Origin of the sequence: Salirhabdus euzebyi, assembly GCF_014207435.1 — a bacterium.
Classification (GTDB): domain Bacteria; phylum Bacillota; class Bacilli; order Bacillales; family Alkalibacillaceae; genus Salirhabdus; species Salirhabdus euzebyi.
Genome location: NZ_JACHGH010000007.1, coordinates 1 through 184,495, shown reverse-complemented (window position 1 = coordinate 184,495; position 184,495 = coordinate 1). Strand labels below are relative to the sequence as shown.

Here is a 184,495-nt window from a genome sequence, read left to right as displayed (position 1 = left end):
CCGGTTTCCCGGAGTTATCCCAGTCTTACAGGCAGGTTACCCACGTGTTACTCACCCGTCCGCCGCTCGTTCCACAAGTTTCACCCCGAAGGGATTCACTTGCTTCCCGCGCTCGACTTGCATGTATTAGGCACGCCGCCAGCGTTCGTCCTGAGCCAGGATCAAACTCTCCAATAAATATTGGATGCTGACATCCTTGTAACTCGTTTTGTTGCTTTGCTATTTAAAAAATAGCGAATTGACGTACTGGTTATTTTGTTCAGTTTTCAAAGTTCAAAAGAGTTCTTCCACATTACAATAGTTTGTAATGGTGGGCCTGAGTGGACTCGAACCACCGACCTCACGCTTATCAGGCGTGCGCTCTAACCAGCTGAGCTACAGGCCCCAAATATAATGGAGCGGGTGATGGGAATCGAACCCACGACATCAGCTTGGAAGGCTGAGGTTATACCATTTAACTACACCCGCATTATGAAGTTGATAAAAGATGGTCGGGAAGACAGGATTTGAACCTGCGACCCCTTGGTCCCAAACCAAGTGCTCTACCAAGCTGAGCTACTTCCCGAGCTAATGGCGCGCCCGAGAGGAGTCGAACCCCTAACCTTTTGATCCGTAGTCAAACGCTCTATCCAATTGAGCTACGGGCGCATTTTTTTAGCGACAAAATATATTGTAACATACCATAAATTATTTTGCAATAGTTTTTTAAAACTTCTTTTCAGAAGCTTTAATGCGGTCGAGAGGATTTGAACCTCCACGGGGTTAACCCCCACTAGGCCCTCAACCTAGCGCGTCTGCCGTTCCGCCACGACCGCATAACAAAACGAAAAAAATAAAATTGCTATGAAACACAGCAATTAAATGGTGCGGGTGGAGGGACTTGAACCCCCACGTCATAAGACACTAGATCCTAAGTCTAGCGCGTCTGCCAATTCCGCCACACCCGCTAAGTGTGGTGAGCCATGGAGGATTCGAACCTCCGACCCTCTGATTAAAAGTCAGATGCTCTACCGACTGAGCTAATGGCTCAAGATGATTTAAATATATTACTAATATGTTTCCATTCTATTAATGAAGATACTAATAATAGTTTTGGATTGAAAAAAAGGCATAAAAAATGGCTGGGCCACCAGGGTTCGAACCTGGGAATGACGGAATCAAAATCCGTTGCCTTACCGCTTGGCTATGGCCCAATGCTTAATGGCGGTCCGGACGGGACTCGAACCCGCGACCTCCTGCGTGACAGGCAGGCATTCTAACCAACTGAACTACCGGACCTACTATTTAGTTTGACGCACATAGAAAATGTGGATGACCCGTACGGGATTCGAACCCGTGTTACCGCCGTGAAAGGGCGGTGTCTTAACCACTTGACCAACGGGCCATTAATGGCGGAGAAGGAGGGATTTGAACCCTCGCGCCGCTTACACGACCTACACCCTTAGCAGGGGCGCCTCTTCAGCCACTTGAGTACTTCTCCATTTGGCTCCACCGGTAGGACTCGAACCTACGACCAATCGGTTAACAGCCGATTGCTCTACCACTGAGCTACGGTGGAATATTCATAAATGATTTGTCTGCGTTTGTTTATTAAAAACGCGACGATTGATATCGTACTATACATTTCGTTAGATGTCAATGCTTATTGGAAAGTTTTTTGAAATTACTTGTTTGTTTTGGCCCTTAACTTGGGGCTTATTTAATTTAACACGGTCAGGATTATTCGTCAATGGTTTTTTTAATCCTTTTTTAATCTCCCTTTACATTTCCCACAGCGGTATTTTGTTACATTTACTTTCCGCACTCTTCTATAGGTATAACCACATTGCACACATCTATATACATGATTTACTTCCCTTTTTTGCGAAGGAAGAAAGCTACAATGTCTCGGTGAGTTTGTTTGCACCAGTAGTTGTTTGAAATCTTGATCCATATGGCGATATCCTTTTCCCTCGATGTGCAAATGATAATGGCAGAGTTCATGCTTAATAATACCAATTAACTCCTCCATCCCTAATTCCTCAAGATACTTAGGATTAATTTCGATTACTCTCTTCGCTAACATGTACCTTCCACCAGTTGTTTGTAAACGGGAATTAAAAATAGCTTTATCCGCAAACTTCTTATGGAAGTACTTTATAGAAATCTCATTCACTAAGTCTGTTAGTTCTTTATTGTTCATCCCATTTGCTCCATCTAAGAAAGTCCTACTTATAATTGTACAAACTTTTCTTTCGATGAACAAGACTTGATTTTTTCACCCTGTTACATTAAACCCCTAAAATAACAATCAACTATTAGGATGTTTCATTTAACCAAAGTTTATCCTCAAAACGTTCTGTTTTTATTAGGGAAGGTTTTACTTTACTTCTATATAATACATACGAACCTAAACGGCAAATCTGCATAAGATAAAGATAACAATTCGATTTGGAGGGGGTTATATGCCTAACTGGTTGTTAAATCAAATGGAAAGCGCATTTCGTTCAAAGGATAAATATCAAATCAAACTCCTTAACCAGTGTTGGTTTTTTTATCGAAAACGATTCACTGCTGATAAATATACTTAAAAAGTGATTTATTCATTTTGGTGATAAACATAAAAACCTAAAAACCACAGGCAAAAATGTGCCTGTGGTTTTTCTACTATGAATGAGGATTTAACATTGTAAGAGCAATTCTTTCTCGTTGGACATTCACATCATCGACCCACACCGTAACAATATCACCTACGGCCACCACATTAAGTGGATGCTTAACATATTGATTCGACAATTTAGAAATGTGCACAAGACCGTCTTGTTTTACACCAATATCAACAAATGCTCCAAAATCAACAACGTTCCGCACGGTACCTTGTAATTCCATACCTTTTTTAAGATCATCCATTGAGAGTACATCTGTTTTTAAGATTGGTTGTGCGACCTCATCCCTAGGATCTCTATTTGGCCTTTCGAGTGAATCCACTATATCCTGTAATGTCGGTTTCCCTACACTTAATTTTTCAGCCATTTCATTTACGTCAATTTGCTTTAATGCTTCTATTAACTGTTTTTCCCCTAGTTGTTCAGTTGATTGGTTTAATAACGCTAATAGTTGTTTTGTTTGTTCGTAACTTTCCGGGTGTATTGGAGTTTGATCAAGCGGCTCCTTACCTTCAACTATCCGCAAAAAGCCTATTGCCTGCTCATATGTTTTGGCACCTAAACGAGGAACACCCTTTAGCTGCGCTCTACTCTCAATTTTCCCATTTTCATCACGGTATTTCACTATATTGTTTGCCACTGTTTTATTCAAGCCTGACACGTACTGTAAAAGTGAAGATGATGCTGTATTAACATTAACACCCACTTGGTTTACAACCGTTTCTACTACGAAAGTTAAAGACTCACTTAGCCTTTTTTGACTAACATCGTGCTGATATTGACCAACTCCAATGGATTTCGGATCAATTTTCACCAGTTCACTAAGTGGATCTTGTAGGCGTCTCGCGATGGAAATTGCACTTCTTTCTTCAACCTGCAAATCCGGAAACTCTTCCCGCGCTAATTTTGACGCAGAATAAACACTAGCGCCTGCCTCATTTACTATTACATAACCAATATTTAATTGGTGTTTCTTTATCATATCTGCAACAAATTGCTCTGTTTCCCGAGATGCCGTACCATTACCGATAGCAATAAGATTAACAGGGTAGTTATTAATCATATGCATAAATATTTTCTCCGCCCCAACCTTATCATTCTTTGGAGCAGTTGGGTACATGACGTTAATCTCATGTTTTTTACCTGTTTCATCTACAACTGCAAGCTTACAGCCTGTCCGAAAAGCAGGGTCAACCCCTAAAACGGTTTTCCCTCTAAGAGGTGGTTGCAGCAAAAGATTTCTTAAATTTTTTGAAAATACATTGATTGCGTTTTCTTCCGCTTCTTCTGTTAAGGAACTTCTTAATTCTCTTTCAATGGAAGGTTCAATCAAACGTTTATATCCATCTAAAGTTGCTTCCTCAAGTATTATTCGACATTCTTCGTTGGGCTTTTGTATGACCATCTTATTTAAATAAGAAGTAATCGTATCTTCAGGTGCTTGAATTTTTACTTTTAAGATATCTTCTTTCTCCCCACGGTTCATAGCCAACACTCGATGGGAGGCTATCTTTCGAACAGGTTCTTGAAAGTCATAATACATATGATAAATACCTTTTTCATCTTTTTCTTCATCTTTAACAGAAGTCAATAATAAGCCGTGATCGAATGTTTCTTTTCTTATTTTTTCCCTATATTTTGGTTCATCTGAAATCCATTCAGCTATAATATCCTTTACCCCTGCCAAAACATCCTCAACATTTTGGAGTTCATGCTCTTCTGATAAATACTGCACAGCTTCTTCTGAAAAAGAAACATTTTGCTGTTCCCAAACTATCTTAGCAAGTGGCTCTAAACCTTTTTCTTTGGCAATCGTCGCTCTTGTTCTTCGTTTTTGCTTATAGGGACGATATAAATCTTCTACTTTTTGTAATTGTTCAGCAGCTAGGATTTCTGTATGTAGCTCTTCTGTCAGTTTTCCTTGTTCATCAATTAGTCTTATTACTTCTTCTTTTCGTTTACTTAGTTGAACCCCATATTCATAATGATCTTGAATATCTTTAATTTGGACTTCATCCAAACCACCAGTCTGTTCTTTTCGATAACGAGCAATAAAAGGAACGGTATTACCCTCTTTAAGTAAGTAAATAACTTTTTGAATTGTATTTATATGTATACCCATTTTCTTGCTCACTGTTTTTATAATAAGTTGCTCCTGATTTTTTTCTTCCACATTAAATGCCTCCTCACAAGACGGTCTATCTATAATTTGCCATACTATAACATTTTACCAAAAAAGAAATAATACATAAAACGGTCATCAAAATTAAGCAATAAAAAACCCACCTTATGGCGGGTTTTTCCAAATAAATACGGAGCAAACAACTTTTTTAATGTACGTATTTCATAGCGATTAATGTTGTGTCATCATTTTTACCTTCTACATTTATTTCGCTATAATGCTTGGTCACTTCTTCACATTGACTTAATTGAATACAATTTTTTAATAAGAACTTCTCTTCCACACCATCCGAATACATAAAAAAGGTTTGACCTGGTTCAAGCCTTCCTTCAAAGACTTTATACCGTGCAGGAGTACCGCACAAATATCCTGCAGTTGGTATATACCTTTTTTTCTCTCCATTTTGATGAAGCATGATAATGCCTATGTTTCCAATTGATGTTATTTTATAGGTGCCATTAAGCAAGTCCATTTTTAATATACCTAGTACTGCACCACGTTTATTATATAAATTGTCATTGCAATTTTTAATGATAGAATCAATTGTTTTATTAAAATGCTTTTCCAAAGTAGTTACGACTGCTTGTGATGATTCTTTTGCCGGTTGCCCACTACCTAATCCATCAGCTATCACACATATAAATTCATCTTCTGTTTCTTTATAAAAAAAACTATCTCCAGAACAATCATTTCCTGTTTTAGCCTTTTGATAAACGGATATTTGGATTTTATTTTTAGCTTCTTTCAAAATAAAACCTCCGGGCTATCAGACTGGAGAGCCTCCCTTAATTTTCTTAAGGCTCTTCTTTGAATACGGGAGACATGCATTTGAGAAATACCTAAGTGGTCACCAGTATCCTTTTGACTCATATTTTGAAAGTATGTGCATTTTAATATTTCTTGCTCTCTTTCTGACAGTATTGGCATAAGCTTTTCCAATAATATTTTGTAGTCAACTTGATTGTAACCAGCCTCATTTGCACCAACTATATCAAGTATGGAAACTTTTCCACCCTCAGAATCAGCTTCAATTTTTCGGTCTACAGATAGAGCTCGGTAACTTTGCCCCATTTCCATAGCTTCTAATATTTCCTCTTCGGAAACACCTAAGTAATCAGATATTTCTCGGATAGAAGGGGAATGTTGAAGGGTTGTTGTGAGTTGTTCAACAGCCTTTTTAATTTTTGGACCTAATTCTTTTATACGCCTAGGTACATGAACACTCCAGGTCTTATCACGAATGTACCTTTTAATTTCTCCAATTATTGTTGGGATAGCGAAGGACTCGAAGGATTTACCAAATGAGGGATCATAACGTCTAATAGCAGCCATAAGACCTAACATACCCACTTGAACTAGGTCTTCGTGTATGGAACTGTTTTTTGAATATTTTTTCGCAATGGAATGAACAAGGTCTTTATATTCGAGTACAATATTTTCTTGTGTTTTTTCGTCAGCTGGATTGGTTTGAATATCTTTAATCCACTGGTATATTTCACCTTCACGATCACTGTGTGGTTGAGATTTGGTCGTCATTACGGCCCACCTCATTTTTTTGAAGATATTTTGTCATAATAACAATAACACCATATTCATTGTTTATTTCAACTCGATCCATTAGTGCGTCAATAAGAAAGAGACCAAAACCTCCTTCTCTTAACCCTTCTACAGATTCTGTTGATTTATATGGACCAATTTTTTTCTTAATTTCTTTTAAATTAAAACTACCGCCATGATCTGCAACCATAACTTCTAAACGGTCAGCATATATCCCGAACCCAATCGTTACTTCTCCACCATCTAGTTCATGATACGCGTGCTGCACTGTATTTGTAATTGCTTCTGAAATAGCTACCTTTAAGTCCTCAATCTCTTCAAAAGAAAAGCCTACCCTATTAGCAATACCAGAAATCGTAAGGCGGACAACCCCTACATACTCAGGTTTAGCCGGTATCTTTACTTCTATAAAGTCAAATGGCTCCTGCATTATAATCCACCTCTAATACTGCTTTCTATTTGAAAAACTTCTTTCAGGCCGGTTATATCAAACAATCTAAATACTCTCTCTTGAAGATTAATGAGAAGTATTTTTGAATCATACTCTTTCGTCGATTTAAGCGCGCTAATGAATACGCCTAAGCCCGTACTATCCATGTAATGGATTTTATCCAAGTAAACATGAACAGTAGAACCTCTCTCTTGGGTCAATGGAAGTAATGTATCTTTTAGCTTTGGTGCTGTGTAAACGTCGATTTCTCCAGAGAGTTTTACTTCATGAACATCTTCGTTTTTTGAAACATCAATCGTTAAGTTCATGTCTGAACCCCCAAATCTTTTTGTGTTAACGTTTAGTTTATACCCGGTTTAAAAATGGGTTAAACATCAAAATACAAAATTCTATCTTTCTCGTCTTAGAATAATTAACGTAAAATCATCTCTTAAGTCAAAGTCTTGAAGACGTTCAAAATAACGGTAAACATTTTCAACAATATGTTGAGCTGGTAAGTGAATATATTTCTGTACAACATCCACCACTTCTTGTCGCTCAATAAATCTGTCACCTTGTCTACATTCTGTTACACCGTCTGTAAGCAATAGCACCGTATCACCTACTTCAAGACTCTTTGAATAATTGATGTAAGAAACGTTATTTTGTACTCCTAATACTATACCTCTTGCATCTATTTCTTCAAACTGCTTACTTTTCGCCTTATAAAAGAATCCAGGCTCGTGACCAGCAGAAGAGTAGGTAAACTCATGCGAGTGAATATCATAAACCCCATAGAACATTGTAATAAACATGCCCGCTTCTACATTACGCTCAACTACTCTATTTAATAACTCCAAAATAGAATTAGGAGAAAAACGTTCATCAGAAAAGCTATCTAGCGCATATTTAATCATGGACATACAAAGGGCAGCTGGAATGCCTTTTCCTATAACATCAGCAATCCCTACACCAACATTACCACTTGAATCCTTAATGAAGTGATGATAATCTCCATTCATCTGTTTTGCCGCAACAGATAAAACCCCAATATCTAATACCTCAACATCTGGTATAACGGTATTTAGCAAGGTGTCTTGCATATTGGCAGCAACTTCAATTTCGGATTTTAGTTCCAGTTGTTTCTCCCTTAAATCCCTTGCTTCTTGGTGTACTATACCATATGCTATCATCGTTTCTAACAAAAAGTCTAGGGATCGTTTCATTTCCTTAGGTAATTCAGGGTACAAACTTTTTAACGATTCAATATGTATTTGCACAATTTCATCAGGAGATACGTCCTTTTGAAGTAACTGCTTACTGAATTGTTCTGCTTTATACAATGCTTCTTCATTTTCGGTTAACATGTATTGTTTCATTAACTCTTTATACTTTTCCAACTCTCACTCAAAACCTCCTCTAACGGAGCCACTTTACTACCGTTATTTCCGTCCCTTTGCCTACTTCTGATATTATATCAAAATCATCCATCAAACGTTTAATCCCCGGTAAACCTGCCCCTAAGCCTCCTGAAGTTGTATAGCCATCCTCCATTACCTTACTAATCTCTTCTATACCTGGTCCTTCGTCAATAGCAACAATTTTTATGCCTTTTTTATTTACCCCTTCAACAATATCAAAACAAATTTTACCTTTTTGGGCATATAGGTAAATGTTCCTTGCCAGCTCTGAAATAGCAGTAGCAATCCTAGCCTGATCAACAGAGCCAAAACCTAAGTTTTTAGCAATGTCTCTTCCATATTGACGAGCACCAACAATGTCCCATTCTTTCTTTATTGGTATACAGGATTGGTTGTTCATGTTTATTCCTCCAATTCCTGTCTGAGTTTGATCAAGCCTTTTTCTAGATCAAGTGAAGTCGGGACATCTTTTAAATGGATACCTAAATCAATTAAAGTAATCGCAACAGCTGGTTGTATACCTGTTAATACAACCTTTGCTCCCATAAGATCAGACATAGAAACAACATCGCCCAATACTTTAGCAATATAGGAATCAACTATATCTACAGAGGTTAAGTCAATGACAACTCCTGTCGCACCTGTTTCATGAATTTTCTTCAGAAGATCTTCTTGGAATTGGATAGCTGTCTGATCATCCAAATCTATTTGTATGGAAATCAATAAATAATTATGTAATTTTAAAATTGGAATTCTCATCATTTCAACCCTTATTGAGTGAATCAATCATATTTTCCATTTCATTTCCTTTGTCCTTTAGATTCACTACTGCTCTATCCGTAATTTCTAGTGCTGATTGAAAACCTTTACGTAATGAACTTTTTGTCGGAAATTTGCTTAAATCAATACCTAAATTTACAATCGTTTGAGCAATTTCAGGTCTGATTCCAACTAAAATACATGTGGAACCAACTAAACGTACAGCTTCTGCAGCTTGAATAATATGGTGAGCAACCATCGTATCCACAACCGGAACACCCGTAATATCAATAAGTACTACTTCTGCATTATGCTTTATTGCTCCCTCTAACAAGTTTTCCATAATAAGCTTTGCTCTTTCGGTGTCAATTGTACCTATTAGAGGCATAACAGTGATACCGTCCATAACAGGAATTAATGGTGCAGATAGCTCTTGAAGAGCAACCTTTTGTAAGGATACCGTACTTTCCCAACTACCTGAGTATTCACTTACTAAAAAATTCACAATCGGGTCTACCCATTCATCTACACTTTCCAACACTTGTTTAAAACGTTCTGCATCAAGTGTTTCACTTCTTTCAATAATAAAGTTTGTCGTCACTCGACGAAAAGCTTGCATCCCCTCAGTTAAGTAGTTTAACGGCCAACCAAAATTAATAATTCGTTCTGCAAAATCTTTTAAATCATCTTTTGAACCTTGATTTTGAACAGAAACGAATATAACATTAACAAACTCTCTATTCGTACTATCAAAAAGCTCTTCTGATATTGTTAACGAATATTTATGTACGGAGTTTTTCTCCACTTCATTAATCCACTTTTTAACTATTTCGTCACTATTCCCCAATACTATATCTTGTAGAACCGTATCCATTTTGAACCCTCCCATTTTTGAACGTAATCTTGATCTATTATTACAGTCCGTACCCTATAACATTTCTATCATACAGAAAATATATATCCAGTAGTAATTGAACAAACTATTCTTACTATAATGTACCATTCAAATCCAAATTAAGCCAACTACTATAATGTGCGAAATTTCTATATTTTAGACAATAGTGTTAAACCATTCTACCCAGACTCCTATTTCCGTACAAAAATAAAAAGCTACTCAATTTTCGAGTAGCTTAAAAGTCTATAAGTCCGAGACTAATTTGTAAAGCTTCATCAACCCGCTTCATTAATGTCTCATCCAATTGTGTTATATTGTCTGTTAATCTCTGTTTATCTATCGTACGTATTTGTTCTAGCAATATGACCGAGTCACGTTCAAATCCATACTTACTAGCATCTATTTCGACATGCGTCGGTAGCTTAGCTTTCTGTATTTGCGCGGTAATAGCAGCAACAATACAAGTAGGGCTAAAACGATTACCTATATCATTTTGAATGACTAATACAGGGCGAACGCCACCTTGCTCAGAACCAACTACTGGTGATAAATCCGCGAAAAAGACGTCGCCTCTTTTAACCATCAATACAGTTACACCCCACTCACTAAGCGCTCCAGGGTGTTTTCTGCCTCCTCTTCAGCTTGAAAGGCCTCCGATGCAATATTTAGATTAATATTAGCCATTTCCACATAACCACGGCGCATAGATTCTCGGATATCACGTTTTTTCTTTTCACGCAAATACATTTTTGTAGCTTGGCAAATCAAGTCGTTTCGGTCGCAATCCTCGTTCTTCCCCAAATTGTCTAGCTCCCTTACCATTTTCTTTGGCATTTTAATTACAATTTCTTGTGAGCTCTCGGACACACCCATACACCTCCACATTGCTTAACCTGACAAATGTATAAATCCACTATAATCATACCATGCAAATAATTGCTTTGCAAAGCCTTCTGGGCATTTTCATAGCCACTATTTTTGTTACATTCTATATTACTAAGAAATACTCTGAATGAGTCTTCTTTATCTTTATTCCAATTTTACACATTTATGCTTTATTTTAAACAAATTTGTTTAACATAATAAATAATTGTGACGGGAAACAACCTGATCGTTCTCTTTATAAACTCGGGGTACTCGATAGCTAATTTGACATGGAATTTCATAATTAATTGTTTCTAAACGATCGGCAACCTCATCCACTGAAATTTCTTCCTCTTCCTGGCGACCAATTAATGTAACCTTCGTACCGATGTCATAAGCATTATCCAATTTTACCATAAACTGATCCATACAAATGCGGCCAATTATAGCCATTCTTTTTCCGTGAATTAACACGGTTGAACCTTGGAACTTTCTTACCCAACCATCTGCATATCCTAGTGGTACTGTTCCAACCCACTCATCCTCACTAGCTGTATACGTACATCCATAGCTAACACTTTCTCCCTTACTTAACTTTTTTACATGAATTAATTTGCTGTGAAGGGAAAATGCTGGCGATAAAGGGATTGGCTTTTCCTCTTTTACATAAGGAGATGGATATAACCCATACATACTAATCCCAAATCTGACGGCATCCTGCATCTGATTGGGAAAGCGTATGCTAGCAGCACTATTACTTGAATGGACAATGAGCGGATGTGCAACATATTGCTCCAGTACATTCAAAAACTCGTTAAATTTCTCCTTTTGCTTATCATAATAAGTCATGTTATCTTCATCTGCTGTAGCAAAATGAGTGAAGATACCATCTATATGAAATTTTTTATCATTAAGCTCCATTAGCAACTCTTCTAATTCGTTTTTAGAACGCACTCCAAGTCTACCCATACCAGTATCTACTTTCACATGTAAAGAAAGGGTACCATTAACATACTGTTTGGCAGTCTTCACCCACTCTTTTTGGAAAGTAGTAAGAATAATATTTTTTTCAATAGCTACTGATACGTCCTCTGGTCTGACCCATCCCATCACAAGAATAGGAGCCTTTATTCCCGCATCCCTTAATTTAATTGCTTCATCTAATATAGCTACGGCTAAACCATAAACACCTGATGATAATGCGGCTTCAGCTACTTGTATATCCCCATGTCCATAAGCATTTGCTTTTACAACAGCAAATATCTTTTTTCCATTAGGTAAAATCCGCTTCAGCTGTTCAATATTCCTTTTGATCGACTGTAAGTCAACCTCTACCCAAGAATCTCTATAGAAATATGGCGATGACAAGTGTGGAACTCCTCTCAACACATAACATTATTTTCTTCTATTATTCCTATAGTGGTTTGAAGTGTCAAATGCATTATTTCATCATCCTTCCAAGAGAGCGAATAAAAACTTTTTGCGAAGAGCAATAATGTCCGGAAAGATGCAATTCTTTCAAATAACCTATAACAAAAATTGTTATTTTTTCGCCGTTTGCTTAAACTACGAAGTAACTATAGGTTTGCATTTTGATGAGTGCTATACGACCGCTTCGGCAGAATACTTCGCTTTCCGCGGGCACGGCCTCAGCCTCCTCGCAGAAAATCGCTGCTGCGGGGTCTTCAGACACGTGCGGTCCCGCAGGAGTCTACGTATTCTGCCTACGCTAGTAGTAATTTTCTGATTCAAGAATAGTGATAATCATAAAGTCAAGACATTTTATGAGAATCCCCATACCTATCACTTTGGCTATATTTCAACTTTCTTCCAAACATCAGTACTTTGAATTATAACAAGTTACAAAGCACATGATCAGCGAGGGAAATACACGTAGACTCCTACGGGACAGCGAAGACGTTGAGACCCCACAGCGAGCGTTCTGTGCGAGTGAGGAGGCTCAGCGCGAGCCCGTGGAAAGCGTAGTGTATTTCCGTAGCGGTAGGATTTGCACATATCAAGTTGCGTCGCATTTTCCATCTATTGCGTAAAACAACAATCTATTAGAACCTGGCTTAAAATAAAGAATAAAAAGCAGACTCTATACTAGCATGAGCCTGCTTTTTAAAAATAATCCTTTATTTCATTTCTTTTCCCTCTACAGATGACGCAACTTGAATCATTTCTTCTCTAGTTAAGTCTTCACTAGCCAAGTAAAATCTTGTGTTGTTGTGACTCCATTCAAGTGTTTTTTCTGTCATTGCACCAATCGTAAATCCTAGATCAACTGGCTCACCTTTGACCGAAACCGGTTGAGATAGACTTGTAGGGTAAGTCGTATACTTTTCCTCAATTAAAGTGAAGTTTTTCTCGCCCTCAAAAGTAAGAATAACTCTTTGACCATTTTCGAATTCTACTTCTTTTTTCGCAGCGAGTGAAGTTCCTTCCGGTTGGTATAACGGATAAAGAACCGTCAAGGATTGATCTTCGGCTGAAGCCATAGCAGGCACTTCTGCTATACTGCTCGTTAAGTTTTTCTTTGTGTCAAAGTCATCCTCTGCAAATTCAGGATCGAATTCAAAGGCCGAGAATTGGATTTCTACTAAAGCTGTAAAATCCTTATCAAACACTTTTACCATAACCGGCTTGAATGTTTTCTTGTCGAAATAAATTTCTTGGGTTGGTAAGTTTTTATTGCTTTGATAGTTTGTTTTTGTTGTGAAAACGTAATGATTATCTGTTTTCTTAAATTCCGCTTCCTTATCCTTCAAAATGTCGTTTACTAATGAAGTATATAAATAAGGTTGGCTAGTGTTATCAGGCCATTCGCTTTGGAATTTAAAACTCTTATTTAATGCTGGTGTTAAAACGAATACACCCTCATTATTACGGAGAATGATTTGATTCCCCTTCTCACTGTTTGGGTTATTTAGTTGTACGCGATAAAAATCTTTTTTCTTGTGCCAAACATCAATTTCGTAGCTCTGTACTTCTTCACCAGTTTTTAAATTCATCTTTGCCTGAGCTTTGTAGCCATCCATTTCTTCTACTTTCTGTTCAAGGGAATCTACTACATCTTGTTTAGATTTTTCACCACAAGCAGACAATAGAAGAATTAGTATTAGTGCAGTCAAGCTCCAGAGCAAATGTTTTTTCTTCATATTCACAACTCCTTTGCCTCATTTCAAAGGACAAAGGGAACAATATGCACCTGAAAAGTTAAGAAAATGTATGGAAAACACTACCGATTCCTTCCATTAAATCAGTTGCTAATAAGTCATATTTAGAATATCGACCATTTTCTATTAAATGATCAGCAGAAGCTCCATGTATCCAACACCCATTGCATAAAGACGTTATTAAGCAGGCTCCTTGCATCATAAAACTTAACAATATTCCTGCTAGCACATCCCCACTCCCCCCTTTTGCTAGTCCAACATTACCATTGGTAATAACGAACTGCTCTCCCTGAGGATTCGTGATAATAGTGAATGGCCCCTTTAAAACAAGATGGACATTATATTCTTTTGCAAAGGCTTTTGAGTAAGTAAATGGTTTTAATAACAACCTTTCAGTAGTTATCCCTAAAAGCCTGGCCATTTCACCTGCATGCGGTGTCAACACAGTTGGATATTCTCTTTCCTTAAGTAAGGAAAGGTTCTGTTTCAAATAATAAAGGGCATCTGCATCAAGAAGTAAGAGACTTTTTACTTGTCGAATTACTTGTTCTATCAAAGAAAAGGCTTTTTCAGTACGACCTAACCCCATCCCCACAGCAACCGAAGTATATTGATCACTTAAGAAGTCCATTTCATCTACCGTTTTATAAGTTGCTTCCGGAACATAGGAAGCTATAGCTGGAATATTCTGTCTGGTAGTCCCTATTGTAATAAGTCCTGCTCCCGAACGAAGCGCAGCCCGCGCAGTCATCATTACAGATCCTGGCATTTCATCCGATCCACCGATTACTAATCCTTTCCCAAATGTACCTTTATGGGCAAATCTCTTCCTTTTTGGTAATGTAGCTTGCACATTATTTCTTCCCCAGGTTTGTACAAAACTTGGTTTTATTGGGGGAATTAACCCTATATCTAGTGGCACCCATTCCCCATAATAGGAAGCATACCTTTCCAAAAAAGCTGTAATCTTAGGATATTGGATAGAAAAAGTTACATTGGCATATAAACCATCTTTAACTTCAACGCCTTCATCTGCAGGAATACCTGTAGGAATATCAACCGCTACCTTATAAATGGATAGCTTGTTAAGCTGTCCAACGACCTCTTTGTATGGTGATTTCAAGTGTCCTTTCACACCTATACCGAGCATACAGTCAACAATAGCTTCTGTATGAACTAATATTCCTCGTAGCTGGTTTTCACTTTTGTAAAAATGAAATGGCACGGATAACTTTTTCAAAATGTCGTAATGGAATTTGGCATCACCATTTATTTTCTCTTCATCCACAAGACTAACTACCTCCACATGGTATCCTCGTAAATGAAGTGTTCTTGCGATTACAAATCCATCTCCGCCATTATTACCAGAACCAGTAAAGATAAGAATACGACAAGTATTAGCTACTCGTTTCTCAATATTTGTTGCAACTGCCCTCCCTGCATTTTCCATCAAAATCTTTCCATCAATACCAGCAGATTGAACCGTATGGCTATCTACTTCATACATTTCCTTTGCGGTGACTATGTGCACATCGTTCCCTCCTACCCGCACTAAAATAATATGAGACAAACCATCCGAATATGCAGACTAGCCTTCTTGAATAATAACTTCTGCTATAACAAACTCTGTTCCATGGGAGATAGAGACGAGAATATTCTTTCTTTTTTCTCCGTTTATATAGATTTCGGGTTTGCCCTTATCATCGGAAATCACTTCTATATCTAAAAAAGAAACTTCACTACCTATCCCTGTTCCATAGGCTTTTGCATAGGCTTCCTTGGCAGCAAAACGACCTGCTGTATATTCTATTTTCCTTTTCCAAGAGGAAATATTATTCAAGAATTCCCTTTCCTGCTTCGTTAAAATTTTCTCGTAAAATCGCTCATTATTTTTTATTATTTTTTCTATTCTTTTTAACTCGACTAAATCGATTCCTAAACCTTTGATCATCTTTTCACCTTCCACACCTATGTATTTAAGAACAACGTTCAAGCATTTCTCCATATAAACATGTATAATAATGTAATAAAACTCCAATTAAATAGGTGATATTATGTTTCTTCGTACAGAAAGTTTTAAAGAATTTATCCGTTTCTATCCAATTGTCAGTATTATTATAGGCATAAACCTAGGCTTGTGGTTATTAACTGAGTTTTTACCTATTCCCATTTTTCAGGTTTTGAGAGATTTAGGCCTTGGCCACAACGGTCTTATTTCATACAATCAAGAATACTGGAGATTATTTACGGCGATTTTTTTCCACTTTGGGTTAATGCACACCATTTTTAATTCTTTCTCTCTCGTACTTTTCGGACCTGCTTTAGAACGATTATTAGGGAAAGCAAAGTTCTTCGTTGTTTATGTCATTGCTGGCCTTGTTGGTAACATAGCCACACTTTGGCTAGGCTCACCCTATGTTATACATGCTGGTGCTTCCGGAGCTGTTTTCGGGCTGTTTGGCGTCTATGTATTCATCGTTGTATTCCGAAAGCATATTTTAGATTATCAAAGCACTCAAATCATTGTTGTCATTACCATTATTGCCCTTATTATGACATTTTTACGTCCGAACATAAATGAGTACGCCCACATTTTCGGATTTATAGGTGGTTTTGCATTAGCACCTGCTCTTCTAAACAAATACCGCTCCAAGTCAAATTGGATATGAAAAATGGTCTGGAATTTAGCAGGAAATCTGCTAAGTCCAGACTTTTTTGTTTACTCCTCAATCTTGTAAAATAGTATTAGTTATATTCTCTTCTTTTACAGTTCAAACTACTGATTATGTACCTACACCAAATATACCAAACTATCACCTCTTATTAGCAATATATTCTTTGTATCCTTTACTTATTAGATATTTAGAGGTTAACAAAAATAGCAGCACGGAGGGAATTACCTCGTGCTGCTATTTATTATGTTTTTTTATACTCCGGTTTATTTGATAGTAGTGCTAAGATTCCAGCTACTAACGGAAAGATAATAATAAGTATAAGGATTTCATTATAGCCATGAAACCAATCAAAAAATAACCCAAAAGGAAGTGGTCCTAAGGCTGAACCGACAACCATAACGGATTGAGCTAGCCCTTTAATACTTCCTAAATGTTCCCTACCAAAGTAGTTGGGCCATACAATACTTAACACAATTCGCTCTAAACCATTAACAATACCCCATACCGCACCGTAGACAACAGCACCTATAAAGGATGAAAGCTGCAATAAAAATAAGATTGAAATAATATGTCCTAAAAAGGTCAAAGCCAACACATACTTCACATGAAAGCGATCAACTAAATAACCAGATACAAAAGAAAGCGGAAAACCTACTATTGCCATTAATGCTAGAATCATGGACGCTTCGCCAACGCCAAGTCCCTTAAGTTGAATGATGGAAACAATATGAAAAGTAATCCCAGTGTTGACCAATGCGGGGACTCCCACACAAAATAAAATAAACCAAAATGCTTTTGTTTTCATTGCTTCTTTAAGTGTCCAACTTATTTCATTCACTTCAATATGTAAGGATGATGATACATTATTCGTGCTATGTTTCCCATCAATTTGGAGACCAATATCTTCTGGTTTATTTCGTACAAACAAGAATGCAATTGGAACAAAGATAACTAGTAATAACACGCCCCAAATTAGCCAAGTCGTACGCCACCCCAATGTACTATTAAGATATGTGTTTAGTGGTGGAAATAAAGCCGAGCTTACAAACCCACCAATAGCCATAATACTTAATGCTTTTCCTCTTTTACCGAAAAACCATTGTGGTACGAGAGTATTTGGCAGTAGAGTAAGTGAACCTTGTCCGAATAAACGTAACATAAAAAATCCTAAAAACATCATCACAGGTCCAATAATAAAGCTATTCCAAAAACACGTTATCGCAAGCATCAGACCTATTACGGTCATCATTATGCGCTGCCCAAATTTGTCGGTTAATTTCCCAATCAAAAAAAGAAGTAATCCTGCTAATAATGTGGCAACAGAATAAAGTCCTGAAACAAACGAGTTGGAATATTGAAATTCCTCAATATAGTAATCCTTGAATATTGAAATCGAATAGGTTTGACCTGGTCCTGAGAAAAAAACACTCAAAGCAGCGACAGCCACAACTATCCATCCGTAATAAAATTTCGTGTGAATCGGTGCTTTCGTTTGATCTAACGACGACAAGATTTCCACCCTTTCCATAAGCCAATGCTATCTATTTTAACATAGCTTAGGGAATTTGTTATCCGAAAACACTTTGATTCGATGGACAAAGTAAAGCACGGCTATCGTAAGGAACGATAGCCGCACTCTTTATGCCTTAAAACCTTTCATAAAAGTACCGAGTTGTTTAACAATAGGTGAAACTTGGTGAAAAGTATTTGCCATTTGGCCAACAGTCGAAAACATCTTATCAAAGTCCATTTGGCCATTTTGATCTTGAAAATACTTCATAAAACCATTCATATTTTTTGGTCCAAATGAATTGGCACCATAATTGTTACCTTGTTGCATCGGAAAGTACCCCATAGGCATAGGTGGTTTTTGAAATTGCTCATAAGGAGTGCTAGATCCAACAGCGTTATTATTAGGTTGTTGCATATTCATTTGTGGAAATGATTGTTGTGGATAGTTATATTGCTGAGAACCCATTGGTTGAAAGTAATTCATGTTCGGATTTTGCCTACCCATTTTATACATAAAAACACCCCCTGTTCATTCCCTTTTTCATACATTTTATGATGGGACAAACGGTGGGTGTGCTAATTAGTATTGCTATTCATCATGATTATTATGAACTCCTAATTTATGAGCTAGATTTTGCTTTTGAAAGCCTAATATATAATCTTCCCCTACAAATACTGTAGGTGTTCCAAAAATCCCTTTTCTCTGTAAGTGTTCTAAATGTTCATGATTGCTAGAAACGTTTTTTTCTTTATATTCTATATCCCATTTTTCCAATTGCTCTATTACTTTTTCGCTTTGAACACAATCATAGCTAGTATATACAACAATTTCTCGTTGACCCAAAATATCACCTCTTAGCAACCAATGATGTTATTAATCATGCTTCCTTTTTATCTTTACCCAGCACCTTTTACAATTAAACATTGTTATCGTTATTTCCAGATGAAAAGAACAATATATGATTTCGTTCTCTTAACCAAAGCTTATATAGGATATGTTATGATGAAAAATATTGTAATCGTCTTAATAACTATACAAAGGTGGTGAGCGACATGTTAAAGGATACAGGAGAAAGAGTGATACCGGAATTGATGGATCCGATGAATAAGCTTTTATTAGAGCATATTGCTCGTTATCAATTTGTACTACCATACGTAAAAGGAAGAGTTCTAGACCTTTCCTGTGGAGCTGGTTATGGAACACATCTTATAGCTAAAGAGGCCAAAGATGATATTGATGAAATAGTCGGGATTGACATTGATAAAGACATTATTACGTATGCACAAGGAAAGTACTATCATCCAAAATCAAGTTTCATGATTCAAGATGCTACTGACAAAAGCCTTCCAAGTAAATTAGGGTTATTTCATACAATTGTTAGTTTCGAAACAATAGAGCACATAGAAGAAGAAGAGGTACTTTTAAACAATTACTATCATTTATTAGAGCCTGGTGGAACACTTATTGTTTCCACTCCGTTCGGTGAAGGGAGAAATATTCCATGCGGTTCCCCATTTCATGTTCACCAATTGACTCCGGAAGAGTTTAGAGCATTATTTACTGCATACACAGAGGTTTCGTTCTTTTATCAAAAAGGCGTATTAATTGAACCACATCCAGCTAGAAAAGATGTCCATTATCCATTAGGAATAGCTGTATGTAAAAAATAACAACGAAGTGCCTAGCATCCTCAAATGCTAGGCACTATTTACGTCTTTGATTTCCAAATTATTTATTAGCACAAATGCGACGAGTAGAATGGTACTTATCATGCTAATCCAAATACTAATTAAGCTGAAAAATATTGCTACCATCATAGATAACCGCAACAGATATAGACTCCTATATGATCTATAAAATCCTATCATGTTATTCGATCTGACTAAAATAGAAATAAAAAGGTCTATATACATCCACAGGATATAAAAAAGAAGATGAAAACCTATCGCCCAAACACTTATATGATGGAATAACAGCATCCCTGCTATTGCCAATGAAACGAAAAACACCAAGACAACATACCATTTTTTAAAAGATTGGAACCATGGTCGGAACCTCCATGGTAAAGCATGTAAGATGGGCTGTTGAAACTGATAAGCAAATAAACTCGCAACCATTTGATTCATAATAAAAATGGCAAGCGGGATAGATACACTAAGTAACCATTTCCCTTGTAATCCTAGCCCAATGATAAGGAGAAATATCGTACTAATTAGCTTTAATAATAAATCCCCATGCTCTTTTAAAAAAACTCTCCATAGCCTTATAGATATAACGGATAAATCATAAGGTAGTGGTTTCTTGGCTTTTTTTCCATGAAACAATTTGTTAAACAGTTGGTACTTTTTCGGCGGTTTTATCGGTACTTTCGTCAAACTCTCTACTAGGTACATACTCCACACTTTTATATCACTATAACTAACAACTTTAACCCAATCTACATGACGAAGAGGTTTATAAAAGAGTAATATAATGGCACCAACAGTAACGATAGAGATAAACAACCACAAAAGTATTGCACTCGGAATAAACTTACTCAAAAAAATATATCTTATACATGCAAAAAGGAGTACAACTAGGAAAATTTTAGCTATTTTTTTAAAACCTGAATCTTGAAAGAGCCTCCATTGAATGGCAATACCAGCCATATGGGCAATCCAAATAATAAAAATTATTTTACTTATGAATAGATAGGACAATGGTGTAAGCAAAAAGATGACAACATGCAACACAAAAAAGATGAAAGTTAACTTTAAAACCCTTTCTTTTAAGCAATAAAGCCAAATCCGTTCCTTTATATAGGGCATCAAGCTTAGTTGATATTCCGTACTCGTCACATATACTCCAGGGTTTCTATAGGAAAAAATAAATGCCCGTATAATAAGTGCACCAAACAATAAAAAAAGAACGTCATTAGATACATTTTCAAACATGCTGAAAATAGGTTCAAACTCTCTTAACCAATTCTGTAGTGCGATTAGACTTATGATAAGGAAGAAAAATAAATATATACTAATGGTTATGTCAAGTACTGTGGCCAAAGCCTGCCTGTATATTTGCAACTTCTTTTGAAAACGATTTTTTCTAATCCATCTGTATGTATGGAATAAGGAAGGATAGTCATTCATCTATCTTTCTCCTTTTTAACCCATTAAAACCTGTTATTTGACCCGATTCTGCTATTTGTCCATTTGATAACAAAACAAACTCATCACACAAGTCAGTAACCTTCTCCAACTGGTGGGTTGTAATTAAAATAGAAGTACCGTTTTCTTTTTTCTTTGCTAGTTCTTCCATTAAAAACTGTGCAGCATAAATATCTAGTCCCATAAAAGGTTCATCAATTAAAAGTAGAGGTACATCTGGAATTAGTGCACATATTGTCTGGACCTTTTGTCTCATCCCTTTTGATAATAACTCAGGAAACTCGTTTCTCTTATCACGAATGTCAAAAGCTTCTGTGTAATAAGTTATTTTCTCCTTCAATTCTTGTTCACTAACAAGATAGCTTGAACCGTATAGTTGAAAATGCTGTTCGACCGTTAATTCTGACATTAAAAGTGGTTCTTCTGGAATGTAAGAGAAAAGGGTTTTAAATTGTAAAAAGTCATCATCCTGACTGATACCTTTAATTTTGATTTCACCCTCACTTTTTTCTTGCCACCCCATTATTGCTTTCATCGTAGTAGACTTACCAGCACCATTATGACCAACTAGTGCGGTGATTTTCCCAGAAGGAACTTGAAATGAAATGTTGTTCAAAATAACCTCATTTCGTATAGATAGCCCCAAATTATTTACTTCTAGACAATTTGTCATCTTCTATTACTTCCTTTTCACATATTTAACCTTATTGATTAGTACGAAATAAACAATAATTTGTTTCAATTAACCCTAAAAAACTGCCCTCATTGACAGGGCAGTTTCCGTTTATTCGTTCTTCTCTTTTAGTATCTTTTCAAGTGAATCCTGAAATGGTCTTCCTTCATCAACTGATAGGTACACTTTATTTACAATTTTTTGTAATCCAAAAGCTCTATATGAAACAACAGGTTCTGTCAAATAAACAACAAATTGAGGTAATTGCTTCTCAAACCCATTTAATGTAAGGTTTAACGCGCCTTTATCTTTATCTATCTCCTTGATAGGTCTATCATTCAAAGAGAACGCACCAATTTTTTCATAAGGTATAGCCACATGGAATCGTAAGCCTTTTTGGAGATGAATACCTTTTGAATCCAACACTACTGGCGACAATGTAATGGCACGATAATCGGCAATTAAATAACATAAGGCAAAAAGGTCAAATAAAGTGATAACCCAAGCTAACAAGTGACTAATTTGCATCAATAATAAGTGAACGGCAATTATTTCAATCGCTAACGCATGTGCTAGCATAATAAAGACTCCGAGGTATTCCCCATTTTTATGATAAGAAAAATGCAGGGTATTATTTGAAGTGCTTTTCCCTTTTTTTCTCCAACTAAAAAACACATAATAAATTACCGCAAGATCAGTAGACAGCATTTGTAGTACTTTCTGGTATTGGTTAAGTTTCTTTATTCGAAATGAAAATGTTTGTTTTACTGCCTCCATAAAGGATCTGAGAAAATGGTGATATTCTTCTCTCTGTACCCTAATATTTTCTTTCAGTAATGGTAGACGCTTGAAAAGATATAGAATGAAGAGTAACTCTAATAAAATAATAGAGACTTCTGCCAAAATTACCGCTTTATTAATGTGATTTAAATATTGATCGGCATAATCCGGGATAAACCAGTTTGCTAGAAAAAGCCCGGCAAATGAAACGGGGACAAAAATAATGAAGGAAGGTTTTCGTTTTAATATAAAGAAGTAAACAATTAGAGGAAGAATGATCGTCAAATCAATTACCGTTCCAACTGCCATTAATGGTGTAACAAACCCTAAAATCTCTAACTTCATGAGCAAAAAATTGGGAACCAAAATGATGAATATGACTACGAGCATCCATTTACTAGAAATAGTATGTATAAAATTTTGATTAACCATAGACTGAACCTCCTTACGCATATTTTACCAAATAAATACAAATAAAGATTAGTATTTTTTGTGACATTTTCTTATACTTTAACCCTTCTTCAAAGTTAAAGTTAAACTTAAAATATAAAAAAAACTACCTCCATAGAGGTAGTTAGGCAAACGTATTAGAATACTGCTGTACCAAAGACTTTTTATCAATTTTTCCAACGTGTGTTTTCGGCAACTCATCAATAACAAAAAACTTTTTCGGAATTTTGTAGCTAGAAAGCTTTCGTGAACAATATTCTTGTAACTCCTGTTCATTAAATTGTTTCCCTTTATTGAAAGAGACAAAAGCTGCTACGGCTTCTCCCCATTTATCGTGTGGAATTCCAACTACCGCTACTTCATTAATACCTTCTAGCGATGATAACCAATGTTCAATTTCAAGTGGATAAATATTCTCACCGCCAGATATAATCATTTCTTTTTTTCTACCGACAATATACACAAATCCATCTTTATCCTTGCGAGCAAGATCACCTGTATGAAGCCAGCCATCTATTTTTGTTTTTTTGGTTTCCTCTTCCTTATTCCAATAGAATTCAAATGAATGATTCCCTCTTAAACATAGTTCTCCAACTTCATTTATATCCACTTCTTGGCCATTATCATTAATTATTTTAATGTCATTAAAAACCATCGGCTTCCCTACAGAACCTCTTTTATGTTTAGCTTCCTCAGGATCAATATAAAAGTTATTAGGACCTGCTTCCGTCAGTCCATAGCCTTCTTTAAACAGAAGTCCTTTTTGTTCAAAAGCATCATAAATGTTTAGTGGGCAAGGAGCACCACCAGATAAGAAAACCTTCATATGAGGAAAGTTTGAAGTACGAAAAGCGTCCGTCTTAATAATCATGTGATACATTGTCGGAACAAATAAGACAATTGTACACTTGTGCTTTATTAGATCCTCTACAGCTTTTTTTGGTTCAAAATCATCCGTAACAATTACCTTACCACCCGCAAGTAAAACCGGAACGATTAAAGCATTTAAGCCACCTGTATGGAACATTGGTAGCGTAGTAATGGTAGCTTCCTCATCAGTCAAATTCCAACTAACAATTGTATTAAGAGCATTCCAAAGAATCGAACGATGAGATAAAACAGCTCCTTTAGGTTTTCCTGTTGTACCGCCCGTATAAATCATTGCTAAAGGATCTGATTCATTTAGTGATTCTTCTGGTATAAATGCTTGAGAAATATTTATTAAATCATTCACATAATGATTATCCTCTATATTAAGGACGTAGTAATCTTCCTCTATCCAGGAGAATTTTTTGTTAAAATACTGGTGAATTCCAATAATCTTAGGATTAGCGTCACTTAGAACATAATCCATTTCATCTTTGGATAATCTCCAATTTAACGGTACAAAAATTGCCCCTATTTTTATACAAGCAAACAAAAAGTCAAAATAACTTATATGGTTAGGGGATAGCAAAGCTACCCGATCACCCTTCTTCACACCTTTTTCCCTAAAAAATGTTGCTATCAAAATTGCACGTTCGTTTAATTGTTGGAAAGACCAGCTATCGTTTAATTCAGCATCTACAATTGCTTCATCATGAGGAAATAATCTTGCTCGACTATTAATCCAATCCAATTCACGCATCACACCATCTCACCTCTTACAACGGTTTTATTATGTAAAGAAGACAAGCTCAGCTTATCGTTTATAAAAAGCTATAAGCATCCGTATTCTTATCAAACCAAACTTTCCTAAAGTATAAAAAACAAGAGTTACACAATAGTTACAGGCTAGAAAAGCGTAATCGACTGTTTAACGACGTATGGACTGGAGGAATTAAAAAGAGAAGTCCCTAACGATTTTTTATACCAGGGACTTCTTCTTGGATTGGTTTTTCTAAAATCAGGTTACATCATTATTCCGCCATCAACATGTAGAACATGACCATTTACATAATCAGATTCGTCAGAAGCTAGAAACAAATAGGCATTTGCTATATCGGAAGGTTTGCCCAATCTTGCCATAGGAATTTGTTTTTTCAGGCCATCAATTACTTTTTCCGGAACACTTTCCACCATAGAAGTTTCGGTAAAACCTGGTGCTACAGCATTCACATTTATTGCTTTTCTTCCAAGTTCCTTTGCCCACGTTTTTGTCATCCCAATTATTCCAGCTTTGGCTGCAGCATAATTCGTTTGACCAACATTACCATATGCACCGGATACAGAGGAAGTATTAATAACCTTTCCTTTTCCTTGGTCAACAAGATATGGTAAAACAGCTTGCGTACAGTGAAATACACCAGTAAGATTCACATCCAAAACTTGTTGAAACATTGCTGGGTCTAGCTTAGATAACATAGCATCTCTGGTAATACCAGCGTTGTTTACTAGAATATTAACTTTACCGTATTTATCTACTACCTTTTGTACCATTGAATCCACACTGCTTCTGTCAGCCACATTCACTTGAACAAAAAGACAATCAAAACCATCGGCTATTAGTTCTTGTTCACGTTTTTTCCCTGTTTCTTCATCAAAGTCTGCAAGTACCACCTTCGCTCCTTCTCTTAGAAAAGTTTTTGCTGCTTCTAATCCAATCCCATTCGCAGCACCTGTAATGATGGCTACTTTATCTTGTAATCTAGTCAAGTAAATTACTCCTTCCTATCTAAAAAACTTTCCATTGTGTTTAATAACATATCCAAATCATCAATTAAAGGAGAATGGCCGCAACCGGTTAGTTTCTTATACTCAGCATTTGGACCAATGTCCTCTAAAATTTCATTTGTCATCTTTTCATTTACGATTATGTCCTCGTTACCATGCATAACAAGTACGGGTATATTAATGTTTTTTGCTTGGTTTGTACCTTCTACTAACCCATTATGAGCAGAACCAATATTAAAAATATTTTGCATGTGATAAGTTTCGGCCAAGTTTCTTTGCGTTAACATATCCTCTAAATATTCATCATACTTTTCTGCGTCAGGTTTCCTTTTACGGTATATCGTTAAATCCCAAATTGCTTTTAAGAGGTCTTTATTTTTTGCATCATATGCACCTTGAACGATCTGTGTTTTTGTTTTATCAGCTCTAATTTCTTCATATGTTTCGAGTCTTTGTGTAACAACTGGTAGCCCATCTTTTCCTAAAGGATAAACCGGATACCCTCTTGTTGAGCCAGAATTAATTAAAAGAAGTTTTTCACATGCATCTACATGGTCAGCACAATATTGTAAGGAGACTTCTCCCCCCATTGACCAACCAACAATTGCATAAGGTTGAATATTTAATTGGTCAACAAAAAGCCTTACATCCTCCGACAAATCACGCACTTCTTTAATAATATTTTTATATGTCGAAACACCAAATCCTCTTAAATCAACCGCATATAATTTATATTTTGGATCCATATTTTCTAACACTACGTCCCAATGTTTAGAGGAGGTCATATTACCGTGAATGAGGAGAATTATCTTTTCTCCACCTTCTCGCTCTCGATATCCAAGTGTTTCTCCATTAGGTAAGTCTACTTTTTTTAATAGAATTTTAGACAAGTCTATCATCCTTTCGGAGTATTTCCCCACTCGACAACTGTTGCTCCCCATGCATATCCAATTCCTGCACTTACTAGGACAACAACAGAACCATTCTTAAGTTTCCCCTCTTGTTCTGCCAATTCAAGAGAGATAATTTGATCCATCTGACCAATATGACCATACTCCTGTAAGTAGATGGAGTGGTTATTCGTTAAACCTAACTCATTTAACACATAATCATGAGCAGACTTTTTCATATGAAGCATCGCAACATAATCAATATCGCTTTCTTGATAGCCACTACGGCTGACAGCATCCCTTATTACTTTTAAGAAGTTTTGCATCGATTTCTGTTCTAACCTTTCCTTCATCCCAACTGGATCTAGTACATCAAGTTGGTAAAGGCCGGCATCAAGGGCTTCTTTTGATATCGGGTTCTTTGTTCCGCCTGTTGTTACGACAACATCTTCTGAAAAGGATCCATCGGTAATGAGTGTGCTTTCTAGCACTCTATTATTTTCATGGCCCTTCTTAAGAATGAAGGCTCCTCCACCCGCTCCTAAGTTATACATAAACCTTGTACGGGGATTGTTATAGTCAATAAAATCAACATTTCGATAACCACCCGCTAAAAGAACAGTGTTAATTCTATCATCTGCATTCATCATATCTTTGGCAACTTTGATAGCCATAATGGTAGTTCCACAACGAAGTGCTACATCATAGGCCCAAGCATTTACTGCACCTACTTCATGTTGCAATTTAATCCCAGCAGTCCAAAGCGGATATTCCTTATGCTCTTCACCAATATAAATGACTAAATCAATATCTTTCGGATCTATATTTCCCTTCGCTATTGCTTTCTTCGCTGCTATAATTCCCATTTCACATGTATGATCATCAGGTCCCGGTATCGGTTTTTGCTTAATTCCAAGTTTGTTCTCCACTACTTCCAAAGGGATTCCCGTCTTATCTGCTAACTCACTTGATGTCATCTTCGTGTCTGGAACATATATACCTGAACTTACTATTCCAACTGACATAATTAACCCTCCCCTCTAGTTGCTTTCTACTTCTTGATCAACTGATTCCTTCATGTAATGAAAAGCATCCTCTAAATTTTCAAAAGTCATTTCCTGCTCATTTTGAACATGTGTCACCTTTATACGATAATGAGGCTGCTTACTGTCTTTACCATTGTTGCTCTGAAAACGTACAACGAAGGAGGTAATGGCTTGTTGGTTCATACTCATCCCCCTTAACTCGCGATTTGATTATCTTTTTGTTGCACCTTAGCCTCTTTTTTATGTTTTCGTTTCATGTACATGTTTTTAATGGAGCCGGCGATTCCCATTGGGAAGAAAATAACAACAAGTATATAAACGATCCCAAACAAGATGATCCAACGTTCAAAAATCCAGTGGACATCCGATAACTCTGATAAGAAATGATGGGCATATTCGATTAATCCTGCTCCAATAATTGGACCAATAAGCGTACCTACTCCACCTATAATCGTCATTAGGAGAGCATCAAGCGTTACATCAACAGCAAAAACAGTTGTATCTATAAAACGAATGGAAAGGGCATATAACACACCTCCGAATGCTGCAACAACTCCTGAAATTACACTAATAATTACTTTGTAAGGGAATATTTTATAGCCTAATGACATAGTTCGTTGTTCATTTTCACGAATAGCAACTAGTACTCGTCCTAGAGGTGAATTCGTTAGCCTTCGAAGACTAAAGAAGATAACAACGAGCGAAATTAAGGCTAACAAATACATATTGGTACGATCTTTAAAAAAGTCTGGAATAGTAAAAATAAGGCCGTCACTACCTCCAGTTAAACTTCGCATTTTTTCTGCTGCTACTAAAAATAATCCTGCCAACGCCAACGTTAACATGGCATAAAAATGGCTTTTAAGTCTAAGTGTTAGTACACCTGCAATAAAACTAATAATTGCTGCTGCTCCTAAAGCTACTAAAATACCAAGAATTAAAAAGAATAAAGTAGGTTCATTACGTTCTAAAACAATAGAAACACCATAAGCTCCAACCCCGAAAAACATGGCGTGACCGAATGAAACAATTCCTGTGTACCCTAGTAATAAATCATAGCTCATTGCAAAGATTCCAAATATAAAAATCTGAATGATAAGAAATAACATACTTAAGTTATCATATACAAATGGGACAACTGCTAATAGACAGCCAAAAAGCAAATATACCCAAGTTGAAATTTGAACTTTACCTAATTGTCTCATTTTGTACTCACTCCCTTAACACTGAATAAGCCCTGTGGACGGAACAGTAATACTGCTGCCATTAAAAGCATATTAACTGCAAGTGCTAAAGAAGGGACATAATATTGCATGTAAGCTTGCGCTAAACCTACTAATAATGCTGCCATAAGGGATCCTGATAAACTTCCCATACCTCCTATAACAACAACGATAAAGGCAAAAATCCCATAATCCAGACCAATTTCTGCATAAATGACCCCTGAATAAGGAGCAAACAAAAATCCGCCTAGTGCTGCCATTGCAGATCCAACCATGAAAACTGCTAAAAATATTAATCTAATATTTATGCCAAGTGCTTGAACCATTTCCTTATTCATTACGCCTGCTCGTACAATTAAGCCTATTTTTGTTTTCTTTAAGACATAGGAAGTAAGGGCAAATATAATAATTCCCATTAAAATAATGAATAACCTATATTTAATAATCGTCACGTCACCGATCGTAAAACTTCCATCTAAATATTCAGGTGGTTGTGCCGCTCTTTGATTCGGTCCATATACTACCTTCAGCATTTCCGTTAATACAAGCATAAATCCTAACGTAATCAAGATTTGTTGTATATGATTGCCATAAACAGGTTTGATAATGAGGTACTCTGTAATTGCACCTAACACTAAGCCCGCTACTATGGCTCCGAGAATACCGACGAAAAAGTTTCCGCTTAATCCATATATCCAAACCCCTGTAAAAGCACCCCATGCAAATAGTCCACCATGAGCAAAATTTAATACATCCATTAATCCAAAAATGAGGGTTAAACCAGCTGCTAAGAGAAAGAATAACATTCCCGTCGCAAGACCATTGAGGGTAAGACTGAAAATTAAATCCATCGTTGAATGCCTCCTTTCTTATGCAATACCAAGGTATTTTTTCTTTAATACTTCATCATCTTTGAGTTCATTCATTTTTCCAGAGTGAACCGTCATACCGTCATCCAGAATGTAAAAACTATCTCCAATACTACTTGCCATATAAAAATTTTGCTCTACTAAAACAATCGTTGTTTTTTCTTTCATTTCCTGAATAGATTCCATTACTTTCTCCACAATGATTGGGGCTAACCCTTTACTCGGTTCATCAATAAGCAATAAATCATTTTCGTTTATATATGCTCTTGCAATCGAAAGCATTTGCTTTTGTCCACCACTAAGCTGTCCACCCGCTTTATTCCAGAATTTTTTTAAATCTGGAAACATGTTTAAAACCCAATCCATCCGTTCTTTTGTTGCATCGTCTTCTTTTTGCATAGCTACCCGCATGTTTTCACCAACTGTTAAGTCAGCAAAGATGCCTTGATCTTCCGGAACATAACCAATACCTTTTCTTGCAATATGATGCGTATTTTGTTTCGTAATGTCTTCATCTTTATAAACTACTGATCCACTACTTGCAGAATTCAAGCCCATAATTGTTCGAAGTGTTGTCGTCTTACCTGCACCATTACGACCTAACAAAACAGTAACTTCCCCTGTTTTTACCTCAAAGGATACATTCTGCAATATATGAAACTGATCAATATAAGTATTTATTTCATCAACTTTAAGCAGAGTTTTCATCATGCAGTCCTCCTAGATATGCAGACTGAACTGTCTTGTTTTCCATAATTTCACTCGGTGAGTCTTGAGCTAGTAGCTGCCCATTGAATAGAACCATCACTTGATCGGATAAATCTAAAATCATATCCATCTTGTGTTCGATTAAAACAATTGTTCGATCGCCTTTTTCCTTTATTTTTTTAATAACCTCTAAAATAGCCGGTACTTCTTCTAATGACATTCCAGCTGTTGGCTCGTCTAGAAGCAAAAGGTCTGTTTCTAGCGCTAACAACATGGCAATTTCTAATTTTCTTTTCTCTCCATGTGCTAAATTAATAGCTACAGAATCAGCCTTTGTTTCCAACAATACGAGTTCAAGCAACTCCATCGCTTTTTCTTCAAATTTCTTATATTTTTTAAAGTGAAACATCATTTGATAACGGATTTTCTCATTCGACTGAACAGCAAGACGAACATTTTCTAAAACTGTTAAATTCGGAAATACGTTGGTAATTTGAAAAGAACGTCCTATGCCCATTCTCGTTCTTTCTGTAGAGGACTTTTTTGTGATATTTTCACCTTTATAAAAAATCTCTCCATTTGTTGGACGCAACTGGCCACTCAACAAATTAAAAAACGTTGTTTTTCCCGCACCATTTGGTCCGATTACAGAAGTGAATTTATTTTTAGGGATTTTAACGGAGAGGGAATCTACTGCAACATGCCCTCCGAAAGCAATAGATAAATTATTCGTTTCGATAATATGTTCCAATTATGCACACCACCTTGTTTAGAAAAGTTAGTACTTAAGCAGCACTAAAGTAGATAGGATTTGATGAAAGATGAATGAACTCCGACTATTTGGCCGAAGTTCATTCTATAAAACTTAACTTAATTTCTAATTGGAGGAGCTGTCTCCTCAGGAGAAAGCACTCGGTTTAATACAGGTACAGGATAGTCGAATCCTTCTTTTTCTTCTAATGTAATAGAGTATAGAGACTGTAATGCTTGATGATCTTCAGGTCTAAATGTCATTGTTCCTTTAGGTGTTTCAAAGCTCATACCTTCCATAATATCGATAAGCTTACTTCCAGTCGCATCACCCTCAGATTGTTTAAGCGCTTCCACAATGGAAATTGCTGCACTCATTCCACCTGGAGTAAATAGATCAGGAACTGTACCATGTTTTTCTTCCATTTTTTGAACTAACCAATCATTTACTTCATTATCTGGAAGATCATGATAGTATACCGTGAAGCCTTCCATTCCAACTAGTGGCTGCATAGTAGATAATGCTGCTATATCAGGGGCACCAGTTGAAATTTTAATTCCTTTACCTTGTAGATCCATATCCGCAATTTGGTTCCAAGGAGTATTTGCTCCTGCCCATACTACGAATAAGTAATCTGGTTCAGCTTGAATGATTTTTTGAATATTAGCCGTAAAGTCTGTTGCGTCAGCAGGAGGATATTCTTCTAATACTATTTCTGCACCTAAGCCTTCAGCCGCTTCTTTAAATGCGGATATTCCATCACGTCCAAATGCGGAATCTGGAGCTAGAGTTGCAATTTTCACACCTTCGTCAGCAATCGCAGCTGCACCAGCTACTGCATCTTGTGAAGAGTTACGCGCAGTACGGAAAATGTATTCGTTAAAGTTTTCACCTGTAATACTATCTGCCACAGCAGGCTCAACAATCATGATTTTTTCATATTCTTGAGCTAAATCGACAACCGCAAGTGTGTCTCCTGAGCTAGAAGATCCAACTAGGAAATCAACTTTATCTTCTTCTAATAGTTTCAAAGCTTTTTGTCTCGCAACTTGTGGTGTTGTTTCTGTATCCTCATAAATGATTTCAATAGGACGTCCTGCTACTTCCATCGTTCCATCTGTTGCGTATTCAATACCTAAGTCAAAGCCTTGTTGTGTTTGTTTACCATACACTTCAAGAGCACCAGATAGTGAAGCTAACACACCAATCTTAATTGGTTCTTTAGAAGCAGAATCATCTGACCCTTCACTTCCATCATCACCTTGTTCGCTATCACTTCCTTGTTCTTGGTCGTTCCCATTATCTCCGCCACTAGTATCTTCTGAGTTACAAGCAGCTGCAAACACTAACAACAATAGAAGCATCATAAAACTTATTAATTTTTTAAACGACATGATACTCATTTCCCCCTTATCATTAAATGAAATAAAAGCAAGCTCAATAGCTTTGGAAACATCATAAGAAAAAAGAGTTACAGAATAGTTACAAACATGAAAAGAGGCAATATAATATAGCTTCTCAACCGTACCTTGGTACGTGAGGTGTCGACCTAAATAAAAAAGGTCAAGAATCTTCAAGGACTCCTGACCTTTTTAACTGATCATTCCAGATGCTTCTTTAATCATCTCGAACATTTCTCTAGTTGGTTTCATTGGTTCAACGCCCAATTCTTCTATTAACGTGTTGTAGCATTTTTGATACCATTTTATAGCCTGAGGTCTGTTATTTTTCTGATAATAACTATACATGATTAAACGATAAGCTTCTTCCCAAGTAATATCCACATTTAGAATCTTTTCACACCAATAAATACATGTGTCATAATCCTCTAATCGGACAGATACTTGTGCCATTTTTTCTGCACCACGGAGAAAAAGTACTTGTAATCTTTCCCTCTCCATTAAACACCAATCGGTCGTTCGACGATCTGGGAGGAAATCCCCTTCATACAAATCTAAGCCTTTTTTAAGTATTTCCCTCGTTCTGCCCGGATCTGTCTTTTCTAGACCTTCTGTTATCCACTTTTCAAATTCAGTTATATCTAACTCATATCCAGAACTTGGATTAAGTCCGTAGGCTGTAGCAGATCGTTTAATAAAGAACGAATCAGCTCTTGCCTCCCGATTTGGTTCTAATGTTTTAAGTAATGCATTAAGAGCTACTTTAAAGCTTTTATTAGCACTTTCTTCATCTAGGTCTGGCCAAAGTTGTTGAAAAATTTCCTCTTTCGGAAGTAGTTTGTTTTGTTTAGCCACAAATAGTTCCAATAATTCTCTTGCCTTACCCCGCTGCCAATCCTGTTCATATATACGTTTATTTCCTAACCAAACATGAAAGCAACCTAACGTTTGAATACGCAAAGTATATCCAGGGTGATGTGATAATTCACCATAACCAAGCTCATACATTAATTTAGTGACATAATTACTATGAATCTCTTGTTTTTGCGCCTTAAACAGCAATGGGATAATACTTTGTAAATCCATTGGTCCAAATGTCGTTCTGGACTTAATGAAAAATTCATAGGACCCAACTTGCATTCTACGGAGAAAAATATTTATTTCTTCTGAAAAAGTTTCCTCATCTTTTTTCTTGGAGGCTAAATATGCCTTCCAAAAAGAAGTTAACATTAAACCATATTCATCATCACAATGGTGAAAGTTTTGTTCTGTTTCTTTTAGTAGCTCCGCTGCATAATCATATCTTTCACAATAGATTGCCGAGATGGACATGCACAGCTGGATTAAGGAAGATAGCCATAAGTCTTTTACCTTTTCCGTTTCATATAATCCTTTTTGACCTGTCTCCAAAGCTTTCTCATATTCCTGCTGCATGCCATATAAAATACAAAGACCCATATAGGGCTCTGCTTTTCCCCTTGAAACGTTTAATTTCTCCATTAATTCCAGCGCGGTGTTATAACATTGGATAGCTAAATTCGGTTTATATCGATTAAGTAATTGTACTGCGTGACCCATTCTTATCCAGCCACATGCCTCCACAAAGGGGGATTCGGTACTCATACCATATTCTATCCCTTTCTGAGCATGCATTTTACTTTCTAGCGCATTCCCCATAAAGGATTCTATAATAGAGAGTAAAATGTCTGTTTCTCGATGGGATTGTGGTAAAGATTTATCTTCTGGGAGAGAGAATTTTTCCTTTCTCTCCTGTAACACTTGTCTCGCCTTTAATAAGCGACCTGTTCGCAAGTAGAGTCTAGCTTCTAAGTTACTATCATCTAAAGGTAAATTTAAATCCTTCGCCTTCTCAAACCACGCCTCTGCTTTTTTTGCTTGCCCAGAGTTTAGGAGATTTTCACCAAGCATATGATAAAGTCGAGCCTTTTCTTCATTTTTCACATCTAACTTTTCTCTAATTTCAATAGCGCTTTGTAAAATTCTTTCAGCCTGATCAGGTTGAATGGTATCTAAATAGATTCTAGCTTTTCCTTCAAATGCTAAACTCTTTGTATATAGATTTTGTCTTCTTTCTCCTTCTTCAATAGCTCGGTCATAGCAGCTTTCCGCTTCCTTATATTTCGAACGATACCGTAAAACCTCGCCCTCGAAATACCAAAGTATTGGAAAATAATCTTTTTCACGATCTGGAATATGTAACAACCTATCATATAGAGCCTGAAGCTTTCCGCTAGCAAGCATCGTTCTACCATAGTCAGAAAGCAAATAAGCAGCACGGTCATCTGCCTTTATTTGTTCATAATGAAAAATGGCATTTTCTACATCTCCATTTTGTTCAAAAAAACGGGCAGCACGTTGGTTTAAGCGAAAATATTCTTCCGGCTGTTGCTTTTTCATTCTACTTTCCAAAAATGCCTTAAATAACGCATGATAACGATAATGTTCATCATCAATAGACTGAATGAAAAGATTTTGAGAGGATAAATCTTCTAATAGACTAATAGAACCAGTCATACCGAGAACAGCATCACAAGAATCTGCTGATAACACTTCCAACACACTCGTTTGTTCCAAAAACTTTTGGACAATTGGAGACTGTTTGGACAGTACTTCCATAACCAAATAATCGAACAAATCTTGTAAAGACCGTTTTTGTTTTTGTAAGATTGTATTTGCATTAACTCCCGTTCGCAACTGTTGGACAAACATGCCACAAGCAATAGCCCATCCTTCTGTTGTCTGATGAATCCCTTTGACCTCATCTTCATTTACTGATAATTCATATATATCGATTAATAGATGCTCCATTTCTTCATAACTCAACAATAAATCATCTTGGTCTACTTCCAATAGATTCCCCTTAACCTTTAGCTGTGTTAAAATACTCCACTTTGGTCTTCTTCGACTTGAAATAACTAAATGTAACTGGTCAGGAAAATGTTCAACAAAATGTTGCATCCACGATTCAATAGCGGAAGAAGAACTTAAATGATGGAAATCATCCAAAACTAAAATCACTTCTTTATTAAGCTTTGAAATTTCGTTTACCATCATCGTCATAATGGACCATACCTCTTGGTCATGTACATAATGGTCTATCGTATGTAACTCGTTTAGAATTCTTTCCCCAAACGACGGCTGTGCCTTACGCATAGAATGAATGATTTTTGTAATAAACGGAACAAAATCATCATCATATTGAGAAATGGAATACCAACAAGCATCAATATCCGTATCTTGTAAAAATAATGATAAAGCAGTGCTTTTTCCGTAACCGGCACCAGAGTGAATTAAGGTAAGTGGGTACTTTTGAATGAGACGAAGCTTTTGATTTAATTTCGCTCTGCGTACAAAACGTTCCTTCACTGCAGGTGGTGACAATTGTGTAGCTAAAATCGGTATTTTGCTCATTCTCAACCCTCCTTATCTAAACAACTCCAGCATTTACTTCTATTATATCAGAATAATCAGTTTTGGTATCGCTTTCATATAGTTCTAAGATGGCCGCATGTCCCAAGGTTCTAGCTGCCCTACAACTGTTTGTTTCCTTTTGTGATGGATGGAATCCTTAACACCTTCTGAAATTTCCTGATGAGTAAGCCATCTAGTATGATCGCCTACTACTTTAAAGCCTAAATAGACTTCGTGATAGTTACAGTTTTCTGGTATTTGGAATTCATTATCTTCCTCAAAATAATCCGAACTACCTTTCACATGGAAAAAGTCGTAGTTTTTGCTATGTTGAACATTCATTATAGTAGGAATTGCATCAGGTGCTGATGAATGAACCCAGGTAACAACTACATCAAATTCTCCATTTTTTTCTACAGCCATGGACAGTTTTTCAGAAAGTTGTTCTGTTTGATGGTAATCTACAAATATACTAGATAAAAATTTTGGCTTATCAATCCTTTTTAGTAGCTGATGATATTTTTCCTTGCGCCTTCCAACTACTGTTACAACGTATCCTTTTTTCACTAACCATAACGACACATCGGCTAGCATTCCAGTTCCTCCAACGACTAAAGCATGTTGTCTGTTCATTTCAAACTCCTCTTTTCTATACTTCCAAATAACGTTCAAACCGTTTCCATATATACAAACGCAATGCAGGGAATACTAAACATAAAATGCTAATTATCCATCCATTGTCAAAAAATAAGGCTACTATAGCAGCAATACAAAAAAGAAAAGATATAAATGTTGCAAACGGTCCATTTAGCGGCTCATTACTTAGAAGAATCGTTTTTTTTGTAGTTAAAGCTTTTCCATAGCAGGAGGCATGATAGGGAATAATCTCGAATAGAATACGAGAAACTACTAGATCTCCCCTAAACTCAATTTCTTTTAGACAATCATCACAGTAGATTTTACGTTCTTTTTTCATTACCTTTTACCTCCATAAAAAAGCATTCTCACTTAATATTATTATGGAAAAACAATTAAAAATCCTGCATTTTCATTGATCATACTTAATCAGGAATTTTGCATTTTGGCTTTTTTTGCGAAAAAATAGAAAGTACTTTTACTATAATGCTGTTCTTTAAAAGATGTTGTTTTAGGACCAAAATAAATAGCCGTGAAAAACATTCGTTAGATTTTCTTATGGAAACAGTTGCTAAACTATCGTTTCGGGAGAATACTTTGCTATACGCGGGCATTGCCTCGCCTCCCCAGAAGTAGAAAATAATTAATTTGTAAGTTAAAGGATGTATAACATGAATATCAAATTAAGTGTGTTAGATCAATCCCCTATTTTGCGTGGATATACAGCTAGGGAAGCACTACAACAAACAACAACATTGGCAAAGTGGACAGATCAATTAGGTTATCATCGATTTTGGGTATCAGAACATCACAGCACGAAAAGTTTAGCCGGTTCAGCACCTGAAATATTGGTTACGCATTTAGCAGCAAACACTCAGCATATTAGAATAGGCACTGGTGGTGTTCTTTTGCCTCACTATAGCGCATTTAAAATTGCGGAAGTTTTTCAAGTGCTGGAAGCTTTGTATCCAAATAGAATAGATTTAGGCATCGGTCGAGCACCCGGGGGAATGCCCGGAGTAAATTATGCTTTAAATGATGGAAAGTACCGTAATGTTAGGGAATATCCTACCCAAGTCAAAGAGTTAATGAGCTACCTTCAAGGAATAGAACATCCTCATTACAAAATTCAAGCAACTCCATTAGGAAAAACGAAGCCGCCTATATGGATGCTCGGATCCAGTGGGACAAGTGCAGCATTAGCAGCACAACTAGGTACCTCTTATACCTTTGCTCAGTTCATTAATGGGGAAGGTGGTATCGCTTCCATGCAAACATATTTCAACCAATTTCAGCCCTCTATGTATCAACAAAAGCCTGATGCAAATGTTGCTATCTTTATTATTTGTGCGGAGACTCAGGAAGAAGCTGAATTTATTGCTGGTAGTATGGATTTGGCATTACTACGTATTGAAAATGGTGATATTCGTGATCATTTCCCTACTCCTGAAGAAGCACAAGAACAAAGCTATACAGTTTTCGAAAAAGAACGGATTGAGTATAACCGGAATCGAATGATTGTTGGGGATCCGAAACAAGTTAAGGATGGAATTCTAAAGCTTGCGGAAATGTATCAAGTAGATGAAGTTATTATGAATACGTTTGCTCCATCTTTTGAGGAGCGGTTAAAGTCTTATCAATTAATTATGAATCAATTCGGGAATATTCCTAAAGGAGGTTAACAAATGATAGCGTTCGACCACCTCGTGATTTTTTCACATTCTATAGAGGAAGCACAATCAAAATTTGCCGATAACCATACCATTAACATCGTAAAAGGTGGACACCATGAGCTTTGGGGCACTTACAATTACTTGGCCTACATGCGAAATAATAGCTACATCGAATGGTTAGGGATTGAAAATGAAGAGATAGCCGTCCAATCTGATAATCCTTTAATTAAACATACTGCATTTGCCCATTCCAAAAATATGGGTGGACCTATACAGTTTGCTTTGCGAACAAGTGAGATGGACACCATTATACAAGGACTTGATGAGAGAAACATTCCATACACCGGACCATTTCCTGGCAGTAGAAGAAGACCTGATGGTTCGGTTTTAAAATGGCGCATGCTATTCCCAGCTTATAAAATAGAGACGGAGTTACTCCCTTTCCTTATTGAGTGGGAAGGAGAAGGAAATATTCCAAGCCAAAATTTCCTTAATGATATCCCGTTTACCTCTATTTCTTTAGGGGTTACTCAATTAGAAAAGGAAGTAAAAAGAATGCAAGAAATTTACCAATTAGAGGCGCCGACTGTTTTTAAAGAAAACAATTATCACATTGCTGAATGGGAATTAGAAAATGGAAAAATGAAGGTTGTACAAGGCTTAAACAAAAAAATCGAGGCAACGTTTGATCAACTTCACTTCTAGATTGCTTGATCCTAACATGGAAGCAGCAAACATGCAAAAAGGATCCTTGATACTTATAAGTGGTTCACCTTCGATCGAGAAAAACTGGATAAACAAATTAAACAGCATACCCAATAGCGTTGGGTATGCTATTTTTCGATGATATATCAATGTTTAGTTATAAATCATTATTTTATAAGAGCAACGAAACTTTCCCGCAATTTAGACCGTATGGTTATTAAAGGGATTGGGGGTGTTACAATTGAATTTTCCATCTAAGAAAGACATTTGGTTTTTCTTAATTTTTTGGGGTATTATACTTTCTATTATTCTCATTTACATTTTTAATTCAGACCCTGTTGGGATGCAACTAATAACCTATAACAGTGTTTTAGGATATATCATAGCAGCATTGATAATAGGTTTACTATTGTGGATATGGTTCGGAACGGGTTATATGGTTGAAGAAGGATTTATAAAAGTTCAATTTGGTCCATTTAGAAGTGCAGTAAGGATTGAAGAAATCAAAAAAATAAGTAAAATAAAAAGCCCATTTACAGCACCTGCCTTATCTGTTGATAGGTTAGAAATCCTTTATGGCAAATATAAAGTAATGAATATATCTCCTAAAAATGTAAATGAATTTATTCGATTGTTAGTAACTGAAAATCCCCATATTCAAATAGACAAAAATCTTTCCAATTACAACAATAATTAAAAGCAAAGCTTTTTCAATTATAGAAGTTGAAATAAGCATATTGGTTAGCTAGCATTTTTGCGTGTTAAATCAATTGTAAAATGGTTGTAAAAATACCGCTAAACAATATGCTATTTGTTTTGTGATTTGATGTTTTCTCCACGGTAAGTAAACTACTTATGATACTCATGGACGCCTTTTTATACTTTCATTCATTCTAAATACTCTTTCTCTTTATTTGCATCTAAATATCTTGCCATAGCTGTTTTATGTTTCCTCAAGCCCAGTTTATTATAGAAACCTTCCTTGCCATGAGTAGCTGTTAGATGAATAAACGGAATATCACTCATTTTATGTAAAATATTATCCATCACTTTTTTCCCTATCTTATTTCCTTGGTACAGGGGATGGACGATTACGTCATAGATACTCCCATAGAATTGTCCGTCAGAAATAACTCTTCCACAACCAATTAACTTTCCATCTAAATAAGCTAAAGAAACCAAATAACTGCTAGTAAATGCAATTTTTAGCTTTTCTGCAGAAGGTCTGTCCCATCCTACAGCATGAAAAAGGGACTGTAGCTCTTCCCAATCGACATCTGTTAAATCATTAACTATTCTTACTTCTTCCATGAATTATCACCTCATAAATACTTTATACGTAAATAGCAAAAGAGAAAAGTCTCCGCATCAATGGCTATGTTAACTTTATGGCATTTAAAAATACTGTTGCTTTTTTTGCTTAAACTACGAAGTAACTATAGGTTTGCATTTTGATGAGTGCTATACGACCGCTTCGGCAGAATACTTCGCTTTCCACGGGCACGGCCTCAGCCTCCTCGCAGAAAATCGCTGCTGCGGGGTCTTCAGACACGTGCGGTCCCGCAGGAGTCTACGTATTCTGCCTACGCTAGTAGTAATTTTCTGATTCAAGAATAGTGATAATCATAAAGTCAAGACATTTTATGAGAATACCCATACCTATCACTTTGGCTATATTTCAACTTTGTTCCAAACATCAGTACTTTGAATTATAACAAGTTACAAAGCACATGATCAGCGAAGGAAATACACGTAGACTCCTACGGGACAGCGAAGACGTTGAGACCCCACAGCGAGCGTTCTGTGCGAGTGAGGAGGCTCAGCGCGAGCCCGTGGAAAGCGTAGTGTATTTCCGTAGCGGCTGTGATTCATACATATTAAGTTACGTCGCATTTTCCATCAAATATGATACAAAATCTAAAAGTGCTTTTAATTGCAAACAGGCGAATAGGATGTCCCAACTAGGAAAATTTAATGGTAATGTGTTACTTTCCAACCAAATAAGAGGAAGGGAAGTTTAATGTGAGTGATTATATAAACGTAGGATTCAATATAGAAACATTTATCCACGTCTCGATTATAATAACAGGATTAATTGGTCTCCTATTCTTCTTAAAATTGGATTGGAAAAGGTATGGCCTTTTATTTCTGCTTGCTACTTTTGTTGGTAACCTTCTTTGTTATATATTTGTTAAACTCGACTTTTATTTTTTTCCTTACATACTTTTTCCCAAGATTTCGATTATGCCTTTTACTTCGGTTACCTTGTCTATCCCATTACTTGTCTTATTAGGTGTTCGGTATAGCCCTGAAAAATGGGCTTGGAAAATTCCTTTTTATTGGACAATCATTCACATCGGTATGTTTGCGGAAGTCTATGCTTTAGAAGGTACTCGGATTATTGAATACAACTACGAATGGGATGTATGGGATTCTTATACTTGGTGGTGGATTTATTTACTCGTGTTCGAATGGATTGGTGGACTCATTGTTCCCAATGAATTAAGAAAGCCTCTCAATATCCGAACTCTCCAATATGGCCGTTTCGGGTGGGCGATCATACATTTTGTTCTCATATCAACCATTTTTTTAGCTGGTTACTATTTAGGTTGGCTTCAAGCACAGTAGTAACTTGAAGCCTCTAGGCTAAGCGATAAAGTTTCTGTTTTAGAAAAGGTTTGGTATAATACCGCTATATTTTCTTTTTTCAGAATATTATCATACATGGAGGTATTATACGTGGCACATACATATGCAGATGTTTGGGATTTAGACGTTATTTTTCCTGGTGGTAGCGAATCTTCAGAATTTCGAAACCATCTAGACGAATTAAAAAAAATGAATGTAACTTTTTCCGCTAAAATTAAAAAATTTGAGACACCTAAAAAGATAGAGGATGCAAATGTCGTAGCAGATCTTATTGAAGATGCAAAAAATGTAATGATGAACCTCAGACAAGCTGGTGCGTTTGTAAGCTGTCTAGAAGCCCAAAACATGAAGGATCGTAAAGCAAATGTTCTTCGAAGCGAAATAACAACTGTTAGTGCTAGCTTTACAACTGCTTTTAATGCTTTTCAACAAAAGCTAGCAGCTTCAGCTGAAGATGTTTGGAATGCGCTTTTGGAACATAATGTGCTTTCAGAACTTCATTTTGTTCTTCAAGAGTGGAGAAAGAAGGCAAAAAGTAGACTTTCTGAACAAGAGGAAGCACTAATTGAATCCTTATCAATCGATGGATACCATGGTTGGGGACAAATGTATGATACAATTGTCGGCTCCATGAACATTCCATTTGAGCTTGAAGGAGAAAAGAAAAATTTATCGGTTGGGCAAGCGAATAATCTTTCCTCCCATTCAAATCCGGAAGTCCGTAAAGGTATTTTCAAAACTCTCGAGGGGGCCTGGGAAGAAAAAGAAGAATTATTTGCAAAAACGTTAAATCACTTAGGTGGATTCCGATTAAATGTTTATGAAAAACGTGGTTGGGATCATGTTTTAAAGGAGCCCCTTGAATATAATCGCATGCAACAAGAAACACTTGATGCAATGTGGAATGCTATCACCAAACACAAACAAACATTTGTGAAATATTTAGACCGAAAAGCAAAGCTATTAGGGAAAGAGAAATTAGATTGGTATGATTTAGACGCGCCGTTGACTAGCTCAAGTACCACAATGTCTTTTAACGACGGAGCACAATTTATTTTAAAGCACTTTGCTAAATTCGGACCAAAGATGGCAAGCTTCTCTAAGAAAGCCTTTGAAAATGCTTGGATTGAAGCAGAAGATAGACCAGGGAAAAGGCCGGGTGGATTTTGCACTACTTTCCCACTTAGTGAACAGTCTAGAATTTTCATGACATATAGTGGATCCATGTCTAATGTAGCTACATTAGCTCACGAATTAGGGCACGCTTTCCACTCATACACATTAAGACCAATGCACCCATTGAACAGAAACTATGCAATGAACGTGGCGGAAACAGCGTCAACCTTTGCTGAAATGGTTGTAGCAGATGCAGCAGTTAAAGAGGCTACAACTGAACAAGAAAAGCTGTCATTATTAGAGGAAAAATTGCAACGAAGTGTTGCTTTATTTATGAATATCCATTCACGCTTTTTGTTTGAAACAAGATTTTATGAAGAGCGTAAAAACGGTATTGTACCTGCAAGTCGCCTGAACGAAATCATGAGTGATGCACAAAGGGAAGCTTATGCTGGAGCATTAAATGAGGTGCACCCAAGATTTTGGGCATCCAAACTTCATTTTTATATTACAGGTGTACCTTTTTACAATTTCCCATATACATTCGGGTACCTATTCTCCATGAGTATTTATGCAAAAGCATTAGAAGAAGGGACTGGATACGAGGAAAAGTACATGGCACTTTTACGAGATACTGCCATTATGCCAGTTGAAGAATTAGCTATGAAACACTTAGGAGAAGACATCACGAAAGAAGTATTTTGGGAAAAGGGTATAAAACTAAGCATGGAAGATGTAGAGGAGTTTTTACAATTAACTAACTAAAGGGGAATATAGATGTTTATTTTTCCAGTCAATCAGGAAATTAGTCTGAAATTACTCGAAAAAAGGGATGCCACCAAAATGATTCAAGCCATTAATGATTCAAGAAATTATTTAAGGGAGTGGCTCCCTTGGGTAGACAATATGAAAGTAGAAGAAGATTATTATCCTGTTATCGAAATGTGGATAATGCAGCTTGCTAGAAATGATGGATTTCAAGCTGGCATCATATATCAAAATGAGCTTGTCGGAATGGCAGGCTACCACAGTATTGATTGGAAAAACAAACAGACCTCTATTGGCTACTGGCTCGCACACGGATACCAAGGAAAAGGAATTATGACAAAGGTTACAGAAAAATTAGTCAGTCATGCATTTACGGAATACAACCTTAATCGGGTAGAAATACGCTGTGGTGTAGAAAATAGAAAAAGCCGTGCAATTCCTGAACGTCTAGGCTTTCATCAGGAAGGGATTATTCGCGATGGGGAATATTTATATGACCATTACCATGATGTTGCTATCTATTCTAAACTAGCAGCTGAGTGGACAAGGAAATAGCATGTGTTAACGCTTAGGAAATAAATCCTAAGCGTTTTTTTTATTATTATTTTTACGTTGTTATTTTCTTTGTAACCAAGTTATGACTAAAACGACTAAATAAATGAAAAACGAAAAAACAAGAAAAAGGTGATTAGATGAAAAAATTGATATTATTTTTATTGCTAGGTATTTTCTTAGTTGGATGCGGTACTTCTAATGCGGAATCAAATGATGGGGACGACACGAGTGGAAGCGGAAATGAAAAGGGAATTGTTTCAGGGGAAGTAGTTCCAACTTTAACAGAAATTGATAATATGAACTATCGTTATCAAATCTTTAACCAAACAGAAAAAGAATTAACACTTGAATTTACTAGTGGGCAACGTTTTGATTATGCAGTTGATACAAAAGATGGAGAGCGAGTTTACCTCTTCTCAAGTTTAGCCTCCTTTATACAAGAAGTAGGAGAAGAAAAAGTGAAACCAGGCGAAAAGCTATCCTATGAAATTAATTTAGAAGAAGCAGGATTAGAACCGGGAGAATATGTGTTAACAGTTTGGATGACACCTAAAGACGGGGAAAAATATGAGACTTCCGTAGACGTAACAATCGAATAATAGTAAGGAAAGCTGTCGATTACTACGACAGCTTTTTTCATTGCTTAGGAAATTATAAAATTTCGGACTTGTGGATAAGTTAGTTGCACTGGGAAGCCACGTCTAGCTCCAGCACCTACCCCCTCGGGACATAAGTCAATCCCTTCTGTGGCAAAAACGCCACGGCAGGTCTTGTCTTATGCCTGCCTTAGGCTGAGCAAGGCGCTTGCGCTTTTGTTCTTAGAATTTTTTCTCAAAGTAATAAAAAGGTGCTGCTTTGCTGCCATTAAACCCTTCTTGTACTAATCGATAATTAGCCTTCTCAAACAATCTTAATGCTGCCTTATTTTTGGAATATGTATCCGTACGAATATAGTGAACACCATTTTGTAGTGCGATATCTTCTGCTTTTTGATAAAATGCTAATCCAATTCCTTTTTTTCTCACTTGTGGATCCACTGCTAAGCGTTTTATAGAATAAGAAGGCTCCTGATAACTCCAGTTTATTGTTTCATATTCCCCGTGTCCTTTACTACTAATGCAGGCTACACCCAGGACCAAACCATTATCCTCGTAAACATATAAACTTCCCTCATTTATATCTCCTTCATAATGATGGGCTAAGGGGTATTCTTCTCCCCATTGGTCATTCCCTTGTTCTGACATTACTTTGACGGAATCCTTTACTATTTCCATAATTCGATTAATATCTTCTACTTTTGCTTTTCGAATCATTCTCTTGCCCCCCAAATTTAACTGTAGGAAACATTATAAAGGAAATAATTGAACTTGTCCTAAAAGAGCATTTTTATGATTTAGGCCTTCCAGGTGGATAATAGTATGGTGGTACTTTAATCCAACCTCGTTTTCTTGTTAAATTTTTTAATGACATTCCAAAAGTAAGCAATTCCGAGTAAAAATGCAACCACAAAGTCGTAACATCTTGACGAACAGCATCTATTTGTCCCTTGGAACATAATTGCATTGCTGTTACTAATTTAAAGGTAATACCGTTTGCTAATTCATCATCCGTTAATTTAACACCAAGTGGTACATCATCCGAATTAGATTTGGGTTTTGCTGAAGTCACATCTGGAAGGGAAACTCCTTCATTTCTCATAAATTTACTAATTTTTGTTGTTTGTGATTCACACATCTTGATTGCGTCTTGTAGCATCTCTTTTAATTCATCATCTTTTGTTGTGTTTAAACCTATTTCTTCATAACGAATAAATTCCTCTAGCATAGTAAGGTACTTCCAAAGATCCCCAACTTCAATAACATGTAATGGTGATTTCTCCTCATTATCAACCATTAATTTAATTTGATTCCATACACCCTCAAATGGATTAGCCATCTTATCTCACCTCCTAACTGTTAATTTCTTCATAAAAAATTTTTCTATGTAAAAAAGTCATTTTTCATCATAATTATTTGACATTCAAATGAACATTTGAATATAATACATTCAAACGACCATTTGAATGAAAGTTGGGATACGATGGTAAAAGATCTGTGTGATGTTACCTGTATTAATGAGGAAATAGTAGAAAAGATAAAGCCTCAAGTACAGAAACAACCTGTTGCGTCTATAGCACAAGTATTCAAGGCATTAGCCGATGAAACAAGACTCAAAATAGCTTATTCCTTAACGTTATCTGATGAACTTTGTGTTTGTGACGTAGCAAATATTGTGGGTGCTTCAAATGCGACAACTTCGCATCACCTTCGTCAGTTAAGAAAAAATGGTTTAGCAAAATATCGAAAGCAAGGTAAGCTCGCCTATTACTCTTTAGATGATGCTCATGTAAAAGAGATGGTTACTTTAGCCTTTATCCATTATAAGGAGGTGACTTTACGTGACGGAATCCAATCATAAACAAACTTATCGGGTTCAAGGATTCACCTGAGTAAACTGCGCCGGAAAGTTCGAGCAGAACGTAAAGCACCTGGATGGTGTGACGGATGCAAAAGTAAATTTTGGTGCCTCCAAAATAACAGTTTATGGTGAGGCAACTATTAAAGAATTGGAAAAAGCAGGAGCTTTTGAAAATTTAACAATAAAGCCAGATAGCAGTAGAAATAACTTACAAGAGCCGAAAAAACCTTTCCTATTACGCTATGCTCCAGTTATATTCTCTATATTCCTAATTGTATGTGGCTACATTTCTCACTTTCAGTTAGGAGAAGAACACTTACTAACTATCCTGTTCTTTGCAATAGCGATCGTTATAAGTGGCTATCCTCTGTTTAAAACCGGATTACGAAATCTTCTAACACTTGATTTTGATATGAGGACATTAATGACGATTGCAGTCATTGGAGCAGCTCTTATCGGTGAATGGGGAGAAGGAGCAGTAGTAGTTATTTTATTTGCAATAAGTGAAGCACTGGAAGCCTTCTCTATGGATAAAGCTAGGAACTCTATACGCTCCTTAATGGATTTAGCGCCGCAAAAAGCAATAGTCCGTAGAGATGGTGTTGATATTGAACTTGATGTTCAAGATGTTCAAATTGGTGATTTATTAATCGTAAAACCAGGTCAAAAAATAGCAATGGACGGTATTGTTCAAAATGGGCATTCAGCCGTTAATCAAGCTGCAATTACCGGAGAGTCTGTTCCTGTTTTAAAAGAAAAGAATGATGACGTTTTTGCGGGTACGTTAAATGAAGAAGGTTATTTAGAAGTTGAAGTCACCAAATCGGTTGAAGACACTACTTTAGCTAAAATCATACACTTAGTCGAAGAAGCACAAGGGGAAAGAGCACCGTCTCAAGCTTTCGTCGATCGGTTTGCGAAATATTACACACCGATTATTATTGGGATCGCCTTTCTTGTTGCCGTACTCCCACCTTTGTTATTAAATGGTGACTGGAATACGTGGGTTTATCAAGGATTAGCTGTTCTAGTCGTTGGCTGTCCATGTGCATTAGTTATTTCTACTCCAGTTGCAGTTGTCACAGCAATTGGAACAGCTGCACGTCAAGGGGTACTCATTAAAGGTGGAATTTATTTAGAAGAACTCGCAGATATTAACACCATCTTTTTTGACAAAACTGGAACATTAACGAAAGGCACACCAGTTGTTACTAACGTAAAATGGTTAACAGACAATGAAATAAATACCCATTTAGCAAGAATGAGAACGTTAGAAACGTTTTCTCAACATCCCTTAGCAAAAGCTATCATAACCTATGCCGAACAAAAAGGCGCTACAACTACTATAAAAGCTGTCGATCAATTTACTTCTATTACTGGAAAAGGGATTCAGGCAAACTTTGAAGGAGTATATTATTGGATTGGTAACGTAAAGCTTGCAGAGGAATTATTAAATACGTCACTATTTAACGAAATAAAAAAAATAGTTGATGATTGGCAATCTCAAGGTAATACTGTCATGTTATATGGTAATGAAGAGCAAATACTAGCAATTGTATCTGTTCGAGATGAGCCTAGAGCGGAAAGTAAGTCAACGGTAAACCAATTATCTCAGCTTGGTTTAAGAGAAACAATCATGCTAACAGGGGATAATGAAAAAACAGCACAAGCTATCAGTAAGGAAATAGGTATCCAAACAACAAAAGCAAATCTTCTTCCTGAAGATAAGCTAACTTATATAAAAGAATACAAAAGTAAATATGGAAAAGTGGCCATGGTAGGAGACGGAATTAATGATGCACCTGCACTTGCCGCATCTAATATCGGCATTGCTATGGGAGGGGCTGGTACTGATACAGCCTTAGAAACAGCAGACATTGCCCTAATGGGGGATGATCTACAAAAACTGCCTTTCGCTATTAAACTAAGTAAAAAAGCATTACGAATAATTAAGCAAAATATCACATTTTCTATTGTGGTGAAGGTCATTGCCCTTCTTTTAGTTGTACCAAATTGGCTAACGTTATGGATTGCTATTTTTGCCGATATGGGTGCTACTTTACTTGTTACTCTAAATGGATTAAGGCTATTAAAAAAGGAGTAACCTTCTGATGTAAAAAAAGAAAGCAGGTTCAAAAGTTTTTGAACCTGCTTTCTTTTATACTATTTCTTTAAGCACATCAAAAAATTCCTGCATATCTGCACGATTACCGACCGTAATTCGTACATATTGATCAATTTTAGGCTTTTTAAAAAAACGTATGAAAATATTTCGTTCTTTTAGTTGTTCATATAAAAATTCAGCATCCACTTTTGGGTGTGAAGCGAATAAAAAGTTAGCTTGAGACTGTAACACATGAAATCCAAGAGCTCGTAATGTAGATGCTGCCTTTTCTCTTTCTTGGATAATGGTTTCGCACACTTCCTTAAAATAGACTTCATCTTCAAAAGAAGCTTTTGCAGCAACTAAGGCTAGTCTATCTAGTGTATATGAATTCACCGAATTTTTAATATGGTTTAGCCCGGTAATGAGGTTTTCATTTCCTACGGCTAACCCTACTCTCATCCCTGCAAGAGACCTTGATTTAGACAACGTTTGAATAACGAGTAAATTGTCATATTGGTCCACTAACTGAACGGCAGATTCCCCACCGAAATCAATATAGGCTTCATCAATGATGACTACCTTCTCTTTATTGTTTTGCAAAATAAGCTCCACATCATTCAAGGACAAAAGCACACCAGTTGGTGCATTAGGATTAGGGAAAATCACTCCACCTTTTGCATTAAAAAATTGTTCAACTGGAATGGTAAAATCGCCAGTTAACTCCACTAATTCATAATCAATTTGAAAGAGCTTTGCGTACACTGGATAAAAACTATAGGAAATGTCAGGGAATAAAATCTTTTCACCTGGATTAAAAAACGCCATAAAAGAAAAGGCCAACACCTCATCTGATCCATTACCAATAAATATTTGATTGTCCTTTAAACCATAGTAACTGGCAACTGTCTCCCTCAAATCGTCTGCTGTTGGAGAAGGATATAATCGGAGCGATTCATCGGTTGCTTGTTTTATTGCGTCCAATACTTTAGGAGATGGAGGATAGGGATTTTCATTTGTATTCAATTTAATAACTTTTGTCGTCTTTGGTTGTTCACCTGGAATATATGGGTCTGTTTGTTTTAACAACTTACTCCAAAATTTACTCAAAAAAATCACTCTCTCATTCTTGATTCTCACTTTTTTGTATGTGGCGTTTTGTTAAAACTTCCTTAATATCATCTATGTTTATTCCTTGTTCCACCATTAAAACGAGTGAATGATAAACAAGGTCAGAAAATTCATTTACCAGTTCGTCTTTATCCCGGTTTTTAGCACCAATGATAACTTCACTAGATTCTTCGCCAATCTTCTTTAAAATTTTGTCTAACCCTTCACTAAATAAGTAGTTCGTATAAGAGCCTTCTACTGGATTTTCTCTACGCTTCTGAATGTAATCAAATACATAGTGGATAATATCTCGTTGTTTACCTTCATTCTCATTTACTACATCATTATAAAAGCAGCTTTCTGCCCCTGTATGACAAGCGTTTCCTTTTGGAACAACTTCTACTAAAAGCGTATCTCCGTCACAGTCGTAACTAAGTTTTTTAACCACTTGAAAATTACCAGACGTTTCTCCCTTATTCCAGAGCTGTGCTCTACTACGACTGTAAAACCAAGTTGTTTTTGTTTCGAGTGTTTTTTCTAGAGATTCCTTATTCATATAAGCAAGCATTAAAACTTTTCCGGTCTCTATGTTTTGTACGATTGCTGGTACGAGCCCTATTTCATCAAACTTAATATTCTCTACATCAAAAGTCATGCTATACCCGCCTCACTTCTACACCTTTATCATAAAGGTACTCTTTTAAATCCTTTATTTGGATCTCCCCATAATGAAACACAGAAGCTGCCAATGCTGCATCTGCACTACCTTCCACTAATACTTCGCGAAAATGCTCCTCAGTCCCTGCTCCACCAGATGCAACGACAGGGATCTTCACACTCTCTGCTATCTTTTTCGTAATGTCGATACTAAATCCTGTTTTAATGCCGTCTGAATCCATCGCGTTTACAACGATTTCACCAGCACCTAATTTTTCTCCTTCAATTGCCCATTCCAGAGCGTCCATACCAGTATCTATCCGTCCTCCGTTTACAAAGACGTTCCAGTTATTATGTTCATTTCTTTTTGCATCAATAGAAAGCACAACACACTGGCTACCGAACTTCTCAGCAGCTTCTGTTATAATGGTTGGATTTTTTACCGCAGCACTATTTACAGATACTTTATCAGCACCAGCATTTAAAACTTTGCGGAAATCCTCAACAGTACGTATTCCCCCACCAACGGTAAACGGAATATGCACTTGTTCAGCAGTTCTTTCCACTACATCTATGAAAATATTTCGCTCCTCATTTGATGCTGTTATATCATAAAAAACTAGTTCATCAGCACCTAAGTCACTATATACCTTTGCTAGTTTTACTGGGTCATCAACATCCACGATGTTTTGAAACTTTTGGCCCTTCACGACTCGGCCATTTCGAACATCTAAACAAGGAATAATTCTTTTAGCTAACATGCCTTACACATCCTTCAAAAGCGCTTCTAAATCTATATTACCTGTATAAAGTGCCTTTCCAATAATTGTCCCATAAACATCAAGTTCAGCAAGTTTTTTTACATCACTAGCGTTAGAAACACCACCGGAAGCAATTACATTTATACCTACATGTTTATTTACTGTGTAAATTTCATCAAAATTAGGTCCAGCCAACATTCCATCCTTTGCAATGTCCGTATAAATAATCGTACGTACACCTAAATCTTCTAGTTCTTTCGCAAAATCTATTGCCTTTTTTTCACTAGTCTTCGTCCAACCATCCGTTGCGACGTAGCCATTTTTTGCATCAATCGAAACAGCAATAGCAGCTCCAAACTTATCTATAGCTTCTTTTAAAAACTGTTTATCTTGTAAAGCAGCTGTTCCTAAAATGGTACGGCTAACACCGATTTCCAATAAAAGCTCTATTTTTTCGATTGTGCGGATACCCCCACCAACTTGGATTGGGACATTGGTTGATTTTGCTATCGCTTGAATAGCGTCAAGATTTTTAGACGAACCCTCTAATGCACCATCCAAATCTACTAAATGCAAAGCACGAGCTCCTTGACTTATCCACTTTTCAGCCATTTCAACTGGATCACCATAAACAGACTCTTTATCATAGTCCCCCTGGATGAGCCTTACACATTTTCCATCTCTAATATCAATTGCTGGATACAAGATCATTTAATCAGCTCCCCAAAGTTTTTCAGTAGCTTCATGCCTGTTTCGCTACTTTTTTCCGGATGAAATTGCATACCATATATATTGTCTTTCTGCACGACAGCAGGAAATTCTAGTCCGTAATCAGAGTAAAAAACTACCTCTTCCTTATTTTCAGGGTCCACGTAGTAAGAATGAACAAAATAAGAATACTCGCCTTTTGTTACCTCTTTTCCGATACCATTATCCGCTTCATACTGAGGGCCAGGAATTAAGTTGTTCCATCCCATATGGGGGACTTTTAGCTCATGGTCAAAACGAACAACTTTCCCTTCTAAAAGACCTAATCCTTCCCACTCTCCATTTTCAAAACTTGTTTCGTAAAATAATTGCATGCCAAGGCAAATCCCTAAAATAGGCTTTCCTGCTTGTACATTCTCTTTTATACAATTAATCAAACTCACCTGTTTTAAATTGTCCATCGCATCTTTGAAAGCCCCAACTCCAGGTAATATGAGTGCTTTGCTCTCGTTAATTCTTTCTTCTGTCGAAACTATTTCCGAAGCAAAACCTAGTTTTGTTAGAGCATGATGAACACTTTTTAAGTTCCCTGCACCATAATCTATAATTCCAATCACTAGTTGAACCCCCTAATTAAAGCATTCCTTTTGTTGAACGTACTCCTTTTATTCTTTCTTGCATTTGGACAGCTTGATCTAATGCTCTTCCAAATCCTTTAAAAATAGATTCAATAATGTGGTGGCCATTTTTTCCGTACAATAGATTAATATGCAGCGTCACTTCTGCCTGGTTTACAAACGCACGGAAAAACTCCTCTACAAGCTCCGTATCAAACTGTCCGACCTTTTCAACCGGATAAGAAACATTGAATTGTAAATATGAACGACCACTTATATCTAACGAGACCATAGATAGTGATTCATCCATCGGCGAATGCTCTGTTGCGTACCGTGTAATCCCTTGTTTGTCCCCTAAAGCTTCTTTAAACACTTTCCCAAGTACAATTCCGACATCTTCCACTGTATGATGAAGGTCTACGTCCAAATCACCTTTACACTCTACTTCTAAATCCATAAAACCATGGCTAGCCATTAACGTTAGCATGTGGTTAAAAAAACCAATACCAGTATCAATCTTACTCGTTCCTGTTCCATCAATATTCAACGTTAAATTGATATCTGTTTCTGTCGTTTTACGCTCCATTTTTCCTTGTCTCATCTTTATCACTCCTCATTAGCACGATTAATTTTGGATCGAGTGCTTTTTTAATAAGTCATCTAACTGGTTAATGAACGAATGAATCCGTTCTGTTTTCGTTTTGAAGCTTGCTTTATTCACTATGAGCCTCGCACTTATTTCAGATATATCCTCTAGTACAACAAGTCCATTTTCTTTTAACGTTCTTCCTGTCTCCACGATGTCCACGATAACATCAGATAATCCTATTAATGGTGCTAATTCCACAGAGCCATTTAGATAAATTGTCTCTACAGACACCCCTTTATTATTGTAAAAATTCTTAGCAACCTTTGGATACTTAGTTGCTACTGTCAGTTTTTGATTTGGCTTGGTTGCTTGGTCTGGTAAACCTGCAACAGCAAACTTACATTTACCAAAACCTAAATCTAACACTTCAAAAACATCTGCTCCTTGTTCTAATAAAGTATCTTTACCGACAAAGCCAATATCAGCCGCTCCATTTTCGACATATGTAGGGACATCACTAGCTTTTACAAGAACGATTCGTATTTTATCTTCTGTATCATTAAATATTAATTTACGACTCCCTTTTTTCAATTCAGGGAATTCAATACCCATTTCTTGTAAGGCCTGTAATGTGAATTTTTCTAGTCTTCCTTTTCCAAGAGCAATTTTAATCTCATCCACTATTTAACCCCCCCTTACGTTAAAATTTCAGATTTTAATTCCTCTATATCTTTATAAGCTTTCCTTGTTTCTTTCCCTCTTATCGAAACAATTGCATCTTCCTTCACCTGAAGAATACACGCAATATTTCTTCTTTGTACCTTTTTCACACAGTTTTCTAACTTATCCTCTACGATGTCCGATTCTACAATAAATCCATATTCCCTTAGTAAATCAGCAGTAGCTAACCCCTTTTTGCGATTTTTTTCATCATAAACAACGAAAAAGTCAGAGGACATTTCTACTTGTTCATCCATATAAGAAGATTTTATTACTTCCATTAAGTCATCCAAATAAAAACCGAAACCAGTTGCAGGTAAGTCGGATCCAAACTGCTTAGTTAACTGATCATATCTTCCACCTACCACAACTGGTTTCCCATAGCCTTTTACATAGCCTTGAAAAATAATGCCCGTATAGTAGTTAAGATCGTTAATTAAGCCTAAATCTATAGATAGATAGTCTTCATAACCAGCATCAGCAAGCCTCTCATAAACTTGGCGTAAATGGTTTAATTCCCGTTTCATTTCTTCATTCAATGCTATGTTTTCAGCCTTTTCCATAACATTCTCTGGTTTCCCATATAACATTGGCATTGCTAATACTACTTTTTTATAGTTTTCATTCAAATCCGTTGCATCTAGAATCTGCCTTAATTCAGATACATTTTTTTGTTCAATTCGCTTCCGAATTTCTCTTAACTGTTCATTAGATACAGTTGATATATTCATTAATTCTTTGAAATAGTTAGCTTGCCCAAGATCAATCTTAAAGTCTTCTAAACCAAGCTTTTGAATAGACTTAATGGCAAGAGTGATCACTTCTACATCCGCTTCAATATCTTGCTTGCCAAAAAACTCTACGCCAGCTTGAGTTAATTCTCTACTCGTTAAGCTTTGTTGTCCGTCATTTGAACGAAAGACATTCGTAAAATAAGAGAACTTTAAATAAGTATCATCATTTTTATAATTAGTCGCAACCATTCTAGCAATTGGAATAGTGGCATCTGGCCTTAACACGAGTATTTTTCCATCTCGGTCAATTAGCTTTACCATTTTTTCTTTATCAATTGTCCCTTTTATTTCTAGGAATAAATCATAATATTCAAATGTAGGGGTTTGAACTTGACGATATCCGTAACTTTTATAAAGTTTTTTTAAACTAGCAGTTACCTTTTCCTTAATTTCTAAATCAAAAGAATGAACATCGGCAACTCCTTCTGGTACTCTTTTACTTTCATTTAACAAAAGAATCAACACCCTTTATCACATTATCGATTTACCACTTTATTTTATTAAAGTTATAGTGTATTTTAATAATAATACGTATATAAGTCAACCAATTCAGCAAAAACACATGAATTTCGGGACAAAAAATGCTATTTCCCTGCTATAATAAATCGTAACAGGAAGGATGAATGTTATGTACGATTACCATATGCACAGTAATTTCTCAGCTGACTGTAAGGTTTCTATGGAAGAAATGGTGAAAGCGGCTATTACAAAGGGACTAAAAGAAATTTGTTTTACAGAGCATATTGATTATGATTATCCTGATCAATCTATCACTTTTGATTTAGATACAGAAGCTTATACGAAAAAAGTTGAAGCAATGCGCCAAAAGTATGGAACCTCTATTTCTATTAAAAAAGGTGTGGAATTAGGCGTACAGCCACATGTAATTCAACATTACGAGAAGTTACTAGAAAAAGAACATTTCGACTTTATTATATGTTCGATGCACGCTACTTCTAGGTTGGATTTACATTCTGGAACATTTTTTGAAAACAAAACTTTACATATGGCTTATGAAGAATATTACACAGAATTACTCGCATGCATTAAATCGTTCAACATGTATAATATTCTAGGTCATCTTGATTTAGTTAAAAGATATAAATATGAAAATGGCGTTCATCATTTTCTAGATGTCATAGAGGAAATTTTTAAGGTCATTATCCCAGAAGGAAAAGGAATTGAAATAAATACTTCTGGCTATAAGTATGGGATGAATCGCGCTTTACCAAGTAAAGATATTTTACAATTATATAAAGACATGAATGGCGAAATAATTACATTAGGTTCTGACTCCCATTCGCCTGTTACATTAGGTGCTTATTTTGATGAATCTATTGCACTTTTAAAAGAACTTGGATTTTCTTACATTGCAACATTCGATAATCACAAACCAGTTTTTCATAAAATCTAAGGAGAAAAATGATGGAGATTACTTTACACAAATTAACTAAAGCGTGGTTTGATCCCTTATATGAGTTTGAACACATAAACCGAGCATATTTTGAAACAATGGTTCCTGCAAGAGCTGATACCTATTATCATAGGGATTTTTTCGAGAAAGTAATGGATGATTTACTTATAGAACAAGATGCCAAACAATCTTATTTTTTCCTTATTGTTGCTGACGATGTGGTTATCGGAAGGATTAACTTAACGGATATCGATTTCCTCAATAAAAGAGCTGAAGTCGGCTATCGAATAGGGGAAAAATATGCTGGTAAAGGTTTAGCATCTAAATCGGTTCAACTATTACAGGAAAAATTAAAAGATCAATTAGAAATCCGTACTCTTTATGCAAAGACGTTGAATACGCATCTTGCTTCTCAAAAAATATTGACCTCTAATGGCTTTCAGCTAGTAGATACAGATTCTAGTACTTTTGAATGGAAAGGTTCATCTGTACATTTTCTCCATTTTGAATGGAATGCTTAATGGAAAAGGCAGAAATTAGAAGCTCTAGCTTTTAATTTCTGCCTTTGTTCTATACTAGGCGCTTCCCCTTGAGAAGTACACTCTATCTATAATTTTCTTATTTATACTCTACCTTACCTAAGCCAACAGCTGTCACTAACCCTATCGCAAATGCAACAATGCATAAAACAGAACGTAGTACATCTGTTTCAAAGCCAGGGAAGACTACAACTGTAGACCCAACAACAAGCCCAATAATGACAGCAAACGTACGTGCATGATGATGGGCTAAAAAGTAACGAATTATTTTACTGCATAGCACAATCCCCATGATTACTCCAACACCAACAATTAAAATTACTATTATTTCTCTATCCTTTAATGCAGTAATTACTGTTTCATAGCTACCAATTAATAACAGGATAAAGGATCCACTAATACCTGGTAGGAGCATTGCCATACTTGCAATAAAGCCTGAAAAAAACAAAAAGGCTAAAACAGTTGGATCAGAAGTATCCATTAAAGGAGCTACACCCTCATCCTTAAAAAATACCATAGATGCTACTAGTATAGCGGCAATGACTAATAAAACGTAATGGTTTCCTTTAAATGTATCCTTAAAATCTGCTTGGTTAAATAAATAGGGAAGAATACCAATAATTAATCCCAAGAAAAAGAAATTCGTTTGAATTGGATAATCTGCAAGTAACCAATGGATAAGGTTACTAAGTAATAAGATAGCACCAATTACTCCCAATCCAAGCGGAATTAAAAAGCCTAAATGTTTTTTCCATTCCTTTGTAAAGAAGCCATTAATCGCTTCAATGAGACGGTCGTATATACCTAAAATAACTGCTATAGTACCGCCACTAACACCGGGAACTAAATCGCTTGTCCCCATTAACATTCCGCGAAAAATATTTTTCCACTCGAACATACCCAATCTCCTTTTGTCATCCCAAAGTTCATTCTTCCTTATTTTATCAAAAGATTATCATTATAAAAGTAAAAGTTTTGGTTGCTTTCGAGGAGGATGACTAGTTGCCTAGAAGTGCAAAGTGCAATTCAACCTGCAGGTTACTACTAAAAAAGGACCTATTTTTTAAATTCAATAGCTTGCTCAAATTGATTCTTTGTTAAATTCATTTCTAAACGCTTATTCTCGACGTTCTTGGCGTAGCTCGTAATGATTCCCCATGAAAGCAAAAGAAAAAACAAATAAATCGTTAAGGTGAACAAAAAACCTACTACAATAGACATTTCTGAATCTTCAACGGTTAGTAAAAATATTGGTAAAATTAATAGGCTAGCTAATAGGATTAAACTATATTTAAAAAACCAGTTAAATCCCTTGTCATAAACAATTTTTGCAACGTACTGTCTTCTTAATTTTCCCTTTTCATTTGCTGTTAACATTGTTAGGGTAATCCTCCATTTTCAATAAAATGCTCGGTACTTTTTTACTATTTTAACTATACCAAAAACAGCACAAATTCCAAATGAAATGACAATTGCTTCTGCCACCCATACGTTTGAAATTGTTCCTACTTGATACAATGCTGGTGCGACGTTAAATACCGCATGAATAAATACAGCGTACCACACATAAAGAAAATCACCCTTATTAATCCCTAACAAAACGACAAGGGATAAAAACAAATGCATCGCCATAGCAGCCATTCTTTCAAAGCCTGATAAAACATATAAAAATGCAGGTGAATCAACAAGTTGTTGTTTTATGGCATCTATTTCTGCTACAGACAATTCATTACTTAATGTCTGATGTGCTTCACCATTATTTATTAAACCAATCATTAAGAACGTACTAACAGATCCGAGCACTCCTATAGATAGCGTTTCAAAACTCCCATGTCCAATTCCATAAGATAAACCATCCCCTATTGATCTTTTCTTTTTCAACAAAAGTTTAAAGGATAGGAAACGGCCAAATTCTTCGAAAATTCCAGCTGCCAGTATCCCATAAAGAACATAGTAAAATGGGTTTTCTGACCATTTAAGCTGGTTCGGGCTTTGTGGATCTATCATTACAGTATGTAATCCCCGTTCTAATATTTGAACAAAAATAAAGAATGTTAAGAAACCGATTCCTATGGCACGCCAGGATAAAGTGTACTTCTTTTTTATATAAATTATTAATACTATAGGCAATAAAAACGAAATACCAAACTGAAACAATACTCCATTTAATACTGATTGACTAACCATTATTCCCCTCCTGTCTATACCTCTCTTTGTAGGACAACCTTTACTATATATGTATTCTTTTTGATCGCAACAATACCTTTTGATTTTAAAATAGCTCTTTTCATAAAGATTGTTTTAATTTTATATCGCAGTTGATGGAAACTGCGACGGAACTTTGGTTAAATTTACTCTTTGCAGCTGCAGGGTGTTATCAGACCGCTCCGGCAGAATACTTCGCTTTCCGCGGGCACGGCCTCAGCCTCCTCGCGGAATACCGCCGCTGCGGGGTCTTCAGACACGTGCTGTCCCGCAGGAGTCTGCGTATTCTGCCTACGCTGATAGTGGTTTTTGATTCAAGAATAGTCATTGCCCATAAAGACCATACATGAGAATTAATTTACTCCTCGGTGCAGAAATCTTTTAACTAGTTCTTGAATTGAAATAAGAAAAAGAGAACATCTTTAGCGAAGGAAATACACGTAGACTCCTGCGGGACAGCGAAGACGTTGAGACCCCACAGCGAGCGATCTTTGCGAGTGAGGAGGCTCAACGCGAGCCCGCGGAAAGCGAAGTGTATTTCCGTAGCGGTAGGATAAAAGCACATTTCGTTACTTCGTAGTTTAAGGAAATAAAGCTAAAATATTTTAGTAAACCGTTTAAAAATAAAACACTGCCCATTACGGACAGTGTTTAAACGAAAGTATGATACTGCGTAGTTATCTACTAATTTCTCGATTTAGTTCGTATACGACTTTTTTTCCGTTAATCATAACTTCTGCGACAGTAAGGGTCAGTTCCAGAGCTTCTCTCATTTCCATCACTCCCCTACAAAAATAAGTATTGAAATTTCTATTCTTTACTTACCACCATACTATGTAGGGACTACCTTCTTTGCATCGGCAAAAATGGAGAAAGTTATTATTTTTTTATTGGGACTAGATTTACAGATAGTCTTACCATGTCCATACAGCGAATTCCATTCTCATATATTGCTTCGTCATAATGTTGAAGGAAATAATTTTGTTCTATACTTGTCATACGAAAACCACATTTTTGGTACAAAGCTAGTTGGTTGATACTAGAGTTCCCAGTACCAACTTCCATTTTTTTGAATCCTAAAGCTTTACCTCTTTCTATCGCAGCTTGTACAAGCAGTTTTCCATAGCCTTTTCCTTGTTCCGTCTCTACTATGGCAATATTCATTAACTCGATGGTGTGTTCATGTTGAGAAAGAAGAACAAAAACCCCAATTATCTGTCCACCTTTTTCTGCAACATAACAATGTCCTCGTCTTATATAACTAGACACTTTTTCTTTAGAGGGATCTGCTAGTAATAGTAATGGTAATGGTGGTTTTTCATTATCTTTTAACCTTCTAATCATGCACAAAAGTTTTCCCTCCTCCATTAAGCGGCATTTCCATTTCCAAAAACTCAAATTCACTTCCGTTTGTATTTTGCATAAACGTTTTTGTCGGATTGAAACCCACCTTCTGATAAACGTTTATCGCTCGTTTGTTAAAAGTGGCAACAAATAAGGTAAATTTAGAACAAACAAAGTGTGTTTTGGCATACTGTAAGCCTGCTTTCACAAAGTCTTTGCCATAGCCTTTTCCTGTTATTTCTGGTGCTAACCCTAATCCAATTTCCATTACTTTTCCCTTGCAAATAAAAGTGTAAAATCCTATTAATTTTCTATCCTTATTAAAAACAGAATAGTAGATATTTTTTCTAGCATTTGAATTTAATAAAAGTTTCAAGTCTTCCTCATCACTTTTCGGATTATAGAACGAGTAGGGTTCATCATATTCCCATTCCGCAATTTCTTCGGCATCAGATTGATTCATTGGTTTAAATAAAAATTCCACAGAAAACCTCCTATTTTTATCTAAAAATCCCTACTCAATAAGAAATTTTTGATATGATTGGATAATAATAGAATATAACATTTTGAAAGGAAGAGAAATATGTCTGAACTTTTTAACGTAAGAGACCACTTGTTAGATGAACTTTATGTGGCAGTAAGAACATCCAAAAAATTAATTATAAAAATAGAGCAAAAAGATTGGAATTACCGACCAAAAGAAAATATGCGTTCCTTAATAGAAGTAACACATCACTTGGTATCCATTCCTTTAGCAGACCTTAAATGCCTTCTACAAGAAAAGAGTGAAGATGAATACAAATTAATAGAACAACAAGTAGCTCCCATCAGGGAAACAGAACAACTTGCTCAAGTATTCGAACATAATTACCAAACGCTAAAGGACTATTTTCACTCTATGAACGAAGATGACCTGATGAACAAAGTGACAAAACCTTTCTATTATCAGGAAGGTGGATATGTACAAATAAAATGGTTAATGGAAATTTTAACACATACTTTCCATCATCGTGCACAACTATTTAATTACTTAAAAGAGCTTGAATACGATGTAAACATGTTTGATTTATATTAAGGGTTAACAAAAAAATGACTGGGCCAAAAATATTGGCTCAGTCATTTTTCGTTAATTACTCGTTTTCGGTGGAGTTTCACTTAGCGTAATGTCTTCATTTTGATTTTTAAAGTAATCTAGGTTAAAGTCATTTTTAAATAGGATAACTGGTCTATCTAAATAATCGTTAACGACCATACTAGTACTGGTTCGCATCGCCTTTTCTGGGACTTTCCCCTCTTTCACCCAACGAGCTAATTGATAGCTTAAGTGTTCCATAACAAGATCGACACCGTATTCTGCCTGCATCCGATAAATAAATACATCAAATTGGAGTTGACCTACCGCGCCTAAAATAGTTTCCTCATATCGAGGAGTACGGTAAACCTGAATAGCTCCTTCTTGAGCCAATTGCTTTATCCCTTTTAAATACTGTTTATGCTTTAAGGCATTTTTCGGACGTACTTTCGCAAAGTGTTCGGGAGCAAATTGAGGCAAGTCACCAAAACTAAAAACATCCTTAGTACCACAAACGGTATCGCCTATTTGGTACACTCCAGGATCATATAGTCCCACAATATCACCTGCAAATGCTGCATCGACCCCTTCACGACTATCCGCGAAAAATTGCTGTGGCTGAGCCAGCTTCATTGGCTTACCAGTTCGTTCAAGCCACGTTGACATGCCTTTCTCATACTTTCCTGAGCATATACGTAAAAAGGCAATTCGGTCCCTATGTGATGGGTCCATGTTTGCTTGTATTTTAAATACAAAGCCTGAAAAGAACTCATCAGTGGGCTCAACCTTACCAGCAGTTGATTCTCGACTAGATGGAGAAGGTGACATTTCTAAAAAATGCTCCAAAAAGGTTGGAACCCCAAAGCTTGAAACGGCACTTCCGAAAAATACCGGTGTTTGTTTTCCATTTTTCACAGATTCTATATCAAAGTCGTTCCCAGCTTCATCTAATAGCATTAAATCTTCTAGTAACTGATCAATTGTTGCTTGATCTGCCGTTTTCTCTAAATATTTTTGTAAATCTTCATAGTCCTCGATAGATTGACTACCGGCTTTTTCTCCGTCTTCATAATATTCGATTCGCTTATTAAAACGGTCGTATACACCTCTAAAAGTCGGACCCATTCCTATTGGATAGTTTACTGGACTAGACTCAATCCCTAGCACTTCCTCGATTTCTTCAAATAACTCGAGTGGCTCTTTCCCAAATCGGTCCATTTTATTAATAAATGTAAAGATTGGAATTCCCCTATCTCTACACACTTTAAATAGTTTCTTTGTTTGTGCCTCTACACCTTTTGCAACATCGAGTATCATAACTACACTATCAACAGCCATTAGTGTCCGATACGTATCTTCACTAAAATCTTCATGCCCTGGGGTATCAAGAATATTAATTTTATAGCCTTGATACTCAAATTGCATGACACTTGAAGTGACAGAAATACCTCTTTGTTTTTCTAACTCCATCCAGTCCGAAGTGGCAAATTTTGCTGACTTCTTTCCTTTTACTGAACCTGCAGTACGAATCGCACCACCCAACAGGAGCATTTTCTCTGTTAATGTGGTTTTCCCGGCATCTGGGTGTGAAATAATAGCGAATGTCTTACGTCTATTTACTTCTTTTTGTAATCCTGACATAGATCTAAATCCTTCCTTTTGTTGTAAAGTAGTTCCCTATATAATTTCAACATGTTAAAGAAATTCTTTATCACATCGCTATTAATCCTCATTTCGTTTGAATTAAATAAAAATCACTTTCCCTATCATACCATAACGGACAGTAGTGATTAAACTGATCGTTTATTTAGTTTATTTTCACTTTCATCCCATTGTTACTTACATAACTAGCTTTTTCATTTTTCAAACGAACAAATGAAGATAATTTAGAGCTATATTGTAAACCCTTCTCCGTTAAAACATATGGATCAATGATTCGTGGTTTCGTTTTTAGATGGATGTCATATTCGCTTTGATCTTCCACTACTCGTACATGTTGATTTAGTTTCGATAAAAGAGATGTAATGGTGTCATCTTTCACTTCTTTTAATATAGATAAAACTTCCTCGTCCTGTTTCTGTAAATCTTTTAGGCACATGTATTTGTTTTCAAAAGCATATTTTAATATTTTCGTTAGTTGATCATAAGCATAAACATTGTAAGGATTCAGAAAAAAATCAATTACTTCTTTATAATAGGCATCAACAAACCATTCAGCTGTCTTGATGTTTTTCACAGCTATTCGGTTATCGACAACAATTAGTTCGCTTAAAAAAATTTGGACCTCACTTCTTGTAATATATCCATATGTGTACAAGTCTCGTAACGTATAGTCAACTCGATCAGCACATAAAACAGGTAAGGGTTGTTCTAATAATGGCCAATTAGACTCATCTGTGAACATTTCTATATTGGTAAACTCGTAATCACGTAATATGGCAGGAATTTCAGATTCGTAAAATATTTCTTGAAAGATTTCTTCATGGTAGTTTTCTTCCACATTATCTAGAGCAAAATCAACAACATGTGAAAACGCTGTATGGGAAATATCATGCAGTAAACCTGCAATTTGTTCTTCTATACTCCCCCCTAAGCTTCTAATTAGTAACATGACGCCAACTGAATGCTCATACCTTGTTACATTCCAATTAGGGTTTACTAGATAGCTTGCGCCCCCTTGGTGAATGCCTTTTAAACGTTGCATTGGTTTTGATTGAATTAAATCTATTAATACCGATTCTAATTCAAAACTTCCATATATCCTGTCTTTAATAATCATTGTATTTAACTCCTTATATGACATAGAATAACTCGTTATTTTTTATAGAATAGCATATTATTCTTACAATAAATTTCTTTGAATTAAAAAAAGTGTTCGAAAAGTAAAGTAACTTCTCGAACACTTTTTCCTATGCTAAACATGATATCTTTGTTTGATTTGCAAGCATTTGGATTTGCTGCATTTTGGATAAATCCATATTTCCACCACTAACGATTACCCCGCAATGAGAGGAACGAATGAGGTGCCCATGCACGAGTAATGCTGCAAAAGCAGCTGCACCCGCTCCTTCCATCAACGTCTTGTTTCGTTCTAACATATAAATAATCGCTGAAGCTATGTCGACATCTGATACTGTTACAATGTCATCAACATAAGCCTGAATGATTGGGAAGGTATGAATTCCTGGTTTTTTCACGGCTATGCCGTCTGCAATAGTGGAAACCTGCTGTAAAGAAGATGGCCCACACTTGTGATAACGATTGTAGGTTGGACTCGCTCCTTGTGCTTGAACCCCGATAATACGTATTTTAGGGTTAATTTGCTTAGCTGCTATTGCAACTCCACTAATTAAGCCACCTCCACCTATGGGTACAATCAATGTATCTATAAATGATTGTTGTTGGATCATTTCAACAGCAACGGTTCCTTGGCCTGCGATGACATCATAGTCATCAAACGGATGAACAAATGTACTATTCGTCTGACTCTGTTCCTCCATCGCTGCCTCATAAGCCTCTTGGAATGATTCACCTGTTAAAACAATTTTTGCCCCATAACTTTTAGTAGCGGCAACTTTTGCTTCGGGGGTTTTAGCTGGCATATATATTTTTGCCTGAATTCCCCGAGTAGAAGCAGCTAACGCAACACCTTGAGCATGGTTTCCTGCAGAAGCGGCAATAACCCCCTTATTAGCTTCTCTTTCCGTTAATTGTGAGATTTTATAACTTGCACCTCTAATTTTAAAGGCACCTGTTTTTTGCTGATTTTCCATTTTGAAATAGACCTTTTTTCCCGTCATTTCATTAATGGTAGTTGATGTCATTAAGGGGGTGCGATGAACGACGTTTATAAGCTGTTCCATCGCATCCGTGATTTTATTTCCTGTTAACCAATTCCCAATGTCTTCACACTCCTCTATTATAAGTTTTGTTCAAATTGTTCAATTTTTGCTTCATGGGTAAGCGTTACAGCTATTTCATCCCATCCATTTAAGAGCATTTCCCTTTGATAACTAGAAATAGAGAAACCTTCTTCATATCCAAAGGAATCTTTTACAACTTGATTTTCTAAATCGACCACAAGCTGATAGTTCTCATCTTCCGCACGTTGAATTAGACTTTCCACATTATTTCCACTCAATGTGATAGGAAGAATTCCATTTTTAAAACAGTTACTATAAAAAATATCCGCAAAACTAGGAGCTATAATTACTTTAAATCCATAATCCTGTAAAGCCCATGGAGCATGTTCTCTAGAAGATCCACATCCGAAGTTATCTCCTGCAACTAGGATAGATGCTCCCTCGTATTTATCTTCATTTAAATTAAAGCTCACTCTTTTATTCCCTTGGTCATCAAAACGCCAATTATAGAATAGAAATTGCCCAAAACCTTGACGTTCTATACGTTTTAAAAATTGTTTTGGTATGATTTGATCCGTATCCACATTTGCCCTGTTCAAAGGGTAAACCAACCCTTCATGTACTTTAATTGGCTCCAAAAAAATCCCCCCTTTATAGGCTGTTCTCTAAATAATTTTTTACTTTTTTTATTTACACTGCGAAGTAACTATAGGTTTTCATTTTGATGAGTATTATACGACCGCTTCGGCAGAATACTTCGCTTTCCACGGGCACGGCCTCAGCCTCCTCGTGGAATACCATCGCTGCGGGGTCTTCAGACACGTGCTATCCCGTAGGAGTCTGCGTATTCTGCCTACGCTAAGATTGATTATCTGAATCAAGAATAGTGGTAAACCATGTAGGATGTTAGATAATTCTTCCTACTAAGCCTATATTTTTGAATTTCTTTTGCCCAATTCATTAGTACATTAAAGATAAGCACATGCTTAGCGAAGGAAATACACGTAGACTCCTACGGGACAGCGAAGACGTTGAGACCCCACAGCGAGCGTTCTGTGCGAGTGAGGAGGCTCAGCGCGAGCCCGTGGAAAGCGTAGTGTATTTCCGTAGCGGCCGTGATTCATACATATTAAGTTACTTCGCATTTTCTATCAAATCTGATACGAAATATTAACATCTCTAAGAAAAGAGCCTTTTTTCCTAAACGTATCAATTAAAAGCTGGTGTCTTATATTTTCTAACATCAACAAAGTGACCCTCAATTGCGGCGGCGGCTGCCATTTCTGGACTAACGAGGTGTGTTCGGGCTCCGTTCCCTTGGCGTCCTTCAAAGTTTCGGTTAGAAGTAGACGCACACCTTTCACCAGGTGGGACGACATCATCATTCATTGCTAGACACATACTACAACCAGCATCTCGCCAATCAAAACCAGCCTGTTTAAAGATAACATCTAAACCTTCTGCTTCTGCAGCTGCCTTTACACTATGAGAACCTGGTACAACGATAGCTTGAACGGCATGATTTACTTTCTTACCCCTTACTATTTCAGCAGCTTTTCGTAAATCACTTAATCTAGAATTTGTACAGGAGCCTATAAAAACATGATCAATTTTAACAGAAGAAATGGGCTGGTCAGCCTGCAAACCCATATATTCTAATGCACGTTCTGTTTCTTCTTTTGCACTAGCAGAAGTCACATCAGCTGGGTTTGGCACACATGCACTTACCGGAATACACATACCTGGATTTGTACCCCATGTCACTTGTGGTTCGATTTCTTCTGCATCAATTTCTACTGTCGCATCATACGAGGCACCCTCATCTGTTGCTAAGCTCCTCCACTCTTCTACTGCCTGTTCATACGCTTCTTCTTTTGGTGCATACCGCTTCCCACGCAAATATTCAAAAGTAGTTTCATCCGGACTAATCAGCCCTGCTCTTGCTCCTGCTTCTATTGACATATTACAAACCGTCATTCGTTCTTCCATAGATAAGGAGCGTACAGCATCTCCCGTATACTCAATTACAAATCCAGTACCGAAACGCACACCGTTTTTTGCAATAATAGCGAGTATTAAGTCTTTAGCTGTTACTCCTTTTCCTAATCGACCATTTACTTTCACGTTTAAAGTTTTCGGACGGACTTGCCATAATGTCTGTGTGGCCAAAACATGCTCGACTTCACTCGTTCCTATCCCGAACGCTAACGCCCCAAAGGCACCATGCGTAGACGTATGACTATCTCCACAAACAATTGTTTTCCCCGGCTGGGTCAGGCCTAGTTCTGGACCAATAACGTGAACAATCCCTTGGTCGGGGTGATTGATATCCGCTAACCTAATACCGAACTCCTCACAATTTTGCTTAAGTTTTTCCATTTGGGCCTTTGATATTTGATCCTTAATAATATGTCTTTCCCGAGTCGGCACATTATGGTCCATGGTCGCAAAGGTTCGATCTGGCCGACGAACTTTCCGATTATGAATACGTAATCCCTCGAAAGCTTGTGGGGATGTAACTTCATGAACTAAATGCAAATCAATATATAGCAAATCAGGTTTATCTTTTTCCTGATGAACTACATGCTTTTCCCAGATTTTTTCGACTATCGTTTTAGGCGCCATTTTACTCAACTCCTTTATCCCATTAACTTAAGTGTGGACGGACTTGAACTGTACCCCACATTCGTTAATGTTTTTAACCGTTTTATTTTAAGCGTAGCAACTTAGAATGCTTTCCGTAGCACTCTGAGAGGAAATAGCTTCTGCTACAAGACGAGTCATCTCCTTCGTACCAACTCTTTGACCATCTACAATGTGTAGGTCTGCTGTGTGATAACCGTATTTAAGTGTCTCCTCTACGGCCTCTTCTATTGCACAAGCTTCCTCTTCTAATCCAAAAGAATAACGTAGCATTAGTGCTGCAGATAATATCATGGCTAACGGATTGGCAACCGCTTTTCCAGCTATATCTGGAGCAGAACCATGAACTGGTTCATACAAACCGACTCCATCTTCCCTTAAACTAGCTGATGGTAGCATCCCTAATGAACCTGTTAATACAGAAGCTTCATCACTTAAAATATCTCCAAACATATTCTCGGTTACGATGACATCAAACTGACTTGGGTTTGTGACAAGCTTCATTGCAGCTGCATCTACTAAAAGATGCTGAACAATTACATCTGGATAATCCTTCTTCTTTTCTTCTACGACTTCCCGCCATAGTTTACTTGATTCAAGGACATTCGCTTTATCGACAGAAGTTAAATGTTTCCGACGTAGTCTAGCACTTTGGAATGCCTTCTCTACAATCCTCTCAATCTCTTTTCTCTCATAACTAAGCGTATCAACTACTGACTGCCCATCTTCGCTTCTTTCACTCGGTGTTCCGAAGTAAAGGCCACCTGTTAATTCTCGAACAATTAGTAGGTCACTTCCTTTTACAACCTCTTCTTTTAAAGGGCTGGCATGTAAAAGCTGGGAAAATCCTTTAATTGGTCTTAAGTTAGCAAAGAGTCCCAACTCTTTTCGTATTCCTAACAACCCTTTTTCTGGTCGAAGGTGTGAAGGGAGTTGATCCCATTTTGGACCACCAACGGCTCCTAACAAAATCGCATCAGCTTTCTTACAAGCTCTTACTGTATCTTCCGGTAGAGGTGTTCCATGCAGGTCTACAGCTACACCTCCAATATCAGCTGTTTGATACGTAAACGAATGGCCAAACTGATCTGACACAGCCTCTAAAATAGCTCGAGCTGCATCCATCACTTCTTGACCAATTCCGTCCCCGGGAAGTAAAACAATATGCTTTTTCATAACTGATCCCCCTTTTCATTTGTGACACCAAACTTCTCGAACTAAGTTAGATTAAATATGCGCCGTTTCCCTTTTTACCCGACTTTCTTGAATTAACATTCGATTAACTGCGTTCAAAAAAGCATTAGCAGACGCCTCCAAAACATCCTGAGCAGCACCACGCCCACTCACTGGATTGCCATTAACATTTAATTTCACATGGGCTTCTGCTAGTGCATCTCGCCCACCGCCAATAGAACTTATATGATAGTCTGTTAAGTGGATTTCTTCTTGGATAAGCGCCTCTAGTGTGTTGTAAATGGCCTCCACACTTCCCTGCCCTGTTCCGGCCGTCTCCACCCGAATTCCTTCTGGTGTGGTGAGTGCGACTGTTGCTGTCGGTATATTCGAAGAGCCATATTGAACTTGAAATGCCTTTAATGCATATTTTGGAACATCAACGGAATCCGTTTGTAAGTCAATTAGTATGGTAAATAAGTCATCATCTGTGACTTCTTTTTTCCTATCAGTCAGTAGTTTAAAGGCTTCAAAAGCCTCTTTTAACTTCATTTCTGATAGATCATAACCAAGCTGCTGTACTTTATCTTTGAAGGCGTGTCGGCCAGAGTGTTTCCCTAGAACTAGATTGTTAGACTTAATTCCTACCATTTCAGGTGTAATAATTTCATACGTGGATGCTTCCTTTAGTACACCGTCCTGATGGATACCAGACTCATGTGCAAAGGCATTCCGTCCAACAACTGCCTTATTAGGCGGAACCATCATTCCCGTGAATTTGCTTACTAAGTCACTAGTACGTTTAATTTCCTTTAAAACGAGGTTTGTTTGGTAATCATATTTGTCATTGCGTATTTTCAGTGCTACTGCAACTTCTTCTATAGCTGCGTTTCCCGCTCGTTCACCAATTCCATTAATCGTTCCCTCGATTTGGGTCGCCCCATTCTCAATAGCTGCAATAGTATTAGATACAGCCATTCCAAGATCATCGTGGCAATGAGCAGACAAGGAAACTCGATCAATATTCGGAACATTTTTTCTTACATAACGGAACATCTGTCCATAATCATCAGGAGTCGTATAACCTACCGTATCCGGCAAATTAATAACTGTAGCTCCTGCATCAATTACTTTTTCAATAATCGTACAAAGAAAGTCCAAATCTGATCTACTTGCATCCTCTGCAGACCATTCCACATGAGTAAATTTTTGTTTTGCATAAGAAACCATGGAAACAGCTGTCTGGATTACTTCTTCCGGTGTTTTTTTAAGTTTATAAGTCATGTGGATTGGAGAAGTGGCTAAAAAGATGTGTAGCCTTGGTTCGGCCGCATCCTTTAACGCCTCCCATGCGATATCGATATCGGACTTCGTAGCTCTAGCTAAACCTGTAACGGAAGTGTTTTTAATTGTTCTAGCAATTGTCCGAACTGCTTCAAAGTCTCCCTTTGATGAGGCTGGAAATCCAGCCTCCATAATATCTACACCAAATCGTTCTAACTGTTTAGCAATTTCTAATTTTTCTAATTGATTCAAATTTACACCCGGAGATTGTTCACCATCGCGAAGTGTTGTATCAAAAACTTTAATTTGAACCATGTGTCACCACTTCCTTTTTCGATTTAGTAGTAGACCGTTTAACAAATGGCATTAACTCTCGTAACTCACGGCCTACCTGCTCGATTGGATGGTTTTTCTCCTTTTCATTAATGGCATTAAACTGTGGTCGATTCACTTGATTTTCTAAAATCCAACCTTTCGCAAATGCTCCTGATTGTACTTCAGTTAAAATTTCTTTCATTCGTGCTTTCGTATCTTCATTCACTACTCTAGGTCCAGATACAAAATCACCCCACTGTGCTGTATCGGAAATGGAGTAACGCATATATTCCAAGCCACCTTCATACATAAGGTCAACAATAAGTTTTAACTCATGCATACATTCAAAATAGGCAACTTCTGGTTGGTAACCCGCTTCTGTTAATGTTTCAAACCCAGCCTTCACAAGACTCGTGAGTCCTCCACAAAGTACTGCCTGTTCTCCAAATAGATCTGTTTCTGTTTCCTCTTGGAAAGTTGTTTGTAACACACCAGCTCTCCCAGATCCAATTCCTTTTGCATATGCTAAAGCGAGCGCCTGTGCATTTCCCGTTACATCTTGATAAACACCATATAAGGATGGAACACCAGCACCTTCTTCAAAAGTTCTCCTTACTAAATGTCCCGGTCCTTTTGGTGCGACCAAAAAGACATCTACATTAGGTGGTGGGACAATCTGATTGAAGTGAACATTAAACCCATGCGCAAAAACTAGCGCATCACCTGTTTGCAGATTCGGTTTAATATGCTCTTCGTATACTTTAGGCTGATGTTCATCTGGTAAAAGCACCATCACAACTTGGGATTGGGAAACTGCCTCTGCCACCGTAAATACAGCTAATCCATCTTCCACAGCCTTATCCCATGATTTACCTGGCCTTAAACCAACAACAACATCATAACCACTTTCCTTTAAATTCTGTGCATGCGCGTGACCCTGTGACCCATAACCAACAACAGCAATTCTTTTACTTTTTAACACCTCATCTTGAATATCATTGTGATAAACAACCTTTGCCATTTTTCATCATCCTTCCCCTTATTTTAATAACGAATATGGTGCCAACTCTGTCACCTGCGGCTGATGACCTCTTAAGAAAGCTGTCAGCCCTGTTCTTGCTAATTCTTTAATCCCATATGGGCGTAATAATTCAATCAGTGCCTCGACTTTGTCTGTCTTCCCTGTTACTTGAACAGTCAGACTATCTTTACTAACATCTATAATGGAAGCCCGAAACGGTTCAATCATGCCTTGAATTTCATTTCGTATTTGGCCATTACTGACTACTTTTATTAATGCTAATTCCCTTGCAACAATTGCTTTATCTGTAATGTCTGACACCTTTAAAACGTCTATTTGTTTATTTAACTGTTTCATTAACTGTTCAAGTTTCTGACTATCTGCCACCTCTACTACAAATGTCATTCTTGAAATACTATCCGTTTCTGTCCTTCCGACTGATATACTTTCAATGTTAAATTGTCTTTTTTGCAAAAGACCTGTAATACGATTTAACACACCACTGCGGTTTTGAACAGTAGCTGTAATTATTCGCTTCATGGCTTCACCCCTATCATTTCGTGAAGACCTTTGCCCGGAGCAATCATTGGATACACATTCTCTTCTCGCAAAACCCGACAATCCATTAGTACTGGCCCATCGTATTCAAACACTTCAGGTAAAACACGAATGAGGTCTTCTTGATTATCAATTTTCATTCCGCGAATTTGATAGCTTTCAGCAAGCTTAACGAAATCTGGTTGTACGTGTAAGAGGGACTCAGAATATCTCTTTTCGTAAAAAGTTTCCTGCCACTGCCTTACCATTCCTAAGGATTCATTGTTGACAATAATGACCTTTACAGGGAGTCTTTTTTCTTGTAGGATTGATAATTCTTGTAGAGTCATTTGAAAGCCACCGTCTCCGACTAATGCAACTACTGTTTTTTCGGGTTCAGCTAACTGTGCCCCAATTGCTGCCGGGAAGCCAAATCCCATTGTGCCAAGCCCTCCTGAAGTAACCCATTGGTTAGGCTTCGAAAAGGTGTAGTATTGAGCAGCCCACATTTGATGTTGCCCTACATCAGTAGTTACAATTGCATCTCCATCTGTCACTTTATGAATTGCTTCAATAAGCCATTGTGGCGATAAATCCTTCTCTGAATTGGTATACCAAAGTGGATACTCCGCCTTATTGCTTTTCAGTTTTTCCATCCAAGCACCATGTGTTGGCGAGGTAGACATCTGTGATTTCAGTTCGAGTAGAGCTTCTCTTGAATCTGCCACTATTGGTATGTGTGTAACAATGTTTTTACCAATTTCAGCAGGGTCAATGTCGATATGTGCAACAGTAGCTTTTGGTGCAAAATGCTTTAAGTTACCAGTTAACCGATCATCAAATCGGGAACCAATATTAATGAGTAAATCACATTCATATAAAGCCATATTAGCTGCGTAGGTTCCGTGCATACCTGCCATACCTAGTGATAAATCATGATTACCAGGAAAAGAACCTAATCCCAATAATGTCGTCGTAACAGGTAGCTGATGCAGTTCAGCAAATTCTTTTAACTGATCGGAAGCAGAACCGTGTAAAATACCAGCACCAGCAAGAATAATTGGCTTTTTCGCCCTAGCTATTGCATCCGCTAGCTTCCTAATTTGCAGTGGATTTGGCTTGGTAGTAGGTTGGTAGCCAGGGAGGTGATAGTGAGTGTTATAAGGTCCCTCTGATATACTTGCTGAGATATCTTTAGGGATATCAACAACTACCGGCCCCTTTCTTCCTGTAGAAGCAATATGAAAAGCCTCCTTCATGATCCTTGGTAAGTCTTCTAAAGACTGAACCTGGTAATTATGCTTCGTAATAGGTGTTGTAATCCCCATTACGTCCGCTTCTTGAAAAGCATCTGTTCCAATAACTGTTCTGGCAACCTGACCTGTAAAAACTACTAACGGTAAGGAATCCATCATGGCATCAGCAATTCCTGTAACTAGGTTGGTTGCACCTGGACCAGAAGTAGCGATAACTACACCAGGTTTTCCGGATACACGAGCATAGCCTTCTGCCGCGTGTATTGCTCCTTGTTCATGTCTAGCTAAAATATGGTGGAAAGATTTCCTCGCTTTATAAAGAGCATCATAAATAGGTAACACTGCTCCACCCGGATATCCGAATAATGTGTCAACCTCCTCTTTGATTAAACATTCCACGAAAAGATCGGCACCTGTTTTAGGCTCTGAGCCGGTATAAACCTCCGACTTTGCTTCTACCTTCACTTTTATCCCTCCTAATCCCAATTTCATTTTGAAGACAGAAATTTTTCCCATCTTGTCAAAAACTAAAAATAAAAAGACCTCTTCTCCCTAAACTGCACATGTGCAGAATATAAGGGGAGAAAAGATCTTTACTTTTCACGGTACCACCCTAGTTCACAGTCCTCTTTCGAATACTGCCTCACGAGGCTAATTAAATGTCTTTGCCTCTTTGGTAACAGGTGCTCTGGTGAACACCTGGCTAAGCCTAATGAGTTAACTGTTCAGCTTAGCACTCAGGGACGATGTCGGAATAAGCTGTATTTCCGGGCTTCCAGCAACCCCGGATCTCTGTGAATACAGGCCCTTATTCCTTTATTCCCGTCATCGTTTTTATGCCATATCATATTTTTGCATTTAGCTAGTTTTGCTTCTTTATCCATAGCAATCACTTGCTGTGTTTTTAACCCTCCTTAAATTACTTCTGCATTACTTTTCGTTACGGGGTAGCACTGAACACCGTCTGTTTTAACGATATTTCGAAATGCTGATAATAAGTGCTTGGTAACTTTTCCTGGTGTACCATCTTGAATTTTTCGACCATCTACTTCTACAACCGCAATTACTTCTGCAGCTGTACCGGTTAAAAAGACTTCATCCGCTACGTAGACATCATGCCTTGTAAATGGCTCTTGCCTCATGTCGTAACCATACTCTTTTGCTAAATCGATAATTGCATTTCGGGTAATACCTTCTAGAGCACCTAAGTAAACAGGTGGTGTATAGATGGTTTCATTTTTTACGATAAAAATATTATCCGCTGAACCTTCCGTAACATAACCTTGATCATTCAACATAAGTGCTTCATCTGCATTTGCCTGATTTGCTTCCAGCTTTACTAGAATATTATTTAAATAGTTAAGTGACTTAATTTGCGGACTTAGAACATCTGGACGATTACGACGACTTGATACCGATGCTAATCTTAAGCCACGTTCATATAATTCTTTCGGGAATAGAGCGAGTGCTTCTGCAATGATAATTACTCTTGGATTGTTACAGTGAGTTGGATCTAAACCAAGGTTTCCAACTCCTCTTGAAACCACTACTCTTATATAGGCATTATCGAGTTGATTTTTACGAACAGTATTTACAATTGCTTCTTCCATATCCTCCTTTGAATATGGGATTTCAAGCTTTATTGATCTTGCTGATTCATACAGTCGTTTTAAGTGTGCATCGAGTTTAAAAACGTTCCCGCTATAAACACGAATACCTTCGAAGACCCCATCTCCGTACAAAAATCCATGATCGTAAACTGAAACGACAGCATCTTCTTTTCGAACAAATTCGCCACTTAAAAAGATCCACTGACTGCCCATACAAACACTCCTCTCTATTTGAAATATAAAATCACTTCTGTAGGTGTACCAAAAATTCGTTATTTAGTTAAAGGATTAATGCGTTTATTTACTAAAATATATTGGTAAAGAAAAACCTTATGCTACATCTTCCAATTTGAAGTTGTCACACAAGGATGAATAAGCGTAATAACTAAAGAATTCAAGGGAAAATCTTTGGCTTATTTTTCCTAACAAATTTAATGTTGTCGATAATAATAACTCCATTTTTAAGCAAGGTCAACAGTTAAAATGAAAAAATTCTGATTATTTTAATAAATCAGAAAAATGGAAAACGCTTACATAGTTGTGGCACAAGAAAAAGCAGCTATAGATAGGCTGGAGCATATTTTTTTGTAACCTGTACAGACTGATGAGTCGCTCATCTAAATGGTAAGGAATAATATGTAAAATACTCATTTTTTCATCTTGAAACAGCAGATTTATTTCTTTTTAGTAAAGCTGTTTTCCATTAGACTTTTGTTTTTCACAACAGATGGAAAATAGTTACTTTGAAAGCAGCTGGGTGCTATCCAGCCGCTCCGGCAGAATACTTCGCCTTCCTCGGCCACGGCCTCAGCCTCCTCACGGAAAAACACCGTTGAGGGGTCTTCAGACACGTGCTGGCCCGCAGGATCTACGTATTCTACCTACGCTCACTAGTAATTTTCTGATTAAAGATTAATGATAATCATAAATCCATCTTCTGAGAGTTCCATACTTATCACTTTGTCTATATATTGACTATGTACAAACCAACCATTAGTACTTTCAATTAAAACAAGTCACAAAGCACATGCTCAGCGCGAGCCAGCGGAAAGCGAAGTGTATTTCCGTAGCGGTCAGATAAAAGCAAATTAAGTTACTTCGCTGTTTAAGTAAACAGGGAAAACAACGACAATTTTTACGACTTAAATAATGTACAGCATTTCTGACTGGTTCCACAAAAAAACTCCCAAAGATAAGATCTTTAGGAGTTAAAAAGTGTTAATATCGAATAGATTGCCAATACAAAGCCACAAAAATTTCCCTTACATTTTTATTACTTAGATGCTACGTATTTTTTAGGAAGTGCAGGCATTAACAGGAATAATAGAACGATACAGATTCCAGTTGAAATGGACATATAGCCACCATTATATCCGAGTGAGTATAAGACAACTGGTGTACCTTCTGGAGCATATTCAGCAAAAAATACTATCCCAGCAACAAAATGACAAATAAATCTTAACAAACCACCAATTAGTGTACCTAGAATAATGTAGGACACCCATTTTTTTGCATTTCCGTTTAACAGTCCTTGTTGTATTTGTTTTGCAAATACCCCAGCCAGACCAACTACAGTAAAGGCAACAAAATACTCCAGAAACGCCTGAACCGGAGTCGCAATCCATGGTTGACCTAAAATTAGCTGAAGACCACCAAATAGAAATCCTGTTAGTAAACCGCCCTTAATCCCCCAGCGGTAAGCCATAATAAATATAGGCAGCATACCAATTGAAACGGATCCACCTTGCGGCCAGAATCTACCTGTCAAAAACCCTGATAATTCATCAAGAAGATAAGCAAGTGCTGAAAAAATTGCAATTTCTACTAAAAATAAAACTTTAGAATTATTCCTCATATTAAATTCCTCCTCATATTCTAGTACATTAGAAGAACTTGGCTTGTCGCCAAGTCCTTATGGCGAAAGCCTTAGTTTTTCTTATACTTTGATCCTTTAAGAAAGTTAAACTTTCTAAAGTAAAACAAAAAAGCAAAGCATGGCGCAAGGACGCGCAATGCTTTGCTTTATACACAAATGTCCTTAACACCACAATCCCTACGCAAGTACTAACTTACAGGTTCAAAGGGTCAAGAACTCCATTGTTCAATCTCAGCCAATTGGCTCCCCTTTGTGGCAATTATCTATTCACTTTTACATTCAATATACTACGTTACTATTATTCTTACAACCAATTTCCACGTTTTATGCAAACAAAATCGTAGAATTACTTACCCTATACTTTCTTTATATTTAGTGACGTCCACTCCCGAATGGATTAATTTCTCTTCACCATCTTTTTCAATTTCCTTTTTAAGGTCGTCTAAAAAGGAATCAAATTCTGTATGTTGACCTAGCAAAAAGGTCATGCCTTTTTCCACTTCAAGCCATGTGGAAATGTCCGCTTCATTATGCTGAATTTGAGCTTCCAGCTTATCCAAAGCATTGGCTACTTTTGCTTCGTTTGATTCTTTTCGTTCAAACTCCATCCATAAATCAAACAGTTCCTGGCCTATATCCTCTGGAAGCATTTCTTTTATTTCTTCCATTGCTTTTATTTCATTTTCTAGCTTTTCCAGTTTGTTCGCTTGGTTATTTATTGTGTCAAACGCAGGAATGTCCCCAGCCTTCACTTCTACTAAATCATGAATAACAATCATTTTTAATAGCTTTTCTATATCAATCTTCTGTTTCAGTTTTTTCTCTACTAAAATAGCCATAAGGGAGACTCTCCATGTATGCTCTGCCACACTTTCTTTTCTACCATCTGATAGCCAACTATGCCTAATTTCTTTTTTTAAACCTTCTCCTAATTTGATTACTTGTAAAATTTTTTCAACATCATTCATTAGATTGCCCCCTATATTGTTTTCCAGAAATGCACTTGATTTTCTTCTACATGGGAAAAAATATAACCATGGCTTTTGTACAGTTTTATTGGGTTTTGCCATTCTTTATTTGTTTCCAACACAATTTTTCGATAACCAAAATTCTTCGCATACTTTTCAAGTTCTTTTAGCATTATCGTCCCATAACCTTTTTTTCGATGCTTATTGGAAACGGACATTCTAACAATTCTACTCGTTTCAACATTCTCCTTTTTTAATGCTCCTGTCACAACGACTTCACCATTGATTGTCCCAACCAAAAATATATTTCCATCTGGTTTATACGTTTCTAAAATAGTATATAAATCTGGGTTAAACTCTGATTTAACAACTCCAAAATACTCAAGAAAACCCGCATTAATTACATCAATAGCAGCATCTACCGTTTCTTCTGTGATGACTTTAATGGATAATTGATTCATCATTCCCACTCTTTCTAATGAGTTACTCTTTTAATTGCTCTATTCGTAATTTTGTTTCCTTAATTTCATCCCAGTAAGTAGAATGCTCGAGGATAGACGACTCATCCATCGTCATCAACTCTACTAAACGGAACTCAAGTTTTTCTCTCTCGTTTTTCATCCACTGTTTTTTCCCACTATCGACCTTGTTTTTGAGATGATCCACAAAATCCGGATAACTCCCACGATAATCAACAATTTGTTTTCCATCTATAAAAAGAATGCGGTTTGCCACTTTTTTTATAAAATAACGATCGTGAGATACACAAATTATAGCACCAGGATATGATTGAAGTACGTCTTCTACTGTCTCTCTCGTATCTATATCTAAGTAGTTAGTAGGCTCATCAAGCACTAAAAGATTTGCTTCACTAAAGTATAGCTTCAAAAAAGCAGCACGGCATTTTTCACCCATACTTAAATCTGCTATTTTTTTGAATACTGCATCCCGCTTAAACATAAACGACCCTAGAATAGTCCGTGCCTCTGTTTGGGTCATTTCCGGTAGAGAAAGCAGACTTTCCAATAAGGTTTCTTCTTTATTCAGAACAGCTAGCTCTTGATCAAAATAACCTATTCTAGTTTGAGGATTCCTTTTAATCACCCCTTCTTTTGGGTCCATCCTATTTATCAATAGCTTTAATAAAGTTGATTTCCCAACACCATTAGGACCAATAACCGCAATTCTATCTTCTCGATTGATGGAAAAACTAACATCACCAAATAATTCCTTCTCCTTATAGGAGAAAGAGAGGTCTTGAATTTGCAGTAACGTTCTTGCGGAAAAGCCACTACTATTTAGAGTCATATTTAACCCTTTATCCTGTTTTGGCTTCTTAGCTCCCTCTTTTTCCAACCGATCAAGCTCTGATTCTTTCGCTTTGAATCTTGATACATTTTTATTGGCTTTTGCTCTAAGGAAATCATCTGTACCAGCTGCTGTATGTGCTTTTTGGAACCACTGCTGGTATCTTCTGATAGTGGCCTCTAGTTCTTGCTTTTTCTTTTTATATTTTTGATAATTTTTTTCCTGCGTTTTATACTCTATTTCCTTTTGTTCTTTGAAGGAAGTATAACCACCCGGATAAAGCTTACAGCCTTGTGTCGTAAGTTCATAAATGGAATGGGCTGTTTTATCTAGAAAATAGCGATCATGCGATACAAATAAAACCGCTCCATCATAATTATTTAACCATCCTTCAAGCCATTCCATTGTCTCCTTATCTAAATGGTTTGTTGGTTCATCCATTAAAATAAACTTCGGTTCCTTTATTAAAAGTTTTGCCATTTGTACTTTCGTTTTTTGACCACCACTTAACTGATGAAAAGGTACATCCCAAACTGTTGAATCTATACCCGTCTGTAACAAAGCTCTTTCTCCGACGAGTTCGATATCATATCCCCCGAGTTCTAAAAATTTCTCAAAGTTTTTTTCATATAATTTCCACACTTCTTCACGATTTGAATCGTTTTCATGTAGCTTGTTCTGGTAGTACTCCACCTTCTCCTTTAATTCAAACCAACTAGGGAAAACGTTTAATATAAATTCCTTAGTCGTCATTCTTTTAGAAACGTCTGGTGATTGTTCGAGTAAACCCCATTCCTCTTTAGGAACCTCCACATGAATATCACCATGTTCAAAAGAGAGTCGCCCCAACAATCCTTTGATTAAGGTTGTTTTTCCTACGCCGTTTCTACCATAAAGTGCTACGTGCTCTCCTTTTTTTATTTCTATACTTACATTTTCAAATAGCGTTTCTCCATTTACCTCTTTGCGCAAATTTTTCGTTTTCAATATATACATATAATTAAACACCTCCAGAACAAAATGTGCTCACAAAAAAATCACAGACGTCTGCCTGCGATTCCATACGAGCGGTTACAATTTTTACCAACTAGAGGTGTTATGCAGTATATGACATAAACACGTATAGATATAGAACTATTGGTTTCAAAAGGCGTAATGAATTTTTAGACACACGTATCCCGCAAACATCTACCGAGGCAGACGTCACTTTTCCATATTTATTTCATGGATGAGAACGTGTTATGCTTCATTGTCCTAATGGAAACCTCCTTTTAGCCTATTATCATAATTATTAAAACACAAATTGGTTTATTTTTCAATATTTTCCTAACCAAGCGGTGTCAGTTTTGACAACATAACCTTTAACCCTTTTGTCCTTAAACTGTAAATGATACTTATCCCTAAAAGTACAGCACAACTGAAGAGCGCAACTTGAACATGTAAAAACTCAGCAACAGTTCCTGCAAAGAAAGCACCTAATAAGGTTACACTTCCACTAATCATTAACCCACCACTACTTACTCTTGCTAAGTAATTGTCAGGTGTAACTGCTTGACGTGCGGAACCATTCACAACAAATGCCATGGAGAGTGCACCATCAAAAAGGAACATCCCTATTGCAGATAAAACAAACCCATCTGCCATAACGAGTAATAATATCCCTGTTCCGGAAAACGCAGCTAAGCCAATATTAATTGTTCGCCAAGTAAAACGGCTAACGACTGGCATTAAAAAGACACCTATTATATTGCCTAGACCAGCTGCCGAGAAAAGCAAACCTGTTTCCGTTACGGATAAGCCTAACTCCTCTTTCGCATTAATAATAACTAATAAAGTAACCGCGTTAGTTAAAAAGTTCAAGATTGCGTGTTGAACGGTGACGTACCGCTGAATATGGTGCTGAAACAAAATGCTAATCCCTGCTTTAATTTCTTTCCACTGCTTATTCAAATGAACTTTTCTCTTCTTTTCTTTTCTTCTTTCCGTATATGTTAGAGCTATGAAACAAAGTGTTAAAGCAGAAAGTAAATAGGTAAATGCATCAATAGAAATAGTCCAGGCAGCTCCAAATAAAGTAAAAATTAGCCCGGCTAAAGCTGGCCCTAATAAAGTTCCTACTGCATCGGCACCTTCCATATAATTATGAGCAGAAAGAAGTTTCTCTCTCCCTACTATTGAAGGAAGCATACTTTGAAAAGATATTCTAAAAAACAATCCCGCAGCACCAAACACAAAGAATATAAGGAGGACAATCCAAAGTTGAAAATAATCAAACATGATGATGAAAACTAGTGCAATAAGTGATAGAAAACGAATAAACTCTGCTGTAATAGCCACATGTTTCTTTGATCTATTTTCTATCCAAATTCCTGCAAACAATGAAAGGAATAAAGGTGCAATTTGCATACTTATGGCTACTAAGGCGGTTTTAAATGGGGAGTCTGTTAGCTGCAAAACTACCCAAGGAACTGCTATATCACTAAATCTAGTTCCAAAAATTGAAATAGCTTGTCCAATCCATAATAATAAAAAGTTTTTTTGTTTTAATAACAACTTTTTCACCTCATCTGTGTGTACAGGAAAGAGGAATCATTATTTTAAACTAGTAACTTCATTACTGTTTTAACATAACTCGCATTCCAAAAAATGCTCCCCACACTTCATTATCCGTAAAATAAAAAGGAATGGAACGACTACTATTCTTTAAAACTAATGTTTTCTTATCTGCAGCATAAGCCTCTAGTTTCTCTTGATCTATCAAAATTAAAGGTTTACCATCCTCTATGATCACTTCAAATTGATAGCCCTCTTTACTAGCGTATGCTCCAACGAACTTCATAAGTTCCTTTTTTGACAAATCAGTTGGAGGAAGGACCTGCTCTTTCGTATCAATAGGTAAACGAAGTAGTGTATTTACTACTTTCAACCAAATGTCTCTAACAGCAATATTTGAAACGTTTGTTAACACGACAATTACTATATTCTTCTCTGGTATAAATCCGAAGTTAGAAGAGACCCCAGGTTGCCCTCCTCCATGTTCCACTAATGTTACACCATGATAATTTGGCGTTACTTTCAATCCGTATCCATAAAAACTATTTTCCGTTAGGTTTATATGTGGCTGCCACATTTTTTGAACAGAAGTTTCCGAAATGGATTTACTTAAAAGATTAGGAGTATTGACATAAAAGGATCCGTACTTAAGCAAATCAGAAATACAGGAACGAATCCCCCCACCAACCTCATAAACACCAAGAGTTGGCCACATTTGTTCAATATGTTTTTTTTGTTGTTTGTCATATATGTAAGGCGTGGAAACATTATTTAATTTAGTAACTTCCTCTATACTCATCGTTGTCCGGTTCATTTTTAAAGGCGCTAGAATTTCTTCCGTTATATATCGGCGATACAACTTTCCAGTTACTTTTTCTATAATTGCGCCTAATAATAAAAACATGTCATTAGAATAACTAAAATACTCATTCGGCTTTCCTAAGATAGAGTGTTTGTTATTTGTTAAAAATTCCACTTCGTCTGAAAAAAACAATCGACTTTCATCACGATTAACTGGTGCTAAACCAGTAGAATGGGTCAATAAATGATGAATCTTTATTTTATCCATTGCGTAAACACCTTTGATTTCCAAATTAGGTATATACTTTATGACAGAATCATTTATTGATAGAAGCCCTTGCTCCATTAACTTCATTACAGCCAATGCAGTGAAAGACTTTGTAACAGAAGCAGTGCCAAATATAGTCTCTTCTGTCACCGGCTTATTTGTTGCCTTATTTTGCACGCCAAAACCTTTTTGATAGATAATTTCACCATCACGAAAAGCGCCTACTGCTGCCCCTACTATGTGCTCCCTATCCATTTGTTCCTTGAGTTTTTTCTCGAAATCTCCCCACATATTCATCCCACCCCAAGTTGATTGTCTACTAATAAATATTATGGATAAAGAAAAGGGACAAATCAACCAATCATCTGAACTTTCAACTAATTTAAAATACTCTTATTCAAAGCGAATTCCCACAAAATTGGTCGATAAATGAAAATATTTGGTAAATAATATGCTATAATAATAAAAAATTTCTCTTTAGGAATGATCCTATGTATCCAGGAAAACTAATTAAATATCATCGAAATAAAAAACAAATTACGCAAAAAGAGCTCGCACAAGGAATATGTTCAGTCTCATATTTAAGCAAAATTGAGAACGAAAGTATTGAGCCTAGTGAAGACGTACTCAAACTATTAAGTGAGCGATTAGGGTTAGATTTTAATGTGCGTGTAGGTACAGAGAAAAGGGAAGAATTAAGGGGAAAAATACTTGATTGGTATGAACTCATTAAAAATAGAGAGGCAGAAGAAGCAAAAATATTAATGGATAAATTAGAGAAAGCCATTTATCGCATTAATAGTACGGAAACTAAAAATCTATTTTTAATAATTAGACTTTGTTATTTTATTACTTTTGGTCCTAAACATAACTGGAAAAATGATTATGTAGAGTTAAGAAATATGAAAGATCTTTTTAATACCGAAGCTCTATATTATTTTTATAAGTTCGAATCATTATACTACTATTATGAAAATAATCTAGATGCAGCGTTAGAATCATTAAAGGAAGCAGAAAAAGTTTATCCTAAAATAGACTTAATCGACTTAGATCTTTACTATAACCTATCTATTTTTTATAAGAGAACTTATCAAGTCTACAAATCTACAATCTATGCCTATAAGGCACTAAATGCTGCACAAGCTGTTCTTGATTATAGCTTGGTAACAGAATGCTATATGGTCATAGCAGCTAATAATATTCGCATTGGGGAATATGAAACAGCAGAAAAAGATTTACTAAAACTTCAGAAGCACGAAGCTACCCATATTCCAGCCATCAACTCGCTTATCCATCATAATTTAGGTTATATTTACTATCAATGGAAAGAGTATAAACGTGCTTTAAAGCACTTATATCAGTCAATAGATTATGCATCATCAAAAAGGGAAAGAATTGGTACCTTTTATATTATTTGCTTAGTTTATTACACTATATCCGATTATAGTAAATTAAAAGAAGCATTAAAGACTGGTAAAATAATCGCGCATCAATATAATATAAAAAGCTTTATATATAAATTTTATATATTAGAAAATAAAATGAAAAATAACACATTAAGCCAAGAGTTTCTAGACGAAATGGAAAACAAAATTATACCTTACTTTAAAAGTACAGGAGAACGGAATGATCTCATTCGCTTTTTAAAACTAGTTGGTGATATTTATTACGAAAAAAGACTATATAAAAAATCAGCTGAGTATTATCAAAAAACCCATTCCTTTTACACCAATGCTTTCCGAAATGAAGATAACGTTTAAACACCATGTAATTTTGAGCCCAAAACGGCTCTTTTTTTATATTAAATTCTAATAGGAATATCTGTTGTTTTACTAGAATAAGTTTAATACTAGATTGTAAGCGTTTTAATTATTATTTAAGGAGGAGATATCATGTACGCTACAACTGGTAAATTATTTGAGCTTACTGTTCAAAGCTATGCAAAGAAAGAAGCAATCGTTGATGTGACAAAGGGGATTCGTTGGACTTATGAGGAATGGGACAAGGAAGTAAATAAACTTGCCAATGCTCTAAGAGCTTCTGGAGTGGATAAAGGAGATGTCGTATCAACTTATTTATTTAACACGATTGAGTTGGCCAATGTCTTTTTTGCTTGTGGAAAAATAGGTGCCATTCTAAATCCGATTAATTTCAGGTTAAAATCCCAAGATATTGAATATATTTTCAAAGATTCCGCCCCAAAAGTTGTACTTTTCGAAAAAGCTCTTGAACCTCATGTGAATGCTATCCATAAAAACTTCGGACATATTTCCTTCTGGTATGTAGATAATGATACACCTAGCTATGCAGTAAACTATTATGAACGTGTTAAGAATGCCTCTATAGAAAGACCTTTCGTTGATATTTCTGAAAATGACACATACGCCATTATGTATACAAGCGGGACTACCGGTAGACCAAAGGGTGTTATGCACAGACACAGGGATATGGTGGAGCAAAGTTTAACGTGTGTAGCAGTCTTCGTTTAACGGATCAGGATCGCGGCTTAGCGTCAGCTCCCATGTTCCATTGCGCCGAGTTACATTGCTGTTTTCTTCCAAGAGTTCAGGCTGGTGCTACTACTGTTATAACGCATCATTTTGAACCAAAAGAAGTTCTCCAAATAATTCAGGATGAAAAAATATCCGTTATGTTCGGGGCTCCGACAATGTGGAATATGATGCTTCAAGAAAATCTCAGTGCTTATAATCTTTCTTCCTTACGTTCCGGCCTTTATGGAGCTGCGCCTATGCCACCTGTTCTAGTAAAAGCTTGTAAAGAACACCTTGGCATTGATCTCATTCAAGCATACGGAATGACAGAAATGGGGCCTGCGATTACCTTTTTAAGTGAACATGATCAGCTAACCAAATCGGGTTCAGCCGGACGGCCTTGCTTCAATCATGAAATAAGAATCGTAAAGCCTAACGAAGAAGGTCCATCTGAACCAGATGAGATTCTTTCAGCTGGACAAATTGGAGAAATTATTGTAAAAGGTCCTTCTATGATGAGTGGTTATTTTAATAGACCAGAAGCTACAGATGAAGCACTCTACAAGGGATGGTATCATTCCGGTGATTTAGGATATTTGGATGAGGATGGTTACTTATACGTTTGTGATCGTGTTGATGACATGATTATAAGTGGCGGAGAAAACGTATACCCAAGAGAAGTAGAAGATCTATTACACGAGCATGATGGAGTTTTTGATGTGGCTGTATTAGGAGAGCCAGACGAAAAATGGGGAGAAAAAGTAACAGCCTATGTCGTTAAAAAGGATAATCAACTTGATGAAGAACAACTAGAAGTGTTTTGTAAAAACAGTAATAAACTAGCTGATTATAAAAGACCAAGACGCTATATATTCGTTGAAGAACTTCCTCGTAATGCAAGTGGGAAAATTCAAAAATTCTTATTAAGAGAGCAACGCCAACAAGTAAAAAAAGCAGAAGCATAAAGGAGGCATTTTATATGGCAGCCCCATATTTAACAGAGGAGCATCACATTTTCCGTGATGCTTTTCGCAAGTTTTTAAAAAAGGAAGCTTATCCCCACTTTGAACAATGGGAAAAGGATAAATTAATTCCCCGGTCATTTTGGCTTAGAATGGGGGAAAACGGCTTTCTTTGTCCGTGGATTTCCGAAAAGTATGGTGGACTAGAAGCTGATTTTGGCTACTCAGTCATTATAGGAGAAGAATTAGAACGTTTAGGGTCAGGAACCGTTGGTATTGGTCTACATAATGATATTGTAGTTCCCTATATTGAAAAGCTTGGGACGGAAGCTCAAAAACAAAAATGGTTACCCTCATGTATTTCGGGTAAGACAATTAGTGCTATTGCCATGACTGAACCTGGTGCTGGTTCAGATTTATCTGGAATAAAAACGACTGCGATAAAAAAAGGTGACCACTATATTGTTAATGGCGAAAAAACATTCATCACCAACGGAATGCAAGCTGATTTGATAGTAGTCGCAGTTAAAACTGACCCCAAAGCAAATCCTCCATATAGGGGAATTAGTCTTCTTCTAATTGAAAGGAATACGGAAGGATTTTCCCGAGGTAACAAGCTAGAGAAAATTGGTATGCATAGTCAAGATACTGCTGAACTAATATTTGAGGATGCTATAGTCCCAACAGAAAATCTATTAGGGATTGAGGGGAAAGGGTTCTATTATTTAATGGAAAATCTACAACAAGAACGATTAATGGTAGCAATATCTGCTCAAACAGCTGCTGAAGTTATGTTTGATTTAACAAAAGAATATGTAAAAGGAAGAAAGGCCTTTGGTCAATCTATTAGCGATTTTCAGACTGTTCAATTTAGATTAGCCGAATTAGCGACAGAAATAGAAATCGGTAGAACCTTTTTAGATAAGTTAATTGTAGATCATATGAATCAAGAAAATATTGTCACGCAAGTATCGATGGCAAAATGGTGGATAACGGAAATGGCAAAAAGAACAGCTGCTGAAGCAATCCAACTTCATGGTGGGTACGGTTATATGGAGGAATATGAAATTGCTAGGAGATATCGTGATATACCTGTTACATCCATTTATGCAGGGTCAAATGAAATTATGAAACAAATAATTGCCAAAAACCTCAACATATAAAGGAGGATAGAAAGTGGAAATAAATCAAATCACAGTTTTGGGAGCAGGAACAATGGGTCACGGTATAGCCCAGAACTTTGCAATGATAAACAAGAAAGTTACTTTATATGACATACATGAGCAAGCAATAGAACGAGCAATCCAATCTATTAAACAGAATTTAGAGAGCTCCGTTAAAATTGGAAAATTAGAGACTGAGCAGGCTGCATTCGCTCTTCGGAACATATCTACTTCACTAGAGTTAAAGACGGCAGTGAAAGATAGTAATTTAGTAATAGAGGCTGTTCCGGAAAATATGGAGCTCAAAAAGGATATTTTTAGACAACTGGATTTTTTAACTGCACCGCATACACTCCTGGCTACAAACACATCAGAGTTGAGTGTCACGGCTATTGCATCTGCTACCAACAGACCCGATAAGGTTATTGGAATGCACTGGTTCAATCCAGCGCCTATTATGAAATTGATTGAAATCGTAAAAGGGGTAAATACATCAGAGGAAACCATTAAGGCTATAGAGAAGTTATCTAAAGAGCTTGGAAAAATAACCATAGCCGTAAAAGACTCGCAAGGTTTTGTAACTACAAGAGCGCTCGCAGCCCATATGCTAGAATGCATGAGAATGCTAGAGGAAGGGGTAGCAAGTGCTCAGGATATCGATACAGGAGTTAAATATGGTTTAAATTATCCAATGGGTCCCCTAGAATTAGCAGACCTAGTTGGTTTGGATACGATGCTTTTTGCAAGCGAAGGATTAGCACAAGCATATGGTGATCGTTTCCGAGCACCTCAAATCTTACATAAACTTGTTGAAGCTGGGCATTTAGGGCGAAAAGCAGGAAAAGGATTTTATCACTATAAGGGGGAATGAAGATGGAACGGGAAGTTGTCATCGTAGAAGCTGTTCGAACACCAGTTGGTAAAAAGGGCGGGTTTTTTCGCGAAAAACATCCAGTACATTTTGCTGCCGAGAACCTCAGTGAAGTAGTAAGACGGGCTGGAATAGATAGGGCTTTAGTAGAAGACATTATCATGGGTTGTGCAACGCCAATTGCAAAACAAGGTTATAACATTGGCAGACTAGCACTTTTAGAAGCTGGATTTCCAGTTGAAGTTCCTTCTGTTCAAATAAACAGAATGTGTGGATCTGGTCAACAAGCTATCCACTTTGCTTCACAAGCTATATTAGCTGGTGATATGGACATTGTCATTGCTGGTGGAGTGGAGTCAATGAGTCATGTTCCCATTTTAAGTGATGGAAGTGACGAGGAAACAATACCCGCATCCTTAAAAGAAAAATATGAATTTATTCATCAAGGCGTTTCGGCTGAACGTATTGCAGAAAAATATCATTTAACTAGGGATGACGTAGATCAATACGCTTTAGAAAGCCATAGAAGAGCTATTCATGCTACGAAAACCGGTAAATTTAGAAAAGAAATAATGGATATAGAAGGGCTTGATAAGGAAGGGAACACCATTACGGTTTCTATTGATGAAGGTCCAAGAGAAACAACTTCTATTGAAGCCTTATCCTCTTTAAAAACCGTTTTTAAGAGCGACGGGATAATAACAGCTGGCAATGCTAGTCAGATGAGTGACGGGGCTGCTGCAATACTACTTATGGAAGCTACCAAGGCAGCAGAATTAGGGTTAAAACCAAAAGCACGAATTATTGGCAGAGTAGCTGTAGGATCTGATCCAACTTTCATGCTAGACGGAGTAATTCCTGCTACAAAAAAAGTGCTAGCAAGAACAGGATTAACAATAGAGGATATTGATGTTTTCGAAATTAATGAAGCTTTTGCACCAGTTGTTCTCGCTTGGCACAAGGAACTTAAAGTAGATTTGTCGAAAGTAAACATAAATGGTGGTGCAATTGCACTCGGCCATCCACTTGGTGCTACAGGAACAAAGCTCATGACTACATTAGTCCATGAGTTAGAAAGACAGGATGGAAAATATGGTTTGTTAACAATATGTATCGGCCATGGTCAAGCTACAGCAGCAGTTATTGAAAGAATATACTAATTCCATATGAGGTGAAAAAATGTCAAATACCGTTTTACTATCTATAGAGGAAAATATTGCAACCCTTACTTTAAATAGACCTAGTAGCATGAATGCAATGGACATCGAATTATTAAACACCTTACTCACTAAATTGAAAGAAGTAAAAGAAAGTGATGCCAAACTTCTAGTTATTACAGGGGAAGGAAAAGCTTTTTCTGCAGGCGGAGATATAAAGACTATGCTACAGCAAGCAGATGAATCAGGATTTCACTCTGTCATGAATACAATAAAGGAAATTATTATTACCCTATACACAATGCCTTTAGTAACGGTTAGTGCAGTAAATGGTGCTGCTGCAGGATTAGGACTGAGTTTTGCCCTAGCATCAGATTATGTCCTTGCAGACGAAAATGCAAAATTGGCAATGAATTTTATTGGAATTGGACTTATTCCTGATGGAGGAGGCCATTTCTTTATGAAAAATCGACTAGGTGTTGAAAAAGCTAAAAAATTAATTTGGCAAGGACAAAAACTAACTGCCACAGAAGCTTACAAACTTGGTTTAATTGATGATGTTTTATCAGGTAACTTCCAAGATGAACTAAAGGAAAAGATAAATCTGTTAAGTAAACATCCATTAAAAGCAATGGTTGAAACAAAACTTATTTACACAGAGCTCCATAGACCTGAGCTTGAAAAAGTATTGGAAATGGAAACTAACGGGCAACAAAAAATGCGGAAAACAAAAGATCACCAGGAAGGTATGAAAGCCTTTATGGAAAAAAGAACACCGAATTTTATTGGTGAATAAAACAAAAAAGCCTTGTCTACAGAGATTCCCTCTATAGGCAAGGCTTTTGCTTTATTTCTTTTTAGCAGCTTTTTCTCTCTCGCTCTTGTTCAATAACTTCTTACGTAAACGAATAGATTCAGGCGTTACTTCACAATATTCGTCGTCATCCAAATATTCAATCGCTTCTTCTAAAGACATTTTTCTAACACTTTTAATTGTAGAAGTTTGGTCTTTATTCGCTGAACGTACGTTTGTTAAATGCTTTTCTCTTGTAATGTTAACCGTTAAATCATTTTCACGATTATGTTCCCCTACGATCATACCAGCGTAAACCTCAGTACCAGGCTCTACAAAAATAACCCCTCTGTCCTCTAAAGACATGATGCTATAGGTTGTAGCTTTACCATTTTCTAAGGAAACAAGCACACCTTGGCGACGGCCTCCAACATTACCTGCTGTTACTGGCTCATATGCATCAAAACTATGGTTCAAAATTCCGAAACCTCTCGTTTGCGTCATGAATTCAGTCGTATACCCAATCAAGCCTCTTGAAGGTATTTTGAACTCTAGACGAACTTGACCATTTCCTTGATTCACCATGTCTAGCATTTCGCCTTTTCTTGTACCCATTGATTCAATTACAGCTCCCGTATACTCTTCAGGAACATCGGCTTGAACTCGCTCGTAAGGTTCACACTTGACACCATCTATTTCCTTTATAATAACTTGTGGCTTAGATAACTGAAGCTCATAGCCTTCACGACGCATGTTTTCAACTAATATCGATAAGTGTAATTCTCCACGTCCTGAAACAGTCCATGCGTCAGGTGATGCTGTAGGGTCAACCCTTAAACTTACATCTGTTTCGAGTTGAGTTAATAAACGCTCTTCAATTTTTCTTGAAGTAACGAATTTACCCTCTTTACCAGCAAACGGACTATTATTAACTAAAAATGTCATTTGAAGAGTAGGCTCATCAATTCGTAACATAGGCAAAGCTTCAACATTATCTGTTGGACATACAGTTTCCCCTACGTTAATATCCTCTAAACCAGCTACAGCAACAATATCTCCTGCTTTTGCTTCTTCAATTTCGATTCTTTTTAAACCAATAAAACCAAACAACTTAGAAATTCTAAATGTCTTCGTCTTGCCATCTTTCTTTACAATGGCAACTTGCTGTCCTGCTCTAATTTTCCCTCTAAATACTCGTCCAACTCCAATTCTTCCTACATACTCATTGTAGTCAAGCAACGTTACTTGGAATTGTAATGGTTCTTCTGAATTATCTACAGGAGCTGGGACATGCTCAAGGATCGTTGTAAAAATCGGATCCATAGACTCTTGCTGTTCATCCGCTTCATAACCAGAAGTGCCTTGTAGGGCTGAAGCAAATACAACTGGGAATTCAAGCTGTTCATCATCTGCTCCAAGCTCTATAAATAGATCTAATACTTCGTCTATAACATAAGCCGGTCTCGCACTAGGGCGGTCAATTTTATTCAGAACAACTACTGGGTTTAGTTTTTGTTCCAACGCTTTTTTAAGTACAAATCGTGTTTGTGGCATAACCCCTTCATAAGCATCCACAACTAGTAAAACACCATCAACCATCTTCATGATACGTTCTACTTCTCCACCAAAGTCTGCGTGGCCTGGTGTATCCAAAATATTTATGCGTGTATCTTTATAGTTAATCGCTGTATTTTTAGCTAAGATTGTAATACCGCGTTCTTTCTCTAAATCATTCGAATCCATTGCACGCTCATCTACTTGCTCGTTTTCACGGAAAGTACCTGAATATTTTAACAGTTGGTCAACTAATGTAGTTTTTCCATGGTCAACGTGGGCGATAATAGCAATGTTTCGCAAATCTTGTCTCTGTTGCATGACAACTCTCCTCTAAATATAAGTTCGCGTTCAATATGAACCTGATAATTATAACATAAAATGACAGAAAGGAATCTTTTTCTCCGCATTCCTTAAATATATACTTCTTTATACCATTTTTTATACTTTTCCCAATTATGTTCAAAATAAAACGAGTACCTTTATAAAGGTACTCGTTTTATTACTATCTTCTTAAATTTTGGCTCAAATGTAAATACTCATTAAATACTTTGGAGAGCTCATTTAACCTGCCCTTAACATCTTCATCAATTAATTCATTCTGGGTAGAAAAGTGACTAGAGTGTGTATAAACAAAATTTGGCGTAACTAAACAACGGAAGTAATCTAATATAGGCTTTAGCTGATTTTCAACCACTAAGTGATGCTGAAAAGTTCCACCATTAGCTACAATAGATACGGGTTTATACCTCATAGCTGCTGGAGATATAAGGTCAAACATGTTTTTTAAAGTTCCTGGAATTGACCCTTGAAAAACAGGTGTTGCGATTACATATCCATCTGCCTCTGTCAGTTCCTTAATTATCTTTTGTGTATCTATATTGTACTCTTCTACAGGACGACCATCACAAAACTGTAAATCATAATCCTCTAAAAACACTTGTTGTGTGTTTAAATTGTCATTATAGTTTCGTAAAAATTGTTCTGTTTCTTTTAAAAGGGTTTTTGTTTTATCGCCGATAATTGTACCATTTATAAAAAGAACTTTCATATGCAGGCCCCTTTCTGTCTATAGTTCTTTATTATTAGCTTACTTTTTAATTAATTTTTTGTTCATTCAGTAAGATATGGAAATCGCTAAACATAATATAAATTTTAAAAATAAACTGACATCATTTATTTTAGGACTAAAATAGGTAATAACGTCAAATAAAAAGTTTTATTTACAGAAAAATTATTGCTACTTAATGCTTTTTAAAAGAGGGACAACAGATAAAAGTTTATCTGCTGCCCCTCTTTTTATAATTCAGGTATTGCTTTGTTATGTATTTCATCAATTCTGGTTAATGCAAGATTATAAAGTTTTTCTTCTCGATTTAAATCAAAACAGTAAGATGCTTTCTTAAAGAATTCTAACGCATTTATATTATCCTCTAAATAACTATAACAACGTCCTATCTGAAAATATATTTCACCTTGTAAGTATATTAGGTCATTTTTTTGTGCAATATATATTCCTTGTTCTCCATTTTCAATTGCTTCTTTATACTGTCCTATTTTAATCAGTAGCCTAACATAATTATAATAACTTCTAACATTAATTTTCACATCAGAAATATGTACATTTTTTGTTAAGGCATATAGTAACTCTTCAAAGATAGTTTTACTTTCATAATAACGCTCTGTTTCGAGTAAAATAATTGCCTTACTTAATAAAATCTCAATTTCTCTCTCCGAGTAGTTTTTTGTCGTCGTTATACTACAGGCCAATGCTTCATTTATATATTCTAATGCTTTATCTCTACCTTTTCCCAAATGATATGAGCAAATCCCTTTATTCCATAATAAAAATTGCTTTCCTTCTAAATTATTAGTAAATAAAGCATTTTTCATTTCAAGAGATACGATTTGTTCTACATGGTTGTAATCTCTTTTTTTAATGGCATCCCTGATAGAGTTAATAGTCAATGTAATATATTCGGATCGGGGTGAATTATAATTTTCAAAAAAGAAATTAATATCTATTCCAAACCTTCTAGATAGTAAAAATAATATATCAGCAGAAACGTTTATTTCTCCTTTCTCCAATCTACTAATGTAGGCTTGAGAGCATATACCATCACATAAGGATTTCTGAGAAATACCATAGTATTCTCTTAAGTCTTTTATTTTTTCCCCTATATTGCCACTTATGAGCATAGTAATCATCCTTTTTAATAAAATGTAAAAATTTGTAATAAAATATTACTATCTTCATATTGAATGACGTTTGAGCTACATATTTGAACATAATACACTATTTTCTGCCCTAAATTGCCTAAAATGACAAAATCTTATGTTTTTAAAATCTGTTATAACTATAATAGATAAACTTATAGAAAGGATGATAAAAATGAAGCGTCTATTATTTATGTTTCTTTTAGCTATAACTGTAGTTGTTTCTCTTTCCGATGTAGTTGTTAATGAAGATGAATCTGCAGTAGCAGAAATAGTATTATTTGGCGAAGAAGACGAGCCAGGTCCACGTCACTAATATAATCAGGTAGCTTTAATGAATTAATGTATTTCCCTTCCAAATTAACTTTTTTATTTTTTGTATGTTTCGGTTTTTGTGTTATCAATAGTTAGTGGAGATTTACCAAAATGAAGTTTGAAAGGGGTATTAGTCCATGGGAACGCCTGAACGAGATGTTATCACTCTAGGATTTATTATTATCACTGCAGTAATTATTATAACACGCCTTACATCTCAGTACTTAAAGCACAAGCATGGATAAGTAGTTTCCTTTCAACATTTTTTCCATTCCAATTTAATAAGATGACGTTTGCCTGGTTTTATATAACCAGGCTTTTTTTTATACTTTAAGAAAGTTTAATTTGTTAAAGGATTAAAGTATAAGAAAAATTAAGGCTTTCGCCATAAGGACTTGGCGACAAGCCAAGTTTTTCTAATGTAATGGTTAGGTTTCGCCAAACTTTTAAAATATCCTTTAAATAGTTCTCATCTAATAGAAAAAGGACTCTACAGTTTCAGAGTCCTTTTACACTTTTATTCAATTGACGTAAATTTCAAACCATTATCTATTATTTCTGCAGTATAAATCCAATCATATTCTAGCGTTTCATTAGAACCATCTGCGTAAAATATTTTTATTTTCTCATATGTCTCTATTTTAATGACATTTCCATCGTGCGTAATATTGTTTACTTTGTACTCAATCACTTCTTCGGTAATTCCTTTATCATTTAAATTTTCTACTAAGTCGCGTTGTGATAGGTATAGTCCGCTTCCGTCCTTTAAAGTATCTTCCACAATACTGAAGTTATTTTGATTAATAGCATCAACTAAACTGTACAGATAGTTACTATAATCTCTTTCAACCAACTGTGATAATTCATCGTTGCTAAGCTTTTCATAATTTGCATTTTCATACGTTTTAGCTGAAGAAAAATCATACTTTTCTGGTGAATCAAAAATAAAACTATTGCTTAAATCCATATATTCTAGTTTCCATTCTTGTTCACTTTCATTGAAAAGAAAGTACATATTATACAATGTATCCACTTCTTCAACATAGTCGCTATACTGAACTTCTTCCGTTAATCTTACTAAACTATACAGATTCCATTGTCCGTTTTGTAAGCTTATATTGTAGGATGCAGGAAAAATTTCAAATCCAATCGGCTTTGACTGAACCCATGAGGTATTATTGTTATCTGCTTGAATGATATCTAATATGCTTTCTTCTCCGTCTTTAGTTACCTGGTTTAATCCATTTACGGAATGATTTGCTTTTACTTCCAAGTACCTCGTTAATCCCATTTCTGAGAGTTCTACTACATCTTCTTTTAGTTGTGACTGTTCCAATATATTAAAATGAATACGATTGTTATCCAATACCAATTCTTCTGTGGTAACTTCTCCCCAAGGGAACATAACCTTTATAGACATATGCATAGAGCCATCTGTTAGAACTGGGCCAAAAGCATTATTTCCACTATTTAAATTCCACTTTACTGGTTGATTATTAACCAACAGCTCTGCCTCAACATCTAGAGCCCCTAAATCAGTCGTCACATAAACTTCCTCTGCATCTAGTGAAAAAGAAAAGTAATTATCTTGTGTTCCTGTGACTTCTAGCGTTTCCTCTTTTTCTAATTCTACAAAGTCAGATGTTAATTTCGCTATAAATGTATAGTACCCTGGTAATAATGGCCCACTTCTTACAGTATCACCATCAGATTGAAGTGTGCCAAGCTCTTGGTCCCCTAAGAAAAAGGTTGTACCACCATAACTTGAACTAAGATCCATGTATACAGGATTCACTTCTAATTGATATTGATCAAATAAACCTAAAAACTTGCCATCTTTTTTTAAAGCAATGACGTTATTCTGAATTAATTCTTGCACTTCACCAATAGCTGTCACTTCACCCTTTTGATCAAGGGCTGTTGCTTGAGTTTGTAGACTTGACACTATATCCACTGCATTATCCGGATTTTCAGATAACCAGTCCAAAAATGGTTGAACCGTCTCCTCTTTTATAACGAACTTCTCATCGGATGAATTTAAGATAGAAACCATTTCTCCTAAATTTTTATTACGAACCGCCTCTTCAAATGCATCTATTGTTCTATCTTTATCTGTAAAATAGTCTATTAAAAAATAAGCAGCTATTATAAATACAAGAGCCCCCAATAAACTAGTAATCCCTATTTTTTGCTTCTTCGTCCATTTTCTTTTTTGATTCTTACTAGAACGGTTTTCTTTATGAATAACCATTTCTTGTTTCTTTATTATATTGCTACCACAAACGGTACAAAACTTTGCATCTTTCTTTACTTCCTGACCACAAGATGTACAGAACAAACTGAACGCCTCCCCCAACTCATTAAACTATCACTATTTTCATATAGTATACATTAGACTTATATAATATCACTTAATTGTGGGATTATTGACATCTTTAACAAAAAAATTGTCGCTTAGATTATTCGGGCCTAAGCGACTACAAAGTAACTAGTTAATTGTGTTTCTTTGAGCTATCTCTACCTTCAATCAATTCATTAAGCTTTAACATTTCGGGATCTTTTTTCACCATAGCATCTTCGGGGTTTTGATTTGTTTGTTTTTTTGGATCCCCATCCATTGATACACCCATTTGTTTACCCATGTTGTCTGCATATATGCCTTCACGCTCCCCATCAAAATGAGGATCAGGATTATTTGCGTCAGTTCGTCTTCTATCCATTTTATACACCTCCTTATCACATAGAATTGGTGAAGAATGGATAAAGTATGTATAGGTTTGTATAGGAGGTATAAACGATGGGTGCGATTGAACAAGGTGGATATCGATTTGAGGTTGAGTATAGTGTATCCCTTCAAAAAGGAGCACTTCATGTTTATCAAGAAGGAGAATTTAAAGAAGAGCTGACTTTTGAATTCCAAGGAGAACAACCTGACGGACAACTTATTGAGAAAATGATTAATGAATATATCGAAAACAGTTAATTGTGATAAGAAAAAAGCAGGAACTAACTTCCTGCTTTTTCCATCATTACTTTTTTCATATGTACCTGTTCAAGTTTGGTCTCGAATCCATGTGATAATAAGTATTCCAAAACCATTTTATTTTTATGAGGAAAATTAATTGCCAGACGATTACTGTTTAACGACTTAGGTCCAAATATATTATGTAATGTAAACGAGATAATATCGTTCACCTCTGCATGATTATGATCAATCCCCATTTGGTACAAAACAGTGGCCACTAACTCTCCCTTTCCGTTAACTGCTGTTTTCTTTAGAAAATAACTTACGGGCTTTCCATCTTTAAACACAACACAAGACATGGCACCCTCCACATTTTCGAATCTACATTGCCAAGGAACCTCTCCATCATAGAAAGGTAATTTTTCCATATTACTACTATGATATTCCTTTATTTCGTATTCATTTGTGTACGAAAAATCTTCAGTAAGTTCATTGGCCTCTAAAAAACTCAGGCGATCAATAACGTCATAGCCCATTTTTTCATATAACTTGATTGCTTTGTCATTATTACTTATTGCTTCTAAATAAGCCGTATTTACTCCCTTTTCCTCATACAACTTCAAAGCTGTTTCTACTAACAGTTGCCCTATACCATGGCCTCTTGCATTTTTGGCAATACCAGTTCCACCATTCCAAGCAATGGTTTGCCCATTAATTGGTTTAATAGCATTTAACAGAATTCCAATAGGTTCGCCAGCCTGAAATGCCACATATGACGTATTAGGGTATTTCCCCTCCCTTACCATATTCGTTAATAATTTCTCTTCTGTTAAGGTCACGTCTACGTGATAACCTTCAAAACCCTTATTCCATGCAACTAAAACTTCCTCAAACGTACAGTTAGACATCTTTTTAATATCAATAGATTCCATGAGCAACCTCCAAACTATTTTTTTATTTGATTCGATATAAAACTATTTATTCCTCTATTAATTTTGGTGGATAATGGCAAATAACGACAACTATCTTTCAATAATCTAAGATGTCTTGTATAATTAAACAACACGTAATTATGGGAGGATAACACATGAAAAAACTACTACTACTCGCTCTAATACTTTTATTAACGGCATGCTCATCGGAATCAGAAGAACCTGCTAAAGATGATCAAAATAGTGAAGATAAAATTGTAGTTGAATTAAAAACGAAAGAAGAACAGGAGGAAGCTTTAGGAGCTTTGTCCAAAAGTGATTATGAATCAAAATTTAAAGCTGGCTGGGAACAAGCAAAAGAGTGGGGAATTGAAGACGACCGTCTTCTTCACGAAATAGCGTTAGTATTAATTGCAGAAGAAACAATGTATAATACAGATTTATCTAAGGAAGAAGTTATTGCTATTGCAGAAGATAATATTTCCCTTATTGATTCGGTAAAGACATATGCGCTACTTCAATATAAAATATCAATAACAGAAGAAAAAATAAATGATTATATGAAAGAAGTACACAATAGTATGGATACAAATTCACCTCAATTACAAGGTTATGCAGCTGCATTAAATCTAGACCCAGTTGAATATATAGACAAATACTATACTATTCAATATGAAAATCAGCTACTTACAGGAGCACTAATAGACAGACTAGTTGCTGGTGGAATTAGTCAAGAAGAGGCAATGCTTCAATTAAAGGATAGCCTAGCGAATTTCCGCTTAGAAAACAGCAGTGGTCCCGAAATTGAAATGGTTTTACCACAATAAATTTTTTCCAATAAAGTCAGCAACCTGTTTCTCGTTGCTGGCTTTTTAACTTTTCACTTGTTCACACTACAAAAATATAATAGTATTTGTTATGTTGTTAATAATGGGGGAGGGTTTAAACATGGAGCGCTTAGCTAAAGAAGCATTGGCAGAGGAACTTGAATATCTATCTGGTTGGAGCATTGAAGATGAACGTTGGTTAGTAAAAAGATATAGGTTTACAGAGTTTCCAACGGGTATCCAATTTGTAAATCAAATTGCTGAACTTGCAGAAGAAGTAGATCATCACCCTTTTATCAACATTGAATATAAAGTTGTTACAATAAAACTTACATCCTGGCGCGCAAAGGGACTAACAGACCTAGATATGAAATTAGCACAAAATTACGATTCTATTTTCCTACAAGTGACCGAATAAAGAGAATAATGGCTGACTCTGTTTTGAGTCAGCCTAAATAATCCTGAGACGATATCATGTCAACATGAGGAATTCCATCATCCATATATTCATCAGATTTAACTTCAAACCCAAATTGTGCATAAAAGTTACTTAAATGAGCTTGTGCTTGGAGCTTGATCGTTTTTTCATTCCATTCCTTCATCATGATGTTAACGGCCCGTTCCATTAATTGTATCGCATAACCTTTCCCACGATACTTTTCCTTCACTAACACTCTCCCAATAGATGCCTCTTCATATTTGCTTCCACTTGGGAGAAGTCGACAGTATGCCTTTATTTCCCCTTCATCAATTAAAAACATATGTGTAGCTACTTGATCATAATTGTCTATTTCCGGATACGCACAATTCTGTTCTACCACAAAAACATCTACACGTTCTTTTAAGATCGCATAAAGCTCATGTACGGTTAATTGTTCAAATTCTTTTTCAATCCATTTCATCGTCTACATCCTTTTTTCGTTTAAAATTGAATGTTTATTATTATAGTTTATTCCGTTAAAAAGTTAAATTAGAAAAACTCGGCTTAACTCTAGGACTTTGTTCAATAATCTTCGTATTACTCACACTTTTACACTTTATCAAGCGTTAAACTTTTTTAAATACAAAAAAAGAGCATGATTCTATTCATGCCCTTTCTTAACATGTTATATTTTTAACCGAAGAAAAAGTCAAATACGTTACTCGCTTTCGAACTGTCTTGATTATAGAACTCGGAGTAACCACAATTTTTACAGAAAACTACCGTGAACTTATTGTTCTGAATATCAAACATTTTAGAAAGCCCCGAACCTGTCATAGCAACCTCTTTTTTACCTGCATCTGAACTACCACACTTAATACAACCTCTACCTTCTGCCATACTGATTCCTCCTTTAAAGTGTATAGCTAACATACGATTGGGTAACTGCTATTGTTTCAAAAAATAGGGGTTTAGAAGTTTTTTTTCATTGCATAAACCCACATAAAAGACAATGCCTGTTTTAGCTCTTCAGGATAGGATGCAATGGTATTTTCTTTCACTTCTCGTTTATAAACACCGTGCCCATCCAGTAGTTCAAAGCCCATTTCCTCTACTAGCTTCTTAAACTCCCAAGGCATCATTGTATTACAAATTGCATTTTCACCGTACAGTCTAGGAAAGCTATTTATTCTTGGATGGGCTGTAGGGCCCAATATCCCCACACACAAAACCCCATGTTTACGCAATACTCTAGATAATTCTCGTAAGGCGTGAAGAGGGTCTTCTACCCACTCCAAGGAATTTATAGCCATTATTGCATCAAAGGATTCTGATTGAAAAGGTAATTCAGCCAGATCACCTTGCTCAAACATTAATTGTTCAGGGACCGTTCTTGCTTTTGCCTTCTCGATCATTTGTTTTGATATATCAACACCAATTACCTTATAGCCTTCCCGATGCAATTTCCAAGAACCATATCCATCCCCACACCCAATATCCCCAACTTGACTCCCCTTAGGAACAAACCGAGCAAGGAAAGGAATGATTGTTTTTCTACTGCCTTTATCCCACATATTGTCACTATTCTCATTCCAATAGGATGCACGCTGATCCCATTGCTTTTCCGTTTCCTTATGCCAGTCGAATTTATTTCCCATACTTTTTGTCCTCCAAATGAACGGTAATGTATTATTTACCTATTCTTCATGCTAACTGTCTTATCCTTTTACTTTTATATGTACTTAAAAAGCGTATCCCTCAACGGGATACGCTTCAATTAGTTTGAATTATAATTTTACAACGTTAGCAGCTTGTGGGCCACGGTCGCCTTCAACGATTTCAAACTCAACGTCTTGACCTTCTTCAAGAGTTTTGAAACCTTCAGATTGGATAGCAGAGAAATGAACGAATACGTCGTCTCCACCTTCACGCTCGATAAATCCAAAACCTTTTTCTGCATTAAACCATTTTACTTTTCCAGTCATGTTAAAATGACCTCCTTATAAAAAAATGTCTTACAAAAGAATTGAAACGAATAATACTTTACCTACTTTCATAAAGAGGTCATCAAGCTATTATCGGTACTTCAAATTCATTTTGCAATTTTACTTTACTCTTTTTGTTAACAAAAATCAAGTAATACACACACTTTGGGAGCTAATTTTTTGATTATTTGGTCATAAAAAAATCACATTTCGTACAATAATACCTTCCATATTTAGTAATAGAAAACAAAATGTAAAAATTAATATGCTATACCATTAATATCTAGTATCTTAGTAATATATGGTTTTACATGGAGGAATATAGATGAAAGAAAAAGCAATATTAAGCTCCTACTTTTTGGCTGAGTTTGGAAGAACGATGTATTTTGTTGTCATTACTTGGGTATTGTTTGACATAACACAAGACCCTTTCTATACAGGATTACTAGTTAGTATTGGATTTGTCCCAGGATTACTGTTGAATCTCCTGTTTGGGGTAGTTGTAGACCGTTTTAATCGTAAAACCTTAGCTATTATTGCTAATTTGGCATCATCAATTGCCTTAATCTATTTAGTATCCATTCAACTGTTTCATTTTTTGAATGTCATACAGATATTTCTAGTACATATGGTTTTACAAGTAACAGGATCGTTATTACGCCCTTCTGTCCAAGCATTAGTTGCTGAAATTTTCCCAAGAAAACAATTACCTAAAATATATTCCCAAGCAGGAGCAAGTGGGATTGTGGGGGGATTAGCTGGAGCTTTAGTAGGGGGATTACTAATTGCTACAACTTCTGAACTTATTGCATTTTTGGTCCCTCTGACAGCTTTTCTTTTCGCAACATTAACGATAAGTTTAATTGCATATACTCAACAAGAAAAGAAAGAAATAAAAACATCCCTACTTGAAGATCTAAAGGGTGGATTTACATACCTTCATGGAAATCAATTATTAATATTGTTATTCGTCATGATGTTTATAGGACAGCTAGTTTTTCATACAAGTGTTGGTTTTTTATCTGCGTATACAAGAGAATTTTTACAACAAACTGCCACCATCTATGGTTTCTTGGATGCAACCATTTCGACTGGTGGAGCAGTAGCCGGCATATTGGGGAGCTGGTGGTGGGTTAAAAACAAATTTAAATTACATCTTAGAGCTTTTTTTATAGTAGGTGCAGGCCTTCTATTCTGTAGTTTAACTACAAATATCCTGATAGCCTTTATAGGGTTCTTTCTAATAGGGTTAGGTACCACTTGGATAAGAATTTTATTACAATCTGTTCAACAAATGGCTACCGATTCAAACTACCATGGGAGAATGGCAAGTTTTCGCATGCTCTGTAACCAGGGTTCAGTCGTCATTAGTGGTCCCATACTAGGATGGGTCGCTTCTACATGGGGTTCACAATTTGTATATTTGTCCCTTGTCATACCTGTTGGCTTAGGGATATTATGTTCATTGCCCTTAATGAAAAACGCCAAATTTTTAGAAATAACGATACATAATAGTTAGTTAGAAAAAAATCTGGACAAATCTAAACAGTTTATTCAAGCACAGAAAAACAAAGCATAGGAATTACTCAATACCTTATGCTTTGTTTTATTATTATTTATTAAAACCTTTTCTTGGTATTTCTTCTTCGTCACCATTCTCTCTTTCAATTTTACCATCAATTGTACCTTCTACTAACGTATCACTGGATTGTTCATGTGTAAGAGCAATTCCTGAAGACAACTGATCTTTTCTTTTATAATCCGCTGGTTCATATACCTTGTCCGATAATGATTGATTATCTCTTTCCTTCGACATAAGGCACCTCCAAAAATATAATCATTGTTAGCATTTGAAGTAATTGAAGAAAATATGCTTTACACTCCTTACATTTTAAAAAAGCTTTACTAAGACAAACAGTAACAAGAATATATTATAAAGATAAAGCGCAAGTATCCGGAAGCTTACATATAGCTAAGGGAACTATGTGTCTAAAAACGAAAGGGGGAGTCCATTGAAAACATTTGAGGAAAGTGCTGTATTTGAACACACTTTTTGGTTACAGGTTTTGGGGGATCATGCACGATTTATTAGAGATTCTTTATATCCACAAGAATCAAAAGAAATTGAGCAAGCTAAATCTTTTCGAACACTATTTGATGACTTCTTACATTGGGCACACCATATTGGTGAAAACGATTTGATTTCCTTTACAAATGATATTGTTGAAGCAGCAAATAAATTTCGGGATTTTAAGCTTTCCCTATTGGAAAATAGCTTAAAAGGTAAAGTGAAAATCCATCTTTCTCCAACGTTTATAAACCATATGGTTAATGAATTAGACGAATATATCACTGTTTTACAATATTTAAAAAAAGGAAAACCTGTACCTATATTTCATGAATTACATCACCATTTAATTTGGCTACAAGATGCATATGGTCATTCCGGTGCTATTAACGATGAATTGGACGGCGTAGAAAAAAGGCTTAAAGAAAAAAGCAAAACGTTCACGAAACATTTTGAAGGGTTTTATTTAAAGGCTGTCGAGTTAACTGGTTACTTACGCACGAATTTAAAATCTTTTCCAGCACTTGATCGCTTTAATAAAGATGTGGAAATAGAAATGGCTTTATTCCGAACTTTTTTACAAGAGGTAGAAGAATTGGAACTGAGCGAAAAAGTATTAAGTACTTTTTCAGCGTTAATGGCTGATCATATGGCAAGAGAAGAATGTTATTATTTGATCAAGCTAGCTGAATCTTCAAATACAGCCTACCCAAACTGTGACCCTGCCAAACCAAGAACAAAGAAAGCCTAAAGTACTATTCATTTTAAAAAGAGTACTTCCTATGAGGGAGTACTCTTTTAGCGTTTTACATAGAGAGAGCTTGGTTCGCTAACTTCATGTCATTTTCAAATAGCTTCGTCAAGTTGTAGGAAGGATAGTGGCCCTTCTTGTACATGTAACGGTAAACCGTGTCATGTAAGATTATCCCTTTGTTAAGTTGTTTTATTAATACTTCTTTAAGTTGAGGTGTTGCTGTTTCGGTAACAGCAATAGCATAATTCCGAACTCCGGCCTTCGTAAAGGCAAGTAAATCCCCCTCAAAAAAGGTCGCATCGTTGCGAAGGTCGTCTTCTCTTTTTTCCATTGGGGTAGGGACATTTTCATAAAAACCCATTAATTCTTTCAGATCCTCTGAACATTCTCTAATCCCACGTTCATATAATCCTTTTAATGTTTGATCTGTAATCATAGGTAGCGCTTTTTTCATTTTCATTAATCCAATAGACTTAAATGCAACTAGTTCATGAAGCTCTAAAGATTCGTGCCATGCTAGTGTTTGACGATTCTCCATATTCCCAAATCCTTTCTTTAATCAAATCACTAACACTCTATGCAAGACATATAACTAGAGGCACCTCACCAGTTAAAAATGGGCTATGCATTAAAGAAAAATAACCATTAAATCCTCATCAAAATATTTACCATTAAACTTCAACGCGCTTTTTTCTACCCCATATACCTCAAATCCAATTGATTTGTATAAATGAACAGCTGAAACGTTAGAGGATACGACGGTCAAATTTATTTGTTCTATAGAGCCTTTTCTTCTAGCTGTTTGAATAGCTTTTAAAATTAATTGCTTTCCAATTCCTTGATGTCGATACTCTTTTTCCACATACATACCAACTAATTCTGCCTTGTGCTTCATTTTATCTGCTGTTGTAAATAAAATGGTTATTATGCCAATTAGTTTTTCATTAACAAAGGCACCAAACGTTATGCTATGGTCACTAGTTAGTCGGTCTTCCGACTGTTTAATTGGATTTTCTGTTTGAATGGCTTGCTCATAGCTCGTTCCAAAAGCTTCAGGGTGTAACTGTAAAGCTTGTAGTCTTAACTCCCAATATGCTGATGCATCTTGCTTCCCTAATATTGTTATTATCATATATTCACCTATTCTTTTTAGTATGCTTTCCCCCAATAAACAAGGTGTTTTGCTTGTTCATTACAGCTAACACAGTTATCAGCAAGCTTATCTTCTTCAAAAGGAATACAGCGAGAAGTAGCGCCCGTTTCTTCTTTAATTTTTTCTTCACACTCTAATTTGCCACACCACATCGCCTTAACAAATCCACCACCATCTCTTGTTAAAGCATCCTCGAACTCGCCCATATTTATTGCTACAGATGTTTTCGTTTCTCTATTGTTCAAGGCTTTTTGAAACAGCTCTTGTTGAATGTCTTCTAATGTACTTGTGATTTCACTTTCGAGATCATTTAAATCTACAAACACCTTTTCTCCTGTATCTCTTCTCACCAACACAGCTTGGTTCTTTTCTATATCCTTAGGTCCAATTTCTATTCGTAAAGGGATACCCTTCATCTCATATTCATTAAATTTCCAACCAGGCATTTTATCACTTGCATCAATTCCAACACGGAATTGATTACTTAATTGCTCTTTTAATTCATATGCCTTATCTAAAACTCCCTCTTTATGTTGAGCAATTGGTACAATCATTACTTGTGTTGGAGCAACTTTAGGAGGTACTACTAAACCTCTATCATCTCCGTGAACCATAATTATTGCTCCTATAAGGCGTGTAGTGAACCCCCAAGATGTTTGATGTACATGTTTCAATTCACCATCTTGGTCAGTATATTGGATACCAAATGCCTCGGCAAAACCTGTTCCTAAATAATGTGAAGTACCCGATTGAAGCGCTTTTCCATCATGCATCATACTTTCAATAGTTAGAGTGAAGTCGGCACCAGCAAACTTTTCTTTTTCTGTTTTCTTACCCTTAAGTACAGGTATGGCTAAATAATCTTCACAAACGGATGCATACACTTCTAGCATTTTATACGTTTCTTCTTCCGCTTCTGTTTTTGTAGCGTGACAGGTATGACCTTCTTGCCATAAAAATTCTAAAGATCGGAGGAAAGGCCTTGTTGTTTTTTCCCAACGGACAACGTTGCTCCACTGATTATATAACTTTGGTAAGTCTCGATAAGAATGAATAATATCTTTATAATGCTCACAAAAAAGCACCTCAGAGGTTGGACGTACACAAAGTCTTTCCGCCAATTCTTCTGATCCACCATGTGTTACCCAAGCAACCTCTGGAGCAAAACCCTCAATATGATCTTTTTCCTTTTGTAATAGGCTTTCTGGTATGAATAGTGGCATATACACATTTTCATGCCCTGTATCCTTTATTTTCTTGTCTAGCACATCTCTAATGTTTTCCCATATTGCATATCCATATGGACGAATAATCATAGATCCACGAACTGGACCATAATCAACCAAATCTGCTTTTTTTACTACGTCTGTGTACCATTTTGCGAAATCCTGATCCATTGAAGTAATTTCTTCAACGAACTGTTTTTTCTTTGACATGTTTATCCCTCGCTTTAGTTGTTAATGAATATTTTTCCCTAAATATTTGAAATGGAGAAAATAAAAAAACCTCGAGTCCCTTCCTACACAAAGGGACCGAGGTTTGGCGTTACCACCCTAATTCACAGCAAAATTGCACTGTACACTTCCTTACGATAACGGATATATCTCCGCAAGTATGTTTCCATACTGAACTCAAAGGTAGGTTCAATGACTATTCTATAGAAATCTTTCAGCAAATTGATTTCCTCTCTGTCAAAAAATAGGGCCATTTACTAATCCTTCTCATCGTTTCCAATTATTTGAATTAAATAAACTATACAAATTCTCTTTCAAAAAGTCAATTTTACTATATGATTTTAGCACCTAAAGTGTTAGCAAAATGACCAAGTGCCCATTCATGTCCTTGTTGATTGAAGCTGGCTACTGCATTCTTATAGACAACAATATCAAAACCTTTATTATAAGCATCTACAGCAGTATGCAGAACACAAATATCCGTACAAACCCCAACTAGATGAATTTCTTTTATATTTCGTTCTCTTAATTTCATTTCCAAATCAGTTCCAGCAAATGCACTATAGCGTGTTTTATCCATATAATAAATGTTCTCTTGATGATTGTATTCTGTAAATAGATCATTTAATTTTCCATAAAGTTCTCGGCCAGCAGTACCAATTATATTGTGTGGTGGAAATAGTTTTGTTTCAGGATGATAGACATCTTTTTCATCATGTCCATCTATCGCAAAAACAGTATAATCGCCGGCCTTTATAAATTGCTCTGTTAATTCTACAATTTTTTTTTCAATCTTTTGTCCCGGTTCACCACACGTTAGTTGCCCATCAGAAGCTACAAAGTCATATGTATAGTCAATATTGATAAGTGCTTTTTTTGACATTTCCCTCTCACTCCTTTTTCCTCATAGTATACTCTGTCTTAACAAATCACAATATTTTCTACTGTATAAAATATTGTGATTTGCCAAGTCATACCGCATTTTTTACTTTAAACCTTTATAGGAGTTTCTTCGAGTATTAAAAAAACTAGGATTTTTACAATCCTAGTTTTTACTGTTTATTATCCTAAAGTTTTTACTAATTGAGCCATTTCTATAGCCGCAACAGCAGATTCACTACCTTTGTTACCTGCTTTTGTGCCAGCACGCTCAATAGCTTGTTCAATAGATTCTGTTGTAAGAACGCCAAAAATAACTGGTTTACCAGTTTTTAGAGAAGCTTGTGATACCCCTTTTGCCGCTTCATTACAAACGTAGTCAAAATGAGGAGTTGAACCACGAATGACTGTTCCTAGTGTAATAACTGCATCATACTTTTCTAAGCTAGCCATTTTTTGCGCAACTAATGGGATTTCAAAGGCACCCGGTACCCATGCAATATCTATGTTATTTTCATCTACTCCATGTCTTTTTAAAGTGTCGACTGCTCCACCTAGTAGCTTGCTTGTAATAAATTCATTAAAACGCCCTACTACGATACCTACTGTTAAATCTGTGCCTACTAAACTTCCTTCAAATACTTTACCCATTTCTATTCCTCCTGCTTTAATTGTTATTGTGGAATTGAAGCATATGCCCCAATTTTTCATGTTTTGTTTTAATATAGTTTTCATTCTCTGCCCTATGTGGTAACTGAATAGGTACTCTTTCTGTAACCTCTAGATTATAACCTTTTAATCCTTTTATTTTTCTTGGATTATTTGTTAATAGTCGCATTTTTTGCACACCTAAATCACGTAATATTTGAGCGCCTATTCCATAGTCTCTTAAATCTGGTGCAAATCCAAGTTTTTCATTTGCTTCTACCGTGTCATAGCCTTGCTCTTGAAGTTTATAGGCACGTAGTTTATTTATCAATCCAATGCCTCTTCCTTCTTGACGCATATATAGAAGAATACCATTACCTTCTTCTTCTATTTGAGCTAACGCAGCATGAAGCTGTGGGCCACAGTCACACCGATAGGAGCCAAATATATCACCAGTTAAACACTCTGAGTGAACACGGACAAGTGTTGGATGCTCAGGATCAATATCCCCCTTAATAAGAGCGATATGTTCTTTGTTGTCTACTGCATTTGTGTAAGCAACGGCCTTGAAATCACCAAATTCTGTAGGTAATTTCACCTCTACTTCTCGATTAACTAGTTTTTCCTTTTGGTTGCGGTATTCAATTAAATCTTTAATCGTAATAAGTTTTAGATCGAATTGTTTTGCGATTTCTTTTAAATCAGGAACACGAGCCATTGTCCCGTCGTCTTTAATGATTTCACAAATAACACCGGACGGGAAAGCTCCACTTAATTTTGCTAGGTCTACGGAAGCTTCTGTGTGACCTGCACGTCTTAACACTCCACCACTTTTTGCTACAATAGGAAAAACGTGTCCTGGCCTTTTAAAATCAGTAGGTTTAGAGTCTGGATTTAATAATTCCGTAATCGTAGTAGAACGTTCTAGTGCACTAATTCCTGTTGTCGTACTTTTATGATCAATACTTACAGTAAACGCTGTCCCATAAGGATCTGTATTTTGGCGAGCCATCGGATGTAATTCAAGCTTTATTGCAAGCTCTTCCGTAATGGTTGTGCAGACTAACCCTTTACCGTGTTTAATCATAAAATTAATCACTTCTGGAGTTGCTTTTTCTGATAGTGCTACAAAATCCCCTTCATTTTCACGATCTTCATCATCTACTACAATAACTACTTTCCCAGCTTTTAAATCATTTATAGCCTCTTCAATCGTGTTAAACATATCATCACTTCCTTTTATGTTAATGCCAAGCAGGTATTCTTCTGAAAATTAACTGTTAATAAACCCGTTGTCCTTTAAGAAATCTTCGCTTATGTTCGATCTATCTTTTTTAAACTGACTTACATTATTCGAAAGCATATTTACAACATATTTCGCTAACATATCACACTCTATGTTCACGATATCCCCTTCTTTTTTGTCTCCAATAACGGTGTTTGTTAGTGTATGAGGAATAAGTGAAATGGTAATAACATTTTGTTCTACACCGAAAACCGTTAAGCTCGTTCCATCTATCGCAACAGACCCTTTTAACATAAATAAATGGGAAAGAGTAGGCGGAACCTCTATTTTATAGTAAACGGCATTCGCTACTCGATTCTTTTCCACTATTTTCCCAATACCGTCCACATGTCCAGAAACAAAATGGCCACCGAACCTCCCATTAGCATGCATGGATCTTTCTAGATTAACTTTCGAACCAACATTCAACATTTTTAAAGAGGTTGCTTTAACCGTCTCAGGCATAATGTCAACTGTGAAATACTCATTTGTAAAATCTGTAACCGTAAGACATACACCATTAACGGCAATGCTGTCTCCCATTTTCACATCACGAAGAATTTCATTAGCACTTACAGTCATTTCAATTGCCTGCTCTTCTTTCTTGATGTTTTTAATAACTCCAAGTTCCTCAATAATTCCTGTAAACATGTTTATCATCCTTACCAATTATTTAAGTGTCATCTTCTACCCTTGAAATGATTTTTATGTCTGGTCCAATTTTCTCTATTGATATTATTTGTAATGGTAACGCTACCTCTAAAGAATCAATACCTGCACCACCTATGGCTGTAGGGGCATTTTTTCCTCCTATTAGCTTAGGTGCCATGTATGTGATTACTTGATTTACCGCTCCAACTTTTAAAAAGCTGCCATTCACTTCAGCTCCACCTTCCACAAAAACAGACATAATACTTTTTTCTGCTAAAACATGAAGCAGTTCGCTTATATTAATTGTCTCATTAGTGAGCTGAATTATTTCAACATGATTATAGTTTAGATAGGCTTCTTTTTCCTCTCGCCTAACAGATTTACCAACTACAATCCAAGTATTTGCATCATTTTGCGTCATAACTTTTGCATGTAACGGAGTTCGTAAGTTCGTATCCAAAATTATCCGAATTGGATTTTTCCCCTCAACAGGTAATCTAGTAGTTAAACTAGGATCATCCTTTAGTACTGTGTTGACTCCAACGAGTATAGCGTCATGACTATGGCGATACTTGTGAGCATCTAATCTTGCCTCTTCACTTGTGATCCATTTACTTTCTCCACTTGCTGTAGCAATTTTTCCATCAAGACTTGTTGCTGATTTCAGTGTAACGTACGGTTTTTTTGTTTTTATGTAGTGAAAAAACTGCTCGTTCACTTCATCTGCCTTTTCTTTTAGAACACCAACTTCAACTTCTAATCCCGCCTCCTGAAGTCGCTTAATTCCATTTCCAGCAACCTTTTCAAATGGATCAGTTGTTGCTATTACAACACGGCTTACCTCCTTGTTAATTAACAAGTCCGCACAAGGAGGAGTTCTACCATGATGACTACAAGGTTCTAATGTTACATATACGGTAGAACCTTTCGCCTTTTCTCCCGCCATATTTAATGCATGCACTTCTGCGTGTGGTCCGCCAGCCTTTAAGTGTGCTCCGAAGCCTACAATCTGACCGTTATTCACAACAACTGCACCGACTGGTGGGTTAGGACTAGTTTGTCCTACTATTTTTTTTCCGAGAGATAAGGCAAATTCCATGTAATACTCGTCATTCATGATTGTAACCCCCAAAATAAGAAATCCCCCCTAGATAAAATCTAGGAGGGAGAGAATTTACATGTATGAAGTAATGGTATGAAAACAATAACAACACGAAATAAACGTTTGTTATTGGATTTAACAGACGCACTACTCTAACAAGAAATACAAAATCCTTCTCCCATCCAGACTATACTGTCGGTCCTGGAGTTACACCAGGTCCACCGATCGATAATACATTACCGAGCGGGTCACGGACTGAGGAACAATCGTGTTCCATCACCGCCGGTTGGGATTTTCACCCGACCCCGAAGGAAATTATTTAATTTCCGTAATTATATCACTCTCACAAAAGAATGTACAAAACATTGCACTTGTTAAACCCAAGAATGGACCTAGTCAGGTTTTCTTTATTAGCTGTTATATGGTAAAATTCCTTCTAATTTACATAACAGTTGCATTCGGGGAGGTAAACAAATGAAATATGACACGATTATTGTTGGGGCTGGGTCAATGGGAATGGCCTCAGGTTATTATTTAGCAAGGCAAGGAAAATCTGTTCTCTTAGTAGATTCTTTTGATCCGCCACATTCAAATGGATCTCATCACGGGGAAACAAGGATCATTCGTCATGCATACGGAGAAGGTGCTACCTATGTACCTTTGGCCTTACGTGCACAGAAACTATGGTTAGAGTTACAAAAGGAAACAAGAAAGAAAATATTCGAACAAACAGGGGTAATAAATATAGGCGAAGAAAATTCACCTTTTGTAAAAGAGGTGCAAGCTAGTGCAAATAAACACAACTTGCCAATAGAAGTGTTAACAGGGAGTGAAATTAACCGTAGGTGGCCTGGTTTTGCTCTACCAGCCCACTATGTAGGGTGTCTTGAGAAGACATCTGGTGTACTGTTTAGTGAAGCGTGTATTTCTAGTTATAAAGAATTAGCGAAATCACACGGGGCAACTTTAAAAATGAATAGTACTGTATCCAATATACAATTGGAAAACAATGGTGTTGCTGTTCAAATGAAGGGCGAAACATATCGATCACACTCCCTAATTGTCACAGCAGGTGCATGGGCATCAAAATTGTTAAAGACACTAAACCTTTCCCTACCATTACAAACAGTGAGAAAGACATTTTCCTGGTTTGATGATAATGGGGAAACTTATCACCCTTCTAAATTTCCTGCTTTTACGATGGATGTAAAGGAGGGCATGTATTATGGGTTTCCCAACATTGATCAAGCAGGTGTGAAGATAGGAAGACATGATGGCGGAATCCCCATCAGTATAGAGGAACCAATAGAAGAGTTCGGAAAGTATGAAGAAGATAAAGCAGATGTTTCTAACGTTTTACGCCAGTACTTTCCGAAGGCAGGAAATTTCAAACAAGGAAAAACGTGTATTTACACCAATACACCTGATGGGGATTTTATTATAGATCAGCTTCCGAATCATCCACATGTAGCCATTGCTTGTGGATTTTCCGGACACGGATTTAAGTTTGGTAGTGTCGTGGGTGAAATATTAAGCCAACTTATCGAAAATAAAACTATGCCATATGATTTAGAACCCTTCTCGATAAAAAGGTTCTCGTAAATGGCTATTTATACAAGATTCTTTTCACCTAGATTGATGTTATAGATAGAAACGGTGTAGTAAATTATGCATGACTAAATCCAAACAGGTGAAAAGGTTTTACATTTAGCCTTTTTCACCTGTTTTATTTTCTTCTTCTGTATTATCTTCATCACCTGGCAGGGGATCAATTTTATGCTGATAGGAGTAACCTTTCGAAATCGCCATTAGTGATAGACCTAATACTGCTAGTACAATTGCTATACAAACTAGTAACCAAAACATTTTATTCCCCCACTATCTAGTGAATTTGCTATTTAACTAGAGGATAACGATTCTTCCGAAGATTATCAAGCTTAATCACGTTGCAACTTTCTGACTAGGCGCAGGGATATAGCGTGATCAGCTTTCTCACTTTCATAGGTTCTTTGTTCGGAATGATATTGAAACCCACGTGCTTTATAAAAAGGAATACCCTTCTCATTATTCATTTGTACGGAAACCCATTGTTCCGTTGCCCCTTTTGCTAATTGTTCATCCGAAATGGCTTTTAGTAAGAGGCTTCCGATTCCTTCTCCTCTTCTTGTCGGATCTAGATATAAAACAAAAACCTCCCCCGTGTTTTCACTAGTCATTCCACCACCACCAGCTCCAACTACTTCTCCGTTTTCAAGGGCAACAAACCAGCCGTCCCACCCTTCAGGATTCGTAACCTCATTTGCTAAACGGTCTAGATTATAAAATTTATCTATCGTACGTTCAATATAATCATTTGATAATAGGTTTTTATAGGTAGCTCTATACCCCTCTACACAAACCCTTCTAATTCCATATATATCATTAAATAATGCCTTTCTTACCAATACCATCTTTTCTTCTCTCCTTTTTAGTCTCATTTACCAAAATTGCGAACTGCAGGTACTAAATAGGTCGCAATTGCACCGGACATTTGTAAGATCCCTGCTCCAACAAACATTATTTCTGGTTTAAGTGACTCCATTAACCAACCAGATAAAGCTTGAGAAATGGGTGTGGAGCTACCCATAATTAAAATCATAATACCTATTACTCTTCCAAACATTTTATTTGGGATGATTGTTTGATTTACACTAGGTGCTAAAACATTAATTGCAGACTCTTGTACACCTATAAAGAGAAACATTATAGCAAGGAAAATTAGTTGATGACTAAACCCAATTAACATAATAAGTGCACCTTGAATAAAAACCGTAATTAGAACCATATAAGGCTTTGGCCTTTTTATCGTAAAAACGATAAAAAGAAGGGCACCAATAGCACTTCCAATACCTAAAAAGGTATGGATTAAACCATAGCTTTCAACACCTAATTCATATTTCTTTATTAAAAATGGTATAGAAATCATAGCAGCTCCAACGGAAGCATTTGTAATAAAGGCTTGTGTTGACATCGCTACTATTACTGGGGTTTTCACAAAATACTTAAATCCTTCCAAGAGGCTTTTGATAAAAGACTTGCTTACTATTTCTTCTTCATCTGTTACACGAAATGAAATAAACATAAATAGTATAACGACAAGCACAAAGGATAAGCCATTAACTAAAATCGCTAGCCACATACCTCCAAAGGCTATAAGTGTTGCTCCAATCATAGGCCCAATAATATATGAAGAATTACTCGCCACCATAAGTAAGCTCATAGATTGTGTATAGTGCTCCTCCTTTACTATTCTTTTTCTGCAAGAGATACCTGCAGGTTCAGCTATCGAATCGACTGCTCCAAAGAGAACACCAACCACATAAAACAACCACAATGGTGGCAAACCAAACATGATAAACATAAGGAAAATAAACATCATTAATGCTCGTATTATATTTGAAAGAACTAATAGCTTTCTTGCATCAACCCGATCAACAATGACGCCACCGAATAAAACAAATATCATTTTTGTGATTCCAACTGCAAACAAGTAGGAACCTACAATTAAAGGTGAACCTGTCATTTCTACTAATAACCAAGTTAAAGCAATAATAAAGATAGAATCCCCTAAGGAAGATACCCACACTATAATGAAATATAGCAAAAAATTTTTATTCCTAAATATATGTAAACTCAATTCCATAATCTTCTCCTCCAACCTTATGAAAAACTTGAATAGTGCAACGACTTTGAACGAAGCGCGAAAGCATAGTTGTACTTAAACTATAGACTTAAAACTTTTATCTACGTCGAGACATCTTCATTGCTAAAATTTATATTTTCCTATAGCACAAAAGACACTTCCCCACAGGAAAGTGCCTTTAAATAAAAAGAACTATTCTATAAAAGTCACCCAGTGAAATGAATTAAAAAAATATAAAATTACTAAAAAAGGGCAGACTTGTCCCTTTAGAAGAAAAATTATCATTTTTTAATTCCAAATTATGCCCTAAGGCTCTATTAAAGTTCACTGGGTAACCTCCTCTCTTATCCTATTTTTTATTATATACCTTATCTTGGAATAATGGTAAAAAGAAAAATTTATCGTTTGTAAACCGCTAGAGAGACTGAATAACTAGTATCTGTTTCATACGATGAATAAATCACTAAGACGACTTAAGTCCATTAAAAAAGATGCCCTAATGGACATCTCTTCTTTTTATCGTTATTCTGCTTTTAAAGCTTCTGTTTCAATGGTGAATTTAACATCTTCTCCGACTAATACTCCACCAGTTTCTAACGCAACGTTCCAAACTAATCCGTAGTCTTTACGATTAACTTTACCTTCTACACTAAAGGCAACTACTTCATTTCCGTAAGGATCTACTCCTTTACCCTCATACGTTGTTTTGAATGTTTCTTCTCTAGTAGTTCCGCGAATAGTTAAATCGCCTACCACGTCATATTCGCCTTCACCTTTATTAACGACCTTTTTCGATTTAAAAGTCATTTTAGGGTGGTTTTCTACATCAAAGAAATCCCCGCTACGAAGGTGGTTATCACGGTCATTATTCCCGGTGTCAATGCTATTCAAATCAATAACAAACTCAATGTCAGCAGTTGTTAAATCTTCCGGATCCGCATCAATAGTTGCTTGAAATTCTTTAAAAGTACCTTTTACCTTTGAAATCATCATATGCTTTACTACGAATTCTACACTTTTATGGTTATCGTCAAGTTTCCATTTTGATTTTGCCATTTTTAAATCTCTCCCTCAAGGTTATTTTATATAACTTTAATTACTAATTATATGGTACTTACAAATAGTAAGTTTGTCAATTGATTTGCTACTAGAAATAATAAATATAAATTGAGGTCCTAGGAAATATTTATTATTTGTCGAATTAATTTTAATGAAACCAATACCATTTAAAACCGTATAAACTATTACGAAATGTGAGAAAAGAGGGATTAATATGATTATTTCAACCGGGGAGCATGTACCAGGATATGAAATCAAGGAAGTGAAAGGTCCTGCAGTTGGATTGACTGTAAGAGCTAGGGGTTTAGGAAAAGATATTACCGCTTCTATTAAAGGCTTAATGGGGGGAGAAATTAAACAGTATGCGGAAATGCTGGAAGAAGCAAGAAAAGAAGCAATGGATCGTATGACTGCTAACGCCCAACAAATGGGAGCAGATGCCATTATCGCTTTTCGTTTTGACTCTGGAAACATTAGCAGTAACATGAGTGAAATAGTAGCCTACGGGACTGCTGTTACGTTGGAGAAAAAGCAATAAGATGTGGAAGTTCATTGTAGCTTATTTTATTTTTCAACTTGTCTTATTTATTGTTATTTTGTTACTCACAAACCGAACGGATAAAAAAAGTGCAACAACAAAATATATTCCAGTAGCTGATGTTCCAGAAGGGTTTCAAAAAACATCTGAATCTTTCCTGGATAATAAAACAAACCAGCCAGTTTTTATCTACTACAACCCAACAACTGGGAAAAGAATTTATGTCCAAGAATGAATAGATAGGTAACAGCACATCGTTTAAGTGTTGTTACCTATCTATTTTTAGCTGTTGGGTTTTTTTCAAATATATTTTTTCAAATGGCACATCATAAGAGTATATCCATTATTTTAATGGGGGGTTCTTATGAATATCAGATTAAAGCACATTATTATTTTTCAAGCGTTATTCCTTATTATCGGTTTGGTCGGATGTAATCAGGATCTAACTGTTGAGGAGATCATAGAAAATGCCACTGCAGCACAAAAAGATATACGTTCATACCACGCAACAATAACGAATACCATTCATTATGATGATCAAGACGAAACATATCGTTATGAAGAGTGGGTGGAAAGTCCAAATCGATATAGAGTTGATTTTGAAAACGGAATGACGATTGTAAGTAATGGAGAAACTTCTTGGATATATGATGAGGCAACCAATGAAGTCATGATTGAAGAGTCTGGAGAAGCTGTTGATTATATTGAAGAAGCCCAAATCATGAATGAGTTATTATCTTACTTAATAGAAAACAATTCGGTATCGCTTGTTGGAGAAGAAGAACTTCCTCCGTTTGATGCATATCATTTAACCATGACACCCAAACAAGAAAATACAGATGTATTGGGTAACGGTACTGTAGACTTTTGGTTGGACAAAGAAACGTGGTTACCTGTTAAAATTGCAACGACAGACGGGGATTTCAGTTCCGTAATCCTTTATGAAGATGTTGAGTACAACATAGATATAGATGATGCCACTTTTAATTTTGAAGCTCCAGAAGACGCTGAAATAATAACAATGGATGATGAAATATATGAAGATATATCTCCAGAGGAAATAAAGGAACAAGCTGATTTTTATATTCCGGAAATTACAAACTTACCACCAGGCTATGAATTAACCGAAAGTTTTTATGATGAAGATATAGGATTTGCTGTTTTCAGTTTCACGAATAACAATAATCTTATTGATTTCACTGTAATGGCTGAAGACCAGTTTGGGTTAGAAGATGTACCAGAAGAAGAAATAAGAGAAATAACTATTAATGATGGACCAGGGACTATCATTGAAATGGAAGGAATGTATTTTATAAATTGGCAAGTTGATGATGTTTTTGTAGAACTCTCTATCATGGCTGATGATCTGACAGAAGAGGACGCAATCGGAATTGCTGAAAGCGTGCAATAAAGAGCTACCAAATAAAAAGACAGCAAAAACACACGGAGTGTTTTGCTGTCTTTTCATAACCCTACATAACGAAAAATACATAAATGAGAGCCGCTAAGACGATACGGTAAATAGCAAATGGGATTAATTTTATTTTATTAATAAGCTTGAGGAAAAATTTAATGGATAGAAGCGCGAATATGAATGCGCTGATAAAACCAGCAATAAAGAACGGTAAAGCATCAATTGTGAAGTATTGCCAGTTCTTTAGTAAAGATAAGGTGCTTGCTCCTAACATAATTGGCACTGCCATAATAAAGGTAAAATCTGCTGCAGTTCGGTGATTTAAACCTAACAAAACAGCTCCTGAAATTGTGGACCCTGAACGAGAAAAACCCGGCCATAAGGCTAAGCATTGAAACAGCCCAATCCAGAAAGCTTGACGGTAAGAAATTTGGTCTACTGTTTGAATGATATTCGTTTTTGGACGGAGTAAATCTGCAGCAATCATTAAGAATGCCCCTACTACTAAACCAACTAAAACGGTGTTAATGGAAAACAAATATTCATCAATATAATCTTCAAATAAAAAGCCCAATATACCAGCCGGTAATAAGCCTACTAAGATGATTTTAAGATTCAATTGGTTTTCCTGCGTTCCTTTTTTCCCAACAAACTGTTTCAACGATAATAGTTGAATAAATCTTTCTCTAAATAAAATGACAACAGCCATAATAGAACCAAGTTGTATAACAACCTTAAATGTATTAGCTACCTCTTTAGAAAATAGTTCTTTTGATTGTAAAAGCATATCATCGACTATAATCATATGTCCCGTAGATGAGACAGGGGCAAATTCAGTTAATCCTTCTACTAATCCTAGAATTACTGCTACAAAAAACTCCCACAAATTCAACACTTTCATCCTCTCGGAATTTCTTTTTGATGTTATAAAAAGACTATAAACTTTTTTATATACTTAGGAAAGATTTATTTTCACTATACATCTAGTTTTACTGTTTCCATCATAAAAGCGAGATTATGAAAAATAATAAAGGTATGCTCACACAACAAGGAGGATTATTTTGCTTTCTATTCATATATGGGACTACATTTTCCCAATCGTTGTAATCTTACTTGCTTATTTTTTATATTTTACTTCCCGCTATTCAGATAAAGCAAAACAATTGTTATATGGATTAGTGTTAATCATAACTTTCATTTATTTAATTTGGAGAACTTTTTTTACTATCCCAACTACAAGTGGCTTTGGATTTTCTTTCGGATTATTACTTTTAATTACAGAGTGGATAGGTTATTTTCAAATGTTTGTTTTTTATTTACTCGTCTGGAAACCATTTAAGCGAAGGCACATTCCAATGAAAGAACACGAAAAATTACCAACTGTCGATGTTTTCATTGCGACTTATAATGAACCAGCAAAGATTTTGAAAAAGACGGTTGCAGCGTGTTCTTACTTAAAATATCCCAAAGACCTCCTTCATGTTTATATATGCGATGATGGTAATAGAGAAGAAATCAAAAAGTTGGCTGAAGAATTCGCCATTGGTTATATTGCTCGAGCTGATAATAGTCATGCAAAAGCTGGGAATTTAAACTACGCACTTCGTTGTACAAAAGGGGAAATTATTGTAACACTCGATGCTGATATGATTCCTAAATCCATTTTTTTAGAACGAACTATCGGACAATTCGTCAATCCAAAGGTTTCATTTGTCCAAGCACCTCAAGTGTTTTATAATCCGGATCCGTTTCAATATAATTTGTTTTCAGAAACAAATATACCGAATGAACAAGATTTTTTCATGCGTCATTTAGAACAAGGAAAAGATAGATACGATGCTGTTATGTATGTCGGGAGTAATGCTTTATTTCGAAGAGAGTCTTTAAAAACTATTGGTGGATTCGCTACAGGTGTTATTACGGAAGATATGGCAACAGGTATGCTCCTACAATCAAAAAATTATCAGTCCGTTTTTGTTAATGAGGCATTGGCTGTCGGTTTATCAACAGAAAGCTGGTCAGATTTACTTAAACAAAGAGACCGTTGGTGCAGAGGAAATATTCAGTGTGCCCGAAAATGGAATCCGCTTACTTATCATGGCCTTTCTTTCATGCAAAAAATATTATATTTTGACGGCATTGTTTATTGGTTTTTCGGTGTGTATAAAATGATTTATATCTTGGCTCCGATTCTTTTCCTTGTATTTGGTGTTTATGTACTAGAAGCAACCCTTACCTCGATTCTCATTTTTTGGCTACCGTCCTATGTAACCAGTGTGCTCGCTTTTAGTATTGCCTCTCGAAAGCAACGAAACTTTATGTGGAGCCATGTTTACGAAACAGCTATGGCACCTTATATGGCTTTTTCAGCATTATCAGAGCTATTTCTAAAAAAGAAATTTAACTTTCATGTAACAAGAAAAGGGGTTTTAGAAGGTAGTCGGATTTTCAGATGGCAATTAGCTCTTCCGCATTTTTTATTAATGATTTTAACGATAGTTGGCATCATTAAATTTGGATTTGCTTTTTATTCAAACAATGATATTCTATTGAGCTTATATGTCATAAATCTTTTTTGGGCATTTTATAATTTAATTGCTATTGTGGCCTCTATTCTCATTGCATTTGACCGACCTAGATACCGAGAAAGTGAAAGAAGCAATATTCATGATCAATGTTTTTGCACAATTAATGACGTACCAAATATACCTTGTACAATAATGGATATTAGCGAAACGGGTGCACGTATAGAACTGAGAAATTTTAATGGTTCTATTGAGCTTGGTAGTTCTTTAGATCTTTGTGTAAAAGAAATTCAAGACTTAAAAGCTAAGATTGTATGGCTGAATAAAAATAATCAGCTAAAACTAGGAGTAAGGTTCACTGATCTTACAACAACACAATATACACAATTAGTAAAAATTATTTATGATAAACTAGAAGCTCCTTATAATGAAGAAAAAACAATAAGGTCGTTGATTACTTATAGCATGTTTAATTTTTTTAGACACACTAAAAAAACACCTAAACGATACAAGTAACTTGTCATGTTAATGGGAGTGAGGATATGAAAAAGGACATCGATGAATATTTACAGGAAGGAATGTACGGAGCAAGGGAAACAAAACCTGATGAACGAAGGCGGTTTTTAGGGTCATTAAGAGAGCGGACTGTTCTCGCTTTGAAAAAAAGACAAGTGCTAAAAAAGGCTGGAATGGCAGAAGTTGAAAACGCGATGAAAAAACATCCTTCTGTTCATCTTTTATTAAATGGGAATATGCGTTTGGCTTATTTTAAAGAATATAAAAAACTTGCTCAAAAACATAAAATCAATTATACAACCGTTACAAATAAGGATGCTAAGACTGACTTAGGATTAATTCTCATCATGGATGAGGCTGTAGATAAGGAAAATATTTTTCTTAAAGAAACAGACAAAACAGAAAAAGATAGACATGAAAAGACTCTGGGTAATTATTTAAAGTCCTTATTTAAAATTCAATAAAAATAAGCAATCCTTCTTTAAACAGATGGATTGCTTATTTTTATATGGCTATCTTTCAAACAGTTTTAATAGTTAAACTAATTCATTTTTAAATGCATATATAACTGCCTGTGTACGATCCTGCACTTGTAATTTCCCTAAAATATTACTTACATGAACCTTCACTGTCTTTAAAGCAATAAAGAGTTGATCGGCTATTTCTTGATTTGTCTTCCCTTCTGCAATAAGAAATAATATTTCCTTTTCTCTTTCTGTTAATTGTTCATGAAGAGCCTCTACAGGCTTTTGACGCATTTTGGACATGATTTTACCTGTCACTTCTGGCTCTAAAATTGATTGTCCTTGATAGGTTGCACGTATTGCATCTGCTATTTCATTCGCTTTAGAAGTTTTCAGCATGTAGCTAGTAGCTCCTGCCTCTAAGGCTGGATAAACCTTTTCATCATCAAGAAAACTAGTCACGATAATTATTTTTGCTTCGGGCCATGATTGTAATATTTGCTTTGTAGCCTCTATTCCATCCATTTCTTTCATCACTAAGTCCATTAAAATAATGTCTGGTTTTAGCTCTAGGGCTAGCTTAACTGCTTGACCACCATCGTCAGCTTCAGCAACAACGTCAATATCATGTTGGGAAGATAAATAGGCTGATACACCTATACGTACCATTTCATGATCATCAGCAAATAATACTTTAATCATCATTTCCTAGCTCCTTTTTTACTAGTGGAACCTTCACTTCTAATCGGGTTCCTTGATTTTTTAAACTAACAACTTTTAAAGAGCCACCTACTTCTTCGGCACGTTCATTCATGTTTTGTAATCCATAAGAGCTCGTTTTTGCTTCTTCTACATTAAAACCAATTCCATCATCAACAATACGTAAAATAATCATTTCATCTCGAACAATTAACATTACATGTAAAGAGTTAGCTTTTGCATGCCTTAACGTATTAGATACGGATTCCTGTAAAATGCGGAACAACTGGTCCTCTATCCCTTTATCAACGTTGAATTGTTCGATTTTAGATTCAATTTCCATCGGAACCTTTTGGGTCAACTCTGATAGAAGCTCTTTGATACCTTCTTGAAGTGACTTACCTTTTAACGCTACTGGTCTTAAGTGTAGTAATAATGCCCGCATTTCAAGTTGGGATTGATGAATCATTTTTTCAACCATTTGTAGTTGTTTATTAATAGTAGGATCCTTAGGGCGTTCTCCCTCATTTATTGCTGACATCATCATAGATGCTGCAAAAAGCTGTTGGCTAACAGAATCATGTAATTCTCTTGCTAGGCGATTCCTTTCCTGGATCACTACTTCTTGTAAGCTTTTCTCCCTTTCAGTGGCCCTGTCTGTCGCCAACCGTTGGAAAAGCTGTGCCTGATGCTTAAATTTTTCATCTAATTGCTGTACTTGTTTTTGGATGGGAATTAAATCCTTATAAGTTTCTATTTCTCCTTGAAGGGTAAGTTTCTGTCCTTTAATTAGCGCATCTAGTCCATGCCAAATCAAACGTTGTCTCTTTTTTATGCTGACTCCATACACAACTCCACCTACTAATCCAATAACTCCTATCATCATCAATACAACAACCAAGTAGGGAATATCAAGCAATTCCTTTTCCAAAAGAAGTGACCAATTATCTAGAGGAAAAACAATAAAAGTTACAATAGAGAGTATAATGCCTAACACAAACGCCAAAAGTAATCCAACAAAAATATGTTTGATCATATGCGTCTCACCTCAATATCTCCAGATAATATGGAGGTGACCATCTTCACTCTAGGATAATTTGTTTCATAGCCTTCTGTTCGGTAGGCGATAGACTGATTAAAAAGTTTTAGATCCTGTTCACCTAAGATGTATGCTCTACCAAAAATAGAGCTATGATGGACACTTACCTCTACTTCATAGGGAACATAAATAATAATATTGCCAATGAAATGTCGAATGGATACAACGGATTGATCTGGAAGTACAGTGTTTCCTAAATCAAGAATACGATCACCAAAACCCCCATGGATATTGATGTCTCTCCATTCATAGGCAGTATTAGGAGTTGTTTGATCACCGAACATACGCTGATCAAACAAAGGTTTTATTTGAATTAACGGTTCTTGCTCGTCATCAGAATCAGGTTTTACGAAATGAGGGGAATAAGTATCCGGGTGATTTTTCATCCGTTGATAGTGTCTAAAAAATAGAAAAATGAGGACGACTAACAAAAAGCGGACTGCCATCATATTTAAAATGGTGAAAAATAAAACAATAGCCCCTATTAAAAATAGAATTTTCCCCCAACTATCGCTAAAATTTTTCCACCCGATATACATAATTAATGAAGTAAATAGGAATGAAAAAATAAGCCATCCATTAAAGAAGATTACTTCGATAGCAAAGAGCGCAAATGCTATTAATATAATGAGATTAAATGTGTCTGTTGATAACCGCTGAAACATATTAGCCGCCATCCTTCTTATTAGTCAAACTGTGTTTGTCTGTTACGTGAAAGAAAACATAGGCTTACCATTTTTCGACAGTAAGCCTTATTTTTTCTAGCATATCATATTTCAATTAATTCGCTGTAGCTTTTTCTTCTTCTTTCATTTTTCTTTCTAATTCGGCCATTTTGCTATCAAATGTATTACGATAATAAGCACTGTTTACTTTGTGCTCTAAGTTTTTAATATATTGGTCGATTTCATTAAAACGTGAATATGGCTTGTCCACTGAGTTTTCAATTACTTTATTCATTTGATGCTGAGCACGTACCACGTTTTCACGGCCCATTAATTCCATTCTTTTTAAATTCATATCCTTTAAACGATGCTTCATTTCCTCGTATTTATGCTCTAGGTTTTCTAATTGTTTTGTTACTTCATTTCGCAAATCCTTCATACGGTCTGCGCGCCCCTGATACTCTGCATATTCATTGTTTGCAAATTGGAACATTGTTTCTTCTCCTACTTTTTCCGCAATTTCCATTTGATGTTTACGCTTGTCCGCCATTTCTTGTGCTTGATAGTGTTCTCTAGTGAATTCCTCTTTCAAGCGATATTGACGCTCAATTAACACTCGCACCTTTTCTGTTTCCTTTTCACTCTCACGAATGTATTGGTTTAACTTCGCAACTGGGTTTTTCTCTTCCTTCTCGTCAATTAATTGGTGCAGATCTGCAGAAATAGTTTCCTTAATTCTTTTAAATAAGTTTGTCATTATAAATCTCTCCTTTTTTATTTGTGTAATTCTGCCCATTGTTTTTCAAAGTTTATAAAGGGATCTTTTTCAGAGGGCTTGTCCGTCCGACTCCATTTTTCCTTTTTATATTCCTTGAGGATTAAGTACAGTCCGTAAGCAGCAAACAATCCAATTACTGCAAAAACATTAGAAAGCGTTATGGCTAGTACGATTAAACCTAAAATTACCCACCCTATCTTTTTAGTACTTGAATCTGCTTTGACAAATTGTTTAAAAATTACATAAAGTAACCAAATGCTAACGCCAAGCAAAATCATTGGTCCAATACTACCAATAAGCACGAACAAAGCAATTAAACCAAGAACAAATAAAATAAACTGTTTCATCACTTATTAACTCCTTTCTTTAACTTGTCTCTATCTTATCTAGAAAGAAGGCTTTGTATAATGAGCTATAGATATATTTTCAAGTAAGACTTAAGGTCTAGATGGCCCTTTACTTTTTGACACAAAAAAAGATGGACTCCGCAAAGATTTACTTGCGCGAGATCCATCTTCCTATTCGAAAGACTAATATAACAATAGCAACCAAAAGAAGAATATGTATAAGCTTTCCGATAATATCTAGAATGAGCCCTACAAACCAAAACAACAAAATTAATCCAATTATTGTCCAAAACATTACATCAATCCTTTCTATATAGCCTTTTGCTTCCATTCCACATCCTCTAAGTTTGTTTTTCGTTTCTTGTTCATCACTGTTGTAAAATATACACCAACAATAACCATACACATTCCGATTATTTGCTGCCATGTTATAGAAGAATCATAAAAAACGAGAGCAATCCATGTAGCATTAATAGGCACTAAATTCATGTAAATTCCAGCCTTGCTTGCGCCAATTTGATGTATGCCTGTGTTCCAAAGTAAGAAGGCAATAACTGTTGAGAAGATAACCATAAACGTCATTTCTCCCCAGGACTGCATGGACATGTTCACTACTTCACTCCAACCACCCTCAAAAATGGACCAGATGAAAAGAAAAAAAGTACCTGTAAGTGTTGTAATCGTTGTCGTAAAAAGAGGCGATACACCTTTCATAACCACTTTCCCCAATAGACCGTGAGCGACCCAACATAATAATCCACCAAGAAACATCAAGTCACCAATATTGAAGGATAATGTGACCAACGTATGAAAAGAGCCTTTTAAAATAACAACTAAAACACCCACGAATGATAATACTAGGCCTATTCCAACCCTTCTATTCCAATCCTCTTGAAAAAGAAGCACAGCACCAATCGTAATAAAAACTGGTGAAGTTGCCATAATTAAGGAACCATTAATAGCCGAGGTATAGTTTAATGCTGTAAAAAATAAAGCGTTATAACCAAATATCCCTGTAATAGACATGAGAAGTAACCCTAACCAGCGCCTTCTCAAAACATTAAATTTCCACTGTTTCCTCACTAACACAATAACTAATAGAATGAATCCTGCTAAACCAAAGCGTATAGTAGCTGCTAAAATAGGAGGAATTTCTGTTAAAACATGTTTGGCTGCCCCAAAAGCTGCACCCCAAAACATAGGAACTAATAGCATTAATAAGTATAGTTTTATGTGTTGTTTCGGATTATCCATCCTTCATATCCTCCAAATAGTTCACGTCCATATTTCGGTCTAGTATATAATAGTAGAGCTAATTAACAAAACAAAAACACCTCTAACGAATCCAAAGCATGTTAGAGGTGTTTATAAAATAAATCTTATTCAAATGCAGCTGTTAAGACCGGAACGATTTGTTTCTTACGCGAAACAACACCTTTTAATGTTGCTTTATTGTTAGAAAGTGTTACATCAAAGGCTTTTTCCACTGCTGCTGTTTCGTTACCGACTGCTAGAGCAATCGAATCATTTGTTAAGATATTTGTCACAACAAACAAGAATAAACCGAGATCTTTTTCATTTACAACACCATTGATCGCTTCTTCTAATTCAGCTTGACGAGCAAATAATTCATCAGCATCTACTACGTTTACTTGAGCAACTTCTACCTTATGAGCTCCCATAGTAAACTCTTTAGCGTCAAGAGAAATTAGCTGTGCTACTGTCTTATCACTAACATCAGCTCCAGCTTTCAACATTTCAAGGCCATATTTTTCTGGATCAACTCCAGCAATTTCAGCCAGTTCACGAGCTGCATTTACATCTTCTTCGGTACAAGTTGGTGATTTAAATAACAGGGAGTCAGAAATAATAGCGGAAAGCATTAGTCCTGCTATTTCCTTTTTAATTGTTACGTTATTTTCTTTGTAAAGTTTATTAAGTATTGTAGCTGTACAACCTACTGGCTCTGCACGATAGTATAAAGGATCACTTGTTTCAAAATTAGCTATTCGGTGGTGGTCAATAACCTCTAATACACGAACGGAGTCTATATCGCTAACACTTTGTTGTCGTTCATTATGGTCAACCAAAATAACGTTTTCTACTTCATTTGAAACTGTCTCCACTAAACGTGGTTGCTCTACATTGAAATGGTTTAATGCATATTGTGTTTCACCATTTACTTCACCTAATCGAACAGGTTCTACTTCCATTCCTAGTTTAGATTTTAATTCTGCATATGCAATTGCTGAACAAATCGTATCCGTATCTGGATTCTTATGTCCGAAAACAAGAACTTTTCCCATCATAAAACTCCTTTACTATATATCTTTATTTCTATCCATACTTACAATAAAATAAAGTGATGGAAGAATCAATGTTTTGAAGACCAAAGGGGAAAATTTCAATGAAAAAAAGAAAAAAACGAGGACTGTTACTGGTAGTCATAATCATTTGTATTGGATTACTTCTTTATATAAAACATGTACAAGAATTAAAAAACACGCCACTGCCGACCTCACTTCACCCTATCGTAGAGGAAAAAACAGACAAGCTAGTTGAACAAGCAAAAAATATTGGGATAAACATTTTAATTACTCATGATTTTCGAACAGTAGAAGAACAAGATAAATTATATGATAGAGGAAGAACCGCAGAAGGGAATATTGTGACGTATGCAAAAGGTGGCACTTCCTACCATAACTATGGCCTCGCCATAGACTTTGCCATCAAATTAGAAGATGGAAGTGTTATTTGGGATATGGAATATGACGGAAATCAAAATGGACAATCAGATTGGTTGGAAGTCGTAGCTATAGCGAAGGAGTTAGGTTTTGAATGGGGAGGAGATTGGAAAAATTTTAAAGACTATCCCCACCTGCAAATGGATTTTGGTCTTAGTATAAGAGAATTACAAATGGGAAAACGGCCTGATGGTTGGAAGTGATTTTTTTGAGAAGCTAGAAATAGAGGGCTAGGAAGGCCCAGTTGCTTTTACTAAAGGGCCCTCCTATTTATATACACCAAGCTTTACTATTTCTAAATAGTCTTCTAATTCTGTAATGATAGGCTCTAAATCCTTCACATGAAATTCAATTTTCTCTTGTTTGGTCAACGTTAATATAAATTTGTTGGTAAGCTGTTCTACAATGAACATTGTCATCCGTAATACACGGTTTGGTGTAATTCCTTCTCGTAATCTTTCCTCATTAATTAATTCTTTTTTGAATACCTTCTGCAATGCATCAATACTTTTATACGTTTTTAAATGTTCTGTATATAATTTGTTAATTTCTTCCTTTAGTGCTACCGGGGGATGAAAGAACGTATTGAGTATGAATTGATTTTCATAAAAATATTGGGAAGAAAGCTTAGATTTTATAATAAATAAATCTTTAACCCTTTCAAAAAATTCTGTAGAACTACTTCCCTCAAGAAATTCTTTTTCATTTGCGTCTGCTAGAAGTTCATATACGTACTTTACAATATACAAAAATAAATTCTTCTTGCTTCCAAAATAATGAAAAATAAGCCCTTTTGATATCCCAGCGCGCTTCGTAATCATTTCAGTAGTTGTTTTTTCATAACCATTTTTTGCAAACTCTTCTATGCAAACTTTTAGAATAACCTGTTGTTTTTCTTCTGCTAGTTTTTCAAAAGCTCTGCTCAAACTTCCTCACCTCTATACGATTAAACCGCCATATCTTTTTTATGATAAATGAAATAGGCTAAGGATATGGACACTACCATTATTAACCCCATTAACAATAAATAGAGCGGATCTAATTGATTCGTTGTTGCTATTTCTGTAGCTTTTACATATTCAAAAGGAGTAAAAAACTTTAGCGCCTCTAAACTATCGGATAATCCGACTGCAATACTTAAAAAGTACGATAAAATAACAATGGCTAATGATACGGAAAGGATTTTTCTGCTCTTTCTAATAAAGCTTGATAAGAAAAATGATATAGCCGCAAAAGTCAGATGAAGAAGTAGCGCACCTACTACGAAAATCCAAAACGTATCCATTGGCATTTTACTACTTGCAAACTGAAAACCAATTAAACTTGAAACAGTAGCTACTATATTGAGTATAACGACATTGCATAAAACAGCTAAAAGCTTTTCTGTAACGATTTGTCTTCTTGTTACAGGTTTAGCTAGTAAAAACTCTGCCGTATGATCATTTTCTTCCTTTGATAAGATGTTAGAAGCAAAAATAGATGCGTAAATACTACCTAATAACGTAAGCATCATAAAAACTTCAATTCCATAAAAGCCAAGTAATGTTGACATATCTAACTGATCCATACCAAATACTTGCTGTAACCCTTCCGGATAAGCTTTTAATAACTCTGAAATGTCCTGCTGTTGCTCAGCCATTTGCGGATAGATTAACAATAACAAAAGAATGACTGCAGTAACAGATGCACTCCAAATGAGTAAAGATTTTAGATTAGTTTTCCATTCTCTTTTAAAAATAATCATGACTCTAGGCCTCCATCTTTTTCATAATAATGTAGAAATACGTCCTCTAATGAAGGTTCTTCAATTAAAATATCATCAAAATCAACTCTATTAAGTTCATTTAATAAATGCTTCATATTCCCTTGATAGAGAACGCTCAGCCTTTGGCCGTGGACCTCTTCTTTTAAAACACCTTCTATTTCCAAGGAAATATTTTCAGGTTCTTTTAATGTAAGCGTAACTGTTTTAACACTATTTTTAATGAGGTTTTCAATTGTCTCTACCGCTACAATTTCTCCATCTTTAATAATAGCCACTCGATCACAAGTTTGCTGTACTTCCGAGAGAATGTGGGAGGAGAAGAAAATCGTTGTACCCTTTGCCTTTTCCTCTGCCAGTATTTCATAAAATTCATTTTGCATAAGTGGATCTAATCCACCTGTTGGTTCATCCATAATTAACAGTTTTGGTTCATGGATAAGAGCTTGCACAATACCCACTTTTTTTCTATTCCCAAAAGACAAATCTTCTATTTTTCTTTTTAAATCTAAATCTAATCTTTCGGCTAACTCTATCATGCGTTTTGTATTGTTTACTTTATAAAACTTCATTGAATACGACAGTAATTCTTCTACTTTCATATTTTCATAATAATGAACTTCTGAAGGTAAATAACCAATATGCTTTCGTATTTCTTTAGATTCTGTCACTATATCTTTGCCAAATATTTTAGCACTTCCACTTGTCGGGTAAATGAAATTGAAGAGTGTTCTTATTGTTGTACTTTTTCCAGCACCATTTGGCCCTATGAAACCAAATGTCTCCCCTTCATTCACATCAAACGAAACATTTTTAATCCCTACATTTCCCTTATATAACTTTGTTAACTTATTTACCTCTACAATAGCCATTCCTTTCACCCCTCTTATCGAGTAAAAACATCATTGACCAGTTAGTCAATTTCATTTTACCCCTACATTGACCAGTTAGTCAATATAATATAGGAAATTTTGGTATTATTTAAGGCCCACTCCGTAAAAATGGTAAATATTTGTGCAGAGTCGATGGAAAATGCGACCCAACTTAATGTGTGTGAATGCCAGCCGCTACGGAAATACACTACGCTAAAAATATGCTCTTTTTACTTATTTCAATTCAAGTACTAGTTAGTTGGTGGTGTGGAATTTTGTACAAAAATCGATATGCCATAATACCAATGATTTTTGCACCTAGGAGTTTACAAATTCTCGTGTATTGTCTTTATTGGTAATAACTATTCTTTAATCAGAAAATCACCATCAGCGTAGGCAGAATACGAAGACTCCTGCGGGACAGCACGTGTCTGAAGACCCCGCAGCGGCGGTATTCTGCGAGGAGGCTGAGGCCGTGACCGCGGAAAGCGAAGTATTCTGCCGAAGCGGCCGTATAGCACTCACCAACATTCAAAACTATAGTTATGTCGTAGTTTAAGGAAAAAGTAACAATCTTGTAAAAAGTTAATTACAGAATTAGCTTCCCAAAATTTGTTTTTCATTTACAATATACGTACAAAAGAAAGTATTAAAAACTACTATGTTCTGTACGCTATGAGGAGGAATTACCTTGTTTCATGATATGGAAATAGATAAATTAGTTTCTATAATAAATGGGAGCAATTTTAGTGTTATCGATGTAAGATCTCCATCTGAGTACAGTGATTTTCATTTTCCTAATAGTATAAACATCCCCGTATTTAATGATAAAGAACGGGCGGAAGTAGGCACTTTATATAAAAAGAAAAGTCCTCAAGCTGCAAAAGAAAGAGGATTAGAAATTTTCTCCGCTAAACTTCCTAGTTTTATGAAAAGTGTAGCTAGTTTACCAGGAGAAAAGGTACTATACTGTTGGCGGGGTGGAATGAGAAGTAAAACCGCTGCAACGATGGTTGATTTAATGGGATTACCTGTTTATCGACTTGAAGGAGGAATTAGATCCTATAGGGACTGGGTTGTTCGGACATTAAATAAATTGGAAGTCAGACCGATTACTATTGTTTTAAATGGATACTCTGGAACTGGCAAAACGTCTATACTAAGGAGCCTAAAAAAGGAAGGTTATCCAGTTATTGATTTAGAAAATATAGCAAACCATAGAGGATCTATTTTTGGACAAATTGGATTGAAACCAAATAATCAAAAAACCTTTGACTCCCTTTTATTAGATCAACTACTCCAATATAAAGACTCTCCTTATCTATTAATTGAGGGGGAGAGCAAACGTATAGGAAAAGTTACCCTACCAAACTTTTTAAGTAAGAAAAAAGAGAACGGAATCCATGTTTTTCTTCATCTACCATTGGAAGAACGCATACGAAATGTTATAGAAGAGTATGAGCCTTGGAATCATAAAAAAGAATGTATAGAAGCTTTTCAGCATATTAAAAGACGTATTCATACACCAGTTGCTTTTGAAATTGAGGAAAACCTTTTAGCGGAAAATTATCGTGATGCTATTCGATTACTACTTGAATATTACTACGATCCTAGGTATTCACATTCCGTAAGTCTTTATGAACATCCAGAAAATATCTTTTTCAAATCAAGAACAATAGAGGATGCAAAAGAACAAATTAAACAGTTTTTAACTAATTATCATGTTAATCAATAAATATCACTTTAACTTTATGACATTTTTGTGAATGCCATACCATATCACGAAAAAGAGTAAACCCATTAATATTAAAGGGTTCACTCTTTTTTTATGCCCTTTTTTCGGCAAGCGCTTTCAGTTATTTATACCGGAATTTCTGGAACATGTGATTTAGTTCACTCCGTAAAAAATCCTTCCCTTTTATCATGAAGGAGAACAAACGAAATGGAGGAGGGGTGGGCATGCAAACTAATAAAAATGAAAAAATCAAACATGAAAACGAGGATACCATGAAAGGAACCATGTTTTCAGTTGGAATGGTTGCAGCAGTCATTGTCGTGATGTGGGTGGCAGTTTTTTGGATTTTTATGGTGAGAGTATAAGGAGGCGAATATCATGCATCGATTAGAAGAAATTTGGTTAACCGTGAGTTGCGGAATTTTAATTATTTTCATGTTTATCGTTGGATATCAAGCATTTGCATTAGAAATGGGACCTCCAAGTCATATGGAAACAATCGATCCTCAAAAGGTAGATCAAACAGAACCATTTGATAATCCGGGAGTATTCGAGATTGGTGAAAACGAATATGAAGTGGTAATGACAATGCAAACATTTGGTTTCACCCCAAATAAAATAGAGATACCAGTTGGGGCAGAAGTGCATTTCACCTTAACTTCCAAGGATGTAACACACGGGTTTCAGGTTGCAGGAACAAATATAAACGCTATGGTCATGCCAGGTCATATTCAAAAAATTTCGCATACATTTGATGAGCCTGGTGAGTATTTAGTTCTATGTAATGAATATTGCGGAATCGGGCACCAAGTGATGGCTACAACAATTACGGTGAAGTAAGGAGGGGAAATGATGGAACATGCAAAAAAGTTAAACATTAAAGAAACATCAAAAAAATTGTTAGGTGTAAATCCTGCCGATGCTAAATTGTCATTATCTTATTTTACAGTAGCTTTCGTTTCTTTACTTATTGGTGGGGTTTTAGGATTACTTCAAGGTTTAGAGCGGTCAGGAATTATATCTTTACCTTCTTGGTTAACGTACTACCAAGTATTAACTGCACACGGGTTGTTATTACTCGTTGTTTTCTCGGCTACATTTACGATTGGTTATCAATACGCAAACCTTTCTCACTCGTTCGGAGGGCTTCTACCTAAAGTTCGTAAATTAGCGTGGATTGGTTTCGTATTAATGGTCATTGGCACAGCAATGGCTGCTACGATGATTATATTAAATGAAGCATCTGTACTGTACACATTTTACCCACCGCTTGCAGCACATCCACTATTTTATATTGGCTTAGTGTTAGTCGTTGTCGGTATTTGGTTTTGTTGTTTCGGTGTTTTTATTAACTATCGTCACTGGAGAAAAAATCATCCAGGTCAAACAACTCCAATTCTAGCATTCTTCGCAATGGGTGTATTCGTTCTTTGGTTCTTTGCAAGTATTGGTGTGGCAACAGAAGTATTAACTCTCATACCTTGGGCTATGGGATTAGTAGAAACAACGAATGTCATGGTCGCTAGAACCTTATTCTGGTGGTTTGGACACACATTAGTTAACATTTGGTACTTAGTTGCGGTTTCAGCATGGTATGTGATTGTACCAAAAATTATCGGTGGTCGTCACTTTAACGAAAAACTAATCAGACTTGTTGTTATCTTACTTGTTATCTTGAACATTCCAGGTGGGTTCCACCATCAAATTATTGATCCAGCCATTTCCGTTCCAATTAAATTCTTACACGTATTCATGAGTTTATCTATTGCAGTACCTTCTCTTATGACAGCTTTCGCAATGTTCGCTGTATTTGAGAAAACTGGTAGAAAACTTGGTGGTAAAGGTTTACTAGGATGGGTGAAAAAACTACCTTGGGGAGATGTACGCTTTTTAGCCCCAATGATTGCGATGCTCGCATTTATCCCTGGTGGAGCAGGCGGTATCGTTAACACAAGTAACCAATTAAACCAAGTAGTTCATAACACAATGTGGGTAGTAGGACACTTCCACGTAACAGTCGGCATGTCTGTTGTTATGACATTCTTCGGTATTTGTTACTGGTTAATTCCACATTTAGCTAAACGACAGCTAACACCTAAAATGAACAAAATTGGTGTTATTCAAACCCTTATATGGACATTAGGTATGATTATAATGGCAGGTTCAATGCATATAGCCGGCTTACTTGGGGACCCAAGAAGAACTTCTTACACAACGTATAGCGATCATCCAACAGCTTTAAGCTGGATACCTTATGAGTACATGTTTGCTATCGGAGCAACACTTTTATTAATCGGTGTTATTATTCAAGTTTACGCAGTATTTAATATGATGTTCTTTGCACCAAAAGGACACACAGAATATCCTGTTGCCGAGCCTGAAGATGGAGCACCAGCTGCACCACTTTGGACAGAGCGCTGGGGGCTTTGGAGTGTCATGTTGTTATTAGTAGTAGCAATGGCTTACGTAATTCCTATCGTTGATATGATAATGCATGCACCTCCTGGATCACCACCAATTCGTACTTGGTAACCTTCTAAATTAGTGCCTGTCACTTGTCGAAAAATCGACAGGTGGCAGGCATTCAAATGAAAAGGAAGTGATCGATTTGAGTGGAAAAACACGAAACAGACTTTCTGTATTAATTGTTTTCATCTTTGGTTTCTTTCTATTCTATATCGGTACAGATGGCTTTAAAGCTTACACTGCAGAAAGTGCAAGAACATATGAACTAATGAAAAGTAAACCTGACTTTCCATCCGTAACACTCGAGGATAGTAAAAAGAGAACATATACGTTACAAGAATTTGCAGAGGGCAAATACGTTTTTATAACATTCATGTATACAAACTGTGGTACAGTATGTCCTCAATTAGAAATGAATATGGCAAAAGTTTATGACAAAATCCCTAGTCCGCATATTGGTAAAGACATACTCTTTTTAAGTATTAGTTTTGATCCTACTAATGATGGGCCGGAAACGTTAGAAAAATATCGTTCCTACTTTGGTAGTGACGGAGAAACATGGAGAATGGCAAGAGTTGAAAACGAACTAGAGTTACAACAACTATTAGATAGATTCGGAGTAGTCGTTATACCTGATGGATACGGAAACTTCCAGCATAACTCTGCCTTTTATTTAGTTGATCGAAACGGAAAGCTCGTTGAAGTAATGGACTATACACAGATTAATGAAGCGACTGATACGGTTATGACCTATGTAAACTATGAGAAGGAGGGGTAGTCTATGAAACAAGCAAAATATGGACTAATCTTGTATTTATTCATGATACTCCCTCCCGTCTCGTCGCTTTTAGAATCCATCATGATCGTACACATGCATATGCAGATGCCATTATTGATCATTTCAGGTTTTTTAATGGCGCCATACTTTCTACAAAAGTGTCCGAAGTTTTTTGAAAAATGGAACCAAAACGGAATACCGGGAATTCTTCTATTTATCATCATCGTTAGCTATTGGATGCTACCTAGAGCAATGGATGAGGCTTTAACTATTCCCTTTGTAGAAGCTTTTAAATTTTTTAGTCTTCCATTTTTAGCAGGTATTCCACTAAGAGATAGTTGGAAGAAGCTACATTCAATTGGTAAAGATATTACTTTTGTATATTTTATATTAACCTTTGTCATCCTTGGTTGGATTTACGTCGCTGTTGATGAGCAAATCTGTAATAACTATTTAATGATTGAACAAAAAACACTTGGCTGGGGATCGTTAGCAACAGCTGCTATTTTAATTATTTATTTGCTCCAATTAATCTTTTTTGATCACTCAGAGTTTGAATAAGAATATTTGTGAACTTTTTATGACAGAGCAAAATGTGTGACTTAAATCATACTGCACAAATAGTAAACCTACTATGATTAAGTTGTAAGGAAAATCAAACTTTCAATAAGAAAGAGGAGGATTTACTCATGAAAAAATTAATGTTAACTTCTTTATTTACCCTTTTGCTTTTAGCCTTAGCAGCATGTGGTGGTGACGATAACGCTACTAGCGGAAGTGATGATGCAAGTGGTGGTGAAGGAACTTCTTCAACTGTAGAACTTGTAGCAACAAACTGGGACTTTGCAGAAGACACATACACTGTGCCTGCAGGGGAAGTTACGTTTGAACTTATAAACGAAGAAGGATTCCACGGCATTACAATTAATGGCACTGATGTGAAGATAGATGGTGAAGGAACGGCAACAGCAACACTAGAAGCTGGAGAATATACAATCATCTGTAACGTACCTTGTGGTGAAGGCCACGCAGAAATGACTGCACAATTAGTTGTTCAATAACTAGCAATAAAAACCTTGAGGTAAGAAACACATTACCTCAAGGTTTTTCCTTTATTACTTCACAGGAATCAAAATTTCAAACTCGGGCTCCTCTGTATAAGGATCTTGCTTCATTGGATATTTTTCAAAATGTGTTAAATGGTCAACATTATTTTCCTTATAACCTTGGCTAGCAATCCACGCATAAATATTATTATAAGATTGACTGATGTCCTGACCTTTTTTATGCCCACATTTGGCATAGCTAAGTGTCGGTACAGAAAGGCTTACCATATTTGTGGGAACTTCCTCTATTTTCTCTACTTCCACTACAGCGTAATGCGTAAAACCTTTTCCATCTGGTCTTGCATGATAGGATAATCCTAATAAGGTTTCTGGATTAACGACATGCTGAATCTCGTTAAGTCTTTCTTGCATTTGAGCATGAACCTTTCGAATTTCACCTGCTCCGGCTTCCTCGAAAGTCCCTTCCCATTTTAAACCCACAGCTTTAAAAGCTTCCTTGTTCACTACAACTGCTTCATTTTTTTGTTCGACTGACATACTTTTTAACTCCTTTCCAATATCATACATTTATTCTATTATAAAACTATGACAATAACTGTCAGGTTTTAAATTAAAGGGAGTAAAAAATATGACTAAATCTCAGCGCCTAATAGAACTAATGGTAAGGGTTTATGAAAAACAAAACTTTACAGTCGAAGAACTTGCTTTAGAATTTGATGTATCCTATCGAACCATGCTTAGATATTTACACGAATTGAGTGGATATGGTGTCCCTTTATATTCAAATATGGGCAAAAACGGCGGTTATAGCCTCCTTCAAACAAAAACAAAACAGCCTTTTTTAGGCAAAAAGGCTGTTTCGGTAAATAAGGTAATAAAACCTACAACACATGTGATAGGTCTAGAATTTAAGGCTCCTTTTACAGCATTCTATATGTCGAAATCCTTTAAACCATTTTTATGGAAGGAACTCCATAAAAGAAAAACAGAAATTAAAAACCTGTTACATAAAGAATCTTATATAGGTGTTTCTCTTAGCCGAAGTCACATTTATCATTATATTGCAGGAGTAGAAGTAACAAAACCTTTTCCTGTTCCTGAAAATATGGTCACTATCTCATTACCTACCCGTGAATATGTTGTGTACAATCATTTTGGTAGTGAAGAAAGAGAAGACACAGATCAAACATATTTTCACATGATGGAAAAGCTGAAGAAACAAGGAATAAAGCTTAATCCGAAAAATTACAGCTTAGAACTATTTGATGCAAAGAATCCAAACCTGTTAACTATTCACCTACCATTAGAATCATGAATCAAAATTTTTACCATAAAAAATTTCATCCATTTCTGTTTGTACTTTTTCGGTAATTTCTTTTTGTTCTTCTGTTGAAAGTTTGGCCTTTGTATAGCCAAAAAGATAATTGTTTAAATCAAAGTTTCTTAGCTTACATTTTGTGTGGAATATATGCTCTTGAAATACATTTACATCTATCATTTGATATTGATTTCGAACATCATCGGTAATGTAGTTTTGAATAGAGTTAATGTCATGATCGATAAAAAGTTTTTTGCCATTTTTATCCCGTGTAAATCCTCTTACCCGATAATCCATTGTCATAATATCTGTATCAAAAGAGTGAATTAAATAATTTAACGCTTTTAACGGCGATATTTCCCCACAAGTAGATACATCTATATCCGCTCTAAAGGTACTTATACCTTCATAAGGATGATACTCTGGGTAGGTATGAACAGTGATATGGCTTTTATCTAATTGGGTAACAACATTGTCAGGCAATGGACCCGGTGTTTCCTCCATCGAATCTGTAGGAACTTCTACAACAGGACCTTCTGATACTAAAATTGTTACACTAGCTCCTTGGGGAACATAATCTTGCTTGGCTATATTTAAAACGTGTGCACCTATGATTTCGGCTACGTTATTTAATATTTCTGTTAGTCTGTCTGCATTATATTGTTCATCGATGTACTCTATGTATGCTTCCCGTTCTTCTTTCGTTTTCGTGAAGCATATATCGTACATATTAAAGCTTAATGTTTTCGTAAGGTTATTAAATTCATGTAGTTCAATCCGTTCCTGGTGTGTTTTACTCATAGCGCATGTATCCCCCTCACATAATAATTCTTAGTTTAGGTATACCCCAAAACATTAGAATTAATCATGGCGATCCAAACCTTCCACATAAGAAAATACTTCATACAAATGAAAAATCCACTTTAAAAAGTGGATTTTTCATTTGCGATTATTATAATTGATTTTCTACTATTGTTGCCAACCTTGACCGTTTGCACCCGGGAATTGCCCACCGAAATTTTGTTGGTACTGTGGATACCCTTGAACATTTGGTCCAGGAAGGGGACCTTCAAAGTTTGGTGGCAATTGACCTTGCCAATTTCCTCCGTTTGGCCCCGGTAATGGACCTTCGAAATTTGGCGGGTATTGTGGCCATCCTTGACCATTTGGTCCTGGGAGTGGGCCTTCAAAATTTGGTGGCAATTGACCTTGCCAGCTTCCACCGTTTGGTCCTGGCAATGGACCTTCAAAGTTTGGTGGGTATTGCGGCCATCCTTGACCATTTGGTCCTGGGAGTGGGCCTTCAAAATTTGGTGGCAACTGACCTTGCCAGTTTCCTCCGTTTGCTCCTGGGAATTGGCCCTCAAAATTTTGTGGGTAAGCAGGGTTTTGCGTGTTCCAATATGGATTGTTTCCATAAAATCCATTATTATAATGTGGCATTATGCTTATACCTCCTTAGGGAATCTACACCATTACCATATGTTTGGCCTTTTATATTCGCAACAACTTCTTTTAATTTAGGCTAATATCCAAAAGTAATAGATCTAATCCTTTCATAAAAAAAGAATGAAAATAAAAAGACATCGATTCTATAAGAAATCAATGTCTTTTTAAACGAATAGTTATTTAATCATCAAGTGAATCGAAAGAAATAACTAATATTTCACCAGTGTAAGCATCTATATCTAACTCTATTTCACCTTGCCCATTAACCATTTCCACCTCATATAACAAATTGCCGTCATCTTCGTCTAATTCGATTTCTTCGATGGCACCATTTACTTCTTTTAATGCAATAGCTTTCGCTTGTTCTAGTGAAATAACCGTCTTGGTATGGACTTGCTCTTTCTGGCTATTATCATCTTGATCATCACTATTATTATTGTTATTGTCTTTTGAATCATCATGACTATTGTTATCGTCTTTTGAATCATCATTATTATTATCATCATCTTTTATTTGATTTTGATCATCGTTTTTCGGTTTATCTGTTGTTATTTCTGTCGTTGTTTTTTCATTATTTTTAGATTCTTTTTCTTCTAAGTGCAAAATGTCCCCTGTATCACCATCGAGCAATAGCTCATAACTACCATCATCGCCATCAATTTCTATTTCATAAACGTATCCATTGTTGCTTTTTTCTAGCTCCAATTTCATAACCTCACCAAGAAATTGGTTTTTCACTAAATTTTCAGCTTCTTCTGCAGATAATTTAGCCGAATTCGGAGCGTCATTCAGTAGGAATATACCAAATCCAATCCCCAATACCAAAACCATTCCCAAACCAACAGTTACTATTTTTTTCTTCACTATTTTCCCTCCAATCTTTGTTACTAACAATATATACAAAGATAATGAAAAGACACTGAGTGTTAGATTAGAATTTGATGAGAATACACGAAGAGGAACTAATAAGGTAAATAAATGGAAAAAGTCGAACCATGCCCTTCTTCACTATTAACCAAAATTTTTCCACCATGAGCATCTACAATATGCTGGGCAATCGTTAAACCTAATCCTGTACCACCTGTTTCCCTACTTCTCGCTTTATCCACTCGGTAAAAGCGATCAAAGATTCGACTTCTTTCAGTATCTGTTAGCCCCTCCCCAAAATCTTGAATAGATATTTCTATTTCATGTTGGGACTTATTCAGGTAAATATGTACCTCATCGTGACTGTATTTACAAGCATTATCAAGTAAAATGTATAGTACTTGGTTTATTTTCTCACGATCACAACTTAGCTGTAGATGATGGAAGTCTGTAAAAAGGATTATCTTCCTGTTATAGGTGACAGTAAATAAACGTATAACCTCTTGAACCAAGGAAACAACATCTATTGAGGCAAACTGTAAATTTTCCTTTTGCTGATTTTTTGCTAAAGCTAACAGTTGTCCTACTAAATGCTCCATTTTTTCTGTTTCGGAACGTATGGCGTGGATGGACTCCTCATAAACTTCTTCCTTTTCCTTACCCCATCTATCTAACAAATGCGAATAACTCTTTATAATAGAAATAGGTGTTTTCAATTCATGAGATGCGTCAGAAACAAACTCCTCTTGCTTTTCAAAATTTTCCCTTAAACGATCAATCATATGGTTATATACTGTACCCATCTGTGATAATTCATCTTTGGAATTGCTCGGTAGATCAATCTTCTTCCAGCTTCTCTGTTTATAGTTTTCCGTCATTGTGTTTGTTAAAGCTTGAATTGGTTTTATTAATAATCTACTTATTATGCCTCCACCAATTACTATTGGGATTACCATAATCAAGGAGGAGAACAACAATACATAAATCAAGGTGTTCATTGTTTCATGAATCCCTACTAATTTCTCTGTTACTTGTAGGGTCACCACCTCTCCATTTTCCCAAATGAGCGGAATTGAAATTATAGCATAACGAATACCATCATTACCCACTATTACTTCGTTTGTTTCGCGGTTAACATAAACTATTGGTAAAGAATAAAACTCTATTTCCTTTGTTACTACCTGTAGCGTTTCCCGATGTGCATTTATAACCCGGGCCATACCGTTCGAAGGGATGTATGCTTTTAATAGTTCACTTGGGTTTACTTCTGTGTTTGCTGACAATGCTTCCATCATCACTCTCGTTTCAGCTTTAATACGATCAATTTCTGCATCAATCGAAATTCGATAAAACAAAAAGAAAATGGCAGTATTAACTAGTAGCAAAACTACCAATATCACGGACGTCAAAAGCAACTGAATCTTGGTTTTTAGTTTCATAATTCATTTTCCCTTATTGAATATCCAATCCCACGTATGGTCTGTACATAAGAATTGTCAAAAGGCTTATCGAGCTTTTGTCTTAAATATCGAATATAAACATCTACTACATTTGTTTCGCCTATATAATCATATCCCCATACTTGATTCATAATCTGTTCTCTTGTTAATACTTGATTTTGGTTTCTTACTAAATAAACAAGTAAATCAAATTCTCTAGGTGTAAGCTCAATAGTCGTATCTTTTCGTTTCACCTGTCGAGTTTGGAGGTTAACAGATAGCTCTCCAAAACTAATCACATCTAAGTGAACAGGATTCTGTCTTAAATGGGCTCTTATTCTAGCTAATAGTTCTTCAATTTGAAACGGCTTCGTTATGTAATCATTTGCCCCTAAATCTAATCCACTTACCTTATCATGTACCTCATCTCTGGCAGTTAATAGGATAATTGGAATAGCTACACCATCTTTTCGTACACGTCTTAATACTTCTAAACCGCTAAGCTTGGGAAGTAATATGTCTAACAGTACTAGATCCCATGATTGCTCTGAAATTAGTTCTGTTGCTAATTTTCCATCATGGGCTATCCCTGTTTTATATCCTTCATACTCTAATTCTAATTGAATGACTCGTGCAAGCTTCTGTTCATCTTCAACTATTAGAATCTTAGCCATACTCTCACTCCGACCATTATTATTTAATACCTATCATAACGCAGAGCGAGATTTATTTTTATAATAATTAGATATTTTAATGGAAATTTAATAAATGTGCTTTAATGGAAATATCCGTTAAAAGTTAATCCCAAATAACTATAGGAGTTTTAAAGCTTTTCTTGCGTTTGAGGCTCTCCAAGTGAAGTATGGAGTAAGAGGAAAAGATTATTATTGCTCCCCGAATCGAGGTGAATTATTTTAGGTCTTCCACCTTATTAATATTTTGGAAAGGTTCCCAGTCTTGAAAAACTATATATTCTACCTTTATTTTTTCCAAAAGGTTATGCAAAGAACGTTTTTCATTTTCCAATTGTTTCTCTATTTTCCCCTTTATCGAATAGTTGTAGATTGCAATTAATGGTTGTGCCTTACCATTAACTAAGGGTACAATTGCCTCCTTGTTTTGCGTAATAGATTTTTTTAACTCTTCAAAGACCCAACTCTTCACAAATGGCACATCAATTGGTAATACGATGTACCATTCCCCATTCGTCTTTCCCATAGCAGCATGAATACCTGCAAGGGGGCCTTGTCCAATGTATTGCTCTGTATCATGAATGATGTGAACAAACTGCTTATCTACATGGAAACGATTTTCTAATTCTGGACGTGTTACGATTATGATTTTATCGCAAAAAGGAGCTAAAGCTTGGATTGAATACTGATAAAACGGTATCCCGTTATGCATAGCAAATGCCTTTGGTGAACCAAATCGTTTAGATAGTCCACCAGCTAGTATAATACCCGTCATCTTTTTTGACACTAAATTCCCTCCTTGCAATAGGAAAACAAATGATTAAAACAACTATGAAACAATGACATTTTCCAACAGCCATCCTATTAGTTGCTTTGTTTCATGTCGTCTGAAAATAGGATAATGATATCTTTCGTAGTTTAGTGCTAAATCGGTTACCACTACTTTAATATTTTTAAGTTCCTCAAGGAGGGGCAAGTCTTCTTCCTGACGAATTAAAACAATCTTTTGTAAAGGTTCCTTTTTAAATCCTTCTATTAAGAGCAAGTCAATAGGCATTAATCGGTAGAAGGACATTAGTTGATCTAAATCCCATGCTGATTGTTTCATAGTAAGTTGGAAGGTTCCCGCCCCCTCAACACCTGTCATAGTAGCTCCAGCCTTCTCATGTATCGTACTATCTGTATTTTCAGGCGGTAATGGGGATCCTCCATGACCATGGTGTTTTAAACTACCAACCTTTAAACCTTTTTCCGAAAATGCTTTTATCAGCTCGCTTACTAATGTTGTTTTCCCACTATTTTTGTACCCAACTACTTGGATAGTTATCATTTAGACAACACCTCTTTGTCCAAATATTTTTTTCTATGATACGATAGAACTAACAAAACTTTATGTAAAGGTATGATAATACAATGAAAGAATTTACCCATTTTAATGAACACGGCAGAGCAAAAATGGTGGATATTAGTAATAAACAAGATAGTGCAAGGAAGGCAATAGCTCGTTCAAGCGTTCAGGTGAGTATGGATATATATGAAAACATTGTTTATCAAAAAAATAAAAAAGGAGACGTTTTAGCCGTTGCACAAGTTGCAGGCATTATGGCAGCGAAGCAAACGTCTTCCATTATACCAATGTGTCATCCTATACAGATTAGTGGTGTAGACCTTTTTTTTGAATGGGTAAAACAAGCAAATAACCAGTATGAGTTAGTCATTGAAGCAGTAGTGAAAACTGTAGGTAGTACAGGCGTGGAAATGGAAGCTTTAACAGCTGCTTCTGCTACTGCATTAACGATATATGATATGTGTAAAGCTGTAGATAAAGGGATGGTTATTGGTCCGACTTATTTACTTGAAAAAAGCGGTGGTAAAACAGGTGATTATAAAAGAAATTAGGAGGAGGCCAGTATTGGTTTCCTCTTAGTTTTCTTTCATACGGTTAATCGAAAATAAAAGGATAAAAGAAAATAAAATACTAATGATGACATAATACCAAGCTATTTTCGTATTACCCGTTTCCATAGCTAAGTATATAGCTGTCGGAATAGTTTGGGTCTTCTCTGGAATATTTCCTGCAACCATAAGTGTCGCACCAAATTCACCAAATGCTCTCGTAAAGCTTAATATAACCCCCGTTATAATAGCCCTATAGGATAATGGAAGTGTAATAAGCAAAAGCATTTTCCAATTGGTTGCTCCATCAACCTTAGCTGCCCCAATGATGTTTTGATCTACAGATAAAAACCCTGTTTTAACAGATTGATACATAAGAGGAAAGGCAACTACTGCTGCTGCCAAAATTGCTGCAGTGGCTGTAAATAAAACACTTCTTCCTGTAAACCATTCTACTGCTTCTCCTACAGGACTATTTTTACCAAAAATGATAATTAGTAAAAACCCTATTACTGTTGGTGGCAATACAAGTGGAAGAAAAAATATAGTCTCTAGTACAGCTCTACCTTTCACTTTCCTAGTGACCATTATATGCGCTGTTAACGTTCCAATTAAAAGTGCAAGGATTGTTGCAATAAACGCAACAAAAAAGGATAGTTGAACCGGGAACCATGACCATTCCATTATTCATCCACCATCTTTTCCAGTTCATTATTCATTTGAAATTGATAGCTTTCAAACAACTTAAGGTGTTGTAAAACATATTGATAAAAAATATCAGCTGCGTGTTTTGTAGCTTTATTAGTAGACGTAATAGCTAAAAAATAATCAATAGAGCCATATAATCCTTCATCTAACTTTTCTACTAGCTTAATGTTATGAGCTTTTTGGATATCCGTATAGTAGACAATTCCAGCGGGAATAGCGCCTTCTTCAACTAAGGTTAATACGTGCTGAACATCTTTCGCATACATAAGTCGACCACGTTTTTGAAGTTCATCCCAAGAACCTAACTGTTGCAAAGCCTTCATGGAGTAAGTTCCTGCAGGTACTGCTTCCGGTGTGCCAATCGCCAATTTTTCATTCGTATTTAAAAATTGCTCGAAGGAATTCCATTCTTTGTCTTCATCTTGGATAAAAACTAACCTATTAGACAGGATTGCTTGCCCTTTTTCGATAAACCCTTTTTCTTTTAGCGTATAATAGTCTGTCTCCGAGGCCATAAAAAACAAATCAACTGGGGCTCCTTGTTCCACCTGTTTACGTAAGGTACCAGTTCCGCCAAAATTGTAGGTTATTTTTATAGATGGATGTTCCGCTTCAAATTGCTTTTTTAATTCCTGTAAACTTTCTGCCATACTAGAAGCTGCTGAAACGGTTAGATTAGTAGTTTCTGATTCAGATTTACAGCCAGAAAGAAAAATTATAGTAATGAGCAGCCAAGCACTTACATATTTGTTCACTTATGTTCATCCTCTATCTTTGCCAAATCCTTTTTTAATTCCATGACCATATGTCCAAGCTCAGGTAAAATTAATTTTTCCATTGCTAATTTAACTGCACCTGTCGATCCGGGTATCGAAAATATAGCCGTTTGATTTGCTACACCTGCAATCGATCTAGACAGCATACTAGCAGAACCAATATCCAACTTATAGCTTAAATAACGAAAAAGTTCACCAAAACCTGGTAGCTCTTTATCCAACATTGGTTGAACAGATTCTATCGTTACATCTCGCATAGCAATACCCGTCCCACCATTTATTATAATGGCTTCGATGCTTTCATCAGCAATCTGTTTTTCCACTACACCCTGAATTACTGATTGTTCGTCAGGGACAATTTTATAAAAATTAACTTGATGGTTTTCTTGGTACAGTAGTTCATGTAAAAGCTTTCCGCTTTTATCGGTTTCTTTGTTTCTACTATCACTCACTGTTATAACCGCACAATTCACTTGTTTAGGAGAGCTTTTTCGATGTTGTTCTAGCACCTTTTACATCCCCCTTATTTTTTTACCCGCCACTTACTGGCGGAATAAGCGCAACAACGTCACCTGATTTTATCACATCTTCATTAATGGCATACTCTTCATTAATAGCAACCATTACTTGGTCTAGTTGGGTTAAGCTGTACGTATCCTTTAATTTTGTTTTTAACTCCCCAACGGATATTGAATCAAGTTCTACTTCGAGTTTGTCTTTGCCTAACTCTTCCTGTAAATGTGCAAATAGTAATATTTTAATCATGTTCATTCATCCCTTTTACATTAGGTTTTCCAGATGGATAGGCAACCTTTTCAAGTTGATCTCCAATCCACATATCCCCGTCTTCCCAATGTTCTTTTTTCCAAATAGGTACAATTTCTTTTATCCGCTCTATTGCATATTCATTTGCCTCGTATGCGGCTTTACGATGTGGGGAAGATACAGCGATAAAAACAGCAACATCCGAAATATCCAAGCGACCAACTCTATGTGTAATGGCAACTTGTGTGTTAGGCCATTTAGATTGAATTTCTTCACCTATTTTAGCAAGCATTTTTTCTGCCATCGGTTTGTATGCCTGGTATTCTAGATAAACGGTTTTCTTTCCTTTCGTCCATTCCCTTACCGTACCAATAAAGGTTGTGATGGCCCCCGCTTCTCTTCTTTGTACTTTCTCAACTAATTTGTGAAGTTGAATAGGTTCTTCTATAATTTCATAAAGCTTGTCTTCCAAAGAAAAGCTCCTTTCCTTTACTGTTACTTAAAATTAGTAGTTCCTTCTTGATCCTCTAGCAGAACAACATCTACTTCCATTCCCTTTTCATATCCTCTCGTTCCTCCAGGTAAATACAAGAGAATGTTAGACAATGCTAAAGACGAAACAGCACTAGATTTATCTAAACCAGTAGGGGTAGCTACTAACCTACCCCCCTCATAGCCTAAGTGAGCTCGAACAAAACGATCAAACGGATTTGGTTTCGGAAAATTAGCTCCTAGTATTGCTTTTTCAAATTTTAAATATGGGTTAGAACAATGTAGGAAGGTTCGGATTACCGGTCTAGTAAATAATTCAAATCCAACATAACATGCGGAAGGATTCCCTGATAAGCCAAATAATAATTTCCCATCCAATTCTGCTATCGTTGTTACACTCCCAGGGCGCATACCAATCTTGTTAAATAAAACGTTTGCTCCTAATTTTTTATAAATATCAGGTAGATAGTCATAGTCTCCAACGGAAACTCCACCAGTCGTAATTAAAAAGTCAACTTTCTCTAATGCATCATGTACTTGTTGATAACATGTGGAAAAATCATCACTAAATTGCCCTAAATAAATTGGTGTTGCCCCTGCTCTTTTAATTTGCGCGTGAATCATGTAAGCATTACTATTTCGAATTTTCCCAGGTTGTAGGGGCTCATCAATTTTTAAAAGCTCACTGCCTGTTGCGATAATCCCGACTGTTGGTTTTTGACTAACAGGAACATGTTTATAACCGAAAGTGGCTAGCAAGGCAACAACACCTGGATTAATAAACGTACCTTTTACAGCTAAGACGTCTAGCTTTTTTACATCTTCACCCTTGTAGGAAATATTATCACCTGATTGAAAGGATCTTTTGATTCGAACATGGGTTTCCCCATCTATTTGTACTTCTTTCGTGAGCTCCAACATGACAACTGCATCGCAGCCATCCGGTATTTGAGCACCTGTCATAATACGAACAGCCTGGTTCTCTCTAACCGTTTCCGAAAATACACTCCCCGCTCCTATTTCCCCTACTACTTTTAGTGGTAAAGGATTCTCTCTCGATGCTGCTTTGGTATCTTCGGAACGAATAGCAAAACCGTCATATGGTGAGCGGTTGAAAAGAGGAACATCGTGGTCTGCCACTAAATCTTCTCCTAAAAAGTGTCCGTAAGCTTCTTCTATGGATATCGAACGAACGTCCCCGCTTATGGCGTATTGCATCGTACGTTCTACTGCTTCCCCTACTTTTATCGGTTTTCTTCTTTCCACCATTTCTGTTCCTCCTTACCCAACTAGCTGATAATACACACTTTTTGCTTGTTCAATAGAGCTTGTACCATGAATTAATGTTCTTCCATCACGAAAGAACACTAATCGAAAGGATTTATATTCAATAGAAAGTAAAAAAGGATTTCTTTTTATATCCCCAACATGTTGAAGCCGCGCTGCTAAATCATCTAGGCTGAACTCTCTATCTGCCCTGATTTGAACGGTATCTCTTCCGCAAAGAACAGCCACTTTTGTTTGGGATTCATAGCTTAAGTTCGGATAGGTTGGATTTTCCCCGCAAGTAGGGCAGTCTGCTCTTTTTGCCCGCTTCACATTAATCGTTTGATAATGATTGTGCCAAAGATCAAAGGTAACTAATTGAGAGCGCAATGCCTTTTGATCTTCTACTAGTAACTTTAATGCCTCTGTCGTTTGATGAGCTGCTACCATTTGGACAGCAGGAGAGATAATACCAACCGAGTCACACGTTGCCCCTGACATTGGGGCTGCTTGTAACAGACAACTTAAACAAGGTGACTCACCGGGTAAAATCGTATAGCTCATACCTACACTCCCAACACAGGAACCAAATATCCATGGAATATCATATTTTTGATATAAATCATTCATAATAAAACGAATAGTAAAGTTATCTGTAGCATCCAAAGCTACATCCACATCACGAAGAAGTGGAACAAGGTTTGTTGGATCTACATCCATTACTAGTGCTTCAATCTCTACTTCTGAATTGATCTTATTCAATCGCTTCTTTGCAGCTACTGCTTTCGGCAATTGATCGATGGCATCTTGTTCCGCATATAACTGTTGTCTCTGTAAATTACTTACTTCCACATAATCACGGTCAATAATTGTTAGTTTACCGATTCCAGCTCGAACAAGACCTTCTGCGTTTGCCGTACCGAGGGCTCCAGCACCTATGACAAGGACATGTTTATTGCCTATATGGTTTTGTCCCTCTTCTCCAATAGAACGAAATAATATTTGTCGGGAATAACGATCCTTCACTGTTTGTCTTCCTTTCTACAAGTAGGGATGACTTTTATCCCCCAATATAAGACATTTCTATTTTCGGCTTATTCTTTGCTGTTTCTTCTGTACGTTCATCTGAATATCTATCTCGTCTATTTTTCCATGTTGGTGAAAAAGCTTCCATAATATCTTCATCTGTAGCTTCTGAACGAACTAATTGTTTTAAATCATAACCATTTGCTGCGAATAAACAAGTATAAAACTTGCCATCTGCAGAAATTCTCCCTCTCGTGCAAGTGGAACAAAATGACTCGGAAACGGATGTAATAAATCCAACTTCCGTATCGGTCCCTGCATAGCGATACCTTTTCGCCACTTCTCCTAAATATGCCGGGTCAACAGGTTCAAGGTCAAAATGCTTAGATAGTTGATCGAAAATTTCTTTTTTCGTAATAACATGCTTGTAATCCCATCCATTGGAAGTCCCGACATCCATAAACTCAATGTATCGTAAAGTAATACCACGTTCTTTAAAAAAAGTTGCCATTGGAATAATTTCCTGTTCATTCATCCCTTTTTTTACGACCATGTTTACTTTCACTTCTATACCAACTTCTTGTGCTTTTGCAATACCCTTTAAAATACGGTTCGAACTAGCTCCAACATCATTAATCGACTTAAAAACATCATCATTTATCGCATCTAGGCTCACATTTATTCTTTTTAATCCTGCATCCTTCAATGCTTGGGCATGTTTTTCTAATAAAAATCCATTGGTCGTTAGCCCAATATCATCTAGGCCATCAATTGCTACTAATTTTTCGATTAAGACAGCTATATCTTTCCTTAACAACGGTTCTCCACCGGTAAGCCGAAGTTTTTTTACACCAAGTTGAACGAATATTTTTGTTAGTCTTTCTATTTCTTCAAAGCTTAAAAGATGCTCCTTAGGCATAAAGGCGAAATCTTTCCCAAATATTTCTTTCGGCATACAATACGTGCATCGAAAATTACAACGGTCCGTGACAGATATTCGCAAATCCTCAAGTGGTCTACCAAACTTATCTTGTAATGGTGATCTTGTCATAAATACTCACCTAACTTTCTATTTCAATCATTTTACTATTTCGCAATTTCAAATATGACAGTCGTACCGATACTAGGCTTTGATTTGACAGATAATTCTCCATCAACCGATCGAGCTCTTTCTTCCATACTAGTTAATCCGACCCCAGTTGATAGGTTAACTAATTCAAACCCTTTCCCTTTGTCCTCTATCAATACTCGAATACTATCCTCTGTTTCTCTAATCGTTACAGAAGCTTGATCAATTTCAGCGTACTTTCGAACATTCGTTAGCGCTTCTTGTATAATTCGGTATATGGTAATTTCTTTATTGCTATCTAGTCTTTGCTTTAAAGAGGAATCAAAATACACATCGATACCATAACTTTCTGAAAAACGATTGAGGAAAGAACGAATGGCAGGAATTAAACCTAAATCGTCAAGGACAGACGGTCGTAGTTCCCAAGAAAAATCCCTCACTTCTTGAATCAATTCCGTTGCCTCCTCAAGCATCTGCTCCACTAATGGATGGTCTTCTATTTCTGTACTTAATCGGTTGATAGTAATCAAATGGCTATATAGATTTTGACCAATTCCATCATGTAACTCTCTTGAAAGTCTTTTTCTTTCTTCTTCTTGTACATGAATAATACGTGTCATCGTATGCTGTAATTCCTCTTCTACTCTTTTTCGTTTTGTTATCTCAAAACGAATCGCTAAATATTGATAAGGTTTCCCATCATCATTTAAAAACGGAACAATCGTTGTATCTACCCAATAATAGGTTCCATCTTTTGCTTTATTTTTAATTTCACCCTTCCACACTTTTCCATTACCAATTGTTTTCCATAGTTCTTTAAAAAAAGCTTTTGGATGATAACCAGAATTAATAAGAGCGTGAGTGTTTCCAATTAACTCATCCCTCGAGTACTTGGATATTTGAACAAACTGGTCATTCACATATGTGATTCTTCCTCTTACATCCGTAATGGCTACAATGGAGGATTCATCTAGTGCGAATTTTAAATCAACTAATTCTTCCAGCGATTTTTTTAGTTCGTCTACTACTCGTTTATGTTCTGTTATTTCTTTTCGAATAGCTAAATACTGATATGGTTTCCCTTGTTCATTTAAAAACGGCACAATGGTTGTGTCGACCCAATAGTACGTTCCATCCTTGGCTTGATTTTTAATTTCTCCATGCCATACTTTTCCGTTTGCAATGGTTCTCCAAAGATCACGCATGAATTCTTTCGAGTGATAACCAGAATTAATAATACGATGATCTTTACCTATTAACTCTTCCTCGCTATATTTCGAAATCTCACAAAATTTATCATTTACATACTTAATTTTCCCCGTTTGATCTGTAACGGCAACAATCGTTGATTCATCTAGTGCATATTTCATATCTAAGAGTTCATTGACTATTTTTCTCGGTTCCATTCCAGCCATAGAGTGATTATTGCTTTTGTGGATAATAAGAAGTGTGTAATCTACCCCATGAAGATGAAAGTTATTTTTACGAAGATATAACGGTATACGTTTACCGTCTTGATTTTGTGCGAAGTGCTGGACGATGGTACCCTGTTCTAACTCAGTAATGTTTAAGTCTGGAATAATAGTATCAAGCATTTGACCGTTATAATTTTCTTTTTGAATAAGAAGTAAATGGGCTGCCTTCTCATTAATAGATTGAATAACCCCTAACTGATCTACAATTATCGTTGCATCCCCAGGAGACCCGCTGATTCCATTGGTGTTTTCTATTTCAGAATTCATCACTATCTGCTTCCCTCCTAGTTACTACAAAAATATGAAGGCAGTAATGCTTCTACCTTTTTCGCCCCATCTCTTACTGTATTAATTTCTTCGGTTGTAAAATTGTGTTTACTACGATAACCAATTAATAGTGCACCTTTTGGCTTACCTTCCCAAAATAACGGAACAGCATATGCTGAAATAAGCTTCTCAGCTATCATAATGGGATAGTCTGTTGTTTTTCCAAGGATGTTTTCAGGAAAGGAGTTTATTGTCATCGGACTACCACTAGCAATTACCTTACCAGCAATCCCTTTTCCGTATCGTACAAGAAGATGCTTATATTTTTCATTCCTATTTCCACATACAAATGGCCAATTTACATCTATTCCTATTTGTTGCTGCAGGGCAACACCGGTGAAGTCGCAGGAGAGATTTTCTCTCAACTCGCTACAATCTAATAGAAATAACTCATTTAACTCCATTTTTTCCTGTTCGTAACGATTACATTCCATAACCTAGCAATCCCTTTTTTAAGGCATACTCAACAAGCTCAGGCCTTGTTTTCATTTGTAACTTTTCCATTACATTACTTTTATGGGTTTCTACTGTTTTTACACTAATAACCAATTTCTCGCCTATTTCCTTATTGGAGTAGCCTTTTGCAATTAGTGTTAACACTTCCTTTTCTCGGTCTGATAATAACTGAAAAAGATCTGTTCCGGACTGCTTGAGGTTCCCTAAGTATTCGTCCATTAGCCTTTTCGTCGCCGCTGGATGCAGGTAAGCATTTCCACTACAAACAGATTTAATTGCATCTACTAGCTCCTTATGTGGAGCACTTTTTAGTACACACCCCGATGCTCCAGCTTGAATAGCACGGAATAAATATTCCTCGTCATCATGCATCGTTAAAATTAAAATTGCTATATCTGGTAGTTGTTTTTTTAATTCTGAGGTTGCAGATAAACCGTCTTTTCCGTGAGGCATACTTAAATCCATTAAAACGACATCTGGTTTTAATTGTAAGGCCTTTTCTATCGCCTCATTGCCTTCAGAAGCTTCACCAATTACTTCCATATCAGGTACAGCATTCAGCAGTACATGTAATCCTGACCGAACGACTGCATGATCATCACATAGCAAGATTTTTATCACATTAATCCCCCTTAGTCCTGAACTGGTAACTGTAACGTGACCTTTGTTCCTCTACCAATTTCAGAATGAAGCATACATTCCCCACCAACATTAGTCATCCTTTGTTTCATTGCTGCAATCCCTTTGAATGAGTTTCTACTATTTTCTTCTTCTAGCTCAAATCCTTTTCCTTCATCTTCAATATGAATCGTTAATGTATTTAATCCCCATAAAATTGTCAGCTTTGCATCAGAAGTATCCGCATATTTTGCAATATTTATTAACGCTTCTTGACAAGACCTAAATATAGCTAAGCTTTTCCCTTCAGATATCTCCATTTCCCTACCAGTAGTTTGAAGATCTACTACAATACCAAAAGAGGAAGTAAAAAGCTTTATATAACTTTTTATGGCGGAAATTAGTCCTAACGTATCTATTGTTGTTGGATATAGTTCTACAGACAAAAGCCTAACTTCTTGTATCGTTCTTTTCATTAGCTCTGTCATTTCATTCGCATATTGTTTTAGTGCTGGATCTTCCATTGCAGATTGCAAAAACTCCATTCCAGTAGACAGACTGTATAAATTCTGGCTGATGCCCTCATGGAGCTCAAGTGCAATGCGTTTTATTTCCTCTTCTTGTGATTGAATAATATAGTTACTTGCATATTTAAATGCCTTAAGCTCCATGATAGACCCTCCTTATTTTATGTTCTTACTGATTAGTTATTTGTTTGTTACGTCACTAAATACACCAGCATACTGAATGACTTCATTTGAATCATCTTTTATCGCATTAATCGTTAACCATTCTAAATAATGATTACCATCTTTTCTTTTGTTCCAAATTTCTCCTTGCCAAAATCCATTTTCGTTTAAACTCTCCCACATTTTTTCATAAAAATCTTTCGTATGCTTTCCAGAGCTTAAAATTTTTGGGCTTTGACCAACTACTTCCTCCGCTTTATAACCTGTTACCTCTGTAAAGGCAGGATTTACTGTGATAATTTTAGCATTTTTATCCGTCACTAGCATTCCTAGTGGAGTCGTCTTAAGAACTTGATCGGATAATGCTAGTTTATCATGGTAATACATCCAAATTACAATAATTAAACTAGCTAAAGCAATTTGAGATAACGCCATAAACCCAATTGCATAGTGACCAGTTAAGTTATAAAGAATTGTCAAAATAAGTGGTGGGAAAAATCCTCCTAAACCACCCATCGCTGCTACAATACCATTTGCAATACCAGCTTGTTTTTGGAAATACATTGGCACTAATTTGAAAATGACACCATTACCGATACCTGCACAGATTGCAATGGTTAAGCAACCTGTTGCATACAGATTAATAGATGGTGCAAAGGACAATAGTAGGGCAGAAACCGTAAACCCTCCGAATACAAACATTAAAAGAATGAGAGAATGGAAGCGATCTGCTAACCAACCACCTATAGGACGTAAAAATGTTGCTGTTGCAATGAATCCAGCAGTACGTAAGCCTGCATCTACTTTGTCTAAACCAAAATTACTTACTAGAAAATTTGGTAAATAGACAGTAAAGGCTACAAACGAACCGAAAGTAATAAAGTAAAATAAACAGAAGATCCATAGCTTTTCATTTTTATACACACCTTTTATTTGGTGAATAAGAGGTGTTTTTACTTTCACTTCCTTTTTATCACCGAAAAAGAAGTTTGCTAAAATGAAGATTCCTAAAAGAACCATATAAAGTTGAATGGTAAAGGACCATCCAAACTTACCTGCTATTACCGGAGCCGCAAATGCTGTAATGGCCGTACCGATATTTCCCGCTCCATAAATTCCGTTAACGAAACCATGCCTTTCCTTCGGGTAGTACTTTGGTAAAGATGTTACCCCTACAGAGAAAATAGCACCACCGATACCAATAAATAATCCACCTATTAATAAGTCTATAAACGAATTCGCAATACTAACGTAATAGACAGGAGGTAAGAGGAGAATAAAACTTACCATAAAGATCATTCTCGCACCTAGTAAATTCGTTAAGTAACCCATTGGAATTCGAAGTAGTGAGCCTAAAATAACAGGTACAGCTGTAACCCAAGCAGCTTGCTGAGGCGTGATATTAATATCCTCAATAATAAAAGATAATAGAGAAGATAAAATTACCCAAACCATAAAGCCAACAATAAGGTTGGCAGTCTGTAACGGAAGTTGTACTTTTTTCATCCTAATTCCCCTCGCTTCTGATTGCATAATAAAGTTCTGTCTCTTTATCATAAGCAACCCATTCGTTCTCCTTTTTCCAAACCGTACTCGTTAAAGGAACGGCAAAAAAGAAATGCTTGTCAAAATAAATTCTGACATGTGTCTTATCTGGACAGAGGGTAACATCCTTAATATTTCTTTTTACCCATGGAGCCATGTCCTCTCCTTCTTTCCCGTGTATGCAAATTTGAACAGAAGAAGAAATAAATTGTTTCAAATCCTCTTTATTAACTGTTTCCACTTTTGCAACACCCTTTCATTACTGGCAATACTTGAAATTGGTAGCCTTGCAGGGCATGCCAAAATGTTTCACCTGCTTTGTCTTCCAAATAATCAATGACATCATCCTCAGATTTCCATTTACTCATTCCCTTTACCTCTGCAACAACAATTTCCACACCTTGTTCTTCTTTTTCATCTAGATACCAATGAAGACGGCGATGGTTCTCAAAAAGCTCCTCAAACATAACGTTTACATCTTTTGCGAGTGTTCCCGATGCTTCTCGAACAAAACAAAAGTCTAAATATGCTTCACTTGCCATTTTTCCCAGCGCCTCCTTTGTTTTTTTCTTTTTTGTATATGAATATTGCTACAGGAAACAACAAAATATTAATTCCCATATATAACAAAACCGCTTCGTAGTTTTCATAGAAGAATTGGTGCACCAATAATTGGGTAAACACTATATTTAACCCCAAAATAATTAACAGTCCAATAACCCCAACATAACTACGCTTCATAACGTTTCACCCTCACTGCATAAACGGCATGATCATGTACCTCTATGATAATTTCAGGAAGTGGGCGTCTTGGTGGACCAGCTGTTGGTGCTCCTGTATTAACGTCAAACTTTCCGTGGTGGCATGGACAAATCATTGTTTCCTCTTCTTTTACCCAATAGACCGGACAACGCAGATGTGTACATGCATTTTGATAAGCAACAAATTTATTGTCTGTTAAACGCACGAGAACAGCACTATCGTGATCACTAGGAAAATGAAATCCTATTGAATCTCCCACCGCTATATCCTTGAGATCTACTATTTTTTGATGTGGATACTCTTTATCCGCTAATCCCATTAATTCTTTTGCTGCAATTGCTCCCCACGGGAGTGAAGCAACTGCAAACACGCCAGCCGCTCCAGCCAATGTTTTCATAAATCCACGTCTATCCAATTGTCGTTCGTTATTTTTCGTTATATTGTGCGTGTAATTATCTTCATCAAATGGTATTTTATTATTTCGATCCGTCATGGTTTATCCTCCTTTAAAACAATTTCGTCGTTCCTTGCAATATTCCGGGAAGATTAACTTTTACATTTGTTTCGCCTTCTAAGTAAGGCATGCTTGTAACCCATTTATCATTGCCAAGGTCAAATTGTTTTTGCTTCTGATCAATTTCTTCCTCTGTTAACCACTGTAAGGTATTAGAAGGACATACACTCGCACACATTGGTGGAATACCATCTTTTGTTCGATCTATACAGAGATCACACTTATACATAAGGTTTTCTTCCTCATCAAACTTTGGAATCCCATACGGACAAGCAATGGTACAGTTTTGACAGCCGATACACTTTTCAACAAGCGCAGATAGAACCGCCCCCGTTTCATGAATTTGGATAGCTTGTGCCGGACAACTTCTTGCACAAGCTGGGTTCACACAGTGCAAACACATAAGCGGCATCGTTTGTCTGTTTACGAGTGGATTCACATCATAAACATAGTTTCTATTTCGCTCTTCATGACCACCACATTGTGTACATGCTGCTAGACAAGATCGACATCCAATACAGTTTTCTAGTTCAATATAAAGTCTTCTTTTTTCCATTTAGTGCACCTTCCCCGCTTCAAGTTTCTCTATTTGAGCAGCACATGCCTTAAATTCTGGCATTCTTGACATCGGGTCTAATGCTGCAATCGTTAATAGGTTAATAGACTGTTCATGACCAAAGTGATATGGAACGAAAACTGTATCTTCTCGAATAGCTTCCGTAATTTTTACCTTATAGTCACTTTTTCCTCTTCGCGTAAATAATCGAACGACTTCCTCATGTTTAATGTTGTACTTTTCTGCCGTAACTGGATGCACCTCTACGTAAGGGTCTGGACACATATCTTTTAAAAATTGAATTCTCCTCGTTTGGTTACCAGATAAATAGTGGTACACGACACGACCAGTTGTTAGGCGTAATGGATATTCTTCGCACGGTTCTTCTGCCGGTGGACGGTAAGGTAGAGCGCAAATTTTCGCCTTTCCATCTGGATGATAGAATTTTTTATCCAAGAACATATGTGGTGTTCCTTTATCCTCTTCATCCTTACATGGCCAAAATACACCGTCCTGCTTGTCAATCTTATCCCATGTAGCTCCGTAGTAATCGGCATTACCGCCTTTTGTTGCTAAACGGAATTCTTCTGCTACATCTTTTGCCGTTTTTAAGTGAGAGAAGTATTTTCCTCTGCCAAGACGTTCCGCTAGCTCTACTTGCATTAACCAGTCTGGCTTCGATTCACCAATTGGCTCCTGCGCTTTGTTTATTTTAATGATTCTTCCTTCTAGATTTGTTACGGTACCTTCATCTTCAGACCATGTAACAGATGGTAAAATTACATCTGCAAATTCGGCTGACTCAGATAAATAGAAGTCGGCACAAACCATGAAATCCAAGTTTTTCATCGCATTTCTGACAAAGTTTAAGTTTGGTGCAGAAACAGCTGGGTTAGAGCACAATAGATAAAGTCCACGTATTGTTTTTTCTTCCATTAGCTCAAACATTTCATAAGCTGATACTCCAGGTTGCGGCATTTCTTCTGGATTAATTCCCCAAACCTTACTTACTGCTTTAACATGTTCAGGGTTTGTAATTTTACGATATCCTGGTAGAAGGTCTGATTTTTGTCCGTGTTCTCGGCCACCTTGACCATTCCCTTGACCAGTAAACGTTGCAACTCCAGCTTTTGGACGACCAATTTTACCTGTTACAAGTGCCATATTTGTATAAGCTGATACGTTATCTACCCCTTTATGCTGTTGCTCAATTCCTCTTGCAAACATCACAATTGCATTTGGAGCTTTTCCGTAGATTTCAGCAGCTTTAATAATTTTTTCTTCTGCGACACCCGTTAAGAAGCTCGTGTGCTCCGGAGTAAAATCTTTAACTAGTTCTTTTGTTTCTTCAAATCCGTTTGTATGTTTGTTAACGAATTCTTTATCTGCATACCCATTTTCAATTAAAAGGTGTAAAATGCCGTTTGCTAGCGCTAAGTCTGTTCCTGGACGTAAATCCAAGTGAACATCAGCCCTTCTTGCAACTGGTGTTTCTCTTGGATCGGCTACAATTAAGTAACCTCCGCGCTCTTGTACTGCCCACACGCGGAACATGGAAGTTGGATGACACTCAGCCGTGTTACTACCTGCAATAAACAGACAATCTGTTTCATGAACGTCGGTCCACGGTAGAGTAGAACCACGATCAACTCCGAATGAGCGTAAAAACCCACCCGCTGCACTGGACATGCAGAATCGACCATTATAATCAATGTATCTAGTTCCAAGTCCTACCCTTGCAAATTTTCCTGTTAAATAGCACTTTTCATTTGTCATTGAAACACCACTGAAAACAGATAGACTATCTTTCCCGTAATTTTTTTGTAGTTCAGTGAATTTTTTCACGATAAGATCATAAGCCTCTTCCCAGCTCGCCTCGCGGAATCCTTCTTTTGTTCCTTTTAAAGAAGCGTCATCACGGATTAAAGGCTTTAGGATTCGATCCTTATGGTTAGTTTGTTGATAAGCCGTAACACCCTTTGGACACATTTTCCCAACTGTTACTGGCCAGTCATACCTTGGCTCTACACCGATAATTTTGTTCGTTGCTGTATTGACGCGTAAATTCATTCCACACTGCATCCCACAGTAACTACAGTGGGTTTTAATTAACTTTTCATTTGGATGTTGGACATTTTCTATTTCTCGAAAAAATTTATCCCTTTGCATTTTGGTTAGCCTCCTTGACTGGCACTTGATGTGTTGCAACTCCTGAGAATCTAGCAATACGATACTTTCTTCGGCAAGGAAGACATAGTTCAGCTAGATTGAATCCATCTGTCATGTTAAATTCAATTTCGTTTACTCCTAAAACATCGATAACATCATTTGACTGCTCTGTTGAAACAAATCCAGTTCCACAAACCTTACATTCTTTCATTGATTTTTCTGCGTAATGTTCACGGTAGTTTCTAGCAAAAACACTTAACGGACGAAAAGGAATATGAGCAAGCTTTCCAAACGGTAAATAGATTAATGTAACAATTACTGAATATTGATGAATTAATGACATAACATAGTGTCCTGCTCCGTGTAGGAATACGTTAATAAACGTAAGCGCAAGACCCGTAATGCTAACAAATAGTAATAAATAAAGTGGCATAAAATCATAGATGAATGTTTGATCTGCTCTAGCTTGCATGTTTTTAATACGACGGTAAAGGGCCATACAAACACCCGTGATAACCATAATTGCACTGAAGTTTAAAGCGTTGTAGGAAAAGAAAGCAATGATACCATCTGCTGGAACAGTCATAATGTTCATTCCCATAGCAACAATCGTGTAATAGCCACTTTCTCCCATCGTGAAGTACATCCAACCAAAAACTAGTGGAAAAGTTACCATAATGGCAATTAAGCAACCCCAGCCAATTAATAAATGTTGGGTCCATCGGTAAATTCCCCTATTCCAAATGAATTTGTACGTTGCTAAATGTTCAACAGACGTCTGTGGAGTAGACTTTCGAAATAGCAGTTTTATTCCTTTTTTAATGATGATCTTTGTTGGTGGTCTTTCTCCCCAAGCAATAAATCGATAGAAAAATCCTCCTAGGAAGACGATCGTTCCCACCATGTATCCGTATAGATTAAGATCAACGTGGGTAAACATTCTCGTTCCTAAAAAAGAGAGAAGGATTAAACCACATATTGCTAAAAACATTGATTTTGCAAAATGTGAAGCAAATGCATTGTTTATAGAATTCTTTTTTTCTTCTGATTTATTAACCGTTTTGTTTAAGGTTGTATGTTCCATATAAACGCTCCCTCGTTTGGCATTTTTGCCATACTAATCTTGTTATATTAAGTATAGAAGGATTAGCAATTTTATATAATTGGGGAACCTCCCTATTTCGTGGGGGGAATTCCCCTATTTTGACTTTTGTTTCGCAACCACAAGGCTATTGATGAAAAATGGGATACCTTAGACTTCATAACGTAGGTGCTAACATCGCTCTGGCAGAATACTTAGCGCACCTAATGGCACGGCCTGGTGCGCGTAGTGTATTTCCGTAGCAGTCGAAATCACACACATGTTTGTTTCTTGCATTTTCTATCTACTGTAAAGCAACCAAAAAAAGCCTTCTCCATTAGGAGAAGACCTACTTTTGTTCCTATCAAATTGTTAAAGAAGAATATGAACAACAATACTAAAAAACAAGACAAAACCTAATCGTAAGTGTACTCTTCTTCTTTTTCCCGTAGCTCTGCGTCGGCGCATCCAACCGCTAATAACTTGAGCAAACAAGGCTAATAATGCTAGAAGGCCACTCACCATTTTAGTGTGCTGCCAGTTAAAAGCATATTCCGTAAATATAAGGCTGACATGAATGGTGATGAGTAAAAGGGCCATGAGTCCTATCGTCATATGATAAGGCATGATTTTTCTAGCTATTTTAGCAATTTTAATTTTTCGTTCCCGCTTCTTTTCCCTTCTAATTTCAGAAAATAGGCTATGCATATTCCAATTAAGGAGGATTGCTAACAGTCCAACAATCCCGAATATAATAGGAAGGCTTAGGAAAGTGGGGGAATCCTTTATGCCCTGCCATATAGCCAGAATTAAAACGAGGATATTTAAATAGAACCATTTATTCACCGGAGTCCCCCCTTTTGTAATCTAAGTACATACTATCGATTTTGATTGAAAGATACAATTAAGGTGAAAAAATGTTTTACCAAGACGTTAGTACTATACCATTCTGATTTAACCACTGAACATGTATAATAGGAAATGAAGATAAAATTTGATTGAAAAGAAATGAGTGTACGCATGAGTGTATTAAAGGCTGAAAACTTAAAAAAGACATATGGCGAGAAAGTACTTTTTGATGACCTTTCTTTTACAGTAGAAGAAAAGGATCGAGTAGGATTAATAGGGGTTAACGGAACAGGTAAATCCACTTTATTAAAAGTTATCGCTGGGATGGACTCGGCAGAAGAGGGACAACTCATTCACGCAAAACTATTTCGTATAGAATACTTAGCACAAAATCCAGCTTTTGATGAAAATATAACCGTTCTCGATTATATATACTACGGGGACTCCCCTATCATGAAAACGATACGTCAATATGAGCAGGCTTTAACGGACTTAAATGAAGACCCAACTAATGAAAAACAACAGCAACAGCTGTTTAAGTGGCAACAAAAAATGGACGAGCATGAGGCATGGGATGCGAATGCATTAGCTAAAACGGTTTTGACCCGCTTAGGTATTACAGCATATTCCACAAATTTAATGAATCTGTCAGGGGGACAAAAAAAGCGAGTCGCAATCGCTAAAGCGTTAATCCAACCAGCTGACCTTCTTATTTTAGATGAGCCAACAAACCACTTAGATAATCAGACAGTAGAATGGCTCGAAGGATTTTTAGCACAGTACCCCGGCGCTTTAATGTTAGTAACCCACGACCGCTATTTCCTAAATCGAGTTACAAATAAAATTTTTGAATTAGATCAAGGTAACCTTTATACGTATGAAGGTAATTATGAGATTTATTTAGAAAAGAAGGCAGAACGAGAAGAAATAGCCAATAAAGATGAACAGAAACGTCAAAATACGTTACGAAGAGAACTAGCTTGGTTGCGCCGTGGAGCAAAGGCTCGGACTACGAAACAAAAAGCAAGGATTCAACGAGTGGAAGAGCTACGAGACAGAAAAGTTGCTTCTAGCAATGGGGCCGTCGATATAGCCATTGGATCTCAACGGCTAGGAAAAAAAGTGATTGAGTTGAAGGATGTTTCTAAGAGATTTGAAGACAATACCCTAATTGAGGATTTTAATTATTTGATTACACCGAATGACAGACTTGGGATTATTGGACCTAATGGCAGTGGGAAAACCACACTATTAAACATGATTGCGGAAAGGATTTCTCCTAGTAACGGAACAATTGAAATCGGTCCGACAGTAAAGATTGGTTATTACACCCAAGAAAATGTGGAAATGGATGAAAGCCTTCGGGTTATTGAATACATTAAGGAGGGAGCAGAAGTAATCAAAACTGCTGATGGGGATTTTATCACAGCAGAGCAGATGCTAGAACGATTCCTTTTTTCAAGAAATCATCAATGGACGTATATTCACCGACTTTCTGGAGGAGAAAGAAGACGTCTTTATTTGCTAAGCGTTCTAATGGGGGAACCAAATGTTCTTTTTCTAGACGAGCCTACAAATGATTTAGACATTCAAACATTATCTATTTTAGAAGACTATCTAGATTTGTTTCCTGGTGTCGTTATAACCGTTTCCCACGATCGCTACTTCCTAGATAGAGTTGTGGATAGGTTATTTGCTTTTGAAGGTAGTCCACATATCCGCATATTCGATGGGAACTATTCAGATTATATGGAAGTCAGAAAAAAGGAAGTAGAGCACGAACAAGCCACTCAAAGAGCGTTGACTAAAGAATTAGCAGATCAACAGGCTAAACCGAGAAATAAACCGCGGAAACTTTCTTACAAAGAACAGCAAGAATGGGAAACAATTGAGGAGAAAATTGCTAACCTAGAAGAACGGTTAGAAGAAATACAACAGGAAATTTTAAAAGCTGGAAGCGATGCAGAAAAGGCGGAAAAGCTTTTTACTGAACAACAAACGGTTGAAACAGAATTAGAACAAGCAATGGAAAGATGGGAAGAATTATCTTTACTTGTTGAGGAAATAGAACAGGCCAAAAAAGGCTAAACCACTATGGTTTAGCCTTTTAACTATGATTTTGATTTTTCTTTCTCTCTTTTAATTTGCTTACTTCTTAACTGACCACAAGCAGCATCGATATCTGTTCCATGTTCAACTCGGACACCACATTGAATGTTGTTTTTCATTAGTGTGTCATAAAAAGTTAAAATAGCTTCCTTCACGCTTCGTTCATATTGGTTATGTTCATCAACCGGATTATAAGGAATTAAGTTTACATAGCATAATTTTCGTTTATCCCCGATTAACTTAACCAATTCCAGTGCTTCTTCTTTATGATCATTCACGTCTCTTAATAAAATATATTCAAACGTAATTCTACGGTTTGTCTTCTCTAAATAATAATCAATAGCAGGCATCAGTTTTTCTAATGGAAATGCCTTATTGATTTTCATAATCCGTGTTCGTAGTTCATTATTTGGTGCGTGTAACGATACTGCCAAGTTAACCTGGATATCTTCATCCGCAAACTGACGAATTTTGTTTGGAAGGCCACTTGTAGAGACAGTAATATGTCTTGCCCCAATCCCTAATCCCGGTTGGGCATTAATGACATGTAAGAAATCCATTAAATTATCGTAGTTATCAAACGGTTCTCCTATACCCATAACAACAACGTGGCTAACTCGCTCTTCTTTCCCTCTTGCATCTAAGTGGTGCTGCACATTCATAATTTGCTCTACTATTTCACCACTAGAAAGGTCTCGATTTTTCGTTAATAAACCACTAGCGCAGAATGAGCATCCAATATTACAGCCTACTTGTGTCGTAACACAAACAGACATTCCATATTTTTGTTTCATTAATACGGTTTCAATCAAGTTTCCATCACGTAATTTAAATAAAAACTTAATTGTCCCATCTGATGATTCTTGTTTAATTTCTTCTTGTAATGTATGGATAGCAAAATGCTGTTCTAAAAGCTCTAAACAATCTTTATTTACATTTTTCATGTCCGTGAATGCAGATACGCGCTTATTATAAAGCCAATCCCAAACTTGTGTAGCACGGAACTTTTTTTGACCATGTTCTACAAGCCAATTGGTTAATTTTTCAAATGTTAATCCATAAATGGACTCTTTATGCATCGTTATACCCTCATTTCAAACGTTACAAAATTCTTTCTATTACTAAAAGTATGCCATAATACAATCAATTTATAATGATAAAGGGAAAATTGTAAGAAGTAAAGCGTAAAGAAAAACCCGCCATATGGCGAGCACCTTCTCAACTATTATCTTAGTGTCTTCTACTTAACCAGAGAACTCCCGTTTTAGCAAGTCGCGGAATAAGACCAGTAAATGGTTGACTGAACATATTTCCAAATCCATCTGTCTTACCCAAAGAGCCGAGAGCACCTTTTAATTTCACTTCTTTCGGAAGCTGGGGCTCCTTATCATGTAATACTGCTGAAAGTACGTCTGCTATTTTTTCTCCTTGCTGTCCTGCTAATTGGGCACTTGGAGAATAAACGGAAGAAGCACAATCACCGACTACATAAACGTTTTGTTGTGTTGGTACTTGATAATATTCATTTAAGACTACTTTTCCGTGAGGGTCTTTCTCGAATGGCAAATCTGCTACTAGATGATTTGGCTTTACACCCGCCGTCCAAATCGTTACATCATTTAAAAAGCAAATACCATTATTACATACCGCATCTTTTTCAACATATTCTACGTTGGCATGGTGAATGACTTCTACGTCATTTTTTTCAAACCAGCTCTCCACATACTCTTGAATTTTTGGATCAAAAGCACTTAAGACAGAAGCCCCTCGATCTAACAAGCGAACGTTAAGATCAGGTCTACTTTCCCTTATTTCAGAAGCAACCTCTATCCCACTCAATCCAGCACCGACAATAGCTACTTTTCCGTATGCATCCAAATTTCCTACAGCAATTCCTGTACGTCTTGCTTTCGCAATCGTTTGTACACTGTGAGTAAATTCTCGTGCACCATCAATGCCATGATAATTATCTTCACAGCCTAACCCAATAACTAAATAGTCGTAAGGAATGGGTTCTTCGATTTCACGTATTTCAATATTTTGTTCATCCGTATTAATTTTCTCTATTTCACCAAACACAGCATCTAATTGCTCATGCTCTGGAAAACCAATTCGTACTTCCTTATCAGATGAAGTGCCAGCCGCAATGGCATAGAACTCTGTCTTTAATGAGTGATATGGATTTCGATCCACTAATGTTATTTGTACATCTTTTGGCAAACCACTGTTTAGCAGTTTATTTACTATTTTGATTCCACCGTAACCCCCACCTAGAATGACTAATCTTTTCATAAATAAACCCCTTATCTTTATACCAGATTGAAAATATATATTATAGTAAAAAATTATCAATAAAAGCGTTTTCTCACATCTTATAGACTAACAAAGTTTTAACATAAAGACTAGCGTAAAATGGGAAATAGGAAGGATTTATGTTTGTACTTTTTTTACATAAAAAAATATATAGGTATTTTCTTTGTGATTTAGTACTATTTAAATAGTTCTATACAACGTATGGTGAAGGAGCTGATTGTGTGATTAGCCTAGATAAAAAACAAGTGGTTGAAAAATGGTTTAAGGATTATTTTACAAAAGGGAACCTAGAAGTTGTTTATGAGTTAACTACTTCTGACTTTGTTTACCATTCACGAAACGGTGAGAATAACCGAGAGAAAATGATTGATTTTATGAAATGGTATCGTTCTGTATTTCATGATGATGAGTGGGTTATTGATGATTTAATTGAGCAAAACGATAAAATAGTTGTACGCTACACGGGATGGATGACTTATAAAGGTGGATGGTTCAACATTCCCTCAGAAAATCAACGTGTGAAAGAAACCGGTATACTCATTTGTGAATTTGAAGACGGAAAAGTGAAAGAAATGTGGTGCGAAAATAGTGATGCTGCCATTCTTTATGAACTAGGAGCACTGGAGCATAATACCCACAAGGTTTTTTAAAGAAAAATTCGAATAGGAGTCTCTATCATGAACACTGTAATGAAAGATACGGAGTACTTTACTTTATATCAGTTAGCTGATGGTGTTTTTGCGGCTATTGCTAAACCAGGTACAGGTGCATGGAGCAATGCTGGTTTTGTTGATTTAGGGGATGGATTGTTAGTTTTTGATGCGTTTTCTACCCCATCTGCTGCTCAAGAATTAAGAAAAGTTGCAGAAGAAATTAGTGGTAAAAAAGTGGTCTATTTAATCAATAGTCACTATCATGGTGATCATGTCTTTGGTAATCAAGTATTTTCCGATTGTACGATTATTTCCACTTCCGTTACACACCAGTTACATAAAGAAAGAAATGTGATGAAGGATTTACGTACCGAACAAAAGGAAATGGAAGTTTATTTAAACGGTTTAAATCAACAAGCCGAAGCGACAACCGATGGTACTTTGAAGGAAGGTTTACGAAACCAATATGAAGAAATGTCTAAAGTATTGGATGATTTACCTCAGCTTCAAATGGTTTACCCAAATCTGATTTTTGAAGATAAACTTGTTTTACATGGAGCTAACCGCAGGGTGGAGTTGTACTGCTATGGAGGTGGACATACCCCTAGTGATACCTTGCTCTATTTACCAGAGGATAAGATAGCTTTTATGGGGGACATCGTTACGGAAGCTTTGCATTTACCTATTCATGATCCTGAGGAATTTCTACTTATCTTAAACAAAGTAGAAAAAATGGAGATCAATCAACTTGTACCTGGGCACGGAAATGTTAGTACTTTTGCATCGCTGCATGAGTTAAAAGACTATTTAACGTTTTTAATCGATCATGCAAAGCAAGCACATGAACAACAACATTCTTTAGAACATTTTATTTCCCATATTGTCACACCCCCTAAATTCCAAAAATGGCGAGGCGTTAATGGGATTGTTCCAAACCTAAAATCCGTCTATCAATACTTCGATAAAAAATGTAAGAACGAACCATATTAACATGGTTCGTTCTTATTAAAATTGGTTCATAGACCATTTTCCTATATCTACAAACCCTAATCTTTTATAAATTTTCCCTGCAGCAGGGTTGTCATAAAATAGGCAAAGACTTTTACCTTCTGAAAGTAAATCCTTACATAATCTTGTCATACAAGCACTGGCATATCCTTTTTTCATATAGTCTTTATGTGTTGCAACCCCAATAACCATAGCTGACATACTATTTTCTGCTGTTGTCATAGCAGTGGAAACAATTGTTTCCCCATCTTCTACAAAGTAAGTTCGCGATATTCCCGCTTCCATATTTCTAGTCATACTTTCCTCACGACCATCTCTTGCATCGAATTCAGGCGTCTGGTCATGCAATGCAATAATACGTGGTATGTCTTTAATGTCAGCTAATTTTATATCTACGTTAGCTACTTCTAATTCCGTCAATGATTCACATTTGGCATAATAAAATTCTCTTGTTTTACTCGGTTGTTTCGTTAAATACTTTTGAACTTCATGAACAATTTCCGAAATACCTGAAATCATTTTTGTTTTTTGATCACTTTTTTCAATAATATCCGCAAAGGCTGCCGCGTCAAAGTCATTAGGGGCATAAACAATAAAATTTTCACGATAGCGAAGTAAAACTGCCTTTAAATTTCCTAGGCCATCAAAATCTCCCCATACATCTTGGAAGTCTTCATCAAACCCAAAGGCCTCAATATCACCAATCATAAATAAGTTTTCTGCAGGTTTTTCCTTTATAAAATCCATCGTTTGGTTTCGATCACTTTCTAAAAGCTCTCTAATCATTTTCTTTCCCCCCTAATTAAGTAAATTGTATTTATATTACCAGACTCATTTTAAAAGACAATAGACAGATTAAAATTTTAAATTTTCAAACAACAATAAAAACTCTAGCAGATTCTTAAGCTAGAGTTTTTCCTTTTGCTTAACACCCTTCTTCTTTAACACCCATGCTGCTTGTATGTACCTTGCTACACTATCCTCTGTGTGTAAACCTATCGTTTTGTCTGCTATATCTTTGCATTCATCACAAGCATTCTCTACTGCTACAGCATAGTCGGCCGACTTAAACATTTTTATATCGTTTACTTGATCACCAAAAACAGTTACTTTTGCAGTCGGTAAATTGATGTACTCTTTTAAAGTTTGAATTGCTTGATCTTTTGTTGCTCTTTTATCATGTATGGTTAACCAATACCATCCGGGATTATATATTTCCTCAAACAAGTGAACTTCCACTCGTGAGCCCAATTGGTCTACCAATTCGTCTTTCAACCCTATTAACATTTCAAGGCGATTAATAAATGTGAAACAAACAACTTTATCTTGAAAGCTACTAGGTAATTTCTCACCCTTGATAAGTCTGTCATCTTTCATTCTAACTCGCTCTTGAAAATAAAAATCCTGACCAGCATTATCAATTTCAGGCACATATAAACAGTCTTTTTTACCGTTATAAGTAGAAATAAAAGGCTTAGTTTTATGCCTTAGTCCAATAGAATAAATGGAATCTAACAAGCTCGTTTCGATATTATGTACAAATAAATGCTCTCCAGTATGTAGGTCAGATAAATAAGCCCCGTTAAACTCAATAATAGGAATCGATATTGGAATACCCTGTAATATAGGCTGAATAGTTTTCACGCTTCTTGCGCTTGCAACAGTAAAAAGGAGACCTTCGTTTAAAAGATTGATAAGTATGTCCTTGGTTGTTGTTGATAAAGTTGCATCCTTTTGTAGTAATGTACCATCTAGATCTGAAATAAATATATCCAATAGTCTGCCTCCAATATATGCTTAACTAATTTTTTACTAGTTTCTTATTCCATCTAACATCTTAAAATCCCTTCTTCCCCACCCCAAACAACATTTCAAATTATATAGACTTTTTTGATTTAATATGGTGTATTTAATATATGAAATATTCTGAAAAAGGAGGCTTTCAGATGTACAAAATGTATTGTCGTTTTTACCAAAAAACGTTTCGCATGACTTCTTTTTTATTTCCTTGGCGCAAACCTGAACTAATCCAAGGAGAAAATAGTTTACGTAAGCTTTCTAAAGTAGTTAAAGATCAAAATATTGAAAGCGTTTTAGTTGTAACGGATAAAGGACTAATATCCCTAGGAATAATAGATCGATTGTTGGTTGACTTAAAAGAAGAGGGTATAAAGGTTTCAGTCTATGATAAAACCATTCCAAACCCAACAATCCACAATATTGAAGAGGCTTTACACATGTATAAAGAAAATAACTGTCAAGGTATTATTGCATTTGGTGGGGGCTCACCCATAGATTGTGCAAAAGGTGTTGGAGCAAGGCTTGCTAGGCCAAATAAATCAATCGAAAAAATGAAAGGAATTCTGAAAGTAAGAAAGCAGATTCCTCCATTATTTGCTGTTCCAACGACTGCTGGTACGGGGAGTGAAGCAACTGTTGCAGCCGTCATTTCGAATAGTGAAACACATGAAAAATACCCGGTAAACGATATGTCACTCATTCCCCATTATGCTGTGCTTGACCCGTTATTAACAGTAAAGCTTCCACCACACATCACTTCATCAACTGGAATGGATGCACTAACACACGCTATTGAAGCATACATTGGTAAGAGTAATACAAAGGAAACAACTCAATATAGCATGGAGGCAGTCAAATTAATTTTTGATAACCTTTATGAAGCTTATACAAATGGTTCCAATATAACTGCTAGAACGAATATGCAAAAAGCAGCATATCTAGCAGGTGTTGCATTCACTCGGGCTTACGTAGGTAATGTCCATGCCATTGCACATACTCTTGGAGGTTTTTATTCTTTCCCGCACGGATTAGCTAATGCCATTATTTTACCTCATGTCCTTGAGTACTATGGAACGACCGTACATAAACCTTTAGCTGAACTAGCTGATTTAGTCGGGATAGGTAGTGAGGGTGATACAATCGAGCAGAAGGCAAACCAATTTATTGAGGAAATTAAACGTTTAAACAGGAAGATGGATATTCCGAATACTGTGGAAGGGATTGTTGAAAAGGATATCCCCTTAATGGTGGAACGCGCTTTAAAAGAGGCTAATCCTCTCTATCCCGTACCTAAGATATTTTCAAAAGCGGATATGTTACATCTGTATAATGTAATTAAAGCTTAACAATAGGAAGAACCGAGATATGTATCTCGGTTCTTTATTTAGGTAATACCATTCGGATAACATTGGATGATGGGTCTTTTGCTACATAAAAATCACTTTCTTGTGTCACTGTAACACCTGATTGTACTAGTCGGTTCACCGCTTCACTTCTTGTCTCTTCATTAGGATAAACAAGTGTAAACCAGTTCAGCCCAACACTGTTCTCCGCTGGAGGATTTGCACCAACTCCATTCCAAACGTTTAGGCCAATGTGGTGGTGATATCCACCAGTTGAAGCAAAAAGCGCACCAGGATATCTTGTAACAATATCAAAAGCCAATCCATCTACATAAAATCTCTCTGTACTATCTAAATCCGAAACATGTAAATGAATATGACCCATTACAGTACGAGAAGGAAGTCCGCTCCACGGCTCGTTACTTTCTGCTAATAATCCTTCTGCATCTAATTGAACCGTAGCCATCTCCACTTTATCCCCATCCCAGTTCCACTCAGAAGAAAGACGATCACGATATACCTCAATACCATTACCATCCGGGTCCGAAAGATAAAGTGCTTCACTAACATAGTGGTCAGATGCCCCTAAACCGTATCGATGTTCTGTCTCTAAGATATGTTTTAAAAATGCTGAAAGATCCGCTCTTGTAGGTAAAAGAATAGCAAAGTGGAATAAGCCTGTGGTTCTTTCTTCTTTAGGTTTTACATTTTCCGGTTGTTCCAATGTCAATAATGGCGTTTTACCATTTGCTGTTAACCTGACTTTTCCATCGGCTCTATCAAGAATAGCAAATCCCATAATATTTTGATAAAAATCCAATGAATTTTCCAAATTCACTACATTTATACTTACCTCGCCTACATAAACGGTTGGTCTCTCAAAGAATTTGTTTTCCACTATTTGTAACCCCCTTTTCTTCATATATCTCAAATTCATATATTTGTAATTAGGAACAAATTGTAAATATATTATAACAATATGTCAATTAGTTTGTTTTAAAAAAAGCTTAATGTTTCCTTAAGTAAATCCAATGAAATAACAAATTGTTTAATTAGAACAAATAGGCATTTGAATGAATAGACTAGAGTACAAATACGTCAGAAAGGGGTTAACATATTGAATCCTACAGATTTTTTTAACAAAAAAAATGGTTTTCCTTTTAATGCAATACCTGAAACACAGTTTAATCCAGAACATATACATGACTTGAAACAAATGATTAAGCAATACCATTCCGTTTTAAACGATGATTTTTGGGGAGACATTCACGGTTTACGAACAAGCAAGAGGAAGGGAATTGAAATAATACCGATTGAAATTTGGGAAGATGAAGAAAACCTTTACTTAATAATTGTTGCTCCAGGATTACAAAATAAAAGTCACGCAAAAATTTACTTCCATAATGATCAAGCATTGACATTAAAAATTAAAACACATTCATTAAAACCTGTTCAATCTACTCAGCTAATCACTAGTGACTTGCCTCAAAATTATTATGAAAGAGAAATATTTTTAAAAAAATCAGTCCTCACATCAAGTTATTCTTCAAGTTATGAAAAGGGAGTACTTACTTATACATTTAATAAAGTAAATGATGAATTAGAAATTCCGTTTGACTTTTAAAAGAAGGAGGATAAGATTATTCCAAAAATAGAGATTAATATAGGTAACTTTAAAGTATTTCAACTCTCAGGAACTTCTTCTTTAGTAGTAGGAACAGGTAATTTTAAAGATCTTTTAAGCGAAGCCCAGACAACAAATGGTGTTGGCAGTGCATACGGTGATGGCTCCTATATTAACATGAGTCCTTACCAATCTCCCGTAAATGATCCCAGACTAATAAAAAGAAATGAACAACTGTATACACCATATAACCAACTCTACAACTCTAATTATCAGCCCAATGCCTATCCTATTTATTACACTTATCCCTATTTATATAATCAAATGTATCCTTAATTCACCTGTAATATTTTAAATATGCAGGTGAATTGCCCGTTGAAAGCAAAATATTCTGCTTGAAGCAGTCGTATAGACTCAGCAGCTTCAAAGGGCAAATCCAGTTATAGTTACCTCTAGTTTCCATTTTATATGTAAGAAACAACAATCTATTATAAAACAGGCTTTAAAAAAGTACACCCCCAATTATTTGAAGTGTACTTTCATTTACTTATTAGTCCTCCAAACCTAAAGAAGATTGTGCAATAGGCATGAATGAATCAAAGCCATCAGGGTCATATAATGGCGAAGCTACTGGCTGAAGATTGTTAAAATCAAAATCCCCAAATGTTTGCCCTGCAATTAAATTATTTTTAACCTGGCTCTCTAATGACTGAAAAAGTGATTCTCCTATTGCAAAATTAGCGGTCGTTTCCATTTGATTAATTTTTACTCCACCAAAAAACACGATACCAATCGGTTCATTATCAGCAAAAGCCATTTTTCTCACAACCTTATCATTTACTTATATAAATTTCTAAAATACCGTTCTCGTAACTAAAATTTACGTCATTCTTTTTTACTGTATTCGGCAATTGTATTTTCCGATGAAAAGGACCCTGATAAATCTCTTGAGAAATAATTTTTTTGAAATTTTCAGGAATAATTGTAACAACTTTTCCTTTTATTTCAAGATATCCTTCCTGACCAAAATAAACTTCTAAATTATCCTTTTTTACTCCAGGGAGACTAATGCGTAGAAAATAATGATCATCCATTTCAAATGAATCTAACCTTGGAGTCCGAACCTTTTTTTGATTGTCAATGTGTAGATTATCTTGTGAGGCTCGTTCCAATCCTTTTATTTGACCATTCTTTCCATGATACATAATGATACCTCCAATGGAATAAGTATTTTATAGTATATTCAAATCGTAAAAAAGAGTGAAAGAAGTTTTTTCTACGAGGTGTTCCAATGCATTACAAGCAAACAAACGAAGAAATTATTAAAAACCTCCAACAACAAGTTAATTATTTAAATCAACAAATTCATTATTTAAATGATTATGCGAATTACTTAAACGTTTATGAGTACCATATACAGGCAGTAAATATTGCAGAAGTAAGAGGGACACTCCAATTAGGTCACTTAATCGAAAAAGAACTATATGATAGTGATGGAATTCATCGTTTTTTTATAGGAGAAATAAAAATTAGAGAAATTAGCGAATCAGGAACGGTTGGATTAGGGGTTTCAGAAAAAGGGAATAAAAAAGAGCTTCCAAAAGAAAACCGTGACAAAGTAGAAAAAATATATCAAGATGTAAACTTACTTTTACAAGTAGATGAGGTCCCTTCCTTTTTTTCGAAACTAAGTACTCAACACGAAGTATTGAAAAGCGTTTGGTATTCAATTAATACAAATTGGGAGCCAAGTTCTAATACCTTTACTGTTTTTTATGAAGATGTCTTAAGACTTTTACATGATACCGTTAATATCGAAAAAAACGGCTCCAAGCCTATTTTAGAGGCTGACACATATGTTGAAATAGCCACTAACATAGAAAAACAAGCTAAAACGTTACTAATCATTACCTATCTACTTGAAAGTTATTTACCAGGATACATGGATCAATATCACCAAAGCATTATTAAAATAAGTCCTGGAAAACTGTCGTTTCCACACCATCATGCAAGGAAGGATGCTAGTATTCAACAATTAGAAAATGCAATAAAAGACACTTTTCATTTAGAGCAGCTGCCCTCAACATTTGATGAACTAATAGAACATCCTAATGAGTTTCGCTTCTTTTTTGATTACATGTTAAAAACATTAGTTGATAATGGCACTACTACAAAGTACTTTTTTTCTATGCAACACTTATATATAGATCGTACAAAAGATATTTTGGTCGACAATATGGAAATTCAAATGAGTGCAACTGATCAAGCATTTCTCTTCTCAACACTAATTAAGCATTTTGATTACTATCAAAAAAATATTTTGCTGGAATACATGTTGCTACATATTTAATTTGAGAAAGGAAAAATAAATAACCTACTAGAGAAAAATCCCCAGTAGGTTATAGCTAGTTATAAATAATTATTCTACCGTTACACTTTTTGCCAAGTTACGTGGCTTATCAACGTCACAATCACGATGAAGTGCAGCGTAATAAGCAATTAATTGTAGTGGTACTACTGAAACAAGTGGTGTTAGTAATTCATGGACTGCAGGTACGACAAATGCGTCGTTTTCTTCGTTCAGTCCTTCCATGCTAATAATGCATGCATTTGCACCACGTGCTACAACCTCTTGTACGTTTGCACGAATGGAATAATTAACATTTTTTTGTGTTGCTAGTGCAATTACTGGTGTACCTTCTTCAATAAGAGCAATCGTACCGTGTTTTAATTCACCACCAGCAAAGCCTTCTGCTTGAATATATGATATTTCTTTTAACTTCAATGCGCCTTCCTGACCAACAAAGTAATCAATTCCGCGACCGATGAAGAAGCAGTTACGAGTTGTTTCTAAATATTTGGAAACCACTGCCTCAATTTCATCTTTTTGATCGCAAAGTGCTTCTATAGCAGAAGAAACAATTGCGAGTTCTTGAAGTGGATCAAAATCCAAATCAATTCCTTTTGCCTTCGCTGTATCTACAGCAAGAATAGCAAGTACGGCAATTTGTGCTGTATATGCTTTTGTAGATGCAACAGCAATTTCAGGACCTGCATGAAGATGCAGTGTATAGTCCGCTTCACGAGAAAGGGTAGAGCCTGGTACGTTTGTAATCGTTAGAGCTGGATAACCCATTTCTTTTATTTGTACAAGTACAGAACGACTATCAGCCGTTTCTCCACTTTGGGATATAAAGATAAATAACGGTTTTTCAGATAAAAGTGGCATATTATAAGAAAATTCACTAGCTACATGTACTTCAACAGGTACTTTTGCTAAGTTTTCTATTAGTTGTTTACCAACTAAGCCTGCATGATAACTAGTGCCTGCCGCAATAATATAAACACGATCTGTATCTAGCATAGCTTGACGAATATCCTTATCAAGCTTAATACCTTCCTTTTCATGTCTATATTCTTGAACAATTTTACGGATGACAGCTGGTTGTTCATCAATTTCCTTCAGCATAAAGTGTGGATAAGTTCCTTTTTCAATGTCACTCGCATCTAATTCTGCAACGAAATGTTCACGTTCTACACGAGTACCATCAAGCTTTTGAATTTCAACACCTTCACGCTTTACGATTACAACCTCTTTATCCATAAGTTCAACAAAACGATCCGTTACTTGTAGCATAGCCATAGAGTCACTAGAAACTACATTAAACCCATTGTCTCCTAAACCTACTAGTAATGGGCTTTTGTTCTTTGCTACGTATATAGTATCTGGATCTTCGTTATCAATGACAGCAACTGCATAGGAACCATGTAACAGACTGATGGTTTTACGGAAAGCTTCTGAAACATTGCCTTTTTGATCGTAAAGTTTTTCCAGTAACTGTACGATTACCTCTGTGTCTGTTTCACTCTTCAGTTGAACTCCTTGTAAATACTCATTACGTAAATCAACATAGTTTTCGATTACTCCGTTATGCACAATCGTAAAACGACCAGACGTACTTTGGTGTGGATGAGCATTTTCTTTACTTGGCGCACCGTGCGTTGCCCAACGTGTATGACCGATTCCCATTGTTGCATGAACATCTTCATCTACTGCATCACGTAATGTTGCAATTCTTCCTTTTACCTTGAAAACATGAACTCCGTTATCATTTAAGACAGAAATACCAGCCGAATCATAACCGCGATATTCTAGTTTTTCTAATCCTTTTAATAAAACTTCTTTCGTATCTTGATGTCCTATATATCCTACAATTCCACACATATTCGTGTTTCCTCCCTTAGTAAAGGGGCAAACAGACCTTGCTATTTAATAGGGGCTTTTTGTTTGCCCCTTTCTCGTGTTTTAAGTGTTTCATCTTGTCTTGAATATTTGTGCAAAGAGTCACCTCTTTGTTTTCCATTCAAAACGTGCGGTTGAGATGTAACAACCGGGAGGCATCCGCCGAACAATCTCGATGAACCTCCACCTCGTCAACTAAATCTATAGCGACCTGAGTTTAGTTTTACTCATTAGTTCGCTCTGTACGATCTAGTCCTGGCGCTTTATATTTTTAACATACGACCCTCCTGTCTATGTTCGAATCAAGGCCTTGATTCCAATTAATGATATTCTTTGTTGAAGTTTGCGTTTTTATCACAAGGCGCAATTACAATTTTATCCGACAATAGTAAGACGCGTCAATGCCATTTTTTGTTACAATTTCATTTCATATCTTACATAATACAATATGCGCAGGTCACTTCTTTGTGATACCTGCGCATATCTTTGTTATTCTTTCATACCTAATTGTTGTTGGATAACTGTTGCCACTTGATCTACATACTTTTCGCAATCCTCTTTGGTCGGGGCTTCAACCATTACTCGGACAAGTGGTTCAGTACCTGACGGTCGGACAAGTACTCTTCCATTACTTCCTAAACTTTCTTCCACTTTGTTTATTTCTTCTTGTATAAGAGAATTTGTATGGATTTGATTTTTATCAATAACTTTTATATTTTTTAATACTTGCGGGAAAATTTCCATTTCCTCTGCCAATTCAGATAATTTCTTCCCAGTATCTTTTAAAATATTTACTAATTGTAGAGCAGAAAGCATGCCATCTCCAGTAGTAATGTAATCGAGGAAGATGATATGACCCGATTGCTCTCCACCTAAGTTGTAGCCACTTTTACGCATTTCTTCCATGACATATCGATCACCAACAGCTGTTTTCACACTGTACATATCATTTGCTTCAATGGCTTTATAAAAGCCTATATTACTCATTATTGTGGAAACAACTGTATCTTGCTTTAGTCTACCTTTTGATTTTAAATACTTCGCGCAAATATACATGATTTGGTCACCATCAACGATATTTCCTTTTTCATCAATGGCTATTAAACGATCACCATCACCATCAAAAGCAAGACCTATATCTGCACCCTTTTCCATTACTACCTCGCGCAAGGTTTCAGGATGCGTTGAGCCAACACCATCATTAATATTTAGTCCATCCGGGGATGTTCCTATCGTCGATATTTCTGCCTCTAAGTCAGCAAATAAATGCGGTGCAAGTGATGAAGTAGAACCATTCGCGCAGTCTAAAGCGATGTGCAAACCATCAAAATCATAGTCAATTGTTTGCTTTAAGTACTGCATATATTTTTGGCCGCCCTCGAAGTAGTCATTTACCTGCCCTACTCCTGCTCCCGTTGGACGTGGAAGTAAATCTTCTTCTTGATCAATTAGCTTTTCGATTTCCGCTTCTTGAGCATCTGTTAATTTAAATCCATCTGGACTAAAAAATTTAATCCCGTTGTCTTCTACTGGATTATGAGATGCTGAAATCATTACCCCAGCTTCTGCTCCTAACGCTTTTGTTAAAAAGGCAACACCCGGTGTAGAAATAACACCCAAACGCATAACCTCTGCACCAACAGAAAGAAGTCCAGCAACTAATGCTCCCTCAAGCATATGCCCTGAAATACGGGTGTCGCGACCAATTAATACTTTTGGACGTTTTTCACTATCCTTCGTTAGTACATATCCGCCATAACGGCCTAATTTAAAAGCTAACTCAGGTGTCAAGTCCTTGTTCGCAACGCCTCTTACACCGTCAGTACCAAAATATTTACCCATATTAAGATCGCTCCTTCACTCTGTTCCCTAACATTCTATTTACTCAATTCGCACACGTGCATTATTGTAATTTGGTTTCATCATAATACCATCTGGACCTTTAAGGTCGATTACTGTTTCAAATTCACCATTAAAGAAACCTTCTACATTTATACTTGCCGAAAATTGTTCTTCAGATATATCTTTTAGTTGTTGAGCTGTTCCAAATACAGTTATCGCAACAGTTTCTTCTTCTGGCTCTATAAATGAAACCGTTTTTCCATCCTCCAAGTTCGTTACTTGGATAGGTATATTTTCGATGGTTACCGTTTCTGTTGGTTCTACGTTAATAGTTGCATTGACAGTTATCGGTTCTACTCTAGTCACTCCTGGTGGAATAGGAACAACTAGTTCTATTGTTTTATCTTCTGTTATATTAGTTAAATCAATAATGAGATTATCTATGCTCTCAATACCATTTAACACTTCAGCTTGTCCGAATACCATCACCGTATCTTGTTCTAGAGAAATAGACTCTAGGCTTATTCCTTCACCTAATTCACCCGTAGTTGTATAGGTTAAAGGTACTTCTTTTCTGCCAACCTCTAGTGGTATTTGCACATGAACGGTAGATGGGTTTACATACACATTAAGCTCATTTCCTTGTTGGTCATACACCTTAACGGGTGCATTTCTTATATCTATTTCATCTGTTACCCCGGTCAAATCAACAATTGCTTTAACCATTGCAACTTTGTCGACTTCTGACTTAGAGCCAGTGACACTAACTGTTTCAGGTGAAATGATTGGTTCTCCTAAAATAAACCCATCATCCATATCTTCATAATTCAACATTTCTACTTCAGCTTTAAACTCACTCGTAGCCCTTTCCTCAATCGTAACTTCTAATGTCTCTGGTTCCATTTGAACAGATAGTTGATTCGATATACCTTGATGCTGTACCTTCACTTCATGAGTGCCCTCTTCTAAACCTTCTAAGTCAACGAATATATCAAAGTTTCTCTGTCTGGCCGTAGCCTCTACTACACTTGTAGAACCTTGAATCGAAACACTTACATACTGTGGAACACCTTGTACAACATATTTTTCTTCATCTAAATGAACCTGTAATGGAACATTATTTATAGTGGCTACTTCGTTTGAAGTTTTCGGGAAAATAGTTCCGTCAGGGCGAGTTGCATTTTGTTCATTTAAGCTTACCGTTACATATAAACCAATAGCGAGTAGTAAAGAAATTACTCTTATAAACCAAGGGGTCTTTAACCACTTATCCATTTTTCTTCCCCCTCCAGTTCCAACTTTTTGTCGCTGGAGCAAAAATCGACTTTAACTCACTAGATAGAATTTCTCTTAGTGCGTCATCTTCTAAACTTCGGTGTAGTTCCCCGTTCTTTGTACAGGATACCGATCCTGTTTCCTCGGACACAACGATTGTAAGGGCATCGGTTACCTCGCTAATACCTAATGCTGCACGGTGCCGAGTTCCTAGTTCTTTTGAAATAAAAGGACTTTCAGACAACGGAAGATAACATGCTGCTGCTTCAATGACGTCTCTTTTAATAATAACAGCACCATCATGTAATGGTGTGTTAGGAATGAATATATTGGTCAAAAGCTCGCTCGTTAATTTACCATTAATAGCGATACCTGTTTCCACATAGTCACTCATACCTGTTTCTCTTTCAATGGAAATTAATGCACCGATTCTTCGTTTTGCCATGTACTGACATGATTTAACGATAGCCTCTATCGAATGATTAATTTCCTGTTCTTCAGAATAGCTCCGGGAAAAGAACTTTCCTCTACCTAATTGTTCCAGAGCCCGCCTTATTTCAGGTTGGAAAAGGATTATGACAGCTAATGGTCCCCACATAATGGTTTGCCACATTAGCCATCGAACAGTCTGCAACCCAAAGATGGAGCTCAAGAAAAAGATAGCTAACACAACAAATATACCTTTTAAAAGCTGAACAGCTTTTGTACCCCTGATTAGCATGAATAATTTATATAAAACAAACCATACAAGGGCGACATCTATAATTATTCGCAATAATTCTACGAAATCAAATCCCCCATCAAGCATGTGCACACTTCCTTCTACCGTTGTATTGATAAAATAAATTTACATTTTTTCACACTAATTTTATTATAGCATACATAAAGATTTGAACGCGAGGATACCTGACTAGAGGCAAAGTGAAGGGCATGAGTCCAATCAAATTGTGAACTCATGCCCAACAAGATGTACCTAATCAACCGTAAGGAGATACTTCGCTTACATGTGTATTCACCTAAGTTGAAAAATTAGTTTTATAATAAAACAATAAACGATTAAAAAACGGAGCCACTAAAAGAAACAACTTTACCTACTGTCTTTTTCACATGATACCAAGCCCACTCAAATACTTGGTTTACGACTTCAATCTCACCAGTAACTTCGCCAGCAGATGCTTTAAGCTTATCCCCATCTTCAAAGGAATCATTCAATAATTTTCCATTAATTAAAATTACATCACCTTCTACTTTTCCTTCAATTCTCAAGTCGCCATTTTTCACTACTAAGTCGCCTGATATGACTTTACCTTCAGGAACAATCACGACATTATCTTCAAAAACAATGTGCTCCTGGTTGGAAACAACTAGCTGATCACCTTGATTCCATAAGGAAACTATGCTTGATAGCATAAGCACAAAGAAAATGGCTGCTGCAGTAAAAACCGGATGAGCTTTAAACCATCTTTTATAGCTAATTGTTTTTTTCTCTTTCGGCAAACTGTTCATTACTTTAGAGGCAAAGTTCGTTGGTGCTTGCACGTTGCTTATACTTTGAACTAATGTAGTGGTACGCTTTAATTCATGAAAATGATGTTGACACCCTTCACATTTTACAAGGTGGTCCCTTAATTTTTTTTCTTCGTCTCGAGTAATTTCATGATCCAAATATTTATGCATATACTCTACTATTTCTCTTGGACAATTCATCCTTATACACTCCCTTACAAATCCTGAAGCTTTTTCCGTAAAGCTTCCCTACCACGGTGGATACGGGTTTTTACAGTACCCATAGGCATATCCAAAATTTCACTTATCTCTAAAAGGGATAAATCGTCTATGTACCTTAATGTAATGACTGAGCGATATTTTTCGGGTAAAGTCATCACTTGCTTTTGGATATACGATTGGAGCTCCAGACTTTCAACCTCATCTTCAGGTAATGGTTCATCGGTTGAAAGTTGGGAATACATTGTTAATCCTTCAGTACCCGGAACCTCTGCATCTAAAAAGTAGTCTGGCTTCTTTTTTCTTATACGATCAATAGAAAGATTTGTAGCTATTCGGTATAACCAAGTAGAAAACTTTCTCGTCTCATCAAAGGAGTGAATATTTGTATAAGCTCTTATAAATGCTTCTTGTGCTATATCTTCTGCTTCGTGAATGTTACCCAACATTCGATAACATATTTGAAAAACCTTGTTTTGATAAAAGTTTACCACTTCTTCAAAAGCAGATTGATCACCTTTTTTTACTTGTTTAATTTTTTGTTTGATGATGGTTTCCATCTTTAAGTACCTCCGCTTGATTTGCGGGTTCTATACATGTACGAACACCAAACAAATCTGGTTTCAAAAATTTCAACTTTTTTTGCTTTTCGAAGAAGTGAAGTGTTCTTATTAAACATAAATAAAACCTGGCTTAATGCCAAGCCTCTTAGCACGGGCAATAACTAAATTCCCTTTATCATCATTATGTACCGCAATTAATACTTACCAGTACGTGAGTACTCAGGTAAAGTCAAAAAAATTCCGCTTAAAGATTTGATTGGATCTCTTAAATAAAAAAGGAAGCAACTTATGATGACATAAGTTGCTGATTATCGTTGTCTTATCCTAATTATAACAATTTCTCGCCAAATAGAGAACCCATTAATCCAACAGCTACTGATGCTGTTTTATTCTTTTCATCTAAAATTGGATTTACTTCTACAAACTCTGCTGATGTAATAATTTTTGCTTCTGCTAGCATCTCCATAGCCAGATGACTTTCTCTATAGCTTAATCCACCAATTACTGGTGTCCCAACCCCCGGGGCATCCATTGGGTCTAATCCATCTAAATCTAGGCTTAAATGAACACTGTCAGTACGTTCCTTTAAATAATTTATCGTTTCACCCATTACTTTAGACATACCTAGACGATCAACTTCATGCATTGTAAATACTTTAATACCTTTTTCTTTTATCAGTTTACGTTCACCTTCGTCAATCGATCTTGCACCTATTATCACTATATTTTCTGGCTTAATTTTTGGCCCATAGCCACCTAGTTTAACTAAACGCTCATGCCCAATTCCTATACTAACCCCTAACGGCATTCCATGAATATTACCTGATGGTGATGTTTCACCCGAATTCAAATCAGCATGAGCATCGTACCAAATTACTCCTAGGTTTTCATAGTGCTTAGATATTCCAGCTAGGCTACCTATTGAAATGCTATGGTCTCCGCCTAATACTAATGGAAAATTGCCTTTTTTTATAACCTCATCTACAGCTAATGCTAAATTTTCATTCCCGGTTGCAACTTCCTCTAAATTACGCAAATTGCCCTCATTATTTAATTTGCGACGATCTGGACGCTTAATTTCAATATCCCCCAAATCCTCTATGTTAAGCTTTAGTGCTTCTAGTCGTTCAATCACACCAGCATAACGGATGGCACTAGGACCCATATCAACCCCTCGTCGATTTTGGCCTAAGTCCATTGGAACTCCTATTACAGATATATCTTTATTTAACATGGCTCTTCCTCCTTTTTCTCTACTCTTATTTTAGATAGAGATGTAGCAATGATTCAACTGGACAAAATAATGTATATATATACGTATCTTTTCTTATTAAAAAAAGTTTATAACGTAAAGTTTCTTGGCTTTTAATTAGCATCTATTAATTTTCTGATTTAAGAAGATAAAATGAACACAAAAAAACTGTTCTCTTATAAGAGAACAGTTTGTTTAAAATATGTATTGGTGGAGCCTAGCGGGATCGAACCGCTGACCTCCTGCGTGCAAGGCAGGCGCTCTCCCAGCTGAGCTAAGGCCCCTTAAATTACCTCTGGAGCGGAAGACGGGATTCGAACCCGCGACCCCCACCTTGGCAAGGTGGTGTTCTACCACTGAACTACTTCCGCAAACGATGAGCCATGGAGGATTCGAACCTCCGACCCTCTGATTAAAAGTCAGATGCTCTACCGACTGAGCTAATGGCTCGTTCTGTTGTTAAATAATAAAAAAATGGCTGGGCCACCAGGATTCGAACCTGGGCATGGCGGAATCAAAATCCGGTGCCTTACCGCTTGGCTATGGCCCAACAATGGTGGAGGGGGACGGATTCGAACCGCCGAACCCTGAGGGAGCGGATTTACAGTCCGCCGCGTTTAGCCACTTCGCTACCCCTCCATATATAATTACTTAATGGTGCCGGCCAGAGGACTTGAACCCCCAACCTACTGATTACAAGTCAGTTGCTCTACCAATTGAGCTAGACCGGCTAAGTTGTGTACCCAAAGGGCATGACTTTGTTTGCAGCCTAGAACCGACATTTATTATAAATGTAGTATGGTGGAGGATGACGGGATCGAACCGCCGACCCCCTGCTTGTAAGGCAGGTGCTCTCCCAGCTGAGCTAATCCTCCAATGTGATGACCCGTACGGGATTCGAACCCGTGTTACCGCCGTGAAAGGGCGGTGTCTTAACCGCTTGACCAACGGGCCACTCTATATAAAAGCAACGTCTCTAATAATCTTTGAAATTAATTCGGTAGAGTTCGGACCAAAGCTTCCAGCCGGGCTTGAACCGGCGACCTCTTCCTTACCATGGAAGTGCTCTACCTGCTGAGCTATGGAAGCATATGGCTCCACCGGTAGGATTCGAACCTACGACCAATCGGTTAACAGCCGATTGCTCTACCTCTGAGCTACGGTGGAATAACTATATACGCCCAGCAGCGTCCTACTCTCGCAGGGGAAGAACCCCAACTACCATCGGCGCTGGAGAGCTTAACTTCTGTGTTCGGAATGGGTACAGGTGTGAC

At 36.3% G+C, this 184,495-nt stretch carries 194 protein-coding genes, 22 tRNA genes, 2 rRNA genes, 1 pseudogene, 2 riboswitches and 1 other annotated feature; of the genes and pseudogenes, 49 read left to right on the top strand and 170 right to left on the bottom strand.

All coding sequences use genetic code 11. The features are described 5' to 3' along the window. The 14 genes from HNQ94_RS13145 to HNQ94_RS13080 form a co-directional block, all read right to left on the bottom strand. Positions 1 to 177 (bottom strand): 16S ribosomal RNA (locus HNQ94_RS13145); the annotation flags it as partial. A gap of 131 nt (positions 178 to 308) precedes the next feature. Continuing rightward, a tRNA-Ile gene (locus tag HNQ94_RS13140) sits at positions 309 to 385 on the bottom strand. Between the two features lie 9 nt (positions 386 to 394). After that, positions 395 to 468, bottom strand: a tRNA-Gly gene (locus HNQ94_RS13135). Between the two features lie 20 nt (positions 469 to 488). After that, positions 489 to 565: transfer RNA gene (locus tag HNQ94_RS13130), tRNA-Pro, on the bottom strand. 6 nt (positions 566 to 571) lie between these two features. Beyond that, positions 572 to 648, bottom strand: a tRNA-Arg gene (locus HNQ94_RS13125). A gap of 83 nt (positions 649 to 731) precedes the next feature. Next, positions 732 to 815 (bottom strand) — tRNA-Leu (locus HNQ94_RS13120). Between the two features lie 47 nt (positions 816 to 862). Beyond that, positions 863 to 947: transfer RNA gene (locus HNQ94_RS13115), tRNA-Leu, on the bottom strand. A 6-nt stretch (positions 948 to 953) separates the two neighbouring features. Continuing rightward, positions 954 to 1,029, bottom strand: a tRNA-Lys gene (locus HNQ94_RS13110). Between the two features lie 89 nt (positions 1,030 to 1,118). After that, positions 1,119 to 1,193: transfer RNA gene (locus tag HNQ94_RS13105), tRNA-Gln, on the bottom strand. Positions 1,194 to 1,201: 8 nt separating this feature from the next. After that, a tRNA-Asp gene (locus HNQ94_RS13100) sits at positions 1,202 to 1,278 on the bottom strand. 34 nt (positions 1,279 to 1,312) lie between these two features. After that, positions 1,313 to 1,384 (bottom strand) — tRNA-Glu (locus HNQ94_RS13095). A 5-nt stretch (positions 1,385 to 1,389) separates the two neighbouring features. Next, a tRNA-Ser gene (locus HNQ94_RS13090) sits at positions 1,390 to 1,480 on the bottom strand. Positions 1,481 to 1,483: 3 nt separating this feature from the next. Further along, positions 1,484 to 1,558: transfer RNA gene (locus HNQ94_RS13085), tRNA-Asn, on the bottom strand. Positions 1,559 to 1,738: 180 nt separating this feature from the next. Continuing rightward, positions 1,739 to 2,182 carry a SprT family protein gene (locus HNQ94_RS13080; protein ID WP_174496712.1) on the bottom strand — a complete coding sequence of 148 codons (444 nt, stop codon included), beginning with the start codon at positions 2,180 to 2,182 and terminating at the stop codon, positions 1,739 to 1,741. 262 nt (positions 2,183 to 2,444) lie between these two features. Here HNQ94_RS13080 and cmpA point away from each other — a divergent pair, with 262 nt between their 5' ends. Further along, complete coding sequence (cmpA, locus tag HNQ94_RS13075) at positions 2,445 to 2,570, top strand: cortex morphogenetic protein CmpA (protein WP_174496713.1); 126 nt, start codon at positions 2,445 to 2,447, stop codon at positions 2,568 to 2,570. Positions 2,571 to 2,646: 76 nt separating this feature from the next. Here the strand turns inward: cmpA and HNQ94_RS13070 are convergent, their stop codons facing one another. The 15 genes from HNQ94_RS13070 to acpS all read right to left on the bottom strand — a co-directional run bounded on the left by HNQ94_RS13070 (position 2,647) and on the right by acpS (position 15,883). Then, positions 2,647 to 4,818: a Tex family protein gene (locus HNQ94_RS13070; RefSeq protein WP_376697749.1), complete on the bottom strand. Its 2,172-nt coding sequence runs from the start codon at positions 4,816 to 4,818 to the stop codon at positions 2,647 to 2,649. A 157-nt stretch (positions 4,819 to 4,975) separates the two neighbouring features. Then, positions 4,976 to 5,575, bottom strand: a complete 600-nt coding sequence (locus HNQ94_RS13065) for a PP2C family serine/threonine-protein phosphatase (RefSeq protein WP_174496714.1) — start codon at positions 5,573 to 5,575, stop codon at positions 4,976 to 4,978. Further along, on the bottom strand, positions 5,572 to 6,363 hold the full coding sequence (gene sigB / locus HNQ94_RS13060) for an RNA polymerase sigma factor SigB (RefSeq protein ID WP_174496715.1): 792 nt from the start codon (positions 6,361 to 6,363) through the stop codon (positions 5,572 to 5,574). The genes HNQ94_RS13065 and sigB overlap by 4 nt, the downstream gene beginning before the upstream one ends. Further along, positions 6,335 to 6,814: an anti-sigma B factor RsbW gene (rsbW, locus tag HNQ94_RS13055; RefSeq protein WP_174496716.1), complete on the bottom strand. Its 480-nt coding sequence runs from the start codon at positions 6,812 to 6,814 to the stop codon at positions 6,335 to 6,337. The genes sigB and rsbW overlap by 29 nt, the downstream gene beginning before the upstream one ends. Then, complete coding sequence (locus HNQ94_RS13050; RefSeq protein WP_174496717.1) at positions 6,814 to 7,143, bottom strand: anti-sigma factor antagonist; 330 nt, start codon at positions 7,141 to 7,143, stop codon at positions 6,814 to 6,816. Before HNQ94_RS13050 ends, rsbW begins: the two co-directional genes overlap by 1 nt. Positions 7,144 to 7,224: 81 nt before the next feature. Next, positions 7,225 to 8,214, bottom strand: a complete 990-nt coding sequence (locus HNQ94_RS13045; protein WP_260400936.1) for a PP2C family protein-serine/threonine phosphatase — start codon at positions 8,212 to 8,214, stop codon at positions 7,225 to 7,227. Positions 8,215 to 8,233: 19 nt separating this feature from the next. Next, the gene (locus HNQ94_RS13040; RefSeq protein ID WP_174496718.1) at positions 8,234 to 8,635 is read right to left on the bottom strand and encodes an anti-sigma regulatory factor; all 402 of its coding nucleotides are present in this window, start codon (positions 8,633 to 8,635) and stop codon (positions 8,234 to 8,236) included. 2 nt (positions 8,636 to 8,637) lie between these two features. Next, complete coding sequence (rsbS, locus tag HNQ94_RS13035; protein ID WP_174496719.1) at positions 8,638 to 8,994, bottom strand: STAS domain-containing protein; 357 nt, start codon at positions 8,992 to 8,994, stop codon at positions 8,638 to 8,640. Between the two features lie 4 nt (positions 8,995 to 8,998). Next, the gene (gene rsbRA, locus HNQ94_RS13030) at positions 8,999 to 9,868 is read right to left on the bottom strand and encodes an RsbT co-antagonist protein RsbRA (protein WP_174496720.1); all 870 of its coding nucleotides are present in this window, start codon (positions 9,866 to 9,868) and stop codon (positions 8,999 to 9,001) included. Positions 9,869 to 10,124: 256 nt separating this feature from the next. Continuing rightward, the gene (locus tag HNQ94_RS13025) at positions 10,125 to 10,475 is read right to left on the bottom strand and encodes a type II toxin-antitoxin system PemK/MazF family toxin (RefSeq protein ID WP_174496721.1); all 351 of its coding nucleotides are present in this window, start codon (positions 10,473 to 10,475) and stop codon (positions 10,125 to 10,127) included. 5 nt (positions 10,476 to 10,480) lie between these two features. After that, a complete protein-coding gene (locus HNQ94_RS13020) occupies positions 10,481 to 10,762 on the bottom strand; it encodes an antitoxin (RefSeq protein ID WP_174496722.1) in 282 nt (93 codons plus the stop codon). A 201-nt stretch (positions 10,763 to 10,963) separates the two neighbouring features. Then, positions 10,964 to 12,121 carry an alanine racemase gene (alr, locus tag HNQ94_RS13015; RefSeq protein WP_174496723.1) on the bottom strand — a complete coding sequence of 386 codons (1,158 nt, stop codon included), beginning with the start codon at positions 12,119 to 12,121 and terminating at the stop codon, positions 10,964 to 10,966. A gap of 770 nt (positions 12,122 to 12,891) precedes the next feature. After that, the gene (locus HNQ94_RS13010; RefSeq protein WP_174496724.1) at positions 12,892 to 13,914 is read right to left on the bottom strand and encodes a LolA family protein; all 1,023 of its coding nucleotides are present in this window, start codon (positions 13,912 to 13,914) and stop codon (positions 12,892 to 12,894) included. A 58-nt stretch (positions 13,915 to 13,972) separates the two neighbouring features. Further along, positions 13,973 to 15,463 carry an NAD(P)H-hydrate dehydratase gene (locus HNQ94_RS13005; protein WP_174496725.1) on the bottom strand — a complete coding sequence of 497 codons (1,491 nt, stop codon included), beginning with the start codon at positions 15,461 to 15,463 and terminating at the stop codon, positions 13,973 to 13,975. Positions 15,464 to 15,520: 57 nt separating this feature from the next. Further along, a complete protein-coding gene (gene acpS / locus HNQ94_RS13000) occupies positions 15,521 to 15,883 on the bottom strand; it encodes a holo-ACP synthase (RefSeq protein ID WP_174496726.1) in 363 nt (120 codons plus the stop codon). A gap of 103 nt (positions 15,884 to 15,986) precedes the next feature. Here acpS and HNQ94_RS12995 point away from each other — a divergent pair, with 103 nt between their 5' ends. Then, the gene (locus tag HNQ94_RS12995) at positions 15,987 to 16,601 is read left to right on the top strand and encodes a rhomboid family intramembrane serine protease (protein ID WP_174496727.1); all 615 of its coding nucleotides are present in this window, start codon (positions 15,987 to 15,989) and stop codon (positions 16,599 to 16,601) included. 247 nt (positions 16,602 to 16,848) lie between these two features. On the opposite strand, the gene HNQ94_RS12990 is transcribed toward HNQ94_RS12995, so the two are convergent. The 3 genes from HNQ94_RS12990 to HNQ94_RS12980 all read right to left on the bottom strand — a co-directional run bounded on the left by HNQ94_RS12990 (position 16,849) and on the right by HNQ94_RS12980 (position 18,963). Beyond that, positions 16,849 to 18,126, bottom strand: coding sequence for an MFS transporter (locus HNQ94_RS12990; protein WP_311771630.1), 1,278 nt, complete (start codon positions 18,124 to 18,126; stop codon positions 16,849 to 16,851). 120 nt (positions 18,127 to 18,246) lie between these two features. After that, positions 18,247 to 18,633 carry a YppG family protein gene (locus HNQ94_RS12985; protein ID WP_174496729.1) on the bottom strand — a complete coding sequence of 129 codons (387 nt, stop codon included), beginning with the start codon at positions 18,631 to 18,633 and terminating at the stop codon, positions 18,247 to 18,249. Between the two features lie 75 nt (positions 18,634 to 18,708). Beyond that, on the bottom strand, positions 18,709 to 18,963 hold the full coding sequence (locus HNQ94_RS12980) for a glutaredoxin family protein (RefSeq protein WP_174496730.1): 255 nt from the start codon (positions 18,961 to 18,963) through the stop codon (positions 18,709 to 18,711). Positions 18,964 to 19,172: 209 nt separating this feature from the next. Here HNQ94_RS12980 and HNQ94_RS12975 point away from each other — a divergent pair, with 209 nt between their 5' ends. Continuing rightward, complete coding sequence (locus tag HNQ94_RS12975; RefSeq protein ID WP_174496731.1) at positions 19,173 to 19,790, top strand: class I SAM-dependent methyltransferase; 618 nt, start codon at positions 19,173 to 19,175, stop codon at positions 19,788 to 19,790. Positions 19,791 to 19,817: 27 nt separating this feature from the next. Here the strand turns inward: HNQ94_RS12975 and HNQ94_RS12970 are convergent, their stop codons facing one another. The 16 genes from HNQ94_RS12970 to HNQ94_RS12895 form a co-directional block, all read right to left on the bottom strand. Next, complete coding sequence (locus tag HNQ94_RS12970) at positions 19,818 to 21,248, bottom strand: hypothetical protein (protein WP_174496732.1); 1,431 nt, start codon at positions 21,246 to 21,248, stop codon at positions 19,818 to 19,820. Beyond that, on the bottom strand, positions 21,241 to 21,939 hold the full coding sequence (locus tag HNQ94_RS12965) for an ABC transporter ATP-binding protein (RefSeq protein ID WP_174496733.1): 699 nt from the start codon (positions 21,937 to 21,939) through the stop codon (positions 21,241 to 21,243). Before HNQ94_RS12965 ends, HNQ94_RS12970 begins: the two co-directional genes overlap by 8 nt. A gap of 111 nt (positions 21,940 to 22,050) precedes the next feature. After that, positions 22,051 to 23,151: a hypothetical protein gene (locus HNQ94_RS12960; RefSeq protein WP_174496734.1), complete on the bottom strand. Its 1,101-nt coding sequence runs from the start codon at positions 23,149 to 23,151 to the stop codon at positions 22,051 to 22,053. Positions 23,152 to 23,293: 142 nt separating this feature from the next. Then, on the bottom strand, positions 23,294 to 24,796 hold the full coding sequence (locus HNQ94_RS12955; protein WP_174496892.1) for a class I adenylate-forming enzyme family protein: 1,503 nt from the start codon (positions 24,794 to 24,796) through the stop codon (positions 23,294 to 23,296). A 263-nt stretch (positions 24,797 to 25,059) separates the two neighbouring features. Then, entirely contained in the window at positions 25,060 to 25,803 is a 744-nt protein-coding gene (fabG, locus tag HNQ94_RS12950) for a 3-oxoacyl-ACP reductase FabG (protein WP_174496735.1), read from the bottom strand. 5 nt (positions 25,804 to 25,808) lie between these two features. After that, a complete protein-coding gene (gene phaZ / locus HNQ94_RS12945) occupies positions 25,809 to 26,720 on the bottom strand; it encodes an intracellular short-chain-length polyhydroxyalkanoate depolymerase (protein ID WP_311771629.1) in 912 nt (303 codons plus the stop codon). Further along, the gene (locus tag HNQ94_RS12940) at positions 26,717 to 27,736 is read right to left on the bottom strand and encodes a 3-oxoacyl-ACP synthase (RefSeq protein ID WP_174496737.1); all 1,020 of its coding nucleotides are present in this window, start codon (positions 27,734 to 27,736) and stop codon (positions 26,717 to 26,719) included. The genes phaZ and HNQ94_RS12940 overlap by 4 nt, the downstream gene beginning before the upstream one ends. Positions 27,737 to 27,751: 15 nt before the next feature. Continuing rightward, positions 27,752 to 27,940, bottom strand: coding sequence for a hypothetical protein (locus HNQ94_RS12935; protein ID WP_174496738.1), 189 nt, complete (start codon positions 27,938 to 27,940; stop codon positions 27,752 to 27,754). Positions 27,941 to 27,951: 11 nt separating this feature from the next. Further along, positions 27,952 to 28,962: a branched-chain amino acid ABC transporter permease gene (locus HNQ94_RS12930; protein WP_174496739.1), complete on the bottom strand. Its 1,011-nt coding sequence runs from the start codon at positions 28,960 to 28,962 to the stop codon at positions 27,952 to 27,954. Further along, entirely contained in the window at positions 28,959 to 29,831 is an 873-nt protein-coding gene (locus HNQ94_RS12925) for a branched-chain amino acid ABC transporter permease (protein WP_174496740.1), read from the bottom strand. The genes HNQ94_RS12930 and HNQ94_RS12925 overlap by 4 nt, the downstream gene beginning before the upstream one ends. Before the next feature lie 18 nt (positions 29,832 to 29,849). After that, positions 29,850 to 30,557: an ABC transporter ATP-binding protein gene (locus tag HNQ94_RS12920; protein ID WP_174496893.1), complete on the bottom strand. Its 708-nt coding sequence runs from the start codon at positions 30,555 to 30,557 to the stop codon at positions 29,850 to 29,852. Continuing rightward, positions 30,541 to 31,308, bottom strand: coding sequence for an ABC transporter ATP-binding protein (locus HNQ94_RS12915; protein WP_174496741.1), 768 nt, complete (start codon positions 31,306 to 31,308; stop codon positions 30,541 to 30,543). Before HNQ94_RS12915 ends, HNQ94_RS12920 begins: the two co-directional genes overlap by 17 nt. Positions 31,309 to 31,427: 119 nt before the next feature. Beyond that, positions 31,428 to 32,702 carry a substrate-binding domain-containing protein gene (locus HNQ94_RS12910; protein ID WP_246200024.1) on the bottom strand — a complete coding sequence of 425 codons (1,275 nt, stop codon included), beginning with the start codon at positions 32,700 to 32,702 and terminating at the stop codon, positions 31,428 to 31,430. Between the two features lie 198 nt (positions 32,703 to 32,900). Next, on the bottom strand, positions 32,901 to 36,140 hold the full coding sequence (locus HNQ94_RS12905) for an AfsR/SARP family transcriptional regulator (protein WP_174496742.1): 3,240 nt from the start codon (positions 36,138 to 36,140) through the stop codon (positions 32,901 to 32,903). 84 nt (positions 36,141 to 36,224) lie between these two features. After that, positions 36,225 to 36,773, bottom strand: a complete 549-nt coding sequence (locus HNQ94_RS12900) for a short-chain dehydrogenase (protein WP_174496743.1) — start codon at positions 36,771 to 36,773, stop codon at positions 36,225 to 36,227. A gap of 16 nt (positions 36,774 to 36,789) precedes the next feature. Continuing rightward, positions 36,790 to 37,116 carry a hypothetical protein gene (locus HNQ94_RS12895; protein ID WP_174496744.1) on the bottom strand — a complete coding sequence of 109 codons (327 nt, stop codon included), beginning with the start codon at positions 37,114 to 37,116 and terminating at the stop codon, positions 36,790 to 36,792. Between the two features lie 331 nt (positions 37,117 to 37,447). Here HNQ94_RS12895 and HNQ94_RS12890 point away from each other — a divergent pair, with 331 nt between their 5' ends. The 3 genes from HNQ94_RS12890 to HNQ94_RS12880 all read left to right on the top strand — a co-directional run bounded on the left by HNQ94_RS12890 (position 37,448) and on the right by HNQ94_RS12880 (position 39,851). Beyond that, positions 37,448 to 38,458 (top strand): LLM class flavin-dependent oxidoreductase, encoded by a 1,011-nt coding sequence (locus tag HNQ94_RS12890; protein ID WP_174496745.1) that lies wholly within the window; start codon positions 37,448 to 37,450, stop codon positions 38,456 to 38,458. 3 nt (positions 38,459 to 38,461) lie between these two features. Further along, entirely contained in the window at positions 38,462 to 39,154 is a 693-nt protein-coding gene (locus HNQ94_RS12885; protein ID WP_174496746.1) for a VOC family protein, read from the top strand. A 241-nt stretch (positions 39,155 to 39,395) separates the two neighbouring features. Continuing rightward, positions 39,396 to 39,851, top strand: coding sequence for a PH domain-containing protein (locus HNQ94_RS12880; protein WP_174496747.1), 456 nt, complete (start codon positions 39,396 to 39,398; stop codon positions 39,849 to 39,851). Positions 39,852 to 40,042: 191 nt separating this feature from the next. On the opposite strand, the gene HNQ94_RS12875 is transcribed toward HNQ94_RS12880, so the two are convergent. Next, entirely contained in the window at positions 40,043 to 40,465 is a 423-nt protein-coding gene (locus tag HNQ94_RS12875) for a GNAT family N-acetyltransferase (RefSeq protein ID WP_174496748.1), read from the bottom strand. Between the two features lie 711 nt (positions 40,466 to 41,176). Here HNQ94_RS12875 and HNQ94_RS12870 point away from each other — a divergent pair. From HNQ94_RS12870 to HNQ94_RS12855, 4 genes are all read left to right on the top strand, one after another. Further along, positions 41,177 to 41,782: a CBO0543 family protein gene (locus HNQ94_RS12870; RefSeq protein WP_221452564.1), complete on the top strand. Its 606-nt coding sequence runs from the start codon at positions 41,177 to 41,179 to the stop codon at positions 41,780 to 41,782. Positions 41,783 to 41,878: 96 nt separating this feature from the next. Continuing rightward, the gene (locus HNQ94_RS12865) at positions 41,879 to 43,684 is read left to right on the top strand and encodes a M3 family oligoendopeptidase (protein ID WP_174496749.1); all 1,806 of its coding nucleotides are present in this window, start codon (positions 41,879 to 41,881) and stop codon (positions 43,682 to 43,684) included. A gap of 12 nt (positions 43,685 to 43,696) precedes the next feature. Beyond that, the gene (locus HNQ94_RS12860) at positions 43,697 to 44,242 is read left to right on the top strand and encodes a GNAT family N-acetyltransferase (RefSeq protein ID WP_174496750.1); all 546 of its coding nucleotides are present in this window, start codon (positions 43,697 to 43,699) and stop codon (positions 44,240 to 44,242) included. A gap of 137 nt (positions 44,243 to 44,379) precedes the next feature. Next, positions 44,380 to 44,841, top strand: a complete 462-nt coding sequence (locus HNQ94_RS12855; RefSeq protein ID WP_174496751.1) for a BsuPI-related putative proteinase inhibitor — start codon at positions 44,380 to 44,382, stop codon at positions 44,839 to 44,841. A 219-nt stretch (positions 44,842 to 45,060) separates the two neighbouring features. Here the strand turns inward: HNQ94_RS12855 and HNQ94_RS12850 are convergent, their stop codons facing one another. Together HNQ94_RS12850 and HNQ94_RS12845 are read right to left on the bottom strand one after the other, a co-directional pair. Beyond that, the gene (locus tag HNQ94_RS12850; RefSeq protein WP_174496752.1) at positions 45,061 to 45,555 is read right to left on the bottom strand and encodes a GNAT family N-acetyltransferase; all 495 of its coding nucleotides are present in this window, start codon (positions 45,553 to 45,555) and stop codon (positions 45,061 to 45,063) included. 73 nt (positions 45,556 to 45,628) lie between these two features. Continuing rightward, positions 45,629 to 46,177, bottom strand: coding sequence for a DUF3231 family protein (locus HNQ94_RS12845; RefSeq protein WP_174496753.1), 549 nt, complete (start codon positions 46,175 to 46,177; stop codon positions 45,629 to 45,631). A 144-nt stretch (positions 46,178 to 46,321) separates the two neighbouring features. Here HNQ94_RS12845 and HNQ94_RS12840 point away from each other — a divergent pair, with 144 nt between their 5' ends. Together HNQ94_RS12840 and HNQ94_RS12835 are read left to right on the top strand one after the other, a co-directional pair. Beyond that, a complete protein-coding gene (locus HNQ94_RS12840; protein ID WP_174496754.1) occupies positions 46,322 to 46,699 on the top strand; it encodes an ArsR/SmtB family transcription factor in 378 nt (125 codons plus the stop codon). Further along, a complete protein-coding gene (locus tag HNQ94_RS12835) occupies positions 46,680 to 48,803 on the top strand; it encodes a heavy metal translocating P-type ATPase (protein ID WP_174496755.1) in 2,124 nt (707 codons plus the stop codon). Before HNQ94_RS12840 ends, HNQ94_RS12835 begins: the two co-directional genes overlap by 20 nt. 54 nt (positions 48,804 to 48,857) lie before the next feature. Here HNQ94_RS12835 and hisC read toward each other — a convergent pair whose 3' ends face one another. The 8 genes from hisC to hisZ are packed head-to-tail and all read right to left on the bottom strand — an operon-like array spanning position 48,858 to position 55,212. Next, positions 48,858 to 49,913: a histidinol-phosphate transaminase gene (gene hisC / locus HNQ94_RS12830; protein ID WP_174496756.1), complete on the bottom strand. Its 1,056-nt coding sequence runs from the start codon at positions 49,911 to 49,913 to the stop codon at positions 48,858 to 48,860. Positions 49,914 to 49,926: 13 nt separating this feature from the next. Next, positions 49,927 to 50,568, bottom strand: a complete 642-nt coding sequence (gene hisIE, locus HNQ94_RS12825; protein ID WP_174496757.1) for a bifunctional phosphoribosyl-AMP cyclohydrolase/phosphoribosyl-ATP diphosphatase HisIE — start codon at positions 50,566 to 50,568, stop codon at positions 49,927 to 49,929. A gap of 1 nt (position 50,569) precedes the next feature. Then, positions 50,570 to 51,331, bottom strand: coding sequence for an imidazole glycerol phosphate synthase subunit HisF (gene hisF, locus HNQ94_RS12820; RefSeq protein ID WP_174496758.1), 762 nt, complete (start codon positions 51,329 to 51,331; stop codon positions 50,570 to 50,572). A gap of 3 nt (positions 51,332 to 51,334) precedes the next feature. Continuing rightward, entirely contained in the window at positions 51,335 to 52,042 is a 708-nt protein-coding gene (hisA, locus tag HNQ94_RS12815; protein WP_174496759.1) for a 1-(5-phosphoribosyl)-5-[(5-phosphoribosylamino)methylideneamino]imidazole-4-carboxamide isomerase, read from the bottom strand. Next, complete coding sequence (gene hisH / locus HNQ94_RS12810) at positions 52,039 to 52,656, bottom strand: imidazole glycerol phosphate synthase subunit HisH (protein ID WP_174496760.1); 618 nt, start codon at positions 52,654 to 52,656, stop codon at positions 52,039 to 52,041. Before hisH ends, hisA begins: the two co-directional genes overlap by 4 nt. A gap of 16 nt (positions 52,657 to 52,672) precedes the next feature. After that, positions 52,673 to 53,257, bottom strand: a complete 585-nt coding sequence (gene hisB / locus HNQ94_RS12805; protein WP_174496761.1) for an imidazoleglycerol-phosphate dehydratase HisB — start codon at positions 53,255 to 53,257, stop codon at positions 52,673 to 52,675. A gap of 24 nt (positions 53,258 to 53,281) precedes the next feature. Beyond that, positions 53,282 to 53,926 (bottom strand): ATP phosphoribosyltransferase, encoded by a 645-nt coding sequence (gene hisG, locus HNQ94_RS12800; RefSeq protein ID WP_174496762.1) that lies wholly within the window; start codon positions 53,924 to 53,926, stop codon positions 53,282 to 53,284. Between the two features lie 14 nt (positions 53,927 to 53,940). Beyond that, positions 53,941 to 55,212: an ATP phosphoribosyltransferase regulatory subunit gene (gene hisZ / locus HNQ94_RS12795; protein ID WP_174496763.1), complete on the bottom strand. Its 1,272-nt coding sequence runs from the start codon at positions 55,210 to 55,212 to the stop codon at positions 53,941 to 53,943. Between the two features lie 175 nt (positions 55,213 to 55,387). On the opposite strand from hisZ, the gene HNQ94_RS12790 reads away from it, so the two are divergent. Both HNQ94_RS12790 and HNQ94_RS12785 read left to right on the top strand, forming a co-directional pair. Continuing rightward, positions 55,388 to 56,173, top strand: a complete 786-nt coding sequence (locus tag HNQ94_RS12790) for a histidinol-phosphatase HisJ family protein (RefSeq protein WP_174496764.1) — start codon at positions 55,388 to 55,390, stop codon at positions 56,171 to 56,173. Positions 56,174 to 56,184: 11 nt separating this feature from the next. After that, on the top strand, positions 56,185 to 56,694 hold the full coding sequence (locus HNQ94_RS12785) for a GNAT family N-acetyltransferase (RefSeq protein ID WP_174496765.1): 510 nt from the start codon (positions 56,185 to 56,187) through the stop codon (positions 56,692 to 56,694). 97 nt (positions 56,695 to 56,791) lie between these two features. Here the strand turns inward: HNQ94_RS12785 and HNQ94_RS12780 are convergent, their stop codons facing one another. The 5 genes from HNQ94_RS12780 to HNQ94_RS12760 all read right to left on the bottom strand — a co-directional run bounded on the left by HNQ94_RS12780 (position 56,792) and on the right by HNQ94_RS12760 (position 60,745). Beyond that, positions 56,792 to 57,610, bottom strand: a complete 819-nt coding sequence (locus HNQ94_RS12780; protein WP_174496766.1) for a DUF368 domain-containing protein — start codon at positions 57,608 to 57,610, stop codon at positions 56,792 to 56,794. Between the two features lie 158 nt (positions 57,611 to 57,768). After that, positions 57,769 to 58,089 carry a hypothetical protein gene (locus tag HNQ94_RS12775; protein WP_174496767.1) on the bottom strand — a complete coding sequence of 107 codons (321 nt, stop codon included), beginning with the start codon at positions 58,087 to 58,089 and terminating at the stop codon, positions 57,769 to 57,771. Between the two features lie 21 nt (positions 58,090 to 58,110). Next, positions 58,111 to 58,899 carry a YhfC family intramembrane metalloprotease gene (locus HNQ94_RS12770; RefSeq protein WP_174496768.1) on the bottom strand — a complete coding sequence of 263 codons (789 nt, stop codon included), beginning with the start codon at positions 58,897 to 58,899 and terminating at the stop codon, positions 58,111 to 58,113. A gap of 897 nt (positions 58,900 to 59,796) precedes the next feature. Next, positions 59,797 to 60,261 (bottom strand): GNAT family N-acetyltransferase, encoded by a 465-nt coding sequence (locus HNQ94_RS12765; RefSeq protein WP_174496769.1) that lies wholly within the window; start codon positions 60,259 to 60,261, stop codon positions 59,797 to 59,799. Further along, positions 60,254 to 60,745 carry a GNAT family N-acetyltransferase gene (locus HNQ94_RS12760; protein ID WP_246200026.1) on the bottom strand — a complete coding sequence of 164 codons (492 nt, stop codon included), beginning with the start codon at positions 60,743 to 60,745 and terminating at the stop codon, positions 60,254 to 60,256. Before HNQ94_RS12760 ends, HNQ94_RS12765 begins: the two co-directional genes overlap by 8 nt. Before the next feature lie 99 nt (positions 60,746 to 60,844). Here HNQ94_RS12760 and HNQ94_RS12755 point away from each other — a divergent pair, with 99 nt between their 5' ends. After that, positions 60,845 to 61,336 (top strand): DinB family protein, encoded by a 492-nt coding sequence (locus tag HNQ94_RS12755; RefSeq protein ID WP_174496770.1) that lies wholly within the window; start codon positions 60,845 to 60,847, stop codon positions 61,334 to 61,336. A gap of 51 nt (positions 61,337 to 61,387) precedes the next feature. Here HNQ94_RS12755 and HNQ94_RS12750 read toward each other — a convergent pair whose 3' ends face one another. The 17 genes from HNQ94_RS12750 to HNQ94_RS12670 all read right to left on the bottom strand — a co-directional run bounded on the left by HNQ94_RS12750 (position 61,388) and on the right by HNQ94_RS12670 (position 83,100). Further along, positions 61,388 to 62,974, bottom strand: a complete 1,587-nt coding sequence (locus HNQ94_RS12750; protein ID WP_174496771.1) for a peptide chain release factor 3 — start codon at positions 62,972 to 62,974, stop codon at positions 61,388 to 61,390. A 166-nt stretch (positions 62,975 to 63,140) separates the two neighbouring features. Beyond that, complete coding sequence (locus HNQ94_RS12745; protein WP_174496772.1) at positions 63,141 to 64,112, bottom strand: HD domain-containing protein; 972 nt, start codon at positions 64,110 to 64,112, stop codon at positions 63,141 to 63,143. A 130-nt stretch (positions 64,113 to 64,242) separates the two neighbouring features. After that, positions 64,243 to 65,196: a threonine ammonia-lyase gene (gene ilvA / locus HNQ94_RS12740; protein WP_174496773.1), complete on the bottom strand. Its 954-nt coding sequence runs from the start codon at positions 65,194 to 65,196 to the stop codon at positions 64,243 to 64,245. Between the two features lie 56 nt (positions 65,197 to 65,252). After that, positions 65,253 to 65,834, bottom strand: coding sequence for a 3-isopropylmalate dehydratase small subunit (gene leuD / locus HNQ94_RS12735; RefSeq protein WP_174496774.1), 582 nt, complete (start codon positions 65,832 to 65,834; stop codon positions 65,253 to 65,255). Positions 65,835 to 66,405: 571 nt separating this feature from the next. Continuing rightward, a complete protein-coding gene (gene leuC, locus HNQ94_RS12730; protein ID WP_174496775.1) occupies positions 66,406 to 67,821 on the bottom strand; it encodes a 3-isopropylmalate dehydratase large subunit in 1,416 nt (471 codons plus the stop codon). A gap of 87 nt (positions 67,822 to 67,908) precedes the next feature. After that, a complete protein-coding gene (leuB, locus tag HNQ94_RS12725) occupies positions 67,909 to 69,015 on the bottom strand; it encodes a 3-isopropylmalate dehydrogenase (RefSeq protein WP_174496776.1) in 1,107 nt (368 codons plus the stop codon). A gap of 51 nt (positions 69,016 to 69,066) precedes the next feature. Further along, positions 69,067 to 70,611: a 2-isopropylmalate synthase gene (locus HNQ94_RS12720; protein WP_174496777.1), complete on the bottom strand. Its 1,545-nt coding sequence runs from the start codon at positions 70,609 to 70,611 to the stop codon at positions 69,067 to 69,069. Next, positions 70,598 to 71,632, bottom strand: a complete 1,035-nt coding sequence (ilvC, locus tag HNQ94_RS12715) for a ketol-acid reductoisomerase (RefSeq protein WP_174496778.1) — start codon at positions 71,630 to 71,632, stop codon at positions 70,598 to 70,600. Before ilvC ends, HNQ94_RS12720 begins: the two co-directional genes overlap by 14 nt. Before the next feature lie 18 nt (positions 71,633 to 71,650). Next, positions 71,651 to 72,172: an acetolactate synthase small subunit gene (gene ilvN, locus HNQ94_RS12710; RefSeq protein ID WP_174496779.1), complete on the bottom strand. Its 522-nt coding sequence runs from the start codon at positions 72,170 to 72,172 to the stop codon at positions 71,651 to 71,653. Further along, complete coding sequence (gene ilvB, locus HNQ94_RS12705) at positions 72,169 to 73,941, bottom strand: acetolactate synthase large subunit (RefSeq protein ID WP_376697748.1); 1,773 nt, start codon at positions 73,939 to 73,941, stop codon at positions 72,169 to 72,171. The genes ilvN and ilvB overlap by 4 nt, the downstream gene beginning before the upstream one ends. Positions 73,942 to 74,339: 398 nt before the next feature. Continuing rightward, entirely contained in the window at positions 74,340 to 75,248 is a 909-nt protein-coding gene (gene ilvE / locus HNQ94_RS12700; protein ID WP_174496780.1) for a branched-chain-amino-acid transaminase, read from the bottom strand. A gap of 1,060 nt (positions 75,249 to 76,308) precedes the next feature. Next, positions 76,309 to 76,890 carry an energy-coupled thiamine transporter ThiT gene (gene thiT / locus HNQ94_RS12695; protein ID WP_174496781.1) on the bottom strand — a complete coding sequence of 194 codons (582 nt, stop codon included), beginning with the start codon at positions 76,888 to 76,890 and terminating at the stop codon, positions 76,309 to 76,311. Between the two features lie 178 nt (positions 76,891 to 77,068). Further along, positions 77,069 to 77,171: riboswitch (TPP riboswitch) on the bottom strand. A 90-nt stretch (positions 77,172 to 77,261) separates the two neighbouring features. Continuing rightward, positions 77,262 to 77,879: an HD domain-containing protein gene (locus HNQ94_RS12690; RefSeq protein ID WP_174496782.1), complete on the bottom strand. Its 618-nt coding sequence runs from the start codon at positions 77,877 to 77,879 to the stop codon at positions 77,262 to 77,264. A gap of 11 nt (positions 77,880 to 77,890) precedes the next feature. Further along, the gene (locus HNQ94_RS12685) at positions 77,891 to 78,340 is read right to left on the bottom strand and encodes a GNAT family N-acetyltransferase (protein ID WP_174496783.1); all 450 of its coding nucleotides are present in this window, start codon (positions 78,338 to 78,340) and stop codon (positions 77,891 to 77,893) included. Between the two features lie 22 nt (positions 78,341 to 78,362). After that, positions 78,363 to 80,183 carry a ribosomal protection-like ABC-F family protein gene (gene abc-f / locus HNQ94_RS12680; RefSeq protein WP_174496784.1) on the bottom strand — a complete coding sequence of 607 codons (1,821 nt, stop codon included), beginning with the start codon at positions 80,181 to 80,183 and terminating at the stop codon, positions 78,363 to 78,365. 330 nt (positions 80,184 to 80,513) lie between these two features. Next, complete coding sequence (locus tag HNQ94_RS12675; RefSeq protein WP_174496785.1) at positions 80,514 to 81,740, bottom strand: MFS transporter; 1,227 nt, start codon at positions 81,738 to 81,740, stop codon at positions 80,514 to 80,516. Between the two features lie 61 nt (positions 81,741 to 81,801). After that, the gene (locus tag HNQ94_RS12670; protein WP_246200027.1) at positions 81,802 to 83,100 is read right to left on the bottom strand and encodes a serine hydrolase domain-containing protein; all 1,299 of its coding nucleotides are present in this window, start codon (positions 83,098 to 83,100) and stop codon (positions 81,802 to 81,804) included. Between the two features lie 200 nt (positions 83,101 to 83,300). On the opposite strand from HNQ94_RS12670, the gene HNQ94_RS12665 reads away from it, so the two are divergent. From HNQ94_RS12665 to HNQ94_RS12640, 6 genes and pseudogenes are all read left to right on the top strand, one after another. Further along, positions 83,301 to 84,569: a helix-turn-helix domain-containing protein gene (locus HNQ94_RS12665; RefSeq protein WP_174496787.1), complete on the top strand. Its 1,269-nt coding sequence runs from the start codon at positions 83,301 to 83,303 to the stop codon at positions 84,567 to 84,569. 132 nt (positions 84,570 to 84,701) lie between these two features. Next, positions 84,702 to 86,266 (top strand): annotated as a pseudogene (locus HNQ94_RS12660) (fatty acid--CoA ligase). Positions 86,267 to 86,280: 14 nt separating this feature from the next. Beyond that, the gene (locus HNQ94_RS12655) at positions 86,281 to 87,426 is read left to right on the top strand and encodes an acyl-CoA dehydrogenase family protein (RefSeq protein ID WP_174496788.1); all 1,146 of its coding nucleotides are present in this window, start codon (positions 86,281 to 86,283) and stop codon (positions 87,424 to 87,426) included. Between the two features lie 19 nt (positions 87,427 to 87,445). Continuing rightward, positions 87,446 to 88,297 (top strand): 3-hydroxyacyl-CoA dehydrogenase family protein, encoded by an 852-nt coding sequence (locus tag HNQ94_RS12650; RefSeq protein ID WP_174496898.1) that lies wholly within the window; start codon positions 87,446 to 87,448, stop codon positions 88,295 to 88,297. Between the two features lie 2 nt (positions 88,298 to 88,299). Further along, on the top strand, positions 88,300 to 89,457 hold the full coding sequence (locus HNQ94_RS12645; protein WP_174496789.1) for a thiolase family protein: 1,158 nt from the start codon (positions 88,300 to 88,302) through the stop codon (positions 89,455 to 89,457). A gap of 19 nt (positions 89,458 to 89,476) precedes the next feature. Beyond that, positions 89,477 to 90,250: an enoyl-CoA hydratase gene (locus HNQ94_RS12640; RefSeq protein ID WP_174496790.1), complete on the top strand. Its 774-nt coding sequence runs from the start codon at positions 89,477 to 89,479 to the stop codon at positions 90,248 to 90,250. Positions 90,251 to 90,301: 51 nt separating this feature from the next. On the opposite strand, the gene typA is transcribed toward HNQ94_RS12640, so the two are convergent. The 3 genes from typA to HNQ94_RS12625 form a co-directional block, all read right to left on the bottom strand. Further along, positions 90,302 to 92,122, bottom strand: a complete 1,821-nt coding sequence (gene typA, locus HNQ94_RS12635) for a translational GTPase TypA (protein WP_174496791.1) — start codon at positions 92,120 to 92,122, stop codon at positions 90,302 to 90,304. A 184-nt stretch (positions 92,123 to 92,306) separates the two neighbouring features. Beyond that, the gene (locus tag HNQ94_RS12630; protein ID WP_174496792.1) at positions 92,307 to 92,852 is read right to left on the bottom strand and encodes an NADPH-dependent FMN reductase; all 546 of its coding nucleotides are present in this window, start codon (positions 92,850 to 92,852) and stop codon (positions 92,307 to 92,309) included. A 248-nt stretch (positions 92,853 to 93,100) separates the two neighbouring features. Further along, entirely contained in the window at positions 93,101 to 94,000 is a 900-nt protein-coding gene (locus tag HNQ94_RS12625; RefSeq protein ID WP_174496793.1) for a helix-turn-helix domain-containing protein, read from the bottom strand. A gap of 193 nt (positions 94,001 to 94,193) precedes the next feature. On the opposite strand from HNQ94_RS12625, the gene HNQ94_RS12620 reads away from it, so the two are divergent. Further along, on the top strand, positions 94,194 to 94,334 hold the full coding sequence (locus HNQ94_RS12620) for a hypothetical protein (protein WP_174496794.1): 141 nt from the start codon (positions 94,194 to 94,196) through the stop codon (positions 94,332 to 94,334). Positions 94,335 to 94,850: 516 nt separating this feature from the next. Here the strand turns inward: HNQ94_RS12620 and HNQ94_RS12615 are convergent. Together HNQ94_RS12615 and HNQ94_RS12610 are read right to left on the bottom strand one after the other, a co-directional pair. After that, positions 94,851 to 96,671 (bottom strand): zinc ribbon domain-containing protein YvbJ, encoded by a 1,821-nt coding sequence (locus tag HNQ94_RS12615; RefSeq protein ID WP_174496795.1) that lies wholly within the window; start codon positions 96,669 to 96,671, stop codon positions 94,851 to 94,853. Between the two features lie 154 nt (positions 96,672 to 96,825). Beyond that, positions 96,826 to 97,053: a hypothetical protein gene (locus HNQ94_RS12610; protein WP_174496796.1), complete on the bottom strand. Its 228-nt coding sequence runs from the start codon at positions 97,051 to 97,053 to the stop codon at positions 96,826 to 96,828. A 77-nt stretch (positions 97,054 to 97,130) separates the two neighbouring features. Between HNQ94_RS12610 and HNQ94_RS12605 the strand changes: the two genes are divergently transcribed. Further along, positions 97,131 to 97,316, top strand: coding sequence for a DUF5370 family protein (locus HNQ94_RS12605; protein ID WP_174496797.1), 186 nt, complete (start codon positions 97,131 to 97,133; stop codon positions 97,314 to 97,316). A gap of 23 nt (positions 97,317 to 97,339) precedes the next feature. Here the strand turns inward: HNQ94_RS12605 and HNQ94_RS12600 are convergent, their stop codons facing one another. Beyond that, positions 97,340 to 98,230: a GNAT family N-acetyltransferase gene (locus tag HNQ94_RS12600; RefSeq protein WP_174496798.1), complete on the bottom strand. Its 891-nt coding sequence runs from the start codon at positions 98,228 to 98,230 to the stop codon at positions 97,340 to 97,342. 155 nt (positions 98,231 to 98,385) lie between these two features. On the opposite strand from HNQ94_RS12600, the gene HNQ94_RS12595 reads away from it, so the two are divergent. Both HNQ94_RS12595 and HNQ94_RS12590 read left to right on the top strand, forming a co-directional pair. After that, positions 98,386 to 99,057, top strand: a complete 672-nt coding sequence (locus HNQ94_RS12595; protein ID WP_174496799.1) for a hypothetical protein — start codon at positions 98,386 to 98,388, stop codon at positions 99,055 to 99,057. Positions 99,058 to 99,178: 121 nt separating this feature from the next. Then, entirely contained in the window at positions 99,179 to 99,475 is a 297-nt protein-coding gene (locus HNQ94_RS12590; RefSeq protein WP_174496800.1) for a 4a-hydroxytetrahydrobiopterin dehydratase, read from the top strand. Positions 99,476 to 99,503: 28 nt separating this feature from the next. On the opposite strand, the gene HNQ94_RS12585 is transcribed toward HNQ94_RS12590, so the two are convergent. From HNQ94_RS12585 to cspD, 4 genes are all read right to left on the bottom strand, one after another. Beyond that, positions 99,504 to 99,959, bottom strand: coding sequence for a GNAT family N-acetyltransferase (locus HNQ94_RS12585; RefSeq protein WP_174496801.1), 456 nt, complete (start codon positions 99,957 to 99,959; stop codon positions 99,504 to 99,506). 212 nt (positions 99,960 to 100,171) lie between these two features. After that, positions 100,172 to 100,378: a zinc ribbon domain-containing protein gene (locus tag HNQ94_RS12580; protein ID WP_174496802.1), complete on the bottom strand. Its 207-nt coding sequence runs from the start codon at positions 100,376 to 100,378 to the stop codon at positions 100,172 to 100,174. A 71-nt stretch (positions 100,379 to 100,449) separates the two neighbouring features. Further along, positions 100,450 to 101,136, bottom strand: a complete 687-nt coding sequence (locus HNQ94_RS12575; protein WP_174496803.1) for a class I SAM-dependent methyltransferase — start codon at positions 101,134 to 101,136, stop codon at positions 100,450 to 100,452. A 129-nt stretch (positions 101,137 to 101,265) separates the two neighbouring features. Further along, the gene (cspD, locus tag HNQ94_RS12570; protein WP_102029285.1) at positions 101,266 to 101,463 is read right to left on the bottom strand and encodes a cold-shock protein CspD; all 198 of its coding nucleotides are present in this window, start codon (positions 101,461 to 101,463) and stop codon (positions 101,266 to 101,268) included. A 325-nt stretch (positions 101,464 to 101,788) separates the two neighbouring features. Between cspD and HNQ94_RS12565 the strand changes: the two genes are divergently transcribed. Beyond that, positions 101,789 to 102,982 carry an MFS transporter gene (locus HNQ94_RS12565; RefSeq protein ID WP_174496804.1) on the top strand — a complete coding sequence of 398 codons (1,194 nt, stop codon included), beginning with the start codon at positions 101,789 to 101,791 and terminating at the stop codon, positions 102,980 to 102,982. A gap of 93 nt (positions 102,983 to 103,075) precedes the next feature. Here the strand turns inward: HNQ94_RS12565 and HNQ94_RS12560 are convergent, their stop codons facing one another. Further along, complete coding sequence (locus HNQ94_RS12560) at positions 103,076 to 103,279, bottom strand: YozQ family protein (RefSeq protein ID WP_174496805.1); 204 nt, start codon at positions 103,277 to 103,279, stop codon at positions 103,076 to 103,078. Between the two features lie 196 nt (positions 103,280 to 103,475). On the opposite strand from HNQ94_RS12560, the gene HNQ94_RS12555 reads away from it, so the two are divergent. Further along, complete coding sequence (locus HNQ94_RS12555) at positions 103,476 to 104,282, top strand: DUF2935 domain-containing protein (RefSeq protein ID WP_174496806.1); 807 nt, start codon at positions 103,476 to 103,478, stop codon at positions 104,280 to 104,282. A 55-nt stretch (positions 104,283 to 104,337) separates the two neighbouring features. On the opposite strand, the gene HNQ94_RS12550 is transcribed toward HNQ94_RS12555, so the two are convergent. The 8 genes from HNQ94_RS12550 to ribD all read right to left on the bottom strand — a co-directional run bounded on the left by HNQ94_RS12550 (position 104,338) and on the right by ribD (position 111,472). Next, positions 104,338 to 104,823, bottom strand: a complete 486-nt coding sequence (locus HNQ94_RS12550; protein ID WP_174496807.1) for a spore coat protein — start codon at positions 104,821 to 104,823, stop codon at positions 104,338 to 104,340. Positions 104,824 to 104,913: 90 nt separating this feature from the next. After that, on the bottom strand, positions 104,914 to 105,414 hold the full coding sequence (locus HNQ94_RS12545) for a GNAT family N-acetyltransferase (RefSeq protein ID WP_174496899.1): 501 nt from the start codon (positions 105,412 to 105,414) through the stop codon (positions 104,914 to 104,916). A 20-nt stretch (positions 105,415 to 105,434) separates the two neighbouring features. Then, the gene (gene proS, locus HNQ94_RS12540) at positions 105,435 to 106,874 is read right to left on the bottom strand and encodes a proline--tRNA ligase (protein ID WP_174496808.1); all 1,440 of its coding nucleotides are present in this window, start codon (positions 106,872 to 106,874) and stop codon (positions 105,435 to 105,437) included. A gap of 88 nt (positions 106,875 to 106,962) precedes the next feature. Beyond that, positions 106,963 to 107,172 (bottom strand) — a binding site (T-box leader). A gap of 51 nt (positions 107,173 to 107,223) precedes the next feature. Next, complete coding sequence (locus HNQ94_RS12535) at positions 107,224 to 107,775, bottom strand: cysteine hydrolase family protein (RefSeq protein WP_174496809.1); 552 nt, start codon at positions 107,773 to 107,775, stop codon at positions 107,224 to 107,226. A gap of 179 nt (positions 107,776 to 107,954) precedes the next feature. Beyond that, positions 107,955 to 108,422 (bottom strand): 6,7-dimethyl-8-ribityllumazine synthase, encoded by a 468-nt coding sequence (ribH, locus tag HNQ94_RS12530; RefSeq protein WP_174496810.1) that lies wholly within the window; start codon positions 108,420 to 108,422, stop codon positions 107,955 to 107,957. 16 nt (positions 108,423 to 108,438) lie between these two features. Further along, positions 108,439 to 109,644 carry a bifunctional 3,4-dihydroxy-2-butanone-4-phosphate synthase/GTP cyclohydrolase II gene (locus HNQ94_RS12525; RefSeq protein WP_174496811.1) on the bottom strand — a complete coding sequence of 402 codons (1,206 nt, stop codon included), beginning with the start codon at positions 109,642 to 109,644 and terminating at the stop codon, positions 108,439 to 108,441. Between the two features lie 48 nt (positions 109,645 to 109,692). Then, positions 109,693 to 110,355 (bottom strand): riboflavin synthase, encoded by a 663-nt coding sequence (gene ribE, locus HNQ94_RS12520; RefSeq protein WP_174496812.1) that lies wholly within the window; start codon positions 110,353 to 110,355, stop codon positions 109,693 to 109,695. A 22-nt stretch (positions 110,356 to 110,377) separates the two neighbouring features. Further along, a complete protein-coding gene (gene ribD / locus HNQ94_RS12515; RefSeq protein ID WP_174496813.1) occupies positions 110,378 to 111,472 on the bottom strand; it encodes a bifunctional diaminohydroxyphosphoribosylaminopyrimidine deaminase/5-amino-6-(5-phosphoribosylamino)uracil reductase RibD in 1,095 nt (364 codons plus the stop codon). A 151-nt stretch (positions 111,473 to 111,623) separates the two neighbouring features. After that, a riboswitch (FMN riboswitch) is annotated at positions 111,624 to 111,774 on the bottom strand. A 157-nt stretch (positions 111,775 to 111,931) separates the two neighbouring features. Here ribD and solA point away from each other — a divergent pair. Beyond that, positions 111,932 to 113,059, top strand: coding sequence for an N-methyl-L-tryptophan oxidase (gene solA, locus HNQ94_RS12510; RefSeq protein WP_174496814.1), 1,128 nt, complete (start codon positions 111,932 to 111,934; stop codon positions 113,057 to 113,059). Between the two features lie 105 nt (positions 113,060 to 113,164). Here the strand turns inward: solA and ytzI are convergent, their stop codons facing one another. From ytzI to HNQ94_RS12490, 4 genes are all read right to left on the bottom strand, one after another. Next, positions 113,165 to 113,323, bottom strand: coding sequence for a YtzI protein (ytzI, locus tag HNQ94_RS12505; protein WP_174496815.1), 159 nt, complete (start codon positions 113,321 to 113,323; stop codon positions 113,165 to 113,167). Positions 113,324 to 113,394: 71 nt separating this feature from the next. Beyond that, positions 113,395 to 113,907: a GNAT family N-acetyltransferase gene (locus tag HNQ94_RS12500; RefSeq protein ID WP_174496816.1), complete on the bottom strand. Its 513-nt coding sequence runs from the start codon at positions 113,905 to 113,907 to the stop codon at positions 113,395 to 113,397. Positions 113,908 to 113,930: 23 nt separating this feature from the next. Beyond that, positions 113,931 to 115,139 carry an MFS transporter gene (locus HNQ94_RS12495; protein ID WP_174496817.1) on the bottom strand — a complete coding sequence of 403 codons (1,209 nt, stop codon included), beginning with the start codon at positions 115,137 to 115,139 and terminating at the stop codon, positions 113,931 to 113,933. Positions 115,140 to 115,661: 522 nt separating this feature from the next. Further along, positions 115,662 to 116,195 carry a YceI family protein gene (locus HNQ94_RS12490; protein ID WP_174496818.1) on the bottom strand — a complete coding sequence of 178 codons (534 nt, stop codon included), beginning with the start codon at positions 116,193 to 116,195 and terminating at the stop codon, positions 115,662 to 115,664. Positions 116,196 to 116,412: 217 nt separating this feature from the next. Between HNQ94_RS12490 and HNQ94_RS12485 the strand changes: the two genes are divergently transcribed. From HNQ94_RS12485 to HNQ94_RS12475, 3 genes are all read left to right on the top strand, one after another. Then, entirely contained in the window at positions 116,413 to 116,736 is a 324-nt protein-coding gene (locus tag HNQ94_RS12485; protein WP_174496819.1) for a YbjQ family protein, read from the top strand. Position 116,737: 1 nt separating this feature from the next. Further along, positions 116,738 to 116,971: a hypothetical protein gene (locus tag HNQ94_RS12480; RefSeq protein ID WP_174496820.1), complete on the top strand. Its 234-nt coding sequence runs from the start codon at positions 116,738 to 116,740 to the stop codon at positions 116,969 to 116,971. A gap of 129 nt (positions 116,972 to 117,100) precedes the next feature. Next, on the top strand, positions 117,101 to 118,147 hold the full coding sequence (locus HNQ94_RS12475; protein ID WP_174496821.1) for a DUF4367 domain-containing protein: 1,047 nt from the start codon (positions 117,101 to 117,103) through the stop codon (positions 118,145 to 118,147). 61 nt (positions 118,148 to 118,208) lie between these two features. On the opposite strand, the gene HNQ94_RS12470 is transcribed toward HNQ94_RS12475, so the two are convergent. Then, positions 118,209 to 119,051: an undecaprenyl-diphosphate phosphatase gene (locus HNQ94_RS12470; protein ID WP_174496822.1), complete on the bottom strand. Its 843-nt coding sequence runs from the start codon at positions 119,049 to 119,051 to the stop codon at positions 118,209 to 118,211. Between the two features lie 160 nt (positions 119,052 to 119,211). Between HNQ94_RS12470 and HNQ94_RS12465 the strand changes: the two genes are divergently transcribed. Continuing rightward, positions 119,212 to 121,191, top strand: a complete 1,980-nt coding sequence (locus tag HNQ94_RS12465; protein WP_174496823.1) for a glycosyltransferase family 2 protein — start codon at positions 119,212 to 119,214, stop codon at positions 121,189 to 121,191. 26 nt (positions 121,192 to 121,217) lie between these two features. Then, positions 121,218 to 121,655, top strand: a complete 438-nt coding sequence (locus HNQ94_RS12460; RefSeq protein ID WP_174496824.1) for a YueI family protein — start codon at positions 121,218 to 121,220, stop codon at positions 121,653 to 121,655. Between the two features lie 72 nt (positions 121,656 to 121,727). On the opposite strand, the gene HNQ94_RS12455 is transcribed toward HNQ94_RS12460, so the two are convergent. The 8 genes from HNQ94_RS12455 to HNQ94_RS12425 all read right to left on the bottom strand — a co-directional run bounded on the left by HNQ94_RS12455 (position 121,728) and on the right by HNQ94_RS12425 (position 127,549). Beyond that, entirely contained in the window at positions 121,728 to 122,357 is a 630-nt protein-coding gene (locus HNQ94_RS12455; RefSeq protein WP_174496900.1) for a response regulator transcription factor, read from the bottom strand. After that, positions 122,350 to 123,390: a sensor histidine kinase gene (locus HNQ94_RS12450; RefSeq protein ID WP_174496825.1), complete on the bottom strand. Its 1,041-nt coding sequence runs from the start codon at positions 123,388 to 123,390 to the stop codon at positions 122,350 to 122,352. Before HNQ94_RS12450 ends, HNQ94_RS12455 begins: the two co-directional genes overlap by 8 nt. Continuing rightward, positions 123,387 to 124,118, bottom strand: coding sequence for a cell wall-active antibiotics response protein LiaF (gene liaF, locus HNQ94_RS12445; protein WP_174496826.1), 732 nt, complete (start codon positions 124,116 to 124,118; stop codon positions 123,387 to 123,389). The genes HNQ94_RS12450 and liaF overlap by 4 nt, the downstream gene beginning before the upstream one ends. A gap of 115 nt (positions 124,119 to 124,233) precedes the next feature. Then, complete coding sequence (locus HNQ94_RS12440; protein WP_174496827.1) at positions 124,234 to 124,875, bottom strand: PspA/IM30 family protein; 642 nt, start codon at positions 124,873 to 124,875, stop codon at positions 124,234 to 124,236. Positions 124,876 to 124,892: 17 nt separating this feature from the next. Beyond that, a complete protein-coding gene (locus tag HNQ94_RS12435; RefSeq protein WP_174496828.1) occupies positions 124,893 to 125,243 on the bottom strand; it encodes a lmo0954 family membrane protein in 351 nt (116 codons plus the stop codon). Positions 125,244 to 125,391: 148 nt separating this feature from the next. After that, positions 125,392 to 125,538 carry a lmo0937 family membrane protein gene (locus tag HNQ94_RS19470; protein WP_174496901.1) on the bottom strand — a complete coding sequence of 49 codons (147 nt, stop codon included), beginning with the start codon at positions 125,536 to 125,538 and terminating at the stop codon, positions 125,392 to 125,394. A gap of 14 nt (positions 125,539 to 125,552) precedes the next feature. Next, positions 125,553 to 126,497 (bottom strand): DMT family transporter, encoded by a 945-nt coding sequence (locus HNQ94_RS12430; protein ID WP_174496829.1) that lies wholly within the window; start codon positions 126,495 to 126,497, stop codon positions 125,553 to 125,555. A 125-nt stretch (positions 126,498 to 126,622) separates the two neighbouring features. Next, positions 126,623 to 127,549, bottom strand: coding sequence for a manganese-dependent inorganic pyrophosphatase (locus tag HNQ94_RS12425; RefSeq protein WP_174496830.1), 927 nt, complete (start codon positions 127,547 to 127,549; stop codon positions 126,623 to 126,625). A 101-nt stretch (positions 127,550 to 127,650) separates the two neighbouring features. Here HNQ94_RS12425 and HNQ94_RS12420 point away from each other — a divergent pair, with 101 nt between their 5' ends. Further along, a complete protein-coding gene (locus HNQ94_RS12420) occupies positions 127,651 to 128,190 on the top strand; it encodes a M15 family metallopeptidase (RefSeq protein ID WP_174496831.1) in 540 nt (179 codons plus the stop codon). A gap of 63 nt (positions 128,191 to 128,253) precedes the next feature. On the opposite strand, the gene HNQ94_RS12415 is transcribed toward HNQ94_RS12420, so the two are convergent. From HNQ94_RS12415 to HNQ94_RS12405, 3 genes are read right to left on the bottom strand one after another with little or no spacing between them, the layout of a single operon-like run. After that, complete coding sequence (locus HNQ94_RS12415) at positions 128,254 to 128,913, bottom strand: TetR/AcrR family transcriptional regulator (RefSeq protein WP_174496832.1); 660 nt, start codon at positions 128,911 to 128,913, stop codon at positions 128,254 to 128,256. A gap of 20 nt (positions 128,914 to 128,933) precedes the next feature. Then, positions 128,934 to 129,731 (bottom strand): DUF2705 family protein, encoded by a 798-nt coding sequence (locus HNQ94_RS12410; protein WP_221452562.1) that lies wholly within the window; start codon positions 129,729 to 129,731, stop codon positions 128,934 to 128,936. Then, positions 129,728 to 130,621: an ABC transporter ATP-binding protein gene (locus HNQ94_RS12405; protein WP_174496833.1), complete on the bottom strand. Its 894-nt coding sequence runs from the start codon at positions 130,619 to 130,621 to the stop codon at positions 129,728 to 129,730. The genes HNQ94_RS12410 and HNQ94_RS12405 overlap by 4 nt, the downstream gene beginning before the upstream one ends. Before the next feature lie 691 nt (positions 130,622 to 131,312). On the opposite strand from HNQ94_RS12405, the gene mnmH reads away from it, so the two are divergent. From mnmH to HNQ94_RS12370, 7 genes are all read left to right on the top strand, one after another. Then, positions 131,313 to 132,356 (top strand): tRNA 2-selenouridine(34) synthase MnmH, encoded by a 1,044-nt coding sequence (gene mnmH / locus HNQ94_RS12400; protein ID WP_174496834.1) that lies wholly within the window; start codon positions 131,313 to 131,315, stop codon positions 132,354 to 132,356. Positions 132,357 to 132,580: 224 nt separating this feature from the next. Then, positions 132,581 to 132,721 (top strand): cytochrome c oxidase subunit 2A, encoded by a 141-nt coding sequence (locus HNQ94_RS12395; RefSeq protein ID WP_174496835.1) that lies wholly within the window; start codon positions 132,581 to 132,583, stop codon positions 132,719 to 132,721. 13 nt (positions 132,722 to 132,734) lie between these two features. Then, complete coding sequence (locus HNQ94_RS12390) at positions 132,735 to 133,196, top strand: cytochrome c oxidase subunit II (protein ID WP_174496836.1); 462 nt, start codon at positions 132,735 to 132,737, stop codon at positions 133,194 to 133,196. Between the two features lie 12 nt (positions 133,197 to 133,208). After that, positions 133,209 to 134,888, top strand: coding sequence for a cbb3-type cytochrome c oxidase subunit I (locus HNQ94_RS12385; RefSeq protein ID WP_174496837.1), 1,680 nt, complete (start codon positions 133,209 to 133,211; stop codon positions 134,886 to 134,888). A gap of 76 nt (positions 134,889 to 134,964) precedes the next feature. Further along, positions 134,965 to 135,600: an SCO family protein gene (locus HNQ94_RS12380; protein ID WP_174496838.1), complete on the top strand. Its 636-nt coding sequence runs from the start codon at positions 134,965 to 134,967 to the stop codon at positions 135,598 to 135,600. A 3-nt stretch (positions 135,601 to 135,603) separates the two neighbouring features. Further along, entirely contained in the window at positions 135,604 to 136,161 is a 558-nt protein-coding gene (locus tag HNQ94_RS12375; protein WP_174496839.1) for a hypothetical protein, read from the top strand. 128 nt (positions 136,162 to 136,289) lie between these two features. Next, the gene (locus HNQ94_RS12370) at positions 136,290 to 136,661 is read left to right on the top strand and encodes a cupredoxin domain-containing protein (RefSeq protein WP_174496840.1); all 372 of its coding nucleotides are present in this window, start codon (positions 136,290 to 136,292) and stop codon (positions 136,659 to 136,661) included. A gap of 54 nt (positions 136,662 to 136,715) precedes the next feature. On the opposite strand, the gene HNQ94_RS12365 is transcribed toward HNQ94_RS12370, so the two are convergent. After that, positions 136,716 to 137,204 (bottom strand): GyrI-like domain-containing protein, encoded by a 489-nt coding sequence (locus HNQ94_RS12365; RefSeq protein WP_174496841.1) that lies wholly within the window; start codon positions 137,202 to 137,204, stop codon positions 136,716 to 136,718. 91 nt (positions 137,205 to 137,295) lie between these two features. On the opposite strand from HNQ94_RS12365, the gene HNQ94_RS12360 reads away from it, so the two are divergent. After that, positions 137,296 to 137,982: a GyrI-like domain-containing protein gene (locus HNQ94_RS12360; protein ID WP_174496842.1), complete on the top strand. Its 687-nt coding sequence runs from the start codon at positions 137,296 to 137,298 to the stop codon at positions 137,980 to 137,982. On the opposite strand, the gene speD is transcribed toward HNQ94_RS12360, so the two are convergent. From speD to mobB, 7 genes are all read right to left on the bottom strand, one after another. Next, the gene (gene speD, locus HNQ94_RS12355; RefSeq protein ID WP_174496843.1) at positions 137,977 to 138,786 is read right to left on the bottom strand and encodes an adenosylmethionine decarboxylase; all 810 of its coding nucleotides are present in this window, start codon (positions 138,784 to 138,786) and stop codon (positions 137,977 to 137,979) included. The two genes, HNQ94_RS12360 and speD, sit on opposite strands and share 6 nt — an antisense overlap. Before the next feature lie 168 nt (positions 138,787 to 138,954). Then, positions 138,955 to 139,428, bottom strand: a complete 474-nt coding sequence (locus HNQ94_RS12350) for a hypothetical protein (RefSeq protein WP_174496844.1) — start codon at positions 139,426 to 139,428, stop codon at positions 138,955 to 138,957. A gap of 186 nt (positions 139,429 to 139,614) precedes the next feature. After that, complete coding sequence (locus tag HNQ94_RS12345; RefSeq protein ID WP_174496845.1) at positions 139,615 to 140,265, bottom strand: PepSY domain-containing protein; 651 nt, start codon at positions 140,263 to 140,265, stop codon at positions 139,615 to 139,617. A 131-nt stretch (positions 140,266 to 140,396) separates the two neighbouring features. Further along, a complete protein-coding gene (locus tag HNQ94_RS12340) occupies positions 140,397 to 141,740 on the bottom strand; it encodes a sensor histidine kinase (RefSeq protein ID WP_174496846.1) in 1,344 nt (447 codons plus the stop codon). Further along, positions 141,737 to 142,414: a response regulator transcription factor gene (locus HNQ94_RS12335; protein WP_174496847.1), complete on the bottom strand. Its 678-nt coding sequence runs from the start codon at positions 142,412 to 142,414 to the stop codon at positions 141,737 to 141,739. The genes HNQ94_RS12340 and HNQ94_RS12335 overlap by 4 nt, the downstream gene beginning before the upstream one ends. Before the next feature lie 235 nt (positions 142,415 to 142,649). Next, the gene (mobA, locus tag HNQ94_RS12330) at positions 142,650 to 143,219 is read right to left on the bottom strand and encodes a molybdenum cofactor guanylyltransferase (RefSeq protein ID WP_174496848.1); all 570 of its coding nucleotides are present in this window, start codon (positions 143,217 to 143,219) and stop codon (positions 142,650 to 142,652) included. Positions 143,220 to 143,261: 42 nt separating this feature from the next. Further along, positions 143,262 to 143,762 (bottom strand): molybdopterin-guanine dinucleotide biosynthesis protein B, encoded by a 501-nt coding sequence (gene mobB, locus HNQ94_RS12325; RefSeq protein ID WP_174496849.1) that lies wholly within the window; start codon positions 143,760 to 143,762, stop codon positions 143,262 to 143,264. Positions 143,763 to 143,845: 83 nt separating this feature from the next. Between mobB and moaC the strand changes: the two genes are divergently transcribed. Then, on the top strand, positions 143,846 to 144,331 hold the full coding sequence (moaC, locus tag HNQ94_RS12320; RefSeq protein WP_174496850.1) for a cyclic pyranopterin monophosphate synthase MoaC: 486 nt from the start codon (positions 143,846 to 143,848) through the stop codon (positions 144,329 to 144,331). Positions 144,332 to 144,355: 24 nt separating this feature from the next. Here the strand turns inward: moaC and modB are convergent, their stop codons facing one another. The 21 genes from modB to HNQ94_RS12215 form a co-directional block, all read right to left on the bottom strand. After that, entirely contained in the window at positions 144,356 to 145,012 is a 657-nt protein-coding gene (gene modB, locus HNQ94_RS12315) for a molybdate ABC transporter permease subunit (protein WP_174496851.1), read from the bottom strand. Next, positions 145,012 to 145,791 carry a molybdate ABC transporter substrate-binding protein gene (gene modA, locus HNQ94_RS12310; RefSeq protein WP_174496852.1) on the bottom strand — a complete coding sequence of 260 codons (780 nt, stop codon included), beginning with the start codon at positions 145,789 to 145,791 and terminating at the stop codon, positions 145,012 to 145,014. Before modA ends, modB begins: the two co-directional genes overlap by 1 nt. Next, positions 145,788 to 146,321: a MogA/MoaB family molybdenum cofactor biosynthesis protein gene (locus HNQ94_RS12305; RefSeq protein WP_174496853.1), complete on the bottom strand. Its 534-nt coding sequence runs from the start codon at positions 146,319 to 146,321 to the stop codon at positions 145,788 to 145,790. Before HNQ94_RS12305 ends, modA begins: the two co-directional genes overlap by 4 nt. A 22-nt stretch (positions 146,322 to 146,343) precedes the next feature. Continuing rightward, complete coding sequence (gene moaD / locus HNQ94_RS12300) at positions 146,344 to 146,577, bottom strand: molybdopterin converting factor subunit 1 (protein WP_174496854.1); 234 nt, start codon at positions 146,575 to 146,577, stop codon at positions 146,344 to 146,346. After that, entirely contained in the window at positions 146,570 to 147,049 is a 480-nt protein-coding gene (locus tag HNQ94_RS12295; protein ID WP_174496855.1) for a molybdenum cofactor biosynthesis protein MoaE, read from the bottom strand. Before HNQ94_RS12295 ends, moaD begins: the two co-directional genes overlap by 8 nt. 23 nt (positions 147,050 to 147,072) lie before the next feature. Next, positions 147,073 to 148,335 (bottom strand): molybdopterin molybdotransferase MoeA, encoded by a 1,263-nt coding sequence (locus HNQ94_RS12290; protein WP_282960578.1) that lies wholly within the window; start codon positions 148,333 to 148,335, stop codon positions 147,073 to 147,075. A gap of 15 nt (positions 148,336 to 148,350) precedes the next feature. Further along, positions 148,351 to 149,361 carry a MoeB/ThiF family adenylyltransferase gene (locus HNQ94_RS12285; RefSeq protein ID WP_174496857.1) on the bottom strand — a complete coding sequence of 337 codons (1,011 nt, stop codon included), beginning with the start codon at positions 149,359 to 149,361 and terminating at the stop codon, positions 148,351 to 148,353. A gap of 34 nt (positions 149,362 to 149,395) precedes the next feature. After that, positions 149,396 to 150,412 (bottom strand): GTP 3',8-cyclase MoaA, encoded by a 1,017-nt coding sequence (gene moaA, locus HNQ94_RS12280; protein WP_174496858.1) that lies wholly within the window; start codon positions 150,410 to 150,412, stop codon positions 149,396 to 149,398. 35 nt (positions 150,413 to 150,447) lie between these two features. Next, entirely contained in the window at positions 150,448 to 152,172 is a 1,725-nt protein-coding gene (locus HNQ94_RS12275) for a PAS domain-containing sensor histidine kinase (protein ID WP_174496903.1), read from the bottom strand. Between the two features lie 17 nt (positions 152,173 to 152,189). Continuing rightward, complete coding sequence (locus tag HNQ94_RS12270) at positions 152,190 to 152,666, bottom strand: GAF domain-containing protein (protein ID WP_174496859.1); 477 nt, start codon at positions 152,664 to 152,666, stop codon at positions 152,190 to 152,192. After that, the gene (locus HNQ94_RS12265; protein WP_174496860.1) at positions 152,656 to 153,309 is read right to left on the bottom strand and encodes a response regulator; all 654 of its coding nucleotides are present in this window, start codon (positions 153,307 to 153,309) and stop codon (positions 152,656 to 152,658) included. Before HNQ94_RS12265 ends, HNQ94_RS12270 begins: the two co-directional genes overlap by 11 nt. 11 nt (positions 153,310 to 153,320) lie before the next feature. Next, positions 153,321 to 153,977, bottom strand: coding sequence for a sensor histidine kinase (locus tag HNQ94_RS12260; RefSeq protein ID WP_174496861.1), 657 nt, complete (start codon positions 153,975 to 153,977; stop codon positions 153,321 to 153,323). Positions 153,978 to 154,013: 36 nt separating this feature from the next. Next, positions 154,014 to 155,501 (bottom strand): nitrate/nitrite transporter, encoded by a 1,488-nt coding sequence (locus HNQ94_RS12255; RefSeq protein ID WP_174496862.1) that lies wholly within the window; start codon positions 155,499 to 155,501, stop codon positions 154,014 to 154,016. Position 155,502: 1 nt separating this feature from the next. Continuing rightward, entirely contained in the window at positions 155,503 to 155,781 is a 279-nt protein-coding gene (locus HNQ94_RS12250) for a hypothetical protein (RefSeq protein ID WP_174496863.1), read from the bottom strand. Further along, positions 155,768 to 156,082: a hypothetical protein gene (locus HNQ94_RS12245; RefSeq protein ID WP_174496864.1), complete on the bottom strand. Its 315-nt coding sequence runs from the start codon at positions 156,080 to 156,082 to the stop codon at positions 155,768 to 155,770. Before HNQ94_RS12245 ends, HNQ94_RS12250 begins: the two co-directional genes overlap by 14 nt. Then, complete coding sequence (locus HNQ94_RS12240; protein WP_174496865.1) at positions 156,072 to 156,281, bottom strand: hypothetical protein; 210 nt, start codon at positions 156,279 to 156,281, stop codon at positions 156,072 to 156,074. The genes HNQ94_RS12245 and HNQ94_RS12240 overlap by 11 nt, the downstream gene beginning before the upstream one ends. Beyond that, positions 156,271 to 156,795 carry a Rieske (2Fe-2S) protein gene (locus HNQ94_RS12235; protein WP_174496866.1) on the bottom strand — a complete coding sequence of 175 codons (525 nt, stop codon included), beginning with the start codon at positions 156,793 to 156,795 and terminating at the stop codon, positions 156,271 to 156,273. The genes HNQ94_RS12240 and HNQ94_RS12235 overlap by 11 nt, the downstream gene beginning before the upstream one ends. 13 nt (positions 156,796 to 156,808) lie before the next feature. Beyond that, positions 156,809 to 157,372, bottom strand: a complete 564-nt coding sequence (locus HNQ94_RS12230; protein ID WP_174496867.1) for a 4Fe-4S dicluster domain-containing protein — start codon at positions 157,370 to 157,372, stop codon at positions 156,809 to 156,811. Then, positions 157,373 to 159,541 (bottom strand): molybdopterin oxidoreductase family protein, encoded by a 2,169-nt coding sequence (locus HNQ94_RS12225; protein WP_174496868.1) that lies wholly within the window; start codon positions 159,539 to 159,541, stop codon positions 157,373 to 157,375. After that, the gene (locus HNQ94_RS12220) at positions 159,528 to 160,625 is read right to left on the bottom strand and encodes a hypothetical protein (RefSeq protein WP_221452561.1); all 1,098 of its coding nucleotides are present in this window, start codon (positions 160,623 to 160,625) and stop codon (positions 159,528 to 159,530) included. Before HNQ94_RS12220 ends, HNQ94_RS12225 begins: the two co-directional genes overlap by 14 nt. Before the next feature lie 369 nt (positions 160,626 to 160,994). Further along, complete coding sequence (locus HNQ94_RS12215) at positions 160,995 to 161,468, bottom strand: hypothetical protein (protein WP_174496869.1); 474 nt, start codon at positions 161,466 to 161,468, stop codon at positions 160,995 to 160,997. 174 nt (positions 161,469 to 161,642) lie between these two features. Here HNQ94_RS12215 and HNQ94_RS12210 point away from each other — a divergent pair, with 174 nt between their 5' ends. Further along, positions 161,643 to 163,559 carry an ABC transporter ATP-binding protein gene (locus HNQ94_RS12210; protein WP_174496870.1) on the top strand — a complete coding sequence of 639 codons (1,917 nt, stop codon included), beginning with the start codon at positions 161,643 to 161,645 and terminating at the stop codon, positions 163,557 to 163,559. A gap of 23 nt (positions 163,560 to 163,582) precedes the next feature. On the opposite strand, the gene rlmN is transcribed toward HNQ94_RS12210, so the two are convergent. Together rlmN and HNQ94_RS12200 are read right to left on the bottom strand one after the other, a co-directional pair. Beyond that, positions 163,583 to 164,659, bottom strand: coding sequence for a dual-specificity RNA methyltransferase RlmN (gene rlmN / locus HNQ94_RS12205; protein WP_174496871.1), 1,077 nt, complete (start codon positions 164,657 to 164,659; stop codon positions 163,583 to 163,585). A gap of 151 nt (positions 164,660 to 164,810) precedes the next feature. Beyond that, entirely contained in the window at positions 164,811 to 165,872 is a 1,062-nt protein-coding gene (locus HNQ94_RS12200; protein ID WP_174496872.1) for an NAD(P)/FAD-dependent oxidoreductase, read from the bottom strand. A 242-nt stretch (positions 165,873 to 166,114) separates the two neighbouring features. On the opposite strand from HNQ94_RS12200, the gene HNQ94_RS12195 reads away from it, so the two are divergent. Continuing rightward, positions 166,115 to 166,543 (top strand): ester cyclase, encoded by a 429-nt coding sequence (locus tag HNQ94_RS12195; protein ID WP_174496873.1) that lies wholly within the window; start codon positions 166,115 to 166,117, stop codon positions 166,541 to 166,543. Between the two features lie 27 nt (positions 166,544 to 166,570). Continuing rightward, entirely contained in the window at positions 166,571 to 167,536 is a 966-nt protein-coding gene (locus tag HNQ94_RS12190) for an MBL fold metallo-hydrolase (protein WP_174496874.1), read from the top strand. A gap of 15 nt (positions 167,537 to 167,551) precedes the next feature. Here the strand turns inward: HNQ94_RS12190 and HNQ94_RS12185 are convergent, their stop codons facing one another. After that, positions 167,552 to 168,340: a GNAT family N-acetyltransferase gene (locus HNQ94_RS12185; protein ID WP_174496875.1), complete on the bottom strand. Its 789-nt coding sequence runs from the start codon at positions 168,338 to 168,340 to the stop codon at positions 167,552 to 167,554. 120 nt (positions 168,341 to 168,460) lie between these two features. Beyond that, complete coding sequence (locus HNQ94_RS12180; RefSeq protein ID WP_174496876.1) at positions 168,461 to 169,330, bottom strand: Cof-type HAD-IIB family hydrolase; 870 nt, start codon at positions 169,328 to 169,330, stop codon at positions 168,461 to 168,463. A 170-nt stretch (positions 169,331 to 169,500) separates the two neighbouring features. Here HNQ94_RS12180 and HNQ94_RS12175 point away from each other — a divergent pair, with 170 nt between their 5' ends. Beyond that, positions 169,501 to 170,700: an iron-containing alcohol dehydrogenase gene (locus HNQ94_RS12175; protein ID WP_174496877.1), complete on the top strand. Its 1,200-nt coding sequence runs from the start codon at positions 169,501 to 169,503 to the stop codon at positions 170,698 to 170,700. A 34-nt stretch (positions 170,701 to 170,734) separates the two neighbouring features. On the opposite strand, the gene HNQ94_RS12170 is transcribed toward HNQ94_RS12175, so the two are convergent. Beyond that, the gene (locus tag HNQ94_RS12170) at positions 170,735 to 171,595 is read right to left on the bottom strand and encodes a VOC family protein (protein ID WP_246200029.1); all 861 of its coding nucleotides are present in this window, start codon (positions 171,593 to 171,595) and stop codon (positions 170,735 to 170,737) included. Positions 171,596 to 171,814: 219 nt separating this feature from the next. Here HNQ94_RS12170 and HNQ94_RS12165 point away from each other — a divergent pair, with 219 nt between their 5' ends. Continuing rightward, on the top strand, positions 171,815 to 172,321 hold the full coding sequence (locus tag HNQ94_RS12165; RefSeq protein ID WP_174496879.1) for a hypothetical protein: 507 nt from the start codon (positions 171,815 to 171,817) through the stop codon (positions 172,319 to 172,321). 550 nt (positions 172,322 to 172,871) lie between these two features. Here the strand turns inward: HNQ94_RS12165 and HNQ94_RS12160 are convergent. Beyond that, complete coding sequence (locus HNQ94_RS12160; protein WP_174496880.1) at positions 172,872 to 173,138, bottom strand: hypothetical protein; 267 nt, start codon at positions 173,136 to 173,138, stop codon at positions 172,872 to 172,874. A gap of 16 nt (positions 173,139 to 173,154) precedes the next feature. After that, a complete protein-coding gene (locus HNQ94_RS12155) occupies positions 173,155 to 173,526 on the bottom strand; it encodes an Hsp20/alpha crystallin family protein (protein ID WP_174496881.1) in 372 nt (123 codons plus the stop codon). A gap of 86 nt (positions 173,527 to 173,612) precedes the next feature. On the opposite strand from HNQ94_RS12155, the gene HNQ94_RS12150 reads away from it, so the two are divergent. Continuing rightward, positions 173,613 to 174,671 (top strand): hypothetical protein, encoded by a 1,059-nt coding sequence (locus HNQ94_RS12150; protein WP_174496882.1) that lies wholly within the window; start codon positions 173,613 to 173,615, stop codon positions 174,669 to 174,671. A gap of 69 nt (positions 174,672 to 174,740) precedes the next feature. On the opposite strand, the gene glmS is transcribed toward HNQ94_RS12150, so the two are convergent. From glmS to rrf, 18 genes are all read right to left on the bottom strand, one after another. Further along, positions 174,741 to 176,546, bottom strand: coding sequence for a glutamine--fructose-6-phosphate transaminase (isomerizing) (gene glmS / locus HNQ94_RS12145; protein ID WP_174496883.1), 1,806 nt, complete (start codon positions 176,544 to 176,546; stop codon positions 174,741 to 174,743). Between the two features lie 507 nt (positions 176,547 to 177,053). Continuing rightward, a complete protein-coding gene (gene glmM, locus HNQ94_RS12140; RefSeq protein WP_174496884.1) occupies positions 177,054 to 178,406 on the bottom strand; it encodes a phosphoglucosamine mutase in 1,353 nt (450 codons plus the stop codon). Between the two features lie 39 nt (positions 178,407 to 178,445). Beyond that, positions 178,446 to 179,681 (bottom strand): CdaR family protein, encoded by a 1,236-nt coding sequence (locus tag HNQ94_RS12135; protein ID WP_174496885.1) that lies wholly within the window; start codon positions 179,679 to 179,681, stop codon positions 178,446 to 178,448. Then, positions 179,674 to 180,489, bottom strand: a complete 816-nt coding sequence (gene cdaA, locus HNQ94_RS12130) for a diadenylate cyclase CdaA (protein ID WP_174496886.1) — start codon at positions 180,487 to 180,489, stop codon at positions 179,674 to 179,676. Before cdaA ends, HNQ94_RS12135 begins: the two co-directional genes overlap by 8 nt. Before the next feature lie 248 nt (positions 180,490 to 180,737). Continuing rightward, positions 180,738 to 181,388, bottom strand: a complete 651-nt coding sequence (locus HNQ94_RS12125; RefSeq protein ID WP_174496887.1) for a zf-HC2 domain-containing protein — start codon at positions 181,386 to 181,388, stop codon at positions 180,738 to 180,740. A gap of 14 nt (positions 181,389 to 181,402) precedes the next feature. Continuing rightward, positions 181,403 to 181,966 carry an RNA polymerase sigma factor SigW gene (sigW, locus tag HNQ94_RS12120; protein WP_174496888.1) on the bottom strand — a complete coding sequence of 188 codons (564 nt, stop codon included), beginning with the start codon at positions 181,964 to 181,966 and terminating at the stop codon, positions 181,403 to 181,405. A gap of 331 nt (positions 181,967 to 182,297) precedes the next feature. After that, positions 182,298 to 183,203 (bottom strand): arginase, encoded by a 906-nt coding sequence (gene rocF / locus HNQ94_RS12115; protein WP_174496889.1) that lies wholly within the window; start codon positions 183,201 to 183,203, stop codon positions 182,298 to 182,300. A gap of 226 nt (positions 183,204 to 183,429) precedes the next feature. After that, positions 183,430 to 183,505: transfer RNA gene (locus tag HNQ94_RS12110), tRNA-Ala, on the bottom strand. A gap of 12 nt (positions 183,506 to 183,517) precedes the next feature. Then, positions 183,518 to 183,592: transfer RNA gene (locus HNQ94_RS12105), tRNA-Gly, on the bottom strand. A 6-nt stretch (positions 183,593 to 183,598) separates the two neighbouring features. Next, positions 183,599 to 183,671: transfer RNA gene (locus HNQ94_RS12100), tRNA-Lys, on the bottom strand. Between the two features lie 25 nt (positions 183,672 to 183,696). Continuing rightward, positions 183,697 to 183,771, bottom strand: a tRNA-Gln gene (locus HNQ94_RS12095). Between the two features lie 4 nt (positions 183,772 to 183,775). Further along, a tRNA-Tyr gene (locus HNQ94_RS12090) sits at positions 183,776 to 183,860 on the bottom strand. 16 nt (positions 183,861 to 183,876) lie between these two features. Further along, a tRNA-Thr gene (locus tag HNQ94_RS12085) sits at positions 183,877 to 183,952 on the bottom strand. A 68-nt stretch (positions 183,953 to 184,020) separates the two neighbouring features. Further along, a tRNA-Val gene (locus HNQ94_RS12080) sits at positions 184,021 to 184,096 on the bottom strand. 7 nt (positions 184,097 to 184,103) lie between these two features. Further along, positions 184,104 to 184,175, bottom strand: a tRNA-Glu gene (locus tag HNQ94_RS12075). Positions 184,176 to 184,237: 62 nt separating this feature from the next. After that, positions 184,238 to 184,310, bottom strand: a tRNA-Thr gene (locus HNQ94_RS12070). 3 nt (positions 184,311 to 184,313) lie between these two features. Further along, a tRNA-Asn gene (locus HNQ94_RS12065) sits at positions 184,314 to 184,388 on the bottom strand. A gap of 12 nt (positions 184,389 to 184,400) precedes the next feature. Continuing rightward, positions 184,401 to 184,495, bottom strand: a 5S ribosomal RNA gene (rrf, locus tag HNQ94_RS12060); the annotation flags it as partial.

What these genes read in the sequence shown, in the direction of transcription:
- HNQ94_RS12365 (WP_174496841.1), bottom strand. Translation starts at nt 137,204, where the DNA reads ATGTCAGTCGAACAAAAAAATGAAGCAGTTGTAGTGAACAAGGAAGCT.
- HNQ94_RS12585 (WP_174496801.1), bottom strand. Translation starts at nt 99,959, where the DNA reads ATGAAATGGATTGAAAAAGAATTTGAACAATTAACCGTACATGAGCTT.
- HNQ94_RS12410 (WP_221452562.1), bottom strand. Translation starts at nt 129,731, where the DNA reads ATGATTATTTTTAAAAGAGAATGGAAAACTAATCTAAAATCTTTACTC.
- HNQ94_RS12690 (WP_174496782.1), bottom strand. Translation starts at nt 77,879, where the DNA reads ATGAATGATGTTGAAAAAATTTTACAAGTAATCAAATTAGGAGAAGGT.
- HNQ94_RS12385 (WP_174496837.1), top strand. Translation starts at nt 133,209, where the DNA reads ATGGAACATGCAAAAAAGTTAAACATTAAAGAAACATCAAAAAAATTG.
- HNQ94_RS12200 (WP_174496872.1), bottom strand. Translation starts at nt 165,872, where the DNA reads ATGAAAAGATTAGTCATTCTAGGTGGGGGTTACGGTGGAATCAAAATA.
- HNQ94_RS12900 (WP_174496743.1), bottom strand. Translation starts at nt 36,773, where the DNA reads ATGAACAGACAACATGCTTTAGTCGTTGGAGGAACTGGAATGCTAGCC.
- thiT (WP_174496781.1), bottom strand. Translation starts at nt 76,890, where the DNA reads ATGAGGAATAATTCTAAAGTTTTATTTTTAGTAGAAATTGCAATTTTT.
- rocF (WP_174496889.1), bottom strand. Translation starts at nt 183,203, where the DNA reads ATGTTAAATAAAGATATATCTGTAATAGGAGTTCCAATGGACTTAGGC.
- moaD (WP_174496854.1), bottom strand. Translation starts at nt 146,577, where the DNA reads ATGATTAAAATATTACTATTTGCACATTTACAGGAAGAGTTAGGCAAA.
- HNQ94_RS12490 (WP_174496818.1), bottom strand. Translation starts at nt 116,195, where the DNA reads ATGGCAAAATCAAAATGGAAACTTGACGATAACCATAAAAGTGTAGAA.
- cmpA (WP_174496713.1), top strand. Translation starts at nt 2,445, where the DNA reads ATGCCTAACTGGTTGTTAAATCAAATGGAAAGCGCATTTCGTTCAAAG.
- HNQ94_RS12630 (WP_174496792.1), bottom strand. Translation starts at nt 92,852, where the DNA reads ATGAAAGTTCTTTTTATAAATGGTACAATTATCGGCGATAAAACAAAA.
- HNQ94_RS13050 (WP_174496717.1), bottom strand. Translation starts at nt 7,143, where the DNA reads ATGAACTTAACGATTGATGTTTCAAAAAACGAAGATGTTCATGAAGTA.
- speD (WP_174496843.1), bottom strand. Translation starts at nt 138,786, where the DNA reads ATGAGTAAAACACACCAGGAACGGATTGAACTACATGAATTTAATAAC.
- HNQ94_RS12890 (WP_174496745.1), top strand. Translation starts at nt 37,448, where the DNA reads ATGAATATCAAATTAAGTGTGTTAGATCAATCCCCTATTTTGCGTGGA.
- rsbW (WP_174496716.1), bottom strand. Translation starts at nt 6,814, where the DNA reads ATGCAGGAGCCATTTGACTTTATAGAAGTAAAGATACCGGCTAAACCT.
- HNQ94_RS12965 (WP_174496733.1), bottom strand. Translation starts at nt 21,939, where the DNA reads ATGACAAATTGTCTAGAAGTAAATAATTTGGGGCTATCTATACGAAAT.
- HNQ94_RS12260 (WP_174496861.1), bottom strand. Translation starts at nt 153,977, where the DNA reads ATGGAGCTTAAGGCATTTAAATATGCAAGTAACTATATTATTCAATCA.
- HNQ94_RS12360 (WP_174496842.1), top strand. Translation starts at nt 137,296, where the DNA reads ATGACTAAATCTCAGCGCCTAATAGAACTAATGGTAAGGGTTTATGAA.
- HNQ94_RS12865 (WP_174496749.1), top strand. Translation starts at nt 41,879, where the DNA reads ATGGAGGTATTATACGTGGCACATACATATGCAGATGTTTGGGATTTA.
- HNQ94_RS12610 (WP_174496796.1), bottom strand. Translation starts at nt 97,053, where the DNA reads ATGGATAGAAGACGAACTGACGCAAATAATCCTGATCCTCATTTTGAT.
- HNQ94_RS12910 (WP_246200024.1), bottom strand. Translation starts at nt 32,702, where the DNA reads ATGTCGTTTAAAAAATTAATAAGTTTTATGATGCTTCTATTGTTGTTA.
- HNQ94_RS12985 (WP_174496729.1), bottom strand. Translation starts at nt 18,633, where the DNA reads ATGTATAAAATGGGTAGGCAAAATCCGAACATGAATTACTTTCAACCA.
- HNQ94_RS12595 (WP_174496799.1), top strand. Translation starts at nt 98,386, where the DNA reads ATGAAAAAACTACTACTACTCGCTCTAATACTTTTATTAACGGCATGC.
- HNQ94_RS12685 (WP_174496783.1), bottom strand. Translation starts at nt 78,340, where the DNA reads ATGAATCAATTATCCATTAAAGTCATCACAGAAGAAACGGTAGATGCT.
- HNQ94_RS12625 (WP_174496793.1), bottom strand. Translation starts at nt 94,000, where the DNA reads ATGCTCATAAGTGGCAATATAGGGGAAAAAATAAAAGACTTAAGAGAA.
- HNQ94_RS12460 (WP_174496824.1), top strand. Translation starts at nt 121,218, where the DNA reads ATGAAAAAGGACATCGATGAATATTTACAGGAAGGAATGTACGGAGCA.
- HNQ94_RS12430 (WP_174496829.1), bottom strand. Translation starts at nt 126,497, where the DNA reads ATGGATAATCCGAAACAACACATAAAACTATACTTATTAATGCTATTA.
- cspD (WP_102029285.1), bottom strand. Translation starts at nt 101,463, where the DNA reads ATGACTGGAAAAGTAAAATGGTTTAATGCAGAAAAAGGTTTTGGATTT.
- HNQ94_RS12745 (WP_174496772.1), bottom strand. Translation starts at nt 64,112, where the DNA reads ATGATTATTAAAGACAGGATATATGGAAGTTTTGAATTAGAATCGGTA.
- HNQ94_RS12245 (WP_174496864.1), bottom strand. Translation starts at nt 156,082, where the DNA reads ATGGCAAGTGAAGCATATTTAGACTTTTGTTTTGTTCGAGAAGCATCG.
- HNQ94_RS12935 (WP_174496738.1), bottom strand. Translation starts at nt 27,940, where the DNA reads ATGAACCAACAAGCCATTACCTCCTTCGTTGTACGTTTTCAGAGCAAC.
- HNQ94_RS12755 (WP_174496770.1), top strand. Translation starts at nt 60,845, where the DNA reads ATGTCTGAACTTTTTAACGTAAGAGACCACTTGTTAGATGAACTTTAT.
- HNQ94_RS12255 (WP_174496862.1), bottom strand. Translation starts at nt 155,501, where the DNA reads ATGAAAAAAGTACAACTTCCGTTACAGACTGCCAACCTTATTGTTGGC.
- HNQ94_RS12580 (WP_174496802.1), bottom strand. Translation starts at nt 100,378, where the DNA reads ATGGCAGAAGGTAGAGGTTGTATTAAGTGTGGTAGTTCAGATGCAGGT.
- HNQ94_RS12605 (WP_174496797.1), top strand. Translation starts at nt 97,131, where the DNA reads ATGGGTGCGATTGAACAAGGTGGATATCGATTTGAGGTTGAGTATAGT.
- HNQ94_RS12350 (WP_174496844.1), bottom strand. Translation starts at nt 139,428, where the DNA reads ATGCCACATTATAATAATGGATTTTATGGAAACAATCCATATTGGAAC.
- HNQ94_RS12775 (WP_174496767.1), bottom strand. Translation starts at nt 58,089, where the DNA reads ATGTTAACAGCAAATGAAAAGGGAAAATTAAGAAGACAGTACGTTGCA.
- HNQ94_RS12875 (WP_174496748.1), bottom strand. Translation starts at nt 40,465, where the DNA reads ATGGAAGAAGTAAGAATAGTTAATGATTTAACAGATGTCGATTGGGAA.
- HNQ94_RS12335 (WP_174496847.1), bottom strand. Translation starts at nt 142,414, where the DNA reads ATGGCTAAGATTCTAATAGTTGAAGATGAACAGAAGCTTGCACGAGTC.
- HNQ94_RS12640 (WP_174496790.1), top strand. Translation starts at nt 89,477, where the DNA reads ATGTCAAATACCGTTTTACTATCTATAGAGGAAAATATTGCAACCCTT.
- rsbS (WP_174496719.1), bottom strand. Translation starts at nt 8,994, where the DNA reads ATGAGAATTCCAATTTTAAAATTACATAATTATTTATTGATTTCCATA.
- HNQ94_RS12920 (WP_174496893.1), bottom strand. Translation starts at nt 30,557, where the DNA reads ATGAAAACTCTGCTTAAAGTTGATGAAATAAATACTTATATTGATCAG.
- HNQ94_RS13020 (WP_174496722.1), bottom strand. Translation starts at nt 10,762, where the DNA reads ATGGGTGTGTCCGAGAGCTCACAAGAAATTGTAATTAAAATGCCAAAG.
- HNQ94_RS19470 (WP_174496901.1), bottom strand. Translation starts at nt 125,538, where the DNA reads ATGTTTTGGACAATAATTGGATTAATTTTGTTGTTTTGGTTTGTAGGG.
- HNQ94_RS12390 (WP_174496836.1), top strand. Translation starts at nt 132,735, where the DNA reads ATGCATCGATTAGAAGAAATTTGGTTAACCGTGAGTTGCGGAATTTTA.
- HNQ94_RS12750 (WP_174496771.1), bottom strand. Translation starts at nt 62,974, where the DNA reads ATGTCAGGATTACAAAAAGAAGTAAATAGACGTAAGACATTCGCTATT.
- HNQ94_RS12575 (WP_174496803.1), bottom strand. Translation starts at nt 101,136, where the DNA reads ATGGGAAATAAATTCGACTGGCATAAGGAAACGGAAAAGCAATGGGAT.
- HNQ94_RS12160 (WP_174496880.1), bottom strand. Translation starts at nt 173,138, where the DNA reads ATGGCTTTTGCTGATAATGAACCGATTGGTATCGTGTTTTTTGGTGGA.
- moaC (WP_174496850.1), top strand. Translation starts at nt 143,846, where the DNA reads ATGAAAGAATTTACCCATTTTAATGAACACGGCAGAGCAAAAATGGTG.
- leuB (WP_174496776.1), bottom strand. Translation starts at nt 69,015, where the DNA reads ATGAAAAAGCATATTGTTTTACTTCCCGGGGACGGAATTGGTCAAGAA.
- HNQ94_RS12565 (WP_174496804.1), top strand. Translation starts at nt 101,789, where the DNA reads ATGAAAGAAAAAGCAATATTAAGCTCCTACTTTTTGGCTGAGTTTGGA.
- HNQ94_RS12930 (WP_174496739.1), bottom strand. Translation starts at nt 28,962, where the DNA reads ATGAGACAATTAGGTAAAGTTCAAATTTCAACTTGGGTATATTTGCTT.
- HNQ94_RS12535 (WP_174496809.1), bottom strand. Translation starts at nt 107,775, where the DNA reads ATGTCAAAAAAAGCACTTATCAATATTGACTATACATATGACTTTGTA.
- HNQ94_RS12600 (WP_174496798.1), bottom strand. Translation starts at nt 98,230, where the DNA reads ATGGAATCTATTGATATTAAAAAGATGTCTAACTGTACGTTTGAGGAA.
- ilvN (WP_174496779.1), bottom strand. Translation starts at nt 72,172, where the DNA reads ATGAAGCGAATAATTACAGCTACTGTTCAAAACCGCAGTGGTGTGTTA.
- sigW (WP_174496888.1), bottom strand. Translation starts at nt 181,966, where the DNA reads ATGGAAACCATCATCAAACAAAAAATTAAACAAGTAAAAAAAGGTGAT.
- HNQ94_RS12790 (WP_174496764.1), top strand. Translation starts at nt 55,388, where the DNA reads ATGTACGATTACCATATGCACAGTAATTTCTCAGCTGACTGTAAGGTT.
- HNQ94_RS12495 (WP_174496817.1), bottom strand. Translation starts at nt 115,139, where the DNA reads ATGGAATTGAGTTTACATATATTTAGGAATAAAAATTTTTTGCTATAT.
- HNQ94_RS12190 (WP_174496874.1), top strand. Translation starts at nt 166,571, where the DNA reads ATGAACACTGTAATGAAAGATACGGAGTACTTTACTTTATATCAGTTA.
- hisF (WP_174496758.1), bottom strand. Translation starts at nt 51,331, where the DNA reads ATGTTAGCTAAAAGAATTATTCCTTGTTTAGATGTTCGAAATGGCCGA.
- ilvE (WP_174496780.1), bottom strand. Translation starts at nt 75,248, where the DNA reads ATGGGCAGTCAGTGGATCTTTTTAAGTGGCGAATTTGTTCGAAAAGAA.
- HNQ94_RS12780 (WP_174496766.1), bottom strand. Translation starts at nt 57,610, where the DNA reads ATGTTCGAGTGGAAAAATATTTTTCGCGGAATGTTAATGGGGACAAGC.
- HNQ94_RS12845 (WP_174496753.1), bottom strand. Translation starts at nt 46,177, where the DNA reads ATGGCTAATCCATTTGAGGGTGTATGGAATCAAATTAAATTAATGGTT.
- HNQ94_RS12665 (WP_174496787.1), top strand. Translation starts at nt 83,301, where the DNA reads ATGTATCCAGGAAAACTAATTAAATATCATCGAAATAAAAAACAAATT.
- hisIE (WP_174496757.1), bottom strand. Translation starts at nt 50,568, where the DNA reads ATGACTTTTGATGTAGAGAATATTAAGTTTGATGAAATAGGGCTCGTA.
- HNQ94_RS12240 (WP_174496865.1), bottom strand. Translation starts at nt 156,281, where the DNA reads ATGAAGCGTAGTTATGTTGGGGTTATTGGACTGTTAATTATTTTGGGG.
- HNQ94_RS12270 (WP_174496859.1), bottom strand. Translation starts at nt 152,666, where the DNA reads ATGGAATGTAATCGTTACGAACAGGAAAAAATGGAGTTAAATGAGTTA.
- HNQ94_RS12645 (WP_174496789.1), top strand. Translation starts at nt 88,300, where the DNA reads ATGGAACGGGAAGTTGTCATCGTAGAAGCTGTTCGAACACCAGTTGGT.
- abc-f (WP_174496784.1), bottom strand. Translation starts at nt 80,183, where the DNA reads ATGTATATATTGAAAACGAAAAATTTGCGCAAAGAGGTAAATGGAGAA.
- liaF (WP_174496826.1), bottom strand. Translation starts at nt 124,118, where the DNA reads ATGTTTCAGCGGTTATCAACAGACACATTTAATCTCATTATATTAATA.
- HNQ94_RS12840 (WP_174496754.1), top strand. Translation starts at nt 46,322, where the DNA reads ATGGTAAAAGATCTGTGTGATGTTACCTGTATTAATGAGGAAATAGTA.
- HNQ94_RS12995 (WP_174496727.1), top strand. Translation starts at nt 15,987, where the DNA reads ATGTTTCTTCGTACAGAAAGTTTTAAAGAATTTATCCGTTTCTATCCA.
- cdaA (WP_174496886.1), bottom strand. Translation starts at nt 180,489, where the DNA reads ATGCTTGATGGGGGATTTGATTTCGTAGAATTATTGCGAATAATTATA.
- HNQ94_RS12785 (WP_174496765.1), top strand. Translation starts at nt 56,185, where the DNA reads ATGGAGATTACTTTACACAAATTAACTAAAGCGTGGTTTGATCCCTTA.
- HNQ94_RS12220 (WP_221452561.1), bottom strand. Translation starts at nt 160,625, where the DNA reads ATGGAACATACAACCTTAAACAAAACGGTTAATAAATCAGAAGAAAAA.
- HNQ94_RS12155 (WP_174496881.1), bottom strand. Translation starts at nt 173,526, where the DNA reads ATGTATCATGGAAAGAATGGTCAAATAAAAGGATTGGAACGAGCCTCA.
- leuC (WP_174496775.1), bottom strand. Translation starts at nt 67,821, where the DNA reads ATGGCGCCTAAAACGATAGTCGAAAAAATCTGGGAAAAGCATGTAGTT.
- HNQ94_RS12855 (WP_174496751.1), top strand. Translation starts at nt 44,380, where the DNA reads ATGAAAAAATTGATATTATTTTTATTGCTAGGTATTTTCTTAGTTGGA.
- HNQ94_RS12770 (WP_174496768.1), bottom strand. Translation starts at nt 58,899, where the DNA reads ATGGTTAGTCAATCAGTATTAAATGGAGTATTGTTTCAGTTTGGTATT.
- HNQ94_RS13010 (WP_174496724.1), bottom strand. Translation starts at nt 13,914, where the DNA reads ATGAAGAAAAAACATTTGCTCTGGAGCTTGACTGCACTAATACTAATT.
- HNQ94_RS12955 (WP_174496892.1), bottom strand. Translation starts at nt 24,796, where the DNA reads ATGCGTGAATTGGATTGGATTAATAGTCGAGCAAGATTATTTCCTCAT.
- HNQ94_RS12860 (WP_174496750.1), top strand. Translation starts at nt 43,697, where the DNA reads ATGTTTATTTTTCCAGTCAATCAGGAAATTAGTCTGAAATTACTCGAA.
- phaZ (WP_311771629.1), bottom strand. Translation starts at nt 26,720, where the DNA reads ATGATAGACTTGTCTAAAATTCTATTAAAAAAAGTAGACTTACCTAAT.
- HNQ94_RS12450 (WP_174496825.1), bottom strand. Translation starts at nt 123,390, where the DNA reads ATGATCAAACATATTTTTGTTGGATTACTTTTGGCGTTTGTGTTAGGC.
- HNQ94_RS12235 (WP_174496866.1), bottom strand. Translation starts at nt 156,795, where the DNA reads ATGACGGATCGAAATAATAAAATACCATTTGATGAAGATAATTACACG.
- ilvC (WP_174496778.1), bottom strand. Translation starts at nt 71,632, where the DNA reads ATGGCAAAGGTTGTTTATCACAATGATATTCAAGATGAGGTGTTAAAA.
- HNQ94_RS12420 (WP_174496831.1), top strand. Translation starts at nt 127,651, where the DNA reads ATGAAAAAAAGAAAAAAACGAGGACTGTTACTGGTAGTCATAATCATT.
- rlmN (WP_174496871.1), bottom strand. Translation starts at nt 164,659, where the DNA reads ATGCATAAAGAGTCCATTTATGGATTAACATTTGAAAAATTAACCAAT.
- HNQ94_RS12905 (WP_174496742.1), bottom strand. Translation starts at nt 36,140, where the DNA reads ATGAGCAAAATACCGATTTTAGCTACACAATTGTCACCACCTGCAGTG.
- ytzI (WP_174496815.1), bottom strand. Translation starts at nt 113,323, where the DNA reads ATGTTTTGGTTACTAGTTTGTATAGCAATTGTACTAGCAGTATTAGGT.
- HNQ94_RS12340 (WP_174496846.1), bottom strand. Translation starts at nt 141,740, where the DNA reads ATGAAACTAAAAACCAAGATTCAGTTGCTTTTGACGTCCGTGATATTG.
- moaA (WP_174496858.1), bottom strand. Translation starts at nt 150,412, where the DNA reads ATGACAAGATCACCATTACAAGATAAGTTTGGTAGACCACTTGAGGAT.
- HNQ94_RS12960 (WP_174496734.1), bottom strand. Translation starts at nt 23,151, where the DNA reads ATGGTTAATCAAAATTTTATACATACTATTTCTAGTAAATGGATGCTC.
- ilvA (WP_174496773.1), bottom strand. Translation starts at nt 65,196, where the DNA reads ATGGAACAGCTTATAAACGTCGTTCATCGCACCCCCTTAATGACATCA.
- HNQ94_RS12135 (WP_174496885.1), bottom strand. Translation starts at nt 179,681, where the DNA reads ATGGATAAGTGGTTAAAGACCCCTTGGTTTATAAGAGTAATTTCTTTA.
- ilvB (WP_376697748.1), bottom strand. Translation starts at nt 73,941, where the DNA reads ATGGGAAAAATTTCTGTCTTCAAAATGAAATTGGGATTAGGAGGGATA.
- HNQ94_RS12345 (WP_174496845.1), bottom strand. Translation starts at nt 140,265, where the DNA reads ATGGTTTTGGTATTGGGGATTGGATTTGGTATATTCCTACTGAATGAC.
- HNQ94_RS12395 (WP_174496835.1), top strand. Translation starts at nt 132,581, where the DNA reads ATGCAAACTAATAAAAATGAAAAAATCAAACATGAAAACGAGGATACC.
- HNQ94_RS12560 (WP_174496805.1), bottom strand. Translation starts at nt 103,279, where the DNA reads ATGTCGAAGGAAAGAGATAATCAATCATTATCGGACAAGGTATATGAA.
- HNQ94_RS12230 (WP_174496867.1), bottom strand. Translation starts at nt 157,372, where the DNA reads ATGGAAAAAAGAAGACTTTATATTGAACTAGAAAACTGTATTGGATGT.
- hisA (WP_174496759.1), bottom strand. Translation starts at nt 52,042, where the DNA reads ATGATCTTGTATCCAGCAATTGATATTAGAGATGGAAAATGTGTAAGG.
- hisB (WP_174496761.1), bottom strand. Translation starts at nt 53,257, where the DNA reads ATGAGACAAGGAAAAATGGAGCGTAAAACGACAGAAACAGATATCAAT.
- HNQ94_RS12175 (WP_174496877.1), top strand. Translation starts at nt 169,501, where the DNA reads ATGTACAAAATGTATTGTCGTTTTTACCAAAAAACGTTTCGCATGACT.
- mobB (WP_174496849.1), bottom strand. Translation starts at nt 143,762, where the DNA reads ATGATAACTATCCAAGTAGTTGGGTACAAAAATAGTGGGAAAACAACA.
- HNQ94_RS12480 (WP_174496820.1), top strand. Translation starts at nt 116,738, where the DNA reads ATGTGGAAGTTCATTGTAGCTTATTTTATTTTTCAACTTGTCTTATTT.
- HNQ94_RS12405 (WP_174496833.1), bottom strand. Translation starts at nt 130,621, where the DNA reads ATGGCTATTGTAGAGGTAAATAAGTTAACAAAGTTATATAAGGGAAAT.
- HNQ94_RS12550 (WP_174496807.1), bottom strand. Translation starts at nt 104,823, where the DNA reads ATGGAGAATCGTCAAACACTAGCATGGCACGAATCTTTAGAGCTTCAT.
- HNQ94_RS12925 (WP_174496740.1), bottom strand. Translation starts at nt 29,831, where the DNA reads ATGGATTTAATTTTCAGTCTTACCCTCAATGGTCTTGCGACGGGAATG.
- proS (WP_174496808.1), bottom strand. Translation starts at nt 106,874, where the DNA reads ATGTCAAAGAAAAAACAGTTCGTTGAAGAAATTACTTCAATGGATCAG.
- HNQ94_RS12485 (WP_174496819.1), top strand. Translation starts at nt 116,413, where the DNA reads ATGATTATTTCAACCGGGGAGCATGTACCAGGATATGAAATCAAGGAA.
- HNQ94_RS12850 (WP_174496752.1), bottom strand. Translation starts at nt 45,555, where the DNA reads ATGATTCGAAAAGCAAAAGTAGAAGATATTAATCGAATTATGGAAATA.
- HNQ94_RS12670 (WP_246200027.1), bottom strand. Translation starts at nt 83,100, where the DNA reads ATGTGGGGAGATTTCGAGAAAAAACTCAAGGAACAAATGGATAGGGAG.
- ribE (WP_174496812.1), bottom strand. Translation starts at nt 110,355, where the DNA reads ATGTTTACAGGAATTATTGAGGAACTTGGAGTTATTAAAAACATCAAG.
- HNQ94_RS12455 (WP_174496900.1), bottom strand. Translation starts at nt 122,357, where the DNA reads ATGATTAAAGTATTATTTGCTGATGATCATGAAATGGTACGTATAGGT.
- HNQ94_RS12275 (WP_174496903.1), bottom strand. Translation starts at nt 152,172, where the DNA reads ATGAATTCTGAAATAGAAAACACCAATGGAATCAGCGGGTCTCCTGGG.
- HNQ94_RS12150 (WP_174496882.1), top strand. Translation starts at nt 173,613, where the DNA reads ATGCATTACAAGCAAACAAACGAAGAAATTATTAAAAACCTCCAACAA.
- HNQ94_RS12440 (WP_174496827.1), bottom strand. Translation starts at nt 124,875, where the DNA reads ATGACAAACTTATTTAAAAGAATTAAGGAAACTATTTCTGCAGATCTG.
- HNQ94_RS12435 (WP_174496828.1), bottom strand. Translation starts at nt 125,243, where the DNA reads ATGAAACAGTTTATTTTATTTGTTCTTGGTTTAATTGCTTTGTTCGTG.
- HNQ94_RS12210 (WP_174496870.1), top strand. Translation starts at nt 161,643, where the DNA reads ATGAGTGTATTAAAGGCTGAAAACTTAAAAAAGACATATGGCGAGAAA.
- HNQ94_RS12370 (WP_174496840.1), top strand. Translation starts at nt 136,290, where the DNA reads ATGAAAAAATTAATGTTAACTTCTTTATTTACCCTTTTGCTTTTAGCC.
- ribH (WP_174496810.1), bottom strand. Translation starts at nt 108,422, where the DNA reads ATGGGTAAAGTATTTGAAGGAAGTTTAGTAGGCACAGATTTAACAGTA.
- glmM (WP_174496884.1), bottom strand. Translation starts at nt 178,406, where the DNA reads ATGGGTAAATATTTTGGTACTGACGGTGTAAGAGGCGTTGCGAACAAG.
- HNQ94_RS12475 (WP_174496821.1), top strand. Translation starts at nt 117,101, where the DNA reads ATGAATATCAGATTAAAGCACATTATTATTTTTCAAGCGTTATTCCTT.
- ribD (WP_174496813.1), bottom strand. Translation starts at nt 111,472, where the DNA reads ATGAATGACGAGTATTACATGGAATTTGCCTTATCTCTCGGAAAAAAA.
- HNQ94_RS12425 (WP_174496830.1), bottom strand. Translation starts at nt 127,549, where the DNA reads ATGGGAAAAGTTCTTGTTTTCGGACATAAGAATCCAGATACGGATACG.
- HNQ94_RS12620 (WP_174496794.1), top strand. Translation starts at nt 94,194, where the DNA reads ATGAAGCGTCTATTATTTATGTTTCTTTTAGCTATAACTGTAGTTGTT.
- HNQ94_RS12765 (WP_174496769.1), bottom strand. Translation starts at nt 60,261, where the DNA reads ATGATTAGAAGGTTAAAAGATAATGAAAAACCACCATTACCATTACTA.
- modB (WP_174496851.1), bottom strand. Translation starts at nt 145,012, where the DNA reads ATGGAATGGTCATGGTTCCCGGTTCAACTATCCTTTTTTGTTGCGTTT.
- HNQ94_RS12375 (WP_174496839.1), top strand. Translation starts at nt 135,604, where the DNA reads ATGAAACAAGCAAAATATGGACTAATCTTGTATTTATTCATGATACTC.
- acpS (WP_174496726.1), bottom strand. Translation starts at nt 15,883, where the DNA reads ATGATCAAAGGTTTAGGAATCGATTTAGTCGAGTTAAAAAGAATAGAA.
- HNQ94_RS12655 (WP_174496788.1), top strand. Translation starts at nt 86,281, where the DNA reads ATGGCAGCCCCATATTTAACAGAGGAGCATCACATTTTCCGTGATGCT.
- HNQ94_RS12895 (WP_174496744.1), bottom strand. Translation starts at nt 37,116, where the DNA reads ATGAAAAAAGAACGTAAAATCTACTGTGATGATTGTCTAAAAGAAATT.
- HNQ94_RS12225 (WP_174496868.1), bottom strand. Translation starts at nt 159,541, where the DNA reads ATGCAAAGGGATAAATTTTTTCGAGAAATAGAAAATGTCCAACATCCA.
- rsbRA (WP_174496720.1), bottom strand. Translation starts at nt 9,868, where the DNA reads ATGGATACGGTTCTACAAGATATAGTATTGGGGAATAGTGACGAAATA.
- glmS (WP_174496883.1), bottom strand. Translation starts at nt 176,546, where the DNA reads ATGTGTGGAATTGTAGGATATATAGGACATCAAGATACGAAAGAAGTT.
- typA (WP_174496791.1), bottom strand. Translation starts at nt 92,122, where the DNA reads ATGCAACAGAGACAAGATTTGCGAAACATTGCTATTATCGCCCACGTT.
- HNQ94_RS12970 (WP_174496732.1), bottom strand. Translation starts at nt 21,248, where the DNA reads ATGAATGACTATCCTTCCTTATTCCATACATACAGATGGATTAGAAAA.
- HNQ94_RS12885 (WP_174496746.1), top strand. Translation starts at nt 38,462, where the DNA reads ATGATAGCGTTCGACCACCTCGTGATTTTTTCACATTCTATAGAGGAA.
- HNQ94_RS12125 (WP_174496887.1), bottom strand. Translation starts at nt 181,388, where the DNA reads ATGAATTGTCCAAGAGAAATAGTAGAGTATATGCATAAATATTTGGAT.
- HNQ94_RS12525 (WP_174496811.1), bottom strand. Translation starts at nt 109,644, where the DNA reads ATGTTTAACACGATTGAAGAGGCTATAAATGATTTAAAAGCTGGGAAA.
- HNQ94_RS12500 (WP_174496816.1), bottom strand. Translation starts at nt 113,907, where the DNA reads ATGGTATTGGTAAGAAAGGCATTATTTAATGATATATATGGAATTAGA.
- HNQ94_RS13080 (WP_174496712.1), bottom strand. Translation starts at nt 2,182, where the DNA reads ATGAACAATAAAGAACTAACAGACTTAGTGAATGAGATTTCTATAAAG.
- HNQ94_RS12470 (WP_174496822.1), bottom strand. Translation starts at nt 119,051, where the DNA reads ATGAAAGTGTTGAATTTGTGGGAGTTTTTTGTAGCAGTAATTCTAGGA.
- sigB (WP_174496715.1), bottom strand. Translation starts at nt 6,363, where the DNA reads ATGACGACCAAATCTCAACCACACAGTGATCGTGAAGGTGAAATATAC.
- HNQ94_RS12590 (WP_174496800.1), top strand. Translation starts at nt 99,179, where the DNA reads ATGGAGCGCTTAGCTAAAGAAGCATTGGCAGAGGAACTTGAATATCTA.
- HNQ94_RS12975 (WP_174496731.1), top strand. Translation starts at nt 19,173, where the DNA reads ATGTTAAAGGATACAGGAGAAAGAGTGATACCGGAATTGATGGATCCG.
- solA (WP_174496814.1), top strand. Translation starts at nt 111,932, where the DNA reads ATGAAATATGACACGATTATTGTTGGGGCTGGGTCAATGGGAATGGCC.
- HNQ94_RS12940 (WP_174496737.1), bottom strand. Translation starts at nt 27,736, where the DNA reads ATGTCAGTTGGAATAGTAAGTTCAGGTATATATGTTCCAGACACGAAG.
- HNQ94_RS13040 (WP_174496718.1), bottom strand. Translation starts at nt 8,635, where the DNA reads ATGAACAACCAATCCTGTATACCAATAAAGAAAGAATGGGACATTGTT.
- HNQ94_RS12720 (WP_174496777.1), bottom strand. Translation starts at nt 70,611, where the DNA reads ATGGTTCAAATTAAAGTTTTTGATACAACACTTCGCGATGGTGAACAA.
- HNQ94_RS12185 (WP_174496875.1), bottom strand. Translation starts at nt 168,340, where the DNA reads ATGATTAGAGAGCTTTTAGAAAGTGATCGAAACCAAACGATGGATTTT.